Consider the following 222,300-nt stretch of genomic DNA (forward strand, 5'->3'; position numbering starts at 1 on the left):
TCCCGGGTGGGACCCTGGACGGGCCCCGGGACGATCGGTGTCTCGACCGTGGCGGACATGCAGCTCCTCATCTCGGCGTACCCAAGGTCCAACGAACGAATCACTGACCAGTCACGAAGTGGTCGGTTAGTCTCCGTGTCATGAGCACTGGTGACGGCGTGGCGGGGCAGTGGGGCGGGGTCGACGTACATTTCGGTGAGGAGGGCGGGCGGCTGACGTACGGCAGCTACCTGCGGCTCGCCGAACTGCTCGACCAGCAGCGGCTGGAGTCCGACCCGCCGGCCCACGACGAGCTGCTGTTCATCACGATCCACCAGGTGTACGAGCTGTGGTTCAAGCAGGTCCTGCACGAGCTGACCGCGTCCCGGGACGCGATGCTCGCCGGCGAGCTGTGGCTGGCCGAGCACCTGTTGCGGCGGGTGCACACGATCGAGCGGGTCCTGACGCAGCAGGTGGACATCCTGGAGACGATGACCCCGCAGGACTTCGGCGAGTTCCGGCACCGGTTGTCGCCGGCGTCCGGGTTCCAGTCCGTGCAGTTCCGCGAGGTCGAGTTCCTGTCCGGCGCGAAGGACCCGTCGTTCGTCCGCCGGTTCCGCGGCCTGACCGACGCCGAGAAGGACCGCCTGCGGCGCCGGCTGGAGGAGCCGACGCTGTGGGACGCGTACCTCGAGGTGCTCCGGAAGGCGGGCTTCGACACCGGCTCCGAGGACGCGGTCCGCGACGCTCTCCGCAAGGTCGCCGGCGACCGCTCCCACTACGCCGCCGTCTGGGAACTCGCCGAGGCCCTCGTCCAGCACGACGAACTGGCCGCCGCCTGGCGCGCCCGCCACGTGGTCATGGTCGAACGCATGATCGGCACCAAACCGGGCACCGGCGGATCCTCCGGCGCCACCTACCTCCGCAGCCGCCTCGACCTCCGCTACTATCCGCTCCTCTGGAACCTGCGCAGCAACCTGTAGCCCACGGAAGGCCGCCCATGAAGCTCTATGCCGACACCGGGGCGAAGCGTTTCGGGCAAGTGGTCGGCGATGTGCTGCTGGTGGCGTGGGTGTGGGCTTGTGTGCAGCTGGGGCAGGTCGTTTTCCAGGTGACCGACGCGCTGGGCGCGCCGGGGCGGAAGGCGGCCGAGGCGGGGGACGGACTGGCGGGGGATCTGCGGCGGTTGTCCGAGCCGATCGGGAAGGTGCCGGCGGTGGGGGACCAGTTGCGGTCGCCGATCGACGGCGCGGCCGGGGCCGCGGGGAAGCTGGCGCAGGCGGGGCGGGACCAGGCGCACGCGGTGGAGCAGCTCGCGTACGTGCTCGCGGCGGTGACGATCGGCTTGCCGGTGCTGTTCGCCGTACTGATCTGGGTGCCGCGGCGGATCCGGTTCGCGCGGCGGGCCGGTGCGGCGCAGCGGTTCATCGACAGCACGGCGGATCTGGACCTGTTCGCGCTCCGGGCGATGGCGAACCAGCCGATGCACAAGCTCGCGAAGATCTCCGACGACCCGGTCGCCGCCTGGCGCGACGGCGACGCGGACGTGATCGCGCGGCTCGCCCGCCTGGAGTTGCGCTCCACCGGGCTGAAGCCGCCCCGGACCTCCACGACTCAGTAACCCCACGCCGGTGCCGTGCGGATCGCGCCGTCAGGCGTGGCCGACCGGCCGGGCCGGAGGTTGGTGAGTGGTGGGCGTCCGCTTGATTCCGGCTTGAGGTTGCCTTGAGCGGGCGGAGGATACGCTCGGTGGCATGGCGCGGGTGCTGCTGGTCGAGGACGACGATGCGATCCGGGCGTCGTTGGGCAAGTCCCTCACGGCGGCCGGCCATGTCGTGTCGGCGGTGGCGGCCGGCGCGGACGGGGTCGCCGCGGTCGCGCGCGAGCGGCCGGAGGTGCTGTTGCTCGATCTCGGGCTTCCCGATCTCGACGGGCGCGACGTGCTCGCGATGGTGCGCGCGGTCAGCGACGTACCAGTGATCGTGGCGACCGCGCGCGACGACGATGCGAGCGTCGTACGACTGCTGGACGCGGGCGCGGACGACTACGTGATCAAACCCTTCAGCGCGGCGCAGATGGATGCCCGGATCCGCGCCGTACTGCGTCGGCTCGGGCACGATCAGCAGGGCGAGACGACGGTCGAGATCGGCGGACTGCGGATCGATCCGCGCAGCCGTGAGGTGACCGTGGACGGCGCCGCGGTGGATCTGACCCGCAAGGAGTTCGACCTGCTGCTGGCGTTGTCGCGCCGTCCCGGGGCCGTGGTGACGAAGCGGGAGCTGCTCGCGGAGGTCTGGGGGCTGCCGTGGGGCGGCGGCGACCGGACCGTCGACGTACACCTTTCATGGCTACGGCGGAAGCTGGGCGAGACGGCCGCCGCCCCACGGTTCATCCACAGCGTGCGCGGTGTCGGTGTCAAGCTCGCGGTGGACGGGTGAGCATGCGCCGCCGCATCCTGCTGCTGTCGGTCGGCATGACCACGCTGGTCGTGCTCGCGTTCGCCGTACCGCTGGTGGTCCTGCTCCGCAGTACGACGGCCAACGAGTCCAAGGACAAGGCGCGGTACCTGGCCGAGAGCGTCGCGTACTACGTCGGCGACAAAGGCCGCACGAACGACGACATCACGGCGTACATCGACGGTCTGGCGGACAAGCCGGGGCGGATCTCGGTGCGGATGCCGGACGGTACGACGCTGGGCGAGCCGCCGCCCGGCGGGGTGCCGACGCCGAAGGAGGTTCCGGCCGGGTACGGCGACGACCCCGACGGCGACGACGGGAAGGGTCCGCCGAAGATCGGCGACGCGGACTACCGGGACGTCGGCGGCGGTCTTGCGGTGGACGTCGGCGTCGGTACGCCGACCGGGCTCGCCTCGGTCTGTGTCTACCTGACCGCCGAGGAGCTGTACGACGGTCTGGTGCCGCGCGTCCTGTTCCTCGTCGGCGGCAGCCTGCTCGTACTGCTGCTCAGCATCGCCGGCGCCGAGCTGGTGTCGCGCCGGCTCGCGCGTCCGCTGGAGGAGACCGCGAGTACGGCGGAACGCCTGGCCCGCGGTGACATGGACGCCCGCGCCCCGACGACCGGACCCGCCGAGGTGGCGAAGGTCGGCGCCGCGCTGAACGGACTCGCGGACCGGATCGACGAGGTGATCGCGGTCGAACGCGAGGCGGTCGCGGACCTGTCGCACCGGCTTCGTACGCCGTTGACCGCGCTTCGCCTGCAGGTCGAGGCACTACCGGACCGGGAGAGCGCCGAGGAGCTCAACACTCAGGTGAACAGTCTCGAACGGACGCTGACCGCGGTGATCAGCGCCGCCCGCCGACCGCAGCGCGAAGGACGCGTACCGCACTCGGACGCGGTCGAGGTGACGCGTCAGCGGGCCGCGTTCTGGGAGCCGCTGTTCGAGGACCAGGGTCGCGAGCTGGCGCTGGACCTGCCGGACACGCCCGCGACCGTGCGCTCCTCCGCCGAGGACCTCGGCGCGGCACTCGACGCCCTGGTGGAGAACGTCGTCGCCCACACCCCCGACGGCACGCCCGCGCGAATCACCCTGACCCGCGCGGACGGCGTCGTACGCATCGTCGTCGCCGACAACGGTCCCGGCATTCCCCTGGGCGCCGGCGAACGCGGCCGCAGCGACCGGGGCTCCACCGGCCTGGGCCTGGACATAGCCCGCCGCTGCGCCGAAGCCGCCGGCGGCCGACTGACCCTCCACCGCAACGAGGTCGAACTGACCCTCGTGGCGACGTAGCTCAGCTGGTCGTCCAGACCGTCACCTCGAGCTCAACTCGTCCGGTGGTCGCGTTCCACGACTGGACCCGGAACAGACCGACGTGCGGGTTCACCGACCCACCGGAGCGCACGCAGAACGCCGTACCTTTGCCGGCCGCGAACGACTCCGGTTGCGCGTCCGTGCCCAGCGCGCTCAGGCAGTCGTCGTAGGTGGCCGGTGCTCCGGGGTCGAGGCCGCCTGCCTTGGCGCTGAGTCCCAGTTGCGCGTACGGAACGCCGCCGATGGGCCTGAACTCGCCCACGTCGATGGTCAAAGTGTCCTGGTTGACGACCGGTCCCGGCTGGTCGACGTCGACGCCGTAGCCGCCCGGAACCTTGATGTTCTCCTTCCAAACCAGGGTGCCGGCACCGCCCGCAGCCGGGTTGCCGGACGGACGATCGGTGCTGTCGACTGTCGCGGTCACTGTGGTTGTCGCCGTGCTCGTCACGGTGCTTGTCGCCGTGCTCGTCGCTGTGCTTGTGACGGTGGTTGTCGGTGGTGCCGGATTGATGCTTTGCGGCAACGCGCCTGCCTGGCCCAGGACGATCGTCAGGACCGAGGCGACTACTGCCGCGACGGCCGGGATCCCGGCGAGCAAGGCAGGGTGACGGTGCCAGGCGTAGTCCCGGTCATCCTTCGATTGGCCCGTTGTCGTGTTGCTCATCCGCGGCTCCCCTACACGTCGCAGGCCTGAGGAGTCAGCCTACCGACGGCCTGGTCCACGTCGCCTGTCCAAGGGGAGCGTCGCCAGATCTCCGACGGGTGTGCAGTCGGATCGGGCCGGACAGCACCTCGGAGGACGACGGAGAGGCCGTGGCTACTGAACCAGGCCTTTGAGGACCGTGAGTGTGCGCTCGAGGTGGGGTGCTTCGTCGTCGGCTCGGGTGGCGGCTGCCAGTTCGACGGTCGCCGAGCCGCTGAGCGCGCGGTAGGCGACGCCGGGAACCTTGAGCTCGGCAACGGGTGCGGGCACGATCGCGATACCCAGCCCGGCCGCGACGAAGGTCACCAACGTCGACGTCTCGGCCACCTCGTGCCGTACCCGCGGCTCGAACCCCGCCACCCGGCAGTGGGTGAGCACGGTGTCGTGCATGACCGATCGCCCGGCGCCCGCGTGGATCACGAAGTCCTCGTCGGCCAGCTCCCGCAGCCGGACCCGGCGCCTGCCGGCCAGCCGATGACCGTCGGGTACGGCGACGATCAGCGGATCGGCCCGCAGTACGTCGACCCGCAGCGACTCGTCCTCCACCGGCGGCCGCAGCAGCCCGAGGTCGATCCGCCCGTCCGCGAGCGCCTGGGCCTGTTCGGGGGCGAGCATCTCGCCCTGGACGGCGACTTCGACGTCGGGCAGTTCCTCGCGCAGCGTCCGCACCAAGTGCGGCAGCAGGCTGTATGTCGCCGAACCCACGCAGCCGATCACCAGCCGCCCTTGGAGTCCCGCCGCGACCCGCTGGGCTTCACCTGCCGCGGACGAGACCGCTGCGATGATCTGCCGGGCCCGGACCAGGTACGACTCGCCGGCGGGTGTGAGCTCGACGCGTCGCGTCGTACGCCGGAACAACTGCAGGCCGAGCTCGCTCTCCAGCCGGCGGATCTGCTGCGACAACGGCGGTTGGGCCATGTGCAGCCGGGCGGCGGCGCGCCCGAAGTGCCGTTCCTCGGCGACGGCGACGAAGTACCGCAGGTGGCGCAGCTCCACGCTATTGATACTGGCAGAGTCTCAGTCGAGCGTAAATGCGTATTTCTCCCTATCGGTCCTCGCGGCCTACCGTCGAGAGCGTGAGCGATGTGGTGATCTGCGAACCGATCCGTACCCCGGTGGGCCGCTTCGGCGGTGCGCTGGCCGCACTGTCGGCCGCCGACCTCGCCACAGCCGCTCTCACCGAGCTCGTCCGCCGGACCGGTCTGGGCGAAGGTGATGTCGACGACGTCGTACTCGGCCAGTGCTACCCGAGCGGTGAAGCGCCGGCGATCGGGCGGATCGCCGCCCTCGACGCGGGCCTCGGCGTCGGCGTACCGGGGATGCAGGTCGACCGCCGCTGCGGGTCGGGCCTGCAGGCCGTGCTGTCCGCGGCAGGCATGGTCGCCACCGGCGCGGCTCGGCTGGTTGTTGCCGGCGGCACCGAGTCGATGTCGCAGGTCGAGCACTACGCGCTCGGTCTGCGGACCGGCGTCCGCGGCAACGTGGAGCTGAGCGACCGCCTGATTCGGGCCAGGGAAACGGCCGGCGGCAGGTTTCATCCGGTGCCGGGCGGGATGCTGGAGACGGCCGAGAACGTCCGCCGCGAGTACGGCATCTCCCGTGCGGAACAGGATGCGTTCGCGCTGCGGTCCCACCAGCGCGCCGTCGCCGCGCAGACCGCAGGCCGGTTCGCCGACGAGGTGCTGCCGGTGGAGGTTCCGGGCCGGCGCGGTACGAGCACGCTCGTCACCGCCGACGAGCACCCGCGTCCCGGCACCTCGCTCGAGGGCCTCGCCGCACTTCGGCCGGTCATGCTCGCACAAGACCCGGGCGCGACGGTCACCGCGGGCAACGCCAGCGGGCAGAACGACGGCGCCGCCGTCTGCGTCGTCACCACCCGCGCGGAGGCTGAGCGCCGCGGCCTTCGCCCGCTGGTGGCGCTGCGCTCGTGGGCGGTCGCCGGTGTGGGGCCCGAGGTGATGGGGATCGGGCCGGTGCCCGCCACCGCCGCGGCCCTCGCGCGCGCCGACCTCACCCTCGACGACCTGGACCTGATCGAGCTCAACGAGGCGTTCGCGTCCCAGGTCCTCGCCTGCCTGCGCGAGTGGAAGGTCGACCCGCTCGACGAGCGGCTGAACCCGAACGGCTCCGGAATCTCCCTCGGCCACCCCGCCGGCGCGACCGGTGCGCGGATCCTGGCCACCCTCTCCCGCGAGCTCCTCCGGCGCGACGGCCGGTACGCGCTGGAGACCCTTTGTATCGGCGGTGGTCAGGGCATCGCCGCGATCTTCGAGGCCGTCCGGTGAAGGTCGCGCGCGCGGTCGGCGGCCGCCCGAACGCGCCGACGGAGGCCGAACGGCCCGACGTAGTGGCGCCGGCCGTCATCGCCCGTCTCCGGGAGGACGGCTCATGAGCCTCGACAAGGTCGTCGCCACACCGGCGCCGGCGGTCGCGGACATCGCGGACGGTTCGAGTGTCGCGGTCGGCGGGTTCGGGCTGGCCGGGATCCCGTGGTTCCTGATCGAGGCGTTGCTGGAGCAGGGCGCCGGTGATCTGACCGTGGTGTCGAACAACTGCGGCGTCGACGGTGCGGGTCTCGGCCTGCTGCTCGAGCGCGGGCGGATCAGCCGGGTGATCGCGTCGTACGTCGGGGAGAACAAGGAGTTCGCCCGGCAGTACCTCGCGGGCGAGCTGACCGTCGAACTCACACCGCAGGGCACGCTCGCCGAGCGGCTGCGCGCGGGCGGCGCCGGGATCGGGGCGTTCTTCACCCCGACCGGCGTCGGCACGCTGGTCTCCGAGGGCGGGCTGCCGTGGCGGTATGCGCCGGACGGCACCGTCGCGGTCGCCTCCCCGGCCAAGGAGGTGCGGACGATCCAGGGCCGGGACATGGTGCTGGAGGAGGCGATCGTCACCGACGTCGCCCTGGTCCGCGCGGCAGTCGCCGACCGGGCCGGCAACTGCGTGTTCCACGCTTCGGCCCGCAACTTCAACCCGGTCGCGGCGATGGCCGGCCGGCTGACGATCGTCGAGGCCGAGCAGGTCGTCGAGGTCGGCGAGCTCGCCCCCGACGCGATCCACCTGCCGGGTGTCTTCGTGCAGCGCGTCGTACCGCTGACCCCGGAGCAGGCCGCCCGGAAGTCGATCGAGAAACGCACGACCCGACCGCGGGAGTCGATCGCGACACCAGGACCGGCTACCAGTACGCCATGAGCAAGGCCAACGGGACCGCGACCGCCATCACGGCGTACGGCAAGATCCCGGCCGTCTTCGACGGCGTCGACCACGCCTCCATGACGACTGCCTACGAGCAGCTGGTCGGCGAGTAGTCCGCATCGGTCTTTTCGGCCTTGCCCGAAAGGGCAGTCTCACCGGACCGATCACACCGGTCGCTCACCGTCAAGCTCTTTGGCTGCAGCTTGCTGCCACTTTGTCGTCAAACCCCGCTCGGCTCGGCTATAGTCGGCCGATCTCGAGCTCTTCGAGATAACACTGGAGGGGGAACTCCTATGAAACTGCAGCGCTTTGCGCTCTCGTTGGCCGGCGCGGGCCTGCTTGCGGCCGCGGCCGCATCCGCCCCGGCCGCGGCGAGCGGCCAGGCCGACCCGAAGCCGTACTTCTCCGAGAAGAGCGCCCGGCCGCTGTCCGCGAAGGCCGCGGTCGCCGCCAGGCCGTGCATCAGCGCGGTCGGCGTGCCCACCGCGGCGGGCACCATGCAGGAGATCGACGCGACACCGTCCACGCCGCCCACGCTGCCGCGTGCCGACATCTACGAACCGTTCCCGTTCGTCGGCACCCGCGCGGACGCGACCTGGTACTTCGCGACCAACGCGACGCAGACCCAGTTCTACTACTACGGCCTGCTGCTGCAGGGCGGGAACCTCTACCGGCACACGACGTATCTGCCGGCCGACGCGGAGAAGCCGCCGGTGCCGACCTTCAAGAAGGTCGGGTCGGGCTGGACCAGCTTCAAGTCGATCGCCACGTCGAACTACAGCGTCGCCCAGCCGCGGCACGCGTACCTGTACGGCCTGAACACCAACGGCAGCCTGTACCGCTACGCGATCGTCGGCGCCGGCTTCAAGGCCCTCGGCCCGCTCCCGGGCTTTGGCGGTTTCAAGGCGATGACGGTGATCAGCGAGACCGCGACGTACGACACGCTGCTGATGGTCTCGAAGGCCGGTGCGCTGTGGACCGCGCACATCCCGGTCGCGGCGGGCGCCAAGCCGGTCATGAAGCTGATCCGCTCGTCCGGCTTCGTGGACTACGAGTCGATCGTCGCCCAGGGCTGCGGGACCCGTGGCGGCACGCTGCTCGTGTTCGCCGACCACAACACGCAGTCCGGTGTCCAGTACGCGATGAGCAAGGCGAACGGCACCGCGACCGCGATCACCAAGTACGGCAAGATCCCGGCCACCTTCAACGGCGTCACGCACGTGTCGCTGACCACGCACTACGACCAGTTGGTCGGCGAGTAGTTCGAACAGACCTGATGCCGCGCCGGTTCTCCGGCGCGGCATCGGTCGTACTCAGCAGTCGAGCGTCCAGAAGCGGGCCGTCGATGGTGACTCGACCCGCCAGACCGGCGGCGCGGTCGGGTAGACCCGTGTACTGAGGACGCGGCCCGCGCTGGTGAAGACTTCAAGCACCGACCCGTCGAGGAAGATCCGCGCCGCCGGCCGGTCCGAAGCCGGGTCGAAGGCGTCGCTGACCTGCATACTGTCGCGGTGGCTGTGCGGGCCGAGGCTGGCCTGGGAACGGTCGACCGTCAGAGTGTCGGTGTCCAGTTCGATCACCACACGCTCCTGGTCGCTGAAGTGGATCACGACCCGCCCCGGCCCTTCCGGTACGGCGATCTCGCACTGCGGCCCCGTCGTACAACCGTCGGCGGGCACGCCAGGCCCCGTCCGCAGGGTGTCGACCGTCGGAACCGGGGCGCTCCGGAGCGACGAATCGGCCCCGAGCCAGACGATGCGCGGCAGCGAGATGACCCCGGCCCAGTCGTCGTTCCACCCGGGCCGGTCGCGTCCCTCGGTCAGCCAGCCGAACAGCAGCGGGCCGAACCGGCTGTCGCGCAAGGCTGACGCGGCGTAGAAGTTCGTCCCGTGATCGACCCGCTGTGGAGCCGGCGGCCCGTCGACGCCGAACGACAGCACCTCGCCGGGACCGCCCTCCGGCGACCACGACGAGACCACCGCGATCCGCCGGCCGTCGATCGTCAGCACCTGCGGACATTCCCATGCGGCGCCGGTGTCCTCGCCGCCCACGACACCGCGAGGCAGTGCGGCGAGCGGCCCGGCGTCCGTCCAGTTCTCCAGATCGTTCGACCGGTACGACGCGATGCTCGCGCCGCGTCCGGCGTACCCGGCGCCGACCGCCATCCACCACGAACCGTCCTCCCGCCAGACGAACGGGTCGCGGAACATGATCGCGCCGTCGGACGGGTCGGGCACCACCTGGCGCGGCGGCCCGAACGACGCGCCGCCGTCGTCGGACACTGCGGTGAGGACCGACTGGTACGGGCGCTCCTCGACCCGGCCCGAGTAGAACGCCCGGATCCGGCCGTCATCGAGCACCGTGTTGCCGGACCAGCAGCCGTCGGTGTCCGGACCGCCCGGCCGGGGCGCCATCGCGGGCCGGTGCAGCGTCCAGCGGACGTAGTCGGTCGACGTCGCATGACCCCACTCGACCGGGGCCTGTAGGTCGAGCACGGGCCGCGACTGGAAGTACAGGTGGACGTCCTCGCCGACCTCGATCGGGCCGTTCGGGTCGTTCAGGTACCCGCGCGGCGGCCGGACGTGGAACGCGGGACGCAGATGTGCGACCGTGCCGGCCGATCGGGCGGACTGGATCTGGGTCACCGTGAAGCTCCTGCCGTGATTCCTGCGATGAAGTACCTCTGGGCGAAGACGAACAGCACGACGCTCGGCAGGATCGCGAGCACGACACCGGCGAGCACGACCGAGATCGAGCCGGTGCCGAGATTGCCCTGCAGACCGACCAGGCCGAGCGGCAGTGTGAAGCTGTCCTGGGACTGCAGGAAGATCAGCGGCCGGTAGAACTCCGCCCAGAAGCCGGAGAAGTTCAGGATCGCGAGCGTCGCGATCGCCGGGCCGGCCATCTTGGCGTAGATCATCAGGAAGGTCTGGAAATGCCCGGCGCCGTCGATCCGCGCGGCCTCGCCGAGCTCCTTCGGCATCTGCAGGAAGTACTGCCGCATCAGGAAGGTGCCGAACGCGCTGCCGAGCGCCGAGACCACCAGCGACAGCGGGCTGTCGGACAGGCCGAGGTACCGGACGATCACGAACACCGGGATGATGATCGTTTGCAGCGGCACCATCATCGTGGCCAGGAAGATCCCGAAGATCACCGAGCGCCCCGGGAAGCTGACCATCGCGAACGCGTATCCCGACAGCGTGCAGGTGATGGTCTGGCCGACCACGATCAGCCCGGTGACGACCACACTGTTGACGAAGAACCGGGGGATCGGGATCCGGTCGAAGACCGCACCGTAGTTGGAGAAGTCCGGGTGCAGCGAGAACCACTGCGGCGGATTGGTGAACGCCTCGGCCGGTGTCCGCAGTGACGTGGTGACCGTCCACAGCAACGGGCCGAGGGCGACCATCGCGGCGATCACCAGGATCGCGACGCCGGTGACGCGGCCGACCCGGGCGAGGGTCGTGGTGGAGTGGATCATTGGTAGAACACCAGCTTTCGTGCCGCGAGGAACTGCAGCCCGGTGATCACCAGGATCGCGGCCAGCAGCACGATCGCGATCGCGGAGCCGTAGCCGAACTGCAGGTTCTGGAAGCCCTTCTGGTACATCGCGATCGTCACCGTCGTGGTCGCCGATCCCGGGCCGCCCTTGGTCATGATGTACGGCTGGTCGAACAGCTGCATCGCGTTGATCAGGGCAACCACCGCGGCGAACAGGATCGTCGGGCTGATCAGCGGGATCTTGATCCGCAGCAAGGTCCGCACCGGTCCGGCGCCGTCGATCTGGGACGCCTCCAGGACATCGGCCGGCACCGACATCAGCGCGGCCACGAACAGCACGAACGTGAACCCGGCCTGCTGCCACACCGCGATCAGGACGATCGTGGTCGCGGCCGCGAAACCGTTGGTCAGCCACGGCACGTTCGGGATCCCGAGCAGGCCGAGGTAGTAGTTCACGACGCCGAACTTGTAGTCGAACAGGTAGCCCATGAAGATCGACACGGCCGCCGTCGACGCGAGCAGCGGAAGGTAGAAGGCGGTCCGGAACACCGTCCGCACCCAGATCAGCCGGCGCTGGTTGACCAGGACCGCGAGCCCCAGGCCGACGGTCAGTTGCAGGACGACGATCGCGAGTGCCATGCCGAGCGTCACGCCGAACGACCTGAGCACCGGGCCGTCGGTGAACAGCCGCCGGTAGTTCTCCAGCCCGACGAACTCGGGCGACGAGATGACGTCCCAGGAGAAGAACGACAAGCCGAGCGACGCGACGATCGGGATCGCGGTGAAGACCGCGACGAACAGCACCGACAACCCGATCATCGCGAACCCGAAGCGCGTCTCCCCGTGCGAGCTCGGGTGGCTGCGCGGCTTCACCGCCGTACGCCGTACCTCCGCGGTGACGGCAGTCATCAGCCGGCCCCCGCAGCCTTCTCGAGGTCGGACTGCAACCCGTCGAGCGCCGCCTTGGCGTTGCCGGACGAGATCGCCTCGGTGGTGCGCTGGTTGAGCGCGGTCGCGAGCGCGTTGTAGTACGGCGGGGCCGGGATCGGGGCGGTGTCGGGGTGCTTGGTCAGCGTGTCGTAGAAGACCGGCCAGTGCTTCGGACCGGTCTTCGCGTACCGCGCGGCCGTCACCAGGGACTTGCGGCCGGGCGTGGTCACGTTGCCCGGGAACACCAGGTCGAACGTCTCCGGCTTCACCAGCAGCTTCAGGACCTCCCAGGCCAGGTCCTTCTTCTTCGACGACTTGAAGATCGCGTAGCCGCCGGCGCCGAACAGGTGCCGCTGGCTCTTCCACTTCGGGAACATCGTGACGTCGAAGCTGCCGTTCTTCATCCCGGCGTTGGTCAGGCCGCCGGCCCAGAAGCCGCCGCCGATCGACATCCCGATCCGGTTCGACGCGAACAGGCCCTGCAGCGTGCCGCCACCGCCGACGTCGGGCGACGGCGACAGACCCTTCTTGGTGAGCTCGATCATGTAGTTCAGCGCCTCGACGGTGGCCTCGGAGTTTGCGGTCGGCGCCCCCCACTTCCAGCCGCCCTTGCGGCCCGCGGCGGCCGCGTCACCGGCGTACGCCTTGCTCCACAGCCAGTCGCCGCCGTCGTACTTGCCCTCCTCGAGCAGGTTGGCGTTGTTGGCGTACATGAACGACGTCCAGCTGCCCCACAGCCGGACCACCCAGCCGAAGGCGTTGACGCCTTGGAACTTCGCGATCTTGGTCGCGGCCGCCTCGAAGTCGTCGAGGGTCCAGTTCTCGCTCGGCGGTACGACGCCGGCGCGCTGGAACAGGCCGGTGCTGTAGAACATGTTCCCGGCGTTGAAGCTGTCCGGGAGCTCCCACAAATGGCCCTGGTACATCATCGACTCGACCAGGGCCGGGTGGATGTCGGCGAAGTACTCCTTCAGCGCGTCGAGGTCCTTGGTGACGTAGTCGTCGAGCGGAACCGCAAGCTCCTTCGACGCCATCAGCTGCAGGCCCTCGGTGGCGACGCTGATGATGTCCGGCGGTGTCCCGGCGGCGATCTGGGTCAGCACCTTCGCCAGGAAGTCGTTCCAGTCGGTGCCGTTGATGGCCGAGATCTCGAACTTGATGCTCGCGTCGAGCTTGGCGATCTGCGGCTGCAGGCGGTTCTGCAGCTGGGTGGCCGCGGCCTGCTCACCGAAGTACAGCATCTTCAGCGACTTCGGCGAGCTGCCGCCGTCCTTGCCGCAGGCGGCCAGATCGGCCAGTGCGGCCAGGCTGAGACCACCGGCTCCGGCCTTCAGCAGAGTACGGCGGGCGAGCGCGCCGCCGGGCGGACGAGTACCTGTCATCTGGGTTCCTCCTTGACCGCTCGGGCGGCCCGGCAAGGCCGCCCAATACGTATTGACCCGGGACCGTAGCAGCGGTGTACGGTGTGACGCAATACGTATTGGGCCGATCTGTGATAGGAAACTGGCCATGGCGAAGCAGGCGGGTGGCCGTCCGAAACGGGTCACGATGACCGACGTCGCGCGACGTGCGGGGGTGTCCCAGCCGACGGTCTCGTTCGTGCTCAACGACCGTCGTGACGTCGCGGTGGCCGAGGAGACGCGGCGCCGCGTCCTCGAGGCCGCGGCCGAGCTCGAGTTCGTCCCGAACCGGGCCGCACAGCTGCTCCGGTCGAACAAGTCGTTCACGGTCGGCGTCGTGACGAGCGGCATCGTCTCCCAGCCGTACGCCGGTCTGATCGTGCTCGGCCTGCAGCAGGTGGTCCAGCCCGCCGGGTACGTGACCATGGTCGTCGACACCACCGACGACCCGGGGCAGGGCGACGACGCCGTGGCGAGTCTGGTCGGGCAGGGCGTCGCCGCGATCGTGTATGCGTCGCTCTCGCCGAAGCCGTTGCACCGCAGTCCGCGCCTCGACGGGATCCGGACGATCTTCGTGAACTGCTGGCCGGAGGAGGGGCACGCCGACACGGTCCTGCTCGCCGACGAGTACGCCGGTGGGCGCGCCGCGGCCGCATCGGTCTTCGACCGCGGGCACCGCGACGTCGCCTTCCTCGGCGGTATGCGCAACGACTACGCCTGCAAGGAGCGCCGCCGCGGCTTCGACGACGCCGCCCGCGCGGCCGGTCTGCGGCCGGCCGACCTCGTCCACCGGTACGGCAACTACCAGATCGGCTCCGGGTACGACCTCGCGACCGAGGTGGTGTCGGAGCACGGATCGACCGCGCTCGTGTGCGGCAACGACCGGATGGCGATCGGTGCGCTGCTCGCCGCGCACGCGCTCGGCCTGGAGTGCCCGCGTGACATCAGCATCGTGGGCTTCGATGACCAGCCCGACGTTGCGGACCAGGTCCGCCCGGGGCTGACCACCGCCGCGCTGCCGCACCTGATGCTCGGCCGCCGCGCGGGGGAGCTGGTGCTGTCCCCGCCGGACGAGGCCCCCGAGCGGATCATCGTCGACTGCGAGCTGATCGAGCGCGACTCGGTCGGCGATCCGCCGCGCCGGCGCCGGCGCGGGACGCCGCAATGATCCACCGGCGGCCGCCGTCGGGCTACGTCGGTGACGTGATCCCGTTCAGTCATGCCGGCCGGATCTGGTTGTTCTACCTGCTCGACGAGCGCCCCGACGACCCGACCGCCGGGCCGGGTGGGATGCCCTGGGCGTTGCTGTCGACAACGGATTTCGTGCAGTACACCGACCACGGCGTCGTCCTGCCGGCCGGTGGTCGCGACGACGAGGACTTCGACTGCTACACAGGAAGTGTGGTCGCCGACGGAGACCGGCTGCACCTGTTCTACACCGGCCACAATCCGCGGCGCGGCGATGCGGACGGCTCGTTCCAGGTGGTCTGTCACGCGGTCAGCGACGGCGACCCGACGCGCTGGACCAAGCAGCCCGCACTGTCCTTCGGCGCGGCTGAAGGGTTCGTGCCACAGGACTGGCGTGATCCGTTCGTCTACCGGGTCGGTGAAACCTGGCAGCTGGTGCTCGCTGCGCGGTACGCCGATGCGCCCGATCGCCGGTGCGGTGTGGTGGCGCGGCTGACGTCGACCGATCTGGAGAAGTGGGAACTCGCGGAGCCGCTGTGGGAGCCGCACCGGTTCATCACTCAGGAGTGCCCGGACGTGTTCCAGTGGGGCGACTGGTGGTACCTGGTGTACTCCGAGTTCACCGACGCGTTCCAGACGCGCTACCGGATCGCGCGCGGTCCCGACGGGCCGTGGCTCGCACCCGCGCGCGACACCGTCGACGGGCGGGCGTTCTACGCCGCCAAATCGGTCGAGTACGACGGACGGCGGTTCTTCGTCGGCTGGATCCCCACGAAACAAGGGGATTCCGACACCGGCCCGTGGCAGTGGGCCGGCGACCTCGCCGTCCTCGAGGCGCATCAGGAGGACGACGGCACCCTGGCGTTCGGCCTCCCGCGTGAAGTCGTCGCGACGTACGGCGACGGACAGGACGTGCAGGTGGCGCCGCTCGACGGCGCGGACGCCGTACCGGGGCAGGGCGCGATCGACCGGTACGCCGCTTGGATCGGTGAACCCGTCCCCGGGCGGTGCCTGATCACGCTGACCGTCGACGTCGATCCCGGCACGCAGTCGTTCGGCTTGCTGCTGCATGCCGGGCCGGACGGCGAGGACGCGACGATCGTCCGCCTGGAGCCACAGGCGAACCGGTTGGTCATGGATCATTGGCCCCGCGGCCGCACGGGCCCTGCGCAGTGGCAGGTTCGCGGCGACGTGCCGTACGTCGTGGAGCTCGAGCGAGCCTGCCCGCTGCCGCCTGGCCGGCATACGGTGCAGGTGCTGCTGGACGGGACGACCGGTCAGGTCGCGGTCGACAACCGGGTCGCGCTGAGTTTCCGCCGGTACGACGTGGGGCTTGGGCAGCTGGGCCTGTTCGTCACAGACGGCGCGTTCGGCTTGGTGTCTCTGAAGGTGGCCCCGTGGCCGGGGTACATTGCAGCACCTTGACAACCCCGACGCCCACGGGAGTTCGCATGCGCCGTACGCCACTTGTTCTGGGGATCATCGCCAGTCTGTGCGCAACGCTGATGCCGGCGGGTGTCGCCGAGGCGGCCGGGCCGAGCAGTGTGCGCCGGGTCGGCACCGAGGAGTTCGCCGACCCCGGATTCGCGCACTTCGGCTCGAAGTACTACCTGTTCCGGACCGGCGCCGGCTACGGCGCACGCTGGACGACGAGCGGCGGCTGGTCGGCGGTCCACAAGTCGATGGCGGCGATCCCGGCCTGGGTCGATCACAGGAAGCCGTTGCTGTGGGCACCGGAGGTCTTCCAGAGCTCGGACAGCCGCGGCGCCCTGTACGTCATGTACTTCACCGGCGAGTCTGCGTCCCGGCACGTGCACTGCATCGGCGTCGCGACCTCGCGGCAGCCGGCGGGCAACTACACGCCCGGTGCGAAGCCGGTCGTCTGCTCGCCGTGGGTCTCGCGCGGGTACGAGGCGATCGATCCGGCGGCGTACCGCGCCAAGGACGGCAAGCGGTACCTGATCTACAAGAGCGACTACCGCAACGCGTCCGGCTTCCAGATCCGCGCGGTGCAGATGGACACCCGGACCGGTACGCGGGTGGTCGGCACGAGCATCGCCAAGATCGTCAGCTCGACCAGGATCGAAGGCCCGTCGGTGATCGCGCACGGCGGCAAGGTGTGGTTGTTCGCCTCGCGCGGTGACTACGTCAACTGCTCGTACAACACCGACGCATGGTCCGCGAACACCTTCTGGGGCGGGCGTTTCACCCGCGTGAAGACCTTGATGACGACCAGGTCGACCCGGCTCTGCGGTCCCGGCGGAGCGACTGTGCTGAACGTCGGCGGGACCACGCGGATCGCGTTCCACGCGTACGTCGACGCCGACCGCAACGGGGTGAAGGACTCGAACAAACGGCAGGCGTACACCGGCGTCGTGAAGTGGAACGGCGCCGGCAACCCCTACCTCAGCTAAGCCCTATGTTCGCGCCTTCTTGGCGGTGTCCTGGACCACGCCGGCCGCAACGTCGCGGAGCTTGACGTTGCCGGTCTGCGACGTCCGGACGAGGAACGTGAAGGCCCGGTTCGCGTCGAGCTGGTAGCGCTCCATCAGGATCCCGATCGCGGTGCCGATCGTGGTCCGGCTCTCGAGCGCCTCCATCATCGTCGACTCCTGCCGGCTCCAGCCCAGCAGGACGGCGGCCCAGTCGGCGTACATGCCCGCGACGTAGTGGGCGTCGGCGTCGAAGGCCTGCGGCTTGTCGGCGTACAGGTTGAGCGCGCCGCGGACCCGCGGGGCGGCCCGGAACTGGAACGAGAGCTGCGAGTGCATCCCGAGGGCGGCGGCCTTCGGACCGTACTGCGGCCACCGGTCGTCGCTCCCCAGGTTGTCGACCTGCACGACCGGCTCGCTGAGCGCCGCGTCGAGGCACGGACCCTCGCCCAGGTCGTACTGCAACTGGTCCACCTCGGCTGCGAGCGGGTCGGTCGGCGCGAGTGTCTCGATCGTGCCGTCGGTGCTGGTCACCGAGATGCTGGCGCCCGTGATGCCGGGGATCGTCGCGATCACGCTGGAGGTGATCAGGTCGAGCGAATCCTCGGCCGTGGCCGGCGTTCGCAATGTGTCGGCGACCGTGGACATCAGGTCGGCCAACTCCGGTAGTTCCATCGCAGTACCCTCGACTCGTTTGGTCGGCGGCGCCGACCGGTGGACTCATTGTGCGTCTTCCGGGCCGCCGTGCCCAGCACGGCCCCCGACGGTCAGAAAGTGCCCGGACCGGAGGCCTTTCCGGGACGGATCGCCTATGATCCCGACGATCCGGAACCGGACCGGCGCCCGCCGGTCCACGTTGTCGATGGGGGAGTCCGTTGCGAACAGACGACGAGCAGCTCGCACGCCGTAAGGCGGCAGAACTCGCCGATGTGGCGTTGCGGCTCCAGTCCGCCCGGGACACGACCGACCTACTGACAGTGACAGCCGAGCTGGCGGCGGCGTTCTTCGGCTGCCCATCGGTCGGCGTCGGCACCCTCGGTCGGGACGCGGCGCTCCTCGACGTAGCCGGTCCGGCAGCCGATCTGCTCCGCGACGACGCGGCGGCGCCGGCCGGTGCCTTACGGCGTTCGCTCGAAGCGGGCGAGCCCGTGTCCGCCGACGTACGCAGCGATGCCGCCAGGCGCGTCACGCACGTCCCGTTGATCCCCGGCCGCGGGCGGGCCGTCGGTGTGCTGTCGCTGTACTGGCCCGGCACGGTCACCGACCTGACGTACGTCAGTCCGTTCTCGACCCATGTCGCGGTCGCCATGGAATCGCTGTGGTACCAGCACCGCTTGCACGCATCGATCGAGACGCACCGCCTGGTCAGCTCGAGCCTCGGGGTGCTGATGGAGCGTTACGGCATCGACAGCCGGGAGGCGTACGAGGTGCTGAGCGGGATCTCGCTGGAGTACAACGTGAAGCTGCCCGAGATCGCCCGCCGCGTCATCGAGGACCGCGACCTGCCGGTCTCCCGCTGACCCTGTTCTGCTCCCTGTTCCGCTCCCTGTCCGCTCCCTGTACATGGTCGTGAGCGGACAGTCGCGACTCCGGCGGCCGGCCGCCGGACGCAGGTGTGTCAGGTTGCCCGCGCCGGATGACGGTGATAGTTGTAGGCGAGGTCATCGGTTTAGCCAGCAGCCGAATAGTGGCCCGCGCCTTCGCGCGCGTTGAGCCGTTGGGTTGCCTGCGTCGTCTGTTGCCAGGTGCCCGGCAGGAAGCTGCTGCTGTCATGTTCGATGAAGGTGCCGAACTCGTCCTCGCTACGACCGATGCGGGGTCGTACGTGATGGTCCGGGTCGTGGGCGACCTCGACCTGGAGAGTGCGCCGATGCTCACCGCCGGCCTGAAGGCCCAGCTCGGACCACGCCCGATCGTGCTCGACCTGAGCGGGGTCGAGTTCATGGACTCCAGCGGACTCGGCGTCCTGGTCGGTGCGCACAAGGAAGCGGCGGCGCGGGGCGGGGCCCTGGTCCTGGCGGCGCCCAGCCCGCGGGTGCACAAGATCTTCAAGGTCACCAAGCTGCACAAGGTGTTCGCGGTCCACGAGACGCTCGACCAGGCGGTCGAAGCGGTCGTTTCACTGGTTCCGGCCGCTGGCTCGGTGACCGATGATCAAGGCTGAGGACACCACCGGCACCGGACACGCACCGGCGACGACGGGAGCCCGGCCCGAGCTCGCGGAGGATATCGCGCTGGCGATGGCCGGTTCGCTCAACCTGCGGCGCTCTGTCCTGCAGCTCCTCGACGGAGTGCGCCCCGAGGTCGCCGATTGGGCAGTGGTCGCGCTCGCCAGTCCGCAGGGCACCGGTCTCCAGCTGTTCGGGGGCAGCGACGTGACGGCCGAGCTGACCGTGTCGCGGCGGCGTGTGGCCGGCACGGCTCTCGGGCGCGTACTGGCGACCGGTATGCGGGAGCTCCTGCATGTCGCCGCGGGGGTCGAGGACGGCCTGTCCGCGCTGATCCCGCATTCGGTCCTGCGCCACGAGGCTGCGTCGCTGCGGCCGGCGGACGTGCTCGCCATCGGCCTGACCGCACGGGGCGTGACGCTGGGCGCGCTGATCATGGTGCGCGGGCAGGGCCGCGGATTCGGTCCGGGGGACATCGCACTGGCCGAGCGGATCGCCGCCCGGGCGTCGCTGGCGCTGGACTCCGCGCGGCTGTACGAACAGCGTGGCGAGATCGCCTCGGCGTTGCACGACAGCCTCGTCCCACCGCCGCTGCCGGACGTGCCCGGCGCCGTGCTCGGGGCGCGCTATCGGCCGGCTGCCGAGCACCTCGACATCGGCGGTGACTTCTACGACTTCTTCCGCGCGGGGGAGGACTGGCTCATCGCCCTGGGCGACGTCTGCGGCAAGGGTGTGAATGCCGCTGTCCTGACCGGCAGAGCACGTCAGAGCCTTCGGACCGCCGCGCATTTCGAGCGCGAGCCGGGCGCTCTGCTGGGCGCCCTGAGCGCGGTCTTCCACGACGACACGTCGGAGCGTTTCATCACACTGCTCTGCCTGCGCGTTCGCGCCGGAGAGAGTCCAGCGGCCGGGGAGCTGGTCGTGGAGGTCGCGTCCGCCGGCCACGCACCACCACTGCTCGTCCGTGCCGATGGCGAGGTCGAGGCCGTCGAGGCGGAAGGCGCCGTGCTGGGCGTCGTCGGCGATGCGCAGTACGTCGCGACCACTGTCCGGCTGGCGCCCGGCGATCAGCTGGTGCTGTACACCGACGGGGTCGAGGAGGCCCGCGGTGAGTCCGGTTTCTACGGCGACGACCGGCTGGTCGAGCTGCTGGGCCGGCTCGCCGGTGCCGCACCCGACGTGGTCTGCGCCGCCGTCGAACAGGACGTGGTCGAGCACCTCGCCGGTCGTGCCCATGACGACATCGCCGTGGTGTCGGTCGGCTGCGCGCGGACGACCGCATGAGCGCGACCGATCTCGGAGCGACCCTGACGGCGTTCCAGGACGCCGTGGCGAACGTCGACGTCACGAACGCGCTCGGCGTCGTGGATGCGGCGCTGGCGGACGGTGCGGACCCGATCGCGTTGCTGACCCAGGTCGTCGGTCCGGCCCAGCGCGTCGTCGGCGACAAGTGGCAGCGCGGGGAGTGGTCGGTGGCGGACGAGCATGCCGCGACCGCGGTGGCCATGTCCGCGACCGAGACGATCGCACGGGCGGTACGGCGTACGCCGGTGGTCCGGGGGCGGGTCGTCGTGGCGTGCGCCGAGCGCGAATGGCATGCGCTCGCGGCGATGATGATCGACTGCGCGCTGCGTTCCGACGGGTGGGAGACGACGCTGCTCGGCGCGTCGACGCCGGCGTTGCGGCTGAGTCAGTACCTGCAGGATCTCGGCCCGGACGCGGTGGCGGTCAGCTGCTCGGTCCTCGGCTCGCTGCCGACCACACGACGCTTCATCGAGGCGTCCCGAGCCGCTGGGATCCCGGTGCTGGTCGGCGGGCCGGCGTTCGGGACGGACGACCTGCGGGCCACCAGCCTCGGGGCGACCGCCTGGGCCGCCGACGCGGCCCACGCGATCGAGGTCATCCGGACCATGCCCGCCGTGGTGCCGAGGGCCGAACCGCTGCCCGAGGCCGCGGCCTCCGAACAGGCCGCGCTCGAGCTGGCGCACGCGGCCCTGGTCGCCGGCCTGATGTCCAGGTGGCCGGGACCGGAGTGCGATCTGGACCCGGATCTGGTCAAGGACTCGATCGAGCAGTTGCTGCACGCGGTCTGGGCCGCGCTGCTGACCACTGACCCGCGTCCGATCTCACAGACCGCGGGCTGGGTCACGGCACTGCTCGAGTTCCGTGGCCTGCCACCGGCCCTGGCGACCGGCCTCCGGGACGAACTGACCCGCGCGCTGCGCGACTATCCGCTCGCGAGCTTCCTGTTCGCGACGTCGTGGACCTGAGCGCCGCTCATGATGTTGCCGTAGGCACCTTTTGTCCGGACCTGCTCGGCCACCAGAACCGGTCGCCGAGCAGGAAGGCCAGCGCCGGGACGACGACGGTGCGGACGAGCAGGGTGTCGAGCAGGACGCCGACACAGACGATCACCCCGACCTGGGTGAGCGTGATCAGCGGGAGCACGCCGAGCACCGCGAAGACGGACGCCAGCAGCAGCCCGGCGCTGGTGATGACGCCGCCCGTCACCCGGAGCGCGGTCAGCATACCTTCCCGGGTGCTCGTGGTCCGCGCCTCCTCGCGTGCCCGCGTGGTCAGGAAGATGTTGTAGTCGACGCCGAGCGCCACGAGGAACAGGAACGACAGCAAGATGACCTGTCCGTCGAGGGCCGGGAACCCCAGGAGATGGTCGAACAGCAGCCAGCTGGCCCCGAAGCTCGCGAAGAACGAGGCGATGACGGTCAGCAGCAACAGCACGGGCGCCAGCACGGACCGCAGGACGGCGACCAGGACCGCTCCCACCAGCAGCAGGATCAGCGGCATGATCAGCAGCCGGTCGCGCTGATCGGCCTCGTTCGAGTCGAGGGTCTCCGCCGCGCCGCCGCCGACCAGGACGTCCGGCCCGACCTGGTCGAGCCGTTCGCGCAGATCCCGGACCACGGCGAAGGACTCGGTGCTTCCCGGCTCCGCGGTCAGCACCACGTCGTACGAGGCCAGTTGGTCGTTGCGGGCGCCCGGCCGGACCTCGGCGACACCGGGTGCGTCCTTGATCGATGCCGCCACCGCGGAGGCCTGCTGCGCGGGACCGATCACCGTCAGCGGCTCCGTGGAGCCGGCCGGGAACGCCTCCGCCAGGATCTTCGCGCCGCGCACCGCCTCCGGCTCGACCCGGAACTGCTCGTTCTGCGCGAGACCGGTACGGACGCCGAACGTGCCGAGCGCGAGCCCTGCGAGAACCAGCGTGGACAGCACGAGCACCACCGCCGGCCGGCGCGCGACCACCGCCCCGAGGCGACCCCACAGCTTGCCCTCGGTCGCTGGGTCACCCACCCGCGGCACGAACGGCCAGAACACCTTCCGTCCGAACAGCACCAGGACCGCGGGCAGGACGACGAGCCCGGCGACCATCGCGAGGGCGATACCGATGATGCATCCGATCGCGATCCCGACCAGCGTCTCGGTGCTGGCGAGCAACAGCAGAGCGAGTGCGGCGATGACGGTGCCGCCGCTGGCCAGGATCGGTTCGGCGACCCGGCGTACGGCGAGGGCCATCGCGTAGCCCGGTCGCTCCTCGTGCCGGAGGATCTCGCGGTACCGCGCGATCAGGAGCAGTGCGTAGTCCGTGGCGGCGCCGAAGACCAGGACGCTGACGATTCCGGTGACCTGCCCGCCGCCGGGAATCCCGAGGCGTGACAGGACCTGGTCGGACAGGCTGGTCGTGACCTGCTCGGTGAGCCCGACGACGATCAGCGGAAGAAGCACCAGACCGGGACTGCGATAAGTCAGCAGGAGCAGCAGCGCGACCACCGCGGCGGTGACGATGATCAGCTTGGTGTCGGCGCCGTCGAAGACCTTGGTGAGGTCGGTGGTGAAGGCGGCAGGACCGGTGACAGCGGTTTCCAGGCCGGACGGCAGATCGCGCAGCTTCTCGCGCAACTGGTCGACGGCCGTGGCGATCGCCGCGTCGTCGCGCTCCGACAGGGGGAGTACGGCGAGTGCGACGCGCCCGTTCTCCGGGACCTGCACCGGCGCCCGCACGCCCACCGAGGCGGCCTTGGCCTGCGCCGCGGACCGGTCGGCGGCGGTCAGCGAGCCGCCGTCGGACCGGCTGAACACGATCAGCGCGGCGGAACCGTCGGCCTGGGGGAGCTGCGCGCGCAGCTGCTCGACCTGCGCGGACTCGGCCGCGGTCGACAGACCGGTCGCGGATCTCGGCGCTGCCTCGCCCGGGCTGGGCAGCAGCAACGCCGCGGCCGACAGCAGGACGGCGACGAGGACGACGAAGGCGGCCGTGCGCCGACTGCGCACCAACCGGGCCGGACCTGGCACAGTGACTCCCAACGAGGCCTAGAAAACTCGATCATCAAGTATCTTGATTTCCAAGACATTAGGAGGTGGAGGTGGTGGAGCGCAAGTCCCGGTCCTCGCAGGACGACCTCGTCGGCCTGGTGCAGATGCTCGTCGCCGAGGGGCAGCGGATCGCGCACGTGTTCGCCCAGCGGCACGGCGTCCACGGCACCGACGTCGAGGCGCTGGTGCGGATCCTCGTCGCCGGTGAGCGCGGCCGGCCGCTGACGGCCGGTCAGTTGGCCGCCGAACTGGGACTGACGACCGGGTCCGTGACGACCCTGCTCGACCGGCTCGAACGTGCCGGTCACGTCCAGCGGGAACGCGATCCGGCCGACCGGCGCCGGGTGATCCTGCGGTACGGCGAGCCCGGCCGCGAACTCGCCGGCCGCTTCTTCGGGCCGCTCGGAGCGCATCACCGCGCGGCCACCGGTGAGTTCACTCCCGCCGAACTCGAGGTCGTCAAGCGCTATCTGACGGCGTCCATCGACGCCTTCCGCTCGTACCGCTCGGAGCTGAGCGAGCAGCCGAAACGCTGAGGTGTGAGCCGGCGGTCAGCGTGCGGTGACCTGGGCCTCCAGGTCGCGCAGCGCCTGGAGAAAGGCTTCGGAGAACGTCGGGAACGGCTGGATGACGTCGAGCATGACCGACAGCGGGACCTGTGCGCGGATCGCCAGCGTGGCTTGTTGCAGCCACTCGCCGGCTTCCGGACCGACGGCGTACGCGCCGGTGATCAGGGTTCCGTCCGAGACCAGCGTCAGGAAACCGGGCTGGGTGTCGTACGAGCGGAGGTACGTCGCGGTGCGCGGCACACCGGACAGTTGCACGGTGGCCACGAACGCGCCGTCCGCGGCGCCCACCGACGCCGCCTGCGGGTAGCAGTACACGACCCGCGGCACCGCTTCGTAGTTCGCCGTCCGGGGCCTGCCGAGAATGTTGCTTGCGGCAACGCGTCCCTGGTATTCGCCGACGTGCGTCAGTTGCCACAGGCCGGTGACGTCGCCGATCGCCCAGATGCCGGGCGCTGCCTGCAGTGTGTCGTCGACCGGGACGCCGCGCGGGTCGGGATCGATGCCGACGGTCTGCAGCCCGATGCCGTCGACCCGGGGCCGGCGGCCGGTCGCGACCAGGATCCGGTCACCCGTCACCTGCGTCGCGTCGCTCAGGTCGACCACGTACGTCGATCCCGCGAGCGCGACGCGCTCCGCGCCGGTGCCGACCCGGACGTCCACGCCGTCCGCGGCGAGTGTGGTCGCGACCGCTTCGCCGACTGCCCGCGGTTCGCGGGGGAGCAGGTGCTCGCCGCGCTCGAGCAGGGTCACGGTCGCGCCCATCCGGGCCAGTGCCTGACTCATCTCGACCCCGGTGGCTCCGCCGCCCAGGACGATCAGCCGGTCCGGGACCTCGACCAGTCCGGTGACGTCGCGGTTCGTCCACACGCCGGGCAGGTCCTGGAGTCCGGCGACCGGCGGGATCACCGGGTCGGCGCCGGTCGCGACGACGATCGCCTCCGCGGTGCAGGTCCGGTCGTCCACCGCGACGGTGTGCGGACCCGCCAGCCGGCCGTGACCGCGCAGGACCTCGATCCCGGCGCCCTTGGCCCACGAGACCTGACCGGCGTCGTCGTACCCGGAGACCATGAAGTCCCGCCAGCCGAGGGCCGCGGAGACGTCGAGCGAGCCGGTGACGGCTTCCCGGGCGCCGGGCGCGTCGAGCGCCTCGGCCAGCGCCTCGCCGGGGCGCAGCAAGGTCTTCGACGGGATACAGGCCCAGTACGAGCACTCGCCGCCGAGCAGTTCACGCTCCACGACGGCGACGCGCGCGCCGCCCTTGGCCAACGTCGCGGCACAGTGCTCGCCCGGTGCCCCGGCGCCGAGCACGATCACGTCGTACTCGTGCTTGCTGTCCATCGCGCACTCCCTTCGGTTGCGTTCAGGGTGGCGCGGACCAGGTGGCCGCCGGGCCAGTGACTGTCCCTGGTTTCCGCCGACCAGGGACCGTCACTGGTGTCGCCGCGGCCGGGTGCGGCGGATCGTGGGACCCCGGGAGCATTCACGAGCCGGAGGCTGGAGATGGAATTTCTCGTCACGATGACGACCCGGGTGCCGGACGGCGTCACCGAGGCCGAGGTCGCCGAGGTGCGCGCCCGGGAGGCTGCCCGTTCCGCGGAACTGGCCGGTCAAGGCCACCTCAAACGTTTGTGGCGTCCGCCGCCGGCACCCGGTCAGTGGCGAACGCTCGGCCTGTTCGTGGCGGACGACGCCGCGGCGCTGGAGGTCGTCCTGGCCTCGATGCCGTTGCGGATCTGGCGGACCGACGAGGTGATCGAGCTGTGCGCCCACCCCAACGATCCGGGGCCTGGTCGGATCGCGCTCGATCCGGGCGCCGGGGAGTTCTTCACGACCTTCGTGCTGGCTGTCCCGTCCGGAGCGACCGCCGCCGACCTCGACGACATGACTGCGCGCGAAGTGCGGCGGACGCGGGAGCTCGCGGCGGCGGGACAGCTGATCCGGTTGTGGCGTCTTCCGGGTGACGGGCGCAACCTCGGCCATTGGCAGACTGCAGACGCCGAGCTGCTCCGGAAGATCGTCGACGGACTGCCGATGGCGCCCTGGCTCTCGGTCGACACGCTGCCGCTGAGCCGGCACCCGAGCGATCCCGGAGCGGTCGCGCGATGACGACGCGGAACGAGCCCGCGGCCGGCGGGGCGTCGTACGCCGGGATCGCGATCCGTGGTCGGGCCGGGGCCCTGCTGGTGGCGGCAACGGTGCTGGCCTCGATGGTCGGCTTCATCGACGCCTACATGATCAACGTCGCGATCCCCGCGATCGGCCGCGACCTCGGGACCGGTGTGACCGGGCTGCAATGGGTCCTGACCGGCTACCTGGTGACGGTCGCGTCGATGCTTCTGCTGGCCGGCGCGCTGGCCGATCACTTCGGCTGGCGCCGGCTCCTGATGATCGGCCTCGGCGTCATGCTGATCGCGTCGCTGTGCTGCGCGGCTGCTCCGAACACCGCGGCACTGATCGCGGCGCGAGTCGTGCAGGGAGCGGGCGGAGCGATGGTCGTGCCCAGCAGCCTGGCCTTGCTCAACGGCACCTTGCGGCCGGCGGACCGCGCCAAGGGGATCGGCATCTGGGCAGGGTTGTCGACCCTCGGTACGACGCTCGGGCCGTACGGCGGAGGTTGGCTGATCGACCACGCCTCCTGGCGGTACGTGTTCCTGCTGAACGTTCCGCTGATAGCCGCGGCCCTCTGGGTGCTGCGCGGCGTACCGGAAGTCAGCCGCCCGCGTCGAGAGCTGTCTGTCGACCTCCTCGGCGCTCTGCTCACCGTCGTCGGACTGGGCGGCGTGATCTACGCGCTGACAGCAGGACCGTCCGACGGCTGGGGAAGCGCGACAGTGCTGGTCCCGGGCGGCGTCGGTGTGGTCTGTCTCGCCGCCCTGGTCCCGGTGGAGCAACGACAGGCAGCGCCCATGCTGCGTACGGCGCTCTTCCGGATCCGCCAGTTCGTCGCCATCAACGCCGCGACCGTCCTGTTCTACGGCGCACTGTCCGCCGCGAGCTACCTCGTCGTCCTGCAATGCCAGTTGCAGCTGGGGTACAGCGCAACCGAGGCGGGTGCGGCGCTGATCCCGGAGTCGGCGGTGTTCTTGCTCGTCTCGCCGTTCGCCGGCGCTCTGGTGGCCCGGGTCGGCGTCCGCTGGCCGATGGCCGTCGGCATCCTGATCGTGGCCGGCGGATTCGCGTGGTTGTCGGCAGCGAGCCCGGGCGACAGCTACCTGAGCGCAATCCTGCCGGGCGCGCTGTTGTGGGGGCTCGGCATCGGGCTGACGGTCGCGCCGCTGACGGCCGGCGTCCTGGCTGCTGTCGACGACGCCGACCTCGGTGAGGCGTCGGCGATCAACGACGCCGCCTCCCGGGTCGGGGGCGTGGTACTGATCGCGCTCGTTCCCGCGCTGCTGGGCGTCGGCGGGTCGGACGACCTGGTCGAGCCGCTCGGGCACCGGTACCAGACGGCGATGCTGGTGATGGCCGCCCTCAGCGTGGTCGCCGCGGTGATCACCCTCGGGTACGTCGCCCGCGGCCGCCCGCCCGCCACCCAGCTGCCGGCGACGCCGCGGGTGCACGGCTGTGCCGTCCCGGTGTCCACCTGACCTGAGGAAAGGGAGAACACGATGAACGGCAGTCTCGACGGGCAGCGTGTGGTCGTGATCGGCGGCAGCTCGGGAATCGGGCTGGCGACGGCCCACCAGGCTCGCAGTGCCGGCGCCCGGGTCGTCGTCACCGGACGGAATCCCGAGCGGCTCGCCGCGGCCGCCGCCGAGGTCGGCGCGGAGAGCGCGCCGATTCTGGACCTGGGCGATCCGGACCGTCTCGCGCAGGTCTTCGCCGACCTGCCCGCGGACCTCGATCACGTCCTGGTCAGCGGCGGCGGGCCGTTCTACGCACCGATCGCCGAGCTGGACTTCGACTGGGCGCTACGGGTGTTCGACGAGGATCTGGTCGGAGCCCTCCGCATCGCGCGGTTGTGCATCGGAAGGGTCCGGGCCGGCGGCTCGCTCACCTTCATCAGCGGTACCGGTGCGCGCCGGCCCGGCATCGGCCTGAGTGTCGCCGCGATCGGGACCGTCGCATTGCAGGCGATCGCCGCCAACGCCGCGCTCGAGCTCGCCCCGATCCGGGTGAACGCGGTCGCCGCCGGATTCGTCGACACGCCGCTGTCGGCGCGGCTGCTCGGCGACCAGCTCGAGGACCGCCGGGCGGACCTGCGGGCCACCCTGCCGATCCGGCGGGTGGTCGGCCCGGACGATGTCGCCGCGCTGATCCTGCACCTGATGACGAACACGGCCCTGACCGGCGCGACGTACGACGTCGACGGCGGTCAGCAGCTGCTGCGGCACTAGGTCCTAACCGGCGGCCTCGCTGACCGCGTCCGGCAAGGCGTCGCGCAGCTGTCGGCGCGAGCTGATGGCGAGCTTGTCGAAGATCTTGCGGAGGTGCCATTCGACGGTGCGAGGGCTCAGGAAGAGTCTGCTGCCCACCTCGGGGTTCGACAGGCCGTCGCGGACCAGCAACGCGATCTGGAGTTCCTGCGGCGTGAGTTCGTCACTCGTGGCCGCTCCGTTCGTCCGGCGGCGGACCGTCTCCCCGGTCGCCTGCAACTCGCGGCGCGCCCGCTCGGCGAACGCGGCCATGCCGATCGACGCGAACAAGTCGTACGCCGCACGCAGCTCGGCCCGCGCTTCCCCGCGGCGCGTGCGGCGACGCAGCCACTCGCCGTACAGCAGATGTGCCCGTGCCAGGTCGGGGCGCAGCCTGGTCCCGGTGAGGTGTTCGATCGCCTCGAGGTATGCACCCTCCGCGGTCGGGCCGTCGTCCAGCAGACCGCGCGCGCGTGCCTCGATACCGAGGCCCCAGCGTTCCTCGGTGTCCAGGGTCTTGTCCTGCAACAGACCGAGTGCGGCGGCAGCCTCGCGCGGGCGTCCGCTGCGCACAGCCGCCTCGATCTGCTCGCTCAGCGCCCACGACGACACGAACAGCTCAGGTGTGTCCTCGCTGGCGGCGACGGCCCACGGCAACGCTTCGCCGTGACGGCCGAGGCCGTTCAGTACGACGGACCGCGCCCAGCGCGCGTACTGCGCCGCCGTACCCTGCCCTCCGGCGATCGCGCTCTCGATGGTCTCGTCGATCAGCGGGAACGCCTCGTCCGGGAGCCCGCGCAGGGCAGCCAGCACCAACCCGCCGTACGGCAGGACGTGCGCGCCGGTCGCCTCGCGGACCGCGTCGGCCTCGGCCCGCAGCGAGGTCGCCTCGGCGAAGTCGCCGGCCAGCGCGGCGACCTGGCCGAGCACGTTGACACCGACCGCCAGGACCGCGAGCGCACCGGCGCCGCGCGCAACCTCCACCTGCCGGGATGCGGTCGACAAGCACGCCTCGAAATCCCATGCGGTCGCCGCGGCAGCGGTACCCAGCCATCCCCAGCGCAGCACCTCCTCGACCGAGGCACCCTGATCACCGAACGCGCGGGCAGCCTGTTTGAGCAGCGGCACGGCACGAGGACGGCCCTCGGCGAACAGCAACGCGAACCCGTCCAGCAGCACGTCGGAGCTGCGGCCGGGGGTCTCGGGCCGGGGCGCCGCCTCGGCCGCCGCCGAGACGTCGCGCAGACTCGGGTCCGTGGCCAGCTGACCGGCGAACAGAGCCGCACTCCAGGCGTCGAGATACGTGTCGCGAGCGAGCCGTACGTCGAGCGGCTCGAGCGTCTTGGCCGCGCGCAGGAGCAGGCCGGGCGCGTCCCCGCCGCGTTGCTGCGCGTACGCCGCCTCGGCGCGGAGCAGATCGATCCGTGCCCGGCCCAGACCGTCGAGCATCCCGGCCTCGGCCGTCGCCAGCAGCGCCCAGGCGGTCCCGAACGCGCCGGCCTGCAGACTGGCCTGAGCGCCGGCCAGCGCGCGCTCGGTCCGGCGGGCGGGGTCGCGGGTCAGCGCGACCGCCCGCTGCAGGAAGGCAGCGGCGGCGGCGAAACCGCCCCGAGCCTGCGCGCGGCCCGCCGACCGTTCCAGCTCGAGCGCGACGTCCTCGTCAGGTCCGGTCGCGGCGGCGGCCAGATGCCAGGCGCGCCGGTCGGGGTCGGTCTCCGGGTCCGTCGCTCCGGCCAGCGCCAGATGGACCGCTTGCCGCTCCGTCTCGGACGCCGACCCGTACAGCGCCGACCGGACCAGCGGATGACGGAACGTCACCCGCTCACCCAGGCTCATCAGCCCGTCGATCTCGGCGAACGCCGCCTCGATCCCGAGCTGGTCGGCTGCCCGGCGGACGAGCACCGGATCGCCGATCGGCTCGGCCGCCGCGACCAGCAGGAGCCGACGGGTCGGCGCGGGCAGGGTGTCGGCCTGCCGCAGGAAGCTCTGCTCGATGCGGCCGGGCAGCTCCTGGCCGCCGAGCAGGCCGAACCCGGCCGCGAGCTGCGTCGCGGTCAGGCCGCGCGGCAGCTCGAGCAGGGCGAGCGGGTTGCCGCCGGTCTCGGCGACGATCCGCCGGCGCACCGGCTCGTCGAGCAGGAACTCGACGGCCGAACCGAGCAAGGCGTGGGCCTCGTCGGCCGGCAGCCCTTCGACCCGGAGCTCGGTGAGACCGTGCAGCTCGACACCGATCTCGCGGGCGCCGAACAGCAACCCGACCGCCTCGGCGCCGATCCGGCGGGCGACGAACCCGAGCACCTGCGCGGTCGCTGTGTCGAGCCATTGCACGTCGTCGACCACCACCAGGACCGGCCGTTCACCGGCCAGGTCGGAGATCAGGCTGAGCACCGCGAGCCCGACCATGAAGCGGTCCGGAGCGGGGCCCGGAGCCAGCCCGAACACAGTCGCGAGCGCCCGGCGCTGCGGCTCGGGGATCCGGTCCAGACGATCGAGGAGCGGCGCGCACAGCTGGTGGAGCGCCGCGAACGCCAGCTCCATCTCCGACTGGACGCCGACCGCCCGCAGCGTGCTGACGTCCGTCGCGGATTCGGCCGCGTAGGCCAGCAGGGCGGTCTTGCCGACGCCGGCCTCGCCGCGAACGACCAGCACCCGGCTCCTGCCGTTGCGCACGTCGGTCAGTAGCTGGTCGAGGACTGCCCGTTCCGCCCGCCGGCCGAGAAGCTGCGCAGGTTGCGTTCGCTCCGCCCCCAGATCGCGGAACCCGTCTCCACGTCCCAACCGTCCGCCGCCCTTTCGCGGTCCGCCCACGACGCGCCGAGTCCCTCCCGCCGCGGTCTGCCGAACCGCTCCAGCCTAAGACCGCGAAGCCGTTGCCGGAAGCAGCCCGCGACCGGCTGATCTGCTACCTGCGGGGGACCTGATCCCCTCGCGCGAGGGAGGTCCCGGCGCGGACGACTCGCGAGGATCCTGGTATGAACCTCACCAAGAAGCTCGTCGCCCTGACCGTTGTGGCTACCACCGCTGTGGCCGGGATCTCCACAGCGCAAGCCGCTCCCAAGGTGGCTCGTGTCACCGGTGCGGCCGACTTCATGTTGCCGTTCGCCCCGGACGACGACGTACGCCACTTCGCCTTCGACGCCACGGCCGCGCCGTACACCCGCCCGATTCCGGGCGCCCCGATCGGGCTGCCGACCGATGCGCGCGGCACCGTGGAGATCTCGCACTACGTCGCCGCCTGGAAGCAGACCATCCGCGCCGAGGGAACCGTGGACTGCCTGGTCACCGGGCCGGGCGTCGCTTCGCTCACCGCCAAGATCACGAGGGCCGACGAGCCGGTCAAGGAATGGGTCGGCAAGCGGCTCGGCTTCAGCGTCCTGGACAACGGCAAGCACGATCGCGTCGGACTGTCCTGGACGGTCGTCAACCTCACCCAGAACGCGTCCGGTCAAACCGAAGAGGCGCCGGTCGGCACCTGCATGGCACCGGTCCCGTTCGCGCCGGTGACGAAGGGCGACTACAAGGTCCGGCACGTCGAACTGCCGCCCCTGCCGCAAGGGTGACGTCAGCTCGGAGGCAGGCCCAGTACGCCGCGGACCGCGCGCATCGTCAGCTCTCGGTCGTGCGGCGGTCCGCTGACTGCGGCGGTGACGCCCTCGAGGGCGCCGAGGTACGCCGAGGCGAGTGCGCGCGGCGGCGGGCCGGCGGGGATCGAGCCGGTCCGCCGGCCGCGGGTGATCAGCTTGGCGATCGTGTCCTTCAAGGGCGTCATCAGTTCGGTGAGCGCCTTCGTGACGGCGTGGTCGCGGCCGGCGAACTCCACCCGCAGGCTCATCAGCACCGCGGCGACGTCGCGCCGGCAGTAGATCGCGTGCGCCTGCGCCGTCCACAGCAGCCGCTCGGCCGGGTCGGCGATCGCCTCCGCGGGGTCGCCGACCTCGGCACGCCAGGTGCGAGACACCCAGTCGATGACGGCGAGTGCGAGCTCCTCCTTGTTCGCGAACTGGTGGTACAGCGCGCCGCGGGTGTATCCCGCCTCGCGGGCGATGTCGTCGAGCCGCACGTTCCCGTAGCCGTACGTCGAGAAACCTCTCGCCGCGGCCTCGAGCAGCTTGTTCCGGGTCAGCTCGATCCGCTCCGCCTGCGTCCGCCGTTTCACACCATCATCATACATTCACGCATGTATGTATGTGTGAGACAGCTCGCGTTGCCGGGAGGTCGCGGCGGGCGTAGCTTCCAGACCATGAGCGATGATTCCGGACAGCCCGCCGTACGGAAGTTCTACGACAGCCTGGCCGCACACGACCTGGCTGCCCTGCGCGAGGCCATTCACGAGGACTTCGTCCTCACTCTGAGCCCCGGCCTGCCGCTGCCGGTCGACCGCGAGTTCCGCGGCCGCGAGTCCGCGGTGCGCAACGTCTGGGGCCGGCCGGCGGACGACGTCGAGCTGCACTGCGAACCGGACCGGCTGCTTCCGGTCGCGCCGAACGAGTTCGTTGTCCTGGGCCACTATCGCGGCGACGGCTGGCAGGCGCCGTTCGCGCACATCCTGACCACGAAGGACGGCCGGCTCGTGTCTCTGCGGCAGATCACCGACACCCGCTGCTGGCCCGAGCTGATGGCGGCCTCATGAACGCGACCGCGTTCCGGGTCGGCGCCGTCACCTGGACCGTCACCGGCGTCGGCCAAACCGTCCTGAGCTTCTTCCTGCCCAGCGACCCGGAGCTGGACGCCGTGCTGCGGACGAGCCAGTTCGAGATCGGCCCGCTGCAGCTCAACGCCGAGTCCCTGCACCGCGGCGTCAGCCTCGTCATGGGCCTGGCGGTGATCGTCGTGGGCGCCCTGTTGTGGATGATCGCCGACACACTCCGAACCGCCCCGGATCGCCTCCGCCCGTACGGGATCGTCGCGTTGGTCGCAACGCTGCCGGCCCTGGCGATCGCCGCACTGTGGGTTCCCGGCCCGCCCCTCGTAACCTTCTCCGTCGCCACCATCGCCTTCTGCGCCGCCCTGTTCACCAAGTCGCGAACTCGCGCGACGGCTACGCACTGACCGCGCGCGATCGGTTGTGCGGCCCTGCCATCGGGCGCTCCGGCACAGAGCCCGGCGGACTCTCGTCAGCGGGGGAGTTTGCGGGTGTCGACGAGCTCCTGGGCGACGTCGCGGAGCTTGCGGTTGTTGTCCTGGGAGTAGCGCCGCAGGACCTCGAACGCTCGCTCGTCGTCGAGGTCGAAGCGTTCCATCAGGATGCCCATCGCCTGGCCGACCAGCTTCCGGGCGTCGACCGCGGCGGCGAGGTTGACCTCGTTGCGGGCGCTCGCGACGGCGACCGAGGCGTGCCGGGCGAGGATCTCGGCGATCGCCTCCTCGTCGGGTCCGAATCCACCCGGCTGGGTCGAGTACAGACCGAGCACGCCGACGACGGAATTTCCGGTGTGCAGCGGGACGTCGAGGACGCTTCGCACGCCGAGCTCGAGGACCTTCGCGGACCAATCCGGCCAGCGATCGTCGGTTTCGGCGTCTTCGACGCGCACGACGCAGTGGTCGCGCATCGACTCGATGAGCGGGCCCTGCCCGCCGTCCACCTGCAGCTTGTAGATCTCGGCCACGAGCGGATCGGTCACCGCCGGGATCTCCAGCCGGCGGGGGCGGCCCGAGATCAGCGCGACTCCGGCGTGGGAACAGCTCAGCGCCTGTAAGGCGAACTCGACCACGGCCTCGACGGTCTCTTCGATCCCGCCGGAGTCGTGCAGGTCGAGGGCGAGCTGAGCGAACCGGTCGGCCGAGGTGAGTTCGCGCGACCTGATCTGAGGCGCGCCGTCGGTCTGGCGACGGGGATGGCCGGCCAGATGACCTTGGTGTAGCGCGGCTGTGCTCATAGCGTCAAGATAGCTTGACGGTGAACCTGCGTCAAGATAGCTTGACGCCATGGGTTGGCGCTGCGGTGGGCGTCAAGATATCTTGACAAGATGGGTAGTGACATGGCACAGCCTCCGTTGGCCGCGGACGACAGGGGTATGGAGGAGCTGCTCGACGTGCTACGCCTCAACGACCAGCGCGAGTCGTACCAGCGACGCATCGAAGAAGCCGCGGGTGCCGGCCAGCCCGTCACGTCGCTCGTGAAGGCGTTGGGAAACCTGCCGGGTTTGACCGGATTGGAAGCGCTTCGCGCCAGCCGGCGGTTGGTCGAGCTCCTCACCGGCGCGCGCTGGCACATGATCCGGCAGGCTCGGGAAGAGGGGTCCAGCTGGAGTCAGGTCGGCAGCGCGCTGGGAATGAGCAAGCAAGCGGCGTACGACTTCTACCGCCGCAAGCTCGACCAGCAGGACGCTTCGGCCGACCCTGAGGTGAACAGTTCGGCTCGTTCACGAGCGGCGCAGGGCGCGAACGCCAACGGCTGAGGATCCGGCCGCGGCAGGTGAGATGTGACGTGGCGACCTCGCCGGTGGGATGCCGTCCCGGTGGCCGCTGCACGTGTTCGCACGGTCCTGTCGGTGCCGCGGGCCGCCACGTCACGCACTCGGTTTGCTGTGGTGATGCCGTACTCGACTGGTTTCACTGGGTTGCGACGTCGGCGGTGCTCGCCGATCCGCTCAGCTGAACCACCGCCTTTCGGCCGTCCGCTCCGCGCGAACGGAGCTGTGGATGCTCACTGTCCGGATCCGGGTCAGGCGTTGATCTGCTTCTGGCTGTCGGCACCGGCGATCGCGATCCGCCGCGGCTTGGCCCGTTCGGCGATCGGGATCCGCAGGGTCAGGACGCCGGCGTCGTACTTCGCCTCGATCTTGTCGGTGTCCAGCGTCTCGCCGAGGAACAGCTGCCGGGAGAACACCCCGAGCGGCCGCTCGGCCACCTGCATCTCGACGCTGTCCGGAGCCTCCGGCGGACGCCGCTCCGCCTTCACCGTCAGCACGTTGCGCTCCACGTCCAGGTCGATCGCGTCCGGCGACACACCGGGAAGATCGAAGGCGATCACGTACTCCTCGCCCGAACGGTAGGCGTCCAGCGGGATCGGGTTCGGCCGCGACCAGGTCCCTTGGCTCCCCGCGCCGAAGACCTGCTGCGTCAGTCGGTCGAGCTCCCGGAACGGGTCTGTGCGCATCAACATCTGTCCTGCACCTCCTGATCGTCGATGGAACCGGTGGTGTCAACACGCACTCCTGTTCTAACATGTCATCGAAACGATGACAATATCCGTTGTCAGCATCTCGACGACGTACGTCGTCAGATCGGAGTAGCGGGTGACCAGCAGTGAAGACACGGGCGATCGACTCCGCGGACTCGAGCTGCTCGAGACACCCGGCGCGCTCGCGGACGCCGACGCCGAGCACCTGCTCGCCACCCTCACGACACTGCATCGCCTGCGCGCGTACTTCGACCAGTGGGAGCCCGTCCTCGTCGACGCCGCCCGCAACCGCGGCGCGACCTGGGCCGACATCGCGCCGACGCTCGGCCTCGCCAGTCGCCAGGCCGCCGAGCGGCGCTACCTACGGCTGAAACCCCATGCCGCCGACCAGCCGGGCACCACGCGCGAGCGGCGCGTCCAAGCTGCCCGTGACCGCCGCTCGGGTGATCGCGCTGTTGCGGGATGGGCCCGCGACAACGCCGCGGACCTGCGCCAGCTCGCCGGGCGGATCACCGCCCTGCCGTCCGACAGCACCAATCCGTCCGCTGCCGGCGCGGCGCCCGCGATCGACCGCCTCCGCGACGCGCTCGGCGGCAACGACCCTGCCGACCTGATCCAGCCGCTGGCCGCTGCCGGCCCCGAACTCCGCGCCACCCATCCGGGTCTGGCCGACCAGATCACCGCCATCACCGAGACGACCGACACCATCCGCACTGCCGACCTTGCCCGCCGCACCCCGCCAGGAGGCCCCGAGAAATGACCCACCTTCCCGTGCCGAGCCCCCGATCCGAGGAACGCACCACGAACCACGACCGCATCGAGACCCGCCGCGAAGCCGGATCCGAAGCCGGATACGAAGCTGGATACGGGGCTGGATACGGGGCCGGATACGGGGCCGGATACATCGAGACGTACTACGCCGACGGCGCGTGGTGTTCACGACGGTACGACAGCGACGTCCCGTTCGCCGCCGGGGACGAGGAGCTCGAGCAGATCGCCCTCGGCTCTCAGGTCGCCCGCTGGAACCGGCTGCCGCACATCGTCCGTGCGGCCGACGGCAGCATCAGCGAGACGATCCACGCGCAGTGACACCCGGCGGCCCGATCCGAGGCGCCGCACCCCTCGGTTCGGGTGGAAAAGGTTTGCGGGACGGGTTCTCCGGGAACCGGGGGAGCACCGTGCTCACTTGAGCGCGTCAACGGGTGGGAGGGTTCGATCGTGACTGTCGGCGGCGTGGACACCTATTACGACTACGACGAGCGGCAGTGGAAGTTCCGCCGGCTCGGTGGGGGACCGGTGCGCGAAAGCGCCCGTCGTCCCGCGACCCAGCGGGCTGCCGTGGTCGCCCAGGAGCCGGTTGCGCCGGCCGACGCCCCCGCCAAGCGGGCCGCACACCGCCACGCCGAGACCGGCAAAGGCTAGGCCCTGTCTGGTAATTCAGGGCCTAGAGGGAGTCAAGCCGCAACCAGGTCGTGGAGCATCTGTAGTGCGTCGAAGGTGGCCTGGGCAACCACTTGTGCGGGATCACCCGCGAACACGTTGTGACGGACTTGTTCCGTCGACGGGTAGTGGACAGCCGTGTACACGGTCCCGGCTGGATGCCCTTCGTCCGGCTCCGGGCCGCCCACGCCGGTGACCGCCACGGCGACGTCTGCTCCGAGGAGGCGGGCAACTCCACGGGCCAACTGGGCCGCGCAGCGCGGTGTCACCACCGGACCTGGATCGACGTCCAAGACCTTGAACTTGACGTCCGCGGCGTACGCCACGACTCCGCCGGCGAACCAGGAACTCGCCTCCGTCGCCGCCCCGAGCGCGCTGGCGACGGCGCCGCTGGTGAGTGACTCGGCGACGGCGACTCGCAGCCCGGCCGCGAGTGCCGCACGACCTATCCGCTCCGCGATCTCCGCGGTGTCCGCGTCAGGCATGGTCCTATCAGGCATGGTGACCCTGCGGTACCCGTCGGCATGCCTACCGGCCCACGGTCCTGGCGTCTCTCGCCTGGCGGTGCTCGCATCGCAGACAGAGCCTCACGGTCGGTATCGCTCGCAGCCGATGCAGCGGAAGCTTCTCCCCGCACCCCTCGCAGGCACCGAAGGTACCCGTGGCGAGGCGGGACAGCGCGGCGTCGATCTCTTCCAGCGCCCGTACCGCCCCGGCCTTCAGCACGGCCCGCACCTCCGCCACCGCCGGCGAGAAAGGCGTGGTCTCCTCGCGAGCCAGATCCATCAGTTGATCGAGCCGGAACTGACGTTCCTGACACAACTCCCAGCGGAACCAGTCCACATCCATCGCGGGCTCGCTGCGCCGTACCTCGGTCGATCGCTCCTGGCTCATCGACAGCCTCCTCGTACGAGGTGACAAACTCAGGCCGCTTTTTGACCGTCCGGAAGGAGATCGCTCCTCAGCGCTTCCGTGTTGTAACCACGCCTCTTGTACCCCGCCGGAACCCCGGTCAGTCGGATCAGAGCCCGACGATCTCGGCGAAGTCCCGGATCGCGCCGGGATCGGTCGACCGGTGGAACCCGACCACCAATTCGTCGACGCCTGCCTGCTCGTACGCCGCGACCCGTGCGCGGACGGTCTCCGGCGTGCCGTAGAGCAGGTACGACGCGAAGTCACCGGGATAGAACGCGCCCATGCTCGGGTGGAGTTGCGCCTGGGCCGCCTCGTCCGTGCCGGTCACCAGCGCGCCGGTCGTCGCAGTGACCTTGATCGAGCCGGCGTCCCGGCCGACGTCCGCGGCGTGCTTGCGCAGGATCTGCAGCTTGCGCTCGATGTCGGCCGGCGACGTCATCAGATTGCAGACGTCCGCGAACTCGGCGACGATCCGCAGCGTCACCTTCTCACCGCCGCCGGCGATCAGCAGCGGGATGCGCGGCGTCTGGACGCCCTTCGGCTGCACCATGGCGTTCTTCAGCGAGTAGAACTCGCCGGTGAAGTCGCTGACCTCGTCCGTCCACAGCGACTGGATCACCTGCACGGCCTCGCGCAGCTCGCGAAGTCGCCGGCCCGCACCGGGGAACTCGTACCCGAACGCGGCGTAGTCGGCCTCGTACCAGCCCGCGCCGATCCCGAAGGTCAGACGCCCACCGGAGAGGACGTCGAGTGTCGAGGCCATCTTCGCCTGGAGGGCCGGGTTCCGATAGCCGTTGCCGGTCACGAGCTGACCGACGCGGATCGTGGTGGTCGCCCGGGCCACCGCGGTCAGGAGCGTCCAGGCCTCGAACAGGTAGCGGTTCGACGGCGGGATGGTCTGCAGGTGATCTGGCAGCCAGACCTCCGCGAACCCGGCGGATTCGGCGGTCTGCGCCAGCCGGATGATCCGCTCGACCGCATCCACCGGATCGGTGAACGACGACAGATCACTGCCGAAGCCGGTGGGGAGAAACAGATTGAACTTCATCGTCAGGCTCCTGCTTCGTCTCGACCTGGCGCGCCGCGGCCAGGCTTCCGAGAGGTATTGACCGGACGAGTCCGCGAAAGGAATCGGTCTCCCGTCTGTGCATTTCAGAGGCCGCATAGGAGTTGGTGCGGTGGGCACCGGATCGGTGTCCTGGTGGTATCGGACGGTTGGAGGTTCTGATGCCTGGTAAGTCGGCGAATGTGAAGAACGAGAAGCAGTACGAGGCGCTCAAGGACAAGGGGATGTCCAAGGAGCGTGCGGCCAAGATTGCCAACTCGCCGAAGGCCAGTGAGCACGGCGGCAAGCAGAGCGGCAAGGGCGGCTCCAGCAGCCAGGGCGGCACCACGGCCCAGAAGAAGAAGGCCGGCCGCAAGGGCGGAAAAGCCGCCGCCAAGAAGTGACCCACGGACGCGCGACCTTGTTCTGACAGTGATCGGGTAGGCGGCTTTCGCCTGCCGCACCTTGCGCCAGGTCCGGCGCGGCAGGCGAAAGCCAGTCTCGGACCCCGTACGGCCGTTACGGCAGTGGAGTCAGCGGTCAGATGTCAGGAAGTCGGGTGCTGCGCCGCTCAGGAGCGCGTCCGACCCGAGCCACGCGGCCGTCTCGAGGGGATGCCGGCGTTCGATCTCGGTGAGGAGATACTGCCGTGCCTCGGCGGCCGTCGCGGTGTGCTCGGCGCGCAGAGCACGGACAAGCTCCGCTCCAATGGCACGCCAGACCGAATAGAGCTCGGCGTCGGACCAGTCGGCGAGCCGCGCCGGCGCCTGCAACCCGGGAGCGGCCGTCGCGGGCTTCGGCCCCCGGAGGAGTCGTGAGACCGCCGCCAGGACCGTCCGGATGGATCGGTGTGGCGCCATCGTCAGGTCGGGCGTGGTTCGGTCATCATGCGTTCCCTTCGAGCGGTCGTCACCTGTCTAGCGCGCCGGCCGGTCACGGTGCGGCTCAGGTCGCGGAACGTCACGTGATCTCAAAGTTCTCTCAGTGCCACCGTCAACTGCCACCGTCAACTGCCACCGTCAACTGCCACCGTCAACCGCCACCATTAACTGCTACCGGCTCCGTAGGGAGTCGTAGTCGGCTGCGGTGAGTGGCGCGGTCGTCAGGGCGCCGTCGGCCAGCAGGGCTTCGACCGGCACACCGTCGCGCGCGAACGTCACCTGGTCGATGGACTGCGACGCCGTGAGGGACAGGACGATCTGCCCGACGGCGAGGATGTTCTCGGTCGCGGACCTGCCGCCGGTGTGGCCGGACAGTTCGAGGACGACGCGACTGCCTCGCACCTCGACGATCGTCAGGATCAGGCCGGGCGGCAGCGCCGTGGTGATGCCGTCGGCCTGTTCCCGGTCGGTCGGTCCCGCAAGCAAGGCGTCGACCACCGCGGTGAGCCCGTCCGCGGACGTCGTCGCGGGCACCTCGCGCACCAGCGTGACCAGCTTGTCGTCGCGGACGAAGCTCACCTGGACGGCGGGCTTGCCGGTGCTCGGTCTGGGCGTCGCCGAGGACGGGCGAGCGGTGCGCTGCAGGCGGGACGGGATCTCGCCGGAGGCGATCGGCGCCGGTTCGTCCTGCATCGGAACGCCGCAGCCGGTGAGAACGAGCACCGCGGACGCGAGGCAGACGACGGCCTTCCTCACGACTCTCGCTCCGCTTCCGGGAGCCGTACGACGAACCGCGCCCCGCCGCCGGGCGATGCCGTGCACCACACGGCCCCGTCGTGGGCCGCTGCCATCTCGGCGACGAGCGCGAGCCCGAGACCCGTACCCGACGACGACCCGCGTTTCGCCGCGCCGGTGGCGAACCGCTCGAAGACGATTTCGCGGTCCTCGGGCCGGATGCCCGGACCGTTGTCGTCGACCAGCACGAGCACGTCGTCGCCGGAGCGGGTCACTGTGACGCCGGTGAGCCCGTTGCCGTGGGTGTTCGCGTTGTCGAACAGGTTGCGGAAGAGCCGGCCGAGCCGCGACTTGTCCGCCGCCACGAAGACGTCGTCGCCGTCGGGGAACGCCGGTGGTCCGGCGCCGGCTTCGCCGAGTACCTGTCGCAAGAGCCCGCCGAGGTCGATGACGGTGTTCGGCCGGTGGTCGAGTCCGGCGTCGGAGCGTGCGAGTTCGAGGAGGTCGTCGAGCAGCCGCCGGAAGCGCTGCAGATCGGCGGTGACGAGATCGAGGGCTTTTCGGGAGCGTTCGGGAAGCTCGTCACGCCGGGCGTTCAGCAGGTCGACGCTGCCGACGAGAGTGGTCAGCGGGGACCGGAGCTCGTGACTCACGTCGGCTGCCATCCGTGCGTCCCGCGTGATCCGCTGGTGGAGGGTGTCGACCATGCTGTTGAACGAGCCGACGATGGTGGCGAGCTCGGGATCGTCGGTAGCTGCCAGGCGGCGGTCGAGATCGCCCCCGGCGATCGAGGCGGCCGTGATCGCGACCCGGTTGAGCGGCGTGACCACCGACCGGCTGGCCCAGACCCCCAGCGCCGCCCCGGCCGCGGTGGCCAGCAGCGCGCCGCCGAGCAGGATGCCGCTGAGCAGACGCACCGTGCCGTCGAGTTCGGTCAGCGGGGCGATCTCGTAGAACTCGGCCTCGACCGTGCGCACCGGGACGCCGACGACAAGGGCCGGACCGTCGGCCGACCGGAACCGCTGACTGACCGAGCGTCCGGCGGCGATCTCCTGCTGGACCGAGGCGGGTACCGCATCGCGGCCCTGGTCGAGGGCCGAGGCGTACCACTGGTCGTGCCATCTGAGGATGATCGTGTGCCCGGCGGGTGTGCCGGCAGCGGTCAGTACGGCCGACACGTCAGCGCCCGCGCTCTCGAGCCGTCGCTGCACGAAGACCGCGTCGGCGAAGCTCTGGTGCTGGACGACGCGCTCGCGTTGGGCCAGCAGATAGCCGCGGGCCAGCAGGTACGTGCTGATCGCGAAGACCGCGGACACCAGGAGAGCCACCAGGGAGAAGGCCGCGACGAGCCGGTGCCGCAGGCCGAACGTACGACGTCCGCGCCTCATTGCGGATCCAGTCGGTAGCCCATCCCTCGGACCGTGACGACGACCTGCGGCCGTCCGGGATCGCGTTCGATCTTGGTGCGCAGCCGCCGGATGTGCACGTCGACGATCCGCTCGTCCCCGTAGTACCCGTGCTCCCACACCTTCTCGAGCAGGCTCGGGCGGCTGAGCACCCGGCCAGGTGGATGCGCGAGCTCGGCCAGCAGGCGATACTCGGTGACGGTCAGCGGGACGTCCTTGCCGTCGAGCATGACGGCCCCGCGCGAGGTGGACAGCACCAGGGCGCGGGCGGGGTCGGAGTCGAGGACGATGTCGGGTTCGGTCGCCTCGGCGGTGCCGCGCAGCCGGCGGCGGAGCGCGCGGATCCGGGCCGTGATCTCCTTCACCTGAAAGGGTTTGGTGACGTAGTCGTCGGCGCCCGCCTCGAGTCCGGCGACGATGTCGTGGGTGTCGGAGCGCGCGCTGACGATGACGATCGGGATGTCGCTGACCCGCCGTACCTCACGGATGCAGGTGTAGCCGTCGACCTCGCCGAGCATCAGGTCGACCATCATCAGGTCGGGCAGCGACGATCTGACGGCCTCCAGCGCCGAGGGCGTGTCGGCGGCCTCGGCGACTTGGTAGCCCTCGTCCTCGAGCGCCAGGCGCAGGACGGCCCGGATGCGATCGTCGTCCTCCACGACCAGGACATGCATAGGCATCGTCACATCCTCGCAACCGAACAGGTTGCCGCGACAGCCGGGCGAGCCATGTCATCCGATCGTAAAGAAGGCGTACCGGTGCTCTCAAACTCCGCGGGCCACAGTGGTGACATCACCCGAAGCCGCCGCGGAAGGGCCGTCGATGACCGACCCCACCCACAGCCCGCCTCCCCAGAAGGCGATCGTGACCCTGTCCGATTCGGATCTGGGCAGCGGACCGACCGCCTTGCGCTGGCAACTGCGCGGTCTGGTCATGGACGGTGTCAGCCTGGTCGTCGTCGACGTGTCCGAGCTCGACCAGATCTCCTCGACGGTGCTGGCCGCGTTGCTCGACACGCATCGCGTCTGCCGGCGGCGCGGCGGTGGCGTGGTCATCCGGCACGCGAGCCGCAGGATGTCCGACGTACTCCGCAGGACCGGGCTCGACCGCGTGTTCGAGGTCGAGGCAGCATGACGCGCCCGTACGTCGACGTCACGGTGGTCGAATTCGCCGCCCATACAGCTTTTCTCGATCCGGTCACCGGCATCGGTTACCTGGTGCTGCCGCCGGCCGGCTCCGACATCGAGGCGTTGTCGGATCCGCTGGTCGAAGCGGCCTGGTCCGAACGGCTCACCGACTTCGAGCGCCCGCGGCCGCTCTCCCTGCACACGGCCGACCGGCAACGGGCTTTGTCCTGTCTCGCAGAGACCGGATGGAGTCTGCTGCACGACGAGGACGGCGCGGTGGAGTCGGCAGGACGGACACGCGACGGGCGCCAGGCCGTGTGCATCTACGGGCCTGCGACGACAGAACAGCCGTCGTACGAGGCGCTGGACTGCGCCATCATTGCGCTCGACATCGCCGCGGACCTGGACCCGCACACCACCTGTGCCGAAGCTCCCAGCGTCCGCTGGGACTGAACCGCGCAGCAGACATCGCCACGTCACTGCGTGATTCCGAAGCGCCTCAGTTGTCGTTCGACGAGTTGTAGTCCGGCCAGCCCGGGCAAGGTGTCGATCTTGGTGTCGATCGTGCGGGCTTCCACGAGTCCGTCCTGATCGCCGTACAGATAGGTCAGCAGGTGCTTGATCTCGTCATGCGGCATCACCCCGGAACCGACGATGCCCCAACGCGCGCGGAGCGCCAGGCGCGTGATGCGCTGGGCTTTGGGCCGATCCGTCAGCCGATCGCGCGCCTGGCTGTTGTAGAACGCGATGTGCCGGGTTTCCTGCTTCGCGATCCGGCGCAGGATCTCGGTCAGCAGCGGGTGCCGCTCGACCGCCACGAGTCGGGAGTAGCCCGAGTGTGTGCACCATTCGTTGACGGCGCCCCAGGTCATGTGGGTGGCGATGAAGTCCTCGCCGACGAGGTTGGCCGCTATGGACTGCACCAGTGGCGCCCAGCGGTCGGACCAGCCAAGGTCCTTGCGCAGGGCCTGGGTGTGCTCGGGGCCGGTCGGGACTCCGTGGATCTGGAGCACTTTGTCGAGGATCTCACCGTGCCAGTACTCCTCCCAGTTCCAGCCGCTCAGGAACGTGGTGATTGCCGGGTCGCGGTGTGACGGTGTAATCAGGAGATCCCGCAGATAGCAGACAGTGTGCGTCTCCACGTCGCTCATGTAGCGCAGACACCGCAGCGTTCCGTCCGACAGGGGCCGCGTGCGAAAGCCGTCCAGGTCGAGATCGGCCCAGTCCACCGGCCGAACCGTGGCGGCATATGTTCCTACGTCAAAGCTCACATCAGACATTCGGAGCGGCGCCCGGGGCGGATCGGTGACCGCGGTGCCGCCCTTCACGGACCTGACCGTAGAAGTTCCGCGGCGCCTGCGAATCCGCGCAGGCGTGACAGTTTCGACGCTGTATCGCGACACGTGCGTCGCCTCCTGCGGACGTCAGTCCGAGGCGAACAGCTCGCCCAGGGCGGCCAACGACTTGTCGAGGTAGGTCTCGCGCCCGGGCTCCTGCCCGAACTGGAGATCCTCGAGCAGGGAACAGCGCGCGTAGAACCAGGCGCGGTTCCGGAGATCCGCACTGGCCGGGTACCGTTCGAGGGCGGCCTCGAAACCGATGCTGCCAAGGTCGCGCAGGATCAGACCGAGGTCGCGGGCCGGGTCACAGATGGCAGCGTCGGACCAGTCGATGATGCCGGCAACCGAACCGGTGCTCTTGGCAACGAGAACGTGCTCGATGCCAAGGTCGTTGTGGGAGAAGACCAGCGTCTGTGCCGGGTCAGGCAGTGGCGCGCGCAGGAAGTCCTCGATGCCGCGGTGCTGGCCGGGCGCCAGCCGCTCTGCCACGTCTGCGTACAGCTCCGCGGCTTCGTCACGCCAGTTGGCCAACGGTTCGTCGTCGACGTCTGCGATGTCGGTCCATAGGTCTGGGTCGGACGCGTGCAGGGCGGCAAGGAAGCCTCCGAGCTGTGCGCCGACACCTGCGGCCCAGGCCGACCGGCGGTCCGGCGGAAGGTCGATGAGCGGCGTGCCCGGGAGCTTTCGATAGGCGATGCAGTCGTGCTCGGGCAGGACGAAGACCGGTTCCGGCGCAGGCAGCGTGCTCACCTCGCCGAGCAGATCGAGCAGCGCCGCCTCTCGCCGTACCGCACCAGCCTCCCGAGCGATGCGAACCACGAGCTCGCTGTTCACCTCGTAGGCGACGTTGTCCAGTCCCGCGCCGAGCGGCACGACGCGTCGGACGCGGTAGCCGGGCAGCCCGATCGCCACCAGTTCGCGAACCCGAGAATCGGTCATGCCTGGACATGCTAATGACGGATATGTAGACACGCAACCTATGATGGCGTGATGGATCTTGCCGAGCATGCGGCGTGGGCCGCGGATTCCCAGGCGGGAACCGCGTGGCGGCACGTCTGCTGGACCTATTCAGTACGGCCGCCGCCCCGCTTCAGCTCGAGGACGTGCTCGAGGGCGTCGGCCACCGCGCCTTGGTCCGCATCGCCGACAACCAGATCAGCAGCGGCCCGTACTTCGAGTGGAGCACCGCCGACGGCGATGGCCAGTCCGACCGCGTCGAAGGCGTCGAGGTCGTTCATGCCGTCGCCGACCATGGCGACGGTGTCGCGGGTCAGGTCCAGGTGCTCGAGCAGCCAGGAGATGGCCGCGCCCTTGGACGTCCCGGCTGCCCCCACGTTGACAAAGGTCGTGTCCGGGGCCCAAGGGGTGGTGGCAGCGGAGACGGATGCGAGGGGCAGACCGGCGCAGGCCGTTTCGAGGCTCGGCCATTGATCGTGAGGCACGGTGAAGCAGGCGGCAACGGGCTGATCCGTCAAGTCGGCCAGCGAAGCCACCACGGTCGGCGTCACACCGAGGTTCTCGGCGTGCAGCACAGTGATTTGATCCAGCCGTTCGACAACCATCGCCTCCCCGATGTACAGCTCGAGCGGCACATCGTGCGCTGCGGCGAGGTCCCGCAGGGCGCGCACCACTGGAGGCGCGAGGGCGGTGGTGAGCATGGGTGGTCGGCCGGGACTGCCGATGACGGCGCCGCTGAGCAGGATGTGCGGCTCATCAGGGCCTACCCGGGCGGCCAGGTCGAGTGTGGAGCCAATCCCAGGTCGGCCGGTGCACAGCCCAACTCTGATGCCTTCCCGGCGGGCCGTCGCGAGCGCCGACCAGACTCTCGGATGGACGTCGTGATTGCCGATCAACGTGCCATCGACGTCAATCAGAACCAACCTGATCCCATCGGTTCGGCATCCGGCCGCGCGGTGTGATCCCGGTTCCGCCGCCGCGCGCCTCGGGCGCTGGACCGGAGCCCCCTGTGACATCGACGGCGCAGCCTCAGCAGAGTCGACTGGGCCCTGCGCGCCCGGCGACCGTGTCATCGCTCGAGCTGCCAGCTGAAGCACATCGATCGCGAGGCCGGCTGGTGGCGATCGTAGAAGCGGTGGGCTTCGGTACGGGTGAGGGCGGAGTCCAGTTCGAGGTGTATGCCGCCGTGCTCGCGCGCCCAGCGCTGGGCCTGGTCGAGCAGCTTCGCTCCGATGCCCAGCGAACGGTGCGCCGGATGCACGGCCAGGTCCTCCACCCAGCAGCGCTGCCCGAAACGGACAGACTCGATGTCGAGGTAGACAGAACAGAACCCGACCAGCTCTTGGTCAGCCTCCGCCAGCAGGACGTCGCTCCGTTGGCTGGCGAAGACCTTGACCAGCCGCTCGCCGGCGGTGCGGGGATCCCAGTCGACGGGTGTGCTGCCAGGAGCGGCGAACAGCCAGTTGCACGCCTCGACCAGCCGAGGAGCGTCCGCGTCCACGGCCGTGCGTGTGATGACTTCGCGAGCAGGATTTCGATCGGTCATACCGGCACCCTAGGAGGGCAGCGGTATGGGTTACAGTCCAATCATGTGCCGTTCTGCCATACCAATCTCGTGACCGGGCTCCCCTTCGACTGGTCGGCCGAGGAGGCTGGACCGTTGACGGAACGGCTGGTGGCTGCCCTCCGAACAGCTCTTCGCACCGGCCGCCTCGCCGTCGGAGACGAGCTCCCGCCAACCCGCGTCGTCGCGGTCGAGTTGGGCATCTCACGGTGGGTCGTTACGCAGGCGTACGAGCGACTCACCGCTGAGGGCTGGTTCGACGCCAGAGCAGGGTCCGGGACCACGGTCGCTCGTACTGCCACGAGAAGGGAGCCCTTCATCGCCGCCCCGGGGACGACTGCAGCCGCACCCGATTGGGACCTCACTCCCACCCTGCCCGACCTGTCGTCCTTTCCACGCGCAGCCTGGAGGTCGGCCTATGGCCGGGCGCTGAACACCCTTGAGAACCACGCCTTCGGCTATCCAGCCTCAGGTGGCGATGCCTTTCTGCGTGAGCAATTGGCCGGCTATCTGCGTCGAGCCAGAGGTATCGAGGCTCAGCCAGATGATGTGGTGATCACCCGCGGGACAACTCAAGGTTTGGCGTTGCTGTGCCGAGTCCTCAGACAGTTGGGCCACGCGGACATCTTGATGGAGGATCCGGGGTGGCCGAGAGCAGCCCTGGTCGCACAGAACGCGGGACTGGGGCGCGTCGCCGTGCCGGTCGACGAGCACGGCCTCCGAGTTGATCTGGCGTCCACCACCACGGCAACAGTCGCTTTCGTCGCTGCGACCCATCAATACCCGACCGGTGTACCACTCAGTCCAGCCCGCCGCACGGACCTCCTGCGCTGGGCGCGCGAGGGCAACAAGTTGATCATTGAAGACGACTACGACGCCGAGTTCCGCTACGACCGAAAGCCGGTGGGAGCACTCGCGGCGCTCGATCCGACGCAGGTTGCCTATTTGGGCAGTACAAGCAAGACCCTCGCGCCAACTCTGAGGCTTGGTTGGCTTGTGGTGCAGGGCTCTCTGCGCCGACATGTCCAGGCCTTACTGGAGGCAGAAGCAAGCACACCTGCTGGCCTCGAACAACGGACTTTGGCCACACTGCTGGCCGATGGTGCCTACGAGCGCCACCTTCGCAAGATGCGCCGTGTCTACCAGCGTCGGCGTACAGCGATGGTTGCGGCCCTCCGCTCAGCGCTGCCCGACGTGCAGATCAGCGGGCTCGATGCCGGTTTGCACATCCTCGTACTGCTCCCCGGGAACGTCGATGAGAAGGCGTTACAGGCTCAGGCGCTCAGGCTCGGCGCCTCGGTCACCGGCCTCTCTACCTGCAGGCTTTCGGCCCCCGGCCCGCCTGGGCTCGTCATCGGCTACGGCAACGTCAAAGAAGCCCAGGCGCCACTGATCGCTGAACTCCTCGCTGTTGCCCTCGGTCGGCGTGTCGCCGTGTGACACAGGCCGACCGGGACGGCGGCCGCCCGCTCGGCCGCACCGGGCCAACTGCAGCCGCGGGTACAGCACGGCACCCCGCGTCAGCCGGCAGCGCGCGGCCGATCCGCTGACCGCCACAAGGCGGCGTGGTCGTCGAGGACAGCCCGCTCGGCGTCGCCGCAGCCAACGCGGCCGGCATGACGGTGTTCGGGTACGCCGCACCCGGCTGGGAGCGCGGATCCCGCGCCGGTACGTCGACAGCGCTCCCACCACCCCAGTCGAAAAGTAGGCAGTCGGGCTGCAGGTGATCGGCCCCTCGTCCGCGCCAGAGCATTCCGCCTCACCTCCGGGGGAGATCACGGCACCACCGGGATCCCCGCCCGATCCCCAGCCAGATCAGACGCCGAGGATGCCGTGCGTGTTGGAGGTGACGGTCGCCGCACCGGGCGCTTCACCATCAGGGGTCAGCTGATCGCGGCCCGTAGCTCCTCTTTGTGCAGGTTGAGCCACGTTGCGAAGGACTGCAGCTCCGGGTTCAGCTCGCGGACCTTGGCGAGGTTGCGGTCGCCGGTGAACTCGTCGTGGTTCTCGGCGTAGAACTGGAACATGTTGGCCATTTCCACGGCCATCGGGAACGGGTACGTGCGGTACTCCTCCACGGTGGGTGCGTGGTAGACGACCTGCTCGCCGATGGCGTCGGTGAGGGCGGCGGCGTACTCGTCGCCGGTCAGGTGGTCGCCGGCGATGCTGACGGTCTCGCCGATCAGGTCGGGGTGCTTGAAGACGGCGAGGGCGCTGCGGCCGATGTCGTCGGAGGCGACGCCGGACAGCCGCTGGCCGCCCATCGGGAAGGTGATGGTCAGTACGCCGTCGGCGTTCCGGGTCGGCGGCATCGTGGTGGTGAACGCGTCGAAGTAGAAGGTGGTCCGCAGGAACGTCGTGGGCACGCCGTACTTCGTGAACAGCTCGTCGGCCTCGCCCTTCGCGTCGAAGTGCGGGACCTTGTAGCGCCCGTCGTCGAGGCTCGGGACGTCGTCGCGCCCGGCGAAGAACGGGCGGGTGTCCTCGAGCGTCGACCAGACCAGGTGCTGTACGCCGGCGTCGCGGGCGGCCCGCGCGGCGGTCTCGGCCTGGGCGAGCTCCATCTCGGCGCGGGTCCGGACGGCCTCCTCCTCGGGGGTCAGCGGAGCCCAGTAGTTCGTCACCACGAAGGCGCCGTACGCACCGTCGAACGCGGCCCGGATGCTCGCCTCGTCGTCGAGATCGGCGGCGACCACCTCGGCGCCCGCGGCGGCGAGGTCCTTCGCGGCGCCGGAGTCCGGGTTCCGGGTCAGTGCGCGGACGGCGAACTCGCCGGACGGGTCGGCCAGGATCGCGCGCGCCAGCGCGCCGCCCTGGGTCCCGGTGGCTCCGACGACCGCGATCAGCTTGCTCATATCCACTCCTCGGAGAGTTAGGTTGATGCGTCAACTCGACCACTCTAGCGCGATGGGTTGATGTGTCAACCCAAGCGGGTAGGATGGTGGATGTGAGCAGCAATGGACCCTGGCTGGACGACGCCGAGCAGAAGTCGTGGCGCAGCTACCTGCTGATGAAGCGGACGCTGGAGACACATCTGGAGCGGCACCTCCAGCGCGAGTTCGGCCTGTCCGGATCGGATTTCGAGATCCTGGTGAACCTGTCCGAGTCGGAGGCCGGCCGGATGCGCGCGTTCGAGCTGAGCCGTTCGACCCAGTGGGAGAAGAGCCGGCTGTCCCACCACCTGACCCGGATGGAGAAGCGCGGCCTGATCCGCAAGGAGGCCTGCGACTCGCGGTACCCGGAGATCGTCATCACCGAGGAAGGACTGGCGGCGATCAAGGAGTGTGCGCCGGCGCACGCCGCGCGGGTCCGGGAGTTCTTCGTCGACGTGTTCGGGCCGGAGCGGTTCGCGATCCTCGGCGAGGTGTCGGACGAGGTCGTCGGGACGATCGGCAAGCACTGCGAGGACGACTGCCCGCTGGAGGCACGCTCCTGAGAGGTGCTCTCAGAGAGCTTTCAGGAGAACTTGACGGTGGCTTGATCTCCTCTTGGAGTGCGGCTGAACAGCCTCGACCGAGGCTTGCGGCATGGTCACCACACACGGATCTCAACCCAACCGCCGGCGCTGGCTGCACCGTGCGTCCGCGGCCGCGATAGCCACCGCCGTCCTCGGCGTCGGCGCGACCGGGATCTCGGTCGCGGTCGTGTCGTCGAAACACTCCGGCAGCGGCAGCACCGGGACCACGGCGTCGTCGGGCAACTCGGACTCCTCCAGCACGAGCTCCAGTTCAAGCTCCAGTTCGGGCTCCAGTGCGGGCTCGGACGACAGCAGCTCGAGCGGACTCGGCTCGGCCGGCTCCGGCTCGACCTCGCAGGGCGGGAGCAACGGGTCATGACCGCCTCCCGTACCTGGACCGCCTGGAGCTGCACGGTCCGGCTGACCGTCGACGACCCCGCCGTACTCGGTGCGGCGTGCGGTGAGCTCAAGGCGCTGATGGACCGCGTGGACAAGGCCGCGAGCCGGTTCCGCCCGGACTCCGAGTTGTCGGTCGTCAATTCCCGCGCCGGCGCCCTCGTGCCGGTGTCGCGGCTGCTCGTCGACCTGGTCGACGTCAGCCTGGTCGCGGCCCAGATGAGCGGCGGCGCGGTCGATCCGACGGTCGGGCCGGCGGTGATCGCGGCCGGGTACGACGCCGACATCGAGGCGGTACGACGGCGCTTCCCGCAGCCCGCCGGGGACGCGCAGCCGGCCGCCGGCTGGCAGGAGGTCCGCCTGAACCGGAAGCTCGCGCTGCTCGGCGTACCGAAGGACTGCGCCCTCGACCTCGGCGCCACCGCCAAGGCCTGGACCGCGGACCGGGCGGCCAACGTGATCAGCAAGCACTACGGCTGCGCTGTCCTCGTCGAGATCGGCGGCGACCTCCGTGCGGCGGGCGCACCGGCGAAGCCGTGGGTCGTCACCGTGGCGGAACGGTCCGGCGACCAGGGCGTACTCGTCACGCTCGCGCACGGCGGGCTGACCACGTCGACCAGGACGGTACGGCGTTGGCAGACCTCGACCGGCTACGGCCACCACGTGATCGACCCGCGCACCGGCCGACCCGCGGACGGTCTGTACCGGACCGCGTCTGTCTGGGCACCGACCGCCGTACGCGCGAACACCTTCAGCACTGCTCTCGTCGCCACTGGCGAGGCAGCTGTCGGGAGGCTCAAGCTGGCCGGGCACCCGGCGCGGCTGATCGCTGACGACGGTCAGGTCACCGAGCTGTCAGGGTGGCCGGCTGCGAGCAGGGCCGCCTGATGACGCTGTGGTACCTGGCCCGAGCTGCCGGCGTGGTCACGATGGTGATGTTCACACTGTCCGCTGTGCTGGGGATGGTCATGCCGGTCGTACGGCGAGCCGAGCCCCGCTTCTGGCTGCAGTACGTCCACAGGTCGGCGGCTGTGACCGGACTGGTCCTGCTCGCGACCCATGTTGTCGCGGTCATCGCCGACAGCTACGTGAGCATCAGTCCGACCGTTCTGGTCTGGCCGTTCGGTGCCGGATACAGGCCGTTCGCCATGGTCGTCGGTGTGCTTGCTCTTTACAGCCTGGTACTGGCGTCAGTCATCGGGGCGGCTCGTGGCCGGCTGGCTGTCTCCGCGTCGTTCGCGAAGCACTGGCGCAAGCTCCACATCGCCGCATCGGTCGGGTGGCTGCTCTCCATCGGCCACGCCCTGCTGGCAGGTACCGACCGCAGTACGCCGTGGATGCTCGGCATCACGCTCGGCTGCCTGGCCGCTGTTGCCACCGCAGGCGCGTACCGCCTCAACGCGACGCCCACACGAGCTTGGAGGACCCAGTGATCACGGTCGAAGACACAAGGGTGATCGGTGAGGCAAGGGTTCTCGCCGGACTCGAGCAGGGTCGCCTGGACCTTCAGCGTCACCTTATGACGCATGGCCCGCAGCCCGAGCTCACCCGCGACGACTATGTGCGGCTCTGCGAAGCGGTAGGACTCAGGGGCCGCGGCGGAGCGGCGTTTCCGGTCGCGCTGAAGCTGCAGGACCTTCCTGCTCGCGGTGTGGAGGCCGTCGTGGTCAACGGTTCCGAGAGCGAGCCGGTGAGCCGGAAGGATCGGCTGCTCCTCACACGGTCGCCACATCTCGTTCTGGATGGCGCCGTCGGCTTGGCACACGCAGTGCGGGCTCCCCACGTGCTGATCGCCGTACACGACAGCGCCGCGGCCATGTCTCTGCGAGAGGCGCTGATGGAGCGCGACGATCGCCTGGCGGTCGAGGTACGCGAGACCCCGGGGCGCTTCGTCGCAGGTGAGGCCCGCGCGGTGCTGAGCGCACTGGAGGGCGGCCAGGCAGTACCGCCGGGTCGCCGGGTGCTGCCGACGCGCAAGGGATACCACCGGCGCCCGACGTTCCTGTCGAACGTCGAGACGTTCGCACAGCTCGCCGTACTCGCACGGCTCGGTTCCCGCGGGTTCAGCAGCACGGGTCTGACGAGCGAGCCCGGTACTCAGCTGCTGACGATCGACGGAGCGGTCCAGCGGCCTGGCGTGATCGAGACACCCACCGGCGTCCCACTCGACACAGTCCTGCAGTACGCCGGAGCAGAGCCCGGACCTGTCCTGCTGGGCGGGTACCACGGCCGCTGGCTCGCGCAGACCGAGGGCGTGATCCTGCAACGGCCGGAGGTGTCGGCCGGCATCATCTTGGCGCTCGGCTCCAGCACCTGCCCGCTCGGTGAGGTCACGCGGGTCGCTGAATGGTTGAGAGGTCAGTCAGCCGGCCAGTGCGGTCCCTGCGTCTTCGGTCTGGCTTCGCTGGTCGACGACTTCGCCAGACTGACAGTGGGGGACCCGCAAGGCTGGCACGACGCTCAGCGTCATCTTGGTCTGGTCCCGGGCCGGGGAGCCTGCGCGCACCCGGACGGCACTGCGAGGTTCCTCACATCGGCGCTGCAGGTTTTCGCCGACGACGTACGGCGGCATCTGTCGGGTCAGGGGTGTGGCCGGCCGGTGCTGGGAGTCCTCGGAGGTACCCGATGAACAACCCGGTGAACAACCCCGTGAACAAGGTCGAGATCGACTGGACCAGGTGTGACGGGCACGGCCTGTGCGCCGGCCTGCTGCCGGACGACATCGTCCTCGACGAGTGGGGATTCCCGGTCCTGCGCGACCGCGAAATCACCGCCGGTGAGCTCCCGGACGCGCGCCGCGCAGTCCTCGCCTGCCCGGCTCTCGCACTGCGCCTCGCGAATCGATGACAGGCCCGTCCCGACACCACACCAGTGACAGGAGTGGACTAATCTCTGAGTGACCGCACAACGTCGTGCGGTCCGGCGAGAGCGACGCCGACGTCACGTGTGGAGACGGTGGGGAATGCAGAGCAAGCTGGACGTCCAGAAGGCCGATGTGCTCGCCAAGGCGGTGGCCGCGGGCACCCATGGGCACGACAAGTCGGCCGACCCGGGCAAGCTGAAGACGTTCCTCGAGCAGTACTACCGGCACGTCGCCGCCGAGGACGTCGCCGAGCGCCAGCCGAACGACTGCCTGGGCGCCGCGCGGCACCACTACAAGTCCGCGATGTCGCGCCCGCAGGGCACGGCGAAGGTGCACGTCTTCACGCCGACACTGGAGGAGCACGGCTGGTCCGCGAACGGCCGGACCGTGGTCGAGATCGTCATCGACGACATGCCGTTCCTGGTGGACAGCGCCTCGATCGCGATCACCGAGCGCAACCTCGAGCTCCAGCTGCTGATCCACCCGCAGTTCGTGGTCCGGCGCGACGTCGCCGGCACCCTGCAGGAGGTCCTGGACGACACCGCGACCGCGGACGGACACGACCTGGTCCGCGAGAGCTGGATGCACCTGGAGATCGAGCGGATCGCGGACGTCGCCGAGCACCGCGTCCTCGAGCAGGCGCTGCAGCGGGTCCTGAACGACGTCCGCGAGGCGGTCGAGGACTGGCCGAAGATGCACGAGAAGGCGGTCAGCATCGCCGCCGGCCTGGACGCCGCGGAACTGCCGGTCTCCGAGAGCGAGGTGGAGGAGGCGCGGGAGCTGCTCGAGTGGCTGGCCGACGAGCACTTCACCTTCCTCGGCTACCGCGAGTACGACTTCACCATGGAGGGGCAGCAGGGGATCCTGCGCGGCCGTCCCGGGACCGGGCTCGGCATCCTCCGGCCGGACCCGAAGCCGGGTTCCGGCAAGTTGCCGCCGGAGGTGAGCGCCAAGGCGCAGGAGCGAAAGCTGCTGATCCTGACGAAGGCGAACTCCCGCTCCACGGTGCACCGGTCGGCCTACCTGGACTACGTCGGCATCAAGCAGTTCGACGCGAACGGCGACCCGGTCCGCGAGTGCCGGTTCATCGGCCTGCTGTCGTCGACGGCGTACACCGAGAGCGTCATGCAGGTCCCGGTGCTGCGGCGCAAGGCGCTGGAGCTGTTCCGCCAGACCGGCTTCGACCCGAACAGCCACAGCGGCAAGGGTCTGCTCGACGTGCTGGAGACCTACCCGCGCGACGAGCTGCTGCAGGCGCCGGTCGAGGACCTGCTGCCGATCGTGCAGTCGGTGCTGCACCTGCAGGAGCGGCGCGCGGTCAAGCTGTTCGTACGGCGTGACGTCTACAACCGGTACCTGTCCTGCCTGGTGTACCTGCCGCGCGACCGCTACACCACGGCCGTCCGGCTGAAGATGCAGCAGATTCTGCAGGATGCGATCGGCGCCGAGAGCGTCACGTACGCCGCCTACGTCACCGAGTCGGTGCTGGCCCGCGTGCACTTCGTGGTGCGGATGAAGCAGGGCGAGACCGTCGGCGAGTACGACGCGGACTTGCTGGAGCAGCAGGTCATCGAGGCGACCCGGGCGTGGGAGGACGACTTCACCGCGGCGCTGCATGCGCAGGGCGGCGACGGCGCGGTCACCAAGTTGTCCCGCCGCTACGCCAACGCGTTCCCGGAGGCGTACAAGGAGGACTTCGACGCGCGCGTCGCGGTCAACGACGTGCACGTTCTGGAGGGGCTGCCGGCCGAGAACGGGCTGGCCATGTCGCTGTACACCCCGCTCGACGAGGGGTGGGAGGGCGAGCGGCGGTTCAAGGTGTACCGCACCGGGTCGTCGCTGTCGCTGTCGCAGGTGCTGCCGCACCTGAGCGCGATGGGCGTCGAGGTCGTCGACGAGCGCCCGTACGAGATCCGTCGCGCCGACGGCACGATGGCCTACATCTACGACTTCGGCCTGCGGGCCCCGGAGGACACCGACGAGCGCGAAGAGCTGCGTACGCTGTTCTCCGACACGTTCCAGGCGGTGTGGGACGGCCGCGCCGAGTCCGACAAGCTGAACGCGCTGGTGTTGCGCGGCAACCTCAGCTGGCGGCAGGTGTCGATCCTGCGCGCGTACCAGCGTTACATCCGCCAGGGCGGTACACCGTTCAGCCAGGACTACATCGAGAACACGTTCCTGAACCACGTCGACGTGGCGCGCCTGCTGGTGCAGCTGTTCGAGACCAGCTTCGACCCGGCGCGCGGACCGGCCGACGACCCGGACCGGGTGATGCGCACCGACCAACTGGAGAAGGAGATCCTGGCCGCGCTGGACACGGTGCAGAGCCTGGACGAGGATCGCATCCTGCGGTCGTACCTGACCGTGATGAAGGCGACCCTGCGGACCAACTACTTCCAGCCCGGCGCCGACGGGCAGCCGCGCTCGTACATGTCGCTGAAGCTGGAGCCGAAGGCGATCCCCGACCTGCCGCAGCCGCGGCCGGCGTACGAGATCTTCGTGTACTCGCCGCGCGTCGAAGGCGTGCACTTGCGGTTCGGCGCGGTCGCGCGCGGCGGTCTGCGCTGGTCGGACCGGCGCGAGGACTTCCGCACCGAGGTGCTCGGCCTGGTGAAGGCGCAGATGGTGAAGAACTCGGTGATCGTGCCGGTCGGCGCGAAGGGCGGGTTCTACGCCAAGCAGCTGCCCGACCCGGCCGCGGACCGCGACGCCTGGCTGGCCGAGGGCATCGCGTCGTACAAGACCTTCATCTCCGGGCTGCTCGACATCACCGACAACATCGTTGCCGGGGACATCGTTCCGCCGCGCGACGTGGTCCGGTACGACGGTGACGACGCGTACCTGGTCGTCGCCGCGGACAAAGGCACGGCGACGTTCTCGGACATCGCGAACGGCGTCGCGAAGGAGTACGGGTTCTGGCTCGGCGACGCGTTCGCGTCCGGCGGCTCGGTCGGGTACGACCACAAGGCGATGGGCATCACCGCCCGCGGCGCGTGGGAGTCGGTCAAGCGGCACTTCCGCGAGATGGGCCACGACTGCCAGAGCGAGGACTTCACGGTCGTCGGCGTCGGTGACATGTCCGGCGACGTGTTCGGCAACGGGATGCTGCTGTCGGAGCACATCCGGCTGGTCGCGGCGTTCGACCACCGGCACATCTTCCTCGACCCGGCGCCGGACGCGGCCGTCTCGTTCGCGGAGCGGCGGCGGTTGTTCGAGCTGCCGCGGTCGTCGTGGGCGGACTACGACGCGTCGCTGATCTCCTCCGGCGGCGGCGTGTTCCCGCGCACCGACAAGGCGATCCCGATCTCGGCCGAGGTCCGCTCCGTGCTCGGGATCGAGAGCACGTCGCCGACGCTGACGCCGGCCGAGCTGATGCACGCGATCCTGAAGGCGCCGGTCGACCTGTTCTGGAACGGCGGCATCGGCACGTACGTGAAGTCCACCGCCGAGTCGAACGCCGATGTCGGCGACAAGGCGAACGACGCGATCCGGGTCAACGGGTCCGAACTGCGCGCCCGCGCTGTCGGCGAGGGCGGCAACCTCGGCTGCACCCAGCTCGGCCGGATCGAGTACGCCGCGGCCGGCGGCCGGATCAACACCGACTTCATCGACAACGTGGCCGGCGTCGACACCTCCGACCACGAGGTGAACATCAAGATCCTGCTCGACACCGTGGTCGCCGACGGGGATCTGACCGAGAAGCAGCGCAACGACATCATCGCGTCGATGACCGACGAGGTCGGCGCGCTGGTGCTGAAGAGCAACTACCGGCAGAACATCGCGCTGGCCAACGCCGGTGCGCAGGCGGCCGCGCTCATGCACGTCCACCAGGACTGGGTCCGGCGGCTGGAGAAGCAGGGCCTGCTCGACCGCGAGCTGGAGTTCCTGCCGAGCGTGACGGAGTTCAAGCGGCGCAAGGCCGAGGGCCGCGGGCTGACGTCGCCGGAGCTGTCGGTGCTGATCGCATACACCAAGATCGTGCTGGAGGCCGAGCTGCTCAAGACCTCGCTGCCCGACGACGCGTACCTGAAGCACAAGCTCGCCAGCTACTTCCCGAAGGCGATCCAGGAGCGGTTCACCGACCAGATCCAGGCCCACCAGCTGCGCCGCGAGATCATCACGACGCAGGTGGTCAACGAATTCGTGAACACGTCCGGCATCACGGCGTACCACCGGCTCTCGCTGGAGACCGGCGGGACCGTCGAGGACGTGGTCCGGGCGAATCTGGCCGCCTCGCGGATCTTCGCGCAGCCGGAGCTGCTGTCACGGAACTCCGAGCTGGACAACGTGGTCGACGCCGGGACGCAGACGCACATGCGGCTGGAGACCCGGACGCTGGTCGAGCGCGCGACCCGCTGGCTGGTCAGTAACCGGCGGCCTCCGGTCGACATCGAGGAGCTCATCGAGTTCTTCGGTCCGGGGATCTCGAAGCTGACGTCGGCGCTGCCCGACGTACTGCGCGGGCGTGAGCTGGCGCTGTTCGAGCAGCGGCGCGAAGCGCTGGTGCAGAAGGGCGTCTCGGACGACTTCGCGACCCGGATCGCGGTGCTGCCGCCGGCGTACGCCGGTCTCGGGATCGTGGAGACGGCGTCGCGGGACGACATCGACATCTTCGAGGTCGCCAAGGTGCACTTCGCCCTCGGCGAGCGGCTGCAGCTGGGCCGTTTCCTGGAGCGGATCATCGGCCTGCCCCGGACCGACCGCTGGCAGACCATGGCCCGCGCCGCCCTCCGCGACGACCTGCACGCGGTCCACGCCCGCCTCACCCGCCAGGTCCTGGCCAACACCGACCCGTCGGCAGACCCCGAGGAACGTGTCGTCACCTGGCAGGACCAGAACGCCACCGCCCTGGCCCGAGCCGCCACGATGCTCGAGGAAATCGTCGAGACCGAAGGCCCCGAACTGGCCCACCTCTCGGTCGGCCTCCGCTTGGTGCGGACCCTGATCGCCAGCCAGGCTTAGCGTTCGGACACCACGACGTCGACGGAATACTGGTCGGCGCGGTAGCAGTGGCTGCCGTATTCGACCGGGGTTCCGTCGGCGGCGTAGGCGGAGCGGGTCATCGTGATGAGCGGCTCCGCCTTGGACATGTGCAGGGTACGGCGTTCCTCGGCGGTCGCGTTGCGGGCGCCGATGCGCTGGCGCGCGACCGTGGGGCGGATGCCGCGGGCGCGCAGTACGGCGTACAGACCGTCGCTCGTCAGCTCGTCCAGGCTCAGGTCGTTGAGGGCCGGAGGCAACCAGTTGCGCATGATCGCGAGCGGCAGGTCGTCGGCGTACCGGAGCCGGACGATCGCGACCAGCGGCGTACCGAGCGGGACTTCGAGGACCGCGGCGGCGCGGTCGTCCTGCGCCGCGCAATCCAGCGCCAGCACCTCGGTCCGCGGTGTGCGGCCCTCGCGGGCGAGGTCGTCGTACAGGCTGGTCAGCTCGGCCTTGCGGTGCACCATCTGGTTCGCGACCGTGGTGCCGATTCCGCGGCGCCGGACCAGGAGCCCCTGGTTGACCAGCTCGGAGATCGCCCGGCGCACCGTCGGGCGGGACAGGCTCAGCCGGTCGGACATGCCGATCTCGTTCTCGAACGGGTCGCCCGGCCGCAGCCGCCCCTCCGTGATCGCGGCCGTCAGTTGCTCGGCCAGCTGGTGGTACAGCGGCACAGGGCTGCTCCGATCGAGCTGGATCGGGAGCACAGCGGTCATGGGGCGGATGTTACCTGTAAATGTGCCGACGTGAGAATGTGTTAACAAAGTATTGACACCCGGGCCACGCGGCCGGAAAGCTGACGAGCAACCAGCGCGCTGCGGGGACTGTGGCGCGCCGTTCTCGAGAGGGGCAGCGCGGATGCGGATCGGGTTGGTCGGGGTCGGGCGGATCGGGGCGTTCCACGCCGCGACGCTGAAGGGGTTGCCGGCGGTGGATCAGGTGGTCGTCGCCGACGCGGATCCCGGCCGGGCCCAGGCGGTCGCGAAGGAGCTCGGCGTCGAGTCCGCCGCCGACGTACCGGCGCTGCTCGCCTCGGGTGTCGACGGGTTCGTGATCGCGGCGGCGACGTCCGCGCACGCGTCGCTGATCGAGGCCGGGCTCGCGGCCGGCGTACCGACGTTCTGCGAGAAGCCGGTCGCGCTGGACCTGGCCGAGACCGAGCGGGTGCTCGGGCTGGTCGAGGCGTCCACGGTGCCGGTACACATCGGTTTCCAGCGCCGGTTCGACGCCGGGTACCAGGCGGCGCGGGCGGCTGTGGCGTCGGGAGAGCTCGGGTTCGTGCATCACATCCGGGCGAACACGAACGACGCCTTCCCGCCGCACCGGGAGTACATCCCGCAGAGCGGCGGCTTCTTCCGCGACTGCACCGTGCACGACTTCGACATCATCCGGTACGTCACCGGCCGCGAGGTCGTCAGCGTCTACGCCACCGGCGCGAACCGCGGCGAGACGTTCTTCGGCGAGTACGGCGACGTGGACTCGGCGGCGGCGCTGCTGACCCTCGACGACAGCACGTTCGTCGCGGTCAGCGGCACGCGGTACAACGGCGCCGGGCACGACGTACGGATGGAACTGCACGGCAGCCTCGGCTCGATCGCGGTCGGCCTCGACTCGCACACCGCGCTCCGCTCGGCCGAGCCCGGCGTCGGCTTCCCGGAGGGGCCGCCGCACATGACCTTCATGGACCGGTTCCAGCCCGCGTACGTCGCCGAGCTGACCGCCTTCACCGAGGTCGTCGCCGGCACCCGCGAGGTGCCGTGTACGGTCCGGGACGCGCTCGCCGCCTTCCGGATCGCCGACGCCTGTGAACTGTCCCGCCACGAGAACCGCATCGTCACGCTGTGAAGGGTTTCTTCGACATGACTGAACTTGCCGCGCGGATCGCCGGGGCCCCGATCTCGTGGGGCGTTTGCGAGGTGCCGGGCTGGGGTTGGCAGTACGACGCCGAGACGGTGCTCGCCGAGATGCGCGCGGTCGGGCTGGCGGCGACCGAGTTCGGCCCGGACGGCTTCCTGCCCGACGACCCGTCCGACAAGTCGAAGACGCTCGCGGACGCCGGGCTTCGGGCCGTCGGCGGATTCGTGCCGGTCGTCCTGCACGACCCTTCCCACGACCCGGCCCCGGAGGTGGCCGCCGCGCTCGAGGGGTTCGTCGCTGCCGGCGCCGGGACGCTGGTTCTCGCCGCGGCGACCGGCCAGGACGGGTACGACGACCGCCCGGTGCTGGACATCGCCGGGTGGAACACGCTGCTCGCCAACCTGGACAAGCTGTCCGCGCTGGCGGCCTCCCGTGGTGTGCTCGCGACCCTTCATCCGCACGTGGGGACGATGGTCGAGAACGCCGCCGACGTCGCCCAGGTGCTGCAGGGGTCGTCGATCGGCCTGACGCTGGACACCGGCCACCTGCTGATCGGCGGGGTCGATCCGGTGGCGCTGGCCGTCGACCACACCGCCCGGATCCGGCATACGCACCTGAAGGATGTCGACGCCGCCTGGGCCAAGCGGGTGCAGTCCGGCGAGGTCACCTACACCGACGCCGTACGCGGCGGGATGTACCGGCCGCTGGGCGCCGGCGACATCGACATCGCCACGATCGTCGGCACACTGGAGAAATCCGGGTACGACGGCTGGTACGTGCTGGAGCAGGACACGATCCTCCTGGACCGCCCGGCGGACGAGGGCCCCGTGGTCGACGTCCGAGCGAGTATCGCGCACCTGCGGTCGATCGCGGCGGGGCTCGCATGACCGCCCGCACGACTGTCTGCGGGACCCGTGGGGATGGGAAGGTCTGATGGTGGACGACGTACTGACGATCGGGCGCATCGGGGTCGACCTGTACCCGCTGCAGATCGGGACGCATCTGGAAGACGTCACCTCGTTCGGCAAGTTCCTCGGCGGGAGCGCGACGAACGTGGCGGTGGCAGCGGCGCGGCACGGGCGGAAGACGGCGGTGATCAGCCGGACGGGGAACGACCCGTTCGGCACGTTCATCCACCGCACGCTCGGCGAACTCGGGGTCGACGACCGTTTCGTCAGCCCGGTGGACGGGTTGCCGACGCCGATCACGTTCTGCGAGATCTTCCCGCCGGACAGCTTCCCGCTGTACTTCTACCGGTTCCCGAAGGCGCCCGACCTGGTCATCAACCCGTCGGAGCTCGACCTGGACGCGATCCGCGAGGCACGCATCTACTGGTCCACGGTCACCGGCCTGTCCGCCGAACCGTCCCGCTCCGCGCATTTCGCCGCCTGGGAGGCCCGCGGCCGGCGGCCGATCACGGTGCTGGACCTCGACTACCGCCCGATGTTCTGGGCGGACCCGACCGAAGCCCACGAGCAGGTCTCGCGCGCGCTGGAGTACTGCACCGTTGCTGTCGGCAACCGTGAGGAGTGTGAGGTCGCGGTCGGCGAGACCGACCCCGACAAGGCCGCCCAGGCTCTCCTCGACCGCGGCCTCGAGTTGGCCGTGGTCAAACAGGGCCCCCGTGGCACCCTCGCCCGGACCCGCGACGAGCGCGTCGAGGTCCCGCCGTACCCGGTCGAGGTCGTCAACGGTCTCGGCGCCGGCGACGGCTTCGGCGGCGCACTCTGCCACGGCCTCCTCTCCGGCTGGCCCCTGGAAAAGATCATCCGCTTCGCGAACACCGCCGGCGCAATCGTCGCCTCCCGCCTCGAATGCTCCACCGCCATGCCCACCACCGAAGAAGTCCTCTCCCACCTGGGAGCCGAATCATGAGCCCCCACGACGAAGACCACTACACCGAACACGCCCGCCCCCTCCCCATCCACCGCCCCCAAGAAGACCCGGACGCCACCACCCTCACCCCCGGCCCCAACGACCCCACCATCCTCACCCCAACCGGATACAGCGGATCGGACGACCGGAGAGGTGCTGAGCACGCCGCGTCGGACGACCGGAGGAGTGCTGCGTACAGCCGATCGGACGACCGCAGGGGTGCTGGGCACGTCGGGTCGGACGACCGCGGGGGTGCTGGGCACGCCGGGCCGGACGACCGGAGGGATGCCGGGAATGTCGGGCCGGACGACCGGAGGGGTGCTGGATACACCGGGTCAGCCGACCCCACGGTTCCTGGCCACCTGGGACCGGACGATCCGAACGCTCCTGGGTACGCCGAGTCTGGCGACCGGAGGGCTGCTGGACGCAGTGGGTCGGAGGGCCCGAGGGCTGCTGGGACCAGCAGACCGCCTGCCGAGTACAGCGGGTCGGACGATCCGACGGTTCTTGGTTACACAGCCTCGAACGCTCCGACAGCCGGTGAGCATGTCAGGTCGAACGATCCGACGATCCGCCCGCACGTAGGTGCCAACGACCCAACGGTGATCGCACGCCGCCCTGACACCGCCGGCGCGAACGACCCAACGGTCACCCCGCGCCGCCCCGAATCCACCAACCCCGGTGACCCGACGGTGATCGCACGCCGCCCCGAGGCTGCCAACCCCGACGACCCAACGGCGATCGCGCGCCGCCCCGAGGCTGCCAACCCTAGTGACCCGACGGTGATTGCGCGCCGCCCTGATACAGCCGGTCCCGACGACCCGACGGTCATCTCAGGCTCCTCGCCCCACGGCTCTCATGCGATCCCCGGCGAACCCGCCGGCCACGGCAGCCGTACGGCGCAGGGCGCGACCTCGAACTCTCCCGGAACCCCGAACGCACCCGCGACGCACAGCGCTCGCGTGACCGGAAGTGCGTCTCCAGAGCCGTCAGCGCGGCAGTACGCCGACCCGCACGCCCCAACAGCAGGCCTGAACGACCCAACGGTCCCTGTACGCCGCCAAGACACACCCGGCCCTAACGACCTGACGGTAATGCTCGACACCTCCCGAGGACAGGCAACCCCCGACGGCCAAACCACCGTCATCGGAAACCTGAACCTCCCCACCACTCCGCCCGCCCACCACGGGCCGACATCCGAACAGACCCACCCCGGACAAGCCACAAGCGAACAGGCCGCGGATAACCGGACCCCACGTGAACAAGCCCAGCCGAACCTCCACAACCCGAGCCCGCACGACCCCAGCATGCACGAGCAGGTCGTGCGCGAGCAGGATGCGCGCGAGCAGGGTGCGCGTGAGCAGGTTGAGCGGGCGCAGGACATGCGCGAAGAGACTGTGCCTGCGCAGGCTGCAGGTGTGGCTGTCGGAGATGGCCTGGCGCGGGGTGGGGCCGGGATGTCGCTCGGTCACCAGTTGAGTGGTGTGACGGTACGCGGTGAGCAACGGGCAACCGTGCCTGCTCCACAGGCCGGCGAACCGTCCAGCGCGCCGCGAGCCGCGCATGGTGAGGACGCCGACCAACATTCGCCATCGAACGCCCCGACGCGCGATCCGGAACTGGCCAACAGCCACACGGAAGCCGGACGTGATTCGGAACTGGCAGACGGGCGCACGGAAGCCGGACGTGATCCGGAACTGGCAGACGGGCGCACGGAAGCCGGACGTGATCCGGAACCGGCAAACGGACGTGCGGAAGGCGCGTCTGTCGAGGAAGCCGACACGGCAAGTCGCCCGCTGGTTGAGCAATCGGTCATGTCAGGCGGCCAGCAGCAAGCGCCGTCGTCTGGCACCCCTGCAACCGACGACGAGACTGCCGACCAGCCGGTCGGCCCCGTGCACGCTGGCATACCGGAGCCTGTCGCAGGAGCAGGAGCAGGAGCAGGAGCAGGAGCAGGAGCAGGAGCAGGAGCTCCGGCGACCGAGGGAGATGTCGGCCCAGCGGCGGCCTACTCGGCGGATGGTCCCGACGCCCCAGGTGGCTCGGGTGACAGAACGAATGCCGACGAGCCGGGAGTTGCAGGCACAGGCGGTGCGGGTGCATCTGACGTGTTGGTCGGGTCGGTCGGCGGGATGGATGCCGGGGAGCCGGGAGCCGCAGACACAATCGGTGCGGGCAGTGCAGCTGACGCGGTGGGTACCTCGAGTGGCGCCGGTGCGGCCAGTCTGCCCGATTCCGCGAAAGCGGGCGGTGTGTCCGGGGTGGTTGGTGCTGCGGGCGTCGGAGCAGCAGCCGGTGCGGTTGGTGTGGGCCGCGTGGTCGGCGCCGGTGGAGCGAGCTCTGAGGCGCCGGGCGGAGCTGCGGAGGCTGCGGCTGAGGGTGTCTCGGCGGCCGGGGATGTCCGTGGTGTCGGCGAACTTGCGGGGGAGCAGGCGGCGGAGGACGTGGGGGACGAGGTCGGTGAGCTGTCAGGTCGCGGCGCGGGCGAGCGTGTCGCGGGGCAGACCGGTGACGAGTTTGCGCGACGGGTTGGCGGGCAGGGGGATGGTGCAGGTGCGGGGGACGAGGGTGCCGGACAGTTGAGGGGCGCCATGAGTGGGCCGTCCCGTGAGGTGGCTGCTGCCGGTGCCGCTAGTGCTGCTGGTGGTGCGGATGGCTCGGTTGGTGGTTCTGCTCGGTGGGGGGATGACTGGAAAGAATTTGGGGAGCGGTTGGGGGAGTTGACTGAGATTCGGGTTCGGCATCCGGAGCGGGTGGCTGAGGGGTGGTTGCAGCGGCGGACTCGGGCGCTGGTGGGGGATGACGGGCGGCTGTTGATCGTGGCTGCGGATCATCCGGCGCGGGGGGCGCTGGGGGTGCGTGGGGATCGAATGGCGATGGGGAGCCGGGCGGATCTGATTGCTCGGTTGATGATCGCGTTGCAGCGGCCGGGGGTGGACGGTGTGCTGGCTACTCCGGATGTGTTGGAGGACCTGCTCCTGCTCGGTGCGCTGGAAGGCAAGGTCGTCATCGGGTCGATGAATCGGGGCGGGCTGCAGGGTGCGGCGTTCGAGCTGGACGACCGGTTCACGGCCTACCGGACTGCTGACGAGATCGCCGCGCGGCGGCTCGACGGCGGGAAGATGCTGACCCGGATCGATCTCGACGATCCCGGGACCGTGGCGACGTTGGAGAGCAGCGCGGCGGCGGTGACCGGGCTGGCCGAGCACAAGTTGATGGCGATGGTCGAGCCGTTCTGGTCGACGCGCGGCGAGGACGGGCGGGTCGCGAACCTGCTCGATCCCGACTCCGTCATCAAGTCGATCCAGATCGCGTCCGGTCTCGGCGCGACGAGTGCCTACACCTGGCTGAAGTTGCCGGTCGTGGACGAACTCGATCGCGTGATGGAGGCGACGACGATGCCGACGCTGCTGCTCGGTGGTGATCCAACCGCCGCGCCGGAGGCGACCTATGCCTCGTGGGGCAAGGCACTCGAACTGCCGTCGGTCCGTGGGCTCGTGGTCGGACGTGCGCTGCTGTTCCCGCCGGACGGCGACGTGGCCGCGGCCGTCGACCAGGCCGCCGCGCTGGTGCACGGCGACACCGTATGACCCGGACAGCTGAGGTTCCGAGGAAGGACAGTTGGGATGACTGAATGGGTTCGGCCGGCCGGGACCGCGGCGAGCGACGGCTTCGAGCTCGCCGTGCGGCCGGGCGGGGCGGATTGGCATCACAGCGGGCTGCTGGTGCGGAATCTGCTGCCGGGGCAGTCCGTCGAGATCGAGACCGGGGACTGTGAATACATCGTCCTTCCGTTGAGTGGCTCGGCGGAGGTGATCGTCGACGGCGAAGCCGTCCCGCTGGGCGGTCGGGCCGACGTGTTCGCGGGCGCGACGGATCTGGCCTACGTGCCACGCAACTCGACCTTCGCCGTGGTCAGTGCCGGCGGTGCGCGGATCGCGTTGCCGCATGCGAAGGCGGCGACGGACCGCCCGTTCCGGCGGATCGGTGTCGAAGAGGTCGAGACCGAACTGCGGGGCGCCGGGGTCGCGTCCCGGCAGGTCCGCAACTTCGGTACGCCGGGGGTGCTCGACGCGGACTCGATCATCGCCTGCGAGGTGATCACGCCGGCCGGGAACTGGTCGTCCTACCCGCCGCACAAGCACGACGAGCACAAGCCGGGGAAGGAGAGCGAGCTCGAGGAGATCTACTACTTCGAGCTGCAGCTGTCCGACGACGTGCCGGAAGGTGTCAAGGGCAACGACCCGATCGGCTACCAGCGGGTCTACGGCACCGAAGAGCGCCCGATCGACGTGCTGGCCGAGGTCCGCAGCGGCGACGTCGTCCTCGTCCCGCACGGCTGGCACGGTCCGGCGATGGCGCCGCCCGGCTACGACATGTATTACCTGAACGTGATGGCCGGCCCCGGCACCGAACGCCAGTGGCTGATCACCGACGACCCGCAGCACGCGTGGGTCCGCGAGTTGTGGAACTCCCAACATATCGATCCGCGCCTGCCTTTCGGACAAACAGGAGAAAACTCATGACGGTGCGTCTCACGGTCGCGCAGGCGCTGGTGCGATTCCTGAGCGTCCAGTACTCGGAGAGGGACGGTGTCCGGCAGCGGCTGATCGCCGGCTCGCTGGGCATCTTCGGACACGGCAACGTGGCGGGGCTCGGCCAGGCGTTGCTGCAGTCCGAACTCGAGGACCCGAAGGCGTTGCCGTACATCCTGGCCCGCAACGAGCAGGCCATGGTGCACACGGCTGCTGCCTTCGCCCGCACCCGTGACCGGCTCCAGACCTACGCCTGCACGGCAAGCGTGGGTCCGGGCTCGACCAACATGGTGACCGGCGCGGCCCTGGCGACGATCAATCGGCTGCCGGTGCTGATCCTCCCTTCCGACGTGTTCGCGACCCGGGTGGCAACACCCGTGCTGCAGGAGCTGGAGAGCTTCGGTGCCGGTGACGTGTCGGTGAACGACGCCTTCCGTCCGGTGTCGAAGTACTTCGACCGGATCTGGCGCCCCGAACAGTTGCCGTCGGCGCTGATGAACGCGATGCGCGTGCTGACCGACCCGGTCGAGACCGGGGCGGTGACGCTGGCGCTGCCGCAGGACGTCCAAGCCGAGGCGTACGACTGGCCGGAGGAGCTCTTCGCCGAGCGCACCTGGTACGTCGCGCGCCCCTTGCCCGAGGCATCAATTGTCGACAAGGCGGCAGATCTCCTACGGTCCGCGCAGCGACCGCTGATCGTCGCCGGTGGCGGTGTGCACTACTCCGGCGCAGAGGAGGCGCTGCGTGAGTTCGCCGAGCGGACCGGTATCCCGGTGTCGGAAACCCAAGCAGGCAAGGGATCCCTGCGCCACGATCACCCGCAGGCGGTGGGGGCGGTGGGATCGACCGGGACCACGGCCGCCAACGCGCTCGCCCGGGACGCCGACGTCGTGATCGGGATCGGCACCCGCTACAGCGACTTCACGACGGCGTCGCGGACCGCCTTCCAGAATCCGCGGGTCCGCTTCCTGAACATCAATGTGGCGCGCTTCGACGGTGACAAACATGCCGGCCTCCCGGTGGTGGCCGATGCGCGGGAAGCCCTTGTTGCGTTGGGATCCGCGCTCGGCGAGTGGTCCGTGGATGCCAAGTACACCGCCGAGTCCCGGGAACTCACAAGGAACTGGAACGGAACTGTGGACGCAGTCTTCCGGCCCCCCGCCGAGGTGACCGGGAAACTGGCCGAAGGACTGCTGACCCAGGGCGAGGTGATCGGCGCCGTCAACGAATTGTCGGCGGCGTCTGATGTGGTGGTCTGCGCGGCCGGCTCGATGCCGGGTGACCTCCACAAGCTGTGGCGGCCGCGCGACCCGAAGGGATACCACGTCGAATATGGCTTCTCCTGCATGGGATACGAGATCGCCGGCGGGCTCGGGGTGCGGCTCGGCGCGCCGGATCGCGACGTGTTCGTCCTGGTCGGCGACGGGTCGTACCTGATGATGTCGAGCGAACTGGCCACGGCCGTCCAGGAGAACCTGAAGATCATCGTGGTTCTCGTGCAGAACCACGGCTTCGCGTCGATCGGCGCGCTGTCAGAGTCCCTCGGGTCGCAGCGATTCGGGACGGCGTACCGCAAGCGCACCGGTGACGGCAGGCTCGACGGTGACTACCTGCCGGTCGACCTCGCGGCCAACGTGCGCAGCTTCGGTGTCGAGGTGATCGAGGTCCACAGCCGGTCCGAGCTGGAGAAGGCCATCGGGACCGCGAAGGCGGCCACGGGACCGATCGCGATCCACGTCACCACGGACCCGCTGGTCGGCGGTCCGGACAGCGACTCCTGGTGGGACGTCCCGGTCAGCGAGGTGTCGGAGCTGCAGTCGACGCAGGCCGCGAGCGCGTCCTACGAGGAGAGCAAGAAGGCCCAGCGGGCATATCTGGCTCCGGTCGAGGGAGACCGCTGATGGGCAGGGTCGACATCGGTACGGCGCCGGATTCGTGGGGAGTGTGGTTCGCCGACGACCCGCAGCAGACCCCGTGGAGCCGATTCCTCGACGAGGTCGCCGCGGCTGGCTACACGCGGATCGAGCTCGGTCCGTACGGTTACCTGCCGACCGATCCGGTCCGGCTGAAGGACGAGCTCGACAAGCGCGGCCTCACCATGACGGCAGGTACGACGTTCGAGCAGCTGCACCGCGCCGACGGCTGGGACGCGACCTGGCGCGATGTCGTGAAGACCGCCGAGCTGACGGCCGCGATGGGCGCGCAGCATCTCGTCGTGATGCCGTCGATGTGGCGCGGCGACGACGGCGAGATCGTCCAGGAGCGGCTGGACCGCGACGGGCAGGCGCGACACGGGCAGGCTGTGACGGAGCTGGGCCGCCGGCTGGCGGAGGAGTTCGGGCTGCGGACGCAGTACCACCCGCACGCGGACGGGCACGTCGACACGCAGGACACCGTCGAGCGCCTCCTCGAAGAGACCGACAGCACCTACGTGAACCTGTGCCTCGACACCGGCCACATCAGCTACTGCGGCGGCGACAACCTCGAGCTGATCCGGAAGTACCCGGACCGGATCGGTTACGTCCACCTGAAGCAGGTGGATCCGAAGGTCCTGGCCGAGGTCGACGGGCTGAGCTTCGACGAAGCGGTACGCCGGGGCGTGATGTGCGAGCCGCCGAGCGGCGTCCCCGAGCTGCCCCCGGTGCTGGACGCGCTGGCCGCACTCGACGCCGACGTGTTCGCGATCGTCGAGCAGGACATGTACCCGTGCGCGCCTGACGTGCCGCTGCCGATCGCGACGCGGACGTTGGCGTATCTCACTGGATGTGGGGGTGGCGGATCGAGATGACGGCCGCGGGAGTGTGACACTCTCGGGTCCCACGCAAGTCCGCGGAGTGGCCGCGGAACACCTGAAAGGCTGGTACCAAGTCATGGTTCGGTGGCAGAAGAAGGCGATGGCCGCGGTCGCGGCCGTCGCGCTCGCCGCGGCTCTGGCCGCGTGCAGCTCCTCCGGGGGTAAGCAGAAGGAGGAGAGCTCCGGTGACAGCGGCGGCAACGTCGCGAGCACGCCGCGGATGAAGGTTGCCCTGATCACCCACTCGGGACCTGGCGACACCTTCTGGGACATCGTCCGGCGCGGGGCCGAGGCGGCCGCGAAGAAGGACAACGTCGAACTGCAGTACTCCGCCGACCCGGACGGTGCGGCCCAGGCGAACCTGGTGCAGACCGCGATCGACTCCAAGGTCGACGGCATCGCCGTGACGCTGAACAAGCCCGACGCCGTGATCCCGAACGTGAAGAAGGCGATCGCGGCCGGCATCCCGGTGACGATCCTGAACGGCGGCCTGGACCAGTGGAAGACCACCGGCGCGCTCGGGTACTTCGGCCAGGACGAGCGGATCGCCGGCCAGGCGACGGGTGAGAAGCTCAAGCAGCTCGGCGCCAAGAAGGTCATCTGCGTCATCCACGAGCAGGGCAACGTCAGCCTGGAGGCCCGCTGCCAGGGCATCAAGGACAAGTTCGGCAACGTCGAGAACGTCAACGTCAACGGCACCGACCAGCCTGGTACGCAGGCCACCCTGACCTCGAAACTGCAGGCGGACAAGACAGCCGACTACGTCGTCGCGCTGAACGCGGGCATCGCGCTGACCGCGGTTCAGGCGGCCAAGGACGCAGGCTCGTCGGCGAAGGTCGGCAGCTTCGACATGAGCAAGGAGATGGCCAAGGCCGTCGCCGACGGTACCGTGCAGTTCGCCGTCGACCAGCAGCCGTACCTGCAGGGCTACCTCGCGATCGACGCGATCTGGCTCTACCGGACCAACGGCAACACCATCGGCGGCGGCGAGGCGACCCTGACCGGTCCGGCCTTCATCGACAAGTCGAACATCGCGGCCGTGCAGAAGTTCGCCGAAGCCGGGACGCGCTGAGGTAGCGGCATGGCATCGACCATCACCTCACCCGTCTCGGCGGACGACCGCGTCTCCGCCCGGTCCCTCGCCGCCCGGCTGCTCAGCCGGCCGGAGATCGGATCGCTCGTCGGCGCGGCCGTGATCCTGGTGTTCTTCCTGATCACAGCGCCGCCGTTCCGCGACATCAACAACACGGGCACGATCCTGTACCAGGCCGCGCTGATCGGTGTGATGGCGGTGCCGGTCTCGCTGCTGATGATCGGCGGCGAGTTCGACCTCTCGGCCGGTGTCGCGGTGACGACATCGGGCCTGACCGCCGGTCTCTTCGCCTACCAGTTCAGCGTGAACGTGTGGGTCGGCATCGTCGTCGCCCTGGCGTTCTCGCTGGCGATCGGGCTGTTCAACGGGTGGCTGCTGATGCGGACGGGCCTGCCCAGCTTCCTGGTGACGCTGGGTACGTTCTTCATCCTGCAGGGCCTGAACATCGCGGTCACCCGAGCGACCTCCGGCGCCGTCGCGTCGAACTCGATCAGTGACATGGACGGGTTCGACGCGGCGAAGGCGGTGTTCGCCTCGGAGTTCAAGATCGGCGGCGTGACGATCAAGATCATCGTCGTCTGGTGGATCGTCTTCGTCGCGATCGCGGCCTGGGTGCTGCAGAAGACCCAGATCGGCAACTGGATCTTCGCTGCCGGCGGTGACGCGGCGGCCGCGCGGGCCGTCGGCGTACCGGTGAAGAAGGTCAAGATCGGCCTGTTCATGACGGTCGGGTTCTTCGCCTGGTTCGCCGGGATGCAGCTGCTGTTCGTGCAGAACGGCGTGGTGCAGTCCGGCGAGGGCGTCGGCAAGGAGTTCCTGTACATCATCGCGGCGGTCGTCGGCGGCTGTCTGCTCACCGGCGGGTACGGGTCCGTCGTGGGCGCGGCCGTCGGCGCGCTGATCTTCGGCATGGTACAGCTCGGCGTGGTGTACGCCGGCTGGAACCCGGACTGGTTCAAGGCGTTCCTGGGCGCCATGTTGCTGCTGGCAACGATCGTCAATCTCGTCGTCAAGAACCGGGCGGAGGCACGATGACCACCACGGAGTCCTTCGCCGACGATGCCGCGACCAGCCCGAACACGCCGATCGTGCTGCTCGAGGACGTCGGCAAGAGTTATGGCAACATCCAGGCGCTGCGCGGGGTGTCGCTCTCGGTCCGGCAGGGTGAGATCACCTGCGTGCTGGGTGACAACGGCGCGGGCAAGTCGACGCTGATCAAGATCATCGCCGGGCTGCACGACTACACCTCCGGCCGGATGTCGGTGAACGGCGAGGAGCGGCACTTCGGTTCGCCGCGGGAGTCGCTGGACAGCGGTATCGCGACCGTTTACCAGGACCTCGCGCTGGCGCCGTTGATGTCGGTCTGGCGGAACTTCTTCCTCGGTAACGAGATCACCAAGGGACCGTTCCGGCAGCTGGATGCCGCGAGGATGAAGCGGATCGCGCACGAGGAGCTGACCAAGATGGGGATCTCGATCCCCGATCTCGAGCAGCCGGTCGGCAAGCTGTCCGGCGGTCAGCGGCAGTGCGTGGCGATCGCCCGCGCGATCCACTTCGGCGCCAAGGTGCTGATTCTCGACGAGCCCACCGCGGCGCTCGGTGTGAACCAGTCGGGCGTGGTGCTGAAGTACATCGTGCGGGCGCGCGACTCGGGAATCGGGGTCATCTTCATCACCCACAACCCGCACCACGCGTACCTCGTCGGCAACCACTTCGTCGTGCTGAAGCTGGGCCGGGTCGCGCTCGACACGCATCGGGCCGACATCACGCTGGAGCAGCTGACGACCGAGATGGCCGGTGGTTCCGAGCTCGAGGCATTGAGTCACGAGCTCCGGGAGATCGATCCTGGAGTAGTCGTCGCGCCGGCTGACGGGGAGGCGGGGCGGCCGACGGACGCGGCGGTCGACGACGAGGAGAAGGGGCAGGCGGGGACATGAACGAGCTGCGGGTCGGCATCGTCGGCGTGGGGGTGATGGGCGCCGACCATGCCGAGCGGATCGCGCGGAAGACGGCCGGTGCACGCCTGGTCGCGGTGTCCGACGCGGACCAGGCGCGTGCCGAGGCGCTGGCCGCCCGGTTGTCGGACGGCTCAGCCGGCGGGAAGTCCCGCGAGAGCAGTGCCAGGCACGCGGGCGGTACGACGTACGCGGAGACCGTGCGCGTCGTCGAGGATCCGATGGACCTGATCGCGGCCGACGACATCGACGCGGTGATCCTGGCGTCGCCGGGGTTCGCGCACGCGGAGCAGCTGTTCGGGTGCCTGGAGCACGCGAAACCGGTGTTGTGCGAGAAGCCGCTCACGATGGACGCGGAGTCCGCGTTGCGCGTCGTCGAGGCCGAGCACAAGCTCGGCCGGCAGCTCATCCAGGTCGGGTTCATGCGCCGCTTCGACCCGGAGTACGCCGCTCTGAAGGAGCTGCTCGACTCGGGTGACCTGGGCCGGACCCTGCTGCTGCACAACGTGCACCGGAACAAGTCGGCCGCGCCGACGTTCCGCAGCGAGATGATCGTCCGGGACTCGATGGTGCACGAGGTGGACATCGCCCGGTGGCTGTTCGGCGAGGAGATCACCCGGATCACCGTGCACACCCCGGCGCCGACGAGTCTGGTCGCCGAGGGCGTGCTCGATCCGCAGCTGGCCGTGTTCGAGATGGCGAGCGGTGCGATGGCCGACGTGGAGGTGTTCGTGAACTTCCAGGTCGGGTACGAGGTCCGGTGCGAGGCGGTCGCCGAGCGTGGAAGCGCGACGATAGGCCTCGGATCCGGCGTCTTCACCCGGGCCGGCGCGCGGTGGGGCGGCGCGATGCCGGCCGACTTCCGGATCCGGTTCGAGCAGGCGTACGACATCGAGGTGCAGCGTTGGGTCGACGCCACCGCGCGCGGCGAGACCGACGGGCCGAGTGCTTGGGACGGCTACGCGGCGGCCGCCGTGTGTGAGGCCGGTCTGGAGTCGTTGAGCACCGGCAAACCCGTCGACGTCGTGCTCGCCGACCGCGCCAAGGTTCTGGGCTGAGTCGCCCGCAGCAGAGACAGCGTTCTGAAACACCCCCGGCAGTGAGGAAACATCGTGAGTACTGACAGCAAGCGCATCACCCACCTCGTCGGCGGCAGCTCGTGGACCGGTGTGGCCGAGCGGACCAGCAAGGTCTTCAACCCGGCGACCGGCCAGGTCACCGGCGAGCTGGACCTGGCCTCGGCCGGCACGGTCGACGAGGTCGTCAAGGTCGCTCACGAGGCGTCGAAGACCTGGGGCCAGACCTCGCTGACGAAACGCGCACAGACCCTGTTCGCGTACCGCGAGCTGGTCAACCGGGACAAGGACCGGATCGCGCAGCTGATCACCGCCGAGCACGGCAAGGTGCTGTCCGATGCGCTCGGCGAGGTGACCCGCGGGCTCGAGGTGATCGAGTTCGCCTGCGGGATCCCGCACCTGCTCAAGGGCGGGTACAGCGAGGGCGTCTCGACCAAGGTCGACGTGTACTCGATCCGGCAGCCGCTCGGTGTCTGCGCGGTGATCTCGCCGTTCAACTTCCCGGCGATGGTGCCGATGTGGTTCGTCCCGATCGCGGTCGCCTGCGGCAACAGCGTGGTGATCAAGCCGTCCGAGAAGGACCCGTCGGCGGCGAACGCGATGGCCGAGCTGTGGAAGGAGGCCGGCCTGCCGGACGGCGTGGTGAACGTCGTGCACGGCGACAAGGAGGCGGTCGACCGGCTGCTCGAGCACCCGGACATCAAGTCGGTGTCGTTCGTCGGGTCGACGCCGATCGCGAAGTACGTCTACGAGAACGCCACCCGCAACGGCAAGCGCGTCCAGGCGCTCGGCGGCGCGAAGAACCACATGATCGTGCTGCCGGACGCGGATCTCGACCTCGCTGCGGACGCCGCCGTCAACGCCGGCTTCGGGTCGGCCGGTGAGCGCTGCATGGCGATCTCCGCGCTGGTCGCGGTCGAGCCGATCGCGGACGAGCTGATCGGCAAGATCAAGGAGCGGATGGGCAAGCTGAAGACCGGCGACGGGACGCGCGGCTGCGACATGGGTCCGCTGGTGACGGGCGAGCACCGTGACAAGGTCGCGGGGTACGTCGCGGCCGGGGTCGAGGCCGGTGCGGAGCTGGTCGTCGACGGACGCGCGGGCGATTTCGACGGTGCGGCCGACGGGTTCTGGCTGGGGCCGACGCTGTTCGACAAGGTGACGCCGGACATGCCGATCTACACCGACGAGATCTTCGGGCCGGTGCTGTCGGTGCTGCGCACGTCGTCGTACGACGATGCGCTCGACCTGGTGAACTCGAACCCGTACGGGAACGGGACCGCGATCTTCACCAATGACGGTGGCGCGGCGCGACGGTTCCAGAACGAGGTCGAGGTCGGCATGGTCGGGATCAACGTGCCGATCCCGGTGCCGATGGCGTACTACTCGTTCGGCGGCTGGAAGAACTCGCTGTTCGGTGATACGCACGCGCACGGCACCGAGGGCGTGCACTTCTTCACCCGCGGCAAGGTCGTCACGTCACGTTGGCTGGACCCGTCCCATGGCGGCATCAACCTCGGGTTCCCGACTCACGACTGAGTGCGCGGGCCAGGGCTTCGGCTGCTGGTTCGGTGAGGTGGCCGTGGAGGAGTTCGATGCGGTGGACCAGGCGCGGAGTCGTGAGTGGGACGGCTGCGAGGTCCGGTGTCACCGCTGACTGGGGGAGGACCGCGAGTCCGTGCCCGGCGGCGATGAGCTGCAGCAGGGTGTGGAGGTCGGTGCCGTTGTAGGTGAAGGCCGGACGGAGCGCGTCGGACCCGGCGGCGGCGCGCAAGGCCGGAAGCGGCGCGCCGAGGTCCGGTGCGTCGATCCACCGGGCATCCGCCAAATCCCCGAGCGACACCCCGCGCCGCCCCTGGGAAGAGGGGTGATCCCCGTGCTCGGCTGAGGGATGGCCCGGCTGCGGGTCAGGTCGTGTGGTGCGGGTGGCCAGGGGGTGGCTGCGGGGGAGGGCTACGGCCAAGGGTTCGTGGGCTATGGGGGTGGAGCGGAGTTGGACCGCGTTGGTCAGGTGGAGGGGGTCGGTGGGGGTGGCTGTGCCGTCGGTCAGGCCGAGGGTGAAGGTGCCGGCGGCGACGCCGGTGGCGACCTCGTCGCGGCCGCAGACGGTCAGTGAGGTCTCGGTGCCGGGGTAGGTGCGTCGTACCTCGGCCAACGCGGCCCCGAGAGACCCAGCAGCCAGGGATGAGGCGGCGAGTGTGAGGGTGCTGGGTGGATCCGCGACCGTACGGCGAACATCCGCGCGGGCGGCGTCGAGCCGGAGCAGGATCGGGCCGGCGTGTTCGAGCAGGCGCTCACCCGCCGGCGTCGGCTCCACGGGCCGCCGGCGGAGCAGCGGCGTACCGAGGTCGCTTTCCAGCGCGGCGATGTGCTGTGACACAGCGCTCTGTGTGTAGCCGAGTCGCTTGGCGGCAGCCGAGAACGATCCGCACTCGGCGACGGTGACGAACGTCCGCAGCAGATGAGGATCCACGTCCATCAGTATCGCTGATCGAGCATGCAGACATCATCGTTGGCGCTGATGCACTCAACGGCCCGAGGATGGAGGCATGAACGCTTACTCCGGTCGTCTCGCCCTGGTCGGTGACCGCTCGCCGCACGTCCGCTCGCACGCCCGCATCCCCGGTCTGCTCGCAGCGCTCGAGCAGCGCGACCACCTGGACCTCGACGTGTACTGGGTCCCGACCGACGAGGTGGACGATGCGCTGGAAGGCTTCGACGGCGTCTGGCTGCTGCCCGGCAGTCCGTACCGGAGCGAGGCCGGCGCGGTGAGCGCGGTTCGGATCGCCCGCGAACGCGGCATCCCGTTCCTCGGCACCTGTGGCGGGTTCCAGCACGCGATGCTCGAGTTCGCGCGCGACGTCTGCGGCGCCACCGGCGTACAGCACGGGGAGAGCACGCCGGATGCCGAAGACCTCCTCATCGTGCCGCTGCAGTGCTCGCTCGACGGGCACGAGGGGCCGGTGCAGGTACAACCAGGAACCCGCGCGGCCGAGCTGGTCGGCGTGGAGCGCTCGATGGAGCGGTACCACTGCTCCTACGGCTTGGACAGCAGCAAGCTCGACCTGCTCCGTGCGCACGGCATGGTGTTCAGCGGCTACGACGACGAGGGTGAACCGCGTATCGCCGAGCTGCCCGGACACCCCTTCTACCTGGCGACGCTGTTCCAGCCGGAGTTGGCCGGCGACGGCAGGCGACCACACCCGTTCATCCAGGCGTTCGCGCATGCGGTCGCCGGCCGCGGCGATCAGATCGCGGAGACCGGCCGCGGCTCCATGCCGGCGGCGACGTAGCAGGCGTCGATGAGCTCCATCGTGGCCAGCGCGTCGTCGGCGTCGGTGAGCAGCGGAGCGCCGTTGCGTACGGCGCTCGCGAAGGCTTCCAGCTGATACGTGTACGACGTCCGCGTGCCGAGGTGCTCGACCCAGGTGTCCTCCTTGGTCGTCACGATCACGCGGTCGTCGTTCTGCGGGAGCACGAAGAACGGGGCGAACGCCTCACCACGGCTGCCGACGACCTTGAGGCTGAACTCGACGTCCTCGGCCGCCATGCTGGTCCGCACCGCGCCGGTCGCGCCGCTCGGGAACTCCAGGTCGGCGTTCAGCCATTCGTCGACACCGGGCATCCGCTTGCGCTCGCCGGCCCGGGCGCCGAGCAGCCGCGGCGCGCCCCCGGCGTACTGCGCGAACATCCGCTGCGCGTGCAACGCGTAGCAGCCCACGTCCATCACGGCGCCGCCGGCCAGCGGCAGCGACCAGCGCGGGTCGTTCTCCGCCGGCGGAGGCATCACCATCGTCGCCTGGACATGCTGCAGGTCGCCCAGCTCGCCCTTGGCGATCAGCTCCTGCAGCCGCCGCATCACCGGGTGGTACGCGTAGTGGAACGCCTCCATGAACACCAGTCCGGACGAGTGTACCGCGTCGCGGACCCGCAGGGCCTCGGTGGCGTTGGCGGCCGACGGCTTCTCGGTCAGCACATGCTTGCCTGCGGCAAGGGCTCGCAGGTTCCACGGGCCGTGCAGCCCGTTGGCCAGCGGGTTGTAGATCGCTTCGATCTCCGGATCGTCCAGCAGTTGCTGGTACGACGCATGGACCCGTTCGACGCCGTGCTCGGCGGCGAAGGCCTCGGCCCGGCCGGCGTCGCGGGCGGCGACCGCGACCAGCCGGGCGCCGGTCAGCTTGGCCGGCTCGACGATGGCCCGGCCCGAGATCCGGGCGGCACCGAGGATGCCGATCCGCAGCGGTTCCATGCCTTCTCCTTCGATGGTCGGCCGTTCCGGATCCGGAACGGCGGGAGCGTCCGAGGGGCGTGTTCCGCCGGTAAGGGTAGTCCCCGGTCCCGACGGGCGAACGTGCCATATTGCCTGACGATCGCAGGCGCCGGACACCGCGTGCCCGTGATCCGGACTCGGTTCACCCAACGTTCATCGATCCGGCAGGTCTGATCAAATCCCGGTGGTGGGTCGACGGATTCCGGTCCAGCCTTCAGGATGACCCCATGAGCACCGTCCAGGTCCAGGTCGATCGGAACAGCCGTACGCCGTTGCACGTGCAGCTGGCGCAGCAGCTGGAGGCGGCCATCCAGGGTGGTGACCTGCCCGTCGGGTCCCGGCTGAGCAACGAGGTGGACCTGGCTGAGGCGTACGGCCTGAGCCGCCCCACCGTCCGCCAGGCGATCGCCCGTCTGGTCGACCAGGGCCTCCTGGTCCGCAAGCGCGGCGTCGGCACCCAGGTGGTCGGCAACTCCGGACAGGTCCGTCGATCGCTCGAACTGACCAGCCTGTACGACGACCTCACCGCAGCGCACCGCAAGCCCGAAACGGAGGTCCTGCGCTTCGGTATCTCGCCCGCGACCGCAGAGGTCGCCACCGCACTCCAGTGCGAGCAGGGCGACCGCGTACTCCGCCTGGAGCGGCTGCGGCGCGCGGATGGCGAACCGCTCGCACTGATGCGCAACTGGCTGCCGCCGGAGATGCTGGACACCGATCCGGCCACGCTCGCCGAGCGCGGGCTCTACCAGTTGCTGCGTGCCGAGGGCGTCCGGCTGAAGGTGGCACACCAGACGATCTCCGCGATACCGGCAACGCCCGAGCAGGCGCGGCTGCTGTCCGAGGAGCCCGGCTCACCGCTGCTGGCGACGACGCGGATCACGTACGACGACCACGGCCAGCCGGTCGAGTACGGCTCGCACCTGTACCGGGCAAGCCGCTACTCGTTCGAGCACACGCTGGTTCACCGCTGAGTCCCGGGGAACTTCCAGTCCGCGGCACCGGCGAATCCCAGTAGCCGCTCGACGCTGAACCACGGCTTTGGCGGTCCGCGGTGTCGCCCCGGCCGTCTGCGGCGCGTTGCAGCCGTCGCCGCGGACCGTGCACTCGACGTACCCACGCTCGTCTTCGCAGGCGGTCTTGCCGTTGAATCCGCCGGTCCAGGTCTTGGGCTGGGACAGGTGAACGTTCGCAGGCAGGACCTTCTTGAGCGTGGCCAGCGTCTGCTCGACCGGTACGGGCGGGTATGCGGCAGCGGGATCGTCAGGATCGGGGGCGGGCTGGAAGTCGGCGGCCTGGCGCGGTGGAAAGACCCATTGGGTGCTGTGGGCAATCTGGGTGAGCTGGGCGGCTGTCAACAGGGGACTGGGACGGGTGTGGTCGCCCTTCTCCTTCGCGGCGTTGTAGTTGGTCAGGCTGATCTGGGTGCCGTTGGGGCGGAACAGCTCGACGATGGTCTCCCGGACGCCGCCAGGGTTCGGGCCGTCCGGGTACACCGGCTGGTCGTCGTACACGACGTGCACGCTGCGGTCTGGCTGGATGGTGCAGGTGCCGGGCGGGAACGGGTTGCAGTCGGTGATCGCGTCCGCGGTCGTGATGCTCAGCGTCAGCAGTGAGGCGCCAGAGCCGTCGTCCAGCAGCACACTGGCTTCGTTGGTGCCTAGGCCGTAGCCGCCGGACGTCGCAGAGCTGGTCGGGGCGAGGCCGTTCGGAAGCAGGCTGGTCAGCGTTGCCAGGGTCTCTGCGGGTGTCACGGGTCTCGATGAGGACGGCTTCACCGGCTTGTGTGTCGGAGGTGGGCTGACGGCCGGCGTGGCCGGTTGCACCCGCAACGCCTGGCTGCCGCTGAGGATGACTCCGACCGTGGCCAGTACGGCGGCCGCGCCGGAGAGGCCCGCCAACGCGGTCCGGCGGCGTCGCAGCACCTTGCCACGACGGATGCCGCGGGCAACCAGGTCAGGGGTGGCGGGCTGAAGGTCAACGGTTGCCCGGCGCATCAGGTCCGGGAGGCTGTCGTGCAGGTCGGTCATCGGGGCTCCCGGGTCATAGTGCGGCCAGATGGATGGCTTCGTCGCCCAGGACTGCCCTGAGGCGGTCGAGTGCGCGTGACGTGCGCGTTCTGATCGCACCGGTGTTCTTGCCGAGGTCGTACGCAACCTGCTCCGCGCTGCGCGTCTCCTGGACCAGGTCCTCGGCCAGGTGATGCTCACCGGCCAGCAGCCACGCCGACCGGTACAACTGCGGTGTGCGCGCCCTGGCGAACTCCTCGAAATCGTCCGTCGACTGTGTCAAAGGCCACCCTCCCCGAGGTCCTGTCACCCGGTTCGACGCCGTGAGTCGCGGTTCTGTTACCGGCGGAACTGCAACAAGATGCAATTTCCTGGACCTGCCCGTGACCCGATCGATACGGTCGGTGAGCCATCGGCGTGTCACGGTTATCCACAGGACAGCTGGACGCGAGTGGCGCCCGGTGCCCCACGGTTGCAAGGATGGTCGCGCAGGGTGACCGAGCATGGTCGCCAGACGGGACACACACGGGGAGATCGATGACTGCGGACAGGCTCGACGCGCACCGGGCGAGCTGGAGCGGTGCCGTCGAGCTGATCGACGCCCAGGTGCGCGACGTGGTGCGCCGCGAAGGCATCGACCCGCTCCGCGACCCGGCCGCCGTGAACGCGATCGTCGCCACTGTCGTCCGGCAGTACGACGAGCGCAGCCTGACCGGCGTGGTGCCGCCGATCGGCGACGTGGAGGCGGTCAGCCGCGAGGTGCACGACCGCGTCGCCGGTTTCGGACCGCTGCAGCGTTATCTGGACGACCCGTCGGTCGAGGAGATCTGGATCAACGAGCCCAGCCGGGTCTTCATCGCCCGCGAGGGCCGGCACGAGCTGACCACGACCGTGCTGACCGAGGAGGAGGTCGCAGACCTGGTCGAGCGGATGCTGAAGACCACCGGCCGCCGGATCGACGTCTCGCAGCCGTTCACCGACGCCCGGCTGCCCGACGGGAGCCGCGTCCACATCGTCCTCGGCGGCATCACCCAGCGGTATGCGGCGATCAACATCCGCAAGTTCACCGTCCGCGCGACCCGGATCAGCGACCTGGTCCAGCTCGGGTCGCTGACGCCGCACGCGGCCGCGGTGCTGGAGGCGTCCGTTGCCGTCGGCCTCAATGTTCTGGTCTCCGGCGGCACGCAGGCCGGCAAGACCACGATGCTGAACGCCCTGGCCGGTTCGATCCCCGGCAGCGAGCGCGTGATCAGCTGCGAGGAGGTCTTCGAGATCAAGCTGCCGATCCCCGACTGGGTGTCGATGCAGACCCGGCAGGCCGGTCTCGAAGGCACCGGCGAGGTGCGGCTGCGCGACCTGGTGAAGGAGTCGCTGCGGATGCGGCCGTCCCGGGTCATCGTCGGCGAGGTGCGCGGCGAGGAGTGCCTCGACCTGCTGCTCGCGCTGAACAGCGGCCTCCCCGGCATGTGCACCATCCATGCGAACTCGGCGCGCGAGGCGCTGACCAAGATGTGCACGCTGCCGCTGCTGGCCGGTGAGAACATCGGCTCCCGGTTCGTGCTGCCGACGGTGGCCGGCTGCGTCGACCTCGTCGTGCACCTCGGCATCGCGGCCGACGGGCACCGGCGGGTGCGGGAGATCGTGGCCGTCACCGGACGGGTCGAGGAGCAGGCGATCGAGACCGAGACCCTCTTCGGGACGTACGACGGTTACCTGCGCCGCGCGGAGGGGCATCTGCCGCATCCGGAGCGTTTCCAGCAGGCGGGATACAACGTGGCCGGGCTGCTCACCGAGCTGCCGCGTGGGGCGGCGGGCTGATGGGGCTGCTGATCGGGATGTTCTTCGGCGTCGGTCTGCTGCTGATCATCGCGGCGTTCGTGGCCCCGGCCGAGGCGGTGCCCGGCGCAGACGGCCGGCTGCGCGGCAGGAGCCGGGAACTGCTCGCGAGTGCCGGTATCGAGGGCCTGACGCCGGGCGCGTTCATCGGCGCGTGTGGGATCACCGGGCTGGCGGCCTTCCTGCTGATGTTTCTGGTGTCCAAGGCACTGCCGGTCGGGGTGGTGTTCGGGGTGATGGCGGGCTGGTTGCCGATCGCGCTGGTGCGTTCTCGTGCCCGGCGGCGGATCGCCGAGTTCCGCGAGCTCTGGCCGGACGTGGTCGACAACATCGCCTCCGCGGTCCGCGCCGGCCTGTCGTTGTCCGAGGCCTTGGCTCAGGTCGGCGAGCGGGGACCGCTGCCACTGCGGGAGCCGTTCCGCCGGTTCGGTGCGGACTACGCGTCGACCGGGCGGTTCGCGGAGTCGCTGGACCGGTTGAAGGCGCGGCTGGCCGACCCGGTCGGTGACCGTGTCGTCGAGGCGCTGCGGATCGCGCGCGAGGTCGGTGGCGGTGACCTCGGCCGGCTGCTGCGGTCGTTGTCGACGTTCCTGCGCGACGACGCGCGGACCCGGTCCGAGCTGGAGTCCCGGCAGTCATGGTCCGTCAACGGCGCGCGGGTCGCGGTCGCGGCGCCCTGGCTGGTGCTGGCGTTGCTGTCGTTCCAGGGCGACGTGATCCAGCGGTACAACACGCCCCTGGGTGCGGTGGTCATCGGCGCCGGTGCGATCGTCTGCGTGATCGCGTACCGGTTGATGCTGCGGATCGGCCGACTGCCCGAGCCGGAGCGGGTGCTGCGATGAACCCGGTGCTGGTCGGTGGCTTCCTCGGTGCGCTGCTCGGCGCCGGCCTGCTGGTCGTGGTGCTGCGGCTGCCGTTCCTGCGCAAGCCCTCGGTGGACGAGCGGATCTCGCCGTACCTGCGGGATCTCGGCGCGCCGGACGTGTTCGTCGGCGTGGTGGACTCACGGTCGCCGTTCTACGCGATCCTGCGGCTGTTCGGGCCGTCGCTGCGGTCGGCCGCGCAACGGCTGGAGCGGATCCTCGGCGGCGCGGGCACGATCCGCCGGCGGCTGCAGCGGGCCGGGCTGGAGCGGACGGTCGAGGAGTTCCGGATCGAGCAGTTGCTCTGGGGGACGCTGGCCTTCGGCGGCGGCCTGGTGATCTCGATCGTGTCGGTCGCGTTCGGCCTCGGCAATCCGGTCGGCCTGCTGGTGTTCTGCCTGATCCTCGGGGTGGTCGGAGTGCTTGCTCGCGACACCTATCTCACCTCGCAGGTCCGCCGTCGCGAGCGCCGGCTGCTCGCCGAGCTGCCGACCGTGGCGGAGCTGCTGGCGTTGTCGGTCGCCGCCGGCGAAGGTCCCGCGGCCGCGCTCGACCGGGTGGCCCGGGCGTGCCGTGGCGAGCTGGCCGAGGAGCTGAAACGTGTCCTGGCGGAGACCAGGGCCGGAGAGACACTGGTCCGCGCGCTCGACGCGCTCGCGGACCGGACGGGGTTGCTGGCGCTGTCGCGCTTCGCGGACGGACTGGCGGTGGCGCTCGAGCGCGGCACCCCGCTGGCCGACGTCCTGCGTGCGCAGGCCGGTGACATCCGGGAGGCCGGGCGCCGCGAACTGATCGAGTCCGGCGCCCGCCGTGAGGTCGCCATGATGATCCCGGTGATCTTCCTGGTCCTGCCGGTGACCATCGCTTTCGCCTTCTACCCGGGCGCTGTCGGAATCCGGCTGATCGCCGGATGAACTGAGGAGAGGTCATGTCCCTGTACCTGACGAGGCTGTACCTGACGTTGCTGCTGAAGCCGCGTCCGGCTGACAAGGAGCGCGGCGACGTGCCCGGCTGGGTGCTGATCACCGTGATGACGGCCGGTCTGGTCGTCGCGATCTGGACGCTCGCCAAGGACCAGCTCGTCGCGATGCTCAAGGATGCGTTGTCGTCGGTCTCCAACAAGTAGATGCCAACGCCTCGTGGTGAGCGGGGATCGGCGGTCGTCGACTTCGTCCTGGTCTCGACGATTCTGGTCCCGCTGTTCCTCGGCATCCTGCAGGTCGGCCTGTTCCTGTACGTGCGCAACACCGTGACCGCCGCGGCGTCCGAAGGCGCGCACTACGCAGCCGTACTCAACCGCGCACCGGCAGACGGGGAGGCACGCACCCGGGACTTGATCAACGGTGTGGTGACCGACGGTCTCGTCGACTCGGTGTCCGCGGAGGAGACCGATGTCGACGGACAGCCCGGGGTCGAGGTGACCGTCCACGCGCACATGCCGCCGCTCGGGCTGTGGGGGCCGGGGATCTCGTTCACCGTCGAGGGACATGCCGTGAAGGAGACCGGCGAGTGAGGCGCCGCCGGGACGAGCGCGGGAGCGCCGTCGTGGAGTTCTCCTGGCTGGCGATCCTGCTGATGGTTCCGCTGGTGTACATGATGCTCGGTGTGTTCGACGTCCAGCGGGCGTCGTACGGCGCGACCGCAGCCACTCGCGCCGCCGGGCGGGCCTTCGTGATCGTGCCGGACGGTGTGTCGGAGGAGGAGGCACGGGCTCGCGCTTTCGACGCCGCGCAGCTGGCGATGAAGGACCAGGGTATGGAGCTGGGCTCGGACGAGCTCACGATCTCCTGCGACCCGGCCTGCCTGCAGCCGGGGTCGACCGTGACGGTGACGCTGGAGACCAAGGTCCGGCTGCCGCTGATCCCGGACGCGCTCGGCGGCGAACCACCGGCGATCCGGATCAGCGCCTCGCACACCGAGTCGTTCGGTGACTACCGCCAGGCCAAGGGGGACGGATGAGGCGCGGCCGGCGGGGCGAGGAAGGGCAGCTGACCGTCCTGATCGTCGGGTTCACCGTGGTCGTGCTGATGATGATCGTCGTGGTGACGGACATCTCGAAGGCGTTCCTGGTCCGTCGCGACCTGGACGCCACGGCCGACGGCGCGGTGCTCGCGGCCGCGAACGGTCTCGCCGCGGTCTATGCCCAGCCGGGCGCGGGTGGCAATGCCGCGATCGATCCGGACCAGGCACGGCAGCTGACCGCGGACTATCTCGACGATGTTGCTGCGAGCAACAGGTTCGACGATCTCGACTGGTCCGTGGACGTCGAGGGGACGACGGTGACGGTGCGACTCACCTCCACCGCCGAGCTCCCGTTCCGCCCGCCCGGCTTCCCGGGCACGGCGGACGTCGCCTCCGAAGCCGCCGCCATCGTCCCGATCCGCTGAGCTCCGCCCAGCCGCGGGTCAGGTGAAGAGGCCTGGGTTGTCGTTGAGCCAGGTGGTGAAGGTCCTTGCGGTGTGGCCGGTCAGGAGTTCGACGCCGGGCTCGATCGTGGCGGGCGAGCCGACGCGGGAGGCCCAGTAGGCCAGCAGGGTTTCGCGCTGTCCTTCGTCGCGCATCTGCAGCTCGGCGCGGGCCTCGTCGGGGGTCAGGTCGACGGCCTCGATCGGCACGCCGGTGACCTCGGAGACGAGCCCGATCTGGTGCCGGCGCGTCATCGACTCCGGCCCGGTCATCGGATACCCGCGGCCGTCGTGGCCGTTGCCCGGCCCGTCGAGCAGCACGCGGAGCGCGGCGTCGGCGATGTCCTGCTCGTGGATCGGCGCCTCCTCCGCGTCCAGGTAGGGCAGCCGGATCTGACCGGTCGAGCGCACCTGGTACGCCCAGTACTTCGCGTTGCTCATGAAAGCGCCGGGCTGCAGCCGGGTGGTCGCGTACGACGCGTTCGCCACGACCTGCTCGGTCTTCGCGTGCGGGTCGTCGGGTCCGCCGAGCGACGACAGGGAGGACAGCAGGACAACCTGTTTCACACCGGCGGCCTCGGCAGCGGCCACGAAGGCGGGCGCGGTCGACGGGTCGGAGTAGAGGAAGACCTGGCTGATGTCGCGCAGCGCCGGGGCGGGGTCCGAAGCGTCGTAGGCGACGGCGGACGGAAGGGCGGAGGGCTCGCGGCTGGCGACGCGGACGTCCTGCCCGGCCGCGATCAGGCCGGCGGTGACGGCGCGGGCGATCGCGCCGCGGCCGCCGGTGACGAGAACAGTCATTGGATGTGCTCCAAAAATGTAGTGACTACAACAATGGAATCAGTAAAGCAGACCGGCTACAGTTGCGGCAATGGAGCTCGGGCGGCGGGAACGCAAGAAGCAGCAGACGCGGCAGGCCATCTCGGATGTGGCCACCACGCTGTTCCTCGAGCGCGGCTTCGACGCGGTCACGGTGGCCGAGGTGGCGCGGGCCGCGGATGTCGCCGTCCAGACGGTGTTCAACCACTTCCCGGCGAAGGAGGACCTGTTCTTCGACGAGCCGGGCTGGTGGGCGGGGCCGGCGCGCGCGATCCGCGAGGCGCCGCCGCCGGCGGATCCGGTCGACGTGCTCGAGGCGCAGTACCTCAAGGAGACGCGGGACCGGCTCGCGGTCGGGCACCTGGCCACCTGGAAGCAGTTCGTGCGCACGATCGACGACAGTCCGGCGCTGAAAGCCCGGCGCAGGCTGAACGCCGACCAACTGGAAGTGACCCTGACCGAAGCGCTGGACGAGCGGTCGCCGGACCATCTGCGCAACCGCCTGATCGCGGCCCTGTACGCCGCCGCGCAGAAGGTTCTCGAGGAGCGGCTGATGGCCGTCCTGCCCGACGAGGCGTCGCCCGCGGAACTCGACGAAGCACAGGCGAGGCTGGAGCAGGCGATCGCCGAAGTCTTCGCCGTTCTTCGCCGTGGGCTTGCCTGAGCTAAGCTGCCTAGTTGTGGCTGGACTGGATTTTGACGCGGAGCTGAAGCAGCTCGACGCGACGATGACCTCGATCGAGAAAGTGATGGATCTCCCTGCGCTGCGCAAGGAGATCGACGAGCTCGGCGAGCAGGTCGCTGCGCCCGACCTCTGGGACGACCAGGCGAACGCGCAGAAGGTGACGTCGCGACTGTCCAGCCTGCAGGCCGACGTCGAGCGGGTGACCGCGCTGCGCGGCCGGCTCGACGACCTCGGGGTGCTGATCGAGCTGGGCCGCGAGGAGAACGACGCGGACAGCCTGGCCGAGGCCGAGAAGGAGCTGGGGTCGGTCGCGAAGGCGATCCAGTCCCTCGAGGTCCGCACCCTGCTGTCCGGTGAGTACGACGAGCGGGAGGCACTCGTCACGATCCGTTCCGGCGCGGGCGGTGTCGACGCGGCGGACTTCGCCGAGATGCTGCAGCGGATGTACCTGCGCTGGGCGGAGCGGCACGGCTACCCGACCGACGTCTACGACACGTCGTACGCCGAAGAGGCCGGTATCAAGTCGACCACGTTCGCGGTCAAGGCGCCGTACGCGTACGGCACGCTGAGTGTCGAGTCCGGGACGCACCGTCTGGTGCGGATCTCGCCGTTCGACAACCAGGGCCGCCGGCAGACGTCGTTCGCGGCCGTCGAGGTGGTCCCGGTGCTCGAGCAGACCGACGAGATCGACGTACCGGAAGAAGAGCTGCGGATCGACGTGTACCGGTCGTCCGGTCCGGGTGGTCAGAGCGTCAACACCACCGACTCCGCGGTCCGGATCACACACATCCCGACCGGCACTGTGGTCTCCTGCCAGAACGAGAAGTCCCAGCTGCAGAACAAGGCCAGCGCGATGGTCATCCTGAAGGCCAAGCTGCTGGCGCTGAAGAAGGCCGAGGAGCGGGCCCAGCTGGACGCGCTGCGCGGCGACGTGGCCGGCTCGTGGGGCGACCAGATGCGCTCGTACGTCCTGCACCCGTACCAGATGGTGAAGGACCTGCGGACGCAGTACGAGTCGGGCAACACCTCCGGGGTGTTCGACGGTGAGATCGACGAGTTCATCGAGGCCGGCATCCGCTGGCGCCGCACCGGCCAGACGGTTGCCGAGCAGAACTGAGCTCCAGGCGGACTGCGGTAGCTGCTTCGGCCTGTGCTGCATCGCGCTGACGTTCACCAAGTCGGCGGACTTCGCGATCGACAAGCCGGCCGGTGAGGCCTGCCCGAACCTGAGCGACGACCACCGCTGCACGATCCACAGCAGGCTGCGGGTCGAGGGATTTGCGGGCTGCACGGTCTACGACTGCTTCGGTGCGGGGCAGGTGATCTCGCGGCGGATGGGGAAGCCGGGGCCGGAGATGTTCGCCGCCCTCCCGATCCTGCGCCAGTTGCACGAGCTGCTCTGGTATCTCACCGAAGCGCTCGAATACACCGCGGACGCCCAGCCGGCGATCGACAGGGTCGAGGCCGTGTGCCGTACGGCGGACCTCACGGCCATCGACGTGGCGGCCGAGCGAGCCGTGGTCAACGAGCTGCTCCTGACGACGAGCCGGCACGTCCGCGGCAAGCAACCCAAGCGGAAGGACCGCCGCGGCGCTGACCTGATCGGAGCCCGGTTGAGTCGAGCCGACCTCGCGAAGGCCAATCTGCGCGGCGCCTATCTGATCGGTGCCGACCTCCGCGAGGCCGACCTACGCCAGGCGGACCTGATCGGCGCCGACCTCCGAGACACCGACCTGAGCGGCGCCGACCTGACAGGAGCCCTGTTTCTCACCCAGTCCCAGGTCAACGCCGCTCGCGGCGACCAGTTCACGAAGCTCCCGCGAGCTCTTACGCGCCCTTCCCACTGGTCCGCAACTGGTGCGTGATCGGGGTCATCAGCAGGGAGATTGCTGCGATTCCGATGGCTACCGCCGCCAGTGCACCGCCCTGACCCCAGGAGGTGCCGGCAAGGGACAAGTACGCCGTGCCGACGGTGGCTGCGCCTAGTGCGAGGCAGGTCTGCTGGCTGGTCAGGAGGATGCCGGAGCCGAGGCCTGCTTGGGCCGGGGGAACCTGGCCGACCACAACGCCGATCAGGGGCACCATGACGAGTCCCGCGCCGATGCCGCCGACCAGTAGTGGAGCGCCGATGGTGATCGGGGTGACGTGCGGCCACAGGGTCAGCGCAACGACGCCGAGCAGGGCGTACCCGACTGCCTGGATGATCCAGCCGCGCAGGATGAGCCCAGCGCCGTACCGCTGCTGGAGGCGTGGTGCGTAGATCGAGGTGATCAGGAAGCCGATCGCCAACGGCAGCAGACTGAGCCCGCCCTCCAACGGAGTCATGTGTGCCTCGCCCTGCGTCGCGAGCGCGAAACAGAACATGAAACCGCCGAACGTGCTGAAGAAGCCGACGGCCAGCAGCAGGCCGATCCGCATCGCTCGCAGGCGCAGTACCGTCGGCGGGATCAGCGGGGCGTGACCGGAGCGCTCGGCTCGGTGTTGGTGTACGCCGAGGAGCGCGGTCGCCGGAATCACCGCAGCCAGGCTCAGCCAGGTCCACAGCGGCCAGCCGAGCGGCCTGCCTTCGGTGAGCGGCAGGAGCAGCAGTACCAGGGTGAGCGCGAGCAGTGCGGCTCCGACGAGATCAACGCGATGCGCCTGCTCCGCCTTGCTTTCCGGGAGCACGCGGAGCGCGGTGGCGATCGCAATGACGCCCACCGGCACGAAGACGAGGAACACCGCGCGCCAGCCGAGGCCGAACAGGTCGGCCTCGATCAGGACACCGCCGAGGATCTGGCCGAGCGCCGCACCGATCCCGTTGGCGACCCCGAACATGGCCATGCCGCGGGACCGGCGTTCGCCGGTGAGCAGGCTGGTGATCGACGCGAGCACCTGCGGCGTGATCGCGGCACCGGACACGCCCTGCACGATGCGAGCCGCCAGCAGTACGCCGATGGTCGGCGCGACCGCACAGATCAGCGCGGACACGGTGAAGCCGGTGAGGCCGATCAGGAACAGGCGCCGGCGCCCGAAGCTGTCGCCGAGCCGCCCGCCGACGACCAGCAGCGTGGCCACCGCGATGCCGTAGCAGCCGACCACGAGCTGGAGTTGGCCGGCATTCGCGTGCAGGTCCGTCGCGATCGCCGGCAGCGAGACGTTGACCATGAAGAACGAGAGCATCGGCAGGAGCGAGCCGAAGAGCAGGCTGGTGAGGGCCACCGGTCCCAGGCCTGTCGCGGCCCGTGACCGGGCGGCGACCGGGACAGTGGTGGCTTGGAGCTGGTCTGTCATGCGTCCAGCCTGACGGCGTTCCGAGCCTGGTAGTGAGAGTCTGCTTATCCTATTACTCACAGCACCTGGCACCCGGTTGGGCCGGTGTCCATGATGGAAGCATGACAGTCGCCTCCGACACAACGGCAACGGCCCAGCGCCGCGAGCTCGGCGTGTTCCTGCGCAGCCGGCGGGAACGTATCCGCCCGGACGAAGTCGGGTTCGCGCCGGGCGGCCGGCGCCGGACGCCGGGGCTGCGGCGCGAAGAGGTCGCGCTGCTCGCCGGGGTCGGCGTCACCTGGTACACGTGGCTCGAGCAGGGCCGGGACATCAACGTGTCCGCGCAGGTCCTGGACGCGATCGCGACGGCGCTGCGGTTCGACCGGCAGGAGCGCAGTCACCTGTTCCGGCTGGCCGGGCTGCGGTTCGGGCCGACGCAGGGCGTGTGCTCGGCGCTGCCTCCGTCGGTGCAGAAGACCCTCGACGCGGTCTCGCCGTACCCGGCGGTCGTGCTGAACGAGCGGTACGACATCCTCGCCTTCAACACGGCGTACTGCCGGGTGGTCCTCGACCTCGACCAGGTGCCGGTCGACGAGCGGAACATGCTCTGGCTGAACTTCGTGTCCGACGAGTGGAAGTGCAGTTTCGTCGACGGGGAAACGACCAAGCACCACATGGTCGCGGCCTTCCGCGCCGCGTCCGCCGACCACCTCGGCGATGCGCTCTGGCAGGAGCTGATCCACGGCCTGCTGAACAGCTCGCCGTACTTCGCGGAGCTCTGGGAGCGGTACGACGTGGCCGCGCCCAGCACCCGCACGAAGATGCTCGAGATCGACGGCCACGGCATCCTGCGCATCGAGCCGATCAACCTCTGGCTGTCCCAGCTCGGCCCGCTCCGGGCCACCGTCTACACCGCCCTCGACAACGAGACCGAAACCAAACTCCGCCGGATCGTCGGCGTTCGGCCCGGCTGACGGGGCGGGACAGCCGGGCCGGGGCCCCGGCCGCCGGGCAGGGCGGCCGGGGGGCCTTGTCAGGTGACCGGGATGCCTGGGTTGGTCAGGGCCTTTCCGCCGGTCATCGTGTTGCTGCGGTCGACGGTGACCTTGCAGCTGCTCGCGTTGTAGGTGGTGATGTTGAACGCGTACCGGCCGCTGCCGGTCGCGCCGGTCAGGTCGGAGGTGTTGCCGCGGAACACCGTCCCGCAGCCCCACCCGGACTGCTGGGTGTGCGTCTCGTAGCCGTTGTTCGTGGTGTTCTTGCCGGTGTTGTTCTCGATGACATAGTTGTTGCCCTTGACATCGATCCAGCTGTCGTCGTAGTTCGCGCCGGTGAGGCCGCGGCCGTCGAAGCTGTTGCCGGACACCAGCCCGCCGGTCGTCCCTTCCTTCAGGTCGACCGCCTCGCCGCCGACGTCCGGGCCGATCGTGTTGCCGAGGATCTGCACGTGGTCGGACTTGTCCGAGGTGCCGCCCGCGCTGCCGACGTACACACCCTCGCCCATCCCGCGGCCGTCGTTCCCGGTGTCGTAGATGCGCGAGTTCTTGATCACGCCGTACGTGCTGCTGTTGCGGAAGTGCACGCCCTCCATGTCCAGCCCGTGCACGGTGACGCCGTCGATCGTCACGCGGGTGGCGCCGTCGATCATGATGCCTTTCTGGCCGCCCGTCACGGTGAGGCCGCGCACGGTCCAGTACGACGCGCCGTTCAGGTGCAGGCCGTAGCCGCCGCCGGCCTTCAGTACGGCGTTCGCGGAGCCGGTCAGCGTGATCGGCGCCGCGGACGTGCCGTCGACCGTGGTCTTGAAGTTGCCGGTGTAGGTGCCGTCGGCGAGCTTGACGGTGTCGCCGGGCTTGGCGTTGGTCAGCGCGGCGGCGAGCTGCGCGGAGGTGCTGACGTCGATCGTCGCCGTGGCCGACGGGCGGTTGCGGATGTGGTCGCGGACCCAGACGCCGGCCGGTTTGAGCATCGCCGTCCCGGTGAAGTCGTCGCCGTCGCAGGTGCCTTCCTTGAAGACCGCGCCGGAGCGGACGTCGTCGGAGAAGTTCCAGTTCGTCCAGCCGATCTGCTTGCTCTCCAGGAAGTCCAGGTACTTCTGCGACCAGGTGAAGTCGTTGCCTCCGTCCCCGGTGTAGGTCTGCGTGCCGAACTCCGTGACGAACAGCGGGATCCGGTCCGCGGCGCGCGACAGGGCGTCGAAGTACTCCTGCTTGTGCGAGGCGGCGTAGAAGTGGAAGGTGTACATCAGGTTCGACGCGTTGACCGGGTTGTCGATGACGTCGGCCTCGCTGCCGCCGTCGGAGACCCCGAGCGAGGCCCAGCCGTGGGTGCCGACGAAGATCACGCCGTCGGGGTCCTTGGCCCGGATCACCGGCACCATCTGCTCGGCGTACGACTTGATGCCGGCCCAGCTGACGCCGTTCGGCTCGTTGGCGATGTCGTAGATGATGTTGAGCTTGTCCTTGTGCCGCTCGGCGATCTCGGTGAAGAACCGCTTCGCCAGGTCGAGGTTCTCGTTCGGGTCGCCGGGGTCGAGCTGGTGCCAGTCGACCAGCGCGTACAGGCCGCGCTCGGTCGCCTCCTCGATGAGCGTGTTCACCAGGTTGGTGTACTTCGCCGGGTCGGTCTCGTAGCCGCCTTCCTGCACGTACATCGAGATGCGCAGGATGTCGGCGTTCCAGTCGTTCGCCAGGGCGTCCAGCGAGGCGGTCTTCAGGCAGTTGGCGTACCACTGCAGGCCGTGCGTGCTCATGCCGCGCAGCTGGACGGGTTCGTTGCGCTCGTTGCAGAGCTTGGTGCCGCAGACGTGCAGCTGGCCGTTGCGGCCGACCGGGGTGTCGGCGGCCGGCATGGAAACAGGTAGCACGGCCGAAGCAGCCAGCAGGGCGCCGGCCAGGAGTGAGTGGATCATGAACGTCCTCCGAGGGGGCGTCGGGGAGGATGATTAGGAAGGTTTCCTAATAGTTCACGAGAACGTAGTGGCCGACGCGGAACGCTGTCAACCGGTCGCGCAATGTGATCACAATCGATCAGGCGGTGTCCCGGTCGGGCCAGGCAGCCTTCAGCGTCGCGAGCGTGACGGTGATCGCCGGGCGGCGCGAGGTCGTGGTGCGCCACACGGCGTACAGGCGGCGGCTCGGGGCAGGCTGCAGTGGTACGACGACCACGCCGTCTGGGACCGGTCCGCGGCCGAGGCGGGGGAGCAGGCCGATCCCGAGGCCGCGGTCGAGCATCGCCAGCTGGGTCTGGTACTCCGCGACCGAGTACGCGACCTCGGGCTCCACGCCCGCGCGGCGCATCGTCCGGATCAGCCACTCGTAGCAGATCGACCCGACGGGCTGGCAGATCCAGCGCTCGCCGACGAGGTCCTCCGCATGGACGAACTCCTTGCCTGCCAGACGATGCGTCCGCGGCACCAGGACGTCGGCGGGGTCCGTGCCGAGCTTCACCCGCGACAGTCCGTCCGGCAGGGTGAGCGGGGTGTTGTGCCAGTCGTGGACGATCGCGATGTCGATCTCGCCGCGGTTCACCGCCGCCACGGCCTCGAACGGATCGGTCTCGAGCACCCGGACGTCCAACTGCGGGTGATCGTCGACCAGCCGGGCGAGAGCCGGCGGCAGCAATCCGCGCGCCGCGGTCGGGAACGCGGCGATGCCGAGCGTCCCGATGGCTTGACCGCGTTGCTCCTCCAGGGTCAGCTCGGCGTCCTCGACCAGCTCGAGAATCCGCGCGGCCGTCGACGCCAACTGCCGGGCCGCGTCGGTCAGCACGATCCCGCGGCCCTGACGCTCGACCAGCGTCGTCCTGGTCTCCCGCTCCAGTTTCGCCAGCTGCTGCGACACCGCCGACGGCGTGTAGCCGAGCACCTCGGCCGCCCGGTTGACCGATCCGTACTGCGCCACGGCGTGTAGTGCGCGGAGCCGCCCGAGATCGATCATGTAGCTCTCCTACATCGATAGCTGTAGTAATCGGTGCTGGTCCTTAAGTGTACTCCGGCTGAGACTGGACGGCATGAAGCCTCGTGACCTGCTCCTCGCCCTGGCCGCCGTCGTTGTCTGGGGCATCAATTTCGTGGTGATCGAGGTCGGTCTGGAAGGCGTTCCGCCGCTGCTGCTGTCCGCGCTGCGGTTCTTCTTCGTCGCCGTCCCGGCGATCTTCGTGCTCGGCGGACCACGCGTCGCCTGGCGGTACGTCGTGGGCGTCGGACTCGCGCTGGGCGTGGCGAAGTTCGGGCTGCTGTTCATCGCGATGGACCACGGCGTACCGGCGGGCCTGGCGTCGCTCGTGCTGCAGAGTCAGGTGATCTTCACGGTCCTGATCGCGATCACCGTCCTGCGGGAACGCCCGCGGCCCGCACACATCCTCGGCATCGCGATCGCCTGCGCCGGGATCGTCCTGATCGTCCTCGACCGCAAGCTGTCCGCGCCGCTCGGCGCACTCGTGCTGGTGATCGTCGCCGGCGCGTCCTGGAGCATCTCCAACACGATCACCCGGTACGCCAAGCCGCCGGACATGCTGCGCTTCATGGTGTGGATCAGTGCGGTCGCCGTCGTACCGCTGCTGATCCTCTCGCTGCTCACCGAAGGCCCGCGCGCCGACGTCGAGGCGCTGCGCACCATCGACCTGAGCGGCATCGGCGCGATCGCCTACCTCGCCTTCGGGGCCACCCTGTTCGGCTTCGGTGTCTGGGGTTACCTGCTCCGGCAGTACGCCGCCAGCACGGTCGCGCCGTTCTCGCTGCTGGTGCCCGTCGTCGGGATGTCCGCGGCGTGGGTCCTGCGGGGTGAGGCCGTCGGTGCGCAGCAGGCGATCGCCGCGGTGCTCGTCATCGGGGGCATGGCGTGCACGATCGTCCGACGGCCCGCGCCGCGGTCAGCCGTTCGTACCGACGACCATCGGCGGCATCTGCCAGCCCCGAGCAAGTGACGACGGGTACGCCGGTGCGCCGCCCGCGAAGTACTCGGTGAACTTCATGATCAGCGGATCCCAGCGCAGCGGGTCGATGTAGCGCTCGTTGCTCATCAGCAGATCCTCGCGCACCCGGACCCGCTCGACCTTCATCTCCAGTGCGCACAGGCGCGAGTCCGGCCCGCCGATCCCGGTGACCGACTCGATCCGGCCCTCCAGGTTGATCGGGCTCTCCAGGACGGAGTCGAGGCCGGACAGCTCGCTCGGCTCACGGGTCAGCCCGCCGGCCGCGAACTTGTCGGGCTCGTGCCGGTACCCGCGGGCCCGCTTCGCGTCGGACATCTCCGCGGACCCGGTCAGCAGCGCGATCCGGTCGAGCGCCGCGACCATCGCGGGGTCGACCAGATTCAGCACCAGCTCCGGCCGCTCGGTCAGGTTCTTCACGGTCTGCGCGCTCGTCCCCATCCCGAGCATCGCGGTGTAGCCGAGCCACCAGGCCGACGACATCGGGGCGAGATTCGTGGTGCCGTCGGGGTTGGCGGAGCTGATCAGGACGACCGGCGTACCGAAGTACAGGACCTTGGGCTCGACTGTGCGCTTCATGGAGATGAAACGCTGGTGCGCCAGGATGTGTGAGTGGACGCATCTCAGGTCGGTCGCCTGACCGCACGATGGATCGCCGAACTGCCCGGCGAGGACAGCACGGTGATCTCCGGGCTCGGCGTCCAGCCGCTGCTCGCGATGCTGGCCGAGGTCGCGGACGAACCCGCGCACACCGAGCTGGCCGAGGCCGCCGGCGGCCGGTACGGCGGTCTGCTGGAGGCGCCCGATCTGCGGATGGCGTTGGGACTGTGGACGCGTCCGGAGATCGAACTGCAGCCGGGCGTGGACCGGTTCCTTCCGCCGGAGGTGCGCGGGACGCTGACCGATCGCGCCGCCCTGGACGCCTGGGTGGTCGAGCGGACGGACGGGTTGCTGCGCCGGATGCCGGTCCAGCTCACTCCTGACGTCTTGCTGGTGCTCGCGTCGGCGCTGGTGCTGAAGACGGAGTGGGCGCTGCCGTTCGAGGAGTACCGTCGCAACGATCGGCGCTGGCTGAGCCGGGCGGATCCGGATCTCGACAGCTTGCAGGTGTACGAGACGGCGACCGGTCCGTTGACCGCCTTGACGGTGCGTGGGACCGGGGAGTTCGACGTACGGCTGGTCGTCGGTGACGGTGGGCGGGCGGCGGTGCTCGGCGCGGCGCTGGAGCTCGACGGTGACGGGCTGGGCGGGACAGAGGTGCTGGCAGCGGAGCGATCGGCGCCTGGTGTCGAGGTGATCGAGTCGCTGCAGCCGGTCGTCGCGCTGTCGATGCCGTACTTCGAGATCGAGGCGGAACACGACCTGCTGGAGCATGCCTCGGTGTTCGGGTTGAGCGCGGCGTCCGACCCACGGACCGGACATTTCCCGGGGCTGAGTCCGCAGCCGTTGGCGATCGGCCAGGCGAAACAGGCCGTGCTCGCACGGTTCTCGGCCACCGGGTTCGAGGCGGCCGCGGTTACCGCGATGCCGATGGCCGCGGGCTCCGCGGCGTTCGGCGCGAAGGCGCTGTACGTGAACCTCGAGCGGCCGTTCGGCTTCGTCGCCGTACACCGGCCGACGGGCGTGCCGGCGGTCGCGGGCTGGGTGAACCTAGGCCCTACTCGTAGGGGTTGGCTGGGGCGGTCACCGGCTTGACCGTCGTGATGGTGAGCGCGGCGACGTCGCCGTCGACCCGCCGCGTCGGCTCCGCCCACTCGCCGGTCACGGTCACCCACTGGTTCTTCGCGGGCGCGGTTTGGCCGCGGGCTTCGACCATGAATGCCGTACCGTCCGCGACGCAGCAGGTCAGGCCGATGCGCGTCACGTACCAGACGCCGTTTTTCGCCGGCGTGACGAAGCCGGTCAGCTGGAACGACTTGCCCTTCATCGTCTCCTTCTCCCACACCGCCCAGACGGCGTAGTCGCGCACCGCGATCGGCTTGGGACCTGCCGACTCGTCCCAGTACGCGTTTCTCTGCGGCGCGACGGGTTTCGCGGCGACCGGTGACTGCCGTTGCGCCGCGTCCGCACCGAGCGCGGGCGGATCGACGACGAGCAGCGCGAACACCGGGACCAGCAACAACCAGGCGGCTCGCGGCAGTGCGTGGTCGTGGGCCGCGCGGGTCCGCACGAGGACGTCGGTCACCGCCAGCGCGATCAGGATCAGCCCGGCCGCGAACAGCATCCACCGCATCCCGGGTTTCACATACCGCAGGTACGTGCCGGAGGTCGCGAGTTGCACCATCGCGGCCCCCACGAACACGATCACCAACCCGGCAACGTTGCGCTTCACAACAACCACCATCCGGCGAGCAGGCTGGCAAGGATCGCGACCACGAAGGTGGCCGGGGCGAACCGGACGGCGAACTTCGGGCCGAAGGTTCCGGTCTGGAGAGCGACCAGTTTCACGTCGACGATCGGGCCGACGACCATGAACGCGAGCCGCGCGGTCAGCGAGAACTGGGTGAGGCTCGCCGCGACGAACGCGTCCGCCTCGGAGCAGATCGCCAGCAGGACAGCGAGCAGCCCGAGGATCAGCACCGAGAGCAGCAGGTTCCCCGCGACGTGGTCGAGCCAGGAGCGCGGGACGACGACGTTCAGCGTGGCCGCGGCGGCCGCGCCGATCACCAGGAACCCGCCGGCGTGCAGGAAGTCGTGCAGCATCGCGGACCGGAACACTTCGAACTTGCCGTCGTCGTGCGCGTGCCGGTTCTTCGGCATCTTCAGCCACGACCCGCCCTTGCCGGTCAGCAACCACAACCAGCCGAGGATCATCGAGACCGCGAGCGACGTGACCGCGCGGGCGACCACGACCTTCGGCTGGCCCGGGAACGCCACCGCCGTCGACGCCAGCACGACCGGGTTGATCGCCGGCGCCGACAACAGGAACGCGATCGCCGCGGCCGGGGCGACGCCGCGGTTCATCAACGCTGCCGACACCGGCACCGAAGCGCACTCGCAGCCCGGGAGCACAACGCCGGACGCACTGGCGACCGGTACGGCGAGGGCGGGATGTCTCGGGAGCGCCTTGGCGAAGAACGACGCCGGAACGAACGCGGTAAGGGCCGCCGACAGCAGCACACCGAGCACCAGGAACGGCAGCGCCTGGACCGTCACGCCGACGAACATCGTCGCCCACGTGCGGATCCCGTCGCCGGTGAACCACCCGTTGAACAGCCGCCGCCCGAACAGCGCGAGCCCGACCAGCAGCACCAGCGTGCCGGTGAACACGATCGACGACCCGGGAGGCTCCTTCGCCTCGTGAGCCTCCTGGGCCTCCGGCGTCTCCTGCTCGGCCGTTGTCATGGGCGGAATGCTGGCAGACCTCCGCTGGAAATGAAAATCACCGTCAGGTATCAGGTGTGTGGCAGTGTTGAGGTATGGATGCCGATGTGGTGCGCGCAGTCAACGACCTCACCACCCGCTGGGCCCGGACCTTGCCGGCCGAGAACACGGTGGTGGCCGGGCTCGGCCTGTGGCCGTTGCTGGCCCTGCTCGCGACCGGAGCGGACGAGCCCGGGCGCTCCGAGCTCGCCGCCGCGGCCGGGGTGGATCCGGCGACCGCGGCAACCGACGCGATCCGGTTGGTCGAGACCATCGAGGGCTCCGCCGATCTGAACGCCGCGCTCGGCGTCTGGGTCAGTGAAGAGCTGAAGCTGGCGGAGACGTTCGACAGCGTGCTGCCGGCGCCGCTCGTCGGCCTGCTGACCGGCAACCCGGCGGTCGACAAGGCGAAACTCGACGCCTGGGCCGCCGAGCACACCGACGACCTGATCCGGGAGATGCCGCTCGACATCGACGGCGACCTGATGCTGGTGCTGGCGTCGGCACTGCTGCTGCGGACCACCTGGGTGCGCCCGTTCACCGAGCAGGTCCGGCGCGTCGCGGGCGGTCCCTGGGCCGGCTCTTGGCACTGGTTGGAGCGCACAGACACCGACCTCGATTCGGTACGGCGGTACGGCGAGCTCACCGTGGTCACGGTGCGCGGCGAGGCAGACGTCGACGTACTGCTGGGCATCGGGGAGGACGCGCTGCCCGCGCTGCTGGAGGCGGCGGCCCGGCCGGGCGACGGCGTACCGGGCAGTCAGCTGATCGACCAGGACCGGCCCGGTCCTGGGTTGACGATCGGGAAGACGACGGCCGCGCGACCCGACGTGAAGGTGTCGTTGCCGTCGTTCAGCATCGAGGTCGAGCACGATCTGCTGGCGTCCCAGGAGCTGTTCGGTTTGACGGCGATCGCGTCGGATCCGGGCGCGCGCGGACATTTCAGTGCGCTCAGCCCGACCCCCCTGCAGCTCGGGCAGGCGAAGCAGAAGGTGCTCGCGCGGTTCTTCGCGACCGGGTTCGAGGCCGCGGCGGTGACCGCGATGGCGATGACGCGGGCCGCGATGATCACGTCGCAGGAGCGCCGGCTGGAGGTCACGTTGGACCGGCCGTTCGCGTTCGTCGCCGTACTGCGGGACTCGCGGTTGCCGATCGTCGCCGGCCGGGTCGAGCGGCCTACCGAACCGGGAGAGTGAACAGCCGGTTGAGCAGCGCGGACGCCTCGTCGACGCCCGCGCGATCACCGGTCAGCAGCAGGTCGAACAGCAGGCCGCGGGAGGCGGCCAGACCGAGTCGCGCGTACGCCGGCGCCTGCTCCGGCGGGATGCCGGCGCGGACGCAGAGCTCGATCAACGGCGGCAGCCAGACGTTGATCAGATCGGCCTTGAGGGGCTCGGTGTGCGGCAGGTCCTGCATCGCGTGCGCGCTGAGCTCGAAGAACAGCGGGCCGTAGACCAGCGCCGCCTCGGTGACGCGGCGCCAGAACTCCTCGGCCTGTTCCTCGATCGGGAGATCGGACAGCGCGGCCAGCAGGTCGCGCTGCTGCTGCTCGACCGTCCGCACCACCTCGGCGAGCAGACCCTCGCGGGAGCCGAAGTGGTAGATCAGCATCCGATGACTGGTGCCGATCGAGGTCGCGATACTGCGCAGGCTCGCGTCGCCGATCCCGTTCTTCGCGAAATGCTCGATCGCGTCAGCCAGCAGGGTTGCTCGACTCACAGACACCCTTCAGTTTTGCGGTCTCGGTGGCGATGTAGTTCATCGTGAGTTTGGCGTAGAGCCGGCCGAACAGCCAGCCGAGCGGGCCCTCCTGGACGATCGTCGCGGTCGCGACGGTGCCTTCCGGCGTACTGACGACGCGGTGGCCGCCCGTGGTCTTGATCCCGGGAGCCTTCGAGACCCATTCGAAGTACTCACCCTCCTTCAGTTCCGTCACCTCCCAGACCGCGACCGGGAGCTTGGGTTGGCGGATCCGGGTGCGGGCGCCGACGTGGATCCGGCCCGCGTCCAGCCGCTCGACGGAATCGACGGTCGGGGTCCAGTCGGGCCACCGCTCGACGTCGCTGAAAACCTGCCAGACCCGCTCGGGCGCGGCCTGGATCGTGCTGGAGTGATCGAAGCGCATGTACCAAATGGTACATGGACCTGAGACACTCACCAACGGGTTTACCGGGCGCCGACCGGAGCGGGACGCAGCGTGAGCGGTAGGTAAAACCGGGCCCTTGGTGAGTGGCTGGGGTCCGGGGTGCCGGTAGGGTCTGGGGCCATGGCTGACCAGAACGTCCCGCAGAACGTGGAGAACGAGCAGGACCCGGGCGCGAACACGCAGATGTTCCGCGCCTTCGTCAACGAGGGCCAGGCCGAGGCCGCCGCCGAACCCAAGGTGAACGGCCGGATGCTGGCGATCGTGGGCGGCGCGGTGCTGCTGATCGCGATCATCGCCGCGATCGCCGTGCTCTGACTTGAACCTCCAGGTCGAGGTCGTCAGGGTCTTCACCGACCCCGACGGCCGGTTCGGCAACCCCCTGGGCATCGTCGACGGCCGCCTGGTCGGTGAGAGCGACCGGCAGCGCGTGGCCGCCGAGCTCGGCTACAGCGAGACCGTGTACGTCGACGACGCAGCCACCGGCACGCTCCGTATCTACTCCGCCACCGGCGAGATGTCCTTCGCCGGCCACCCGACGGTCGGCGCCGCCGCCTGGCTGCACAACCACGGCCACCCCGTCGACACCCTGCACGTCCCCGCCGGCCCCATCCCCGTCACCCGCTCCGGCGACCTCTACGCCGTCCGAGCCGACACCACCTGGGGCAGTTCCTGGGAGTGGCACCAGCTAGCCACCCCCGCCGACGTCCTCGCTGCCGACCCCACGACGTACGACGCCGGCCACACCTTCCTCTGGTCCTGGCAGGACGAGCCCGCCGGCATCGTCCGAGCCCGAGCCTTCGCCCCCGCCATGAACGTCGAGGAAGACGAAGCCACCGGCTCAGCCGTAACCCAACTGACCGCGCAACTCCGCCGCGACCTCCTCGTCATCCAAGGCACCGGCTCCCACCTTCACACCACCTGGCAACCGCCCACCCACGCCACAGTCGGCGGCCGAGTCCTACCCGAAGCCCCACGCACGCTGCCCCGGTAAGGCGAGACAGACCCCGCGCACAGCACGTTTGCGCGCGCGGCGCCACAGCTATCGGCGATTCATGTCACTTGCTGCAATTTCGTTGACCCACTGAGTAGCGACCCCTCACTATCAGGACGCCCTCAACTTCCTGAGTGGCGCACCTCGGGGGTGCTGGCAGTCCGGCTGTTGTCACTTCAGGGGTGGGTTCATGATGTCCAATCGGTGGTCCCTGCGCGCGCTCACGCGACAGGTAAGTCTGCTGTCGGTCCTGGCGGTTCTCACCGCCGGCCTGGTCGCAGTTCCGGCAAGCCAGGCGGCCAAGCCGGCCGGCCCGCCGAAGTCCGCGAAGACCGTCGCCGAAGCAACCCGGCTGGCGGCGCAGTACAACACCTCGATTGAGATCGAGGAGAAGACCACGGAGTACTCGCGGACCGTGGCAACTCCCGAGGGCACGCTGAGTGCGGAGCTCTCGAACCGCCCCGTGCGGGTGCACAAGGCGTCGGGCTGGACCGACATCGACACCACACTGGCAGTCCGCCAGGACGGCATGCTCGCGCCCCGCGCGGCGACCACCGACGTGGCGTTCTCGAACGGCGGGACAGGTGTCCTCGCCCGCTTCCGCCGCGCAGACGGGGTGTTCGAGCTCGAGTCGCCGTGGTCGTTGCCCACCCCGACGGTCGAGGGCTCGAAGGCCACGTACGGCGAGGTCCTACCGGGAGTCGACCTGGTGGTCGACGCCGCCGCGGAGGGGTTCAGCTACAACCTCGTCGTCAAGAACCGGGCCGCTGCGGCGGACCCGGCGCTGCGCAGCCTGACGTTCCCGGTGGCGACGCAGAATCTCGACCTACGAACGGCTCAGACCGGCCGGCCGGGGTATGTCGATGCCTCCGGCAAGCAGGTACTCAGCGCCGGCGAGGCGTTGATGTGGGACTCGACAGGCACGGTGGCGAGTAAGACGAGGTCGAGCGCCGCGGCTGTCGCCGAAGGGCCGGGCGGACAGGCCAAACGAGCCCTGATGACCTTCGAAGGAAGCCCGGACGGCCTCACCCTGACCCCGGACCAGCGTCTGCTGACCGATGCGGCGACCGTCTTCCCGGTCGTGCTGGACCCGACGATCATGACCGTGAACCGGAGCGGCTGGACGGCGGCCTGGCAGCTCTATCCGACCACGTCGTTCTGGCAGACCAGTCACACCCTGGGTGTCGGCTACGAAGGCTTCGAGCAGAACAAGATCGTCCGTTCGTTCTTCCAGTTCGACGTGTCGCCGTACACCAACAAGAAGATCCTCAACGCCTCGCTGCTGACCTACGAGGTCCATTCCGCGAGCTGCTCCGCCCGCTCGGTGACGGTGTCCCGGACCGGACCGATCTCGTCCGCCACAACCTGGAACCAGCAACCCGCGAGTCAGGCCGATGTCGCTACCCGCAGCGTCGCCCTGGGGTACAGCTCCAGTTGTCCGGCCGGCGGCGTCGAGTTCGACGTGACGAGCTCGGTCCAGTACACGTCGACCGCCAACGGCCGGACCGCGACGTTCAGATTGCGGGCGACCGACGAGACCGACGAGATCGCGTGGAAGCAGTTCAACAGCACCGGCCAGCTGAAGATCGAGTACGTTGCGTACCCGCTGCCCGCGTACGAACTGGGCTCCGCGACGCAGACCGACACACCGGGTCCGTGCGCGACCGCGACCGACCCGATGGTCGTGGCGTCGTTGCGGCCGCAGCTGTCCGGCAAGGGACGGGTCGGCGCCGGTGACACCAGTGCCGCGATCGTCGTCCAGTTCCAGATCATCAGTCAGTCCCAGCAGATCTGGTACACGCAGAGCACGACCGTCTTGCCCGGTGTGCTGGTCAAGCCGCTCGCGCCGACGGGCCTTTCCACCGGAGCCCTCTACACCTACCGGGCCCGAACCCTTTATGCCATTCCCGGGGGAACCTTGGCCTCGGCTTGGTCGGGCACGTGCTACTTCAAGATCGACACCACGCCACCGCCGCCACCGACCATCACCGCCAGCTACAACGGCACCTCGCTGAAGGACTGTCTCGACCCGGCACAGGCCGGCGTCTGCCCGGAGTCCGTTCCGTTCGGCGCGAAGGTGACGTACACGATCTCGTCGACCAGCACGGATGTCGTTGCCCTCAGCTACGGGTTCGACGGGGCGTCGTTGACCAAGGTCAACGGCCGGTCCGTCACGATCTCGCTGGTCACGCCGGCTCAAGGGTGGGTGACCTTCGACGCCCTCAGCCACGATGCCGTGGCCCACGCCAGTTCGACCCGGCAGTTCCGGATCAATGTCGGTCCCGGCCTGCCTCCGATCGCGGCCTGGTCCCTCGACGACGGCAGCGGTACGACGGCCGCCGACTCCTCCGGCAACAACCATCCCCTGGCCGTGACCGGCGCGCAGTTCGACGACGCCGGCCGCGTCGGCGGGTCCTTGGTCTTCAACGGGCAGGACGGCGGCGACAACCGGGCGAGCGTCGCCGGACAGGTCGTCGACACGTCGGGCAGCTTCAGTATCTCGGCCTGGGTGCGGCCCACTGCCGCGAACGACTCCGGCATCGTGGCGATCACCGGCGGCGCCGCGTACGGCGGGCTTCTGCGGTACGTCGCATCCACCAGCCGCTGGACCTTCTACCAGAACGTGTCCGACTCCTGGACCGCCGCACAGGCGCGAGTCGATTCCGTCGGCCCGCCGGTGATGTACGCCTGGACGCACCTGCTCGGGGTCGTCGACGCCGGCAACAAGACCGTCAAGCTCTACGTCAACGGCCGTCTGCAAGGTACGGCGTCGTTCACCCACACGCCGTGGAAGGCGACCGGAACGGTGGAGGTCGGCTCCTACCGGGTGGGCACCGGCAAGGGCGTCTTCCCCGGCGGCATCGACGACGTGAAGATCTACCCCCGGACCCTGTCCGCCGCCGAGGCGAAACTGGCAGCCGATCCGCGCACCGGGCCGGCAGGCAGTGACGAGCCTGTCGCCGGTGTCACGGCGTACTACCCGTTCGACAACGTCGCAGCCGGCAGCGATGGTGTCTGGCGGACCGGTGAATCCGTGTACGGCGCCAACATGATCGTCAACGGCTTCGGGGACACGACCGATCAGAGCTCGGCCGTCGTGGAGGATCTGGAACGCGGTCGGGTGCTCGCCACCACAGGCAAGAGCACGGAAGCCGTCTCCCTGCCCCGTCCCTTGGTCGATACCTCGGCAAGCTTCACAGTGACGGTCTGGGCAAAGATCACGGACACGTCGCAGCCTCAAGTGATCGCCCGCCAGGCAGGCTCCGCCAAGGATTCGTGGCGCCTGGAGTACCGGCCGTCGCCCGGCGACGACAGCGCTCTGTGGGTGTTCTCGCGGTCACCGGCCGACTCCACGACCGCCCAACCCGTCGAGGTGACCCAGCCGACGAACAAATTCACGGCCGACGACTGGAACGCGTTGGTGGCAACGTACGACGCTGCCAGCGGCCAGATCCTTCTCCAGATCGCGGACAGATCCGGTGATGGCGGGATTGCCGGATTCACTACTCCGTTCACCAGCGGCACGACAGTCGTCGGAGGTCAGGCGCCCGGGCTCAGCCCGTACGGCGGTCTGATCGACGACCTGCGGATCTACGCGGGCGTCGTACCGCAGCGCCAGCTCTGCACCGACCTCGGCAACGAAACGAGCTGTTCCTGATGAGGCCAACCATGCGCGCATTCCGTTCCCGGTTCCTGCCGGTGCTGCTCAGCCTGTCGCTCGCCACGACCGTGGCGATCTCCGGTCCGGTGCCCTGGGCCGAGGCCCGGTCGTCCGGCGGGAGCCCCGGACTGCCGAAACCCGTGGCGCCGCACGACGCGGACGTCGAACCGGTCAAGCCGGTCGCCGCGCCGAGTGAGTCCGCGGACCTGAAGCGAGCAGTCGACGCGACGATCGCCGCGGTGAGCCGGCCGGTCATCTGGCCGACGCCGGGGCACCACAGCGTGGTGGTCGGACTGGCCGGAACGCGGGCCGGCGGACCGGTTTCCGCCCAATCGGTCACGGGCGGTCCGCCGGCGACCGTTGACGTCGAGTTCCTTGACCAGGCGGCCAGTGCCCGCGCAGGCATCAGCGGCGTACTGGTCAAGGCGACGGCGCCGGCATCGCGGTCCGACGTACAGCTGTCCTTCGACTACTCCGGCTTCGCGAACGCGTTCGGCGCGGACTGGGCTGCGCGACTGACCGTCGTAGCGCTGCCGGCTTGCATCCTGACGACGCCGAACGCGCCCGCGTGTTCAACGAGCACGCCGCTGCAAGCACACAACGACACCAGCCGGAAGACGGTTTCGGCGACCACGCCGGTCAGCGCGCAACCGTCGGTCTTCGCGCTGACTGCCGCATCGGACTCGAGCACCGGCGACTATGCGGCGACCCAGCTCTCGGCCGCGTCCAGTTGGTCCGGCGGCGGGGCGAGTGGTGACTTCACGTGGTCGTACCCGCTCCGGATGCCGCCGGCCGCGGCCGGGCCGACGCCGAGTCTCGCCTTCCAGTACTCCGCTCAGTCGATCGACGGCCGGACCTCGGCGACGAACAACCAGGTCTCCTGGGTCGGTGAAGGCTTCGACCTGACCGAGTCGTTCATCGAGCGCAAGTACACGAGTTGCGACGAGGACGGCAACGCCGGCAAGTACGACCAGTGCTGGAAGTACGACAACGCGACGCTCACGCTGAACGGCAAGTCGAACGAGCTCGTCCGGACCACCGGCGATGTGACCGGTGCGAGCACCTGGAAGCTGAAGAACGACGACGGCTCCCGAGTCGAGAAGCTCGTCGGCACGGTCGACAACGGTGACGCGCGCAAAGAGTACTGGCGGGTCACGACGACCGACGGCACGCAGTACTACTTCGGCAAGCACCAACTGAGCTCGTCGATGACCACGTTCACGAACTCGGTCTACACCGCGCCGGTCGCCGGTGACGACGCGGCCGAACCCTGCCACGCCAGCACCTTCGCGACCTCGTTCTGCAACCTGGGCTGGCGCTGGAACCTCGACTACGTCATCGACCTGCACGGCAACGCGATGTCGTACTGGTACACCAAGGAGACCAACAACTACGCGAAGAACGGCGTGGCGTCTCCCGGTACGCCGTACGTCCGGGGCGGCTACCTGAACCGCATCGACTACGGCCTGCGCGACACCACGATCGCGACCGCGAAGGCTCCGCAGCAGGTCGTCTTCACCACCGCGGAGCGCTGCCTCGCCAACTGCTCGGTGCTGAGCAGTACGACCAAGGCCAACTGGCCGGACGTGCCGTTCGACCAGGTGTGTGAAGGGTCGACCGCTTGCACCAACAAGGTCTCCCCGACGTTCTTCAGCCGCAAGCGGCTCTACCAGATCCAGACCCAGATCTGGAACGGGACGGCGTACCAGGCGGTCGACTTCTGGCAGACCAACCTGACCTTCCCGTCCACCAACGACGGCAGTACCGGCGCGCCGATGTGGCTGGCTGGTATCTCGCACAGCGGCAAGGCCGGTACGGCGCTGAGCGTGCCGAACGTGACCTTCAGCCCGGTCGGCCTGGCCAACCGGGTCGACTCCAACACCGACGGCCTCAACGGCCTGGTGCGCTACCGGATCCACGAGATCAACACCGAGACCGGCGCCAAGGTCATGGTGAACTACGCGGGCAAGGAGTGCATGTCCGGTGAACGGCCGGCCAAGGACAGCAACACGAAGCGCTGCTACCCGGTCAAGTGGACGCCGCCGCATGAGGTCGAGCGCGAGGACTGGTTCCACAAGTACGTCCTGGACAACGTCGTGACGTCGGATCCGACCGGCAACGGCGCGTTGATGATGACGCAGTACGTGTACTCGGGCGGTGCCGCCTGGCACTACCAGGAGTCTCCGATGCTGAAGGACAACGACAAGACGTGGTCCGACTGGCGCGGGTACAGCACGGTGACGACGTACACCGGCGATCCCGCTGACCCGGCGCCCCGGAGCCGCTCTGTCGCGAAGTACTTCCGCGGGATGGACGGCGACAAGCTCGACGGTACGACGGCCGTGAAGAACGTCGACGTCGTCGACACCACGGGCACCGTCCGCCCGGACCTGCCTGCGCTGTCCGGCAGTCCGCGCGAGCAGATCACCTACCAGAACGAGAGCTCGAACACCGAGGCGTCGGGCGTCATCACGGACTACCTCGTGACGCAGAAGGCCGCGCAGGCGGTGCCTGGCGGAACGCTGCTGTCCAACTTCGTGGGCGCGTCGGCAACACAGAACCGCGTGCACCGCGACGGTGGCCGGCCCGACCTGATCCGAACCGTCGCCACGGCGTACGACCCGGACAACGGCCTGCCGATCAAGGTCACCGACTACGGCGACGCCGCCGAGGTCGACGAGACCTGCACGATCACGGCGTACGCGAAGAAGACGGTGCCTTGGCTGGTCGCGCTCCCGATGCGGATCGTCACCTCGACGGGAGCCTGCGACACCGCCTCGCCCAACCCGCCGGAGAACCGCGTGCTTTCCGACGTGCGGACGTTCTACGACGGCCTGACGTACGGCGACGCGTCGAAGGGTGACGCGACGACGGTCCAGCGTGTCCATCACTACACCAACGGTCTGCCGATCTATCAGACCACCGGCACGAAGGCGTACGACGCGTTGGGCCGGGCCATCTCGTCGGGAGACGCGCTCGGCCGGATCACCACGACCGACTACACGCCCACCGCGACCGGTCCGCTCACGCAGACCGTGGTGAAGCAGCCGACCGTGAACACCTATGGCGGAACTCCTGCGAACTTCGCCACGACCACCACCTACCGTCCCGAATGGGGTCTGCCGTCCAAGACTGTCGACCCCAACGGCAAGGTCACCGAGATGGCGTACGACGCGCTGGGCCGGCTGACCGCGGTGTGGCTGCCGAGTCAGGCGCCTGCCTCCACGAGTCTCGCAAACACCAAGTACACCTACACGCTGTCACAGACCGCAGCCTCGACCGTGCGGACGGATCAGCTGAACGTCGAGGCGAACGGATACGTCACGTCGTACGCCCAGTTCGATTCGCTGCTGAGGCCACGCCAGAGCCAGACACCCGGGGCGAACGGTGGTCGTGTCATCACCGAATCCCGGTACGACTCTCGCGGCCAGGTGATCTACGACAACCAGGACATCTGGGACTCCGGTGCTCCCGCGGCGGCCATGGTGAACGTGCCCAACGCGTCGGTCCCGAACCAGACGTTCAACGAGTACGACGGCACCGGCCGGGTCGTGAAGTCGACCTTCATGAGCATGCTGCAGCCGAAGTGGTCGACTACCACGCTGTACGGCGGCGACACCACCACGGTCCTGCCCCCGTCCGGCGGCAGTGCGACCTCGACCGTGACGGACGTTCGCGGCCAGGTCGTCGAGCGGCGTGAGTACGACGGCAACGCCGCCACCGGTGCGCCGGACCTCACGACGTACACCTTCGATCTGGCCGGGCGGATGACCCGGATGCAGGGCGCCGGTGGAGTCTGGACGTACACGTATGACCTGCGCGGCCGGAAGATCGAGAGCACCGATCCCGACTCCGGCACCACGACCTCGACGTACGACGAGGGCGACCGGCTGGTGTCGACCACGGACTCGGCGAACAACACGTTGGTTACCACGTACGACGCTCTGGACCGAAAGACCGGGCTCTACAAGTCGAGCGTCGACCCGGCAAACCTGCTCGCGGACTGGATGTACGACAAGACCGGTCTGCTGGGCCAGTTGGCGATGTCGACCAGCTACACGGCCGGCAAGACCGGTCCGGCGTACCGGACGATCATCAACAGCCGGAACGTGCTGTACAAGCCGACGCAGGTCACCCGGGACATCCCGTCCGTCGAGGGCGTGGAGATCGACGGCAGTTACTGGACGAACTACGCGTACAAGCCGGATGCCAAGACGCCGTCGCTCATCAGTTACTCGGGTGGCGGCGGTCTGGGCGCGGACGACGTGCAGTTCGCGTACAGCCCACTGGGGTTGCCAACGCGGATGTTCAGCACCCGCGGCACGTATGTGAACGACGTCGACTACAACCAGTTCGGCGACGTCACCCTGTACGACCTCGGGTCCAACGCCGACATGTTCATCGCGAACGTCTACGAGGACGGGACCCGCCGGTTGAGCCGCAGCTCGGCGGGCGACGTACAGGTCGTGTCGGACCATCTGTACAGCTACGACCCGGTCGGCAATGTCACCAAGGACCAGAACCTGGTCGACCCGGCGGCAGGCGGCGACACACAGTGCTTCGAGTACGACGGCCACCAGCGGCTCAGCCAGGCTTGGACCCCGGCTGACGCCGACTGCAGCAAGGCGCCGACCACGATGGCGCTGGGCGGCGTTGCGCCGTACTGGCAGTCGTGGGCGTACACGCCGACCGGGCTGCGGCAGACGCAGACCGACCACTCGGCCGGCGGCGACGTCACGAGCACCTACACCTACAACACCGACCAGCCGCACACGCTCGCGAAGGTGACCGGTGCCGGAGCGCAGAAGGACTACCAGTACGACGCGCGGGGCAACACCACCGTGCGGCCGGGACAGACGCTGACCTGGGACCCGCAGGGCAAGCTCTCCAAGCTGTCGAGCGCGGCGGGCGACACCAACTACGTGTACGACGCCGACGGCAACCTGCTGGTCCGCCGCGGCCCGACGGAGACGACGCTTTTCCTGGGTGAGCTCGAGCTGACCCTGAACAAGGCCACTCGGCAGGTTCTGGGCAAACGCCAGTACGAGTTCAACGGGCAGACCATCGCGGTCCGCTCGGCCAACGGGACGGCGACCTCGGACCTCTCCTGGCTCGTGACCGACTACCACGAGACGTCGCAGGTGGCCGTCGATGCTGCGACACTGACCGCGACGAAGCGCTACGCCAAGCCGTTCGGCGATCCACGGGGTGTGGCGCCCGGCGGCTGGCCGGACAACCACGGCTTCCTCGGCAAACCCGAGGACAAGGACACCGGCCTGACCACGGTCGGCGCCCGCGAGTACGACCCGACCATCGGACGCTTCCTCAGCGTCGACCCGATGCTCGACATCGCCGACCCGCAGCAGATGCTCGGCTACACCTACGCCAACGACAACCCGACCTCCGGCTCCGACCCCACCGGCCTGATCAACTCCAGCGACGGCGAAGGAGGCGGAGGCTACACCGACGACGACGTCGACAAGCAATACCCAGTAGCCGGCGCCGTCAACGACAACCCCAACCCCCACCGCGGCGACGACGGCGGCGGCACCAACAACGACGACGGCGGCCACCACAAGAAAAAGAAGCACGGCATCGGCGGCTGGATCAAAACACACGTCAACGACGTCAAGGACAAGGTAGACGAAGCCCACGACTGGGCGAAAGAACACGCGTCGGGAATCGGCACTGCCATCGCCATCGGCGCCGCCGTCGTAGGCGGACTTGCATTCTGCGGCGCGACCGCCGGCATCGGTTGCGTGATAGTCGCCGGCGCTGTCGCCGGGGCCGTCGGCTCTGGTCTTGGTTATGGCGCCAGGGTCGCACTCGACGACGAGGAGTCTTTCAGCGTCGAGAACATGGCCAAGGAAGTGGCGATCGGAGCGGCGACAGGGGCTGCCGCCGAGATTGGCGGCGCTGCCGTTGCAGCAGGGGTTGGCAAGGTCATAGCTGCAAGAGCCGCATCATCGGCAGGCAAGGGTGGCGAGGATCTTGTCCGCGTCGGTCGTTGGATGAGTGGGCGCGAGCACGGCGCCATGGTCAGGAGCGGAAAGGTTCAGGAGGGAGCTGGTGGGACGACTTACGTTGCCCATCCGGCGGACGTCAAGTCGTACATTAAGGAGGCGAGATCCGGGTCCCGGTACATCGAGTTCGACGTGCCGAAGGCTTCCCTAGCGTCGGCTGGAAAGCCGGGGTGGGCGCAGATTCCAGGACCCAACTCGCTGCGTGGACGGCTTGCCGCCAAGAGGGGCGAGCCACTTCCTCAGTTCCCGGCAGCGCATAATATTGAATGGATCGCATCGAAACTATGACCGACTTACTGAATTACGCGACGGAGTGGGTCGAGGCGTCCCGGACCGCATTGACTGGCCGCGGGATCGAAGTTGGTGTCGATCGGTCGTCCGGCGAGCGGGACAACCCCTCCCTGTGGATCGATCTTGATCGGGGTAGCCGGATGGTTCGGCTGACGCTCTGGAGCAGTGGCGCGGCTGTGCTTGCGGTCGCGGAGGTAGGTACCGGTTCGATCTTGCTGGAGGAGCAGTTGGAGCTCGTCGCCACGGCTGCCCTGGACGAGACGCTCCGTCGAGCGGTGACATTGGCGTCGGGCGAGTAAGTCAGCTCTTCCTACAGCGCCCTCTATGACGGATGTGTTGAGCCCGAAGGTCTGGCGACGAGTCGGTCAGGGGAGGAGGTCCAGTTTCCTGCCCTGCAGGCGAAGGTGATCGGTGAGGTGCTCGCGGCGCTTCCGCCGGAGCTTGGTCCGTACCGGCTGGTGATGCACGAGCTCGTGCCGGGGCCTGAGCGCTACGTGTCCCGAACACGCCCGGTCGACCCCGCCCGGCTCGCCGAATTGGTTGCCGAGGGCCACTGGAAATACTTCATCGTCAGTGAACGCCTGTCACTGGGCATCGTCGCGAAGCTGCCCGACGTCGACTCGGCCACGTTGTCGAGATGGTAGTCACCGGGGCGTGGTCCGATGCGGCCGACGCGACGGCGCGGCACAGTGCCGCCGCGACCGCCATCGGCGATGACGCTGCCACGGCAACGAACTTTGCCCGTTCACGAACGTAAGCCCCAGACCGGCGTCGCCGACGAGGACTGGAACCGGCGCGGGCGGGCGTCACGATGTCATTGTTCACGGAACAGCCGGTGGGCGCCCGATCGTCAACGGAAACGTGACGCACGTACAGCAGATTGCCGACGCAGTGCGCGAGAATCCTGCCTACAACGGTGGTGCGATCACGCTGGTGATGTGTCATGGCGGCAGAGAGACGGCTGCCTCGCTGTCACGGATCATGGGAGTCGACGTAGTCGCAACGACGCGCAAGGAGACTTCTGATGGGTGTGCCGGAACCCGCCGACCCGCGGCCGCTGGGATCGTTGGCGCCTGCGCCCGGGGGTAATGCGTGGTCCGCGGAGTCGCTGGATCGGTCGTCGGTGATGGAGGCTGGGCTGCGCGCCCGGGTCGCGGACTATCTCGCCGGCTGTCCTGTCTTTCTGGCGTGGATGGAGTACACCCGGGATCTGATCGGTGATCGCTTCGGAGTCAGTGGTGGGTCGGCGATCGTGTCCGATGGGGTGTACTACTGGCGGCTGGACGCGGCGGAGTACGTGCGGGAGTACGGGATCGCCGTACCCGAAGAAGCTCTGCGGCATTTCGATGCAATCGGATGGAAGCCTCCGGTCTTCTCCCAGGAGCAGTACCTGGCGATCTACCGCAGCCTGGACGCACTGCTCGGCGGTGGCGAAGTGATCGAATGATGTCCATCTGACACGGTCGCCGACCCGCAGCTATGGCCGGCGGTGCTTGTGCTGGTCTGGCGATGTGTTTTGAAGCAGTAAGCGGTGAGAAGGAGTTGGAGCGGTTCTGTGCTGCCTTCGGGATGGCGGGCGGCTTGTTGGAGCCAGAGGTCAAGTTTCCGCGGGTGCCCTTCGTCGCCGAGCGGGTACCCCTAATGTCTCGGATAGATCGGGCCTGGCTTCTGCTCGAGGCGGTTTGTGGCTAGGAGGCTGTTGGGCATGCTGCTGAGTTATGGCCGGCTCGTCGTCGGCGAGCTGCCGGGAACGTCGCAGGCGGATGTGCTCGTGGGGGTCGAGGGGTGATTTCCGGCTGATGGACGGCGGGCGGGTGCTGTCCGAGGAATTGTTGTTTCCGGTGGCGGAGTTGGCGTGGAGTCTCCTGAGGTGGGTGGGGCAGGGCGACCGGGACGACTTCGTGTTCGACTCGATGTCGTTCGAGGAGTTGGGCGCGCTCACCGTGCGTCGTGAGGGTGGGGGCTGGGTGTTCGGTTCGGCTTTCGCGCCTGAGTCCGTCAGTACGCCGGTGTCCTGGGTCGAGGTTGAGGCCGGCGTGCGGGACTTCGCACGGAGGGTGGCCGATGATCTGAACGCCGTCGGGCTCGATGGGGCGGATGCGCTGCGGGAGGTCTGATGGATACCTACAACCTTGTTGGTCCCGTGGCGGGGGACGACTATCGGGCGTATTGCGGGCCGTGGCGCCGTTGGCGGTGGTGTTCGGGGTGCTGGACAAGGGCCGTGGGACACGGATGGATGAGTCGGGGAGGCAGGTCCTGCGGAGGCTCGGGGACCATCTGCTCGAGGCGGATGAGGTGCAGGCCTGGCCGGGGTCCCTGATCATGGGTACGTCGACCCAGGATCGGTACCTGTTCCGGCTGGACGATGAATCGCTCGGGGTGCTCACGACGGCCGCGTCGAGCCTCTTCGGTTGGGTCTGGCCGCGGCTGCCCGAGGATCTGCATCTGCGGGCTGACGGGTCGACGGTGTTCGGGACCGCCGCACGGGAGGACGATGCCTGGCTCGAGTTGACGGCGGGGGAGTACGACGCGGTGGTCGGCCGGCTACCCGGGGACTCCTGCTCGAGCGGGGATGAGGCCGTGATCGCGGCGTTGCGCCGTACCTGCAGTCGTGGGCGTACACGCTGACCGGGCATGGGCAGCACGGGGGGCACCCAAGCACAGGCCGATAATGCTGCACGCCAAGATGTTGTCGGGAACGAGACCAGCCGAGAGACCACGGAGCAGATGACAGGACGATCCTTTGCGGTCGGGCCGCGACCGAACGGGACCATCGAGATGGTGGTGACCGGGTCGTGGTCCGACGAGGCCGGCGCGGCGTTCGTCGACCAGGGCGCCGACACCCTCGTGCTGAACTATGCGCTCGGATTCGACATGCCTGACCTGGGGTTTCTCGACGGCCTGCCGGTGCGGAATCTGACGGTCATCGATCGGCGGCTGCAGTCGTTGGATCCAATTTACGGCCTTGCGTCGACGTTGAGACGCGTGAGCCTCACGGTGGATCCTGCGTTGACGGTTGATCTCGAACGCCTGCCCGACCTGACTGAGATCCGGGCGGACTGGGGTCAGATCCGGCAGACGTTCCGCTCTGCGGTTCACCTTGTGCGACTATTCGCGGGGCGATACACGGAGGAGGACCTGTCGGTTCTGGCGTCGGCCGGCCGCCTTGAGACGCTGGTGTTGAAGGATCGGCCGCGCTTGAAGTCGCTCGACGGGCTTGCGCGCCTGCCGGATCTTCGGCATCTCGGCGTCTATCTCGCCGCGCGGCTGTCGGATACCGGCGCGGTTCGTGCGTCAATGCTGCGCGAATTGCACCTCGAAGCTTGCAAGAAGGTGTCTACCCTCGACGACATTGCAACGTGCGGTGATCTCGAAGTCCTCAACCTGAGTGACGGCGCAAACTTCGGGAGTGCTGAACCACTGCGGGCACTGCCGAAGCTGCGGGAGTTGCTGTTGTCCGGCTCCACGAGAATCCTGGACGGCGATCTGAGCCCGATCGCCGATCTTCCGCAGCTTCGGGAGTTACGCATGCAGAGCCGGCGGCACTATCGCCCGAGCGTCGAAGAGATCCAGAAGGTCATCGCCGGCCGGCGGTAGCCGGCGCGGCGGGCGGCCGGATCCAGGTCGATGGTGATCGTGGTGATTAGTGAGGAAACCTCATTCCTGCGATGGGAGCCCGCGCGAACGATCTGACGGCGCAGTGTTGAGCCTGGAGATCTGGCGCCGGGCCGGTCAGGGGAGGAGACGCGGTCCGGAAGCGCCGAGCCTCGGCGTCGTCACCAGCTGGCAACCGAAGCCGGGGAGTCCTGCACCCACGACGAGTACAACAAGATCTACGACGCCGCTGTCCGCGCACTCGGAGGCCGGCGCTGAGATGGACGCGCGGCTCGACGGAGCTTGGGACGGTCGGGCAGGAGGGCGGTGCCTGGGTGGAGTTGCCGGCGGCGGAGTACGGCGCGGTGACTGACCGGCTACCCGGGGGAGTCCGGCTCGAGCGGGGATGAGCGCCGGGATCGGGGACATCCGTTGACGGGTGACCCGGAGCGGATGGAGCATGGGGACTCGGCTACTTGGGGAGGTTCTTGTGGCGGAGGTTGTCAGGGCTGCGCTTGTCCAGACGTCGTGGACGGGTGACAAGGAGTCCATGATCAAGGCGCACGAGGACTACGCGCGGCAGGCGGCCGCGGCGGGTGCGAAGGTGATCTGTTTCCAGGAGTTGTTCTACGGGCCGTACTTCTGCCAGAAACAGGACGCCGAGTACTACGAGTACGCCGAGTCCGTGCCGGGCCCGACCACCGAGCGGTTCGCAGCCCTCGCCAAAGAGTTCGGCATGGTGATGGTGCTGCCGGTGTACGAGCAGGAGCAGCCGGGCGTGCTGTACAACACCGCCGCGGTCATCGATGCCGACGGCACCTATCTGGGCAAGTACCGGAAGAACCACATCCCGCAGGTGAAGGGCTTCTGGGAGAAGTTCTACTTCCGGCCGGGCAACCTCGGGTACCCGATCTTCGACACCGCGGTCGGGCGGATCGGCGTCTACATCTGCTACGACCGGCATTTCCCCGAGGGCTGGCGGGCGCTCGGCCTGGCCGGCGCGAAGATCGTGTTCAACCCGTCGGCGACCAGCCGCGGTCTCTCGGCGTACCTGTGGAAGCTCGAGCAGCCCGCCTCCGCGGTCGCCAACGAGTACTACATCGGCGCGATCAACCGGGTCGGGATCGAGGCCGAGTTCGGCGACAACGACTTCTACGGGACGTCGTACTTCGTCGACCCGGAGGGGAAGTTCGTCGGCGACGTCGGGCACGACCACGATCCGGAACTGATCGTCCGCGACCTGGACCTGGGCCTGCTGGACACCGTCCGCGACCGCTGGCAGTTCTACCGCGACCGCCGCCCCGACGCGTACGGAGACCTGACGAAACCGTAGCGGGGAAGGGAAGAGCGAATGTCGTTGCTCGTCAAAGGTGGAACCGTCGTCGGACCGACCGGCACCCGGGTCGCCGACGTGCTGGTCGAGGGCGAGAAGATCGTCGCGGTCCTGGATCCGTCGTTCAGCCCGACGATCACGGTCGACGAGGTGCTCGATGCCTCCGGCAAGTACGTGATCCCGGGCGGGATCGACGCGCACACGCACATGGAGCTGCCGTTCGGCGGGACGGCGGCCAGCGACACGTTCGACACCGGCACCCGCGCGGCGGCGTACGGCGGGACCACGACGATCATCGACTTCGCCGTGCAGCGCACCGGCGAGGTGGTGCAGGACGGGCTCGCCGCCTGGCATGCGAAGGCCGACGGCGAATGCCACATCGACTACGCCTTCCACATGATTCTCGGCGGCGTCGACGCCGACGCGCTGAAGGCGATGGACCAGCTCGTCACCGACGAGGGCATCACGAGTTTCAAGCTGTTCATGGCCTACCCGGGCGTCTTCTACTCCGACGACGGGCAGATCCTCCGCGCGATGCAGACCGCCCGGGAGAACGGCGCGATGATCATGATGCACGCGGAGAACGGCATCGCGATCGACGTTCTGGTCCAGCAGGCGCTCCAGCGCGGCGAGACCGACCCGATCTACCACGGCATCACCCGCCCGGCCGCGCTCGAGGCCGAGGCCACCAACCGGGCGATCGCGCTCGCCGAAGTGGCGCAGGACTGCCCGCTGTACATCGTCCACCTGTCGGCCAGTCAGGCGCTGGAGCACGTGGCGGCGGCGCGGGACAAGGGCCGCAACGTGTTCGCCGAGACCTGCCCGCAGTACCTGTACCTGACGCTCGAGGACCAGCTCGGCGCGCCCGGCTTCGAGGGCGCGAAGTGGGTCTGCTCGACACCGCTGCGCAGCAAGCACGAGCCGCACCAGCGGGACCTGTGGAAGGGCCTGCGGAACAACGACCTGGCGATCGTGTCGACCGACCACTGCCCGTTCTGCATGAAGGACCAGAAGGAGCTCGGGCTCGGCGACTTCTCCAAGATCCCGAACGGGATCGGCGGCGTCGAGCACCGCGTCGACCTGGTCTTCCAGGGCGTCGTGGACGGGAAGCTGTCGCTGGAGCGCTGGGTGGAGACGATCGCGACCACGCCGGCCCGGATGTTCGGGCTGTACCCGCGCAAGGGGATCGTGCAGCCCGGATCGGATGCCGACCTGGTGATCTACGACCCGAACGGTACGACGCGGATCGGGGTCGCGACGCACCACATGAACATGGACCACTCGGCGTACGAAGGGGTCGAGATCAAGGGCCGGGTCGGCACCGTGATCTCGCGCGGCGAGGTGATCGTGGCTGACGGCAACTACCATGGCCGCAAGGGTCGGGGGAAGTTCCTGAAGCGCGGCCTCTCCTCGTATCTGATGTAAGGGGGATGTCGTGGACTTCGGTGTGGTGTTCCAGTGCGATCCGCCCGCGTCCACGGTCGTGGAGCTGGCCCGCAAGGCGGAGGACGCCGGGTTCTCGTACGTGTGGACGTTCGACTCGCACCTGCTCTGGCAGGAGCCGTTCGTGATCTACAGCCAGATCCTGGCGACCACGCAGCGGGTGGTCGTCGGGCCGATGGTGACGAATCCGGGGACGCGGGACTGGACGGTGATCGCGTCCCAGTTCGCCACGCTGAACGAGATGTTCGGCAACCGGACGATCTGCGGGATCGGGCGCGGCGACTCGGCGTTGCGGACGCTCGGCGCGCAGCCGGGCACGATCGACGAGCTGAAGCAGTGCGTCGAGGTGGTGCGGTCCCTCGCCCGCGGCGAGACCGTCAGCTATCGCGGCCAGGAGCTGAGGTTCGCCTGGGTCGACGACGGCGCCCTCGACGTATGGGTCGCGGCGTACGGGCCGCGCGCCTTGAAGGCGACCGGCGAGGTCGGCGACGGGTACATCCTGCAGCTGGCCGACCCGGACATCGCGGCGTGGATGATCGCGGCCGTACGGCGTTCCGCGGAGCAGGCGGGCCGCGACCCGATGGCGATCAAGTTCTGCGTCGCGGCACCGGCGTACGTCGGGGACGACCTGGCACACCAGCGCGACCAGACCCGCTGGTTCGGCGGGATGGTCGGGAACCACGTCGCGGACATCGTCGCGCGCTACGGGGCGTCCGGGGCGGTCCCGCGGGCGTTGACGGACTACATCGAGGGCCGGAAGGGGTACGACTACGCCGAGCACGGGCGGGCGGGGAACACGCACACGGACTTCGTGCCGGACGAGGTCGTGGAACGGTTCTGCATCCTCGGCCCGGTCGAGAACCACCTGGCCCGGCTGGCCGAGCTGAAGGAGCTCGGCGTCGACCAGTTCGCGCTGTATCTCCAGCACGACGCCAAGGAGGAGACGCTGGCGTCGTACGGCAAGGACATCATTCCTGCGTTCTGAGCCACAGATATGATAAATCGGTTATACTCTGGTGGGTGAGATGGGAGATCAGCCTTCATCGTGAGGTCGAGGCCTGGTATCTGGATATCTGCGAGAGCGAACCGGAGACAGGCACTCTGATTGAGGCTGCAATCGATCAGCTTGCCGATGAAGGGCCGACAGCTGGACGGCCGCTGGTCGACCGGGTGAAAGGTAGCCGCTTCCAGAACATGAAGGAGTTGCGGCCGCCGTCGTCGGGGCAGAGTGAGATTCGGATGCTGTTTGGGTTCGACCCGGCCCGCGAAGCGATCATCCTGGTGGCGGGTGACAAGTCCAGACGCTGGGAGAGCTGGTACCCGGACTGCAATTCCGCTGGCCGACGAGCGATTCGCTGAGCATCTGATCGCGCTGAAGGAGGAGGGTGACGATGAATGACTATGTGAAGTGGGAGAAGGTCAAGGCCAAAGGCCGTGCCGTCGATCCCCGGAGTGATGCAGAGCGTGCGAAGAGCAAGCATGCGGCTCGCGAGCGTCTCGATGCGTACGTCCGCGGACATCAGCTCGCCGAGATGCGCAAGGCGGCAGGGGTCACGCAGTCTGGACTTGCAGAGCTCCTCAATGTCTCACAGGCCCGCATCTCGAAGATCGAGAACGGCGAGGTCTCTGGTATCGACGTCATTCGTGCCTATGTCACCGCCCTTGGCGGCACGGTGGATCTGGTGGCAACCCTCGGCGACAGGACCTGGAAGGTCGCCTGACTGTCAGCCTGAAGTGCTGACGGTCAGGAGGTAGCCTCCGCGACCTGGCGGCGGAGTTGTTCCAGGACTACCGGGTCGAGCTTGCCGGGAGCCAGGCGTTCCTCGAAATTCTCGGTACCCGCCCACGTGTCGAGCGCCTCGGTCAGTCTCGTTCCACCGCCGGTGGGGTAGCCGAGCGTTTCGAGGCTGTCGCAGACCTCGGTCGCCAGTACGCCTTCCAGCGGCAGCAGGGTCGCCGGGTCCGGCTTGCCGAAGTACAGCTCGTGGAGGTCGAGCAGACGGCTCAGCTCGTCGACGGGTGCCGGGTGGTCGTCGGCGCGCAGGTCGATGGCGGTGTCCAGCACTCCGCCGTACGCCGCCCCCGCACGCCACACGCGGAGCGACGCGCTCTGGCGCCCGCGGCGATCCCCACCCGCCCGGTCGCCGGCTGCCAGCGCCGCCACCAGCCGCCGCTCGAACGGCTCGTCAGCGCGCCCATGCCACGCCTCGACCATGGCCGCCACGACCTGCGGCCCGGCCAGGATGTTGCCCTGCACCGCGTACCCGTCGCCTGCCTCGCCGCCCGCCCAGTCCAGGCAGGACGAGCCCGTGAAGCTGGCGCCGCGGCCCTCGGCGTCGACCAGCCCGACCTGGCGGTGGTCGCGCTCGTCGTCGGTAGCCGTCAACTGAGCCGCCACCTCACCGGCGGTCGCGCCGCCCGCGAGCAGGTCCAGGCCGTCCGGGCCGTAGGAGAGGTTGGCCGTGGCCTGGGTGGCGACCGCGCCGGCGCCGGCCCGGCCCCAGGGCACGACCGCACCCACCGCCAGGAATTTGGACGCGACCGCGATTCCCCAGGACCGCGAGTCCGGGTCGAACGCCACGATCGAGAACGTCATCGCAACTCCTCCGGGTTCGGGGTCCAGCGGTAGGCGCCGGGCAGCAGGTCGGTGACCAGGACCGACGCCGGGCCGTCGGGCGTCGGCAGGATCACGCGGATCGTCGGGTGGTAGTCGACGAGGATCTGCCGGTCGCGGCCGCACGGGCCGACCACGCCGCGGCCTTCGTTGCCGACAGCCACGATCGTGGTGAGCTCGCGGGCGCCCTCGGCCCGGGCCCGGCCGAGCGCGACCAGCTCGGCGCACGGGCCGCCGGTGAAGTGGTACAGGTTGATACCGGCGTACATCCGGCCGTCCGCACCGCGGACCGCGGCGCCCATCGTGTGGACGCCGTCGGGCCCGTCGGTGTTCGCGTCGACCGTCCGGCGGGCCAGCTCGATCAGCTCGCGGTCGTCGTCGGTCAGCGGGCGCAGCTCCATCAGCCGGCGATCCGCTTCAGCTCGGCGTCGACGACCGTCTTCACCTTCTTGATCTCGGCCGCGGGGTCGGCGCCGCTGCGGATGATCCGGTTCAGCGCGTCGGTGTACGCCGTACCGGACTTCGGCGACCACAGGATCGGGGTCTGCGCGTGCCCGTTCTCGGTCGCCAGCTCGGCCGCGTCGGCGGCCGGGCCGGACTTCAGCTTCTCGGCCTTCTCGACCAGGCTCTTCCGGGCCGGGATGTGGAAGCCGTAGGACTGCGCGAAGTCGAGCTGGTCGTCGGTCTGGTCGACCCAGAGCCACTTCACGTACTTCTTCGCGGCGTCGACGTTCTTCGACTTCGCGTTCACGCACGACCCGTACGCGCCGACCGGGACGCTCGGCTTGCCGGTGGTGGCGTTGAGTTTCGGCCAGGGGAGGACACCGTAGTCGCCCGGCAACGCCTTCTCGATCGCGGGCAGCGTCCACAGGCCGGTGAACTGCATCGCGGTCAGGCCCTGCGTGAACGCGGAGGGGTCGGACCAGTCGGTCGGGGCCCCGAGCAACAGCACCTTCGCGGTCCAGAACTCGCGCAGCTTGCGCAGCGACTCGACGGCCGCCGGGTCGTCGAACCCGAACTGGTTGTCCGCGGTCAGGTAGTCGAGCCCGGCCGACCACAGCGCCGGGCCGCCGAGGATGCCGACGCCGCCGTCGTTGCCGACGAACAGGCCCTTCACCTTGTCGTTGGTGAGCTTCTTGGCCGCCTCGAGCAGCTCGTCGACGGTCTGTGGCGGTTGCACGCCGGCCGCGCTCAGCAGGCTCTTGCGGTACACGAGCAGCTGCATGTCGACGACCTGGGGAACGCCGTACAGCTTGCCCTGGTACGTCATCCGCTCGATCAGCGCCGGGTTGAAATCGGCCTTCGCGTCACCCAGGACGTCGGTCAGCTCGACCACCTGGTTGGCCTTGATCATGTCGATCGTCGGCCCGTTCCCGTACTCGAACACGTCCGGGCCCTGGTCGGTCAGCAGCGCCGTCGACGCCTTCTTGTCGTAGTCGCCCGGCGACCACTGGATGTTCACGGTCGCGTCCGGGTAGGCCTTCGCGTACCGCTCGACGGCCTGCTGCGTGCCCGCCTCGCCGTACTGGTGGTACCACTGCTGGAGCGTCGGTTTCGACCCGTCCGACCCGCCGGACGACGGGCGCCCGGAGTTCGATCCGCATCCCGCCACCGCCATCGCGGCCAGGCCGGCCCCGAACCCGAGGACCTGCCGCCGACTGATCGTCATCTTGTGAACCTCCGTCCGGCGCGGTCCCACAGCCCGCGCGCCACGCACCGACCCTACGACCGGACGGGCCCAGATCGCCGTGATTTCCAGCCGCCGGGAACGATATGCTGTCGGCCATGTCCTGCCCCCGTGACTAGAGACCGCTCCCACGCCCCGGCGTGGTCCGAGCCCATTTCCCTGGTGAGTCTCTAGGAGCGTTCTCGTGTCCGGCACCACTCGTGCCGGGAGCTACCGTGCTGTCTTGCTGTTGCCGTCGGCGTTGCGCACGTTCGTGCCTGCGCTGCTCGGCCGCTTGTCGTACGGTCTGCTCCCGTTGTCCCTGCTTTTCACCGTCCGGTCGTCGACCGGTTCCTTCACCACAGCCGGCGCGGCGGTCGCCGTCTTCGGAGCGGCGTCGTTGTCGATGCCGTTCAAGGCACGTCTCGTCGACCGCTACAGCCAGCGCCGTGTCCTGCCGCTGCTCGCGGCCGGCTCCTCGGCCGGGTTGGTCGTCGTCGTCACGGCCGGTACGACGCCTGCCGCCGTACTGCTGCTCGTCGGCGCAACCGGATTGCTCGCGCCGCCCTTGGGGCCGTCGATGCGGTCGAACTGGCGCCTGCTCACCGAGGGCACCGCGCTCAAGGAACGCGCGTACGCCGTCGACGCGGTCTCGGAGGAGTGCCTGTTCCTCGGCGGGCCGCTGATCGCCGGCACGCTGATCAGTCTCTTGTCGGCGCCGGTCGCGCTCGGCTGCTCGGCGGCCCTGATGCTCGCCGGCACGCTCGCAATGGTGACGAGCCCGGTGACGACGCACACCGCGGCGTCGGCGCCGGCCCGGCATCCGTTGGGGCCTCTGGCGATCTCCGGGCTGCGGTGGATCCTGCTCGTCATCATGGTCACCGCGTCGGGGATCAGCGCGGCGTACGTGTGCGTGGCAGGTGTCGCGGCACACGCGGGACGTCCGGGGGCGGCCGGGTACGTCGAGGCGGCGATCGCTCTCGGGAGCGTGATCGGCGGGCTGCTCTGGGCACGCCGTACGCACACCCGGTCCTGGACGACGCAGCTCGCCGGGCTGATCGGCGTACTCGCCGCCGGACTGGTGGCGGCCTCGTTCGCGACCGGCCTGATCATGCTCGGCGTTCTGCTCGCCGTCGCCGGTGTCGCGGTTGCGCCGATGTTCGTAGTGGCCTACCTGGCGGCCGACAACGTCACGCCACCCCACCAACGCACCGAGGCCAGCACCTGGATCAACACAGCGAACAACCTCGGCTCCGCCACCGGCTCAGCCCTCGCCGGTCTGATCATCGACCACTCCACCCCCACCTGGGGCTTCCTCGCCGGCGGCGCCCTCCTGACCCTGGTCGCCACGACCCTCGCGGCGTCAGGCCGTTGACAACGATTGAATGAATTTGTATATCCAGCCATGTAGGTCTATATATATCGGAACATACTCTCGGTGCTGTGAAGACAGTGATCGATGTGGACGACAGGGTGCTGGCACTCGCCGCGAAGGAGCTCGGGACGGTGACGAAGAAGGACACGGTCAACGCGGCGCTCGCGTTCGTCGCCCAGCGCCGGGAGCGCATCGAGGCGCTGCTCGACGATCCCTACGCGCTGGGCGTCGGCCCAGACATCGATGACCCCGACGTCATGCGCGAGGCGCGCCGTTGAGCAGCGCTGCCATGGCCGGGACGGTCGGCAAGTTGTACCTGGTCGACACCTCGGCCCAGGCGCGAAGCAAGCACCCGCTGGTGCGCTCGGTGATCGCCGGACTGATCGTCGATCACGCGGCCGCCACCTGTCTGACCGTCGACCTCGAGGCCGGATACTCCGGCCGGAGCCACGCCGACGTGCGAACGATCGCCGAGCGGCGGCAGACGTTGTACGTCGACCTGCCGATCACCGACTCCGTCGCGAGGCGCGCCCGCGAGGTTCAGCATCGGATGGCGGCCCGGGGACAGCATCGGGCCGCCGGCGTGGTCGACGTCATCACCGCCGCGGTCGCCGAGCAGCACGGCGCGATCATCCTCCACTACGACGCCGATTTCGAACACATCGCTGCTGTCACCGGGCAACCGCACCTCTGGGTGGCGCCGCGCGGGACGCTGGACTGAGCGGGCGCGTGCTCAGGCGTCCGACAGGCGGGCGATGGTGGCTGAGGCGCGGCGCACGATCGGGACCGGGCCGGCGGGGAGCACGTCGCCGATGAAGGCGTAGTGCCGGAGGACGTCGGGGTCGACGTCGCCGGGGCGGTGGCGGCTGTGGTCGCGGACCCAGTCGATGATGTCGCCCCAGCCGGGTGCGGCGAGCGAGCCGCCGAAATGCTGGACCGACAGGCCCGCGCACAGGTTGCCGAAGGCAAGCCGGTGGGCGAGCGGCCAGCCGCGGAGGGTGCCCAGCACCAGGGAGGCGAGGAACACGTCGCCGGCGCCGGTCGGGTCGTACGAACGGACCGGCAGCGCCGGCACCTGCTCCTCCTCACCGGTCTCGGAGTCGATCGCGAGGACGCCGTCCGCGCCGTTCGTCACCACCGCGAGCGGCACCCGGTCGGCCAGCTTGTGCAGCGCGGCCTTCGGGGTGTCGGTGCGGGTGTAGGCCATCGCCTCGGTCGCGTTCGGTGTGAAGGAGTAGAACCCTTCGAGTACGTCGAGGACCGCCGGCGACCACTCGTCGGTCGGGTCCCACCCGACATCGCCGAACAGCAGCGCCCCGGACTCCCGCGCCTCGACCGTCCACCCGGGCAACTCGTCGGCCACCGGGACGATCGCCGACCGCGTCTTCAGCCCGGGACCGACCAGTTTGCTCGGGTCGCCTGGCGCCTCGTGCGCGTGCGTGACCATCGCCCGGTCCCGGTCGATCGACATCGACACCGTCACCGGCGAGTGCCAGTGCCCGATCCGCCGCGAGTGCGACAGGTCCACACCCTCCTGGTCCGCGAGCGTCCGCCAGCAGAAGTCGGCGTACGCGTCGTCGCCGAACACCGAGGCGAGCCCGGTCCGCAGACCGAGCCGCGCGGCCGCGATCGCGAAGTTCGCCACCCCACCCGGGCACGACCCCATCCCCTCGGCGAAGATCTCCGTCCCGGTGGTCGGGGCGGTCTCCAGGCCGGTCATCACGATGTCGAGGAACACAGTCCCCTGCACGAACACGTCGTAGCGGTCCTGCTCGTCCGTCATCGTGACACCGCTCCTTGTCATCCTGTGTTGTCGGTGGCGGGTGGAATGGTTCTTTCGTAGCATCATCGGCCGATCAAGACCACGGAATTGGGAGGGTGTCCGTGATCCCTACCTGGATCTCGGTTGTCGGGGTCGTGATGACGGTGCTGAGTCCGCTGCTCGCCCTCGGAGGCGTGCTGCTGGGGTCGTACCTGACGCGGAAGTCCGATCGCGAGCTCGACACCTGGCGGCATCGTGAGGAAACGATGCGGATGGTCCGGTGGGCGGTGGAGCAGATCCTGGAGGGGGAGGACGCCGGGACGGACGCCGGGGTGGTGACGCTGCGTTCGCTGATGAGGTCGGAGCTGTTACAGCCGGAGGACTACGATCTGGTCGCCGCGCTGACCGCCGCCGTTGCGATCGACCGCGTCGGCCCCGCCGCGTACGCTGATATCGCGGACGCGGACATCGAGGTCGTCGAGGGAGACAATGAGCATGGCTGAGAAGAAGACCGTGAAGGTCTCCCGCCAGGCTGTCGAACTGGCCCGCTTGCATGTCGAGGCCGCCCGCCGCGCGGGCCGCAAACCCGATGCCGGCGTGGCTCGCATCGCCGACGCCCGCCCCGACAACGGCAACGGAGCCCCCGCCGTGGCACCCGCCTGACGGGGGCTGTGGACAACCTCACTCGCCGAATCGCCGGAACGGATACGCTCAAGCAGGAAAGAACAGGGCGGGCGGCGCAAGGCGTCGTCGTACGGGCGTTTCAAACGGACCGGGTATCGGACGGGGGTGTACGGACCGGCAGGTTTGGTCGGCGGCACGCCGTGGAGCGCCTAGACTGATCGCCGGCCGCTCCGGTGGCGTACGGTGCACTTCGTGGTTACCGTCGCGTCGCTCCCTGTTCCCGACCACGGCCGGATGAACCCGTGATCCGCTTCGAGAATGTGTCCAAGACGTATGAGGGCCAGTCCAGGGCCGCTCTGCTGAACGTCAACGTCGATATCGAGAAAGGCGAGTTCGTCTTCCTGGTCGGAACCTCCGGGTCCGGCAAGTCGACGTTCCTCCGCCTGGTGCTCCGTGAGCAGCGGACGTCCAAGGGCCACATCATGGTGGCCGGCAAGGACCTGAACCGGCTCGCGAGCTGGCGGATCCCGCAGATGCGCCGCCAGATCGGCACCGTGTTCCAGGACTTCCGGCTGCTGCCGAACAAGACCGTCGCCGAGAACGTGGCCTTCGCGCTGCAGGTGATCGGCAAGCCGCGCTCGCACATCCGCAAGACGGTGCCCGAGGTGCTGGAGCTGGTCGGTCTGGACGGCAAGGAGGACCGGCTCCCGGACGAGCTGTCCGGCGGTGAGCAGCAGCGCGTCGCGATCGCCCGCGCGTTCGTGAACCGGCCGATGATCCTGATCGCCGACGAGCCCACCGGAAACCTCGACCCGGGCACGTCGGTCGGCATCATGAAGCTGCTGGACCGGATCAACCGGACCGGTACGACGGTCGTGATGGCCACCCACGACGTGTCGATCGTCGACCAGATGCGCAAGCGCGTGATCGAGTTGCAGAACGGCCACGTCGTCCGCGACGAGTCGCGCGGCGTCTACGGCTACCAGCACTGATCGCCGAGCACAGGGACTGACTGAAGATGCGCCTGAACTACATCCTCTCCGACCTCGGCATCGGCCTGAAGCGGAACCTCTCGATGACGATCGCGGTCGTCGTCACGATCTGGGTCTCGCTGGCGCTGTTCGGCAGCGCGCTGCTGGCCAACTCGCAGGTCAGCCTGATGAAGGGCAACTGGTACGACAAGATCCAGATCTCGGTGTTCCTGTGCACCAAGGACTCCGGCGGCCGCGGCTGCTCGGGCGCCGAGGTGACCCAGGAGCAGAAGAACCGGATCCAGCAGGTCATCCAGACGAACCCGGACACCGCGCCCGACGGCGTGTTCTCGGAGTCGAAGAAGGAAGCGTTCGCGTCCTTCAAGAAGTTGTACAAGGACTCGCCGATCGTCAGCACGGTCACCGAGGACCAGATGCAGGAGTCCTTCCGGGTCAAGCTGAAGGATCCGCAGCGCTACCAGAACCTGGTCAGCGCGGTCGCCGGCCTTCCCGGCGTCGACACCGTGCAGGACCTCCGCCAGTACCTCGATCCGTTGTTCAAGGCCCTCAACGGCCTGCAGATCGGCGCGATCTTCGCGGCCGGCCTGTTGCTCGCCGCGGCCCTGATGCAGATCTTCAACACGATCCGGCTGGCGGCGTACGCCCGGAGACGGGAGATCGGCATCATGCGCCTGGTGGGCGCGTCGAACTTCTATATCCAGCTACCGTTCCTGCTGGAAGCGGTGCTGGCCGCGCTGGTCGGAGCGGTGCTGGCGTGCGGCACGCTGTGGCTCGGGGTGTACCTGATCGTCATGCAGCGGGCCCAGGAGACGTTCCGCGTCTGGCAGTGGGTCGGCGCCACCGAGACCTTCCGCGCCATGCTCTACATGGTGCTGGTCGGCGTGATCCTGGCCGTCATCCCGACATTCCTGACAACGCGGAAATACCTCAAAGTCTGACCCGGGTGACCTATCGTGCAGTATCAGGAGTCACACGAGTAACTCCTGTACCGCACAACTTCATCCAGAGCAAGGGGTCGACCTGTGGTCCCGCACTTCCCCGGTGCGAACCCGCCTGAGCGGGGGAGCATCAAGCGAGACGACAGCACCGGCACTTCCGCAGCGCCGTACCCGCGATCACGCACGCGACCGCCGGGCCGGCAGACGGTGGTTGCCGCATGCTGCCTTGTCATGTCCCTGTCCGCCGGTGTCCTGGCCGCGGTTCCGTCCGCTCCGTCCGCGGAGGCGAAACCGCCGGATCCAGCCGCCAAAAAGAAGCAACTCGACTCGCAGATCAACCAGTCCAAGGCTGATCTCGACGACGCCTCCGACCAGCTCGGAAAGTCCGTTGCCGCGTACAACCAGGCCGTCGTGAAGTACCAGGCCGTCCAGGTCCGGTACGCCGCCGCGCAGGGCCAATTGGCCGCCGCGAAGGCCGCCGACGCGGTTGCCGCGGGCAAGCTCGCCGCGGCCGAGGCGGCGCTGCGGGTCGCGGTCTCCGACGTGGAGGCCGGTGAGAAGCTGATCGCGGAGAAGCGGTCCGTGGCGGGTCGCGCGGTCCGATCGGCGTACCAGCAGCAAAACGGCCTGGTCGGGCTGACGATCGCGCTGCGCGGCGCCGCGCCGGCCGACATCGCGACCGGGATGCAGGTCCAGCGGAACGTGTTCGGCATCCAGAGCAACGCGATCACGAACCTGAACAACGCGCAGGCGCAGCTCGCCAGCAAGCGGGTCAAGGTCGCGGCCGCGGAGAAGGACGCCGAAGGCGCCCGGGCCGAGGCGGCGGCGACGGTCAAGCGCGTCACCGAGCTGACCAAGCAGGTCGCGGCCGACCGGGCCGAGGCCGCGGCGATCGCCAAGGTCAAGCTGGCCGCGTTCAAGGCCGCCGAGAAGGAGAAGAACACCGAGCTGGCGCAGTACAACTCGCTGCTGCGCGAGCGGAACCGGGTCGAGCAGCTCCTGATCGCGCGGGCGAAGGCCGAGAAGGCCGCCGCGGCGCGGCGCAAGGCCGCGGCCGAGAAGGCGGAGCGGGCGAGGGCGCGCAAGGAGAACCGCCCACCGCGGAAGATCCCGGACGACCCGGGCGGCGGCGACAGCGACGGCGGGCTCAGCTATCCCGTCAGCAGCTACATCACCTCGCCGTACGGCATGCGGTTCCATCCCGTCCTGCACTACTGGAAGCTGCACGACGGCACCGACTTCCGCGCTCCGTGCGGTACGCCGATCCGCGCCGCGGCCGACGGCAAGGTGACGGACAAGTACTACAACGGCGGCTACGGGAACCGGCTGTTCGTTTCACACGGTGTGATCGACGGGTCGTCCATCACCACCGTCTACAACCACCTCTCGCGGTACAGGGCGCACGTGGGTGAACGCGTCAAGAAGGGCGAGATCATCGGGTACGCCGGGACGACGGGCTACTCCACCGGCTGCCACCTGCACTTCATGGTCTACCAGGACGGCCGCGTGGTTAATCCCATGAAGTGGCTGTAGACGATCTGGGATACTGGTCGGATGGTGAAACAGTCCGGCCGGGAGAAGCCGATCGCGCAGAACCGTAAGGCGCGACACGACTACCACATCGACGACGTGGTGGAGGCCGGGCTCGTGCTGACCGGGACGGAGGTCAAGTCCCTGCGGCAGGGCCGGGCCTCCCTCGTCGACGCGTTCGCGGCCGTCCGCGGCAACGAGCTCTGGCTGCAGGGCATGCACATCCCGGAGTACAAGCACGGCACGTGGACGAACCACGAGCCCCGCCGGACCCGCAAGCTGCTGCTGCACAAGGACGAGGTGCAGAAGCTGATCCGCGAGGTCGAGCAGCAGGGCGTGTCCCTGATCCCGCTGTCGCTGTACTTCAAGGACGGCTACGCGAAGGTCGAGCTCGCCACCGGCCGCGGTAAGAAGGACTACGACAAGCGTCACGCCCTGGCCGAGCGCCAGGCCAACCGCGAGGCCCAGCGCGCCCTGTCCGAGCGTCGCCGGGGGTAGCGTCCGGCGCCTCGCGGACCTCGGGGTCGGCTAGGTTGCGACCGCCGAGCACACGCTGTTCCGGGGCTTCCGGGGTCGGGTCAGGGGTGCTTCCGGGCTGAACCCGATGGGGTGCGCGGCGTGCCGCGCGCAGAGTGGAACCATGTCCACTTCAGAGCTGCTGGTGACGACGGCGCAGCGCGACCGGGCCGTCGAGATCCTGAAAGAGATGTACGCCGACGGCCGCCTCGACCACATGGAGTTCGACCTCCGGCTGGAGAAGGCACTCAAGGCGCGGACCCGGGCCGAGCTGAACAGCACGTTCGACGGGCTGGTGTCCCGCCCGGTACCGACGTACGCCCCGGCCGCGTTCACCCGGCCGGCGCCGCTGCAGACGTACCGCGGTGACGGGCGGGGGATGGGCACGGTCGCGCACTGGCTCGGGTATCCGACGTTCTTCGTCGGGCCGGCACTGGTCGTCGCGAGCGCGGGCCAGAAGAACCCCGCCGTACGCCGGCACGCCGTCGAGGCGCTGAACTTCCAGCTGACCGCCTTCGGCGCGTTCGCGCTGCTGGGGATCGCCACCGGCATCACCCACGGGTTCCTGTCGTTCCTGTTCCCGGTCCTGGGCATCCTGTGGTTCCTGCTCACCGGCATCGGCGGCCTGGCCACCGCGGCGACCGGCAAGTTCCGCTACCCGTTCACGCTGCGCCTGATCAAGTAGGTCCCCCGGAGGGGAATGTCGGGTGCGGGCAGCCTGTTGGACTTGGTAGTGTGGATCTTCCACCGCGGTTCGGGTGGGAGTTTGACAACTCAACAGGGGGTGAACGGTTTCGACTTTGGACGTACGTTCCAAGGGAAGCGGGCCGAGGATCCAGGGTTATCTCGTTAACGATCTCTGGAAACCAATAACTGCCAACGCTAAGCGCAGTAGCTTCGCTCTCGCCGCCTGACGGCCTGAGCACTTAAAGAAGCGGTCAGCCCGGGGATGCTCCCGCCCCGGCTCCTGGCCTCATCTAGGGAGCTTGCTTTGTTAGCCCGGTCACGGGGCTAGCACGGGACATTTACAGTGACTGAGCCTGTCAGCGAGATGTCTGTACAAACGCTGGGGCTGAGAAAAGCGACATCCAGACTGCGCCCGGAGAAGCCTTGAAACGACGCCGAAGGACGCGGGTTCGATTCCCGCCACCTCCACCCCTGTGAGACGCCCAGGTCAGCACACGCTGACCTGGGCGTTCTCATGTTCACGACCGGTCAACGCCGAATCCCGTGCCAGCGGGAAGCCAGAGGGGTGTCAGTGGTGTTGATCAGGGTGGGGTGTGGACAACGGGAGGTGTGGGGATGCGACGTGCGGGGTGGCGGGTCGAGCAGGTCGACGACGTGGCGGTGATGAGTTTGGGGGCCGGGCCGGGGGTGGTGGTCGTGCCCGGGAACAATCGCCGCGCGCATCACTACGAGAAGCTCGCCCGGGAGCTCGCGGGGGCTCACACGGTGCATGTCGTCGAGCGGCGTGGGCGGGGAGCGAGCGCGGCGCGCGGTACGGCGTACAGCGTGGACAGCGACGTGGACGACGTCCTCGGTGTGCTCGAGCACACTGGGGCGCGGGTGGTGTTCGGGCACAGCTACGGTGGGCTCATCGCGCTGCACGTGGGGTTACAGCGGCAGCTGGACGCTCTGGTGGCCTACGAGCCCGGGGTGAGCCTCGACGGGTCGTTCGACGCGGGCTGGCTGGAGACGTTCACCCAGCAGCTCGCGAGGGGTCGGCATGTGGCGGCCATGACGACGTTCCTCAAAGGTACGGACCTGGCGCCCTTCCGGAAGGCGCCGTTGCTCTGGGCGCTGTCCTTCCTGATGCTCCGCGGCGCCGGCGGTCGCGAGACACGGGACATGATGCCCACGACTCCGGCCGAGATCGCGGAGATCGCCCGCCTCGATTCCGACGGCAGCCGGTACGCCGCGATCGCGTCGCAGACCCTTCTCCTCGGTGGTGAGAAGTCGCCTGCGTACCTGACCGGCGTCCTCCCGCGGCTGACCGCGATCCTGCCGAACGCGGAGTACGCGATCCTGAACGGCCTCGACCACAACGCCCCCGACGAGAACGCCCCCGAGACGATCGCACAACAGATCCGCCTGCACCTCGTCCGCGAGGAACGCCACCTCTACGGCACCACCCACGCCACGCCCTCAAGCCTCCACCTGACCTGAGGCCCGGCTCCAGGTGCTCAGAGGGCGTTGCTGATGAGGGTGTCGGACAGGGTGCGTAGGCGCTCGCGGGCTTGGGGGTCGTAGGCCTGTTGGTTGGCGCGGGCGGCGTGGAGGCCGTTGAAGTAGTGGCCGGTCGGGAGGCCTGGGGCGGTGATCAGGTGCATCGTCGCGGCGGCGCCTTCGGCGACGGTGCTGGTGGGGGTGACGCCGCTTTCGGTGACCATGGTGGTGTTCATGAAGGTTGCCGGGTGCAAGGCGTTGACGGTCAGGCCGGGCTGTTCGGCGGCGAGGTCGACGGTGAACATGATCTGCGCCAGCTTGCTGCGCATGTACGCCGCGAAGCCGTCCCAGCCGCGCTCCATCATCGGATCGTCGAAGTCGATCGCCTGCTGGCCGGCGGATGCGACGTTGACGACCCGGCCGGTGGGGACCAGTTGCGGGAGCAGGCGCCGGGTCAGGCGGTAGCCGGCGAGGTAGTTGATCGCGAATCGCAGTTCGATGCCGTCGGCACTCACTTCCCGGGTGGCGCCGGGCCTGCCGGCGCCGATCCCCGCGTTGTTGACGATCACGTCGAGTTCGTGATCGATGCTGTCGGCAAGCTTGTCGACGGCGTGCAGATCACCGAGGTCGGCGAGCAGGATCTCCGGTTCGGGACCGCCGGCGGCGCGGATGTCCGCGCGGACGCGTTCGGCGCGCGTGGCGTCGCGGCCGTGGACGAGTACGCGCGCTCCCGCCGTACCCAGACGAAGGGCCAGTTCACGGCCGAGGCCGTCGGTCGCTCCGGTGATCAGAATCGTCTGCACGATCTCCACCGTACGTCGCGATCGAACGCGGATCAGCGCAGCGGGCGGAAGGTGCGGCGGAGGTCGGCGGTCCACTCGGCCGGGACCTCCCACGGGATGAAGTGGCCGCCGTTCGGGTGGGCGGTGATGTTCGTGTGGTTGTACCAGGCGGCGCGGTCGCTTGCGAGGAAGTTCTGCACGCGCTGCTCGGGTGTGCTGACGCCGGGCGGGTTCTCGTAGCCGACGAAGGTGATGCCGGTCGGCGCCTCGACGGCGGGCGTGCGGTCGTGGGACGGCGTCCACGGGTAGCGGTTGTTGTTCGCGTACGTGCGGATCGAGGTGTCGATCGCGTCGCCGGCCCAGAAGATCGTCGCGTGCGTGAGCAGGTCGTCGTCGGTGAACGCCGCGTCGCCCTCGGACCAGCTCAGCCAGCGCTCCATGATCCACGCCAGCATCCCCGCGGGCGAGTCCGCGAGGCCGAAGCCGAGCGTGGTCGGGTGCAGCACGTGGGCCGCGAGATGCGCGGCGAAGCGGCGCTCGAACCGGACGATCCCGTCGTGGATCTCCGGCGGCAACCCCTCCGGGATCGGCCGGCCGCCGCTCAGGTCCCACCCGCGGTCGCCGTTGAAGAAGTCGAGTTTCAGCGCCGATCCGATGTGGATCCCGTACAGCTCGTCCGCGTACTTGTGCCCGAGCTGCCCGGTCACCAGCGCGCCGACGTCGCAGCCCGCCGCGGCGTACTTTCCGAAGCCGAGGACGCCCGTCATGAGTTCGTGCCAGACGTCGGCGATCTTCCAGAAGTTCATGTCCGGGCGGGTCGGCGTCGAGAAGCCGAACCCGGGCAGTGACGGGACGATCACGTCGAACGCGTCGGCCGGGTCACCGCCGTACGACGCCGGGTCGGCGAGCGGGTCGATCACCTTCGACCAGTGCCAGAACGTCCATGGCCAGCCGTGGCTCAGGATCAGCGGGACCGGTCGCGGGCCGACGCCCGGCCGGCGCAGGAAGTGCACCGGTACGTCGCCGACGTCCACGCGGTAGTGCTCGTAGGCGTTGATTCTCCGCTCCGCCGCGCGCCAGTCGAAACCGTCCGCCCAGTACTCGACGAGCGGTTGCAGGCGGGTCCGGCGGACACCGTAGAAACCGTCGTCGTTCCCCGCGTCACGCGGCCATTTCGTCGCCCGCAGGCGGCGCCGGAGGTCGTCGAGGACGTCGTCGGGTACGGCGATCGGGCTGGGGATCATGCGGTGTCCTCCGCGAGGTCGGTCAGGCGGTGCAGTACGTCGATCGAGCCCGCGAGGACCGCGCGCTCGTCGGGGGTGAGCCGCGCGACCAGGGCGGCCAGTTTCTCGACCCGGTTCGCGTGCCGGGACCGGACGAGTTCCCGGCCGGTGCGGGTCAGGGACAACAGGCTGGCGCGGCCGTCGGCGGGGTCTGGGCGACGCTGGAGGAGCCCGTCCTGCTCGAGTTTCGCGACCAGGCTGGTCAGTGCGGGCTGCTTCAGCTGCTCGGTCGCCAGCAGGTCGGTGAGTCGCAGCGGTCCGCGCCGGCCGAGGGTGTGCAGCACGGACAGGGCGGAGAAGTTCAGCCGGCGCACTGACGGCAGGCGGATGAAGATCGTGTTGAAGTCCTCGATGACCGTGGTCAGCCGGTCGACGTCCAGGTCGGGCACGGGCGCGACTATATCAAAAATCGATGTACTTCAGTGGCTGAGGGCCACCGGGACGGCGAACGTGGTGTTGCCGGACTTGAAGGTGAGGACGGCCGCGTCGGCGCTGTCCGGGAGGTTGCCCTTGAACAGGATCGTGCCGTGCTCCGTGCCGCCGGCCGCGATCCGGCTCGGCCAGGAGCTCTTGCCGGGGTCGGCGCGCAGGGCGGTGCCGTCGGCGGCGGTGAACGTCGTCCCGTCGATCGGGATCTTGACCGCCTCCTTGGCGGTGCTGGTCAGCTTGACCTCGACGCGGGTGAAATGGCTCGTGTACGTGACGTTCTCGACCGTCAGCGTGATGCCGGAGCCGGCCTTCGCGACCGGTTTGATCAGCCGGTCCTCGCCGGACTCGTTGCCGGTCAGGTAGCCGCCGACGTACTCCGCGCCGGCCGTCAGCGCGAACCCGCCGACACCGACGCCGACGAGCACCACGGCGATCGCGACCAGGACCGGCACGTCCAGGCGGCCCTGGCGGCGGGTCGTCGGTGTGGCGGCGTCGAGCAGTGCGAGGACCATCGCGACGACGAGCGCGATGCCGGGCGGTACGAGCCAGCGGAGTGCTCCGTCGGGGCCGTCGGCGAGGAACGTGACGATGAGGTTCACGATGATGCCGAGCAGGATCACGCCGCCGGCTGCGATGAGCACCCGCGCCAGGCGTACCGTCCCGACGGCGTCGGCTTCCGTACTGCGATCCGTGGCGGGCAGCCGCTGCGCGCGAGCTGTTTGCTCGGTTGAGCGCCGGCTCGGCTGTTCCGTGCCGTAGCCGTTGGCGCCGTGGCCTTCCGTGCTGGGCCGCGGGGTGGTCGAGCGGCGGTCAGCTCCCGCTGCGCGGCGGTCCCGCGAGGCGCTTCGCCGGTCGGCGCCCGCCCGGCGGTCTGTGCCTGTCTGCTGGTCCGTGCCGGCTCGCGGGTCCGCGCCGGTTCGTGGGTCCGGGCCGGTTCGTGCGTCGGGCGTGGTCCGGCGGTCGGCTGCGGCCGGGGTGGGGTCGGGCCAGCTGGCCGACTCGTTCCAGTTCGGCTCGGCGTGGTCGATCTGGCCGGAGACCTCCCAGGGGGACCGGACCGGCTCCGCGCTGTCGGCCGACGGGTACGCCGCCCAGGTCCCGCCGTCACCCGAACGCTCGAAGCCAGGAACCACACCCGCGGCCCCGTACTCCCCCGCTTCGTCCCCGCGCTCGCGTGCGAACGGATTGCCGACGGCGCCGTACTCCTCCGCGTCGTCCGGCCGCTGCTGCGCGAACGGGTTGCCGTCGGCTCCGTACTCCTCGGCGTCTTCTGCCCGCTCGCTCGCGAACGGGTTGCCGTCGGTGCGGCCTTGGTCGGCTGCCGGTGCGAACGGGCTGTGGTCAGGGTGCGAGTCGCCGACCTGCGGGTATTGGCCGGCGTCGGGTGCGTGCTGCGCCGGGGCGAAGGGGCTGGCCTCTCCGCGCGACTGGTCAACGCGCGGCTGGGCAGCCGGTGCGTAGTCGGCTTGTGTGCGGTCGGCAGGGTGGGGGGCGGCCTGTGCGTGATCGGTCGGGGCGTGATCGGCCGGTGCATGGTCGACGGGGGATTGGTCGGCCGGTCCGTGGTCGGCCGGTGGGTAACCGGCCGGGGCGTGGTTGGCTCGGTCGGGCGAACTGGCCGCGGGGGGAGGGGGCGGCGGCGTGGTGGCGCCGTACTCGTCGGGCGAGGCCGGCTCTGCCTCGGGCCAGCTGCTGGCGGCTGACGGCGGTGCAGCGGCCGGCGATGCGGACGATGGCGGTCCCGCGGGGGCTTCTGCGGCGGACGCGGCAGGCGGCACAGCTGCTGAAGACGGCGGTGCCGGCGGTGGGGTGGGATCGGTGCGGGGGGAGGGCGTGCTGGATTTCGTGAAGGTCAGGACCGAGCGGCCGATGTGGATCTTGTCGCCGGTGGTGAGCGGCGTCGGGCTGGTCAGGCGGCGGCCGTTCAGGCCGGTGCCGTTGCGGGACTCGTCGTACAGGGTCCAGGTGCTGCCGTCGCGGTCGAGGCGGGCGTGGATGCGGGAGATCTGGTCGTCGGCCTGCAGCCGGATGTCGGCGTTCGAGGCGCGGCCGATGGTGATCGTGTCGGTCCCGGCCGGCAGCGTCCACTGCTGCTCTCCGAGCGACAGCACGAATTCGGTTTCCACTCACACCCCAGCCGGCGTCGTCTGATCGCGATCGGTCCCGCCGCCGGCGCGTCGCACCCCACGGCAGCCATCCAGTCGGCGCGATTCTGCCATTCACACCCGCCCCAGACCACCGGCAGTCCCACCCGACCACCCTCCGCGACAAGTCGCTCACCGGTCCGGGCCGGCCGTGATGATTCTCAGATTCGGGCGGGTTTGTCAGCGCTTGGTAGCCATGACAACGCGGTCAGTTGTCATCGGGGTGCCAACGGCACGACAGCGCCTTGCCCGGCCACGGTGGCGGACATAGTGTCCCCCCGCGCGATTCATCGGGGCTGGATGGACTGGGGTCCTCCACCGGCCCGGTCGATGGGTAGGCCGGAGGTTCCAGCCGGAGTGGTGCACCGACTGCAGTCCGGCGAGGCGCAACCCGCCCAGCACCGCATCGTGAAGGGACCACATCCATGGTCTTGTTCCAGCGTTCCCGCAAACCTGCCGTCGTCCTGGGGCTGACCGGCCTCGCGGCGGCGGCACTCGCCGGGCTCGGCGCGTCGGCCGCCGGCGCGGCCCCGAGTGCGGCACCCCCGCCACGGCCGACCCAGGCCGAGTCGAAGGCGTTCGCGGTCGACTCCGCGTCCTCGCTGGTGGCCGGGCGGCCGAGCGCCCTGCACGCCTCGAAGGACGACAAGTTCGTCGCGAAGCCGGTGATCTCGGAGCAGAGCGGTCTGCAGTACGTCCCGTACGAGCGTTCGTACAAGGGCCTCCCGGTCGTCGGTGGTGACTTCGTCGTGGTCACCGACGCGAAGGGCGCCGTGAAGTACACCTCGGTCGCGCAGACCACCGCCGTACCGGAGCTGTCCACGACCGCGAAGGTGACCGCCGCGGCCGCGAAGCAGACAGCGAACAAGCAGCTGAAGCAGGTCAAGGAGTCGACCACGCCGACGCTCGCGGTCTACGCCCTGAACGGTACGCCGAAGCTCGCTTGGCAGTCCCGGGTCACCGGCAGCAACGGTCACGAGCCGTCGAGCCTGTCGGTGTACGTCGACGCGCAGAGCGGCAAGGTGCTCGGTACCAAGGAACACGTGATGGCCGGCAACGGTACGGCGGTCTACAGCGGCCCGAATCCGTTGCACCTGGACACCACCCTGTCCGGCAGCACGTACTCGATGAAGGACCCCAACACCACCAACCTGTCCTGCCAGGACGCGGCGAACAACACCACGTTCTCAGGTACGGACGACAACTGGGGCAACGGCGTCGCGACCAACAAGGAGACCGGCTGCGTCGACGCGCTGTTCGCCGCCCAGACCGAGAAGGCGATGCTGACCAACTGGCTCGGCCGCAATGGTATGGACGGCAACGGCGGCGCCTGGCCGATCCGGGTCGGGCTGAACGACCAGAACGCGTACTACGACGGCACGCAGGTCCAGATCGGCAAGAACACGGCCGGCGGCTGGATCGGCTCGATCGACGTCCTGGCCCACGAGATGGGTCACGGTATCGACGACCATACGCCGGGCGGGATCTCGGGCAGCGGGACGCAGGAGTTCGTCGCGGACACGTTCGGCGCGGCGACCGAGTACTACAGCAACCAGGGGGCGTCGTACGACCCGCCGGACTTCCTGGTCGGCGAAGAGGTCAACCTGGTCGGCCAGGGCCCGATCCGCAACATGTACAACCCGTCCGCGCTCGGTGACCCGAACTGCTACTCGAGCTCGATCCCGAGCACCGAGGTGCACGCGGCGGCCGGTCCCGGCAACCACTGGTTCTACCTGCTCTCGCAGGGCAGCAACGGCTCCCCGACGAGCCCGACCTGCAACAGCTCGACGGTGACCGGCATCGGCATCCAGAAGGCCATCCGGATCATGTACAACGCGATGCTGATGAAGACCAGCAGCAGCTCGTACCTGAAGTACCGGACCTGGACGCTGACCGCGGCCAAGAACCTGTACCCGGGCAGCTGCGCCGAGTTCAACACCGTGAAGGCGGCCTGGGACGCGGTCAGCGTGCCGGCGCAGACGGCCGACCCGACCTGCTCCACCTCCGGCGGCGTCACGGTCACGAACCCGGGCAACAAGTCCGGCACGGTCGGTACGGCGATCGCGTCGTTCACGATGACCGCGTCCGGCGGCACCGCGCCGTACACCTGGTCCGCCACCGGTCTGCCGGCCGGCATCACGATCGGTTCGTCCACCGGCACCGTGTCCGGGACGCCGACCGCGAGCGGAACGTTCAACGTCACCGTGACGGCGACCGCGAGCGCAGGCGGATCCGGCAACACCTCGTTCACCTTCACAATCGGCGGCACCGGTGGCTGCTCCGGCCAGAAGCTCGGCAACCCGGGCTTCGAGACCGGTACGGCGGCCCCGTGGTCGGCGTCGGCGGGCGTGATCGACAACAGCACCTCCCAGCCGGCCCGCAGCGGCACCTGGAAGGCGTGGCTGGACGGTTACGGCACGACCCACACCGACACGCTGAGCCAGTCGGTGTCGATCCCGGCCGGGTGCAGCGCGACGCTGTCGTTCTACCTGCACATCGACTCCGCCGAGACCACCACGAGCACGCAGTACGACAAGCTCACGGTGAAGGCGGGCTCGACCACGCTGGCGACGTACTCGAACCTGAACAAGGCGAGCGGTTACTCGCTCAAGTCGTTCAACGTCTCGTCGTTTGCCGGTCAGACGGTGACCATCAGCTTCACGGGCACCGAGGACAGCTCGCTGCAGACCTCGTTCGTCATCGACGACACGGGTCTCAACCTGAGCTGACCTAACAGCTGAAACGGCCGCCGTACCCGGGCGAGGGGTGCGGCGGCCGCTTCGTGTCTGTGCGGGTGTCGATCAGTTGAGCGTCATCCGGGGTTCGCCGTTGACGAGGCCGGTGCCGGAGATGGTGCAGGTGCCGCCGCGGTTCTGGTCGTAGGTCTGGCGGACACAGGAGCGCAGCGCCAGCTGGGCCCAGTAGTTCGGGTGCAGGGACTCCTGGATGTAGTAGTTCGAGCCGACGGTCGTGACCGTGCGGATCTGGTTGATCCATTCGGTCTTGTCGACGGCGGTCGACTGGGTCCACGAGCTGAGGCCGACCTCCTCGTACAGGCCGACGGTCTTCTCGCAGAGCCGGCGGCCGTTGAACGCGGACTGCAGCTCGAGGAGGCGGGCGTTGCCGAGGCCGGACTGGCCGATCGCGGCGCGGACCGTGTTGTTGATCGTGACGAGAGCGGTGGCGTTCGCCCAGTCGGCGTCCGCGTTCCAGAAGCCGCAGCCGCCGACGCTCTGCCGCGTGTAGCCCGACTGCCCGTAGCGGAAGCCGCTGGACGCCGGGATCGGCGACGGGTACGTCTGGACCACCAGGCTCCACGCGCTGTCGCCGTACCCCGCGTTGCGCATCGCCGTCCGGACGTTCTGGAACGCCGTCGCGATCTTGCCGCGGACCGCCGTGATGTTGGCGGAGGTGAAGTTCGCGACCACCGAGGAGTCGTCGCGGCAGTAGTCGGGGTTCCAGGACGGGGAGAGCAGGAAGTCCTGCACGCACTGGGTGACGATCGACGCGAAGTTGAAGTCGTTGCCGCCGATCGAGACGACGACCTGCCGCACGTTGTGGGTCGCGGCGAAGACCTGCAACATCTTCGCCTGGCCCTGGTGGCCGGCGCCGTCGTCGTAGAAGTCGATGCCCGGCTTGAAGTAGTCGCCGGTCGAGGTCGCGGTGCGCGCACCCGAGCAGGCCAGGTTCAGGCCGCCGACCCCGCCGCCGATGTACGCCTCCGCCGACAGGCTGCGGTGGCACCGCGGGATCACCTCGGCCGTGTGGCTCGCGTTGTCGTGGTAGGCGTGCGAACCGAGCGCGTCGGCCGGCGTCTCGGAGTCGTTCGAGCTCCCGGCCCAGCGGCCGGCCTCACCCGAGATGTAGGAGTCCCCGACGGTGACGACGTACGGCGTCCCCGAACCAGGGCCGTCGGCGTGCGCCGGGGGAGCGACCAGGCCGAGCCCGGTCAGGGACAGTAGGAGGATTGCCGCGGTCACTCGACGACTTCTGGGTGTTTTCACCGGAAGGCCTCTCTCGCCGGAGGTCAGTGATCGATCGATCACTGTCGGCAAGATACTTCCCGGTAACACTGTCCGGTAGACCGAGCGTGCTGACACGTTTGCGCGTTGTCACGGCAGTGTCAGGGCGTGGTCAGGGCGTGGTCAGGGCTTGGTCAAGGCTCGGTCGGGAGCGCCAGCTCCTCCGGCCAGCGCTCGCTCCACCAAGCGCGCCAGCGGGCGTCGACAACGTCGCGGTCCACGTCGCCGTACAGCGACAGGACCGCCATCGTGGCGCCGTCCGACTTGCCGCCGCCGGAGGACGTCCAGGCCATCACAATCGGTCAGCCGAAGCCCTCGCCACGCTCGCGGCGGACGGTGGCGGGCAATTGTGATGGCCTGGGGATCCGGGGACTGGGGGAGCATGGGCGCCCATGTCGCGAGGTCCGCAACTGCCGGTGGGTATGCAGCAGGTGGTGTTGCGCGTCGCGGCGCGCCGAGGGCCAGGGCGGTATGGCGCAGCGCGGGGCGACCGGGAGGGTCGCCGGGATCGCCGCCGGGAAGCGGTTGCCAAAGCTGCTGTCCTGACAGCGATGTCAGCTCTAAGCTATTTACTTAACTTCGTGAAGCATTGACAACAAGCTCGGCGGGGTAAATAGTTCCGTCCTGAAATCAATCAGAAAGCAGAGTGAATCAACAGTGTCGAACATCGAGATTCTGCAGCTCCGCGCCGGCGGCGTCAGCCTGGTGCTGGACTGCTCCGGTCGCGGCCTCCCGTCCGTCCTGCACTGGGGCGCGGATCTGGGCGAGCTGACCGAGAACGCTCTGCTGGAGCTGCGCCGCGGCGCAGGTGCGGTGCAGGACGGCAACGGCCTGGACGAGAACCGTCCGATCGCGATCGTCCCGGAGTACTCGTCCGGCTGGTTCGGCCTTCCCGGCCTGAACGGGCACCGCGACGGCCAGGACTTCTCGGCGAGCTTCGAACTGACCAGCGTCGCGCAGACCGGCAACAGCGTGCGGGTCGACGCCTCCGACGCGAAGGCCGGTCTGCGACTGCAGCTGACCGTCGAGCTGACCGACTCCGGCCTGGTCAGGTCGCAGGCCGACCTGACCAACACCGGCACGACGCCGTACACGGTCGACGGGCTGTACCTGGCGCTGCCGGTGCCGACCGAGGCGACCGAGCTGCTCGACATGACCGGCCGGCACATCGGCGAGCGGCACCCGCAGCGGCACGCGTTCACCCAGGGCGCCCACATCCGCGACAACCGCCGCGGCCGCACCGGCGCCGACGCGACCCTCCTGCTGCTGGCCGGCACCGACAGCTTCGGCTTCCGCACCGGCGAGATCTGGGGCGTGCACACCGCCTGGAGCGGCAACCACCGTTCGTACGCCGAGCGCGGCATGAGCGGGTACGGCGTGATCGGCGGCGGCGAACTGCTGCTGCCAGGCGAGGGCCGCATCGCCCCGAACGGCACGTACGGCACCCCGTGGATCTACGGCTCGTACGGCGTCGGCCTCGACCAGGTCTCGCAGCGCTTCCACGACTACCTGCGCGCCCGCCCGAACCACCCGGCGACCGAGCGCCCGGTCGTCCTGAACACCTGGGAAGCGGTCTACTTCGACCTCGACCTGGACAAGCTCAAGGCGCTCGCGGACGCGGCCGCCGAGGTCGGCGCCGAGCGGTTCGTGCTGGACGACGGCTGGTTCCGCGGCCGCCGCGACGACCACGCCGGGCTCGGCGACTGGTACGTCGACGAGGGGATCTGGCCGAAGGGCCTGCACCCGCTGGTCGACCACGTGACCGGCCTCGGCCTGCAGTTCGGGCTCTGGGTCGAGCCGGAGATGGTGAACCCGGACTCCGACCTGGCCCGCGAGCACCCGGACTGGATCCTCGCCGCCGGCGACCGGATGCCGCCGACCGCCCGCCACCAGCAGGGCCTGAACCTCGGCGTCCCGGCGGCGTACGACTACATCCTCGAGCGGCTGGACAGCATCCTGTCCGAGTACGACATCGCGTACCTGAAGTGGGACCACAACCGCGACTTCGTCGACGGCGGCAACCAGCACACCGGGACCGCGGGCATCCACGAACAGACCCTGGCCGTGTACCGGCTGATCGACGAGCTGAAGCGCCGGCACCCGGGCCTCGAGATCGAGTCCTGCTCGTCCGGCGGCGCCCGCGTCGACCTCGGCATCCTGGAGCGCACCGACCGGATCTGGGGTAGTGACAGCAACGACGCGCTCGAGCGCCAGACCATCCAGCGCTACACCCAGCTCCTGCTGCCGCCGGAGCTGATCGGCTGCCACGTCGGCCCGCCGCGGGCGCACACCACCGGCCGCACACAGACGCTGTCGTTCCGCGCGATCACCGCGTTGTTCGGTCACTTCGGCATCGAGTGGGACATCGCGTCGGCCAGTGCCGAGGAGCGCGCCGAGCTCAAGGGCTGGGTCGCGCTGCACAAGGAGCTGCGGCCGTTGCTGCACTCCGGCCGTGTGGTCCGCGCCGACCGTGGCCCTGAGGACGTGCTGGTGCACGGCGTCGTCGCGCAGGACGGTGCACGTGCCGTCTTCAGCGTCGTACAGACGAAGCAGTCGGTGACCTCGGCCGTCGGCCGGGTTCGCCTGCCCGGGCTCGACCCGACGCGGACGTACCGGATCAGCAAGGTCGCGACACCCGGGCCCGAGTCGCGGTCCACGGCCTGGTCGGCCGACGGTGGAAGCGTCGAACTGAACGGCGCCGCCCTCGCCTCGGTCGGTGTGCTGATGCCGGCGCAGTGGCCCGAGAGCGCGATCTTGCTGGACGTGACGGTGCTCTGAACACGGGGTCGGGTAAGCCCGCCCGATCGCCGGACCAGAGAAAACAGAGTAGGAGATCCCCCCGTGACCGCGACCACCAACGCTCCACCTACCAGTCAACGAAGTCACGGGGAACAGGCGGCGCCGCCGGGGAGGCGGCGCAGCCTGGGCGACCTCAAGGTCGCGATGATCTTCCTCGCTCCGGCCACGCTCGGCTTCGTCGTGTTCTACATCTGGCCGACGCTGCGCGGCGCGTACCTGAGCTTCACCGAGTACAGCCTGCTGTCGGCGCCGAAGTTCAACGGCCTGGCCAACTACGAGCGGATGCTCCACGACAGCTTCTTCTGGAACGCGCTCGTGGTCACGGTCGAGTACGTCGTGATCAACATCGGCGTGCAGACCGTGCTCGCGGTCGGCATCGCGATGGTGATGTACCGGCTGACCAAGTCGATCACGGTCCGCGCGGTCATCCTGGCGCCGTACCTGGTCGCGAACGTCGTCGTCGCGCTGGTCTGGTACTGGATGCTGGACTTCCAGGTCGGCATCGTGAACCAGGGGCTCAGCTGGCTCGGGATCGACCCGGTCGCGTTCTTCGGCGACTCGCACTGGGCGATCCCGACAGTCGCCGGGATCAACGTCTGGCGGCACATGGGGTACACCGCGCTGCTCGTGTTCGCGGGGCTGCAGACGATCCCGGCGTACGTCTACGAGGCCGCCGAGGTGGACGGGTCGACCGAGTGGAAGACGTTCTGGCGGATCACGCTGCCGCTGCTGCGGCCGGTCTTGGTGATGGTCCTGGTGGTCACCATGATCGGTTCGTTCCAGATCTTCGACACGGTCGCCGTGACCACGCAGGGCGGTCCGATCAACGCGACCCGGGTGATCTACTACTACATCTACGAGCGGGCGTTCACCCGGTTCGACTTCGGGTACGCGTCCGCGATGGCGCTGGTGCTGTTCGCGATCCTCGCCGTCGTGTCCCTGGTGCAGCTGCGGCTGCTGCGGGCCAAGGAGAGTGATCTCGCATGAGGCGGCAGGTGAGCGTCGGGCGTACGGTCGCCTGGGTGCTGTTGGTCATCCTGCTGATCGTCACGCTGTTCCCGTTCTACTGGATGTTGCGCACCGCCTTCTCCGACAACACCCAGCTGCCCGGCCACCCGGGGTCGCTGCTGCCGGTGGAGACCACGCTCGGCGCGTTCAAGCGCGTGCTCGGGCTGTCCACGATCGAGGAGGCGCAGGCCCAGGGCGGCTCCGGCGCCGCGGTCAACTTCTGGCTGTACCTGCGCAACTCGTTGGTGGTGGCAACCATCACCACGGTGTGTCAGGTGTTCTTCAGTGCGATGGCGGCGTACGCGTTCGCGCGGCTGCGCTGGCCAGGCCGGGACAAGGTGTTCGCGCTGTTCCTGGCCGCGCTGATGGTGCCGCCGATCTTCACCACGCTGCCCAACTTCGTGCTGATCAAGAACCTCGGGCTGCTGAACAGCTTCGCCGGCATCATCCTGCCGGGCGCGTTCATGACGCCGTTCGCGATCTTCTTCCTCCGGCAGTTCTTCCTCGGGATCAACCGGGAGCTGGAGGAGGCGGCGATGATCGACGGCGCCGGGCACCGGCGGATCTTCTTCGGGCTGATCATCCCGATGAGCGGCGCACCGATCGCGACGCTGGCGATCCTGACCTACATCAACTCGTGGAACGACTACTTCTGGCCGCTGCTGGTCGGTCAGCAGGAGAACGTGCGGGTGCTGACGGTCGCGCTGGGCGTGTTCCGGTCCCAGACGCCGCAGGGCGGTCCGGACTGGGCGGGCCTGATGGCGGCGACGCTGATCGCGGCGCTGCCGATGATCATCTTGTTCCTGGCGTTCGCCAAGCGGATCACGAACTCCATCGGCTTCTCGGGGATCAAATGACGAACCTCTCTCGCAGGACCCTGCTGAAGGCCGGACTGGCCGCGCTCGCCGTACCGTCGGTTGCCGCGTGCAACAACGGGGCGGCGGCCCGCGGCGACGGCGAAATCATCTACTGGCTCTGGGACTCCGCACAGCTGCCGATGTACACCGAGTGCGCGAAGGTGTTCCACGAGCAGAACCCGCAGTACTCGGTGAAGATCGAGCAGTACGGCTGGAACGACTACTGGTCGAAGCTGGTCACCGGGTTCATCTCGGACACCGCACCGGACGTGTTCACCGGGCACTCGTCGAAGTACCCGCTGTTCGCGGACAAGGGGCAGGTGCTGCCGATCGACGACTACGTGTCCCGCGACAACGTCGATCTGAGCATCTACCAGAAGGGCTTGGCGGACCGCTGGATCGGCAACGACGGCAAGCGGTACGGCCTGCCGAAGGACTGGGACACCGAGGTCTACTTCTACAACAGCGCGTTCACCGAGGCGGCCGGGATCAGTACCGAGCAGCTCAACTCGATGACGTGGAACTCGCAGGACGGCGGCACCTTCGAGCAGATCGTCCGCCGGCTGACGGTGGACTCCAAGGGCCGCCGCGGCGACCAGCCGGGCTTCGACAAGGACAACGTCAAGGTCTACGGACTCGGGTACGGCGACGCCGGCGGCGGTGACGGTCAGACCAGCTGGAGCTGGTACGCCGCGAGCAACGGCTGGAAGTACTCCGAGGGTGAACCGTGGGGGACGAAGTTCTTCTACGGCGACCCGAAGTTCACCGAGACGATCGGGTGGTGGCGCTCGCTGATCACCAAGGGATACATGCCGACGTACGCGCAGGCGAAGTCCGGTGTGGACGTGACCACCTCGTTCGGTGCCGGCAAGTACGCGATCACGCCGAACGGGTCCTGGATGCTCGGCACGTACGGCGGGCTGAAGCAGGTGAAGACCAAGCTTGCCCGGCTGCCGGTCGGTCCGGTCGGCAAGCGGATGTCGATGATGAACGGGCTCGCGGACACGATCTGGGCCGGTACCACCCGGCGGGACGCGTCCTGGGCGTGGGTGAAGTTCCTCGGCTCGCAGACCGCGCAGGACATCGTCGCGAAGGCCGGCGTGGTGTTCCCGGCGGTGGCGGCGAGCATGCCGGCGGCGAAGGCGGCGTTCGCGAAGAGCGGGTGGGACGTGACACCGTTCCTGGAACCGGTCGAGGCGGGTGACGTGTTCGCGTACCCGGCCAACCCGAACGCGGCCGACGTGACCGCGGTGATGACGCCGGCGATGGACGCGGTGATGTCGTTCGAGGCCGAACCGGCGTCGCTCGCGAAGGCGAACGACGAGGTGAACCAGATCCTGTCGGCGAACAGCTGAGGGTTGTCCCTGGGACGGTCTACGCCCGGGGGAGTACGTCGTACTGCGTCCTGCGGTGCAGCGTGCTCCTCCGGGGGTAGTGGAGGTGTCGCCGCGGGGCCGACGCGGTGAAAGGGGTCTGAAAGCCAGTCTTGGTGCCGTTGGAAGATCCACGAGCACCGAGGAGTGTCATGAACGACGAGAGGCCGGGCGGATCGATCCGCATCGGCGACAGTGAGCGTGAGGACGCTGTCAAGCGTCTGGGCGAGCATTACGAAGCCGGCCGGCTGAGCGCCGAGGAACACTCGGAGCGCGTCGACCAGGCCCTCCGCGCCAGAACCGGCGCGGACCTGAATGCCCTGTTCGCGGACCTGCCGGGCCCGGCTGCCGACACCGCGAGTGCGGGTACCCGACGTGAAGGGTCCGCCGGACCGGGCTGGTCCGGCGGTCGGCCGCCGTGGGCTGCGCGCGGGCCCTTGGGCCGCATCCCGCTGCCGTTGCTGATGCTGCTCGGTGTGTTCGCCGTGCTGGCCTCGGTCGGGTGTGTCGTGGGCGGTGGGCATCCGCCGGTGCTGCCGTTGCTGCTGATCGTGGGGGCCGTGCTGTTCGTGCGGAAGCGGCGGACGGAGCGGCGGGCATGAGGAACGTGTACCGCGTCCTGGGGCTGCTGATCGCGGTCGCGGTCGTCCTGCAGGTCGCCTCGATCGCGCTCGCCGGTTTCACGATCGCGAAGGACGCCGACGACGGCACCTCGATCGGCGCCGACTACAGCAACTTCGGGCAGAGCTACCACAGCATCGCCGGCTCGGTGATCGCGCTGCTCGCGCTGGCCTTCCTGATCGTGTCGTTCCTGACCGACGTCCCGCGCGGCCGGGTGCTGGCCGGGATCGTGGTCGGCCTGGTGGTCCTGCAGTTCCTGCTCGCGGTGGTGTCCTTCGGGGTGCCGGCGCTCGGCCTGCTGCACGGCATCAACGGGCTCGCGATCGCCGGTGTGGCGAGTGCGGGCGCGCGGCGGGCCGTCGTACCGAAGCAGCCTGTGACCAGTGCCTGACGTCAAGAAGCGCCGGTGGGGCCGGCTGCTCGCCCTGGGGATCACTCTGGCGGTCCTCGTGCCGCTCGGGTACCTCTGGGCGACCAGCCTCGTCCCGGGGGAGTACAACCCGGCCGAGATGGGGTACGCCGACTACGGCGGCGGCCCGTCGTCAGGCCACGAACACCACCAGGGCGGAATGAGCGTGGCGGACCTGACCGGACCGAAGACGGGGACGCCGGACGTGGACGTCACCCTGGTCGCGCGGAAGCAGAAGTTCCAGCTGGCGTCCGGCGAGACGGTCGACGGGTACACCCTGAACGGCGTCTCTCCGGGTCCGCTGATCCGGGCACGCGTCGGCGACCTCGTCCAGGTCACGCTGGTGAATGAGTCCGTCAAGGACGGCGCGACGCTGCACTGGCACGGGATCGACGTACCGAACGCCGAGGACGGGGTCGCCGGGGTGACACAGGACGCCGTACCGGTGGGCGGGAAGCACGTGTACCGGTTCAAGGCGGAGCAGGCCGGGACGTACTGGTACCACTCGCACCAGGTGTCGAGCGACGAGGTGAAGGGCGGGCTGTTCGGCTCGATCGTGATCGCGCCGCCGTCGCCCGGTGAGGTGGTGGCCGCGATCCACACGTACGACGGGAAGCGCACGATCAACGGCCGCACCGGGACCGCGAACGTCGACCTGAAGGCGGGTACGACGGCGCGCGTGCGGGTGATCAACACCGACAACGCGATCCTGCGGGTCGGCCTGACCGGGACGCCGTACAAGGTGGTCGCGGTCGACGGCCGGGACGTCCACGGGCCGGCAGCGGTCACGGCGGCGTTCCCGTTGGCGGCCGGTGCCCGCGTCGATCTGGAGGCGGTGGTGCCGGCGGGCGGGATGCGGCTCGTGGCCGGTACGTCGGCGTTGTCGCTCGGCATCGGTCCGGGTGACCCGGCGAAGGGCGAGCTGCCCGCGGAGACGGTTGATCTGCTGACCTACGGGACGGCGGCACCGATCGGTTTCGATCCGGCGGCGGCGGACCGGAACTTCGAGTACCGGATCGGGCGCCGGCCCGGGTTCCTGGACGGGGTGCCGGGGTTGTGGTGGACGATCAACGGCCACAAGTTCCCCGACGTACCGATGTTCATGGTCGCCGAGGGGGACGTGGTGCGGATGAAGATCTCCAACACCAGCGGGCAGGCGCACCCGATGCACCTGCACGGGCACCACGCGGTCGTCCTGTCCCGTAACGGGGTCGCGGCGACCGGCTCACCGTGGTGGGTCGACACCCTCGAGGTGGGCAACAAGGAGACGTACGAGATCGCCTTCGTCGCCGACAACCCCGGCCTCTGGATGGACCACTGCCACAACCTCCCGCACGCCTCCGAGGGGCTGATGACGCACCTGATGTACGAGGGCGTGAGTACGCCGTACCGCGTGGGCGGTGACTCGCACAACGAACCGGAGTAGCCGGCTCAGGCCCGTAGGCCCTGTCTGGTACCCAAGCCGGTGAGCAGCGTGCGGACGATGCCGGGGATCTCTGCGGTGAGGTCCTCCCGGGAGCGGCCGCCGATGATCGCGGAGAAGCCGAGCACCAGCGCCGGGCCGACGATCAGGTGGACCGCGGGATCGATGTCGAACTCCTCGAGCCGACCCAGCCGCTGCTCGCCCGCGAGGTACTCGGCGATCGGGTGATACATGCGCTGCGGGCCGTACGGCTGCTGATGGATCGCCTCGACGAACCTGTGCAGCAGCGACGGCTCGGACATCAGTCCGGCCGCGGTCGGCAGGGTCTCCGCGACCAGGTCGACCGCGGCCTGCGCGTACGCGACCAGGTTGTCTTCGACGGTCCCGGTGCCCGGCGCCGGCAGGTCGGCCTCGAAGCGCTCGACCGACCCGGCGTACCGGCGTACCAGGGCGGCGACCAGGAGTTCGTGCTTGCCGGCGAAGTAGTTATAGAGAACGCCGTCGGAAACGCCCGCTGCGCGGGCGATGTCGCGGGTCGTGATCCCGGCGACCTGGCGGTCGCCGAGCAGCTTCTCCGCGGTGTCGATCAGATGCTCGCGCAACGCGGTGGCCGGGTCGTCGCCGACCCGGCTCCGCACTGCTCTGGCACGTCTAGGAGACATCGCGCCTAACCGTAGTCGACACCGCCAGCGCGGCGAACAACAGTGCGTACGCCGCGAGCACGAGACCTCCTCCCCAGGGTGGAAGCAGGTCGATCCCCGGAGCCGGTACGTCCTCGAGGGCCAGTCCGCTGTTGAACGGCAGCCAGCGATCGAGGTCGCCGATCAGCTGGCCGACGATGCCTTCCACCAGCGCGAGCCAGGCCAAGGCGATCGCGACCGCACCGACGAGATTGCGTACCAGAGGGCCGAGGCCGACGCCGATGGCCGCGAAGCAGGCGTTCCAGATCACGCAGCCGACCAGGGTCTGCCAGACCGCACCGTCGGACAGATCGAGCGAACTTCCCTTGCCCGCCAGCCAGAGAGCGCTCGCCGTGCCGGCCACCAGCGAGCTGACGAGCCCGAACACGGCTCCCGCGATCGCGAAGGTCAAGAGCTTCGCGGTGATGACCCGGCCGCGTCGCGGCGTACCGAGATAGGTGTCGGTGATCGTCTTGTGCCGGTACTCGCCCGCGACACCGACGATGCCCAGTACCAGGGAGAACATCGAGACCAGTCCGGCGTGGCCGATCGCGCGTAGCGGTGTCGCCGGGTCGTCGAGGTTCGCGCCGCTGACGAAGAGCCCGCTCACCCCGGCGATCACCACCAGCTGGGCGGCAGCCAGCAGGAGCAGCGGGCTGCGGATCGTTCGTAGCTTCAGGAACTCGGATCTCATCGGTTGCTCCCGGTCAGGTCGAGGAAGGCGGTCTCGAGCGAGTCGCCTCCGAGAGTGTCGAGTGGGCCGGCGAACCGGAGCTGGCCGTCGCTGATGATCACCACTTGATCCACGACCTGTGCCACCTCGCTGAGCACGTGGCTGGAGACGAGGATCGCGCGTCCGTCCTTCGCCTCCCGTCGGAGCAGGTCGCGCAGCCAGGCGATCCCGGCCGGGTCGAGTCCGTTGGCGGGCTCGTCGAGGATCAGTACGGCGGGATCGCCGAGCAGCGCCGACGCCAGCCCGAGCCGCTGCCGCATGCCAAGTGAGTACCCGCCGACGCGACGGTCGGCGGCGTCGCTGAGACCGGCCAGTTCGAGAACCTCGTCGACTCGCCCGCCCGGCACGTCCGCCGTCTGCGCCAGGATCCGCAGGTGGTCGCGGCCGCGGCGGCCCGGGTGGAAACCGGTCGCCTCGAGTTGCGCCCCGACGACCCGGCGCGGGTGGCTGAGGTCGGCGTACCGCTTGCCGCCGATCAACGCCTCGCCGGCCGTCGGCCGCACCAGGCCGAGCGCCATCCGCAACGTCGTCGTCTTTCCTGACCCGTTGGGGCCCAGGAACCCACTGACCTGCCCGGCCGGTACGTCGAACGACAGGTCCTGCACCGCCCGCAGCGAGCCGAAATGTTTCGACAACCCCCGTACCACAACATCCGTCATGCGCAGCCTCCTTGTTATGAGCGCATGTTCATGAACAATCGCTCATGAGCGTACGCTCATAATTTGGGCAACCGCAACGGAGGGCATGGAACCGGCTGGTCACGGTCTGCGTCAGGTGCTCATGATGGTGCGATGAGCGACGACGACCTCCACGGCCGTCAGCAGGTGTTCTTGCTCGCGTTCTTCGTCACGGTCGGCGGTGGGCTGTACTTCGCCGGCTGGCTGAGCCGCCCGAGCTTCTTGTACGACAACCCGCTCGTGTGTGCGGCGATCGCGGGCGGGGCCTGTTATCCCGCCCGCTTCCTCGTCGAACTGTTCCCATGGTGGAAACGCCTCGAGCAGCCCAGCCGGCGCGCCCAGGCGCGTCGCGACCGGCGCCTCGAACAAGCCCTGGCCGAGGCGCGCGAGGCCGCCCGGCTCCGGCGGGAGGATGGCTCTCCCGGGGACGGCAGGCACCGACGGGCGGGGCGGAGACGGCTCAGCTGGGGCGAGCGCCTGATCAGGGCCGGTCGGCTGCTGGTCGGGCTGCCGATCGCGGTGGGGTCGTTGGCGATCGTGCCGTTGGGGATCGCGGCCGGGAACGACAACCAGCAGCTGGTCGCAGACGGACCGGTCCAGCAGGCCGTGGTCGTCTCGGTCGAGGAAGACAAGTGGTCCAAGTACGACGACGTGATCGTGAAAGTGGCCCGGCCGGGCGACGGTGTGCCGGTCGAGGTGGACGGCGGCAACGATCTCGACCCGAGGCCCGCGGTCGGCGACCGGATCGACGTGGTCGCCGACCCGGAGGACCTGTCGTACCTGATCGCCGCGGCGGTCGACTGGTCGACGCCCTGGTGGGCCTGGCCGCTCGGCATCATCATCAGCCTGCTGTGCCTCTGGATGGGCGTCGCGATCGCGTTCGGCTGAGGTCAGGAGGCCTGGCGGAGCGCCGCGAGGCGAGCGCAGGCTGCCTCCAGTGCCGCGGGCTGGGTTTCGTACGAACCCCACCAGAGCGGGTTGTCCGGTTGTGGGTCGAGTTCGTCGTCGACGTCGGCGTACCACTCGTCCGCGGTCCGGAAGATCCGCGCATGCAGCTGGTTGTCGTTCACCGCACCACTCCTGGAAGTGAGAACCGTGTACGTCTCCAGGATGTGACCGCGGTACGCCGGAACACGCCAGCGACACGCGGCGGTTCAGGTGACCAGGACCGTGATCCGCTGGGCGGTGTTGTTGCTGAAGCCGCCGCGGTTCCACTCGGCCTCGATCGGCTGCTCGTTCCCGGCGGCGTCGTACGCGCGGACCGTGAGCACGTGCTCGCCCGGCGTCGCCTCCCAGTCGTAGGCGAAGGCCCGCCAGGCGAGCTCGTCATTGCCGGTTTGATTGCCACGGGCATCCAATGTCGCCTCGTGCCAGTTCACGCCGGCGTCCGTGCTGACCTCGACACGCTCGATCGGCGCCCACCCGGACCAGGCCCGGCCGAACAGCGGAACGGTGCCGGCAGCAACGAACCGGTGCCGGCTCATGAAGTCCGGGAACCCCGGCGGGATCAGCAGTGCGCGCGGCTGGATCCGGGTGATCGCGGTCCCCGGGTCGTCCGCGTCGGTCCGGATCCGGTACGCGACGGAGTTCTGGAAGCCGTCGAACGCGTGGTCGATCACCTCGATCGACCGCAGCCACTTCACGCTGGCCATCCCGTACCAGCCCGGTACGACGAGGCGCAGCGGGTAACCGTGCTGTGGCGGCAGCGGCGCACCGTTCATCTCCCAGGCGACGATCGCTCCCGAGTCGATCGCCTCCGGCACCGACAGGCCGCGCTGGTAGTCCTGCTCGACCCCGCGCTCCACCCCGTGGTCCGCGCCGGTGAACACCACGTCCACGGCGTCCGCGCGCAGCCCGGCCAGCCGCAGCAGGTCGGCGAGCAGCACACCGGTCCACTCCGCCGTACCGACCGCCTCGGTCAACCACGGCTGACTGATCGGCCGCGGCTGCAGCGTCGCACGGCCGTTGCCGGCGCACTCCAACGTGACCCGGACGGTCCGGCGGCCCATCGCGCGCAACTCGGTCAGCCCGAACGACAACGGCTGCTCGACGCATCCGTCCACGCTCAGCATCCAGTCGCCCGCGTTCGTCGCCGGGATGTCGTAGTGCACCAGCACGTAATGCAGTCCCGGCGGCGTCACGTCGTACCGCAGACCCTCCAGGGGCATGCCGTGATTGCGCGCCGCCAGCTGCAACTCGTCGGCGGTGATCCCCTCACCCGTGTCCGCCAACCGCCCCCGGACGCTGAAACTCTCGATCGACATCGCAGATCGCCCCCCTCCCTTTCTCCCTCCCCTGAAGCAACCCTAGAGGTAGCGACCCGCCTACAACCAGCCGTTGTCCAGCGCGATCCGCGCGGCCTCGGCACGGGTCCGGGCGCCGGTCTTGCCGATCGCGGCGGAGAGATGGTTGCGGACGGTGCCCTCGGACAGGTGCAGCTCCTTGGCGATGTCGGCCACGGTGCCTCCCTCCCGGGCGGCTCGCAGTACGTCGGACTCGCGGCCCGTCAACGGGCTCGTCCCGGCCACCAAGGTCTCGGCGGCGAGCGACGGGTCGACCACGCGCAGCCCCTGGTGGACGCGTCGTACGGCGTCCGCGAGCTGCGTCGCCGGGGTGTCCTTGACGACGAACCCGGCGGCGCCGGCCTCCATCGCGCGGCGCAGGTACCCGGGCCGGCCGAACGTGGTCACCATCAGCACCCGCACGCCCGGTACGGCGGTGCGCAGCGCGGCGGCCGCCTCGATGCCGTCCAGCCCGGGCATCTCCACGTCGAGAAGCGCGACGTCCGGCCGGGCGTTCTTCGCCGCGTCGATCACCTCGTCGCCGCGCCCGACCTCGGACACCACCTCCAGGTCGGGCTCCAGGTCGAGCAGGGCGGCCAGGGCACCGCGGACCAGAGCCTGGTCGTCGGCGATCAGCAGTCGGATGCTCACCGCACCATCCTCACAGCCCGACGTTCATTGCCAGCCGGAACCCGCCGCCCGGCGCCTGACCGACCTGCACACTCGCACCGGCCTGGTCCGCCCGTTCGCGCAGCCCGACCAGCCCGTGGCCGGACGCGCCGCCGCCCGGCGTCGGGCCCTTGCCGTCGTCGAGTACTTCGATCTGCGTCGCCGAGATCCGGATCGTGCAGCGCTTCGCGCCGGAGTGCCGGACGACGTTCGTGACGCCTTCGCGCACCACCCAGGCGAACGGTTCGCGGTTCTCCTCGGGAACCTCGTCGACCGTGGTCGGCAGGTCCGCCTTGATCTCGGCGGCCTGCAGCGCGGCGCGCGCCGAGACCAGCTCACCGGCCAGGCTCAGCTCGCGATACCCGGCGACCGCCGCCCGGACGTCGGCCAGCGCGGCTCGTGCCAGGCTCTCGACGTCCGCGACCTCGGCGGCTGCCCGCGCCGGATTCGCCGCGATCAGCTTGCCGGCCAGCTCCGCCTTCACGGTGATGACCGTGAGCGAGTGGCCGAGGATGTCGTGCAGGTCCCGGGCGAACCGGTTCCGCTCCTCCTGGACGGCCAGCTCGGCCATGTCCTTGCGGGCCGCGTTCAGCTCCAGGCTGCGCTGGATCGCCCGACGCATCCCGAACACGGCCAGCGCGCCGAGGAAGATCGCGAACCCGTAGCTGCCGTCGTCGGTCCAGCCCGGCACGATCCGCATCGACAACTCGGCGCCGCCGAGCAGCAGCGCGACGATGCCGATCGCGATCCGGAGATCGACGGCCATCATCGCGACCGCGGAGATGTAGACCAGGCAGGTCAGCGCCTGCTGACCGGCCGCGGGCAGCATCAGCAGGCAGAGGGCGAGCATGCCGCCGAGGTACAGCAGGCGCTGCCAGGTCGGCATCCCCCCGGCGCCGAGGCCCACCCAGCGGACCCAGCCGAAGAAACCGAGGTACGACAGCGCGAACAGCGACAGCGTGACCAGACCGAGGACCCGGGTCGTTCCCTGCCGGTGGATGATCTCCTCGAACGGCTGGGACAGGTAGAACAACCAGACCCCGGCCGCCAGCCAGCCCCACCGCCCAGGTCCTGGGCGGCCTCCACGCTCGGCGAGCGCTTCCACAAGCGTCGGCGGTGTCTTCACGGTGGTCACGCTATCGCCCGATGCTCAGGCGCGGGCGGTGTCGGCGCGGAACCGGCGCAGGCCGATGAACCCGAGCGCGACGGTCCAGCCGAGCACCACCAGCAGCGCGTGGGTGTCCAGCCCGCCCTGCGCCAGCGCGCTCCGCGAGGTCTGACCGGTCCAGTAGGCCGGGGTGAGCTGGGCGATGTGCTTCATCACCGACGGCATCTGGTCGACCGGGAGCCACAGGCCGCCGAACGCCGCGATCAGCATCGTGCTCAGACCGGTGATCGGCTGGACGCTGTCCGGCTTCGCGATGTACCCGATGACCAGGCCGATCGCGGCGAACGGCAGTGCGCCGAGCCACGACACCAGCGCGACCGTCAGCCACTGGCCGGCGCTCAGGTGCACGTGGCCGAACGTCATGCCGCACAGGAACACGACGACCAGCGGCGGGATCGCGAGCAGCAGGCTCAGGATCACCTTGTTGACGACGTACGCCTGCGGCTTCAGCGGGGTGAGTCGCAACGTGCGGTTCCAGCCCCCGTCGCGCTCGGCCGCGATCACACCACCGCTGCTCATCGCCGCGGACATCGAGCCGAACATCGCCATACTGACCATCACGTACGCGATCGCGGAGATCCCGGCCTCGTTGGCGTCCTGCGGGATCGTCAGGCCGAAGATCAGGAACAGCACCAGCGGCATCAGGATCGAGAAGATCAGCACCCGCCGGTTCCGCAGCGTGCGGCGGATGTCGAAGATCAGGTAGTCGCGGTTCATGCCAGGCTCTCCTCTTGGGCCGCGCTGATCGCGAGGACGGCGTCCTCGAGGTCGGCGGACGTCACTTCGATGTCGTGGGCGCTCGTGTTCTCGAGCAGGTGGCGCAGAGTGCCGTCGGAATCGCCGCACTGCAGCAGCACGACGTCACCGCGGGTCTCGACGTTGCGGACGCCGGGCAGCGACGCGAGCGCGGCCAGGTCGGCGCCCGGGATCGTGGCCCGGATGGTGCGGCCGGACACGCTCGCCTTGATCTGCGCGGCGGTGCCGTCGGCAACGACCTTGCCGCTGCGCATCAGCACCACGCGATCGGCGTACGAGTCCGCCTCCTCCAGGTAGTGGGTCGCGAACAGGACCGTCCGGCCGCGGGCGGTCTCGGCGTGCATCGACGCCCAGAAGTCGCGGCGGGACTCGACATCCATCCCGGTCGTCGGCTCGTCCAGCACGATCAGGTCCGGCTGCGGGATGATCGCCATCGCGAACCGCACCCGCTGCTTCTGGCCGCCGGACAGGGCCTTCATCGTCCGTTTGGTGAGGTCCGCGATCCCGGCCCGCTCCAGAGCTTCCGGTACCGGCATCGGGTCGTTGTGCAGGCCGGCCACCAGTTCCAGCAGCTCGCCGACCTTGGCGTCCTCGATGATGCCGCCGCTCTGCAGCATCACGCCGACCTGGCCCTTGGCGATCGCGTCCGTCGGCGTACCGCCGTACACCTGGACGGCGCCCTGGTCCGGCTTGACCAGACCGAGCAGCATCTCGATCGTGGTCGACTTGCCGGCCCCGTTCGGCCCCAGCAACGCCACCACCTCACCGGCTCGGATGCTCAGATCCACCCCGGCGACGGCCTGCACGTCCGCATACCTCTTGGTCACACCCCGCAGGCTGACCGCAGTCGTTGTCGTCATACCCAGAAGCCTGCTGGACCAGCGCGCCACACCCCTGGATCGCTCGTCACGACGCACCCATGACATCCGTCAGCCGAAACCCTGTGAGGGATGCTGTCCAGCGACGAGGTGACCGATCAGGTCCGTGCGACCTTCAAGCGCACCGGCCTGCGCGCCAGGCTGATCCACACCGACCTGACCGACGACCAGGAAGCCGCCATTCACGAGATGTTCGGGAACTGACCGGACTCATCCGCGGTTCGCGAAGTCCAGCACGTACCGCCAGTCTTCCTCGAGCAGGTCGTGGTCGCCGGGGCGAAGGTGGTAGCCGATGGCGTTCGGGGGGAAGGACGGGCGGGCGGCTGTGACCGCCAGATACTCGCCGATCGGGTCGGCCCAGGCATCGGCTTCGGCGCTGGTGATGGCGACGCGGCGTGGGGCGATGCTTGCGAGGAGCTGGTGCTGGTCGACGGGGAGGTCGTTCTCGTGGCGGGCGTACGCGGCGAACGACGGGACGAACCAGTGCGGGAACTTCGTGGTGATCGCCGCGATGTCCTCGCCGGCCGGGTGCCGGAACAGCGCCGCGCCGCAGCAGCCGGAGCCGTTCGCGGCCGTCACGGCGAAGCGGTCGTCCTGCGCTCCCGCCCAGAGTGCGGCCTTCCCGAGCCGCGAGTGGCCGAGCGCGACCGCGCCCGCCGTGTCGACGCCTGGGATGCGCCCGGCGATGTCGAGCAGCCGGCACAGGCCCCACGCCCAGGCCGCGACCGCGCCCCAGGTCTCGTTGGGGAACAGCGCGCGTACGCCAGGCGCGGCCGGTGCCGGGTCGTCGGGCTCGATCTGCTGGTAGTCGACGGTGAGTACGGCGTACCCGGCTGCGATCGCCGTCGCGTACGGCCAGGTCTCGATCGTCTCGTCGTTGCCCTTGAAGTTGAGCACCACGACGACCGGCGCGGCACCAGCACCGGCCGGCCGGTGGGTGAGCGTGTCGAGTACGACGTCGCCGAGCGGACACGCGATCACCGCGCGGTGCCGCAACCGGTCGGCCGCGCCGTCGAGTACGCCGTCGTCGCGCGAACGCAGGACCAACTCGGTCAGCTCACCACCGTCCGGCGTACGGCCGTAGATCGTGTCCGCGAACTCGCCGACAACATCAGATCCGGCGGCCGGCAGCGACGGTACGACGGCGCGCTGCCACTCCTCAGGAAGCTCCACGAGGTCAATACTCTAGTCGGGCTCGGGGAAATCGGTTGACCGTGCGCGTGGCGGGTGTGAAGGTCGCGGGCGTGACGGGTGTGCCGAAGCTGCATGACGACGAGGTGCGGATCGACGCTGCCGTGGTGGAACGGCTGCTGGCCGAGCAGTTCCCGCGGTGGGCCGGATTGCCGGTGCGCGTGGTCGAGCGATCGGGCACCGACAATGTCACCTTCCGCGTCGGCGACGACCTGGCGGTCCGGTTGCCGCGCACAGTACGCAACCAGGGGCAGGTCGAGAAGGACCTGGCCTGGATGCCGCGTCTGGCGCCGCACGTCTCGCTGCCGATCCCGGAGCCGCTGGAGCTCGGGCGGCCCTCCGAGGACTATCCGTTCACCTGGGGCGTCTACCGGTGGTTGCCTGGGGCACCGTTCACGCCCGGGTCCGTTGCCGGCGTGCGAGCGGCGCAGCAGCTGGCCGCCTTCGTGCGGACGCTGCGCGAGGTGGACACCACCGGTGCGCCGGTGCCGGACGGCGACCCGTTCACCCGCGGTACGCCGCTGGCGCCGCGTGACGTGATGTTCCGCGAGGCGCTGGACCAGCTGAAGGAGCACTTCGACACCGGTCTGCTCACGGCCGCGTGGGAGGAGTCGCTGGCGGCCGACACCTGGGACGGCGTACCGCGGTGGATCCACGGCGACCTGATGGCCGGCAACCTATTGGTTGCTAATGGCAATCTCTCGGCGGTGATCGACTTCGGCACCGCCAGTGCGGCCGACCCCGCCGGCGACGTACTACCCGCGTGGTGGCTGTTCGAGGGCCAGTCCCGGGCGGCGTACCGCGACGCTCTCGAGATCGACGAGGCGACGTGGCTCCGGGCCCGCGGCTGGGCGCTGTCCCTGGTCGTCATCGCGATCCCGTACTACCTGGACCGCCGCCCCGGCACCCTCGCGGACGGCCAGGAATCCGTCGCCGACATCCTGAGCGACGTCACGTCGAGCGCCTGACGTCACCAGAGCTTGTCGATCGAGCCCGGGTAGAGCTCGATGCGGGCGTTGTGAAACGTCGGGGCGTGTCGCCGGGCCGACGGGGTGAAGAAGGCGGCGAGCGCGACCTTGTCGAAGCCGGGCTGGTCGCTGGGGAACGGGTCGTCGGGCGTGCCGCCGATCAGAACGGTGCCGTCAAGGAGCTGCCAGCCTGCTGACTCGTAGAACGGCTGCAGAGCACGGTCGCAGGTGAAGAGGCCGAGGTCGAGGCGCAGGTCGGCCATCGCGTCGCGGGCCGCGGCGACCAGTCGGTGACCGTACCCGCGGCCGCGGAGCGTCTCGCGGGTGACGACAGTGCTGAGGCCTCCGGCCTGGAAGGTGGTGCCGCCGTGCTGGAGCGGTTTGCGCAGGACGTCCAGCGCGGCGAGCACCAGCCCTTTGTCGACGAGCAGCATCGAGAACGGATGTAGCGCCGGGTCGTGGACCGGAGTATCGGCGGGTGGCAGGGGATCGGACGGCCAGGCCTGGTTCTGTAGCTCATGGACCTGGACGCGAAGGGCCGCGGGTACGGCGGCCTCCGGGTAGGACTCGACCTGCATCAGCTCGATTTGATGGTGTGCAGGCCCTGCCAGAGGAGGTCCTGGAGGGTGCGGGCGACCTTCTCGGGGGTGGGCGGGGTGGGGGTGCGGGTGCGCCAGATGGCCAGGCGCTCGGTGGCGCCGGAGATGGACTGGGCGACGATCTGGACCTCGTCGTCGTCGACCGGGCGGCCGGCGGGGAGGTTCATCCGGACCATCGTGGCGATCAGCTCGATGAACGCCGCGCGGACCTCGTCGGTCGCCGCCGCGGCCGGACCGGCGCTCAGCATGCCTTCGTCGACCAGGACGGACCACGCCTGCGGGTGCTCGTCGAGGAAGCGGAACCAGGCCAGGAACCCGGCGTACAGCGCGTCCTCGGCGTTCGGGGCGGCCATCACCGCGTCGGCCACGGTGTCGAGCAGGTGGCCGCGGAGCCGGGCCAGGCAGGCGAGGAACAGGCCGTCCTTGGAGCCGTAGTACTGGTAGATCAGCGGCTTCGACACCCCGACCTTCGCGGCGACGTCGTCCATCGACGTGCCCTGGTATCCGCGCTCGCCGAAGATCCGCTCGGCGGCCTCGAGGATCTCCCGCTCCCGGGCCGCACGATCACGGCGGCGCTTCGGCGGTCGTTCCGTGGTCGAGGTCACTTGCGCAGTCTAACTGACTCCAAGTAACTTACTACGAGTAAGTTCCGACCGAGTGGTTTCCGACAACGGGCTGGAGAACCTCATGGGCGAGCGGCATCGGATCGTGGTGATCGGGACCGGGTTCGCGGGCATCGGGATGGCGGTCCGGCTGAAGCAGGCCGGCTACGAGGACTTCGTCGTCCTGGAGCGCGCCGAGGATGTCGGCGGCACCTGGCGCGACAACACCTACCCGGGCTGCCGCTGCGACGTGCCGTCGCACCTGTACTCGTTCTCCTTCGCCCCGAACCCGGAGTGGTCGTCGACGTTCTCGCCGCAGCCCGAGATCGAGGACTACCTGCGTACCGTCACCGACTCCTACGGCGTGCGCCCGCACATCCGCTTCGGCAACACCGTCGAGTCGGCGCGCTGGCAGGACGGCAGCTGGCAGATCGCCACGAACCGGCAGACGTTCACCGCGGACATCCTGCTGTCCGGTATGGGACCGCTGGCCGAGCCGTCGTACCCGAAGCTGCCCGGTATCGAGGACTTCGAGGGGGAGGTCTTCCACTCCGCGCGCTGGAACCACGACCTGGACCTCAGCGGTCGCAAGGTCGCCGTGATCGGCACTGGCGCCTCGGCGATCCAGTTCGTGCCGGCGATCCAGCCCGAGGTCGAGGAGTTGCACCTGTTCCAGCGGACGCCGCCCTGGGTGATGCCGCGGCCGGACCGCAGGATCACCGCGGCCGAGAAGGCCGTGTACCGCCGTTTCCCGCTGGTGCAGAAGGCTGTCCGGGCCGGGATCTACTGGGGGCGCGAGTCGATGGTGCTCGGGTTCGCGAAGCTGCCGGCGATCATGAAGCAGGCGCAGAAAGTGGCCGAGAAGCACCTCGCGCATCAGGTCCGCGACCCGCTGCTGCGGGCCAAGCTGACGCCGGACTTCACCCTCGGCTGCAAGCGCGTGCTGATCTCCGACGACTACTACCCGGCGCTCGCGCGGCCGAACGTCGAGGTGGTCACCGACGGGATCGCCGAGGTGACGCCGACCGGCATCGTCACCGCCGACGGCGTGAAGCACGAGGTCGACACGATCATCTACGGCACCGGCTTCAAAGTCACCGACCTGCCGGTGATGGACATGGTGCACGGCCGTGACGGCCTCTCGCTGCGCGAGGCCTGGGCCGACGGCATGGAGGCGCACCTCGGCACCGCGATCGCCGGCTTCCCGAACTTCTTCATGCTGATCGGCCCGAACACCGGCCTCGGCCACAGCTCGATGGTGTTCATGATCGAGTCCCAGATCGCGTACATCCTCGACGCGCTGAAGACCATGGACGTGCACGGCCTCCGGGAGGTCGAGGTACGGCGGGACGTGCAGCGCGCGTTCGTCGACGGGGTCCGCTCGTCGATGCGGAACACGGTCTGGACCCGCGGCGGCTGCACCAGTTGGTACCTGGACTCGGAGGGTCGCAACACGACCCTGTGGCCGTCGTTCACCTTCCGGTTCCGGCAGTTGACCCGACACTTCGATCCCGGCGAGTATCAGACGCTTTCTATGTGACATCGTGCGTGTTACATTCGATCGGTCGGATACTGATCGGAGGCGGCGCGCGTGCTGGTGCAGTTGCTGCCGCTGCACGGGATCGGCGGTCGAGGGGACCTGCCGGTGCCGCTGTGGCTGGCGATCTACTCCGCCGGCGCCGCCGTCGCGGTGTCGTTCTTCGCGCTCGCTGCCTTCTGGTCGCGTCCGCGGTTCGAGGGGACCGTGGGTCGGCCGCTCGGCGTCCTCACCCGGATCGTCGACGCCCCGGCGACGCGCGTCGTCCTCAAGGTGGTGGGGCTGGCGCTGCTAGGGCTGTTGCTCGGCGCCGCCTGGCTCGGCGACCCGTCGCTGAACCCGGCGCCGACCTGGCTGTACGTGTGGATCTGGGTCGGGATCATCCCGCTCTCACTGCTCTGCGGCCCGATCTGGCGGCTCGCGAACCCGTTACGGACGATCGCCGGCGTCGTACGGCGCACGTCGTACCGGCCGCTGCCCCGCGGGATCGCGTACTGGCCGGCCGTCGCCGGACTGGCCGGGTTCCTGTGGCTGGAACTCGTGTACCCGGAGGGATCCGACCCGCGGGTGGTCGCGATCTTCGCCACGACGTACGCCGTGCTGAACGTTGCCGCAGGCATCGTTTACGGCCCGGCCTGGTTCGGGACCGGCGACAGCTTCGAGGTGTACGCCGAGGTGCTCGCGCGGCTGAGCCCGCTCGGGCGTGACGGCCGCGGCCGGCTCGAGCTGCGCAACCCACTGGCCGGACTGGCGACGATGCCGCAGCAGCCGGGGATCGTCGGGTTGCTCTGCCTGCTGCTCGGGTCGACGGCCTTCGACGGGATCTCCCGCTGGTCCGTGTGGACGCGGCTGACCGGCGATCTCCCGCACATTCCCGTGTACACACTGGGGTTGATCGCCGCGGTCGCGGTCGTCACCGCTGTCTTCCTCTTGGCCGCTCGGACGACAGGCTCGGCGCGGATCCGGGCCGGCGCGGTCGGGGCCGCCGGATTGCCGGGGGCGTTCGTGCACTCGCTGGTGCCGATCGCGATCGGGTATGCCGTCGCGCACTACTTCTCGTTCGCGCTGTTCCAGGGGCAGGCGGGCTGGCTGCTCGCGACCGACCCGTTCGGGCGCGGCTGGGACCTGCTCGGGACGAACGGGACACCGATCGACTACGCGTTCCTCGGGACCGGGCTGATCGCGGGGGTCCAGATCGGCGCGATCGTGCTCGGACACGTCCTCGGGGTGGTGTCCGCGCATGATCGCGCGACCGGCCTGTTCCGCCGCCGGCAGTTGCGGCGGGCGCAGTACCCGATGCTGGCTGCGATGGTCGCCTTCACGGCCGGCGGGATCGCGTTGGTGACGGCCTCATGATCGCGATGCACCTGGGCGGCATCCCCGAGACCGCGATGGTCCTCGGCCCGATCCTCCTGATCGCCGCCTTCCTCCGCATCGCCCGCCGCAACGAGTCGACTCTTCCCGACGACGAGGACGACTGGGACGCCGACCTCGGCGACCTTCCGGCGGACCGGTGGGAGCGGATCAGCGAAAAGTGAGGCCCGGCAAACCCCCTGCGGTTCGCCGGGCCTCCCCGTTCCCCGTTGGTTCAGTGGCCGTTGGTTCGGTGGCCGTGGTTCAGGCGGCCAGGGCCGGTTCGTAGTAGCCGCTGACGCGGGACGGTGTCGTGGTGCTGGTCAGCTCGGCGAGGCGGGCGCAGCCGGCGGTGAGGGCGGATTCCAGGGTCGGCCAGTCGGCGACGCACCAGTACGGGTCGTCGGGCTGCCGGTCGTTGTCGTCGTCGATGTCGGCACACCAGCCGCCGGTGCGGACGTGGTGGACATGCAGTCGGAGCTTCATGACGATCGGCTTTCAGAACGGCAGCTTGCGGCCGGACGGTGTCCGCAGGTCGAGAGTCTGGGTCTGGGTCTGACGGCGCGTCGTGGTGATGCGGGGGCGCCGACGAATCTGCAGCTGTCGCATCGTCTTCCTCCTGCCGGTCTGTTCTGGTAGCTATACGCTCCCGCATGAGGTCCGGTTCACACATGCGGAGGATTACCTATCCGAGTCCCTAACCGCACCCGGCCTCGACTCCGGGTTCACTAAGGGACGCTACCGGGGAGCATGGACAGTTTTCGGCGTATGGAGAGGAGTATGGAAAAGCGTAGGAAAGATGCCCAGGTGGACACTCTGCTGCGGCGCTGGGGCCTTCAGGGGCAAGACGTTCGCCCGCTCACCGAGGGCACCAACAACACCGGCTACTACGTCGGCGAGGAGTTCGTCCTCCGGATCCACCGCAACGCGATCCCGCCGACGTACGAGCACGCGGTACTGCAGACAGTAACCGGCCTGCCCTTCGCCGTACCGACGCCGGTGCCGGCCGACGGCGAGACCGCGGTCCGCGGGGAAATCCACGGCGAACCGGTCCTGGCGAGCCTGAGCCGGCGCATCCCGGGGGAGCACCCGGCGCGCGGCGACACCGCCCGCGCCGAGGCGTGCGGTCGCGCGCTGGGCGAGCTGGACAAAGCACTAGCCGAGCTGAACCCGGCCGACCTGCCGCCGTCACCGGTGTGGAACGGCGACCTGACGACGGTGCATCCAAGAGTGCCGAACCTCGACGTCGTGCTCGACGCGCTGCCCGCGGTCGCCCCGATCCTCGCCGGCATCGGGCCGCTGCTCGATCTCCCGCAGCAGATCATTCACGGCGACTTCGCGCTGACCAACGTGCTGATGGTCGGCGACCGCGTCACCGCGATCCTCGACTTCGAGACCGCCGGCCTCGGCTACCGCGCCCTGGATCTCGCGGTCGGCAGGTACTTCTTCGGGGAGGTCGGCCACCCAAGTACGGCGTTCCAGCGCGGCTACCTCGAAGCGTTCCCGTTGACCGATGCCGAGCTGGCCGCGCTGCCCGGCCTCGAACTGATGCGCGAGGCAACGAGTCTGGTGCATTGGTACGGGCGCTACCTCGACGGTCAGACCACCGCCGAGGGAGTCGCCGCGCGGGTCGAGCGGCTGCTCGGGGTGAGCGAGGCTACCCGGTAGACGGCAGGGTCTTCGGGTCGAGGCCCAGCTCCTCGTAGGCGACGATCTCGATCTCGCGGGCCATTGCCTCGCGGAAGGCGGCGACCAGGGCCTGACCGGCCAGCGGGATGATGCCTTCGAGGGTGCGCTGGATCTCGGGCCAGCCGTCGGCCGGCATGCCGGCGTTGGTGAAGTCGCGCCAGACGGTCGAGCGGAACAGTTCGACGTACGTCTTGGCGACCGCGTCGGCCTGCGCGAAGAGCTTCGGCAGCATCTCGAAGATCGCCTGCATCGGGACGCCGAGCTTGATCACCTCGAGACCGGTGCGCAGCAGATCCGGGTTCGGGATCCGCAGCCGGCCGTCGTCGAGCCGCTCGGCGATCCCGAGCTCGACGATCTGCTCGATCACCGCCGGGTCGTGCGGTACGCCGGCTCGCTCGGCGAGCTGGAGCTCGTCGAGCTCCTCCGGCTCCGACGGCGTCCACGGGTTCACCAGGGTCTCGAACACGCCGAGCGCCATCGCGCCGTCGGGCAGTTCGCCCATCATCCGCTCGACCGCGGCCAGCGTGTAGCCCTTGTCGAGCAGCTCGCGGACCAGCGTCAGCCGGGCGATGTGGTCGTGCCCGTAATACCCCGTCCGGCCGACCAGCCGCGGCGGCGGGATCAGCCCCCGCCCGGCGTAGGCACGCACGTTCCGGACCGTCATACCCACCTTGGCGGCGAGCTGGTCGACAGTGAGCTCCTCATCCACCCTTGACAGTCTTCCAGACTCCACGTTACATAGTAGATGTAACATGCATCATGGCGCATGTCTCATGTCGTGAAGGAGTTCGATGGCGATCCCGCTGGCGACCACCGGTACGGCGACGTTCGACCAGATCGCGATCGTCACCGGCGTCGTGTCGGTGCTCTACCTCGCACTCGCCGTGCTGCTGTGGCGCGAACGCACCGGCCACGTCACGCTGGTAGGACGGTTCGCGGACACCATCGGGAGACTGGACGGAGTCCCCCGATGGGCCGCGCTGACGCCGTACCCGCATGCCGTCTCGCTGCTCGCCTGCGCGTTCGGGGTCTGGTGGGACATCGCGGTGCACATCGACCGCGGGCGCGACACCGGCCCGTTCGGGACGCCGGCGCACTACCCGATCTTCTTCGGCATCCTCGGCGTGATCGTGTCCGGCGTGCTGCCGATCGCGCTCGCCGGCAAGCCGCTGCCGGCCCGGACGATCAAGCTCAGTCGCGGCTGGCGGATCCCGTGCAGCGCGGCGCTCGTCACGGTCTGCGGCACGTTCGCGCTGGTCGGCTTCCCGCTCGACGACGTCTGGCACCGGCTGTTCGGCGAGGACGTCACGCTCTGGGGACCGACCCACCTGCTGATGATCGGCGGCGTGGTGTTCTCGATCTTCGCGCGGCTGCTCGCGATCGCCGAGGTCGAGCAGCTGGTCGGGCCGAACAAGCGCCGGCTGTTCCAGGAGATCGTGTCGGTCGGCGCGCTGCTGATCGCCTGGGACCTGTTCAGCACCGAGTTCAACTACGGCGTACCGCAGTTCCCGCTGATCCTGCAGCCGCTGCTGATCGTGTTCGGCGCCGCGATGGCCTTCACGATCCTGCGCGCGCGGCGCGGTCCGGGGACGACGTTCGGCGCGCTCGCCGTGTATCTGGTGATCCGCGGCGGGATCGCCTGGGCGGTGGCCGAACCGCTCGGCGAGATCGTCGGGCACTTCCCGCTGCTGGTCGTCGAGGCGCTGCTCGTCGAGGCCGTGGCGTTTGCCCTCGGCAACAAGAACCGCTTCCGCCTCGGCGCCGTCGCCGGCCTGCTGATCGGGACCGTCGGCGTGGTCGCGGAATACGCCTGGAGCCACGTGTGGATGCCGATCGCCTGGCCGCCGTCGATGCTGCCGTCCGCGATCGGGTACGGCGTGGTCGTCGGCGCCGGCGCCGGCCTGATCGGAGCCTGGCTCGCGACCCGGTACGCCGAGGTGGCCGGCGAGGAGCGGGCGGTCGGGATCAAGCACCTTCGCCCGGTCGCGGTCCGGCGGACCCATCAACTGGGTGCGGCCGGACTGGTCGCGGTGGTGGCGACGGTGTTCTTCTGCGTGCCGCGGACTGCGGACGCGGGCGTGTCGGGGGTCGTGTCGTTGGAGCGGGTGGCCACGGGGGCCGAGCCGACGGCGTACGTCACGATCACTCTCACGCCGGCCGATGCGGCCGACGGCGCGCGCTGGTTCGAGGCGCTGGCCTGGCAGGGCGGCGGGCTGGCCTTCCACCCGATGGAGAAGGTTGCCGACGGCACGTACCGGTCGGCGGACCCGCTGCCGATGTACGGGAAGTGGAAGTCGATGATCCGGCTGCACCAGGGGCAGCGGGACATGGTGGCGAGCTGGGTGTACGCGCCGGAGGACGCGGCGATCGAGAAGCCCGCGATCCAGGTGTCGAACGGGCAGCCGGTCGAGTTCGTCGACGAGCAGCAGGTGCTGAGGCGCGAGGAGCGGACCGACGTGCCACGATGGATGTGGAACGCCGGGTACGCGCTGCTCGCGGTGGTCGGACTGCTCGAGGTGATCGGGATCGCCTGGCTGGTCGGGCGCGGCGCCCGCGGCGGGCGGATGCGAGCGGCCCACCTGGCCGAAGGTGAACGGGAACGGGAGTCTGCGTGACGATCCAGTTGGAGCGCTCCAGGGTCACGACGCCGGACGGTGTACGGCTGAACGTCGAGGTCGCCGGGCCGGCCGACGCGCCGGTGACGGTGCTGCTGGTGCACGGGTGGACGTGCTCGACACGCTCGTGGCACAACCAGGTCGAGACACTGCCGCAGATCCTCGGGCCGGACGCCGTCCGTGTCGTCACCTACGACCACCGCGGCCACGGACGCTCGGACGCGGCCCCGTCGGGGTCGACGCGGATCGAGCAGCTCGCGGACGACCTGGTCACCGTGCTCGACTCCGTCGTCGGCGACGGCCCGGTCGTGTACGCCGGTCACTCGATGGGCGGGATGACGTTGATGGCGCTCGCCGACCGGCACCCGGAGCTGTTCGGCGACCGCATCCGCGCGGCCGCGCTGGTCAGCACGTCGTCCGGGCATATCACTGCCGGCGCCCTCGGACTTCCCAAGCGCCTGGAGCCGGCGGCCGCCGTGCTGGCTCCGCGGGCGATGAACCTGGTCGGCGCCGGCGTCGACCGCCGGTCGGCACGGCGGGCAGCCACGTCGCCGGCGGTGTCGACGGCAGCGATGGCCGAGCAAGCCGCGGCCGCCGTGGAGCGGGCGGCGACGACAGCCGGGTCCGGTACGGCGGGAGCCGGCCGCAGCTCCGCGCGAGGGCGCGCGGTGGCGCGAGCCGTGAGTGCTCGGGTGCAGCGAGCCGGCTTGCGGCGGTTGGTGTTCGGGAAACGGCCGGATCCGGCGGAAGTGGAGTTGTTCCTGTCGGATCTGGCAGTCGTGCCCGGTCCGTCGTACGGCGGGTTCTTCGACGCGATCCTGCACCACGATCTGGACCACGCGCTGAAGGTGCTCGACGAACTGCCGGTCGAGGTCATGCACGGCACCCGCGACCGGCTGCTCCCGCCGCGGCACGCGAACCGGATCGCCGCGCAACTCCCGAGCGCCCGCCTGTGGATCTACCCGGGCGCCGGCCACATGCTCATGCAGGAGCGTCCCCGAGACGTCACGCACCGCCTCGCGTCCCTGGCGCGCAAGGTGATCGCCTGAGAGTCGCGTCACGGCCCGCCGCGGCGTCCTCGCCTACTCTCGACCTCGTGCAGAACCTTCTCTCCGATGTTGTGGTCGTCGATCTGACCCGGGCGCTGGCCGGTCCGCACGCGGCGATGATGCTGGGGGATCTCGGCGCGCGGGTGATCAAGGTCGAGACGCCGGACGGCGGGGACGACAGCCGCGGCTGGGGTCCGCCGTTCGTGGACGGCGAGTCGACGTACTACCTGTCGGCGAACCGGAACAAGGAGTCGGTGACCGCGGACCTGAAGTCGGACGCGGGCAAGGAGTTCCTGACCAAGTTGGTCCGGAAGGCCGACGTCCTGCTGGAGAACTTCCGGCCCGGCGTCCTGGACCGGCTCGGCTTCTCCACCGAGCGGCTGCACGAGCTGAACCCCGGCTTGGTGATCCTGTCGATCACCGGGTTCGGCCACGACGGCCCCGAAGGCGGCCGGGCGGGGTACGACCAGATCGCCCAGGGCGAGGGCGGCCTGATGAGCATCACCGGCGAGACCGAGCCGACCAAGGTCGGTGCGCCGATCGCCGACCTGCTGGCCGGGATGTACGGCGCGTACGGCGCCCTGGCGGCGCTGCACGAGCGCTCGATCACCGGCAAGGGCCGGGTGGTGCGGACCAGCCTGCTCGCGTCGGTCGTCGGCGTGCACGCGTTCCACGGCACGAAGTGGACGGTCGCGCACGAGCTGCCCGTACGGGTCGGCAACCATCACGCGCAGATCGCGCCGTACGGGCTCTACCGCACCCAGGACGACATCGTGCAGGTCGCGGTCGGCAGCGAAGGACTGTGGCGGCTGTTCGCCCCGATCGTCGGCCTCGACGCCGCGGACGAACGGTTCGCGGCCAACTCGGCGAGGGTGGCGCACCGTGACGAGCTGACGGCGGCGATCGAGGGCGCGTTCGCCGGCGCACCGGCTGATGTGTGGTTACAACGCCTTGCGGACAAGGGGATTCCGGCCGGCAAGGTCCGCGACTTCCAGCAGGTCTACGACTGGGAACAGACCCGCTCCCAGGGCCTGCTCATCGACGTCGAGCACCCGACGCTCGGCACCATCCAGCTGCCCGGCCCGCCGCTGCGTTTCGACGACAACACGTACGCCGGCGCCCGCGAGACCAACCTCGCGCCACCCCGGTTGGGCGAACACAACGACTCGGTGCGCGCCTGGCTGGAGGAGTAGGCGGACCTGAGCCACTCACCAACCCCGCGCCACCTGCCGAGCCAACGCTCAGCCGGGTGCCGGACTCGGCTGGTCCTGGCGGTTGGTGAGTGTTGGGCGTCCGCCCGTCGACGCCCGGACCACCAGCTCCGGGCGGATCAACGTCTTTCGCGGGCGTTCGACACCGGACTTCAGACGTTGCAGCAGCAGGTCGACCGCGGTGGTTCCGACCTCGGCGGCGGGCAGACGGACCGTGGTCAGCGGTGGCTGCAGGTACGCCGCGTACGGGTGGTCGCCGTAGCCGGTGATCGCGACGTCGTCCGGGACGGCGAGGCCGCGTTCGGCGAGGACCCGGAGCAGACCGAGCGCAAAGTAGTCGTTCCCGGTGACGATGCCGTCCGGCAGGTCGAGCGACCGCGCGAACCGGTACGCCTCCTCGGGCTGCCAGGGCAGCGCCAGCGAGTCGTACCGTCGTGTCGGCACCGTGCGGACCAGGTCGCCGGAGACCGGTAGGCCGGCGTCGGCCAGTGCGCGGCGGAACCCGGTGATCCGGTCGGCCGTGGTGGTGATCGGCAGGTCTTCTTCCAGCAGGAGCAGGCGGCGCGCACCGCCGGCGATCAGGTGGCTGGTCGCTTCGTACGACCCGCGCTCGTAGTCGACGCCGACCATGTCGCAGTCGAGCTCGGGCACGTCACGGTTGACGAACACCAGCGGGATCCCGCTGTCCCGGACCCGGCGCCAGTGGTCCCACTCGGCCTGCACCGGTACGACCACGGCGCCGTCGACCGCGGAGCGCAGCAACGCCTCGGTGGCGCGCTGCTCGTTCTCCACGCTCTCGTCGGTGACGAGCAGCAGCAGCGAGTACCCCTGGGCGCGGACCCGGAGCTCGATGCTGCTGATCAGCTGCGCGTAGAACGGGTTCGAGGGGTTGGTGATGACGAGGCCCAGGGTCATCGCCGAGCCGAGCACGAGCGACCGTGCCAGCGTGTTCGGGACGTACCCGATCCGCGCAGCCTCGGCCTGGACGGCGGCCCGCGTGCTGGCGCTGACGCTGTCCTTGTCGCCGAGCGCGCGCGACACCGTGTTCACCGACAGGCCGAGCGCCGTCGCGATGTCCCGCAACGTCGGCCGCGGCCGTGGGCCCTCCGTCATCCGTCCCCCTCTTACGCCTTCACGGCCAGGTGGATCCGTACCTGCACCGAGCCTTCGACCTTAGCGCGCAACCGCAGCCAGTGGCCGAACCCGGCGGCCGGCCAGCTGACCAGTTTGCCCGGCTCGACGACGTGCTCCGCGCCGTCGAGGTCGCACCAGGTGATCCCGTCCGGGGACACCTGCGTGACGTACGTCGCCGTACCGTCGCCGCCTACGTGCTGCACGAACCAGCGCGCCTCACTCGCCCAGGCGACCTCGTAGGGCTCGGTGGCGAACCGGGTGTCGAAGGTGGTGTCGCGTTCCAGCACCGCCGTCATGGACTGTCGCATGGGCCTACCAATCAACCGAGATGAGGACGGAGTCGAGGAAGAGGAAGTTGCGCACCGAGCTGTGGGTGCGGACCGAGAAGTAGAAGTTCAGCAGGTTCTCGAGCGTCTCGTAGCGTTCCTCGTACGGCGGAACGGGGACGTCGCGCATGTCCATCACCCGGTCGTTGACCTGCAGCTCCACGTTGCGCCGCTTGTCGGTGTCGATCAGCCAGCGCAGGTAGTGCCAGTTCACCTTGGTCGGGACCTCGTTGTAGCAGAGCTCCTGCGGCTCGCCGAACGGCTGCCAGTCCTCCGGGTTCGGCGCGGTGAAGTCGGCGGCGTACTCCAGCTTCACCTTGCCCTCGAAGTGTTCGCGCGGCGTCGGCTCGGGGACGGTCGGCGCCATCCACTGCCGGGTGAAGTGGTTGTCCAGATCGGTGTTCTGGTAGCGAGCGACCGTGTGGTATCGCAGGCCGCCGTCGCCGCACAGGTCGGTGGCGACCGTGAAGGCGCCGAACTGCGCCTCGGACGGGTGCGTGTTGCCGTCCCACTGGACGTCGCCGAAGTTGTCCAGCTCGGAGCCACCGCCGAGCGTCGCCTCGGACTTGAAGGCGAAGTACGTCTCGAGCTGGACGAGGCCGCGGCCGCTCATCGTGAGCCGACGGATCGCGACCGCGGTGTGGCCCTTGTACGGGCGGGTGGCGAGCTTGAGCGCGTACGTGCCGCTGAGCGCCCCGTGCGTGCCGATGTCGAAGAAGTTGCAGGCCGACAGTTGCGGCGGCCGGAAGTCGCGCATGTGGTCGTCGACCGTGCTGAGGTCGCCGCGGCCGTTGTAGTTGCCGAGCAGCTCGGTCCAGCCGTGCGTGCCGCTGTCGAACTCGTCGAAGGCCAGGATCCGCGGCAACGGCGAGAACTTGGACAGCTTCGGATCGGCGGACAGTAGCGCGGCGCGTACGTCGGATGTCGTCACGCAGTGCCTCCCAGAGAAGTTGGATGTTCGATGAAGTTAACGTTCACGGGAATTGACCGTCAACGGGCCGTTTCACCCTGAGCAACGATGGTCTATTGACACCTAAAACACACGCTTCTACGGTGCATTAACGCTACCGTTAACGTTCACGGTCGCATCCCTCTTCCCTGGGAGGCACCATGCAGTCGCTGAGCCGTGCCCTCACCGTCCTGGCCGAGCTCAATCGGGAGGACCGCCCGTACGGCGTCACCGAACTGGCCGTCACCGTCGGCCTGCACAAGAGCACCGTCCACCGCATCCTCGCGACGTTCTGCGCGCACGGCCTGGCCGCACGCGTCGACGACCATCGCTACACAGCCCGCGACGGCCTCGCCGCCCTCCGCCCGGCCATGCGGCGTCCGGCGTCACCGGAGCACTCGCTGGCCGAGCTGGGAGCCCGCCTCGGTCGCCTGGTCGTGCTGGCGAAGCCGCTGCCGAAGAGCGCCGGCCTGGTGCTCCAGGTCGCCGACGTCGCAGGCGGCGGCGCTCGTGAGAGCGGCGACTACGCGCTTCCGCCGCGCGGCAGTGCGACGGTGGCCGGGACGCGGCTCGGCGGCTCCGCCCCGACCGTGAGCGTCGCCGGCCGCTCACCGGTTCGGCCCGGTCATGCCGTCTCGCTGCGGCGCAGCGCGCTCGGCCGCGCGTACCTTTCCGCGCTACCGGTCGACCAGGTGACCGGCACGCCTGATCTGCTGGACGCCTTGCAGCGGATCCGGATGTCCGGTTTCGCCCACAACTCGCGGCCGGTCGCGTCGCTGCCGCGGATGGTCGCCGTCCCGGTCCGCGGCGCCGACGGCTCCTGCGCCGGCGCGCTCGGCGCCGAGCTGATCCAGCCGGGGTCCGTCGACGAGGTGCGGCGCGTGGTCTCCGTGCTGCGGAGCGGCGTCTGATGGCGGCGTACGTCGTCCGGCGGTTGTTCTTCTCGCTCTTCGTCCTGTGGGGCGCCGTCACGATCATCTTCGTCGTGCTGCGGCTCGTCCCCGGCGACCCGGCGTACATCATGCTCGGGCCGGACGCCGACCAGGCGCAGGTGGCCGCCTTGCGCGCGCAACTCGGGCTCGACCAGTCCCTGATCCAGCAGTACGCGACGTACCTGGCGAACGTCGTGCACCTGGACTTCGGCGAGTCTTTCCGGCTGAACGCGGACTCGATGAGCCTTGTCCTGCAACGGGTCCCGGCCACCATCCAGCTGGCGACCACCGCGTTGCTGCTGTCGCTGCTGATCGGTCTGCCGCTCGGCGTCATCGCGGCGTTGCGTGCGCACAGCTGGGTGGACCGGGCGATCTCGGTGTTCTCGCTGATGGGCCAGTCGACGCCGTCGTTCTGGCTGGGGATCGTGCTGATCCTGGTGTTCGCCCGCGGGCTGAAGATGTTGCCGAGTGCGGGATCCGGGACGTGGGCGCACCTGGTGCTGCCGACGATCACCCTCGCGCTGCCGTTCCTGGCGATCCTGGTCCGGCTGACGCGCAGCGGGCTGCTCGAGGTGGTGCACGAGGGCTACGTGCAGACCGCGCGGGCAAAGGGGCTCGGCGAGGGAATCGTGGTCCTCGTACACGCACTGCGGAACGCGCTGATCCCGATCGTGACCGTCGTCGGGCTGCAGTTCGGCGCGCTGCTCGGCGGCACGGTGATCGTCGAGACGGTGTTCGCGTGGCCGGGCGTCGGCCGGTTGCTGATCGACTCGATCGGGCGCCGCGACTACGGCGTCGTGCAGGCCTCGATCTTGCTGGTGGCAACGATCTTCGTGGTGATCAATCTGCTCGTCGACCTCCTGTACGGCTTCTTGGACCCGCGGGTCCGTCTGGCTGGTGACTGACCTTGACTGTCGAGCTCTCCGTGCGGGCCCCCGTGGTCGCGCGCCGTCGTACCAGGGCCGGATCGGCCCGGATCCGGTTCGGGATCGCGGTGATCGCGGTGTACGTCGTGGCCGCCGCGATCGGGCCGTGGCTGTTCCGGTACGACCCGGTCGGTACCCGCACCGCGGACCGGCTGAAGCCGCCGTTCACGCGGCTGTCCGACGGGTCGTTCGCGATCTTCGGCACCGATCAGGTCGGGCAGGACCTGTTCGCGCAGATGTTGCAGGGGGCAAGGATCTCGATCGCGGTCGGGCTGGCCACGCTGGTGCTGGCCGGGACGATCGGGGTCACGATCGGTCTCGCGGCCGGGTACTTCGGCGGCTGGCTGGACGGCGTCCTGATGCGGCTCGCCGACATCCAGCTGGCGTTTCCGTCGATCCTGCTGGCGATCTTCATCGCGGCGCTGCTCGGCCCGTCGGTGGTGAACGTGGTGATCGTGCTCGCGGTGGCGAACTGGGTGACGTTCGCGCGGGTCGCCCGCGGTCAGGCGCTGGCGACCCGGCGGCGGGAGTTCGTCGACGCGTCCCGGACGCTCGGCGCCGGCACCTGGCGGCTGGTCACGCGGTGCGTCCTGCCGGCCTGCGTCGCGCCGGTGCTGGTCGTCGCGACGGTCGAGATCGGGCACGTGATCCTGGCCGAGGCGTCGCTGAGCTTCCTCGGTCTCGGGACCCCGGCCTCGACGCCCAGTTGGGGCGTGACGATCGCGAACGGCCGCAACTACCTGGCCGACGCGTGGTGGATCTCGACGATCCCAGGGATCGCGCTGGCCTTCCTGGTGATCTCGCTCGGCGTGCTCGGCGACGCGCTCCGGGACCGGTACGACCCGCGGCTGAGGAGTCTGTGATGACGTTGCTGAGTGTCCGCGACCTGCGGGTCGAGTTCGCCACGTCCGGCGGGGTGGTGACCGCGGTCGACGGTGCGTCGTTCGACGTCGACGCCGGCGAGACCGTTGCGCTGCTGGGGGAGTCGGGCAGCGGGAAGAGCGTGACCGCCCAGGCGCTGCTCGGGATCGTGCCGAAACCGGCCGGGCGGGTCTGCGGCGGGTCGATCTCGTACGACGGCCGCGACCTGCTGGCGCCCGGAGCGGCGAAGGGGCTGCGCGGGCGGGAGATCGCGATGGTCTTCCAGGACCCGTTGAGCTCGCTGAACCCGGTCTTCCGGGTGGGCGCGCAGATCGGCGAGATGTTCCGGCGGCATCGCGGCGCGTCCCGGCGCGAGGCGCGGGCGGCGGCGCTGGACCTGATGAAGCGGGTCGGGATCCCGGCGGCGTCGAAGCGGCTGGACGACTACCCGCACCAGTTCTCCGGAGGGATGCGGCAGCGGGTGATGATCGCGATGGCACTCGCGCTGTCGCCGCGGCTGCTGATCGCGGACGAGCCGACGACCGCGCTCGACGTCACCGTACAGGCGCAGATCATGCAGCTCCTCACCCGGTTGCAGTCCGAGGAAGGCATGTCCCTCGTCCTCATCACCCACGACCTCGGCGTGGTCGCCGACGTCGCCGACCGGGTGGTCCTGATGTACGCCGGCCGCGTGGTCGAGACGGGCCCGCTCCGCGAGGTCTACGAGCACAGCGCCCACCCGTACACGTCGGGCCTGATGGCGTCGGTCCCCGCCCTCGACGGCCCCCGCGATCGCCTCGTCCCCATCCAGGGATCCCCACCAGACCTGCTGTCCCTCCCCTCCGGCTGCTCCTTCCGCCCCCGCTGCCGGTACGCCGACGCCGTGTGCGCCGACGTCGAACCCGACCTGCGCCAACTACCCGGCCGTCCCACCCATCGAGCCGCCTGCCACCACCCGGAAGGAGCCCTCACCCATGCCCACTGAGTCTCCTTTGCTGTCCGTACGGGACCTGCAGACCTCCTTCCCGATGCGGTCCTCGGTGTTGCGGCGGACCGTGGGGCAGATCCAGGCCGTCGCGGGGGTGTCCTTCGACATCCCGGCCGGCGGGACGCTGGGGCTGGTGGGGGAGTCGGGGTCGGGGAAGTCGACCGTGGCGCGGACCGTCATCGGGCTGGAGAAGGCGCGGTCGGGAAGCATCGTCTTCGACGGCGAGGAACTGACCTCGTTACCCAAGGCATCCATGCGCCGGGTCCGCCGCCAGCTGCAGATGATCTTCCAGGACCCGTACGCGTCGCTCAACCCGCGCGCGACCGTCGAGCAGATCATCGCCGAGGCCTGGCAGATCCACCCCGACGTCGTCCCCCGGAACCGGCATCGCGCCGAGGTCCGCGACCTGCTCGAACGCGTCGGCCTGAACCCCGACCACGCGCAGCGGTACCCGCACCAGTTCTCCGGCGGCCAGCGGCAGCGGATCGGCATCGCCCGCGCGCTCGCCCTCCGCCCGAAGCTGGTGATCTGCGACGAGGCGGTCTCCGCGCTCGACGTCTCCGTCCAGGCCCAGGTCCTGAACCTGCTCGAGGACCTGCGCCGCGACCTCGGCCTCGCGTACCTGTTCATCGCCCACGACCTGTCCGTCGTCCGGCACATCTCGGACCGGGTTGCGGTGATGTACCTCGGGCGGATCGTCGAGACCGCGTCCCAGGACGAGCTGTTCACCCGCCCGCTGCACCCGTACACACAGGCGCTGCTGTCCGCCGTACCGGACCCGAAGCCGTGGGACAAACCCGCCCGCGAGCAGATCGTCATCGGCGGCGACGTCCCGTCGCCCGCGGAACCGCCGTCCGGGTGCGGCTTCCGGACCCGCTGCTGGAAGGCCGAGGACCGCTGCGCGCAAGAGATCCCCGAGCTGACCGCCCGGCTCGACCTGCACCCCGCCGCCTGCCACTTCGCGGCCGAATTCGCCGGAGCCGCCCGATGACCGAACTCGTCCTCCTCCGGCACGGCGAGTCCGTGTGGAACGCCGAACACCGGTACCAAGGCCAACAGGGCACGGGTCTCAGCGCTCGCGGGCGGCAGCAGGCGAAACAGGCCGCGGACCACCTGCAGTCGTTCGAGTTCGACGCGATCGTCGCCAGCGATCTCCGGCGCGTGACCGAGACACTGCAGCCGTACCTCGACACCCTCGACCAGCCGTCCGTCCGCATCGACCGACGCTGGCGGGAGATCGACGTCGGCACCTGGGGCGGACGGACCTTCGCCGACGTGTACGCCGACGAGCCGGACGTCGTGGACGCCTTCGCCCGGGGCGAAGACGTTGCCCGCGGCGGCGGGGAGACCTTCGCGCAGCTGCGGGCGCGCGTGTGGGAGGCGGCAACGGAGCTCGCCGATCACGCAGCCACGGCCGGCGGCGCGGGGGTCGGGGTTGATGCGGACTCGGGGGCGCGGGTCGGCGGGCGGGTGCGGCGGGTGCTGGTGGTGACGCACGGCGGGCCGATCCGAGTCGCGGCGGCATCGGCGCTGCAGCTGCCGCCAGGCGCCGAGATGTTGCTGGACCCGCCCGTGAACTGCTCGCTCACCATCCTGCGCCACGACGGACTCGTGGCGTACAACGTGCCGACCGGGACGGACCGATGACCTTCACGTTCGTGACCATGACCTACAACCTGTGGGCCGACTTCCACCTCGAACAGCGCCGGGACGCGATCGCCGGCCTGTTCACGACCCGCCCGCCGGACCTGCTCGCCGTACAGGAGCTCCGGCCCGTCACGCGCAAGCTGCTCGACGACGTCCTGCCCGATCACGACCGCGTGGACGGGAGCGCGGGCTGGGAGACGCAGAGCAATCTGTGGTGGCGGCGTGACCTGTTCACGTACGTCGAGCACGGCGCCGAGGACGTCGGCATCCTTTCGCCCGACGCGCACCTGTTCTGGGTCCGGTTGCGTACGCCGGACGGAGCCGAGCTGGTCTTCAGTACGGCGCACCTCACCTGGCCCGGCCACCCGGACGAGCGGACCGACCACGTCAACCGCCGGATCGCCCAGGCCCGCGCGATCGGGGAGGCCCTGGAACGGCTGGCCGGCCAGAACGCCTGCCTGTTCACCGTCGACATCAACGACATCGGCCCACCGCAGTGGGAACTCGGCAACGCCGGGTTCCTGGACAGCTTCACCGCCCTCGGCCGGCACTCACCGGTGACCCATCCGGTGGTGCCGACGGTTGCGACCGGTCCGATCGGGACCCGGTTGTCACCGCTCGCCTCACCCCCCAAGGCGATCGACTGGATCTTCGCCCGCGGCCCGCTCGCCGCCCGGTCCAGTGAGGTCGTCGACTTCTTCCACGACGGCCGCGCCCCCTCCGACCACCATCCGGTCGTCGCCACCTACACGCTTTGAGGAGAAACCCCTGTGCTGAGGAAGCGATTCGCGGCGGCGCTCGGCGCCGTCGCCCTGGCCGCGGTGGCCGCCTGCTCGCCGGCCAGTGAGCCGAGCAGCGGCGAACAGGTCCTGCGGTACGCGCCGGCGATGTTCCCGGTGTCGCTGGACACCCACAAGTACGCCGGTGAGGAGGCCGTGCAGACCGCGATTCAGCAGATCATGGAGCCGCTGGTCCGCGTCGACGACGGCAAGATCGTGCCGGTGCTGGCCACGTCGTGGGAGAACCCCGACCCGACGACGTGGGTGTTCAAGCTCCGCTCCGGCGTGAAGTTCTCCGACGGTACGCCGTTCACCGCGAAGGACGTGGTCGCGTCGTACGAACGGCACAAGAAGCTCGACGGACCGCTGGTGCCGCTGTACTCCACGGTGACGTCGTTCGCGGCCACCGACGACCAGACCGTGACGGTGAAGACCAGCAAACCGCTCGGCACGCTGCTCAGCTCACTGACGCTGCTGTTCATCGGGCCGGCCGCCAAGATCGACACCGACGGGTTCTTCAACAAGCCGATCGGGACCGGGCCGTTCACGGTCACCGCGTTCCAGCCCGACGAGAAGCTCGAGCTCGCCGCGAACCCGACGTACTGGGACGGCGCCCCGAAGCTGAACAAGCTGGAGTTCGTCAACATCCCTGAGGTCGCCGGGCGGATCACCGGACTGGAGAACGGCGAGGTCGACGTGCTGACGCAGATCCCGCCGGACCAGGTCGGTTCGGTGCAGGGCAGCGACCGGATCACGTACTCGACGACGCCGAGCTGGACGTACTACTTCGACTGGTTCAACTCCAACCGCAAGCCGTTCACCGACAAGCGGGTCCGGCAGGCGATGTGGCACGCGCTCAACCTCGAAGGCACCGTGAAGGACCTGTTCGGCGATCTCGCCTCGGTCGCGCAGGCGCCGCTCGCCCAGGGCGTGATCGGCGCGCCGAAGCTGTCGCCGTACACGTACGACCCGGCGAAGGCGAAGCAGCTGCTGACCGAGGCCGGGTACCCGAACGGCTTCACCACGTCGATGCAGTGGCCGCTCGAAGGCGGGCCGAACATCCGCGCGCTGGCGCAGGCGATGATCTCGGACTGGGCGAAGATCGGCGTCACGGTCAAGCCGCTGGAGAAGGAACGCGCGCAGTGGCTGGAGGACTTCGGCAAGCTCAACTGGGACATGAACCTGCAGACCAACGTGACCGGCACCGGCGACGCCGACTACACACTGGCCCGCCTGTACGTGTGCACCGCGAAGCGCAACGGCTACTGCAACCCGGCGCTCGACAAGCTGCTCCTCGAGGCCCGCTCGTCGGTCGACCAGGCGGCCCGTCCGAAGCTCTACCAGCAGGCCGGCCAGACGATCTGGGACGACGCCGTCGGCATCTTCCCCGCCGAGCTCGCGTCCAACGCCGCCGTCCGCTCCCGCGTCCAGGGCTTCGTGATGCCGCCGAGCGGCCGCCCGCTGTTCGCAAAGGTGAGTGTCGCCGGTAGCTGATCCCGGACCGCCATCACTCACCAACTGCCTCCGCCCGTGCGAGCTCACGCTCCCGCGGGCGGAGTCGCGCGTCGGCCGGACGAGTTGGTGGGTGATGGAGGTCCGCCCCGACCTTCCACCCAGATCGAACTGCTGCAGCCGATCCGTTCGTGGCCTTGGGCAACCAAATGTGCGGTCGCCTCGCGGGCCGCGGGCCGCGGGCCGGGTGTCGACGAGTACGACGTCGCTGTCGCGTCCGGGCAGCGGCCGGTCCACCGCGACGTACGGCGTACCGCGCGCTGCGAGTTTCGCGACCGAGGACGCCGGGCCGCTCGGGGACAGGATGACGCCCGCGACCCGTTCCTGGATGGCAATGTCGACGTAGCGGCTCTCCTTCTCCGCGCTCTCGTCGGAGTTGCACAGCACGACCGAGTACCCGAGCTCGTCGGCAGCCCGCCGTACCCGCACCGGGAGGTCCGGGTCGACCGTCGGCTAGCCGTTGAGGGTGACGGTCGCCGTCGACACCCCGGCGGGTGCTGCCACGTCCCTGACAGTCGGCACTCTGGCTCCCTTCCTGACCGACCAGTATGCCGGGGCGAGTAATGGACTACCCAGACGTCTGCCGTGCACTTAACGTACGTAACCTCGGAGCATGACCAGTGACGTGAGAGGATCACCCGCGTGACTGCCTTGCCGAGTGTTTCGTACTCCATCACCGTTCGCCTCGAGGTGCCCGCCGGCGGCTCGACGGTGAGCAAGCTGACGACCGCGGTCGAGCAGGCCGGCGGTCTGGTCACCGCGCTCGACGTGACCGCGTCCGGCCACGAGCGGCTGCGGATCGACGTCACCTGTGCGGCGGCCGACACCGAGCACGCGGGCCGCCTGGTCGAGGCGATGCGCGCCGTGCCGGGCGTCGAGATCGCCCGGGTCTCGGACCGGACCTTCCTGATGCACCTCGGCGGCAAGATCTCGATGGAGGCCAAGCACCCGATCCGCAACCGCGACGACCTGTCGATGATCTACACGCCGGGTGTCGCGCGGGTCTGCCTGGCGATCGCGAACAACCCCGACGACGCGCGCCGGCTGACCATCAAGCGCAACAGCGTCGCGGTCGTCACCGACGGCTCGGCCGTCCTCGGCCTGGGCAACATCGGCCCGAAGGCCGCGCTGCCGGTGATGGAGGGCAAGGCCGCGCTGTTCAAGCGGTTCGCCGGCATCGACGCCTGGCCGCTGTGCCTGGACACCCAGGACCCGGACGAGATCGTCTCGATCGTCAAGGCGATCGCGCCGGGCTTCGCCGGGATCAACCTGGAGGACATCTCCGCGCCGCGCTGCTTCGAGATCGAGGCCCGGCTGCGCGAGGAGCTCGACATCCCGGTCTTCCACGACGACCAGCACGGTACGGCGGTGGTCGTCGTCGGCGCGCTGTACAACGCGCTTCGCGTGGTGGGCAAGGACATCAGCAACGTGCGGGTCGTGCTGTCCGGCGCCGGCGCCGCCGGTACGGCGATCCTGAAGCTGCTGCTCGCGGCCGGCGTGAAGGACACCTGCGTCGCCGACATCGGCGGAGTCATCCACCCGGAGCGCGACGGGCTGTCGCCGGAGCTGCGCTGGATCGCGGAGAACACCAACGCCGCCAAGTACAGCGGCGACCTGAAGGGTGCGCTGGCCGGCGCGGACGTGTTCATCGGCGTCTCCGCGCCGAACATCCTGACCGGCGCCGACATCGCCACCATGAACGAGGACGCGATCGTGTTCGCGCTGGCGAACCCGGTGCCCGAGGTCGACCCGGCCGAGGCCGGCGAGCACGCCGCCGTGGTCGCCACCGGCCGCAGTGACTACCCGAACCAGATCAACAACGTGCTGGTCTTCCCGGGGGTCTTCCGCGGTCTGCTCGACGCGCAGTCGTCCAAGGTGTCGGTGGACATGGAGCTGGCCGCCGCGCGCGCCCTGGCCGGCGTGGTGACCGACGACGAGCTGAACGCCAGCTATATCGTGCCGAGCGTCTTCCACCCGGAGGTGCACACGATGGTGGCCCACGCCGTTCGTGAGGCGGCCGGCGGCAAGGCTCCGGCCCACGAGAGCTATCCGGACGACGCTCCCGCGCTGTGAGTACGGTGGACAGGTGACTTCTACGCTGACGGGGTCGGCCACCGGGTCGCAGGTCCGGATCTGGGCCTGGCGGATCGCCTTCGTCGCGGCGGTGGCGCTCCAGTTGTACGGCGTCTACGCGCCGCGCGAGGCCGGTCCGCACGTCGGGCTGCCGCAGGTGGACAAGATCGCGCACTGCTTCCTGTTCGCGGCGGTGGCGTTCACCGGTCTCAAGGTCGGTGTGCCGGCGCGCTGGCTGCTCGGAGCTCTCGTCGCGAACGCGGTGGTCAGCGAGCTGGTGCAGCACTGGCTGCTGCCGCAGCGCGACGGCGACCCGTTCGACGCCTTGGCCGACCTGGTCGGGGTCGCGCTGGGCGCTTGGCTGGGGTCACGGGCGACCCGTCGTACGCCATGATGGAGGTATGACGGTCTCGACCCTGACCGGTTCGCTGCTGGTGGCGACCCCGTTGCTCGACGAGCCGCCCTTCCGCCGGTCGGTGATCCTGCTGCTGGATCACGACGACGACGGCGCACTCGGGGTGGTGGTGAACCGCGCCGCCGACCTGTCCGTGGACCAGGTGCTGCCGAACTGGTCGTCCGCCGTCGACGAGCCCGGCGTGCTGTTCATGGGCGGCCCGGTCGGCACCGACAGTGCACTCGCGGTCGCAGAGGTCATCGACACCACCGACCCGCCCGGCTGGCGGGAGTGCTTCGGCCGGATCGGGCTGATCGACCTCGACGTACCGCCGGCGCTGCTGGAGGGCGCGATCACCCGGATGCGCATCTTCGCCGGCTATGCCGGCTGGTCCAGCGGCCAGCTCGAGGGCGAGATCGCCGAGGGCGCCTGGTACGTGGTCGAATCCGACCCCGAGGACGTCTTCGGCCACGACCCCGAGACCCTCTGGCGCCGGGTCCTCCGCCGCCAGAACGACCAGATGGCCTACCTGGCCACCTACCCCGACGACCCGACCCTCAACTAACCCCTTCCGGGGGACTTTCCGGGGGACTACTCGTCGCCGCCCTGGTCGTCGTCGCCGGGGTTGAGGGAGTCCCAGATCTCCTTGCACTCCGGGCAGACCGGGAAGCGCTGCGGGTCGCGGCTCGGGACCCAGACCTTGCCGCAGAGGGCGACGACGGGGGTGCCCATCACCATCGCCTCGGTCAGCTTGTCCTTCGGCACGTAGTGCGAGAACCGCTCGTGATCGCCAGGCTCGGCCGGCGACGTCTGCGTCCGCTCGTCGACAACCGTCTCCGCGCCGGGGGTCAGCTGTGTGCTCATACCCCCGAGTGTAGGACGCATCACCAGCAGACCAGGAACTTTTCCACAGCTCGGGGAATCCCGGGGAATCCAGGGGCAGATCACGGCACCTTCTCTGCCGTGACCGACCAAAGGAGGCACTATGAGTCTCGTGGAACCCATCCCGACCCAACCCGCGGTGCCCTGGCAGCCCTTCGGACCGCTGACAAGGGCCGATCTCGATCGGATGCCCGATGACGGGCACCGGTACGAGCTCATCGACGGGGCGTTGCTCGTGACCCCGGCCCCGGCCATCCGGCACCAGATCATCGCCAGCAACGTCAACGACATCCTCAAGCGTGCCTGCCCGGCCGAGCTACTGGTGCTGTTCGCGCCGGTCGACGTGGTCCTGGCAACGGACACCGTGCTGCAACCTGACCTGGTAGTTGCTGCGCGCGAGGACTTCGGCGAGCAGGACCTGCCGGTCGCACCCTTGCTGGCGGTCGAGGTGCTGTCGCCGAGCACGCGGCGCTTCGACTTGATGGTGAAGTTCTCGCGGCTCGAGGCAGCTGGTTGCCAGGCGTACTGGGTGGTGGATCCCGACACGCCGAGCCTGATCGCCTGGGAACTGCAGGACGGCGCATTTGTGCAGGTCGCGAAGGTGACCGGCGACGAAGCGGCGCACCTGACGAGTCCGTACGACGTGACGGTGGTGCCTGCCGATCTGATCTCGTAACGGATCTCGGGTAACCTTCCTGCCCGGCACATTGTCGACCTTCGGGGGAGTAGCTGTCTGTGGATTCGCACGTGCCGGCCAACCCTGCTGTCCTGCCACCGGCCTATCCGGATCGGGCAGCGTGGGGCACCGCGAGCAAGCTGCGAGCCTGGCAGGCCGAGGCGCTCCAGCTGTACCTGGACAACAACCCGCGGGACTTCCTCGCGGTGGCGACGCCGGGCGCGGGCAAGACGACGTTCGCGCTGACGGTGGCCGCCGAGCTGCTGCACCGGCGGCAGATCGAGCGGGTCACCGTGGTGACGCCGACCGAGCACCTCAAGGTGCAGTGGGCCGACGCCGCGGACCGGGCCGGCATCTCGATCGATCCCGCGTTCGCCGGGCGCCGCGGCAAGACCAACAAGGACTTCCAGGGCGTCGCGGTGACGTATGCCGGCGTCGCGGTGAATCCGCTGGCGTTCCGGGTCCGGACCGAGCGGTTCAAGACCCTGGTGATCCTGGACGAGGTGCACCACGGCGGTGACGCGCTGAGTTGGGGCGACGGCGTCCGCGAGGCGTTCGAGCCCGCGGCCCGCCGGCTCTGCCTGACCGGGACGCCGTTCCGCAGCGACGACAACCCGATCCCCTTCGTGACGTACGAGGAGGGTCACGACGGCGTCGCCCGGAGCAAGGCCGACTACACGTACGGGTACGGGCACGCGCTGCGCGACCACGTCGTCCGCCCGGTGATCTTCATGTCGTACTCGGGCGAGATGCGCTGGCGGACCAAGGCCGGTGACGAGATCGCCGCGCGGCTGGGCGAGCCACTCACCAAGGACCTGACCGCGCAGGCGCTGCGGACCGCGCTGGACCCGGCCGGCGAGTGGATGGGCGCGGTGCTGGCGGCCGCGGACAAGCGGCTGACCGAGGTGCGGCGGCACATGCCGGACGCCGGCGCTCTGGTCATCTCGGGCGACCAGAACACGGCCCGCGCGTACGCGAAGACGCTGCGCGAGCTCACCGGCGAGGCGCCGACCGTCGTGCTGTCGGACGAGAAGGCCGCGAGCAAGAAGATCGCGAAGTTCTCCGAGGACAACTCCCGGTGGATGGTCGCCGTGCGGATGGTGTCCGAGGGCGTCGACGTGCCGCGGCTGGCGGTCGGTGTGTATGCGACGCCGACGTCGACGCCGCTGTTCTTCGCCCAGGCCGTCGGCCGGTTCGTGCGGGCCCGCAAGCGCGGCGAGACGGCGTCGGTGTTCGTGCCGTCGGTGACCCGGCTGCTCGGATTCGCGGCCGAGATGGAGGTCGAGCGCGACCACGTCCTCGGCCGGAAGAACACGAACGAGGACGGCGACATCTTCGCCCTCGAGGACGACCTGCTGAAGCAGGCCAACCAGGCCGAGGGCGCCAGTGACGAGCTCGAGGGCAACTTCGAGGCGCTCGGGTCGGACGCGAGCTTCGACCGGGTGGTGTTCGACGGCGGCGACTACGGGACCGGCGGCGAGAACGCGTCCGACGAGGAGCTGGACTTCCTCGGTCTGCCGGGCCTGCTGGAGCCCGACCAGGTGCGGGAGCTGCTGCACAAACGCCAGCAGAAGTCGCTGGCGGCGCAGAAGAAGTCCTCGCGGTCCACGAGTGACCGCCAGGATCCGACGCCGACCGAGCTGGCCACCCACGAGCAGATCGCGCTGCTCCGCCGCGAGCTGAACGGTCTGGTCGCCGCCTGGCACCACCGCACCGGCCAGCCGCACGGCGTGATCCACAACGACCTGCGCCGCAAGCTCGGCGGTCCGGCTGCCGCGCACGCCTCCTCGATCCAGCTGAAGGAACGCATCGAGCTGATCCGCGACTGGGCGACCCAGCGCCGCGCCTGACCTCTCCCACGCGACCGAACCAACTCCCGCACCGCCATTTGCCTGGCAGACCAGCCAAATGCTGGGTTCTGCACCGTGAGTTTGGGTGCAGAACCCAGGAGTTCAGTGGTCAACCAGTCAAATTCGCCGGTCCGCCAGTCAAATTCGTCGGTCCGCCAGGCAAGGGGAGAGCGTCGCCATGCGGGTGTTTCCGTCGATGGCGAAGTGTTGACGTGCTGCGACCAGTGCTGCAAGCTTCGGATACCCGCGTTGCAAGAAGTCGTCAGAGTCATGCAATTTCCGTAGCGCGGAAACCTCCCACCGCCCCGATGGAGGACTACCCGATGCATCGGAAGAATTTCTTGCGGCTCTTGCTGGCCGCCCTGCTCGTCGCCGCCGGTCTGCTGTCGGTCCCGACCGCCATGGCCGCCGACCTGACCAAGACGCTGACCGCCAGCAGTTCCCTCGGTGAATACCCGAGCGGCAACGCCGGCGACGGAAACCAGAACAGCTACTGGGAGAGCAGCAACAATGCGTTCCCGCAGTGGCTGCAGGCGGACCTCGGCGCCACGAAGGACGTCAACCAGGTGACGCTCAAGCTCCCGTCCTCCTGGGGGCCACGCACCCAGACCCTCACAGTGTCGGGCAGCGCGAACGGCTCCTCGTTCAACACGCTCGTCAGCAGCACGGCGTACACCTTCAGCGGCACCAACGTGGTCACGATCGACTTCACCAACACCTCGGTGCGCTACGTCCGGCTGACGTTCACCGCGAACACGGGCTGGCCGGCCGCCCAACTGTCGGAGTTCGCACTGGCCGGGCCTGGTGGCGGGCCGGTCGAACCCCCGACCGGCACGGACCTCGCCGCCGGCAAGGCGATCGAGGCGTCGAGCTCGGTGTTCGGCTTCGTCGCGACCAACGCCAACGACGGCAACGCCGGCACCTACTGGGAGTCGAACGGCTTCCCGTCGACCTTGACCGTCAAGCTCGGCGCGAACGCCGACGTCAGCTCGGTCGTCGTCAAGCTCAACCCGGACCCGGTCTGGGGCCCGCGCACCCAGAGCATCGAGGTCCTCGGCCGTGAACAAAGCGCGACAGCGTTCACGTCGGCCGTCGCGCGGACCAGCTACCAGTTCGACCCCTCGGCCAACCAGAACACCGTGACGATCCCGGTCGCCGGCCGGTACGCCGACCTTCGCCTGCAACTGTTCAGCAACACCGGCGCTCCCGGCGGCCAGGTCGCCGAGTTGCAGGTCTTCGGTACGGCGGCGCCCAACCCGGACCTCGTCGTGACGAACGTCGACTGGTCACCCGCCGCGCCGACCGAGTCGACGCCGATCAGCCTGACCGCGACCGTCAAGAACAACGGCTCGGCAGCCGCACCGGCCAGCAGCCTCAACTTCTTGCTCGGCGGCTCGGTCGCCGGAACCGCGAACGTCCAGGCACTCGCCGCCGGTGCATCCACCACGGTTACGGCCAGCGCCGGTACGCGTGCGCAAGGGAACTACACCGTCGCCGCCGTCGCCGACCCGGCCAACGTGGTCGTCGAGCAGAGCGACACCAACAACACGCTCCAAGCAGCGACCCAGCTGACGGTCGCCCAGGCCGCGGGGCCTGACCTCCAGGTCACCGGCATCACGGCCACCCCCGCCAACCCGGCACCCGGTGCCCAGGTCTCGTTCACGGTCGCCGTGAAGAACCGCGGTACGGCGGCCGCAGCGGCGAGCGTGGCGCGCCTGGTCGTCGGCACGACCACGCTCAACGGCAACGCGCCGTCGATCGCGGCCGGCGCCACCGCCAACGTGGCCATCAGCGGTACCTGGACCGCGGCGAACGGCGGCGCGACGCTCACGGCCACGGCCGATGCGGGCAACGCCGTTGCAGAGACCAACGAAACCAACAACACCTTGACCAAGTCGATGGTGGTCGGCCGCGGCGCCGCCGTACCGTTCACGTCGTACGAGGCCGAGGCGGGCAACTACACCGGCACCCTGCTGACCGCCGACGCGCAGCGGACCTTCGGGCACACCAACTTCGCCACGGAGTCGTCCGGCCGGCAGTCGGTCCGGCTGAACTCCGGCGGTCAGTACGTCGAGTTCACCTCGACCGTGCCGACCAACTCGATCGTGGTCCGCAACTCGATCCCGGACTCCGCCGACGGGCAGGGGCTCCAGGCAACGATCAGCCTGTACGTGAACGGCACGTTCAAGCAGAAGCTCACCCTGAGCAGCCACAACAGCTGGCTGTACGGCGACACCGACTCACCCGAGGGACTCACCAACACCCCCGGCGGCGACGCCCGCCGCCTCTTCGACGAGTCGCACGCCCTGCTCAACCAGTCCTACCCGGCCGGCACCACGTTCCGCCTGCAGCGCGACGCCGGCGACACGGCGGCGTACTACATCATCGACCTGGTCGACCTCGAGCAGGTCGCGCCGGCGCTGTCCCAGCCGGCCGGATGTACGTCGATCACGCAGTACGGCGCGGTGCCGAACGACGGGATCGACGACGCGGACGCCATCCAGCGCGCCGTGACGGACGACCAGAACGGCGTGATCAGCTGCGTCTGGATCCCCGAAGGCCAGTGGCGGCAGGAGAAGAAGATCCTCACCGACGACCCGCAGAACCGGGGTCAGTTCAACCAGGTCGGGATCAGCAACGCCACGATCCGCGGCGCCGGGATGTGGTACTCGCAGCTGTACTCGACGATCGAGCCGCAGAACGCGGGCGGGATCAACCACCCGCATGAAGGCAACTTCGGCTTCGATATCGACAAGTTCGTGCAGCTGTCGGACATCGCGATCTTCGGGTCCGGCCGGATCCGCGGCGGCGACGGGAACGCCGAGGGCGGGGTGGGGCTGAACGGCCGCTTCGGGACCGGCACCAAGATCAGCAACGTCTGGATCGAGCATTCGAACGTCGGGGTCTGGGTCGGCCGCGACTACGACAACATCCCGGAGCTGTGGGGGCCGGCCGACGGGCTCGAGTTCAGCGGGATGCGGATCCGGGACACGTACGCCGACGGCATCAACTTCTCCAACGGCACCCGGAACTCGAAGGTGTTCAACTCGTCGTTCCGGACCACCGGCGACGACGCGCTCGCGGTGTGGGCGAACAAGTACGTCAAGGACCAATCGGTGGACGTCGGCCACGACAACGCGTTCACCAACAACACGATCCAGCTGCCTTGGCGGGCGAACGGGCTCGCGATCTACGGCGGGTACGGGAACCGGATCGAGAACAACCTGGTGTACGACACGATGAACTACCCGGGCATCATGCTGGCCACCGACCATGATCCACTGCCGTTCTCCGGCACGACGACGATCGCGAACAACGCGCTCTACCGGTGCGGCGGGGTGTTTTGGAACGAGGACCAGGAGTTCGGCGCGATCACGCTGTTCCCGTCGAACCTCCCGATCCCCGGTGTCACCATCACCGACACCGAGATCCACGACTCGACGTACGACGGCATCCAGTTCAAGACCGGCGGCGGGGAGATGCCGAACGTTGCGATCAGCAACGTGAGGATCGACAAGTCGAACAACGGGTCCGGCATCCTCGCGATGGGCGGCGCCCGCGGCAACGCGAACCTGTCGAACGTCACGATCACCAACTCCCGCGACGGCGACATCCTGAAGGAGCCCGGCAGCACCTTCACCTTCACCGGGCAGTAGCAGCCGCTACCCCGAGGCCCAGCACCTCCGCACGAGGTGCTGGGCCCCAGCCTTTACGGGCGGTAGACGTGGACGTAGTCGATCTGCATCGACCCGGAGCTGACCGTCGGCGGGATCTTGCCGTACACGAACAGGTCGAGGATCAGCGCGTCACTGGCGCCGGCGGTGTAGGCGCCCTGCCGGCAGATCTCCTTGCCGTCGAGATACCAGACGGTCTCGTCGGGGCCGAGTTGCTGGGCGATTGTGTGCCAGTCGGCGGTCAGGTCGGTCGGCGACTGGTAGGTGCACCCGCCACCGGGGGACTGGTGGTTGGTGAGATACAGCGCCCGATGGTTGTCGCTGTAGAACTCGTACGTGTCCTGCTCGTTCGAGCCGTTGCCGTTCCAGGTCCACGTGGACGGCCAGAATCCCTTGTCCGCCGGGAGTTTCAGCCTGGTCTCGACGTAGTCGCCGGTCTTCACCGCGAACGACCGCGACGGCTCGTGCCCGCAGGCCTGCCCGGTCGTGATCAGCGCGCCGGACCACTCGTACCCGGCCGCCGGGTTGTTCTTCCGCGCGGTCATCGTCAGCTTGCCGTCGCTCACCGAGAGCGCGTCCCAGGTGTGCCACTCGAGCTGCTGGTTGCCCTTGTTGCCCAGGCACTGGTCGGCTTCCGCGTTGGAGTGGATGGCCCACTTCGTCCGGTCCATCGCCGTACCGTCGAACTCGTCCGCGAACACCAGCGTGCCGGGGGCGGCGTCGGCGGCCCGCAGCGGGACGACGAACAACCCCAGCACGACCAGAGCCGTAAGTAACTTACGCATCAGGCAAGCCTCTCCGTCGGAAACCAACGGATCAAACAGTCGCTTGATCAGGGCTTGGTTGTCAACTCCTGGATGCCGATCACGTCCAGCAGCCGGATCGCCTGCTCGGACGCCGATCCCGGCTCGGCCGTGTACAGCACCACGCGCTGGTCGCGCTCCGGCACCACCAGTACCTCGCAGATCACGTCGACCCGCCCGACCTGGGGATGGAAGATCGTCTGGCACAGCGACTGCTGCCGCCCGACCTCGTGCCGCGCCCAGATCTCCGCGAACTCCGGGCTCCCGGCCAGCAGGTCGTCGACGAGCCGGGCGATGGCCGGATCGTTCGGGTAGGTGCTGGTGGCCGCCCGCAGATCGGCGGCGGCATCACGGGCGAACTCCCGGGTGGCCTCTTCGCCGAACAACTCGGTCTGCCGGTCGGTGAGGAAACGGAGCCGGAGCAGGTTCCGGTCCCGCGGCGGGAGCGCGGAGAAGTCCGTGATCAGCGCCGCGGCCAGCGGATTCCACGCGAGGACGTCGTACTTCGCGTCCAGCACCAGTCCCGGGACGTCGAGGCGCGCGAGCATCCGCAGTACGCCGGTCCGCACCTCCGTCGGCGGGCCGGCTGGCGGACCGGGCTGCTCGCCGGCGAGCCGGAACAGGTGATCGCGCTCGTCGTCGGACAACCGCAGCGCGCGGGCGAGACCGGTCAGCACCGCGCGGGACGGGCGCGGGCCGCGGCCCTGCTCCAGACGGGTGTAGTAGTCCGTGGACATCGTCGCGAGGCTCGCCACCTCCTCCCGGCGGAGCCCGGGCGTCCGGCGGCGCAGGCCGGCGGGCAGTCCGACGTCGGCGGGGCGCAACGCCTCCCGTCGTACCCGGAGGAACTCCGCCAGCCCGTCGCGATCCATGGTCCCAGGATCCCAGGCACGCGCACGGCCAAACAGGGACCGCCGATCCCAGCCTCGGCCGACTCTGCCTCGCCGGGCCCGATCAACTCAGGGTGGACGGCATGAACACGACGAAGATCGCGCTCGTCACGGGCGCCAACAAAGGCATCGGCAAGGAGATCGCACGACAGCTCGGGCAGGCCGGTTTCACCGTGCTCGCCGGGTCGCGGGACCCGGAGCGCGGCGAGCTCGCGGTGAAGGAACTGGTTGCCGAGGGCCTGGATGTGGTCGGCCTCCACCTGGAGGTCACGGACGAGCAGTCGGTGCGGGCAGCTGCCGAGCGGGTCGCGGCGGAGTACGGGCGGCTCGACGTCCTGGTCAACAACGCGGCGATCATTCCCGAGGGCGACGACGCGGTCTCGCGGATCGGCGCCGCGGTCCTGCGATCGGCGTTCGAGACCAATGTGCTCGGGCTCGTGCGGGTCACGCAGGCGTTCCTGCCGCTGCTCCACCAGGCCGAGGCGGCCCGGATCGTGAACCTGTCGACGTCGCTCGCATCGTTCGAGCAGGTCGGCGATCCGGAGTCGCGGATGTCGACGGTGCTGACGCTCGGCTACAACGCGTCGAAGGCGGCCGTGAACATGGTCACGGTCATGCTCGCCAACGAGCTGCGCGGCAGCGGCATCCTGGTGAACGCCGCCGACCCCGGCAACTGCGCGACCGACATGGGCGGCTGGACCGCGGCGCGCACGCCGGCGCAGGGCGCGGCCGTCGCGGTCCGGCTCGCGACCCTCGGTCCGGACGGCCCGACCGGACAGGTGTACGCCGAGGAGGGCCGGCTGCCCTGGTGACGGAGCGTCAGACGATCGCGCCCGACCAGGCGAGCGCCTGCTTGAGCAGCTGACCCCGACCGCCCTCCATGTCGTTGAGGAGGCTCGGGGCCAGCGCCTCCTCCGGGGTCAGCCAGGTGAGTTCGAGCGCGTCCTGACGCGGGTTGCACTCGCCGGTGACCGGTACGACGTACACCAGGGCGACCGCGTGCTGACGCGGGTCGTGCAGTGGGGTCATGCCGGGGAACGGGAAGTACTCCGCGACCGTGACCGGGACCAGCGTCGCGGGCAGCCGCGGGAAGGCGGCCGGCCCGAGGTCTTTCTCGATGTTGCGCTGCAGCGCGTCGCGGATCGACTCGTTGTGCAGGACGCGCCCCGAGACCAGCGTGCGGGTGATCTCGCCGGTCGCGGCCGAGGTCCGGAGCAGGACCCCGATGTGCTCGATCCGGCCCGCCGGGTCGACGCGCGCCGGCACGGCCTCGACGTACAGGATCGGTACCCGCGTGCGGGTCTCGGCGAGCGCGAACTCGGAGAGCCAGCCGGGATTCGGGTCAGGCGTACGCAGCGACGAACTCATGGGGGACATCTTCGCTTACGGTCTGAAAGCGGACCGGTACCGGGAGGGGCTGAGTCCGAATGTCGAGCGGAATCTGCGGGTCGCGTGGCTCGGATCGTGCCAGCCGACCAAGGCCCCGATGGTGCTGATCGGGAGCTCGGTCTCGATCAGGAGGCCGGCGGCGCGTTCGGCGCGGACGCGGTTCAGGTACGCCATCGGGGACATGCCGACCGAGGTGCCGAAGAGGCGGATCAGGTACCCGGGCGCGAGGTTGACGGCTGCCCCGAGCTGCTCGAGGGTCCAGGGCGCGGCGAGGTCGGATTCCAGGAGACGCATCGCGTGCTGCACCGCCGGGTGCGGTGCCGGCCGCATGCCCGTGTCCGCGGGGATCAGGGCACCGGACAGGAGGCCGAACACGTCCGGCCCCAGGTAGGCGTTGCGGACGACCATGCCCTGGCAGTCGACGTACCCGTGCCACTCGCCCGGGCGGATCACCACCACCGAGTCCGGCGCGAGCTGGACCTCGCCGCCGGCCGATACATGTGTGCCCCGCCCGGCGACGACCACCGCGATCTCGAAGAAGGCGTGGCTGTGCACGGCGACGTCCGCGACCAGCTCGATCCGTTCGCCGGCGACCGGCAGCCTGAGGTCCGGGAAGACCTCACTGCTCAGCACGTTGTGCACGACCGACCTCCCAGGAGGTGAATTCCGGTCAACTGGCGGTCAACCTCGTCCTGTCGGTGCCGCCGCGGGTCCGCGACCCTGGAAACACCTTCCAGTACGACCGAATCCGAGGAGCCCTCGATGACCACGACCGACCCTACGGCACCCGCGGTGCTCGACGAAGAGATCATTTCCGCCTACCGCCGCGACGGCGTCGTCCGGATCCGGAACATCATCGGCCGTGACGAGGCGGCCCGGTTCGCGGCCGCCGCGGCCGAGTGGACCGCCCGCGCCGACGACCTGTTCAAGGAGTCGAAGATCTTCAACCAGTACGTCAACGTCTGGCGGCAGAACGACGTCCTGCGGGAGCTCACACTGGACAAGCGACTCGCCGCGGCGGCGACCGCGCTGGCCGGCGTACCGCTGCGGATCTGGCACGACCAGCTGCTGATCAAGCCGCCGCACAACGGCGCCGCGACCGAGTTCCACCAGGACGCGCCGTATTGGCCGCACGCCGGTTCGCGGGCCTCGTTGTCGGCCTGGGTCGCGCTCGTCGACGTACCGGTGGAGCGCGGCTGCATGACGTTCATCCCGGGCTCGCAGCATCACCAGGACCTGCGCAGCCAGGACCTGTCCGACCACGAGGACATGTTCCGCGCCGCGCCGGACCTGCGCTGGGAGGAGCGGCTGACGATCCCGCTGCAGGCCGGCGACTGCACCTTCCACAACGCCTACCTGGCGCACTCCGCGACACCGAACTTCACCGACGACCCGCGGATCGCGCACGTGGCGATCTACATCGACGCGGCGGCGACGTACACCGGTGCCGGCCACGTCGTGACCGACGGCGTCGGCCTGACCGTCGGCGAACCGCTCGAGCACGAGCTCTTCCCGGCTGTTTAGCGGGGGTCTGAGCGCCCTGCAATTTTTCACGGTGTGACATAAGTTGTCACCGTGCGTCTGCTCACCGACATCCGTCCGCTGCGTGAGTCCGCCGACTTCCGCAGGCTGTGGATCGGGTCGACGGTGTCGCAGCTCGGTCAGCAGATGACGGCGGTGACCGTCTCCATCCAGGTGTACGCGCTGACGCATTCGACGTTCGCGGTCGGGCTGGTCGGGCTGTTCTCTCTGGTCCCGCTGATCGTCTTCGGGTTGTACGGCGGCGCGATGGCCGACGCGATCGACCGCCGTACGCTCGCCCTGGTCTCGTCCACCGGGTTGTGGCTGCTCTCGATGGTCCTGGTGCTGCAGTCACACCTGGACTGGGGCCAGGTCGGGGTGCTGTACGCCGTCGTGGCCTGCCAGTCGGCCTGCTTCGCGGTCAACAACCCGGCGCGGTCCGCGATCATCCCGCGGCTGATCCGGCCCGAGCTGCTGCCGGCCGCGAACACGCTCAGCCAGGCCGCGTTCAACCTGGGCTTCACCGCCGGGCCGCTGCTCGGCGCGGCAGTGATCGCCTGGCAGGGGTTCGCGGCGGCGTACCTGGTCGACGTGATCACGTTCACCGCCGCGCTGTACGCGCTGTTCCGGCTGCCGCCGGTGCCGCCGACCGGCGCCGTACGGCGGGCCGGGCTGCGCTCGGTGCTCGAAGGGTTCACGTTCCTGCGCGCGGCGCCGGCGTTGCTGGCCACGTTCCTCGCCGACATCCTCGCGATGGTGTTCGCGCAGCCGCGGGCGCTGTTTCCGGCCGTGGCGGGAGCGTTCTTCGGCGGCGGCGTCCGGACCGTCGGGCTGCTGCAGGCCGCGCCGGCGATCGGGGCGCTGATCGGCGTGATCTTCTCCGGATGGGTGACCCGGGTGCGCCGTCAGGGTGTGGCGATCGTGCTCGCAATCACGGCGTACGCCGCCGCCGTCGGGCTGTTCGGGCTGTCGCGGACGATCTGGCTGGGCGTCGCGCTGCTCGCGATGTCCGGGGCCGCCGACATGGTCAGCTCGGCGTACCGGAACACGGTGCTGCAGTCCGCGGCGCCGGACGCGATGCGTGGGCGGCTGCAGGGGGTGTTCATCGTGGTCGTGGCCGGCGGGCCGCGGCTGGGGGACTTCGTCGCGGGGACGACGGCGTCGCTGACCAGCCCGACCGTCGCACTGCTCGGCGGCGCCGCGGTCTGTATCGCCGGGCTGCTGATCCTGCTGGCCCGGAACCGGCCGTTCCGGGTGTACGACTCGCGGACCCGGGCGCTGAGCTGAGGCACGCCTGCTCACAGCGTGACGCGCATCACTCGCCCAGCTGTCAGGAATTGGCGGGCTGTCCGGTTCAAGGGACAAATCCGAACCGGACTGGAGATGAGAACAATGAGAGTGCTGGTAGCAGGAGCGACCGGAGCTATGGGCACCGAACTGGTGCCACGTCTGGTGGACGCGGGTCACGAGGTGTTCGCGATGATCCGTAGCGAATCCGCCAAGGTCAGGGCCGCACAGCTGGGTGCCGTCCCGGTGCTGGCGGATGCACTCGACCGCGCCCAGGTCGAGGCGGCCGTACGCCAGGCCGCGCCAGAGGTGATCGTCAACCAACTGACCTCCATCGGGCACGTCGACACCCGCAACTTCGAGCGGAGCTTCGCCGCCACCGGCCGGCTGCGGATCGAGGGCAACGACAATCTGCTCGCGGCCGCACGAGCCGCTGGAGTACGACGCTTCGTCGCCCAGAGCAACGGGGCCTTCACCTACGCCCGCACCGGCGGGCCGATCAAGAACGAGGAGGACCCGCTCGAGTTCGCACCGATCAGCCAGATGGCCTCGATGATTTCCGCGATCAAACATCTGGAGAACGCGGTGCTGAGCGCCGACTGGACGGAGGGCATCGTGCTGCGCTACGGCGGGTTCTACGGGCCCGGCACCTCCATGGCTCCGGGCTCTGAGCAGTTCGAGATGATCCGCAAACGCAAGTTCCCGGTCGTCGGCGACGGCGCCGGGGTGTGGTCGTTCATCCACATCGCCGACGCCGCCGAGGCCACGGTCGCAGCGGTGCAGAACGGCGGTCGCGGTGTCTACAACATCGTTGACGACGATCCCGCACCGGTCTCCGAATGGCTGCCGGAACTGGCGGCGATGCTGGGCGCCAAGAAGCCGATGCGCGTACCGCGGTTCGTCGGACGCCTGGCCGCCGGAGAGGCCGGCGTCGTGCTCATGACCGAGCTGCGCGGCGCATCCAACGCCAAGGCCAAGCGCGAACTGGGCTGGCACCCGGGACACCCCACCTGGCGCAAAGGCATGCTGCCTTGACGTGACTCGTCGAGCAACCTGCCTCGGCAGATGAATCGGGGAGGCGAGCGCCGGTCGCAGGGCAACCGTCCGACGAGGACGACTGCCCTGTGGATCCCCTGGTCGACATCGAGGATGTCGACCAGGGCCACGGCTGGCTATCAGCCGCCGGTCGCGAGCTTCTTCAGCACCGTGAACCAGGAGTCCATGTCCGGGTTGATCTCGGTCATCGGCTTGTCGTCGACGGTGACGAGCTTGCGGCCGCCGAGCGGCTCCTTCAGCTTGATCGGCGTCATCGACATGTTGCTGTCCTCCGGGCAGGGTACGTCGACGTCGATCGTCACCCGGATCTTGTCCTCGAGTTGCTCGACCTTGAGGTCCGACGCGCACTTGCCGACGGTGCCGATCACCAGATCCGCCTCGTCGTACTTGGGAGCGTTCTGGATCCACTTCAGGTACTTCGGCTTCTTCCCCTTGATCAGCTGGTAGTACTGCGCCGGCTGGGGGTGCTCCTCGTCCGGGGTACCGCTGCCGTCACCGATGAAGGTGCCGTAGATCTTGTCGATGCACGGATCCTTGTCGTCCGGGCCGTCGATCGCCCCGAACGCTCGCGCGGCCTTGTAGCAACCGACCGCCTCGCGGTTCAGCGAGATGTTGAAACCGATCAGTGCGACCGCGCCGACGACCATCGCGATCGCCAGCATCCGGCGCGACTTCAGCTGCTGCGGGCCGAGGATGCCGGCCGCCCGGCGGGCCTCCTCGGGGGTCGCGTCGTCCGGCACCGGGGCGGTGCGGAACAGCGCCGTGATCGAGCTCGTCCACTGCGGATTGATGATCGTCGGAACGGCATAGACCAGGATCAGGCCCACGATCACGACGACGGCGGGGAGCAGCGACCAGTAATTTCGCACGGCAGCAAGATACGGGCCCATCGGGCCGCGACCGAATAACGGATACGCTAACAAGGTGCCAGCCGAGACCTCGCAGACGCTCGACCGGGGACTCACCGTCCTCGAGTTGCTCGCGGACGCCCCCGACGGGCTCTCGATCACCGAGCTCGCCGCGGCGCTGCGGGTCAGCCGGACGGTCGTGTACCGGCTGGTGAACACGCTGGAGCTGCACCGGCTGGTGCGCCGCGACAGCGAGGGCCGGGCCCGGCTCGGTCTCGCCGTGCTGCACTACAGCCGCCGGGTGCAGCCGACGCTGCGGGACGCCGCGCTGCCCGTTCTGCGCTCGCTGGCCGAGGACACCGGCGCCACCGCGCACCTCACGGTCGCCGACGGTGAGGAGGCGCTCGCGATCGCGGTCGTCGAGCCGAGCTGGACCGACTATCACGTGTCCTACCGGATGGGCTCCCGGCACGCCCTCGACCAGGGCGCCGCCGGCAAGGCGATCCTGGCCGGCCGCCGCAAACCCGACCCCGCCGGCCGCCCCTTCGTCGTCACCTCCGGCGAACTCCAGGCCGGCGCCCAAGGCGTGTCGTCACCCGTCCTCGGCGTCCCCGGCGTCGAGGCCTCCATCGGCGTGGTCGTCCTCGGCAAACTCGACCGCGACTTCGTCGGCCCTCGGGTAGCCCGAGCCGCAGTAGAAGTCGCCAAGCGCCTCGCCTGAACCGGACCCCCGGCACTCACCAAGCTCACTTCTGCGGACCATGCCCCGCCTGGCGACCGGACGGGTACGCCGTTCCGGGCCGGTTAGTGAGTGGTCGAGGTCCGGGTCGCCGCCTCGACCAGGGGAAGTACCCGGTGCGGGATCTGTTCGGCCAGGGCGATCACCGTCGAGGCTCGTTGGATGCCTCGGACGATGACGACCTGGTCGATGACGCGTTGGAGGTCGGCGTTGGAGCGCGCGACGATGCGGCACCAGAGGTCCTCAGCGCCGGTGATGGTGTGGACCTCGAGGACCTCCGGGATCCGCGCCAGCGCCTCGGCGACCGTGGTGTGACCTGAGCCCTGCTCGATCTGCAGGGTCGCGAACGCGGTCACCGGGTAGCCGATCGCGCTGGTGTCGATGTCGGGGCCCCAGCCGCGGACCACGCCGTCGCGCTGCAGCCGGTCGAGACGCGCCTGGACGGTGCCGCGCGCGACCCCCAGCCGGCGGGATGCCTCCAGTACGCCGACGCGCGGCTCGGCGGCGAACAACCTGAGGATCCGGGCGTCCAGCGCATCCACCGCCATGGCATCCCTCCGCAGTTAGTCAGACTGACCAAATAGCCTAGCAATCCTGACTAATCAGTGTGCAGACTGCCTGGTGAAACAAGGAACTGTTGCGCAACCTGCCTCCCACGAACAAGGCTCGGCCTACCGATCCGAATCCGGAGGAGCAGCCGATGACCAGCACCGACCTCACCCCCGCAGAGCTCGACGCCGATCTCGACCTCGACCAGCTGAAGCAGCTCGTCGGCCTGGTGCCGTACGACGAGAGCACCGACCCGTTCCCGGTCACCGCGATGGACGCCGTGGTGTTCGTGGTCGGCAACGCCACGCAGACCGCGAAGTGGTACCAGCTCGCGTTCGGCATGGACCTGGTCGCCTACTCCGGCCCCGAGACCGGGTCCAAGGACAGCAAGGCGTTCGTGCTCAAGTCCGGCTCGGCCCGTTTCGTGATCTCCGGCGGTGTCGCCCCGTCGAGCCCGCTGCTCGACCACCACCGCAAGCACGGTGACGGCGTCGCCGACCTCGCGCTGGAGGTGCCGGACGTCGACAAGTGCATCGCGCACGCCCGCAAGGTCGGGGCCGTCGTGCTCGAGGAGCCGAACGACGTCTCCGACGAGCACGGCACGATCCGCCGCGCGGCGATCGCGGCGTACGGCGACACCCGCCACACGCTGATCGACCGCAGCAGGTACCACGGCCCGTACCTGCCCGGCTTCGTCGCGGCGAGCACCCGGGTGACCCGGCCCGAGGGGCACCCGAAGCGGCTGTTCCAGGCCGTCGACCACGTGGTCGGCAACGTCGAGCTCGGCAAGATGGACGAGTGGGTTGCCTTCTACAACAAGGTGATGGGCTTCGTGAACATGGCGGAGTTCATCGGCGACGACATCGCCACCGACTACTCCGCGCTGATGAGCAAGGTGGTCGCCAACGGCAACCACCGGGTGAAGTTCCCGCTGAACGAGCCGGCGGTGGCGAAGAAGAAGTCGCAGATCGACGAGTTCCTGGAGTTCTACGACGGCGCCGGCGCGCAGCACATCGCGCTCGCGACCAACGACATCCTGCGCACCGTCGACATCATGCGGGCCAACGGTGTCGAATTCCTGAACACCCCGGACTCCTACTACGAGGACCCGGAGCTGCGGGCCCGGATCGGCGAGGTGCGGGTGCCGATCGAGGAGCTGCAGTCGCGCGGCATCCTGGTCGACCGCGACGAGGACGGCTACCTGCTGCAGATCTTCACGGCGCCGATCGGCGACCGCCCGACGGTGTTCTACGAACTGATCGAGCGGCACGGCTCGCTGGGCTTCGGCAAGGGCAACTTCAAGGCCCTGTTCGAGGCGATCGAGCGCGAACAGGAGCGCCGCGGCAACCTCTGAGGCAGGTTTGACGATCAAAAGCTTGCCAAAAGCAACTGGACACGGCGTGTCGCTGTCCGATTACCGGAATGACTGTCCGGGCAGGCTCCGTTCGCGTAGTGTGCCTTCCTGAGTGCGCGTCGGGGCGTGCATTCAGGAAGGGTTTCGTCATGAAGACACTGAGCATTCTGCTCAGCACCGCCGGCCTGGCCGGCGTGGGCGCTCTCGCGTTGTCCGCCCTCCCGGCCGAGGCGGCCACGGCCGCCAGCTGCTCGGGCGCGAGGTCCATCGCATCGGCGCCGATGCTGCGTAATCATCAGCCGCCCAGCTGGGGCACGGTCCGACTCGTCCGCGACAGTTGTTACCAGTACTGGGCGGAGATCACCATGGCGTCGCCGCTGGTCGCCAACGCGAAGGCCAACGCCTTCCTGGTGCAGTACGGCGGCGGCAACAACGGACGGGTGCTCAGCTGCGACAGCAGCGGCGGCAACGGCGCGGTCATCCAGGGGCAGCGCACCTGTCGCACCCCCAAGGTGAAGGCGACCAGCGGCAGCATCACGTTCGCCGCGATCGGCCGGGAGTACCACAACTACGGCGGCGGCTACGAGGAGATCTCCGAGAACGTCACCAAACGCACGCGTTGAGACAAGGGTGCACGGTACCGCGGAGTAGTAACTAGGCTCGGCTGTATGAGTGAGGTTGTCGAGCAGCTGCGTCAGGTACTGCCACCCGAGGCGCTGGTGACGGATCCGGACCGGATCGAGAGCTACCGGTACGACCGGGCGATGTTCTGCCCGGCGGGGACGCCGCTCGCCGTCGTGCTGGCCCGGGAGACCGCGCACGTCCAGGCGGCGGTGCGGATCGCGAACGAGAACGACGTACCGATCGTGCCGCAGGGCGCGCGGTCCGGCCTGTCCGGCGCCGCCAACGCGCTCGACGGCTGCATCGTGATCTCGCTGGAGAAGATGGACCGGATCCTGGCCATCGAGCCGGTCGACCGGTACGTCGTCACGCAGCCGGGCGTCTACAACGCGGTCCTGTCCCGCGCGGTCGGCGAGCACGGGTTGTTCTACCCGCCGGACCCGTCCAGCTGGGAGTTCTGCTCGATCGGCGGAAACCTGTCCACGAACTCGGGCGGCCTGTGCTGCGTCAAGTACGGCGTGACCACGGACTACGTGCTCGGCCTGGAGGTCGTGCTCGCCGACGGCCGCGTGCTGCGGACCGGCCGGAAGACCGTGAAGGGCGTCGCGGGGTACGACCTGGCGAAGCTGATCGTCGGCAGCGAGGGCACCCTCGGCATCATCACCGAGGCGACCCTGATGCTCCGCCCGGCAGCGGCCAAGCCGAAGACGATGGCCGCGCTGTTCGGCTCCGGCGTCGAGGCCGGGAACGCGATCCTGGAGATCATCCGCAGCGGCGTCTCGCTCAGCCTGCTGGAGATCATGGACCGGACGACGATCCGCGCGGTCAACAAGTACAAGCGGATGGATCTGCCCGACGAGGCGGCCGCGATGCTGATCGCGCAGTCCGACGCGGGCGGCGAGGCCGGCGCGGCCGATGTCGCCGCGGTGGCGAAGCTGTGCCGCGACCACGGCGCGCTGGAGTGCATCGAGGCCGAGGACGACGCCGAGGGCGAGCTGCTGCTCGAGGGCCGCCGGGCGGCGCTGACCGCCCTGGAGGAACTCGGTACGACGATGATCGACGACGTCGCCGTCCCGCGCTCGCGGCTGGCCGAGTTCATCGGCCGGATCGAGCAGCTGTCCGCGGAGCTGGACATCACGATCGGCGTCCTCGGGCACGCCGGCGACGGCAACATGCATCCGACGGTCGTCTTCGACCAGACCGATCCGGCCCAGGCCGAGCGCGCCCAGGTCGCGTTCGACCGGGTGATGGAGATCGGGCTGGAGCTCGGCGGCACGATCACCGGTGAGCACGGCGTCGGCGTCCTGAAACGGACCTGGCTGGCCGAGGAGATCGGTCCGGTGGCGCTCGACGTCCACCGCGCGATCAAGAACGCGCTGGACCCGAAGAACCTGCTCAATCCGGGGAAAGTCGTCGCCGGATGACACTGTGACGCAACCGCAATAGAACTGCCGGGGCCACTCGACGTCCGTGCCCGTCGACTGTGACGTCGGGCCAGGACCATGGAAGTGAGGACGTGTACGAATTCGCGGGGGGACCGGATGCAGGGTAGGAGGCGCCCGATGGGTCTGTGGCGCCGCACCGTGCTGCCTGCTGTCGCCGCCGTGGTCGCGACGGCAGTGCTGTCCGCGTGTGCGAACGGCGGCGGTCTGCGGGTCGAAGGGCCTGAGTCGCCCCCGCCGGACACCCCGACGCCGACGGTCGCGTTCGGTACCAACAGCACTTCCCCGCACCCCGGGCGGACCCCCGAAGTGGCCGTTGACCTGTACAAAGTCCGGGCCGCGCTGCTCGCCGACCCGCGGCTCGGCAGGTACCCGCGGTCGGTGCTCTCGAATTGCACCGTGATTTCGCGTTGCCTCAGCAGGGGTAAGACCGTTGATGTATTGCACAGCGGTACACCCCAACAGATAATCCTCATCCATACCCTGGAGAAGTTCGTCTTCGGTATCTTCCTGATCGCCGTCGGGCCCTCGGGCCCGCGACCGGTCTGGATCCTGGACGTCGAGCAACCGACCGTGAACGCCAGCCCGCAAGGTGACCTGGTGGTCGAGTCGAAGATCTGGACGATCGACGACCCGGTCTGCTGCCCGTCGGGCCGGCGGGTCGAGGTCTACCGTTGGAACGGCCGGCAGATGATCAAGGTGAGCTCGACGGATCAGTAGGGAGACTGAAGTTCGTGGTACCGGAAGAACCGGCAGCGCAGATCCTCATGGTCGAGGACGACGCGGTGATTCGTGAGGCGACCCAACTGACCCTCGAGCGTCACGGCTACGACGTGACCACGGCCGAGGACGGCCTGGAGGCGATCGAGCGATTCGAGAAGATCCACCCGGACGTCGTGATGCTGGACATCATGCTGCCCGGGCTGGACGGGATCTCGGTGTGCCGACGGATCCGCGAGACCAGCACGGTCCCGATCGTGATGGTCTCCGCCCGCGGTGACGCGCTCGACGTCGTCCTCGGCCTGGAAGCGGGCGCGGACGACTACGTGACCAAACCGTTCGACACCCAGGTCCTGGTGGCACGGCTGCGGGCGGTGATGCGGCGCGCGGTCTCGGACCCGGAGCGCCCGGCTCCGGCGGCCGGCTCCGGCGTGGAGTCGTTCGGCGACCTGGAGCTGGACCGCGAGGCGCTGGAGGTGCGGCGTGGCGGCCAGACCGTCCAGCTGACGCCGACCGAGCTCAAGCTGCTCATCGAGTTCGCGAACAACCCGGGTGTGGTGCTGAGCCGGTCGACGCTGCTGCAGCGGGTCTGGGACTACGAGTGGGGTGGCGACGGCCGGCTGGTCGACGTCCACCTGCAGCGGCTGCGGACCAAGATCGGTGCCGACCGCATCGAAACCGTCCGCGGCTTCGGGTACAAGCTCCGGGCCTAGCGGATGGGCCCTGAGTGATGGGACTGCGCGGCAAGCTCGGTCTCATCTTCCTGCTGGTCTCGTCGCTCGCGATCCTGGTGCTGTGCGTCGCGGTCTACACCCAGGCCCAGTCGGCCCGGCTGGACCGCACGCGCAGCTTCGCCGACGAGCGGATCCAGCTCGCGGCGCAGAGCTACGACACCAACGACGTACCGGTGTTCGGGGCGAAGGTCGACGATCCGGACCTGCCGCCGCAGCTGCGCGAGGCCGTGCTCGAAGGCAAGCGCGCCACGTTCAAGACCGGATCGCCGCACGCGAAGATGTGGGCGGCGGTCGCGGTCAAGGACGGCAAGGTGCTCTCGATCGAGCAGGACTACGAGAGCACCGACGACTCGATGAAGGCGTTGCAGCAGGCCTTGATCCTCGGCGGGATCGGCACCGTGACACTGGTCGCGCTGGTCAGCGTGATCCTGGCCGGCAGCCTGTCGAAACGGATCGTCGCGGTCGCGGGCACGGCGCGGCGGATCGCGGCCGGCGACCTGGACGCGTCCGCGGCGGAAGCCGTCGGCAAGGGCAAGGACGAGGTGCAGTCGCTGGCGACCGCCCTGGACACGATGGCGAGCTCGCTGCGCGGTCAGCTCGAGGCAGAGCGGCGCTTCACCGCGGACGTCGCCCACGACCTGCGGACGCCGGTGACCGGCCTGACCACCGCGGCCGAGTTGCTTCCGCCGGGCCGTCCTAGTGAGCTGGTGCGCGACCGGGCCAAGGTACTGCGGCGGCTGGTCGAGGATCTGCTCGAGATCGCGCGGTTCGACTCGGGGGTGGAGCAGGCCGACCTGGAGCTGGTCGGCCTCGGTGCGTTCGTCGGCTCGGCGGTCGGTCGGTTGCGGATGCAGCAGGCGCTCGCCCCGGACAGCGTGGTCGTGTGCCAGGCGGGGCCCGACGAGACGGTGTCGACCGACTCCCGGCGGATCGAGCGGATCCTGGCCAACCTGATCGTCAACGGGCTGCGGCACGGCAAGCCGCCGGTCGAGGTCACGGTCAGCGGCCGGACCGTCGAGGTCGTTGACCATGGCAACGGGTATCCCGAGGAGTTGATTGCCGAGGGCCCGCGCCGGTTCCGGTCCGGGATGGCCGAGCGCGGTGTGGGGCACGGCCTCGGCCTGACCATTGCCGCCGGCCACGCCAAGGTGCTGGGCGCCGAGCTGACGTTCGGCGAGGCGCCGGGCGGCGGCGCGCTCGCCCGGCTGGTTCTTCCGGCCGGACCTGAGACGGAGCCGTAACAACCTTTGCCGGTAGGTCCGCGCCGGTCTCGGTGACCATCACCAAGTAGCCCGCACCACGGGGTTGAGGACAACGCACGGGGTCTGGAGACAGGCAATTTCCTGTCTCCAGACCCCGGCGGCTGTTCCCTGACCCGCGTCAGTGCACGCCGTAGACGTTGAACTCCGCGGCGGAGCCGAAGACGGCGCCGTTGAGCGAGCTGGTGCCGACGAACTTCACGTACCGGCCGGGCTTGGGCGTGAAGTCCAGCTTCTGGACGGCGGTGGAGTTCGGGAACTGGCCCGTCGCGACCGGCGTACCCCAGTCCTGGCCGTCGGCGCTGACGTAGATCTCGTACCCCTTGAACATCCCGTTCGTGCCGCTCTGCCGGGGCAGGTAGCTGAATCCGTTCACCTGATACGTCGATCCGAGGTCGAGCGTCATGTAGTGCGGGTATCCGGCCGGCGTACTGACCTGCGACCAGGCGGAATGCCAGATGGTGCTGGGGTTTCCGTCCAGCGCCATCGTCGCGGCGCCGCCCGTGGCGACGTCCTCGCTGCTGACGTCCACCACCTTGATCCGGGACTGCGGAACGATCCCCGGCGGCAGCACGGTGGCCTCGGCGCTGATCGTCGCCTGACCACCCGTCGCGGTCAGCGGGTACTTGCCCTCCGGCGTACCGGCCGGGGGAGTCACGTCCCACGTCGTCGTGACGCTGGTGCCCGCGGCAACGGTCGCGTACGTCGCCGGCGTGGTCGCGGTGACGATCCAGCCGTCGGGCGCGGTGAGGCCGAGCGTGATGTTGTTCGCGGCAACCACATCGTTGTTGGTGAACGTGGTGGTCACCGTGTTCGCCTCGCCGGACACGAGACCGGTCAGCCCGGACACCGCGACCGAGGTGCAGTCCGCCGGCTCCGACGTGGTCCCGAGATCGGTGACCGCGAAGTTGTCGATGACGAAGTCGGCCTGGTCGCCGCCGTCGGTGAGCTTGCGCAGACCGACCCAGTAGTCCCCGCCGCACCCGGCCACGAACTCCTGGCCGAACGTCGCCTTGGTTCGCTGCTCGCCGATCGGGGTTGACTTCACCTCGACGGACGCCGGCCGGTCGACACCCTGGACCCACGCGTACTGGCCGGCGCGGCCGCTCTCGTAGTCGAAGCTGACCTTGTACTTGTGGCCCGGCTGGAAGTTCACCGTCCACGGCGCGGTCCGGTAGACGAGGCCCTGGTTCTCCTCGTGCGACTTGAGCGACCAGTTGCCGTCGAGCACGTCGTCGACGAGCTTCCCGTTCCAGCCCGCCTGGGTGTACGGCGCGTGCTTCGGCGCGAGCACCGTCCGTGGATCCGTGACGCCGCCGGCATCACCCTTCACGAACGGGCCCCAGCCCTGATCGACGTTCTCGAAGTCGTCGACCAGCCCTGCCGCAGCACGCTGGGTCTCCACGACCCGGACATCATCCACGCGCACCTGCGGCGCGCCTGCAGCTGCGGAGATGGTCAGGTCAGCGGTGCTTCCCTTTGCTTCGAAGAGGACTCGCACCCGCTGGTAGTACGCCTCGTGCTTGTCGTCGGAGGCAACCATGTTCTGCGCAGTCGAGCGGCTGACCTGGTTGCGGACGCCGTCCACGGCGAGTGTCGTCGTCCGTGACTTTCCGGGTTCGACCTCCACCCACGCGGACGCGCTGTACGTGCGACCGTCGGTCAAGCCGGTCAGACGCTGGCGGATCGACGATGCCTTCGTACCGAGCTGGGCCACGTGCTGGCCGTTCTCGAGGCCGGCGATCTTCGTGCCGCCGGTGGGGTTCCAAGCGTCCAGGTTGCCGGCGTTGAAACCGGGGTCCTGGACATGGCTGCTCTCACCCCAGGCAGGGTTCCTCGGGCTGGGCGCGGCCACCGGGTAGATCACGTACGGCTTGCCCGGGATCGCGTCGAGCGTGACGGTCCCGTGCTGGGCCCGGATGGTGGTCGGCTTGGTGCGGCCGGTGTCCGACAGTTGGTAGGCGGTGAAGGTGCTGACGCCGGCGAATGCGGCGGGCAGTTGCCAGGTGGTGCGGCCGCCGGCCGGGTTGTAGTGGTACAGCTTCTTGTTGTTGTCCCAAGGCAGCAGGTACTTGTCGCCGTCGAGCACCTTCGCGTTCCCGGCGTACACGGTCCGCTTGCCGTTCTCCACCGCACCGCGGATGCCGCCGCTGAAGGTGATGTCGGTGCTGTTCCAGTCCAGGATCTTCTGCTGCTGCAGGAACTTCGCGGGCAGGTTGCGCTGCCAGATGTTGGCGTAGAACGCGTTCCAGTCGGTCTCCCCGGTCCAGCCCTCGAACTCGACGATGGCGGATTGACCGAGGATCGGGTCGCTGTTCCAGACGTCCTTCTCGTGGTTGCGGACGAACCGGATGATCTTCGAGTTCAGGCCCTTGTTGGTCGGTCCGCCGTAGTCCAGGTCGTTGGCCCAGTGCGACCACAGCGACGTCCGCTCGTGCCGGTCGGCCCACTCGGTCGCGACCTGCCAGCCCTGGCCGGCGAGCTGCCGGGTCAGGCCGTCGGCGAGCCAGCCGGACTGGTAATACACGTCGATGTAGAGCTCCTGCAGGTTCTTGTCGGTCTCGTCGCGGAGCTGCTGGAACCGCTTCACGATGTTGCCGGAGGCAAGATCCGGACGCTGCTTGATGTAGTAGCTCTGGTTCAGCCAGTTCCAGCCCTTGGCGTTCTTGTCGATGAGCTCCTCGCTGAACGCGTTGGCCTCGGGGTAGGACTCGGTCGCGTTCACGTGGACGCCGAACGCCGCGTTCCAGGACTTGCCCTGCGTCAGCAACGTGTTCAGGTCCGTGAGGCCGCCGGCGCGGGTGTTGTAGTTGCCGCCGTAGTCCGGATGGGCGGAGTCGTGGCCCTCGGCACCGTACCCCTTGAGGATCGCCAGCTGGCCGAGGCCGTCGGTCGCCAGCGAGATCCGCTTGACGTCGTCGAGCGTGCGCAGGAACGGGTGCGTGGCCTGGCTGGCGAAGTTGAACGGGATGTGCGTGACCACCCGATTCTTCACCTGGTCGCCGCCGTTCGGCTCGGTCATGATCGAGCGGAACGCGACCGCGCCGTCCTCCCAGTCCACGGTCTGGTCCTGGTTCGCGTCGGGGGTGACGACGACCTTCGCCCAGGGCAGCGCCTCGGTGTACGGCGACGTGTCGGCGCGGTACGTCCACTGGCCGCTCCAGACGCCGACGCGGGTGCTGCCGTCGGAGGCCTTGCGGGCGCGGTGCCAGAACCGGGCGCCGTCGTCGACCGACTGCCCGGACGGCTTGTCGTACGTCGAGTTCGACTCGATGCCCGCCGCCAGGCCGCTGGTGTTGACGAATGCGTACGTCGCGCCGGTCGCGGCCGCCTCGCCCGGAGTGGCCGCGGTGATCGGCGTGATCTTGTCGGCCGTGCGCGTCGAGTCCGGGTCCAGCGTGGTGAACGCGGTGGTCGCGCCGGCGTCCGTGCTCGCCACCGAGACCAGGTCGTGGTCGGGGATGTCGATCGTGTGCACGCGGCTCGCGTCGGTGTCGCGCACCGCGTCGATCGCGAACGTCGTCACCCGGCCGGCCAGGCTCAGGCTGGCGTCCAGCTCGACACCGGGCAGGGCGTCGAAGGCCAGCGTGTACGACGCGCGCCCGCCGTCGACCGCCGGCGCCGCCGCGAGATGCGCGGTGCGGGCCGTGCCGTCGATCGTGACCGTCGAGAGCGCGTCCGGCTGTCCGCCGAGGGACTGCCCGGAGGCGTTGTCGACGTACTTGATCACGCGCGGGAAGTCCGACCCGACGGTGACCGTCAATTCCGCGGACCGCAGCGTCAGCTCACCGGCGGCGTGCGCCCCGGAGGGCACGCTCAGCACACCGGCGGCCAGGGCTACAGCCAGTACTCCACACCCCACTGAACGTTTCATGTCGAGAAAGTTCGCACGCAACCGCAAGTTCGTCAAGAGAAACAAACACTAATGAACATCTTCACTCCACTTTTCCGCTCGAAGGGTCCACTTTGGGCTCGCGCCAACCGTTTCGGCCGCTCGCGGATGGTCGGTGAGGGCCCAAAGACGTCGGCGGGAGTGGTGTGGGGGCGGAGGGGCGCGGAGGGTCAGGCTGGTGGGGTGTGGGCGGGGGTGATGCGGCCGGTGACGTCGCCGAGGCCGAGGCGGGATCCGCTGGCTGTGGTCGCCCAGGCGGTGATGGTGACCTCGTCGCCGTCCTCGAGGAAGGTGTGTTGCCTGCCGTCGACGATCAGCGGCTCGCGACCGCCCCAGCTCAGCTCGATGAAGGAGCCGCGTTGGTTCTTCTGGGCGCCGCTGACGGTGCCGGAGGCGTAGAGGTCACCGGTACGGACGGTGGCGCCGTTGACGGTCATGTGGGCGAGCATCTGCGCGGCGGACCAGTAGATGTCGCGGTACGGCGGGGAGCTCACCAGTTGGCCGTTCAGCCTGACTTCGAACGTGATGTCGAAGTTCGTCAGATTGGGTCCGGCGAGATACGGAAGCACGGGCGGGTCCTGCGCCGGAAGCGGTACGGCGGACGCGGCGAGGGCGTCGAGGGAGACGACCCAGGGTGAGATCGACGTGGCGAAGGACTTGCCGAGGAACGGGCCGAGCGGGACGTACTCCCAGGCCTGGAGGTCGCGCGCGGACCAGTCGTTGACGACGACCACGCCGTACACATGCTCCTCGAAATCGGCAACGGACACAGGCTTTCCGAGCGTCGACGGCGTCCCGACCACGTAGCCGAGTTCGACCTCGATGTCGAGCCGTTGCGAGGGTCCGAAGGTCGGCGCCGCGGCGTCCGGCGCCTTGCGCTGACCGGACGGCCGGACAATGTCGGTGCCGCTGACAACGACCGTGCCGGCCCGGCCGTGGTACCCGACCGGGAGGTGCTTCCAGTTCGGCAGCAACGGCTCGGAGTCCGGGCGGAACAGCCGGCCGAGGTTCGATGCGTGCTGCTCGGAGGCGTAGAAGTCGACGTAGTCGCCGACCTCGAACGGCAGCTGCATGGTGACCGCGGACTGCGGGATCAGGTGCGGCTCGACGACGTCCCGGTCGTTGGGGTTCCGGACCAGGTCGAGCAGCCAGTTCCTGGTGGCCTGCCAGGCCGGGCGGCCGAGCGCGAGGAACGGGTTCAGCGCCGGTTCGGCGAACAGTTGCGCGCCGTCCAGCATCTGCGCGGACGCGACCGGCGCGAGATCGATGATCTGGTCGCCGATCGCGGCGCCGACCCGCGGCTCCTCGTCCCCGTGCCGGAACACGCCGAGCGGCAGGTTGTCCGGCCCGAACGGCGAACCGTCCGGGATCTCGATCCAGCTCATTCAGTCCTCCATCAGGCGCAAGGTCGTCAAGTCGGTGCGTGGCTCCTCGATGCTGCACGAGCCGAACGACGTGAACCACCGGCGGGTGCTCGCCGCCTGCTCGTCGGAGAGTTCGCGTGCGCGCACCGCCAGCCCGGCGCCCTGTCGCTCGGCCAGGACGGCGGCCACCTCGTCGGTGGACGCCCCGTCCAGTGAGGCGCGGGTCGCCAGCAGCACGTTCAGGAAGCCGTGGTGCTCGAAACCCGAGTCCACCGCGGTATGGCGGACCGCGTTGTGGAGCCCGGCGGTGCACTTGAAGGCCACTTCGCGGTCGAGGCAGGCGGTGACGAACGCGGCGACCTGGTCCTCCGACGGGAACAGCGACGCGTCGAGGCCGCCGGTGCGGAGCTTGGCGGCGTAGCCGGCGTCGGCGACGACGTCCAGCGCGCGTTCCCAGGCGCCCTCCAGGCCGATCTCGACGTACGCCGTCTCCTCGTCGAGACAGTCGTCGCACGCCCGGACCACGCGGAGCGCGTTGCGGGACAGATCGTCCTCGTCCCGCAACCGCACCTCGACCGCGGTCACCTCGACGTCCTTGGAGCGATCACCCCACCGCACAGCCGGCTCGATCCCGCCGGCGCCTCCGGAGATCACCACCGACACCCGCAGCGGGCCGGGCACCCCGCCGGGCTTCGCGCGCGCAGCCGCCTCAGCGACCTTCATCAGGTCCTGGTCGGTGCAGACGAACGGGCCGACCAGGTCGGCGTACGGCGCCACGCGGTGCGCCTGGTGCGTGGCGACGGCCTCGGCCAGCGGCAGGTTGCCCGGAGGGAACATCGACGCGTCGTCGACCAGGTGCCGGAACAGGGCAGGGACGGTTGACATGCTCCAGAGCCTAACGGATGCTTTCGGTAAGCGGACGCAAGCGTTCGATTATCGGATAGGCAGGATGAGATGGCGTACTACCGGCAGGTCGGCGAGGTTCCACCCAAGCGGCACACGCAGTTCCGGAAGCCGGACGGCGGGCTGTACTACGAGGAGCTGATGGGCGAGGAGGGGTTCTCGTCGGACTCCTCGCTGCTGTACCACGCCGGCGTACCGTCGGCGATCGTCGACTCACAGGTATGGGACCTGCCGGACCTCGCCACCGTCGCGAACCATCCGCTGACGCCGCGGCACCTGAAGCTGCACGACCTGTTCACCGACACCTCCAAGTCGAACGCCGTGGAGGACCGGCGGCTCGTCCTCGGCAACGGCGACGTCCGGATCTCGTACGCCGTCGCGGAGCAGCCGTCGCCGTACTACCGCAACGCAATCGGCGACGAGTGCGTGTACGTCGAGAAGGGTTCGGCGACCGTGGAGACCGTGTTCGGCGTCCTGAACGCGGTCCAGGGCGACTACGTGATCATCCCGCGCGCGACCACGCACCGCTGGCTGCCCGGGCCCGAGGGCGTGCACGCGTACTGCATCGAGGCGAACTCGCACATCGCGCCGCCGAAGCGCTACCTGTCCCGGTACGGCCAGTTCCTCGAGCACTCGCCGTACTGCGAGCGCGACCTGCATCCGGCCGCCGAGCCGCTCGTGGTGGAGGGCACCGACGTCGAGGTGCTGGTCAAGCACCGCGGGAACGGGGCCGGCGGGATCGTCGGGTCGCGGATGACGTACGCGACGCACCCGTTCGACGTGGTCGGCTGGGACGGCTGCCTGTACCCGTACACGTTCAACGTCAGCGACTTCGAGCCGATCACCGGGCGCGTGCATCAGCCGCCGCCCGTGCACCAGGTGTTCGAGGGGTACAACTTCGTGGTCTGCAACTTCGTGCCGCGGAAGGTCGACTACCACCCGCTGTCGGTGCCGGTGCCGTACTACCACTCGAACGTCGACTCCGACGAGGTGATGTTCTACTGCGGCGGCGACTACGAGGCGCGGAAGGGCTCCGGGATCGGGCTCGGGTCGATCTCGCTGCACCCCGGCGGGTACGCGCACGGCCCGCAGCCGTCGGCGATCGAGGCGTCGCTCGGCGCGGAGCGGTTCGAGGAACTCGCGGTGATGGTCGACACCTTCCGGCCGCTGGAACTGGGCGAGGGCGGCCAGGCCGTCGACGACGGCGTCTACGCCTGGACCTGGGCGGGTCGCCGCAAGGACTGAGCGTCTGTGCGATTCTGTCCCCTGTGAGTGAGGACGGGGACGCGGTTTCGCAGGTCACAGAGGACAGTCCGGAGGTGCTGGTGCAGGAGCCACCGCACGATCCCGGACGGCCGTTCGTGGTCGGTGTCGACCGCGAGGCCGTGCTGCGCCGGCGTGAGGTGGTGCGGACCGTCGAGCGGCGGGGCGGGTGGGTGACGCTCGCGCTCGGCGTGATCGGCATCGCCGCCGCGCTCTACGCGCTGGTCGCGTTCCGTGGGTCCGGGATGTGGCCGTTCGCGTTGTTGTTGATCCTGGCAATGATCCCGCTGGTGCTCAGCACCGTGCTGGTGTATCGCCTGCAGGCCGAGCGGACCAAGTGGTACGCCACGAACGAGTTGCCGCCGGTGGCGATGCGGATCTCCGCCAAGGGACTCGAGCTGGCCTGCGACGGAGCGGCGTACCCGGTCGTGCTGCCGTGGGCGACCGTCCGCGGCTTCACACAGCACAAGCTGCTCGGCCAGTACACGCTGGACCTGGCCCTGGCCCGCGGCGTGAGTGCGACGACCGCCGGCGTCCGCGGCCTGGACCAGCCGTCGGTCCGGAGCGTCGTCAAGCCGAACCCGCTGCTCCGCCCGACCGGCATGTTCCTGGTCAAGGCCCTCGACCAGCCGGTGCACGTCATCGACGAGGCGCTCAAACACTTCTCCAACGGCGCCGCAGGCATCCAGCGCTGACCTGCCCGCCTGCGAAGCTCGAGAGGATGAACGAGAGCTTCGTGGTCGGCCTGCGGCGCGATGAGGTGCTGCGCCGCCGCGCCGTCGTCCGCCGGATCCGGCTGATCGGCGGCGCGATCGTGGTGGTCACAACCGCGGTCGGCCTGGCGCTTTCGGTGTGGTTGATGATCCTGCTCGGCGACGCCCGGTACATCGGCCTGCTGATGATCGCGTCGCTGCTGCTGCCGCTCGTCAGCGTCGTCCAGTCCTTCCGGCAGCAGCGCTGGTACGCCGGGGCGGACCTCCCGCCGTACGCGATCCGTATGACGCCGGCCGCGCTCGAGCTCGGCGTCGAGGGCGCGCCCGCTCCCGTCGTACTGCCGTGGCCTGCGGTGATCGGCTTCCGGCGCGAGCGGCGGGCCGGTCAGCCTGTGCTGCGGGTCGTCCTGCAGCGCGGCGTGACAGCGACGAGCCCCGGAGTCAGCGGTCTCGACCAACCGGCCGCGCGGGCCACGCTGCAGCCCAGCAAGTTCGTCAAGAACGGCGGCCTCTACGGCGTACCGTCACTCGACCAGTCCGTCGAGGCGATCGACCAGGCCCTGCGCTACTTCTCCAACGGCAACGCCGCGGTCGTGCGCTAACAGGGTAGGGCGCGGTACGTGTAGCCGAGCTTGGTGAGTTTGGTCAAGGCCCGGTCGAGAGCGGCGACCGTCTGGGAGCGGTTGCCCCCGCCGTCGTGCATCAAGATGATCGCGCCGGGACGGGCGCCGGCCAGGATCGCGTGCTCGATGTGCGCGGCGCCGGGCTTCTCCCAGTCCTTCGTGTCGACGTCCCAGAGCACCTGCCGCTGCCGGTACGCCGCCGCGATGGCTGCGATCTTCGCGTTCGTCGCGCCGGTCGGCGGCCGCAGGCACTTGGACTTCACGCCGGTGGCGATCTCCTGCCGCACCTTCGCGTCCGGCAGCAGGGTCAGCGTCTTGTGGTCCCACGTGTGGTTGCCCACCTGGTGCCCCGCGGCGCGCTCGGCCGCGAGCAGCTCCGGGTACTGCGCCACCTGGATGCCGAGCACGAAGAACGTCGCCTGCGCCTTGTGCTTGCGCAGCACCTGCAGGACCTTCGGCGTCCACTCGCGCTGCGGACCGTCGTCGAAGGTCAGATAGAGCACCTTCCCGTGCGCCGCGAGGTTCCAGTCGTCGGCCGGCGGCTTGGCAACCGCCGGTTTGGCGGCCGGTTGCGTGGACTGTGTGGACTGTGTGGATTGCGTGGATTGCGTGGCCTGCTTGGTCGACGACGGCTCGCCTCGCTTGGAGGTGCCGGGCTGGAGTCCGTGGCTCGGCGTCTGGGTGACGGGCGCGGCAGCGGACGTGACGGAGTGGTCGGAGGGCGTGGCGGCTTGGGCGAGGACGGCACCGCAGAGGAGGGCGGCGACCAACGGCAGCAGTTTGCCGGGCGGCTTGGTCATGAGGGGTATCTTCCCGCCTGGCCGGGGGCATCGGTTCACGGGGTGGGGGTGTGTCGGCCGTATCGTGTGCTCCTGGGCCGGAGATCCCGGCGAGTTGACCTGTGAGGCGGGGCGATGACGGAGCAGACGAGGATGACCCGACGTACGGTGATCGGCGGAGCGGCAGCGCTGGCCGCGGCCGGTTTCCAGGCGGTCCCGGCGTACGCCGGCGGCACCTCGGGGCACGGGCCCGGGAAGACCGTCCGGCTGACCGTGATGGGCACCACCGACCTGCATGGCAACGTCTTCAACTGGGACTACTTCAAGAACACCGAGTACGACGACAGCGCGCACAACGACATCGGCCTGGCCAAGATCTCCACCCTGGTCAGCGCGGTCCGGGACCGGATCGCCGCGGACCGGCACGCGCCGCGCCCGCTGCTGCTCGACGCCGGCGACACGATCCAGGGCACCCCGCTGGCGTACTACTTCGCGAAGATCGAGCCCATCACCGGCGGCCACACCCACCCGATGGCCGCGGCGATGAACCGCATCGGGTACGACGCCGCCGCGCTCGGCAACCACGAGTTCAACTACGGGCTCGACATCCTCCGCAGGTTCCAGCGGCAGCTGCGGTTCCCGCTGCTCGGCGCGAACGCCCAGGACTGGACCACGGGCCTGCCGGTGTTCCCGCCGTACACGCTGAAGCGGGTGCACGTGCCGGGGGAGAAGCCGATCACCGTCGGCATCCTCGGGCTGACCAACCCCGGCATCGCGATCTGGGACAAGGCGAACGTCGAGAACAAGCTGAAGTTCGGCGGCATCGTCGAGCTGGCCAAGATCTGGGCGCCGCGGGTCCGGCAGGCCGGCGCCGACGTCGTGATCGCCTCGGTGCACTCCGGGATGGACCTGTCGTCGTCGTACGGCGACGCGCTGCCGTACCCGGAGAACGCGTCGGTGCTGATGGCCGAGACCGTCCCGGGGATCGACGCCGTCCTGGTCGGGCACGCGCACCTGGAGATCCCCGAGCGGCTCGTCACGAACAAGACCACCGGCGAGCAGGTGGTGCTGAGCGAGCCGCTGAAGTGGGGGATGCGGCTGTCGCTGTTCGACCTCGACCTGGAGAAGGTCCGCGGGCAGTGGAAGGTCGTCGGCCGGCACAGCCAGGTGCTGAACGCGAACTCCGTCGCGGCCGACCCGGACGTCGTCGCGCTGCTGCAGAAGGACCACGACAAGGTCGTCGAGTACGTGAACTCGAAGATCGGCACCTGCACCGAGGCGATGTCCGCGGCCACCGCGCCGTGGGAGGACACCGCGGCGCTCGACTTCGTGAACTTCGTCCAGGCCGACGCGGTGTCGAAGGCGCTCGCCGGTACGCCGCAGGCGTCGCTGCCGGTGCTCGCGATCGCGGCGCCGTTCAACCGGGCCGCGGCGATCCCGGCCGGGGACGTGTCGGTGCGGGACGTGGCCGGGCTGTACGTCTTCGACAACACGCTGCTCGGAGTGACGATGACGGGCGCGCAGATCAAGGACTACCTGGAGTTCTCCGCGCAGTACTTCAAGCAGGTCACCGGGACCGGTCCGTTCCCGTCCGACCAGGTCACCAACGCCCCGACCTCGACCGCGCCGAACGGCACGCCGGACTACAACTACGACATCCTCGGCGGCCTCAGCAAGCCGCTCACGTACAAGATCGACATCGCCAAGCCGGTGGGCTCGCGGATCACCGGCCTCGCGTACGACGGCACGCCGGTGGCCGCCGACCAGCAGTTCGTGGTCGCGGTCAACAACTACCGCCAGTCCGGCGGCGGCAACTTCCCGCACGTCAAGACCGCCCCGGTCGTCTACAACCGCCAGGTCGAGATCCGCCAACTGATGATCGACTACGTGACCGCGACCGGCACGGTCGACCCGAACACCTTCCACACCACCGACTGGTCGCTGATCTCCAACGGTTCCCCGATCACGGTCACCGGCTGAGGTAAGAATCGCGGCATCCCGGACAGAGACGGGGTATGACGCGAACACAGACACGGCCCCGGGAGAGGGATCTGATGGACGATCCTCCCCCGGGGACCCGGCTGGCGGGCTTCGAGCGGTTGTTCGTCCAGCATCACGACGACGTGCTTCGATACTTCGTGCGGCGGCTTGATGTGCGAGCCGACGCGGCGGATCTTCTGGCCGAGACCTTCCTGATCGCCTGGCGGCGACTGGACGACATACCCGACGGTCACCCGCTGCCGTGGTTGTACGGCGTGGCGCGCCGCGTGCTGGCCAATCACCGCCGGGGTGAGACGCGACGGCACGGTCTGGCCGACAAGCTCCGCGACGACCTCCGCTCGGTGCCGGCCGATCCCGAGACCGGTCTCGAGGTCCGGCACGCCGCAGATGTCTTCCGGCAGTTGTCCGACCGCGATCGCGAACTGCTGTCGCTGGTCGCGTGGGAGGGGCTCGACACCGCGCAGCTCGCGGCAGTTCTCGGTTGTTCACGCAGTACGGCGACTGTCCGGCTGCACCGCGCTCGCCGACGGCTCGAGCGCCTGATGAGCCAGACCACACCGGGCCGTGAGCCCGCTCGCACCCGAGGAGAACGCGCATGAACACGATCGACCTGCTCCGCACCCTGGATCCGATCGCCGGCGACGATCCGGCCACCGCGGTCGGCGAGGAGAGTCGCGCCGAGATGCTGACCCGGATCGGCAACTCCCCGGTCCCGGTGAAGACACGCAAAAGCCGGGTCCGGCGTCGTCTGGTGCCGGCGCTCGTTGCGGCCACGGTGGTCGTGGCCGCGGCGGTCACCGTTGTCGAACTGCCGGGCGGCTCCCGGCAGGAGGCGTTGGGCGCGGCGTTGTCGTTCGACGCCGAGGGGGATTACCTGAGGGTTCGCGTCGTCGACCCGTACGCCGACAGCGCTCGGTACAACAAGGAGTTCAAGAAGCACCACCTGAACATCACCCTCGAACTCATGCCCGGCTCGCCGTCGACGGTCGGGTTGAGTCCCGCGGCCGTGTTCGGGCCGGACTCGCCGAACATCAAGCAGACCGACGACCCGCCGGGTTGTGCGCAGGCGGGGACCTTCCCGTGCGTCCCGGAGTTCCTGATTCCGAAGAACTACTCCGGCGAGGCGGCCCTCGTCATCGCCCGCGCCGCCCGCCCCGGTGAGCAGATCACCTTCACCGGAGCGATCGACGGCCGCGGCGAGGCCTTGCAGGGCGTGAAGTACCGCAACCTCCGGGTCTCACAGGTGCTGGCGATCCTGCAGCAGCGCGGGTACACCGTCCCGGAGTACCGCGTCTCCGGGAACGGCACGACTTCGTCCCCGAAGACGGTGCCACCGACGTACTTCGTCAAGGACGGCTTCCTGGTGAAGGACAAGCAGGTCATCCTCTTCGCCTCGCCCAAGCGCTAGGTAGGCCCTAGTCGAGGCACAGGGGGAGCAGACCGAGGAGTACGACGCCGGTCGCGACCAGGATCGAGGTCCGCGAAGGTCGCGACCACCGGCGACCGCCGTCGCCGGCCGGCTGGTGGCAGCGTTGCAGGACCCCGGCGACGGAGACCGCGATCGCCGCGAGGAGCACGAGCGGCTCGGCCCACCCGAAGATCGCGCCCCAGGGGGTGGCGAGCAGGGCCAGCGAACCGACCGCGGCGCCGGCGCCGAAGATCGCGCCGACGCCGCGGCGGATCGACAGCAGCAGTACGGCGAGCGCGACCGTGATCCCGCCGCTGATGGCGCCGTACCCGATGCCGCCCACCGTGGCCAGGCAGTCCTCTTCCGGAACGCAGCTCCGGGACTGGACGATCATCACGATCACGCCGATCACCACCGCGACACCGAGACCGATGCCCAGGGCGCGGAAGACGGTGCCGACGATCGATCGCGCCCAGGTCCGCGTGTCCATCCGAGAAAGGTACGGCGTGCGACGGTCACCGCGACCGGACAGAAGTCCTCGCCGAAACCTTGACCGGATGATTGGCTAAGTGATTTAGTCAGTTTGTGAGTTACTCAGCTGCTGAGGTGCCGCCCAGTCTGTCCGACCGGTTGACCGAGTCGATTCTCGGGATCATCCGCGACGGCGGGCTGCGGCCCGGTGACGCGATCCCGTCGGCGCGGGAGTTGGCGAAGCGGTTCGCGATCACCACGCCGACGGTGCGGGAGGCGTTGCGGAAGCTCGAGGCGACCGGGGCGGTCGAGTTCCGGCACGGCTCCGGGACGTACGTCGGGCCGACGATCAACAACGTCGTGCTGGCGAATCCGCACCGGCCGCCGATCACCAGGGACTCGGTGCTGCAGCTGATCGGCGCGCGCCTGGTGATCGAGCCCGCGGTGGCGGCGCAGTCGGCCGTCGCCCGCAGGCCGGAGAACCTGGAGCGCCTGGAGGCCGCGGTCACCAACGCGCTGGTTCCGCCGGGCGGTCCGGCGTTCGCGCTGAACTTCCACGTCGAGCTCGCCGCCGCGTCCGGGAACCCTTTGCTGCACGAGGTTCTGGCTTCGCTGCTGAAGGTCCGGGTCCGCGAGCAGCAGCAGATCCGCGCGTTGTACGACAATCGCGAACGCGACCACCAGGAGCATCAGGCGATCGTCGAGGCGGTCCGCGCGCAGGACGCCGTACAGGCCGAGCGCCTGACCCGTGAACACCTCGACAACATCCGCCAGGCCGTCGAGTCCGCCCCGGAGTTCTGATGAAGCTCGCCGAGATGACGACCGACGAGGCGGCAGCGGCTGTCCGGGAGTCTCCGCTGGTGATCGTCCCGGTCGGCGCGCAGGAGCAGCACGGCGGCGGGATGGCGATGTCCACCGACACCGTCCGCGCCGTCGGGGTCGCCGAGCGGGTGGCCGAGCGGCTGGCCGGGCGTGCGGTGATCGCCCCGCCGGTGCCGTACGGCGTCTCGCCGCACCACATGGCCTTCGCCGGGACGATGACGTTGTCGCCGGCAACGTTCATGCAGGTCCTCCGCGACCTGGTGGCCAGCCTGCACGAGCACGGCTGGCGGCAGTTCCTGGTGATCACCGGGCACGGCGGGAACAACGCTGCCCTGTCCGTGCTCGCGCAGGAATACGTCCGGACCGACCTGACGTTCGCGTGGACCCCGCTCACCTCCGTGGTGTCCGACCTGATCGGCGACGTCAGCGAGGTCCACGGTCACGCCGGCGAGGCGGAGACCGCGCAGATGTTGTACCTGGCGCCGGAGCTGGTCCAGGCCGATCGCCTGGAGCCCGGCGCCACCGCACTGGACGACCTGACCACCACTGCCCGGCTCTCCCGGCAGTCGCGCGGACCGCGGCTGTCCGTCGGGTTCGACGCGTACCACAAGCGTGGCGTGCTGGGGGATCCCCGCCGCGCCACCGCCGCGGACGGCCGGCTCCTGGTGGAGTCCGCCGCCGACCGGATAGCCGCCTTCGCCGCCGAGTTGCTGGCGGCCTGACGCCGCAGTTCACAAGTTGCTGGACCTTCGCTCAGGGAGGTCCAGGCGCGAGCCTGCCCGCCCGCAGGCCGCCTGCCCCGAGGAGGCACCCCTGATGAACCTCGCACGCCCTGAAACCCCCAGCCACACCGGTCGCCGTACGGCCCGCCGGGTCGGCGCTTTGCTGGCGTCGGCGGCTCTGGTGACCGCCGCCGTCACGTTGCCGACAGCAACCGCTGTCGGTGCGCCCAGCTCCGGCTGCGGCACGCCCGCCGCGCCGAGCGGCGACTACACGGTCGCCAGCGGCGGTCTGACCCGGACGTACCGCTTGCACGTGCCGGACAGCTACAAGCCGTCGAAGGCGCAGTCGCTGATCCTCGTGTACCACGGCCGCGGCAAGACCGGCGCGCAGACCGAGGCGTTCTCCGACCTGTCGAAACTCGACGCAATCGTTGCCTATCCCAACGGTGTGATCGGCGACGAGAACAAGCAGGCCTGGCAGGGCGCGCCGTACTCCGCCGCGGGCGTCGATGACGTGAAGTTCACCGAGGACCTGCTCGACCAGCTGGAGTCGTCGTACTGTGTCGACACCAAGGCCGTCTACGCGACCGGCAAGTCCAACGGCGCCGGCTTCACCGGGATCCTCGCCTGCCGGCTCGCCGACCGGATCGCGGCGATCGCCCCGGTGTCGGGCGCGTTCTACATCGAGGGCACCCACTGCGCACCGAGTCGCCCGGTCCCGGTGCTCGACATCCACGGCACCGGCGACACGACGATCCCGTACGGCGGTGACGGCCAGCGCGACCTGCCCGACGTACAGACGTGGGTCCGCGACTGGTCCGTCCGCGACCAGTGCGACCCAGATCCGAAGACCAGCCGCATCGGTTCCGACGTACTGAAGGTCACTTACCGTGGCTGCGACGCGGATGTCGTCCACGTCGCGGTGACCGACGGCGGCCACAGCTGGCCGGGGTCGGACGCGTCGTCCGGGCCGGGCTACGTCACCCAGTCGTTCGAGGCGCACGAGCTGATCGGCGCGTTCTTCAAGGCGCACAAGTTATGAGTACGACGACCACCGACACGAGGGAGCTGCCCCGGCTCGTCCGGGCGATGGCGGTCATCGAGCGGATCGGGAACGCGCTGCCGCACCCGTTCTGGCTGTTCTGGATTCTGTCCGCGCTGTTGGCCGTGATCAGCGCGATCCTGTCCGCGTTCGACGTTTCCGTCGTCTCGCCCAAGGACGGCAAGGAGGTCGCGGTCCAGAACCTGCTGTCCGGGGACGGCCTGCAGATGGCCGTGTCGACGGCGATCTCGAACTTCGCCGAGTTCCCGCCGATGGCGACGATCGTGGTCGTGATCATGGGCGTCGCGCTGGCCGAACGGACCGGGTTCCTGCAGGCGCTGATGCGGGTCAGCGTCTCCCGGGTGCCGCAGTCGATGGTGGTGTTCGCGGTTGCGTTCGCCGGCACGATGGCGCACGTCGCGTCGGCCGCGGCGTACATCATCTTGGTACCGCTCGGCGGGCTCGCGTTCCGCGCGGTCGGGCGGTCGCCGATCCTCGGCATCGTGGTCGCGTACACCGCGATCGCGTCCGGGTACGACGCCAGCCCGATCCCGACGCCGAACGACGCGATCTTCGCCGGCATCACCACCGCCGCCGCCCGTACGATCGACCCCGGCGCGCACGTCTCGGTGCTGTCGAACTGGTTCTTCAACATCGCCTCGTCGGTGCTGCTCGCGCTGGTGATCACGCTGGTCACCCGGCTCGTGCTGAGCAAGCGGCCCGACCTCGACGCCGACCCGGACGCGCCCGGCGACGGCCCGGACCAGCTGTCCGTGTCCGTTGCCGAGCGCAAGGGCCTGCGCCGGGCCGGGATCGTGTTCCTGGCCGCCGCCGTCGCGATCGTCGCCGTACTGCTGCCCCACGACTCACCCCTGCGCGGCAAGGACGGCAGCATCGTCGACTCGCCGTTCCTCGACGGCATCGCGATGGTCGTCGCGGTCCTCTTCGGGCTGGTCGGGATCGCGTACGGCGTGACGGTGCGGGCGATCCAGCGCGCCGCCGACGTACCGAAGCTGATGGCCGAGGGGATCAGGCAGATGGCGCCGGTGCTGGTGCTGTTCTTCGCGATCGCGCAGTTCCTCGCGTACTTCGACTGGAGCAACCTCGGCGACCTGCTGTCGGCGGAGTCGGCCCGGATCCTCGGCGATCTCGGAGCGCCGAAGGTGGTGATCTTCCTGGGCATCCTCGCGTTGCTGACGATCATCAACGTGCTGGTGACCAGCGGCTCGGCGATGTGGTCACTGACCGCACCGATCCTGGTCCCGATGATGCTGCTGCTCAACGTCCCCGCCGAGACCACGCAGGCCCTCTTCCGCATCGCCGACTCGGGCTCGACCGCAATCACCCCCATGAGCCCGTACTTCGTGATGGCGCTGGGCTTCCTCCAGCGCTACCGCAAGAACGCCGGCGTCGGCACCCTCGCGTCGTACACCGTCCCCCTCGCCGTCGCAATGACCATCGCCTGGACCGTCCTGTTCCTGGCCTGGTGGGCGCTAGGCATCCCCCTCGGCCCGGGGGCGCCGGTGAGATAGCCAGCTGGAGAGGAGCAGCTCGACAGACATCCCATGAGCTAAGGGTGTCAAGCTGCGAGGGTTTCGGTGTGTTGTGGCCAGGCGGTTGTTTCGTTGTAGGGGGTGCCGG

At 69.4% G+C, this 222,300-nt stretch carries 224 protein-coding genes and 1 other RNA gene (1 of these 225 only partly in view); 144 read left to right on the forward strand and 81 right to left on the reverse strand.

The features are described 5' to 3' along the window. Window positions 1–59: the 5' end (the start) of a hypothetical protein gene (locus ABZX12_RS25005; RefSeq protein ID WP_355696787.1), read on the reverse strand. Its footprint begins 457 nt before the window's first position; 59 of the gene's 516 nt are visible here — the first part of the coding sequence; its start codon is at window positions 57–59; the stop codon falls past the left edge of the window. An 81-nt stretch (window positions 60–140) separates the two neighbouring features. On the opposite strand from ABZX12_RS25005, the gene ABZX12_RS25010 reads away from it, so the two are divergent. From ABZX12_RS25010 to ABZX12_RS25025, 4 genes are all read left to right on the forward strand, one after another. Continuing rightward, a complete protein-coding gene (locus ABZX12_RS25010) occupies window positions 141–962 on the forward strand; it encodes a tryptophan 2,3-dioxygenase family protein (RefSeq protein WP_355696789.1) in 822 nt (273 codons plus the stop codon). 17 nt (window positions 963–979) lie between these two features. Beyond that, the gene (locus tag ABZX12_RS25015; RefSeq protein WP_355696791.1) at window positions 980–1,600 is read left to right on the forward strand and encodes a hypothetical protein; all 621 of its coding nucleotides are present in this window, start codon (window positions 980–982) and stop codon (window positions 1,598–1,600) included. A gap of 133 nt (window positions 1,601–1,733) precedes the next feature. Then, window positions 1,734–2,417, forward strand: a complete 684-nt coding sequence (locus ABZX12_RS25020) for a response regulator transcription factor (RefSeq protein ID WP_355696793.1) — start codon at window positions 1,734–1,736, stop codon at window positions 2,415–2,417. A gap of 2 nt (window positions 2,418–2,419) precedes the next feature. Continuing rightward, complete coding sequence (locus ABZX12_RS25025) at window positions 2,420–3,727, forward strand: HAMP domain-containing sensor histidine kinase (RefSeq protein ID WP_355697189.1); 1,308 nt, start codon at window positions 2,420–2,422, stop codon at window positions 3,725–3,727. 1 nt (window position 3,728) lies between these two features. On the opposite strand, the gene ABZX12_RS25030 is transcribed toward ABZX12_RS25025, so the two are convergent. Both ABZX12_RS25030 and ABZX12_RS25035 read right to left on the reverse strand, forming a co-directional pair. After that, window positions 3,729–4,412: a hypothetical protein gene (locus tag ABZX12_RS25030; protein ID WP_355696795.1), complete on the reverse strand. Its 684-nt coding sequence runs from the start codon at window positions 4,410–4,412 to the stop codon at window positions 3,729–3,731. Window positions 4,413–4,565: 153 nt separating this feature from the next. Continuing rightward, complete coding sequence (locus tag ABZX12_RS25035; RefSeq protein ID WP_355696797.1) at window positions 4,566–5,447, reverse strand: LysR family transcriptional regulator; 882 nt, start codon at window positions 5,445–5,447, stop codon at window positions 4,566–4,568. A gap of 80 nt (window positions 5,448–5,527) precedes the next feature. On the opposite strand from ABZX12_RS25035, the gene ABZX12_RS25040 reads away from it, so the two are divergent. The 3 genes from ABZX12_RS25040 (at window position 5,528) to ABZX12_RS25050 (ending at window position 8,908) form a co-directional block, all read left to right on the forward strand. Continuing rightward, window positions 5,528–6,736 carry an acetyl-CoA C-acetyltransferase gene (locus ABZX12_RS25040; protein ID WP_355696799.1) on the forward strand — a complete coding sequence of 403 codons (1,209 nt, stop codon included), beginning with the start codon at window positions 5,528–5,530 and terminating at the stop codon, window positions 6,734–6,736. A gap of 103 nt (window positions 6,737–6,839) precedes the next feature. After that, window positions 6,840–7,643 carry a CoA transferase subunit A gene (locus tag ABZX12_RS25045; RefSeq protein WP_355696800.1) on the forward strand — a complete coding sequence of 268 codons (804 nt, stop codon included), beginning with the start codon at window positions 6,840–6,842 and terminating at the stop codon, window positions 7,641–7,643. A gap of 296 nt (window positions 7,644–7,939) precedes the next feature. Further along, window positions 7,940–8,908 (forward strand): hypothetical protein, encoded by a 969-nt coding sequence (locus tag ABZX12_RS25050; protein ID WP_355696802.1) that lies wholly within the window; start codon window positions 7,940–7,942, stop codon window positions 8,906–8,908. A gap of 51 nt (window positions 8,909–8,959) precedes the next feature. Here the strand turns inward: ABZX12_RS25050 and ABZX12_RS25055 are convergent, their stop codons facing one another. From ABZX12_RS25055 to ABZX12_RS25070, 4 genes are read right to left on the reverse strand one after another with little or no spacing between them, the layout of a single operon-like run. After that, window positions 8,960–10,291, reverse strand: a complete 1,332-nt coding sequence (locus ABZX12_RS25055; RefSeq protein WP_355696804.1) for a glycoside hydrolase family 32 protein — start codon at window positions 10,289–10,291, stop codon at window positions 8,960–8,962. After that, complete coding sequence (locus tag ABZX12_RS25060; protein ID WP_355696806.1) at window positions 10,288–11,127, reverse strand: carbohydrate ABC transporter permease; 840 nt, start codon at window positions 11,125–11,127, stop codon at window positions 10,288–10,290. The genes ABZX12_RS25055 and ABZX12_RS25060 overlap by 4 nt, the downstream gene beginning before the upstream one ends. Continuing rightward, the gene (locus ABZX12_RS25065; protein WP_355696808.1) at window positions 11,124–12,056 is read right to left on the reverse strand and encodes a sugar ABC transporter permease; all 933 of its coding nucleotides are present in this window, start codon (window positions 12,054–12,056) and stop codon (window positions 11,124–11,126) included. The genes ABZX12_RS25060 and ABZX12_RS25065 overlap by 4 nt, the downstream gene beginning before the upstream one ends. Beyond that, window positions 12,056–13,459, reverse strand: coding sequence for a sugar ABC transporter substrate-binding protein (locus tag ABZX12_RS25070; protein ID WP_355696810.1), 1,404 nt, complete (start codon window positions 13,457–13,459; stop codon window positions 12,056–12,058). The genes ABZX12_RS25065 and ABZX12_RS25070 overlap by 1 nt, the downstream gene beginning before the upstream one ends. 127 nt (window positions 13,460–13,586) lie before the next feature. On the opposite strand from ABZX12_RS25070, the gene ABZX12_RS25075 reads away from it, so the two are divergent. Genes ABZX12_RS25075 through ABZX12_RS25085 form a run of 3 tightly spaced genes read left to right on the forward strand, consistent with a single transcriptional unit; the run spans window position 13,587 to window position 17,079 of the window. Continuing rightward, window positions 13,587–14,645 carry a LacI family DNA-binding transcriptional regulator gene (locus tag ABZX12_RS25075; RefSeq protein ID WP_355696812.1) on the forward strand — a complete coding sequence of 353 codons (1,059 nt, stop codon included), beginning with the start codon at window positions 13,587–13,589 and terminating at the stop codon, window positions 14,643–14,645. Beyond that, entirely contained in the window at window positions 14,642–16,090 is a 1,449-nt protein-coding gene (locus tag ABZX12_RS25080) for a glycoside hydrolase (RefSeq protein WP_355696814.1), read from the forward strand. Before ABZX12_RS25075 ends, ABZX12_RS25080 begins: the two co-directional genes overlap by 4 nt. Window positions 16,091–16,116: 26 nt before the next feature. Then, entirely contained in the window at window positions 16,117–17,079 is a 963-nt protein-coding gene (locus tag ABZX12_RS25085) for a family 43 glycosylhydrolase (protein WP_355696816.1), read from the forward strand. A gap of 3 nt (window positions 17,080–17,082) precedes the next feature. Here ABZX12_RS25085 and ABZX12_RS25090 read toward each other — a convergent pair whose 3' ends face one another. After that, on the reverse strand, window positions 17,083–17,772 hold the full coding sequence (locus tag ABZX12_RS25090; protein ID WP_355696818.1) for a GAF and ANTAR domain-containing protein: 690 nt from the start codon (window positions 17,770–17,772) through the stop codon (window positions 17,083–17,085). Window positions 17,773–17,972: 200 nt separating this feature from the next. Between ABZX12_RS25090 and ABZX12_RS25095 the strand changes: the two genes are divergently transcribed. The 4 genes from ABZX12_RS25095 to ABZX12_RS25110 all read left to right on the forward strand — a co-directional run bounded on the left by ABZX12_RS25095 (window position 17,973) and on the right by ABZX12_RS25110 (window position 21,535). After that, window positions 17,973–18,617, forward strand: coding sequence for an ANTAR domain-containing protein (locus ABZX12_RS25095; protein ID WP_355696820.1), 645 nt, complete (start codon window positions 17,973–17,975; stop codon window positions 18,615–18,617). Window positions 18,618–18,868: 251 nt separating this feature from the next. Then, entirely contained in the window at window positions 18,869–19,261 is a 393-nt protein-coding gene (locus ABZX12_RS25100) for an STAS domain-containing protein (RefSeq protein WP_355696822.1), read from the forward strand. Continuing rightward, on the forward strand, window positions 19,248–20,549 hold the full coding sequence (locus ABZX12_RS25105; RefSeq protein ID WP_355696824.1) for a SpoIIE family protein phosphatase: 1,302 nt from the start codon (window positions 19,248–19,250) through the stop codon (window positions 20,547–20,549). Before ABZX12_RS25100 ends, ABZX12_RS25105 begins: the two co-directional genes overlap by 14 nt. Then, complete coding sequence (locus ABZX12_RS25110; protein ID WP_355696825.1) at window positions 20,546–21,535, forward strand: cobalamin-dependent protein; 990 nt, start codon at window positions 20,546–20,548, stop codon at window positions 21,533–21,535. The genes ABZX12_RS25105 and ABZX12_RS25110 overlap by 4 nt, the downstream gene beginning before the upstream one ends. Before the next feature lie 7 nt (window positions 21,536–21,542). Here the strand turns inward: ABZX12_RS25110 and ABZX12_RS25115 are convergent, their stop codons facing one another. After that, window positions 21,543–23,555, reverse strand: a complete 2,013-nt coding sequence (locus ABZX12_RS25115; protein ID WP_355696827.1) for an MMPL family transporter — start codon at window positions 23,553–23,555, stop codon at window positions 21,543–21,545. Window positions 23,556–23,650: 95 nt separating this feature from the next. On the opposite strand from ABZX12_RS25115, the gene ABZX12_RS25120 reads away from it, so the two are divergent. Further along, window positions 23,651–24,133 carry a MarR family winged helix-turn-helix transcriptional regulator gene (locus tag ABZX12_RS25120; protein ID WP_355696829.1) on the forward strand — a complete coding sequence of 161 codons (483 nt, stop codon included), beginning with the start codon at window positions 23,651–23,653 and terminating at the stop codon, window positions 24,131–24,133. 15 nt (window positions 24,134–24,148) lie between these two features. Here ABZX12_RS25120 and ABZX12_RS25125 read toward each other — a convergent pair whose 3' ends face one another. Continuing rightward, the gene (locus ABZX12_RS25125; protein WP_355696831.1) at window positions 24,149–25,504 is read right to left on the reverse strand and encodes an NAD(P)/FAD-dependent oxidoreductase; all 1,356 of its coding nucleotides are present in this window, start codon (window positions 25,502–25,504) and stop codon (window positions 24,149–24,151) included. Window positions 25,505–25,666: 162 nt separating this feature from the next. On the opposite strand from ABZX12_RS25125, the gene ABZX12_RS25130 reads away from it, so the two are divergent. The 3 genes from ABZX12_RS25130 to ABZX12_RS25140 are packed head-to-tail and all read left to right on the forward strand — an operon-like array spanning window position 25,667 to window position 28,503. Continuing rightward, on the forward strand, window positions 25,667–26,272 hold the full coding sequence (locus tag ABZX12_RS25130) for a muconolactone Delta-isomerase family protein (RefSeq protein ID WP_355696833.1): 606 nt from the start codon (window positions 25,667–25,669) through the stop codon (window positions 26,270–26,272). Then, complete coding sequence (locus ABZX12_RS25135) at window positions 26,269–27,753, forward strand: DHA2 family efflux MFS transporter permease subunit (RefSeq protein WP_355696835.1); 1,485 nt, start codon at window positions 26,269–26,271, stop codon at window positions 27,751–27,753. The genes ABZX12_RS25130 and ABZX12_RS25135 overlap by 4 nt, the downstream gene beginning before the upstream one ends. 21 nt (window positions 27,754–27,774) lie before the next feature. After that, entirely contained in the window at window positions 27,775–28,503 is a 729-nt protein-coding gene (locus ABZX12_RS25140) for an SDR family oxidoreductase (RefSeq protein WP_355696837.1), read from the forward strand. Window positions 28,504–28,506: 3 nt separating this feature from the next. On the opposite strand, the gene ABZX12_RS25145 is transcribed toward ABZX12_RS25140, so the two are convergent. Beyond that, a complete protein-coding gene (locus ABZX12_RS25145) occupies window positions 28,507–31,191 on the reverse strand; it encodes an AAA family ATPase (RefSeq protein WP_355696839.1) in 2,685 nt (894 codons plus the stop codon). Window positions 31,192–31,493: 302 nt separating this feature from the next. On the opposite strand from ABZX12_RS25145, the gene ABZX12_RS25150 reads away from it, so the two are divergent. Continuing rightward, on the forward strand, window positions 31,494–32,081 hold the full coding sequence (locus ABZX12_RS25150) for a hypothetical protein (protein ID WP_355696841.1): 588 nt from the start codon (window positions 31,494–31,496) through the stop codon (window positions 32,079–32,081). A 2-nt stretch (window positions 32,082–32,083) separates the two neighbouring features. Here ABZX12_RS25150 and ABZX12_RS25155 read toward each other — a convergent pair whose 3' ends face one another. After that, window positions 32,084–32,677 carry a TetR/AcrR family transcriptional regulator gene (locus ABZX12_RS25155; RefSeq protein WP_355696843.1) on the reverse strand — a complete coding sequence of 198 codons (594 nt, stop codon included), beginning with the start codon at window positions 32,675–32,677 and terminating at the stop codon, window positions 32,084–32,086. An 84-nt stretch (window positions 32,678–32,761) separates the two neighbouring features. Between ABZX12_RS25155 and ABZX12_RS25160 the strand changes: the two genes are divergently transcribed. Further along, window positions 32,762–33,151: a nuclear transport factor 2 family protein gene (locus ABZX12_RS25160; RefSeq protein ID WP_355696845.1), complete on the forward strand. Its 390-nt coding sequence runs from the start codon at window positions 32,762–32,764 to the stop codon at window positions 33,149–33,151. Continuing rightward, the gene (locus ABZX12_RS25165) at window positions 33,148–33,570 is read left to right on the forward strand and encodes a hypothetical protein (RefSeq protein WP_355696847.1); all 423 of its coding nucleotides are present in this window, start codon (window positions 33,148–33,150) and stop codon (window positions 33,568–33,570) included. Before ABZX12_RS25160 ends, ABZX12_RS25165 begins: the two co-directional genes overlap by 4 nt. Window positions 33,571–33,635: 65 nt before the next feature. Here ABZX12_RS25165 and ABZX12_RS25170 read toward each other — a convergent pair whose 3' ends face one another. Beyond that, window positions 33,636–34,397, reverse strand: a complete 762-nt coding sequence (locus ABZX12_RS25170) for a GAF and ANTAR domain-containing protein (RefSeq protein WP_355696849.1) — start codon at window positions 34,395–34,397, stop codon at window positions 33,636–33,638. A gap of 138 nt (window positions 34,398–34,535) precedes the next feature. Here ABZX12_RS25170 and ABZX12_RS25175 point away from each other — a divergent pair, with 138 nt between their 5' ends. After that, on the forward strand, window positions 34,536–34,919 hold the full coding sequence (locus ABZX12_RS25175) for a hypothetical protein (RefSeq protein ID WP_355696851.1): 384 nt from the start codon (window positions 34,536–34,538) through the stop codon (window positions 34,917–34,919). A gap of 266 nt (window positions 34,920–35,185) precedes the next feature. Here ABZX12_RS25175 and ABZX12_RS25180 read toward each other — a convergent pair whose 3' ends face one another. Next, window positions 35,186–35,626: an Hsp20/alpha crystallin family protein gene (locus ABZX12_RS25180; RefSeq protein WP_355696853.1), complete on the reverse strand. Its 441-nt coding sequence runs from the start codon at window positions 35,624–35,626 to the stop codon at window positions 35,186–35,188. A 133-nt stretch (window positions 35,627–35,759) separates the two neighbouring features. Here ABZX12_RS25180 and ABZX12_RS25185 point away from each other — a divergent pair, with 133 nt between their 5' ends. From ABZX12_RS25185 to ABZX12_RS25195, 3 genes are all read left to right on the forward strand, one after another. Continuing rightward, a complete protein-coding gene (locus ABZX12_RS25185) occupies window positions 35,760–36,404 on the forward strand; it encodes a hypothetical protein (RefSeq protein ID WP_355696855.1) in 645 nt (214 codons plus the stop codon). Continuing rightward, on the forward strand, window positions 36,401–36,733 hold the full coding sequence (locus tag ABZX12_RS25190; protein ID WP_355696857.1) for a hypothetical protein: 333 nt from the start codon (window positions 36,401–36,403) through the stop codon (window positions 36,731–36,733). The genes ABZX12_RS25185 and ABZX12_RS25190 overlap by 4 nt, the downstream gene beginning before the upstream one ends. 129 nt (window positions 36,734–36,862) lie before the next feature. After that, complete coding sequence (locus ABZX12_RS25195; protein WP_355696858.1) at window positions 36,863–37,066, forward strand: hypothetical protein; 204 nt, start codon at window positions 36,863–36,865, stop codon at window positions 37,064–37,066. 32 nt (window positions 37,067–37,098) lie between these two features. Here the strand turns inward: ABZX12_RS25195 and ABZX12_RS25200 are convergent, their stop codons facing one another. From ABZX12_RS25200 to ABZX12_RS25210, 3 genes are all read right to left on the reverse strand, one after another. Continuing rightward, a complete protein-coding gene (locus ABZX12_RS25200) occupies window positions 37,099–37,569 on the reverse strand; it encodes a CinA family protein (protein WP_355696860.1) in 471 nt (156 codons plus the stop codon). A gap of 43 nt (window positions 37,570–37,612) precedes the next feature. Then, window positions 37,613–37,978 carry a TraR/DksA C4-type zinc finger protein gene (locus tag ABZX12_RS25205; RefSeq protein ID WP_355696862.1) on the reverse strand — a complete coding sequence of 122 codons (366 nt, stop codon included), beginning with the start codon at window positions 37,976–37,978 and terminating at the stop codon, window positions 37,613–37,615. Window positions 37,979–38,105: 127 nt separating this feature from the next. Next, a complete protein-coding gene (locus ABZX12_RS25210) occupies window positions 38,106–39,047 on the reverse strand; it encodes a TIGR03560 family F420-dependent LLM class oxidoreductase (RefSeq protein WP_355696864.1) in 942 nt (313 codons plus the stop codon). Window positions 39,048–39,226: 179 nt separating this feature from the next. On the opposite strand from ABZX12_RS25210, the gene ABZX12_RS25215 reads away from it, so the two are divergent. Next, window positions 39,227–39,448 carry a hypothetical protein gene (locus ABZX12_RS25215; protein WP_355696866.1) on the forward strand — a complete coding sequence of 74 codons (222 nt, stop codon included), beginning with the start codon at window positions 39,227–39,229 and terminating at the stop codon, window positions 39,446–39,448. Window positions 39,449–39,577: 129 nt separating this feature from the next. On the opposite strand, the gene ABZX12_RS25220 is transcribed toward ABZX12_RS25215, so the two are convergent. The 4 genes from ABZX12_RS25220 to ABZX12_RS25235 all read right to left on the reverse strand — a co-directional run bounded on the left by ABZX12_RS25220 (window position 39,578) and on the right by ABZX12_RS25235 (window position 42,746). Next, on the reverse strand, window positions 39,578–39,904 hold the full coding sequence (locus ABZX12_RS25220; RefSeq protein ID WP_355696868.1) for a hypothetical protein: 327 nt from the start codon (window positions 39,902–39,904) through the stop codon (window positions 39,578–39,580). A gap of 192 nt (window positions 39,905–40,096) precedes the next feature. Beyond that, on the reverse strand, window positions 40,097–40,681 hold the full coding sequence (locus tag ABZX12_RS25225) for a GerMN domain-containing protein (RefSeq protein WP_355696870.1): 585 nt from the start codon (window positions 40,679–40,681) through the stop codon (window positions 40,097–40,099). Continuing rightward, window positions 40,678–42,048: a HAMP domain-containing sensor histidine kinase gene (locus tag ABZX12_RS25230; protein WP_355696872.1), complete on the reverse strand. Its 1,371-nt coding sequence runs from the start codon at window positions 42,046–42,048 to the stop codon at window positions 40,678–40,680. The genes ABZX12_RS25225 and ABZX12_RS25230 overlap by 4 nt, the downstream gene beginning before the upstream one ends. Continuing rightward, a complete protein-coding gene (locus ABZX12_RS25235; protein WP_355696874.1) occupies window positions 42,045–42,746 on the reverse strand; it encodes a response regulator transcription factor in 702 nt (233 codons plus the stop codon). Before ABZX12_RS25235 ends, ABZX12_RS25230 begins: the two co-directional genes overlap by 4 nt. A gap of 142 nt (window positions 42,747–42,888) precedes the next feature. Here ABZX12_RS25235 and ABZX12_RS25240 point away from each other — a divergent pair, with 142 nt between their 5' ends. Both ABZX12_RS25240 and ABZX12_RS25245 read left to right on the forward strand, forming a co-directional pair. Then, window positions 42,889–43,200: an STAS domain-containing protein gene (locus ABZX12_RS25240; protein ID WP_355696876.1), complete on the forward strand. Its 312-nt coding sequence runs from the start codon at window positions 42,889–42,891 to the stop codon at window positions 43,198–43,200. Next, a complete protein-coding gene (locus ABZX12_RS25245; protein ID WP_355696878.1) occupies window positions 43,197–43,646 on the forward strand; it encodes a hypothetical protein in 450 nt (149 codons plus the stop codon). The genes ABZX12_RS25240 and ABZX12_RS25245 overlap by 4 nt, the downstream gene beginning before the upstream one ends. Window positions 43,647–43,669: 23 nt before the next feature. Here ABZX12_RS25245 and ABZX12_RS25250 read toward each other — a convergent pair whose 3' ends face one another. The 4 genes from ABZX12_RS25250 to ABZX12_RS25265 all read right to left on the reverse strand — a co-directional run bounded on the left by ABZX12_RS25250 (window position 43,670) and on the right by ABZX12_RS25265 (window position 47,036). Continuing rightward, window positions 43,670–44,521, reverse strand: a complete 852-nt coding sequence (locus tag ABZX12_RS25250) for a ferritin-like domain-containing protein (RefSeq protein ID WP_355696880.1) — start codon at window positions 44,519–44,521, stop codon at window positions 43,670–43,672. Window positions 44,522–44,617: 96 nt separating this feature from the next. Continuing rightward, window positions 44,618–45,472 (reverse strand): phosphotransferase, encoded by an 855-nt coding sequence (locus tag ABZX12_RS25255; protein WP_355696881.1) that lies wholly within the window; start codon window positions 45,470–45,472, stop codon window positions 44,618–44,620. A 125-nt stretch (window positions 45,473–45,597) separates the two neighbouring features. After that, entirely contained in the window at window positions 45,598–46,413 is an 816-nt protein-coding gene (locus ABZX12_RS25260) for an HAD family hydrolase (RefSeq protein ID WP_355696883.1), read from the reverse strand. A gap of 146 nt (window positions 46,414–46,559) precedes the next feature. Beyond that, the gene (locus tag ABZX12_RS25265) at window positions 46,560–47,036 is read right to left on the reverse strand and encodes a GNAT family N-acetyltransferase (RefSeq protein ID WP_355696885.1); all 477 of its coding nucleotides are present in this window, start codon (window positions 47,034–47,036) and stop codon (window positions 46,560–46,562) included. Window positions 47,037–47,081: 45 nt separating this feature from the next. On the opposite strand from ABZX12_RS25265, the gene ABZX12_RS25270 reads away from it, so the two are divergent. Then, window positions 47,082–48,494: a PLP-dependent aminotransferase family protein gene (locus ABZX12_RS25270; RefSeq protein ID WP_355696887.1), complete on the forward strand. Its 1,413-nt coding sequence runs from the start codon at window positions 47,082–47,084 to the stop codon at window positions 48,492–48,494. Between the two features lie 443 nt (window positions 48,495–48,937). Here ABZX12_RS25270 and ABZX12_RS25275 read toward each other — a convergent pair whose 3' ends face one another. Next, complete coding sequence (locus ABZX12_RS25275) at window positions 48,938–49,909, reverse strand: NmrA/HSCARG family protein (RefSeq protein ID WP_355696889.1); 972 nt, start codon at window positions 49,907–49,909, stop codon at window positions 48,938–48,940. Window positions 49,910–49,992: 83 nt separating this feature from the next. Here ABZX12_RS25275 and ABZX12_RS25280 point away from each other — a divergent pair, with 83 nt between their 5' ends. Beyond that, entirely contained in the window at window positions 49,993–50,490 is a 498-nt protein-coding gene (locus ABZX12_RS25280; protein WP_355696891.1) for a MarR family winged helix-turn-helix transcriptional regulator, read from the forward strand. A gap of 111 nt (window positions 50,491–50,601) precedes the next feature. Here the strand turns inward: ABZX12_RS25280 and ABZX12_RS25285 are convergent, their stop codons facing one another. Continuing rightward, window positions 50,602–50,880: a hypothetical protein gene (locus tag ABZX12_RS25285; protein ID WP_355696893.1), complete on the reverse strand. Its 279-nt coding sequence runs from the start codon at window positions 50,878–50,880 to the stop codon at window positions 50,602–50,604. 6 nt (window positions 50,881–50,886) lie between these two features. On the opposite strand from ABZX12_RS25285, the gene ABZX12_RS25290 reads away from it, so the two are divergent. From ABZX12_RS25290 to ABZX12_RS25310, 5 genes are all read left to right on the forward strand, one after another. Continuing rightward, a complete protein-coding gene (locus tag ABZX12_RS25290; RefSeq protein ID WP_355696895.1) occupies window positions 50,887–51,795 on the forward strand; it encodes an FAD:protein FMN transferase in 909 nt (302 codons plus the stop codon). Then, window positions 51,795–52,340: a hypothetical protein gene (locus ABZX12_RS25295; RefSeq protein WP_355696897.1), complete on the forward strand. Its 546-nt coding sequence runs from the start codon at window positions 51,795–51,797 to the stop codon at window positions 52,338–52,340. The genes ABZX12_RS25290 and ABZX12_RS25295 overlap by 1 nt, the downstream gene beginning before the upstream one ends. 86 nt (window positions 52,341–52,426) lie before the next feature. Then, the gene (locus ABZX12_RS25300; RefSeq protein ID WP_355696899.1) at window positions 52,427–53,536 is read left to right on the forward strand and encodes an NADH-ubiquinone oxidoreductase-F iron-sulfur binding region domain-containing protein; all 1,110 of its coding nucleotides are present in this window, start codon (window positions 52,427–52,429) and stop codon (window positions 53,534–53,536) included. Then, complete coding sequence (locus ABZX12_RS25305) at window positions 53,533–53,754, forward strand: ferredoxin (protein ID WP_355696901.1); 222 nt, start codon at window positions 53,533–53,535, stop codon at window positions 53,752–53,754. The genes ABZX12_RS25300 and ABZX12_RS25305 overlap by 4 nt, the downstream gene beginning before the upstream one ends. A gap of 115 nt (window positions 53,755–53,869) precedes the next feature. Further along, window positions 53,870–58,732: an NAD-glutamate dehydrogenase gene (locus ABZX12_RS25310; RefSeq protein ID WP_355696903.1), complete on the forward strand. Its 4,863-nt coding sequence runs from the start codon at window positions 53,870–53,872 to the stop codon at window positions 58,730–58,732. On the opposite strand, the gene ABZX12_RS25315 is transcribed toward ABZX12_RS25310, so the two are convergent. Then, window positions 58,729–59,469 carry a GntR family transcriptional regulator gene (locus ABZX12_RS25315; RefSeq protein ID WP_355696905.1) on the reverse strand — a complete coding sequence of 247 codons (741 nt, stop codon included), beginning with the start codon at window positions 59,467–59,469 and terminating at the stop codon, window positions 58,729–58,731. The two genes, ABZX12_RS25310 and ABZX12_RS25315, sit on opposite strands and share 4 nt — an antisense overlap. Window positions 59,470–59,611: 142 nt before the next feature. Here ABZX12_RS25315 and ABZX12_RS25320 point away from each other — a divergent pair, with 142 nt between their 5' ends. Genes ABZX12_RS25320 through iolC form a run of 3 tightly spaced genes read left to right on the forward strand, consistent with a single transcriptional unit; the run spans window position 59,612 to window position 62,485 of the window. Continuing rightward, window positions 59,612–60,598: a Gfo/Idh/MocA family oxidoreductase gene (locus ABZX12_RS25320; RefSeq protein WP_355696906.1), complete on the forward strand. Its 987-nt coding sequence runs from the start codon at window positions 59,612–59,614 to the stop codon at window positions 60,596–60,598. A gap of 14 nt (window positions 60,599–60,612) precedes the next feature. Next, window positions 60,613–61,497: a sugar phosphate isomerase/epimerase gene (locus tag ABZX12_RS25325; protein WP_355696908.1), complete on the forward strand. Its 885-nt coding sequence runs from the start codon at window positions 60,613–60,615 to the stop codon at window positions 61,495–61,497. Window positions 61,498–61,543: 46 nt separating this feature from the next. Continuing rightward, a complete protein-coding gene (gene iolC / locus ABZX12_RS25330) occupies window positions 61,544–62,485 on the forward strand; it encodes a 5-dehydro-2-deoxygluconokinase (protein WP_355696909.1) in 942 nt (313 codons plus the stop codon). A 19-nt stretch (window positions 62,486–62,504) separates the two neighbouring features. On the opposite strand, the gene ABZX12_RS25335 is transcribed toward iolC, so the two are convergent. Beyond that, window positions 62,505–62,969 (reverse strand): hypothetical protein, encoded by a 465-nt coding sequence (locus ABZX12_RS25335; protein WP_355697191.1) that lies wholly within the window; start codon window positions 62,967–62,969, stop codon window positions 62,505–62,507. A gap of 2,107 nt (window positions 62,970–65,076) precedes the next feature. Between ABZX12_RS25335 and ABZX12_RS25340 the strand changes: the two genes are divergently transcribed. From ABZX12_RS25340 to ABZX12_RS25380, 9 genes are all read left to right on the forward strand, one after another. Next, entirely contained in the window at window positions 65,077–66,075 is a 999-nt protein-coding gene (locus tag ABZX12_RS25340) for a deoxyribose-phosphate aldolase (RefSeq protein WP_355697193.1), read from the forward strand. Between the two features lie 36 nt (window positions 66,076–66,111). Then, a complete protein-coding gene (gene iolB / locus ABZX12_RS25345) occupies window positions 66,112–67,011 on the forward strand; it encodes a 5-deoxy-glucuronate isomerase (RefSeq protein ID WP_355696911.1) in 900 nt (299 codons plus the stop codon). After that, window positions 67,008–68,921 (forward strand): 3D-(3,5/4)-trihydroxycyclohexane-1,2-dione acylhydrolase (decyclizing), encoded by a 1,914-nt coding sequence (gene iolD, locus ABZX12_RS25350; RefSeq protein WP_355696913.1) that lies wholly within the window; start codon window positions 67,008–67,010, stop codon window positions 68,919–68,921. The genes iolB and iolD overlap by 4 nt, the downstream gene beginning before the upstream one ends. Beyond that, window positions 68,921–69,808, forward strand: coding sequence for a TIM barrel protein (locus ABZX12_RS25355; protein ID WP_355696915.1), 888 nt, complete (start codon window positions 68,921–68,923; stop codon window positions 69,806–69,808). The genes iolD and ABZX12_RS25355 overlap by 1 nt, the downstream gene beginning before the upstream one ends. 82 nt (window positions 69,809–69,890) lie before the next feature. Continuing rightward, window positions 69,891–70,886: a sugar ABC transporter substrate-binding protein gene (locus tag ABZX12_RS25360; RefSeq protein WP_355696917.1), complete on the forward strand. Its 996-nt coding sequence runs from the start codon at window positions 69,891–69,893 to the stop codon at window positions 70,884–70,886. Between the two features lie 9 nt (window positions 70,887–70,895). After that, on the forward strand, window positions 70,896–71,942 hold the full coding sequence (locus tag ABZX12_RS25365) for an ABC transporter permease (RefSeq protein ID WP_355696919.1): 1,047 nt from the start codon (window positions 70,896–70,898) through the stop codon (window positions 71,940–71,942). Then, the gene (locus ABZX12_RS25370) at window positions 71,939–72,844 is read left to right on the forward strand and encodes an ATP-binding cassette domain-containing protein (protein ID WP_355696921.1); all 906 of its coding nucleotides are present in this window, start codon (window positions 71,939–71,941) and stop codon (window positions 72,842–72,844) included. Before ABZX12_RS25365 ends, ABZX12_RS25370 begins: the two co-directional genes overlap by 4 nt. Beyond that, complete coding sequence (locus ABZX12_RS25375; RefSeq protein ID WP_355696923.1) at window positions 72,841–73,920, forward strand: Gfo/Idh/MocA family oxidoreductase; 1,080 nt, start codon at window positions 72,841–72,843, stop codon at window positions 73,918–73,920. The genes ABZX12_RS25370 and ABZX12_RS25375 overlap by 4 nt, the downstream gene beginning before the upstream one ends. A gap of 54 nt (window positions 73,921–73,974) precedes the next feature. Continuing rightward, on the forward strand, window positions 73,975–75,477 hold the full coding sequence (locus ABZX12_RS25380; protein ID WP_355696925.1) for a CoA-acylating methylmalonate-semialdehyde dehydrogenase: 1,503 nt from the start codon (window positions 73,975–73,977) through the stop codon (window positions 75,475–75,477). Here ABZX12_RS25380 and ABZX12_RS25385 read toward each other — a convergent pair. Next, window positions 75,449–76,411, reverse strand: a complete 963-nt coding sequence (locus tag ABZX12_RS25385; RefSeq protein WP_355696927.1) for a LysR family transcriptional regulator — start codon at window positions 76,409–76,411, stop codon at window positions 75,449–75,451. The two genes, ABZX12_RS25380 and ABZX12_RS25385, sit on opposite strands and share 29 nt — an antisense overlap. A 76-nt stretch (window positions 76,412–76,487) precedes the next feature. Here ABZX12_RS25385 and ABZX12_RS25390 point away from each other — a divergent pair, with 76 nt between their 5' ends. Beyond that, the gene (locus tag ABZX12_RS25390; RefSeq protein WP_355696929.1) at window positions 76,488–77,231 is read left to right on the forward strand and encodes a hypothetical protein; all 744 of its coding nucleotides are present in this window, start codon (window positions 76,488–76,490) and stop codon (window positions 77,229–77,231) included. On the opposite strand, the gene ABZX12_RS25395 is transcribed toward ABZX12_RS25390, so the two are convergent. Continuing rightward, window positions 77,186–78,187, reverse strand: a complete 1,002-nt coding sequence (locus ABZX12_RS25395) for a Gfo/Idh/MocA family oxidoreductase (protein WP_355696931.1) — start codon at window positions 78,185–78,187, stop codon at window positions 77,186–77,188. The two genes, ABZX12_RS25390 and ABZX12_RS25395, sit on opposite strands and share 46 nt — an antisense overlap. A 248-nt stretch (window positions 78,188–78,435) precedes the next feature. On the opposite strand from ABZX12_RS25395, the gene ABZX12_RS25400 reads away from it, so the two are divergent. Continuing rightward, window positions 78,436–79,179, forward strand: a complete 744-nt coding sequence (locus ABZX12_RS25400; RefSeq protein WP_355696932.1) for a GntR family transcriptional regulator — start codon at window positions 78,436–78,438, stop codon at window positions 79,177–79,179. On the opposite strand, the gene ABZX12_RS25405 is transcribed toward ABZX12_RS25400, so the two are convergent. Both ABZX12_RS25405 and ABZX12_RS25410 read right to left on the reverse strand, forming a co-directional pair. Beyond that, the gene (locus ABZX12_RS25405) at window positions 79,060–80,235 is read right to left on the reverse strand and encodes a hypothetical protein (RefSeq protein ID WP_355696934.1); all 1,176 of its coding nucleotides are present in this window, start codon (window positions 80,233–80,235) and stop codon (window positions 79,060–79,062) included. The two genes, ABZX12_RS25400 and ABZX12_RS25405, sit on opposite strands and share 120 nt — an antisense overlap. A gap of 13 nt (window positions 80,236–80,248) precedes the next feature. Beyond that, window positions 80,249–80,497 carry a hypothetical protein gene (locus ABZX12_RS25410; protein WP_355696936.1) on the reverse strand — a complete coding sequence of 83 codons (249 nt, stop codon included), beginning with the start codon at window positions 80,495–80,497 and terminating at the stop codon, window positions 80,249–80,251. 254 nt (window positions 80,498–80,751) lie between these two features. Between ABZX12_RS25410 and ABZX12_RS25415 the strand changes: the two genes are divergently transcribed. The 7 genes from ABZX12_RS25415 to ABZX12_RS25445 are packed head-to-tail and all read left to right on the forward strand — an operon-like array spanning window position 80,752 to window position 85,300. Next, on the forward strand, window positions 80,752–82,032 hold the full coding sequence (locus ABZX12_RS25415) for an ATPase, T2SS/T4P/T4SS family (RefSeq protein WP_355696938.1): 1,281 nt from the start codon (window positions 80,752–80,754) through the stop codon (window positions 82,030–82,032). Next, the gene (locus ABZX12_RS25420) at window positions 82,032–82,892 is read left to right on the forward strand and encodes a type II secretion system F family protein (protein ID WP_355696940.1); all 861 of its coding nucleotides are present in this window, start codon (window positions 82,032–82,034) and stop codon (window positions 82,890–82,892) included. Before ABZX12_RS25415 ends, ABZX12_RS25420 begins: the two co-directional genes overlap by 1 nt. Beyond that, window positions 82,889–83,827 (forward strand): type II secretion system F family protein, encoded by a 939-nt coding sequence (locus ABZX12_RS25425; RefSeq protein WP_355696942.1) that lies wholly within the window; start codon window positions 82,889–82,891, stop codon window positions 83,825–83,827. Before ABZX12_RS25420 ends, ABZX12_RS25425 begins: the two co-directional genes overlap by 4 nt. A 14-nt stretch (window positions 83,828–83,841) precedes the next feature. After that, a complete protein-coding gene (locus ABZX12_RS25430; RefSeq protein ID WP_355696944.1) occupies window positions 83,842–84,039 on the forward strand; it encodes a hypothetical protein in 198 nt (65 codons plus the stop codon). Beyond that, a complete protein-coding gene (locus ABZX12_RS25435) occupies window positions 84,040–84,426 on the forward strand; it encodes a TadE/TadG family type IV pilus assembly protein (RefSeq protein WP_355696946.1) in 387 nt (128 codons plus the stop codon). Next, on the forward strand, window positions 84,423–84,872 hold the full coding sequence (locus tag ABZX12_RS25440; RefSeq protein WP_355696948.1) for a hypothetical protein: 450 nt from the start codon (window positions 84,423–84,425) through the stop codon (window positions 84,870–84,872). Before ABZX12_RS25435 ends, ABZX12_RS25440 begins: the two co-directional genes overlap by 4 nt. Continuing rightward, window positions 84,869–85,300, forward strand: a complete 432-nt coding sequence (locus ABZX12_RS25445) for a pilus assembly protein TadG-related protein (RefSeq protein ID WP_355696949.1) — start codon at window positions 84,869–84,871, stop codon at window positions 85,298–85,300. Before ABZX12_RS25440 ends, ABZX12_RS25445 begins: the two co-directional genes overlap by 4 nt. A gap of 18 nt (window positions 85,301–85,318) precedes the next feature. Here the strand turns inward: ABZX12_RS25445 and ABZX12_RS25450 are convergent, their stop codons facing one another. Continuing rightward, window positions 85,319–86,119, reverse strand: coding sequence for a hypothetical protein (locus ABZX12_RS25450; RefSeq protein ID WP_355696951.1), 801 nt, complete (start codon window positions 86,117–86,119; stop codon window positions 85,319–85,321). A 70-nt stretch (window positions 86,120–86,189) separates the two neighbouring features. Here ABZX12_RS25450 and ABZX12_RS25455 point away from each other — a divergent pair, with 70 nt between their 5' ends. Genes ABZX12_RS25455 through ABZX12_RS25465 form a run of 3 tightly spaced genes read left to right on the forward strand, consistent with a single transcriptional unit; the run spans window position 86,190 to window position 88,687 of the window. Continuing rightward, window positions 86,190–86,801, forward strand: a complete 612-nt coding sequence (locus tag ABZX12_RS25455; protein WP_355696953.1) for a helix-turn-helix domain-containing protein — start codon at window positions 86,190–86,192, stop codon at window positions 86,799–86,801. Window positions 86,802–86,817: 16 nt separating this feature from the next. Next, window positions 86,818–87,939, forward strand: a complete 1,122-nt coding sequence (gene prfB, locus ABZX12_RS25460) for a peptide chain release factor 2 (protein ID WP_355696955.1) — start codon at window positions 86,818–86,820, stop codon at window positions 87,937–87,939. Further along, the gene (locus ABZX12_RS25465) at window positions 87,923–88,687 is read left to right on the forward strand and encodes a pentapeptide repeat-containing protein (RefSeq protein ID WP_355696957.1); all 765 of its coding nucleotides are present in this window, start codon (window positions 87,923–87,925) and stop codon (window positions 88,685–88,687) included. Before prfB ends, ABZX12_RS25465 begins: the two co-directional genes overlap by 17 nt. Here the strand turns inward: ABZX12_RS25465 and ABZX12_RS25470 are convergent. Continuing rightward, window positions 88,650–90,095, reverse strand: coding sequence for an MFS transporter (locus ABZX12_RS25470; RefSeq protein WP_355696959.1), 1,446 nt, complete (start codon window positions 90,093–90,095; stop codon window positions 88,650–88,652). The genes ABZX12_RS25465 and ABZX12_RS25470 overlap by 38 nt on opposite strands. A 101-nt stretch (window positions 90,096–90,196) precedes the next feature. Here ABZX12_RS25470 and ABZX12_RS25475 point away from each other — a divergent pair, with 101 nt between their 5' ends. Further along, window positions 90,197–91,048: a helix-turn-helix transcriptional regulator gene (locus ABZX12_RS25475; RefSeq protein ID WP_355696961.1), complete on the forward strand. Its 852-nt coding sequence runs from the start codon at window positions 90,197–90,199 to the stop codon at window positions 91,046–91,048. Between the two features lie 59 nt (window positions 91,049–91,107). Here ABZX12_RS25475 and ABZX12_RS25480 read toward each other — a convergent pair whose 3' ends face one another. Further along, complete coding sequence (locus ABZX12_RS25480; RefSeq protein ID WP_355696963.1) at window positions 91,108–92,985, reverse strand: cellulase family glycosylhydrolase; 1,878 nt, start codon at window positions 92,983–92,985, stop codon at window positions 91,108–91,110. A 118-nt stretch (window positions 92,986–93,103) separates the two neighbouring features. Further along, window positions 93,104–94,012, reverse strand: coding sequence for a LysR family transcriptional regulator (locus tag ABZX12_RS25485; RefSeq protein WP_355696965.1), 909 nt, complete (start codon window positions 94,010–94,012; stop codon window positions 93,104–93,106). 73 nt (window positions 94,013–94,085) lie between these two features. On the opposite strand from ABZX12_RS25485, the gene ABZX12_RS25490 reads away from it, so the two are divergent. Further along, on the forward strand, window positions 94,086–95,000 hold the full coding sequence (locus ABZX12_RS25490; RefSeq protein WP_355696967.1) for an EamA family transporter: 915 nt from the start codon (window positions 94,086–94,088) through the stop codon (window positions 94,998–95,000). On the opposite strand, the gene ABZX12_RS25495 is transcribed toward ABZX12_RS25490, so the two are convergent. Beyond that, complete coding sequence (locus ABZX12_RS25495) at window positions 94,947–95,585, reverse strand: flavin reductase family protein (protein WP_355696968.1); 639 nt, start codon at window positions 95,583–95,585, stop codon at window positions 94,947–94,949. The two genes, ABZX12_RS25490 and ABZX12_RS25495, sit on opposite strands and share 54 nt — an antisense overlap. A gap of 33 nt (window positions 95,586–95,618) precedes the next feature. On the opposite strand from ABZX12_RS25495, the gene ABZX12_RS25500 reads away from it, so the two are divergent. Further along, window positions 95,619–96,701, forward strand: coding sequence for a serpin family protein (locus tag ABZX12_RS25500; RefSeq protein ID WP_355696970.1), 1,083 nt, complete (start codon window positions 95,619–95,621; stop codon window positions 96,699–96,701). Here the strand turns inward: ABZX12_RS25500 and ABZX12_RS25505 are convergent. Together ABZX12_RS25505 and ABZX12_RS25510 are read right to left on the reverse strand one after the other, a co-directional pair. Next, on the reverse strand, window positions 96,664–97,338 hold the full coding sequence (locus ABZX12_RS25505; protein ID WP_355696972.1) for a TIGR03943 family protein: 675 nt from the start codon (window positions 97,336–97,338) through the stop codon (window positions 96,664–96,666). The genes ABZX12_RS25500 and ABZX12_RS25505 overlap by 38 nt on opposite strands. Next, complete coding sequence (locus tag ABZX12_RS25510; RefSeq protein ID WP_355696974.1) at window positions 97,335–98,351, reverse strand: permease; 1,017 nt, start codon at window positions 98,349–98,351, stop codon at window positions 97,335–97,337. The genes ABZX12_RS25505 and ABZX12_RS25510 overlap by 4 nt, the downstream gene beginning before the upstream one ends. 74 nt (window positions 98,352–98,425) lie before the next feature. Between ABZX12_RS25510 and ABZX12_RS25515 the strand changes: the two genes are divergently transcribed. Further along, window positions 98,426–99,565: a serpin family protein gene (locus ABZX12_RS25515; RefSeq protein ID WP_355696976.1), complete on the forward strand. Its 1,140-nt coding sequence runs from the start codon at window positions 98,426–98,428 to the stop codon at window positions 99,563–99,565. Here the strand turns inward: ABZX12_RS25515 and ABZX12_RS25520 are convergent. Continuing rightward, window positions 99,546–100,088, reverse strand: coding sequence for a TetR family transcriptional regulator (locus tag ABZX12_RS25520; protein WP_355696978.1), 543 nt, complete (start codon window positions 100,086–100,088; stop codon window positions 99,546–99,548). The two genes, ABZX12_RS25515 and ABZX12_RS25520, sit on opposite strands and share 20 nt — an antisense overlap. Beyond that, window positions 100,063–100,494 (reverse strand): SRPBCC family protein, encoded by a 432-nt coding sequence (locus tag ABZX12_RS25525; RefSeq protein WP_355696979.1) that lies wholly within the window; start codon window positions 100,492–100,494, stop codon window positions 100,063–100,065. The genes ABZX12_RS25520 and ABZX12_RS25525 overlap by 26 nt, the downstream gene beginning before the upstream one ends. Before the next feature lie 141 nt (window positions 100,495–100,635). Between ABZX12_RS25525 and ABZX12_RS25530 the strand changes: the two genes are divergently transcribed. The 15 genes from ABZX12_RS25530 (at window position 100,636) to ABZX12_RS25600 (ending at window position 119,572) form a co-directional block, all read left to right on the forward strand. Continuing rightward, window positions 100,636–100,830: a hypothetical protein gene (locus tag ABZX12_RS25530; RefSeq protein WP_355696981.1), complete on the forward strand. Its 195-nt coding sequence runs from the start codon at window positions 100,636–100,638 to the stop codon at window positions 100,828–100,830. 1 nt (window position 100,831) lies between these two features. Beyond that, window positions 100,832–101,506: a PhzF family phenazine biosynthesis protein gene (locus ABZX12_RS25535; RefSeq protein ID WP_355696983.1), complete on the forward strand. Its 675-nt coding sequence runs from the start codon at window positions 100,832–100,834 to the stop codon at window positions 101,504–101,506. A 190-nt stretch (window positions 101,507–101,696) separates the two neighbouring features. Continuing rightward, complete coding sequence (locus ABZX12_RS25540; protein WP_355696984.1) at window positions 101,697–105,164, forward strand: LamG-like jellyroll fold domain-containing protein; 3,468 nt, start codon at window positions 101,697–101,699, stop codon at window positions 105,162–105,164. 11 nt (window positions 105,165–105,175) lie between these two features. After that, window positions 105,176–111,478, forward strand: a complete 6,303-nt coding sequence (locus tag ABZX12_RS25545) for an RHS repeat-associated core domain-containing protein (RefSeq protein WP_355696986.1) — start codon at window positions 105,176–105,178, stop codon at window positions 111,476–111,478. After that, window positions 111,457–111,780, forward strand: coding sequence for a hypothetical protein (locus ABZX12_RS25550; RefSeq protein ID WP_355696988.1), 324 nt, complete (start codon window positions 111,457–111,459; stop codon window positions 111,778–111,780). The genes ABZX12_RS25545 and ABZX12_RS25550 overlap by 22 nt, the downstream gene beginning before the upstream one ends. 105 nt (window positions 111,781–111,885) lie before the next feature. Further along, the gene (locus tag ABZX12_RS25555) at window positions 111,886–112,125 is read left to right on the forward strand and encodes a hypothetical protein (RefSeq protein WP_355696990.1); all 240 of its coding nucleotides are present in this window, start codon (window positions 111,886–111,888) and stop codon (window positions 112,123–112,125) included. A 380-nt stretch (window positions 112,126–112,505) separates the two neighbouring features. After that, a complete protein-coding gene (locus ABZX12_RS25560) occupies window positions 112,506–112,928 on the forward strand; it encodes a hypothetical protein (protein ID WP_355696992.1) in 423 nt (140 codons plus the stop codon). Between the two features lie 352 nt (window positions 112,929–113,280). Continuing rightward, window positions 113,281–113,598 (forward strand): hypothetical protein, encoded by a 318-nt coding sequence (locus ABZX12_RS25565; protein WP_355696994.1) that lies wholly within the window; start codon window positions 113,281–113,283, stop codon window positions 113,596–113,598. Between the two features lie 115 nt (window positions 113,599–113,713). Then, window positions 113,714–114,109, forward strand: coding sequence for a hypothetical protein (locus ABZX12_RS25570; RefSeq protein ID WP_355696995.1), 396 nt, complete (start codon window positions 113,714–113,716; stop codon window positions 114,107–114,109). A 6-nt stretch (window positions 114,110–114,115) separates the two neighbouring features. Further along, window positions 114,116–115,078 carry a hypothetical protein gene (locus ABZX12_RS25575; protein WP_355696997.1) on the forward strand — a complete coding sequence of 321 codons (963 nt, stop codon included), beginning with the start codon at window positions 114,116–114,118 and terminating at the stop codon, window positions 115,076–115,078. 487 nt (window positions 115,079–115,565) lie between these two features. Beyond that, window positions 115,566–116,408, forward strand: a complete 843-nt coding sequence (locus tag ABZX12_RS25580) for a nitrilase-related carbon-nitrogen hydrolase (protein WP_355696999.1) — start codon at window positions 115,566–115,568, stop codon at window positions 116,406–116,408. Window positions 116,409–116,426: 18 nt separating this feature from the next. Next, entirely contained in the window at window positions 116,427–117,833 is a 1,407-nt protein-coding gene (hydA, locus tag ABZX12_RS25585; RefSeq protein WP_355697001.1) for a dihydropyrimidinase, read from the forward strand. A gap of 10 nt (window positions 117,834–117,843) precedes the next feature. Then, on the forward strand, window positions 117,844–118,836 hold the full coding sequence (locus tag ABZX12_RS25590) for a TIGR03842 family LLM class F420-dependent oxidoreductase (RefSeq protein WP_355697003.1): 993 nt from the start codon (window positions 117,844–117,846) through the stop codon (window positions 118,834–118,836). 35 nt (window positions 118,837–118,871) lie between these two features. Beyond that, complete coding sequence (locus ABZX12_RS25595) at window positions 118,872–119,210, forward strand: type II toxin-antitoxin system RelE/ParE family toxin (RefSeq protein ID WP_355697005.1); 339 nt, start codon at window positions 118,872–118,874, stop codon at window positions 119,208–119,210. Between the two features lie 32 nt (window positions 119,211–119,242). Beyond that, window positions 119,243–119,572 carry a helix-turn-helix transcriptional regulator gene (locus ABZX12_RS25600; RefSeq protein ID WP_355697007.1) on the forward strand — a complete coding sequence of 110 codons (330 nt, stop codon included), beginning with the start codon at window positions 119,243–119,245 and terminating at the stop codon, window positions 119,570–119,572. A 23-nt stretch (window positions 119,573–119,595) separates the two neighbouring features. Here ABZX12_RS25600 and ABZX12_RS25605 read toward each other — a convergent pair whose 3' ends face one another. The 3 genes from ABZX12_RS25605 to ABZX12_RS25615 are packed head-to-tail and all read right to left on the reverse strand — an operon-like array spanning window position 119,596 to window position 122,134. Then, window positions 119,596–120,447, reverse strand: coding sequence for a DUF1028 domain-containing protein (locus tag ABZX12_RS25605; protein WP_355697009.1), 852 nt, complete (start codon window positions 120,445–120,447; stop codon window positions 119,596–119,598). After that, window positions 120,444–120,866: a cytidine deaminase gene (locus tag ABZX12_RS25610; protein ID WP_355697011.1), complete on the reverse strand. Its 423-nt coding sequence runs from the start codon at window positions 120,864–120,866 to the stop codon at window positions 120,444–120,446. The genes ABZX12_RS25605 and ABZX12_RS25610 overlap by 4 nt, the downstream gene beginning before the upstream one ends. After that, entirely contained in the window at window positions 120,866–122,134 is a 1,269-nt protein-coding gene (locus ABZX12_RS25615; protein ID WP_355697013.1) for a sugar ABC transporter substrate-binding protein, read from the reverse strand. Before ABZX12_RS25615 ends, ABZX12_RS25610 begins: the two co-directional genes overlap by 1 nt. A gap of 241 nt (window positions 122,135–122,375) precedes the next feature. Here ABZX12_RS25615 and ABZX12_RS25620 point away from each other — a divergent pair, with 241 nt between their 5' ends. The 3 genes from ABZX12_RS25620 (at window position 122,376) to ABZX12_RS25630 (ending at window position 124,227) form a co-directional block, all read left to right on the forward strand. Beyond that, entirely contained in the window at window positions 122,376–123,506 is a 1,131-nt protein-coding gene (locus tag ABZX12_RS25620) for an MFS transporter (RefSeq protein ID WP_355697015.1), read from the forward strand. Between the two features lie 68 nt (window positions 123,507–123,574). Beyond that, window positions 123,575–123,784, forward strand: a complete 210-nt coding sequence (locus tag ABZX12_RS25625) for a type II toxin-antitoxin system VapB family antitoxin (protein ID WP_355697017.1) — start codon at window positions 123,575–123,577, stop codon at window positions 123,782–123,784. After that, entirely contained in the window at window positions 123,781–124,227 is a 447-nt protein-coding gene (locus ABZX12_RS25630; protein WP_355697018.1) for a PIN domain-containing protein, read from the forward strand. The genes ABZX12_RS25625 and ABZX12_RS25630 overlap by 4 nt, the downstream gene beginning before the upstream one ends. Window positions 124,228–124,239: 12 nt before the next feature. Here the strand turns inward: ABZX12_RS25630 and ABZX12_RS25635 are convergent, their stop codons facing one another. Continuing rightward, entirely contained in the window at window positions 124,240–125,289 is a 1,050-nt protein-coding gene (locus ABZX12_RS25635; protein WP_355697020.1) for a PfkB family carbohydrate kinase, read from the reverse strand. A gap of 101 nt (window positions 125,290–125,390) precedes the next feature. Here ABZX12_RS25635 and ABZX12_RS25640 point away from each other — a divergent pair, with 101 nt between their 5' ends. From ABZX12_RS25640 to ABZX12_RS25680, 9 genes are all read left to right on the forward strand, one after another. Then, window positions 125,391–125,771, forward strand: coding sequence for a hypothetical protein (locus tag ABZX12_RS25640; RefSeq protein ID WP_355697022.1), 381 nt, complete (start codon window positions 125,391–125,393; stop codon window positions 125,769–125,771). Then, window positions 125,764–125,931, forward strand: coding sequence for a hypothetical protein (locus tag ABZX12_RS25645; protein WP_355697024.1), 168 nt, complete (start codon window positions 125,764–125,766; stop codon window positions 125,929–125,931). Before ABZX12_RS25640 ends, ABZX12_RS25645 begins: the two co-directional genes overlap by 8 nt. Before the next feature lie 263 nt (window positions 125,932–126,194). After that, window positions 126,195–126,884 (forward strand): cell division ATP-binding protein FtsE, encoded by a 690-nt coding sequence (ftsE, locus tag ABZX12_RS25650; protein WP_355697026.1) that lies wholly within the window; start codon window positions 126,195–126,197, stop codon window positions 126,882–126,884. 26 nt (window positions 126,885–126,910) lie between these two features. Further along, window positions 126,911–127,822, forward strand: a complete 912-nt coding sequence (gene ftsX, locus ABZX12_RS25655; RefSeq protein ID WP_355697028.1) for a permease-like cell division protein FtsX — start codon at window positions 126,911–126,913, stop codon at window positions 127,820–127,822. Window positions 127,823–128,053: 231 nt separating this feature from the next. Next, window positions 128,054–129,355: a M23 family metallopeptidase gene (locus tag ABZX12_RS25660; protein ID WP_355697030.1), complete on the forward strand. Its 1,302-nt coding sequence runs from the start codon at window positions 128,054–128,056 to the stop codon at window positions 129,353–129,355. 21 nt (window positions 129,356–129,376) lie between these two features. Then, complete coding sequence (gene smpB, locus ABZX12_RS25665; RefSeq protein ID WP_355473012.1) at window positions 129,377–129,850, forward strand: SsrA-binding protein SmpB; 474 nt, start codon at window positions 129,377–129,379, stop codon at window positions 129,848–129,850. A 142-nt stretch (window positions 129,851–129,992) separates the two neighbouring features. After that, the gene (locus tag ABZX12_RS25670) at window positions 129,993–130,553 is read left to right on the forward strand and encodes a DUF1707 and DUF4870 domain-containing protein (protein ID WP_355697031.1); all 561 of its coding nucleotides are present in this window, start codon (window positions 129,993–129,995) and stop codon (window positions 130,551–130,553) included. A gap of 95 nt (window positions 130,554–130,648) precedes the next feature. After that, window positions 130,649–131,026: a transfer-messenger RNA gene (gene ssrA, locus ABZX12_RS25675) on the forward strand. Window positions 131,027–131,170: 144 nt separating this feature from the next. Then, the gene (locus ABZX12_RS25680) at window positions 131,171–132,034 is read left to right on the forward strand and encodes an alpha/beta fold hydrolase (protein ID WP_355697033.1); all 864 of its coding nucleotides are present in this window, start codon (window positions 131,171–131,173) and stop codon (window positions 132,032–132,034) included. 17 nt (window positions 132,035–132,051) lie between these two features. Here ABZX12_RS25680 and ABZX12_RS25685 read toward each other — a convergent pair whose 3' ends face one another. From ABZX12_RS25685 to ABZX12_RS25700, 4 genes are read right to left on the reverse strand one after another with little or no spacing between them, the layout of a single operon-like run. Continuing rightward, window positions 132,052–132,837 carry an SDR family NAD(P)-dependent oxidoreductase gene (locus ABZX12_RS25685; RefSeq protein WP_355697035.1) on the reverse strand — a complete coding sequence of 262 codons (786 nt, stop codon included), beginning with the start codon at window positions 132,835–132,837 and terminating at the stop codon, window positions 132,052–132,054. A 32-nt stretch (window positions 132,838–132,869) separates the two neighbouring features. Beyond that, window positions 132,870–134,060 (reverse strand): epoxide hydrolase family protein, encoded by a 1,191-nt coding sequence (locus ABZX12_RS25690; RefSeq protein ID WP_355697037.1) that lies wholly within the window; start codon window positions 134,058–134,060, stop codon window positions 132,870–132,872. Beyond that, window positions 134,057–134,488 (reverse strand): MarR family transcriptional regulator, encoded by a 432-nt coding sequence (locus tag ABZX12_RS25695; protein WP_355697039.1) that lies wholly within the window; start codon window positions 134,486–134,488, stop codon window positions 134,057–134,059. Before ABZX12_RS25695 ends, ABZX12_RS25690 begins: the two co-directional genes overlap by 4 nt. Before the next feature lie 30 nt (window positions 134,489–134,518). Then, on the reverse strand, window positions 134,519–136,654 hold the full coding sequence (locus ABZX12_RS25700) for an FHA domain-containing protein (protein WP_355697041.1): 2,136 nt from the start codon (window positions 136,652–136,654) through the stop codon (window positions 134,519–134,521). A 443-nt stretch (window positions 136,655–137,097) separates the two neighbouring features. Here ABZX12_RS25700 and ABZX12_RS25705 point away from each other — a divergent pair, with 443 nt between their 5' ends. Further along, window positions 137,098–139,401, forward strand: coding sequence for a M4 family metallopeptidase (locus tag ABZX12_RS25705; protein WP_355697043.1), 2,304 nt, complete (start codon window positions 137,098–137,100; stop codon window positions 139,399–139,401). Window positions 139,402–139,473: 72 nt separating this feature from the next. Here ABZX12_RS25705 and ABZX12_RS25710 read toward each other — a convergent pair whose 3' ends face one another. Both ABZX12_RS25710 and ABZX12_RS25715 read right to left on the reverse strand, forming a co-directional pair. After that, window positions 139,474–140,652: a hypothetical protein gene (locus tag ABZX12_RS25710; RefSeq protein WP_355697045.1), complete on the reverse strand. Its 1,179-nt coding sequence runs from the start codon at window positions 140,650–140,652 to the stop codon at window positions 139,474–139,476. A 176-nt stretch (window positions 140,653–140,828) separates the two neighbouring features. Further along, on the reverse strand, window positions 140,829–140,987 hold the full coding sequence (locus tag ABZX12_RS25715) for a hypothetical protein (protein WP_355697046.1): 159 nt from the start codon (window positions 140,985–140,987) through the stop codon (window positions 140,829–140,831). 364 nt (window positions 140,988–141,351) lie between these two features. Between ABZX12_RS25715 and ABZX12_RS25720 the strand changes: the two genes are divergently transcribed. The 7 genes from ABZX12_RS25720 (at window position 141,352) to ABZX12_RS25750 (ending at window position 149,187) form a co-directional block, all read left to right on the forward strand. Further along, on the forward strand, window positions 141,352–143,472 hold the full coding sequence (locus tag ABZX12_RS25720) for an alpha-galactosidase (RefSeq protein WP_355697048.1): 2,121 nt from the start codon (window positions 141,352–141,354) through the stop codon (window positions 143,470–143,472). Window positions 143,473–143,637: 165 nt separating this feature from the next. Further along, window positions 143,638–144,480, forward strand: coding sequence for a sugar ABC transporter permease (locus ABZX12_RS25725; protein WP_355697050.1), 843 nt, complete (start codon window positions 143,638–143,640; stop codon window positions 144,478–144,480). Next, window positions 144,477–145,358 carry a carbohydrate ABC transporter permease gene (locus tag ABZX12_RS25730; RefSeq protein WP_355697052.1) on the forward strand — a complete coding sequence of 294 codons (882 nt, stop codon included), beginning with the start codon at window positions 144,477–144,479 and terminating at the stop codon, window positions 145,356–145,358. The genes ABZX12_RS25725 and ABZX12_RS25730 overlap by 4 nt, the downstream gene beginning before the upstream one ends. After that, entirely contained in the window at window positions 145,355–146,713 is a 1,359-nt protein-coding gene (locus ABZX12_RS25735) for a sugar ABC transporter substrate-binding protein (RefSeq protein WP_355697054.1), read from the forward strand. Before ABZX12_RS25730 ends, ABZX12_RS25735 begins: the two co-directional genes overlap by 4 nt. Window positions 146,714–146,883: 170 nt before the next feature. Next, a complete protein-coding gene (locus tag ABZX12_RS25740) occupies window positions 146,884–147,333 on the forward strand; it encodes a DUF1707 domain-containing protein (protein ID WP_355697056.1) in 450 nt (149 codons plus the stop codon). Continuing rightward, a complete protein-coding gene (locus tag ABZX12_RS25745; protein WP_355697058.1) occupies window positions 147,330–147,743 on the forward strand; it encodes a hypothetical protein in 414 nt (137 codons plus the stop codon). The genes ABZX12_RS25740 and ABZX12_RS25745 overlap by 4 nt, the downstream gene beginning before the upstream one ends. After that, window positions 147,736–149,187, forward strand: coding sequence for a multicopper oxidase family protein (locus tag ABZX12_RS25750; RefSeq protein ID WP_355697059.1), 1,452 nt, complete (start codon window positions 147,736–147,738; stop codon window positions 149,185–149,187). The genes ABZX12_RS25745 and ABZX12_RS25750 overlap by 8 nt, the downstream gene beginning before the upstream one ends. A 5-nt stretch (window positions 149,188–149,192) precedes the next feature. On the opposite strand, the gene ABZX12_RS25755 is transcribed toward ABZX12_RS25750, so the two are convergent. Genes ABZX12_RS25755 through ABZX12_RS25765 form a run of 3 tightly spaced genes read right to left on the reverse strand, consistent with a single transcriptional unit; the run spans window position 149,193 to window position 151,256 of the window. Continuing rightward, entirely contained in the window at window positions 149,193–149,846 is a 654-nt protein-coding gene (locus ABZX12_RS25755; RefSeq protein ID WP_355697061.1) for a TetR/AcrR family transcriptional regulator, read from the reverse strand. Then, window positions 149,836–150,558, reverse strand: a complete 723-nt coding sequence (locus tag ABZX12_RS25760; protein WP_355697063.1) for an ABC transporter permease subunit — start codon at window positions 150,556–150,558, stop codon at window positions 149,836–149,838. Before ABZX12_RS25760 ends, ABZX12_RS25755 begins: the two co-directional genes overlap by 11 nt. Continuing rightward, window positions 150,555–151,256, reverse strand: coding sequence for an ATP-binding cassette domain-containing protein (locus tag ABZX12_RS25765; RefSeq protein WP_355697065.1), 702 nt, complete (start codon window positions 151,254–151,256; stop codon window positions 150,555–150,557). Before ABZX12_RS25765 ends, ABZX12_RS25760 begins: the two co-directional genes overlap by 4 nt. A gap of 132 nt (window positions 151,257–151,388) precedes the next feature. On the opposite strand from ABZX12_RS25765, the gene ABZX12_RS25770 reads away from it, so the two are divergent. Beyond that, window positions 151,389–152,162, forward strand: a complete 774-nt coding sequence (locus ABZX12_RS25770) for a hypothetical protein (protein WP_355697066.1) — start codon at window positions 151,389–151,391, stop codon at window positions 152,160–152,162. Between the two features lie 2 nt (window positions 152,163–152,164). Here the strand turns inward: ABZX12_RS25770 and ABZX12_RS25775 are convergent, their stop codons facing one another. The 6 genes from ABZX12_RS25775 to ABZX12_RS25800 all read right to left on the reverse strand — a co-directional run bounded on the left by ABZX12_RS25775 (window position 152,165) and on the right by ABZX12_RS25800 (window position 157,009). Then, a complete protein-coding gene (locus tag ABZX12_RS25775) occupies window positions 152,165–152,344 on the reverse strand; it encodes a hypothetical protein (RefSeq protein ID WP_355697068.1) in 180 nt (59 codons plus the stop codon). Between the two features lie 84 nt (window positions 152,345–152,428). Further along, a complete protein-coding gene (locus tag ABZX12_RS25780; RefSeq protein WP_355697069.1) occupies window positions 152,429–153,538 on the reverse strand; it encodes a sulfite oxidase in 1,110 nt (369 codons plus the stop codon). Between the two features lie 60 nt (window positions 153,539–153,598). Continuing rightward, window positions 153,599–154,207: a response regulator transcription factor gene (locus ABZX12_RS25785; protein WP_355697070.1), complete on the reverse strand. Its 609-nt coding sequence runs from the start codon at window positions 154,205–154,207 to the stop codon at window positions 153,599–153,601. A 10-nt stretch (window positions 154,208–154,217) separates the two neighbouring features. Then, window positions 154,218–155,351 (reverse strand): sensor histidine kinase, encoded by a 1,134-nt coding sequence (locus ABZX12_RS25790; protein WP_355697072.1) that lies wholly within the window; start codon window positions 155,349–155,351, stop codon window positions 154,218–154,220. 24 nt (window positions 155,352–155,375) lie between these two features. Further along, entirely contained in the window at window positions 155,376–156,110 is a 735-nt protein-coding gene (locus tag ABZX12_RS25795) for an ABC transporter permease (RefSeq protein ID WP_355697074.1), read from the reverse strand. Next, complete coding sequence (locus ABZX12_RS25800) at window positions 156,107–157,009, reverse strand: ABC transporter ATP-binding protein (protein ID WP_355697076.1); 903 nt, start codon at window positions 157,007–157,009, stop codon at window positions 156,107–156,109. The genes ABZX12_RS25795 and ABZX12_RS25800 overlap by 4 nt, the downstream gene beginning before the upstream one ends. A gap of 90 nt (window positions 157,010–157,099) precedes the next feature. On the opposite strand from ABZX12_RS25800, the gene ABZX12_RS25805 reads away from it, so the two are divergent. Then, a complete protein-coding gene (locus ABZX12_RS25805) occupies window positions 157,100–157,231 on the forward strand; it encodes a hypothetical protein (protein WP_355697078.1) in 132 nt (43 codons plus the stop codon). Window positions 157,232–157,237: 6 nt separating this feature from the next. On the opposite strand, the gene ABZX12_RS25810 is transcribed toward ABZX12_RS25805, so the two are convergent. Then, a complete protein-coding gene (locus ABZX12_RS25810) occupies window positions 157,238–158,200 on the reverse strand; it encodes an acetylxylan esterase (protein WP_355697079.1) in 963 nt (320 codons plus the stop codon). Between the two features lie 41 nt (window positions 158,201–158,241). Between ABZX12_RS25810 and ABZX12_RS25815 the strand changes: the two genes are divergently transcribed. After that, window positions 158,242–159,186: an aminoglycoside phosphotransferase family protein gene (locus ABZX12_RS25815; RefSeq protein WP_355697195.1), complete on the forward strand. Its 945-nt coding sequence runs from the start codon at window positions 158,242–158,244 to the stop codon at window positions 159,184–159,186. A gap of 2 nt (window positions 159,187–159,188) precedes the next feature. On the opposite strand, the gene ABZX12_RS25820 is transcribed toward ABZX12_RS25815, so the two are convergent. Continuing rightward, on the reverse strand, window positions 159,189–159,764 hold the full coding sequence (locus tag ABZX12_RS25820; protein ID WP_355697081.1) for a GNAT family N-acetyltransferase: 576 nt from the start codon (window positions 159,762–159,764) through the stop codon (window positions 159,189–159,191). Beyond that, window positions 159,764–160,390 carry a TetR/AcrR family transcriptional regulator gene (locus ABZX12_RS25825; RefSeq protein WP_355697083.1) on the reverse strand — a complete coding sequence of 209 codons (627 nt, stop codon included), beginning with the start codon at window positions 160,388–160,390 and terminating at the stop codon, window positions 159,764–159,766. The genes ABZX12_RS25820 and ABZX12_RS25825 overlap by 1 nt, the downstream gene beginning before the upstream one ends. Before the next feature lie 82 nt (window positions 160,391–160,472). On the opposite strand from ABZX12_RS25825, the gene ABZX12_RS25830 reads away from it, so the two are divergent. The 3 genes from ABZX12_RS25830 to ABZX12_RS25840 are packed head-to-tail and all read left to right on the forward strand — an operon-like array spanning window position 160,473 to window position 163,462. Then, window positions 160,473–161,927: an NAD(P)/FAD-dependent oxidoreductase gene (locus ABZX12_RS25830; RefSeq protein ID WP_355697197.1), complete on the forward strand. Its 1,455-nt coding sequence runs from the start codon at window positions 160,473–160,475 to the stop codon at window positions 161,925–161,927. Window positions 161,928–161,978: 51 nt separating this feature from the next. Then, a complete protein-coding gene (locus ABZX12_RS25835) occupies window positions 161,979–163,280 on the forward strand; it encodes a hypothetical protein (RefSeq protein ID WP_355697085.1) in 1,302 nt (433 codons plus the stop codon). Beyond that, window positions 163,277–163,462 carry a hypothetical protein gene (locus ABZX12_RS25840; RefSeq protein WP_355697087.1) on the forward strand — a complete coding sequence of 62 codons (186 nt, stop codon included), beginning with the start codon at window positions 163,277–163,279 and terminating at the stop codon, window positions 163,460–163,462. Before ABZX12_RS25835 ends, ABZX12_RS25840 begins: the two co-directional genes overlap by 4 nt. A 79-nt stretch (window positions 163,463–163,541) precedes the next feature. On the opposite strand, the gene ABZX12_RS25845 is transcribed toward ABZX12_RS25840, so the two are convergent. Beyond that, window positions 163,542–163,763, reverse strand: a complete 222-nt coding sequence (locus ABZX12_RS25845) for a hypothetical protein (RefSeq protein WP_355697089.1) — start codon at window positions 163,761–163,763, stop codon at window positions 163,542–163,544. A gap of 321 nt (window positions 163,764–164,084) precedes the next feature. On the opposite strand from ABZX12_RS25845, the gene ABZX12_RS25850 reads away from it, so the two are divergent. Continuing rightward, window positions 164,085–164,945, forward strand: coding sequence for a phosphotransferase (locus tag ABZX12_RS25850; protein WP_355697091.1), 861 nt, complete (start codon window positions 164,085–164,087; stop codon window positions 164,943–164,945). Here ABZX12_RS25850 and ABZX12_RS25855 read toward each other — a convergent pair. Beyond that, on the reverse strand, window positions 164,935–165,675 hold the full coding sequence (locus ABZX12_RS25855) for a MerR family transcriptional regulator (protein ID WP_355697093.1): 741 nt from the start codon (window positions 165,673–165,675) through the stop codon (window positions 164,935–164,937). The genes ABZX12_RS25850 and ABZX12_RS25855 overlap by 11 nt on opposite strands. An 82-nt stretch (window positions 165,676–165,757) precedes the next feature. Here ABZX12_RS25855 and ABZX12_RS25860 point away from each other — a divergent pair, with 82 nt between their 5' ends. The 3 genes from ABZX12_RS25860 to ABZX12_RS25870 are packed head-to-tail and all read left to right on the forward strand — an operon-like array spanning window position 165,758 to window position 169,823. Further along, complete coding sequence (locus ABZX12_RS25860) at window positions 165,758–167,581, forward strand: hypothetical protein (RefSeq protein WP_355697095.1); 1,824 nt, start codon at window positions 165,758–165,760, stop codon at window positions 167,579–167,581. Further along, complete coding sequence (locus tag ABZX12_RS25865; protein WP_355697096.1) at window positions 167,578–168,630, forward strand: alpha/beta hydrolase; 1,053 nt, start codon at window positions 167,578–167,580, stop codon at window positions 168,628–168,630. The genes ABZX12_RS25860 and ABZX12_RS25865 overlap by 4 nt, the downstream gene beginning before the upstream one ends. Before the next feature lie 47 nt (window positions 168,631–168,677). Further along, entirely contained in the window at window positions 168,678–169,823 is a 1,146-nt protein-coding gene (locus ABZX12_RS25870; RefSeq protein ID WP_355697098.1) for a CoA transferase, read from the forward strand. A 48-nt stretch (window positions 169,824–169,871) separates the two neighbouring features. Here the strand turns inward: ABZX12_RS25870 and ABZX12_RS25875 are convergent, their stop codons facing one another. The 3 genes from ABZX12_RS25875 to ABZX12_RS25885 are packed head-to-tail and all read right to left on the reverse strand — an operon-like array spanning window position 169,872 to window position 172,232. Next, window positions 169,872–170,954 (reverse strand): LacI family DNA-binding transcriptional regulator, encoded by a 1,083-nt coding sequence (locus ABZX12_RS25875; protein WP_355697100.1) that lies wholly within the window; start codon window positions 170,952–170,954, stop codon window positions 169,872–169,874. A gap of 11 nt (window positions 170,955–170,965) precedes the next feature. Further along, window positions 170,966–171,283 (reverse strand): hypothetical protein, encoded by a 318-nt coding sequence (locus ABZX12_RS25880; RefSeq protein ID WP_355697102.1) that lies wholly within the window; start codon window positions 171,281–171,283, stop codon window positions 170,966–170,968. A gap of 4 nt (window positions 171,284–171,287) precedes the next feature. Beyond that, a complete protein-coding gene (locus tag ABZX12_RS25885; protein ID WP_355697104.1) occupies window positions 171,288–172,232 on the reverse strand; it encodes a DUF6772 family protein in 945 nt (314 codons plus the stop codon). A gap of 179 nt (window positions 172,233–172,411) precedes the next feature. Between ABZX12_RS25885 and ABZX12_RS25890 the strand changes: the two genes are divergently transcribed. The 12 genes from ABZX12_RS25890 (at window position 172,412) to ABZX12_RS25945 (ending at window position 182,927) form a co-directional block, all read left to right on the forward strand. Then, window positions 172,412–173,161 carry a helix-turn-helix domain-containing protein gene (locus ABZX12_RS25890; protein ID WP_355697106.1) on the forward strand — a complete coding sequence of 250 codons (750 nt, stop codon included), beginning with the start codon at window positions 172,412–172,414 and terminating at the stop codon, window positions 173,159–173,161. Next, window positions 173,161–174,087 carry a nickel ABC transporter permease gene (nikB, locus tag ABZX12_RS25895; protein WP_355697107.1) on the forward strand — a complete coding sequence of 309 codons (927 nt, stop codon included), beginning with the start codon at window positions 173,161–173,163 and terminating at the stop codon, window positions 174,085–174,087. The genes ABZX12_RS25890 and nikB overlap by 1 nt, the downstream gene beginning before the upstream one ends. 2 nt (window positions 174,088–174,089) lie before the next feature. Further along, the gene (locus tag ABZX12_RS25900; RefSeq protein WP_355697109.1) at window positions 174,090–174,971 is read left to right on the forward strand and encodes an ABC transporter permease; all 882 of its coding nucleotides are present in this window, start codon (window positions 174,090–174,092) and stop codon (window positions 174,969–174,971) included. Continuing rightward, window positions 174,971–175,954, forward strand: coding sequence for an ABC transporter ATP-binding protein (locus ABZX12_RS25905; RefSeq protein WP_355697111.1), 984 nt, complete (start codon window positions 174,971–174,973; stop codon window positions 175,952–175,954). The genes ABZX12_RS25900 and ABZX12_RS25905 overlap by 1 nt, the downstream gene beginning before the upstream one ends. Next, window positions 175,944–176,948 carry an oligopeptide/dipeptide ABC transporter ATP-binding protein gene (locus ABZX12_RS25910; RefSeq protein ID WP_355697113.1) on the forward strand — a complete coding sequence of 335 codons (1,005 nt, stop codon included), beginning with the start codon at window positions 175,944–175,946 and terminating at the stop codon, window positions 176,946–176,948. Before ABZX12_RS25905 ends, ABZX12_RS25910 begins: the two co-directional genes overlap by 11 nt. Continuing rightward, the gene (locus ABZX12_RS25915) at window positions 176,945–177,604 is read left to right on the forward strand and encodes a histidine phosphatase family protein (protein WP_355697115.1); all 660 of its coding nucleotides are present in this window, start codon (window positions 176,945–176,947) and stop codon (window positions 177,602–177,604) included. Before ABZX12_RS25910 ends, ABZX12_RS25915 begins: the two co-directional genes overlap by 4 nt. Next, window positions 177,601–178,362 (forward strand): endonuclease/exonuclease/phosphatase family protein, encoded by a 762-nt coding sequence (locus ABZX12_RS25920; RefSeq protein ID WP_355697117.1) that lies wholly within the window; start codon window positions 177,601–177,603, stop codon window positions 178,360–178,362. The genes ABZX12_RS25915 and ABZX12_RS25920 overlap by 4 nt, the downstream gene beginning before the upstream one ends. Window positions 178,363–178,374: 12 nt before the next feature. After that, on the forward strand, window positions 178,375–179,877 hold the full coding sequence (locus tag ABZX12_RS25925; RefSeq protein ID WP_355697119.1) for an ABC transporter substrate-binding protein: 1,503 nt from the start codon (window positions 178,375–178,377) through the stop codon (window positions 179,875–179,877). Between the two features lie 169 nt (window positions 179,878–180,046). Further along, window positions 180,047–180,241: a hypothetical protein gene (locus tag ABZX12_RS25930; protein ID WP_355697121.1), complete on the forward strand. Its 195-nt coding sequence runs from the start codon at window positions 180,047–180,049 to the stop codon at window positions 180,239–180,241. A gap of 296 nt (window positions 180,242–180,537) precedes the next feature. Next, on the forward strand, window positions 180,538–181,968 hold the full coding sequence (locus ABZX12_RS25935; RefSeq protein WP_355697123.1) for an NAD-dependent malic enzyme: 1,431 nt from the start codon (window positions 180,538–180,540) through the stop codon (window positions 181,966–181,968). Between the two features lie 13 nt (window positions 181,969–181,981). Continuing rightward, on the forward strand, window positions 181,982–182,362 hold the full coding sequence (locus ABZX12_RS25940) for a VanZ family protein (protein ID WP_355697125.1): 381 nt from the start codon (window positions 181,982–181,984) through the stop codon (window positions 182,360–182,362). Between the two features lie 7 nt (window positions 182,363–182,369). Next, the gene (locus ABZX12_RS25945) at window positions 182,370–182,927 is read left to right on the forward strand and encodes a YqgE/AlgH family protein (RefSeq protein ID WP_355697126.1); all 558 of its coding nucleotides are present in this window, start codon (window positions 182,370–182,372) and stop codon (window positions 182,925–182,927) included. Between the two features lie 26 nt (window positions 182,928–182,953). Here the strand turns inward: ABZX12_RS25945 and ABZX12_RS25950 are convergent, their stop codons facing one another. Continuing rightward, the gene (locus tag ABZX12_RS25950) at window positions 182,954–183,226 is read right to left on the reverse strand and encodes a DUF3039 domain-containing protein (protein WP_355472882.1); all 273 of its coding nucleotides are present in this window, start codon (window positions 183,224–183,226) and stop codon (window positions 182,954–182,956) included. Between the two features lie 121 nt (window positions 183,227–183,347). On the opposite strand from ABZX12_RS25950, the gene ABZX12_RS25955 reads away from it, so the two are divergent. From ABZX12_RS25955 to ABZX12_RS25965, 3 genes are all read left to right on the forward strand, one after another. Next, window positions 183,348–183,920: a Uma2 family endonuclease gene (locus ABZX12_RS25955; protein WP_355697128.1), complete on the forward strand. Its 573-nt coding sequence runs from the start codon at window positions 183,348–183,350 to the stop codon at window positions 183,918–183,920. 59 nt (window positions 183,921–183,979) lie between these two features. Beyond that, window positions 183,980–185,770, forward strand: a complete 1,791-nt coding sequence (locus ABZX12_RS25960) for a DEAD/DEAH box helicase (RefSeq protein WP_355697130.1) — start codon at window positions 183,980–183,982, stop codon at window positions 185,768–185,770. Window positions 185,771–186,093: 323 nt separating this feature from the next. Continuing rightward, a complete protein-coding gene (locus ABZX12_RS25965; RefSeq protein WP_355697131.1) occupies window positions 186,094–189,426 on the forward strand; it encodes a CARDB domain-containing protein in 3,333 nt (1,110 codons plus the stop codon). Window positions 189,427–189,479: 53 nt separating this feature from the next. Here the strand turns inward: ABZX12_RS25965 and ABZX12_RS25970 are convergent, their stop codons facing one another. Beyond that, entirely contained in the window at window positions 189,480–190,229 is a 750-nt protein-coding gene (locus ABZX12_RS25970; RefSeq protein ID WP_355697133.1) for a glycoside hydrolase family 16 protein, read from the reverse strand. A 47-nt stretch (window positions 190,230–190,276) separates the two neighbouring features. Beyond that, on the reverse strand, window positions 190,277–191,119 hold the full coding sequence (locus ABZX12_RS25975; protein ID WP_355697135.1) for a helix-turn-helix transcriptional regulator: 843 nt from the start codon (window positions 191,117–191,119) through the stop codon (window positions 190,277–190,279). A 101-nt stretch (window positions 191,120–191,220) separates the two neighbouring features. Here ABZX12_RS25975 and ABZX12_RS25980 point away from each other — a divergent pair, with 101 nt between their 5' ends. Continuing rightward, the gene (locus ABZX12_RS25980; protein ID WP_355697136.1) at window positions 191,221–191,949 is read left to right on the forward strand and encodes an SDR family oxidoreductase; all 729 of its coding nucleotides are present in this window, start codon (window positions 191,221–191,223) and stop codon (window positions 191,947–191,949) included. Window positions 191,950–191,956: 7 nt separating this feature from the next. Here the strand turns inward: ABZX12_RS25980 and ABZX12_RS25985 are convergent, their stop codons facing one another. Then, a complete protein-coding gene (locus tag ABZX12_RS25985) occupies window positions 191,957–192,505 on the reverse strand; it encodes an NUDIX hydrolase family protein (RefSeq protein ID WP_355472868.1) in 549 nt (182 codons plus the stop codon). Between the two features lie 15 nt (window positions 192,506–192,520). Next, window positions 192,521–193,168, reverse strand: coding sequence for an AraC family transcriptional regulator (locus ABZX12_RS25990; RefSeq protein ID WP_355697137.1), 648 nt, complete (start codon window positions 193,166–193,168; stop codon window positions 192,521–192,523). A gap of 120 nt (window positions 193,169–193,288) precedes the next feature. On the opposite strand from ABZX12_RS25990, the gene ABZX12_RS25995 reads away from it, so the two are divergent. The 3 genes from ABZX12_RS25995 (at window position 193,289) to ABZX12_RS26005 (ending at window position 196,369) form a co-directional block, all read left to right on the forward strand. After that, complete coding sequence (locus ABZX12_RS25995; RefSeq protein ID WP_355697138.1) at window positions 193,289–194,050, forward strand: phytanoyl-CoA dioxygenase family protein; 762 nt, start codon at window positions 193,289–193,291, stop codon at window positions 194,048–194,050. A gap of 51 nt (window positions 194,051–194,101) precedes the next feature. Next, window positions 194,102–195,334 carry an MFS transporter gene (locus ABZX12_RS26000; RefSeq protein WP_355697140.1) on the forward strand — a complete coding sequence of 411 codons (1,233 nt, stop codon included), beginning with the start codon at window positions 194,102–194,104 and terminating at the stop codon, window positions 195,332–195,334. A 105-nt stretch (window positions 195,335–195,439) separates the two neighbouring features. Then, complete coding sequence (locus ABZX12_RS26005) at window positions 195,440–196,369, forward strand: NAD(P)-dependent oxidoreductase (RefSeq protein WP_355697142.1); 930 nt, start codon at window positions 195,440–195,442, stop codon at window positions 196,367–196,369. A gap of 140 nt (window positions 196,370–196,509) precedes the next feature. Here the strand turns inward: ABZX12_RS26005 and ABZX12_RS26010 are convergent, their stop codons facing one another. Continuing rightward, entirely contained in the window at window positions 196,510–197,259 is a 750-nt protein-coding gene (locus tag ABZX12_RS26010) for a hypothetical protein (protein WP_355697143.1), read from the reverse strand. Window positions 197,260–197,314: 55 nt separating this feature from the next. On the opposite strand from ABZX12_RS26010, the gene ABZX12_RS26015 reads away from it, so the two are divergent. Then, the gene (locus ABZX12_RS26015) at window positions 197,315–197,959 is read left to right on the forward strand and encodes a helix-turn-helix domain-containing protein (protein ID WP_355472859.1); all 645 of its coding nucleotides are present in this window, start codon (window positions 197,315–197,317) and stop codon (window positions 197,957–197,959) included. An 83-nt stretch (window positions 197,960–198,042) separates the two neighbouring features. Here the strand turns inward: ABZX12_RS26015 and ABZX12_RS26020 are convergent, their stop codons facing one another. Then, window positions 198,043–198,525, reverse strand: a complete 483-nt coding sequence (locus ABZX12_RS26020) for an Lrp/AsnC family transcriptional regulator (protein WP_355697145.1) — start codon at window positions 198,523–198,525, stop codon at window positions 198,043–198,045. A 152-nt stretch (window positions 198,526–198,677) separates the two neighbouring features. On the opposite strand from ABZX12_RS26020, the gene hppD reads away from it, so the two are divergent. From hppD to ABZX12_RS26050, 6 genes are all read left to right on the forward strand, one after another. Beyond that, a complete protein-coding gene (gene hppD, locus ABZX12_RS26025) occupies window positions 198,678–199,880 on the forward strand; it encodes a 4-hydroxyphenylpyruvate dioxygenase (RefSeq protein ID WP_355697147.1) in 1,203 nt (400 codons plus the stop codon). 149 nt (window positions 199,881–200,029) lie between these two features. Next, a complete protein-coding gene (locus ABZX12_RS26030; RefSeq protein WP_355697148.1) occupies window positions 200,030–200,503 on the forward strand; it encodes a hypothetical protein in 474 nt (157 codons plus the stop codon). A 45-nt stretch (window positions 200,504–200,548) separates the two neighbouring features. Next, the gene (locus ABZX12_RS26035) at window positions 200,549–201,925 is read left to right on the forward strand and encodes an FAD-linked oxidase C-terminal domain-containing protein (RefSeq protein ID WP_355697150.1); all 1,377 of its coding nucleotides are present in this window, start codon (window positions 200,549–200,551) and stop codon (window positions 201,923–201,925) included. Between the two features lie 138 nt (window positions 201,926–202,063). Beyond that, window positions 202,064–202,663: a hypothetical protein gene (locus ABZX12_RS26040; protein WP_355697152.1), complete on the forward strand. Its 600-nt coding sequence runs from the start codon at window positions 202,064–202,066 to the stop codon at window positions 202,661–202,663. Between the two features lie 14 nt (window positions 202,664–202,677). Then, complete coding sequence (cseB, locus tag ABZX12_RS26045) at window positions 202,678–203,376, forward strand: two-component system response regulator CseB (RefSeq protein WP_355697154.1); 699 nt, start codon at window positions 202,678–202,680, stop codon at window positions 203,374–203,376. Between the two features lie 17 nt (window positions 203,377–203,393). Continuing rightward, a complete protein-coding gene (locus ABZX12_RS26050) occupies window positions 203,394–204,638 on the forward strand; it encodes a HAMP domain-containing sensor histidine kinase (protein ID WP_355697199.1) in 1,245 nt (414 codons plus the stop codon). A gap of 139 nt (window positions 204,639–204,777) precedes the next feature. Here ABZX12_RS26050 and ABZX12_RS26055 read toward each other — a convergent pair whose 3' ends face one another. From ABZX12_RS26055 to ABZX12_RS26065, 3 genes are all read right to left on the reverse strand, one after another. After that, window positions 204,778–208,530 (reverse strand): endo-alpha-N-acetylgalactosaminidase family protein, encoded by a 3,753-nt coding sequence (locus ABZX12_RS26055; RefSeq protein ID WP_355697156.1) that lies wholly within the window; start codon window positions 208,528–208,530, stop codon window positions 204,778–204,780. Between the two features lie 188 nt (window positions 208,531–208,718). After that, the gene (gene fahA / locus ABZX12_RS26060) at window positions 208,719–209,933 is read right to left on the reverse strand and encodes a fumarylacetoacetase (RefSeq protein WP_355697158.1); all 1,215 of its coding nucleotides are present in this window, start codon (window positions 209,931–209,933) and stop codon (window positions 208,719–208,721) included. After that, window positions 209,934–210,797 carry a hypothetical protein gene (locus tag ABZX12_RS26065; protein ID WP_355697160.1) on the reverse strand — a complete coding sequence of 288 codons (864 nt, stop codon included), beginning with the start codon at window positions 210,795–210,797 and terminating at the stop codon, window positions 209,934–209,936. It abuts the gene before it with no gap. Window positions 210,798–210,866: 69 nt separating this feature from the next. Between ABZX12_RS26065 and ABZX12_RS26070 the strand changes: the two genes are divergently transcribed. The 3 genes from ABZX12_RS26070 to ABZX12_RS26080 are packed head-to-tail and all read left to right on the forward strand — an operon-like array spanning window position 210,867 to window position 213,393. Continuing rightward, window positions 210,867–212,060, forward strand: a complete 1,194-nt coding sequence (locus ABZX12_RS26070; protein WP_355697162.1) for a homogentisate 1,2-dioxygenase domain-containing protein — start codon at window positions 210,867–210,869, stop codon at window positions 212,058–212,060. Between the two features lie 23 nt (window positions 212,061–212,083). Next, window positions 212,084–212,773 (forward strand): hypothetical protein, encoded by a 690-nt coding sequence (locus tag ABZX12_RS26075; RefSeq protein ID WP_355697164.1) that lies wholly within the window; start codon window positions 212,084–212,086, stop codon window positions 212,771–212,773. Window positions 212,774–212,799: 26 nt separating this feature from the next. Next, window positions 212,800–213,393 carry a hypothetical protein gene (locus tag ABZX12_RS26080; protein WP_355697166.1) on the forward strand — a complete coding sequence of 198 codons (594 nt, stop codon included), beginning with the start codon at window positions 212,800–212,802 and terminating at the stop codon, window positions 213,391–213,393. Here the strand turns inward: ABZX12_RS26080 and ABZX12_RS26085 are convergent. Further along, window positions 213,390–214,214 carry a polysaccharide deacetylase family protein gene (locus tag ABZX12_RS26085; protein ID WP_355697168.1) on the reverse strand — a complete coding sequence of 275 codons (825 nt, stop codon included), beginning with the start codon at window positions 214,212–214,214 and terminating at the stop codon, window positions 213,390–213,392. The genes ABZX12_RS26080 and ABZX12_RS26085 overlap by 4 nt on opposite strands. 132 nt (window positions 214,215–214,346) lie before the next feature. Between ABZX12_RS26085 and ABZX12_RS26090 the strand changes: the two genes are divergently transcribed. The 3 genes from ABZX12_RS26090 to ABZX12_RS26100 all read left to right on the forward strand — a co-directional run bounded on the left by ABZX12_RS26090 (window position 214,347) and on the right by ABZX12_RS26100 (window position 217,602). Beyond that, window positions 214,347–216,173 carry a 5'-nucleotidase C-terminal domain-containing protein gene (locus tag ABZX12_RS26090; protein WP_355697170.1) on the forward strand — a complete coding sequence of 609 codons (1,827 nt, stop codon included), beginning with the start codon at window positions 214,347–214,349 and terminating at the stop codon, window positions 216,171–216,173. A 74-nt stretch (window positions 216,174–216,247) separates the two neighbouring features. Beyond that, on the forward strand, window positions 216,248–216,793 hold the full coding sequence (locus ABZX12_RS26095) for a sigma-70 family RNA polymerase sigma factor (RefSeq protein WP_355697172.1): 546 nt from the start codon (window positions 216,248–216,250) through the stop codon (window positions 216,791–216,793). Then, window positions 216,790–217,602, forward strand: coding sequence for a hypothetical protein (locus tag ABZX12_RS26100; RefSeq protein WP_355697174.1), 813 nt, complete (start codon window positions 216,790–216,792; stop codon window positions 217,600–217,602). Before ABZX12_RS26095 ends, ABZX12_RS26100 begins: the two co-directional genes overlap by 4 nt. A gap of 7 nt (window positions 217,603–217,609) precedes the next feature. On the opposite strand, the gene ABZX12_RS26105 is transcribed toward ABZX12_RS26100, so the two are convergent. Next, a complete protein-coding gene (locus tag ABZX12_RS26105) occupies window positions 217,610–218,092 on the reverse strand; it encodes a hypothetical protein (protein WP_355697175.1) in 483 nt (160 codons plus the stop codon). A gap of 95 nt (window positions 218,093–218,187) precedes the next feature. On the opposite strand from ABZX12_RS26105, the gene ABZX12_RS26110 reads away from it, so the two are divergent. From ABZX12_RS26110 to ABZX12_RS26125, 4 genes are all read left to right on the forward strand, one after another. Beyond that, complete coding sequence (locus ABZX12_RS26110; protein ID WP_355697177.1) at window positions 218,188–218,874, forward strand: GntR family transcriptional regulator; 687 nt, start codon at window positions 218,188–218,190, stop codon at window positions 218,872–218,874. Beyond that, a complete protein-coding gene (locus ABZX12_RS26115; RefSeq protein ID WP_355697179.1) occupies window positions 218,874–219,617 on the forward strand; it encodes a creatininase family protein in 744 nt (247 codons plus the stop codon). Before ABZX12_RS26110 ends, ABZX12_RS26115 begins: the two co-directional genes overlap by 1 nt. A 94-nt stretch (window positions 219,618–219,711) precedes the next feature. After that, complete coding sequence (locus ABZX12_RS26120; RefSeq protein WP_355697181.1) at window positions 219,712–220,659, forward strand: prolyl oligopeptidase family serine peptidase; 948 nt, start codon at window positions 219,712–219,714, stop codon at window positions 220,657–220,659. Continuing rightward, the gene (locus tag ABZX12_RS26125; protein ID WP_355697183.1) at window positions 220,656–222,191 is read left to right on the forward strand and encodes an AbgT family transporter; all 1,536 of its coding nucleotides are present in this window, start codon (window positions 220,656–220,658) and stop codon (window positions 222,189–222,191) included. The genes ABZX12_RS26120 and ABZX12_RS26125 overlap by 4 nt, the downstream gene beginning before the upstream one ends. The last annotated feature ends 109 nt before the right edge of the window (window positions 222,192–222,300 follow it).

The sequence above is a fragment of the Kribbella sp. NPDC003505 genome (assembly GCF_040610875.1).
Classification (GTDB): domain Bacteria; phylum Actinomycetota; class Actinomycetes; order Propionibacteriales; family Kribbellaceae; genus Kribbella.

Bases quoted from the DNA above. Each gene is read 5' to 3' on its own strand.
- ABZX12_RS25010 (WP_355696789.1), top strand. From the start codon at position 141: ATGAGCACTGGTGACGGCGTGGCGGGGCAGTGGGGCGGGGTCGACGTA.
- ABZX12_RS25015 (WP_355696791.1), top strand. From the start codon at position 980: ATGAAGCTCTATGCCGACACCGGGGCGAAGCGTTTCGGGCAAGTGGTC.
- ABZX12_RS25020 (WP_355696793.1), top strand. From the start codon at position 1,734: ATGGCGCGGGTGCTGCTGGTCGAGGACGACGATGCGATCCGGGCGTCG.
- ABZX12_RS25025 (WP_355697189.1), top strand. From the start codon at position 2,420: ATGCGCCGCCGCATCCTGCTGCTGTCGGTCGGCATGACCACGCTGGTC.
- ABZX12_RS25030 (WP_355696795.1), bottom strand. From the start codon at position 4,412: ATGAGCAACACGACAACGGGCCAATCGAAGGATGACCGGGACTACGCC.
- ABZX12_RS25045 (WP_355696800.1), top strand. From the start codon at position 6,840: ATGAGCCTCGACAAGGTCGTCGCCACACCGGCGCCGGCGGTCGCGGAC.
- ABZX12_RS25050 (WP_355696802.1), top strand. From the start codon at position 7,940: ATGAAACTGCAGCGCTTTGCGCTCTCGTTGGCCGGCGCGGGCCTGCTT.
- ABZX12_RS25060 (WP_355696806.1), bottom strand. From the start codon at position 11,127: ATGATCCACTCCACCACGACCCTCGCCCGGGTCGGCCGCGTCACCGGC.
- ABZX12_RS25065 (WP_355696808.1), bottom strand. From the start codon at position 12,056: ATGACTGCCGTCACCGCGGAGGTACGGCGTACGGCGGTGAAGCCGCGC.
- ABZX12_RS25070 (WP_355696810.1), bottom strand. From the start codon at position 13,459: ATGACAGGTACTCGTCCGCCCGGCGGCGCGCTCGCCCGCCGTACTCTG.
- ABZX12_RS25075 (WP_355696812.1), top strand. From the start codon at position 13,587: ATGGCGAAGCAGGCGGGTGGCCGTCCGAAACGGGTCACGATGACCGAC.
- ABZX12_RS25080 (WP_355696814.1), top strand. From the start codon at position 14,642: ATGATCCACCGGCGGCCGCCGTCGGGCTACGTCGGTGACGTGATCCCG.
- ABZX12_RS25085 (WP_355696816.1), top strand. From the start codon at position 16,117: ATGCGCCGTACGCCACTTGTTCTGGGGATCATCGCCAGTCTGTGCGCA.
- ABZX12_RS25090 (WP_355696818.1), bottom strand. From the start codon at position 17,772: ATGGAACTACCGGAGTTGGCCGACCTGATGTCCACGGTCGCCGACACA.
- ABZX12_RS25100 (WP_355696822.1), top strand. From the start codon at position 18,869: ATGTTCGATGAAGGTGCCGAACTCGTCCTCGCTACGACCGATGCGGGG.
- ABZX12_RS25105 (WP_355696824.1), top strand. From the start codon at position 19,248: ATGATCAAGGCTGAGGACACCACCGGCACCGGACACGCACCGGCGACG.
- ABZX12_RS25110 (WP_355696825.1), top strand. From the start codon at position 20,546: ATGAGCGCGACCGATCTCGGAGCGACCCTGACGGCGTTCCAGGACGCC.
- ABZX12_RS25125 (WP_355696831.1), bottom strand. From the start codon at position 25,504: ATGGACAGCAAGCACGAGTACGACGTGATCGTGCTCGGCGCCGGGGCA.
- ABZX12_RS25130 (WP_355696833.1), top strand. From the start codon at position 25,667: ATGGAATTTCTCGTCACGATGACGACCCGGGTGCCGGACGGCGTCACC.
- ABZX12_RS25135 (WP_355696835.1), top strand. From the start codon at position 26,269: ATGACGACGCGGAACGAGCCCGCGGCCGGCGGGGCGTCGTACGCCGGG.
- ABZX12_RS25140 (WP_355696837.1), top strand. From the start codon at position 27,775: ATGAACGGCAGTCTCGACGGGCAGCGTGTGGTCGTGATCGGCGGCAGC.
- ABZX12_RS25150 (WP_355696841.1), top strand. From the start codon at position 31,494: ATGAACCTCACCAAGAAGCTCGTCGCCCTGACCGTTGTGGCTACCACC.
- ABZX12_RS25160 (WP_355696845.1), top strand. From the start codon at position 32,762: ATGAGCGATGATTCCGGACAGCCCGCCGTACGGAAGTTCTACGACAGC.
- ABZX12_RS25165 (WP_355696847.1), top strand. From the start codon at position 33,148: ATGAACGCGACCGCGTTCCGGGTCGGCGCCGTCACCTGGACCGTCACC.
- ABZX12_RS25170 (WP_355696849.1), bottom strand. From the start codon at position 34,397: ATGAGCACAGCCGCGCTACACCAAGGTCATCTGGCCGGCCATCCCCGT.
- ABZX12_RS25175 (WP_355696851.1), top strand. From the start codon at position 34,536: ATGGAGGAGCTGCTCGACGTGCTACGCCTCAACGACCAGCGCGAGTCG.
- ABZX12_RS25180 (WP_355696853.1), bottom strand. From the start codon at position 35,626: ATGTTGATGCGCACAGACCCGTTCCGGGAGCTCGACCGACTGACGCAG.
- ABZX12_RS25190 (WP_355696857.1), top strand. From the start codon at position 36,401: ATGACCCACCTTCCCGTGCCGAGCCCCCGATCCGAGGAACGCACCACG.
- ABZX12_RS25200 (WP_355696860.1), bottom strand. From the start codon at position 37,569: ATGCCTGACGCGGACACCGCGGAGATCGCGGAGCGGATAGGTCGTGCG.
- ABZX12_RS25205 (WP_355696862.1), bottom strand. From the start codon at position 37,978: ATGAGCCAGGAGCGATCGACCGAGGTACGGCGCAGCGAGCCCGCGATG.
- ABZX12_RS25210 (WP_355696864.1), bottom strand. From the start codon at position 39,047: ATGAAGTTCAATCTGTTTCTCCCCACCGGCTTCGGCAGTGATCTGTCG.
- ABZX12_RS25215 (WP_355696866.1), top strand. From the start codon at position 39,227: ATGCCTGGTAAGTCGGCGAATGTGAAGAACGAGAAGCAGTACGAGGCG.
- ABZX12_RS25220 (WP_355696868.1), bottom strand. From the start codon at position 39,904: ATGGCGCCACACCGATCCATCCGGACGGTCCTGGCGGCGGTCTCACGA.
- ABZX12_RS25230 (WP_355696872.1), bottom strand. From the start codon at position 42,048: ATGAGGCGCGGACGTCGTACGTTCGGCCTGCGGCACCGGCTCGTCGCG.
- ABZX12_RS25235 (WP_355696874.1), bottom strand. From the start codon at position 42,746: ATGCCTATGCATGTCCTGGTCGTGGAGGACGACGATCGCATCCGGGCC.
- ABZX12_RS25240 (WP_355696876.1), top strand. From the start codon at position 42,889: ATGACCGACCCCACCCACAGCCCGCCTCCCCAGAAGGCGATCGTGACC.
- ABZX12_RS25245 (WP_355696878.1), top strand. From the start codon at position 43,197: ATGACGCGCCCGTACGTCGACGTCACGGTGGTCGAATTCGCCGCCCAT.
- ABZX12_RS25255 (WP_355696881.1), bottom strand. From the start codon at position 45,472: ATGACCGATTCTCGGGTTCGCGAACTGGTGGCGATCGGGCTGCCCGGC.
- ABZX12_RS25265 (WP_355696885.1), bottom strand. From the start codon at position 47,036: ATGACCGATCGAAATCCTGCTCGCGAAGTCATCACACGCACGGCCGTG.
- ABZX12_RS25275 (WP_355696889.1), bottom strand. From the start codon at position 49,909: ATGAGCAAGCTGATCGCGGTCGTCGGAGCCACCGGGACCCAGGGCGGC.
- ABZX12_RS25280 (WP_355696891.1), top strand. From the start codon at position 49,993: ATGGTGGATGTGAGCAGCAATGGACCCTGGCTGGACGACGCCGAGCAG.
- ABZX12_RS25290 (WP_355696895.1), top strand. From the start codon at position 50,887: ATGACCGCCTCCCGTACCTGGACCGCCTGGAGCTGCACGGTCCGGCTG.
- ABZX12_RS25295 (WP_355696897.1), top strand. From the start codon at position 51,795: ATGACGCTGTGGTACCTGGCCCGAGCTGCCGGCGTGGTCACGATGGTG.
- ABZX12_RS25300 (WP_355696899.1), top strand. From the start codon at position 52,427: ATGACGCATGGCCCGCAGCCCGAGCTCACCCGCGACGACTATGTGCGG.
- ABZX12_RS25305 (WP_355696901.1), top strand. From the start codon at position 53,533: ATGAACAACCCGGTGAACAACCCCGTGAACAAGGTCGAGATCGACTGG.
- ABZX12_RS25310 (WP_355696903.1), top strand. From the start codon at position 53,870: ATGCAGAGCAAGCTGGACGTCCAGAAGGCCGATGTGCTCGCCAAGGCG.
- ABZX12_RS25315 (WP_355696905.1), bottom strand. From the start codon at position 59,469: ATGACCGCTGTGCTCCCGATCCAGCTCGATCGGAGCAGCCCTGTGCCG.
- ABZX12_RS25320 (WP_355696906.1), top strand. From the start codon at position 59,612: ATGCGGATCGGGTTGGTCGGGGTCGGGCGGATCGGGGCGTTCCACGCC.
- ABZX12_RS25325 (WP_355696908.1), top strand. From the start codon at position 60,613: ATGACTGAACTTGCCGCGCGGATCGCCGGGGCCCCGATCTCGTGGGGC.
- iolC (WP_355696909.1), top strand. From the start codon at position 61,544: ATGGTGGACGACGTACTGACGATCGGGCGCATCGGGGTCGACCTGTAC.
- ABZX12_RS25340 (WP_355697193.1), top strand. From the start codon at position 65,077: ATGAGTGGGCCGTCCCGTGAGGTGGCTGCTGCCGGTGCCGCTAGTGCT.
- iolB (WP_355696911.1), top strand. From the start codon at position 66,112: ATGACTGAATGGGTTCGGCCGGCCGGGACCGCGGCGAGCGACGGCTTC.
- iolD (WP_355696913.1), top strand. From the start codon at position 67,008: ATGACGGTGCGTCTCACGGTCGCGCAGGCGCTGGTGCGATTCCTGAGC.
- ABZX12_RS25355 (WP_355696915.1), top strand. From the start codon at position 68,921: ATGGGCAGGGTCGACATCGGTACGGCGCCGGATTCGTGGGGAGTGTGG.
- ABZX12_RS25360 (WP_355696917.1), top strand. From the start codon at position 69,891: ATGGTTCGGTGGCAGAAGAAGGCGATGGCCGCGGTCGCGGCCGTCGCG.
- ABZX12_RS25365 (WP_355696919.1), top strand. From the start codon at position 70,896: ATGGCATCGACCATCACCTCACCCGTCTCGGCGGACGACCGCGTCTCC.
- ABZX12_RS25370 (WP_355696921.1), top strand. From the start codon at position 71,939: ATGACCACCACGGAGTCCTTCGCCGACGATGCCGCGACCAGCCCGAAC.
- ABZX12_RS25375 (WP_355696923.1), top strand. From the start codon at position 72,841: ATGAACGAGCTGCGGGTCGGCATCGTCGGCGTGGGGGTGATGGGCGCC.
- ABZX12_RS25390 (WP_355696929.1), top strand. From the start codon at position 76,488: ATGAACGCTTACTCCGGTCGTCTCGCCCTGGTCGGTGACCGCTCGCCG.
- ABZX12_RS25395 (WP_355696931.1), bottom strand. From the start codon at position 78,187: ATGGAACCGCTGCGGATCGGCATCCTCGGTGCCGCCCGGATCTCGGGC.
- ABZX12_RS25400 (WP_355696932.1), top strand. From the start codon at position 78,436: ATGAGCACCGTCCAGGTCCAGGTCGATCGGAACAGCCGTACGCCGTTG.
- ABZX12_RS25405 (WP_355696934.1), bottom strand. From the start codon at position 80,235: ATGACCGACCTGCACGACAGCCTCCCGGACCTGATGCGCCGGGCAACC.
- ABZX12_RS25415 (WP_355696938.1), top strand. From the start codon at position 80,752: ATGACTGCGGACAGGCTCGACGCGCACCGGGCGAGCTGGAGCGGTGCC.
- ABZX12_RS25420 (WP_355696940.1), top strand. From the start codon at position 82,032: ATGGGGCTGCTGATCGGGATGTTCTTCGGCGTCGGTCTGCTGCTGATC.
- ABZX12_RS25425 (WP_355696942.1), top strand. From the start codon at position 82,889: ATGAACCCGGTGCTGGTCGGTGGCTTCCTCGGTGCGCTGCTCGGCGCC.
- ABZX12_RS25430 (WP_355696944.1), top strand. From the start codon at position 83,842: ATGTCCCTGTACCTGACGAGGCTGTACCTGACGTTGCTGCTGAAGCCG.
- ABZX12_RS25435 (WP_355696946.1), top strand. From the start codon at position 84,040: ATGCCAACGCCTCGTGGTGAGCGGGGATCGGCGGTCGTCGACTTCGTC.
- ABZX12_RS25445 (WP_355696949.1), top strand. From the start codon at position 84,869: ATGAGGCGCGGCCGGCGGGGCGAGGAAGGGCAGCTGACCGTCCTGATC.
- ABZX12_RS25450 (WP_355696951.1), bottom strand. From the start codon at position 86,119: ATGACTGTTCTCGTCACCGGCGGCCGCGGCGCGATCGCCCGCGCCGTC.
- ABZX12_RS25455 (WP_355696953.1), top strand. From the start codon at position 86,190: ATGGAGCTCGGGCGGCGGGAACGCAAGAAGCAGCAGACGCGGCAGGCC.
- ABZX12_RS25470 (WP_355696959.1), bottom strand. From the start codon at position 90,095: ATGACAGACCAGCTCCAAGCCACCACTGTCCCGGTCGCCGCCCGGTCA.
- ABZX12_RS25475 (WP_355696961.1), top strand. From the start codon at position 90,197: ATGACAGTCGCCTCCGACACAACGGCAACGGCCCAGCGCCGCGAGCTC.
- ABZX12_RS25480 (WP_355696963.1), bottom strand. From the start codon at position 92,985: ATGATCCACTCACTCCTGGCCGGCGCCCTGCTGGCTGCTTCGGCCGTG.
- ABZX12_RS25485 (WP_355696965.1), bottom strand. From the start codon at position 94,012: ATGATCGATCTCGGGCGGCTCCGCGCACTACACGCCGTGGCGCAGTAC.
- ABZX12_RS25490 (WP_355696967.1), top strand. From the start codon at position 94,086: ATGAAGCCTCGTGACCTGCTCCTCGCCCTGGCCGCCGTCGTTGTCTGG.
- ABZX12_RS25495 (WP_355696968.1), bottom strand. From the start codon at position 95,585: ATGAAGCGCACAGTCGAGCCCAAGGTCCTGTACTTCGGTACGCCGGTC.
- ABZX12_RS25510 (WP_355696974.1), bottom strand. From the start codon at position 98,351: ATGACAACGGCCGAGCAGGAGACGCCGGAGGCCCAGGAGGCTCACGAG.
- ABZX12_RS25515 (WP_355696976.1), top strand. From the start codon at position 98,426: ATGGATGCCGATGTGGTGCGCGCAGTCAACGACCTCACCACCCGCTGG.
- ABZX12_RS25525 (WP_355696979.1), bottom strand. From the start codon at position 100,494: ATGCGCTTCGATCACTCCAGCACGATCCAGGCCGCGCCCGAGCGGGTC.
- ABZX12_RS25530 (WP_355696981.1), top strand. From the start codon at position 100,636: ATGGCTGACCAGAACGTCCCGCAGAACGTGGAGAACGAGCAGGACCCG.
- ABZX12_RS25540 (WP_355696984.1), top strand. From the start codon at position 101,697: ATGATGTCCAATCGGTGGTCCCTGCGCGCGCTCACGCGACAGGTAAGT.
- ABZX12_RS25545 (WP_355696986.1), top strand. From the start codon at position 105,176: ATGCGCGCATTCCGTTCCCGGTTCCTGCCGGTGCTGCTCAGCCTGTCG.
- ABZX12_RS25550 (WP_355696988.1), top strand. From the start codon at position 111,457: ATGGATCGCATCGAAACTATGACCGACTTACTGAATTACGCGACGGAG.
- ABZX12_RS25560 (WP_355696992.1), top strand. From the start codon at position 112,506: ATGGGTGTGCCGGAACCCGCCGACCCGCGGCCGCTGGGATCGTTGGCG.
- ABZX12_RS25565 (WP_355696994.1), top strand. From the start codon at position 113,281: ATGGACGGCGGGCGGGTGCTGTCCGAGGAATTGTTGTTTCCGGTGGCG.
- ABZX12_RS25570 (WP_355696995.1), top strand. From the start codon at position 113,714: ATGGATGAGTCGGGGAGGCAGGTCCTGCGGAGGCTCGGGGACCATCTG.
- ABZX12_RS25575 (WP_355696997.1), top strand. From the start codon at position 114,116: ATGGGCAGCACGGGGGGCACCCAAGCACAGGCCGATAATGCTGCACGC.
- hydA (WP_355697001.1), top strand. From the start codon at position 116,427: ATGTCGTTGCTCGTCAAAGGTGGAACCGTCGTCGGACCGACCGGCACC.
- ABZX12_RS25600 (WP_355697007.1), top strand. From the start codon at position 119,243: ATGAATGACTATGTGAAGTGGGAGAAGGTCAAGGCCAAAGGCCGTGCC.
- ABZX12_RS25605 (WP_355697009.1), bottom strand. From the start codon at position 120,447: ATGACGTTCTCGATCGTGGCGTTCGACCCGGACTCGCGGTCCTGGGGA.
- ABZX12_RS25610 (WP_355697011.1), bottom strand. From the start codon at position 120,866: ATGGAGCTGCGCCCGCTGACCGACGACGACCGCGAGCTGATCGAGCTG.
- ABZX12_RS25615 (WP_355697013.1), bottom strand. From the start codon at position 122,134: ATGACGATCAGTCGGCGGCAGGTCCTCGGGTTCGGGGCCGGCCTGGCC.
- ABZX12_RS25635 (WP_355697020.1), bottom strand. From the start codon at position 125,289: ATGACGGACGAGCAGGACCGCTACGACGTGTTCGTGCAGGGGACTGTG.
- ABZX12_RS25645 (WP_355697024.1), top strand. From the start codon at position 125,764: ATGGCTGAGAAGAAGACCGTGAAGGTCTCCCGCCAGGCTGTCGAACTG.
- ftsX (WP_355697028.1), top strand. From the start codon at position 126,911: ATGCGCCTGAACTACATCCTCTCCGACCTCGGCATCGGCCTGAAGCGG.
- ABZX12_RS25660 (WP_355697030.1), top strand. From the start codon at position 128,054: ATGTCCCTGTCCGCCGGTGTCCTGGCCGCGGTTCCGTCCGCTCCGTCC.
- smpB (WP_355473012.1), top strand. From the start codon at position 129,377: ATGGTGAAACAGTCCGGCCGGGAGAAGCCGATCGCGCAGAACCGTAAG.
- ABZX12_RS25670 (WP_355697031.1), top strand. From the start codon at position 129,993: ATGTCCACTTCAGAGCTGCTGGTGACGACGGCGCAGCGCGACCGGGCC.
- ABZX12_RS25680 (WP_355697033.1), top strand. From the start codon at position 131,171: ATGCGACGTGCGGGGTGGCGGGTCGAGCAGGTCGACGACGTGGCGGTG.
- ABZX12_RS25690 (WP_355697037.1), bottom strand. From the start codon at position 134,060: ATGATCCCCAGCCCGATCGCCGTACCCGACGACGTCCTCGACGACCTC.
- ABZX12_RS25705 (WP_355697043.1), top strand. From the start codon at position 137,098: ATGGTCTTGTTCCAGCGTTCCCGCAAACCTGCCGTCGTCCTGGGGCTG.
- ABZX12_RS25715 (WP_355697046.1), bottom strand. From the start codon at position 140,987: ATGGCCTGGACGTCCTCCGGCGGCGGCAAGTCGGACGGCGCCACGATG.
- ABZX12_RS25725 (WP_355697050.1), top strand. From the start codon at position 143,638: ATGATCTTCCTCGCTCCGGCCACGCTCGGCTTCGTCGTGTTCTACATC.
- ABZX12_RS25730 (WP_355697052.1), top strand. From the start codon at position 144,477: ATGAGGCGGCAGGTGAGCGTCGGGCGTACGGTCGCCTGGGTGCTGTTG.
- ABZX12_RS25735 (WP_355697054.1), top strand. From the start codon at position 145,355: ATGACGAACCTCTCTCGCAGGACCCTGCTGAAGGCCGGACTGGCCGCG.
- ABZX12_RS25740 (WP_355697056.1), top strand. From the start codon at position 146,884: ATGAACGACGAGAGGCCGGGCGGATCGATCCGCATCGGCGACAGTGAG.
- ABZX12_RS25745 (WP_355697058.1), top strand. From the start codon at position 147,330: ATGAGGAACGTGTACCGCGTCCTGGGGCTGCTGATCGCGGTCGCGGTC.
- ABZX12_RS25755 (WP_355697061.1), bottom strand. From the start codon at position 149,846: ATGTCTCCTAGACGTGCCAGAGCAGTGCGGAGCCGGGTCGGCGACGAC.
- ABZX12_RS25760 (WP_355697063.1), bottom strand. From the start codon at position 150,558: ATGAGATCCGAGTTCCTGAAGCTACGAACGATCCGCAGCCCGCTGCTC.
- ABZX12_RS25765 (WP_355697065.1), bottom strand. From the start codon at position 151,256: ATGACGGATGTTGTGGTACGGGGGTTGTCGAAACATTTCGGCTCGCTG.
- ABZX12_RS25770 (WP_355697066.1), top strand. From the start codon at position 151,389: ATGAGCGACGACGACCTCCACGGCCGTCAGCAGGTGTTCTTGCTCGCG.
- ABZX12_RS25780 (WP_355697069.1), bottom strand. From the start codon at position 153,538: ATGTCGATCGAGAGTTTCAGCGTCCGGGGGCGGTTGGCGGACACGGGT.
- ABZX12_RS25795 (WP_355697074.1), bottom strand. From the start codon at position 156,110: ATGAACCGCGACTACCTGATCTTCGACATCCGCCGCACGCTGCGGAAC.
- ABZX12_RS25800 (WP_355697076.1), bottom strand. From the start codon at position 157,009: ATGACGACAACGACTGCGGTCAGCCTGCGGGGTGTGACCAAGAGGTAT.
- ABZX12_RS25805 (WP_355697078.1), top strand. From the start codon at position 157,100: ATGCTGTCCAGCGACGAGGTGACCGATCAGGTCCGTGCGACCTTCAAG.
- ABZX12_RS25820 (WP_355697081.1), bottom strand. From the start codon at position 159,764: ATGCAGGTCGAGTCCTACCCGGAGGCCGCCGTACCCGCGGCCCTTCGC.
- ABZX12_RS25830 (WP_355697197.1), top strand. From the start codon at position 160,473: ATGGGCGAGCGGCATCGGATCGTGGTGATCGGGACCGGGTTCGCGGGC.
- ABZX12_RS25840 (WP_355697087.1), top strand. From the start codon at position 163,277: ATGATCGCGATGCACCTGGGCGGCATCCCCGAGACCGCGATGGTCCTC.
- ABZX12_RS25845 (WP_355697089.1), bottom strand. From the start codon at position 163,763: ATGAAGCTCCGACTGCATGTCCACCACGTCCGCACCGGCGGCTGGTGT.
- ABZX12_RS25860 (WP_355697095.1), top strand. From the start codon at position 165,758: ATGGCGATCCCGCTGGCGACCACCGGTACGGCGACGTTCGACCAGATC.
- ABZX12_RS25875 (WP_355697100.1), bottom strand. From the start codon at position 170,954: ATGACGGAGGGCCCACGGCCGCGGCCGACGTTGCGGGACATCGCGACG.
- ABZX12_RS25880 (WP_355697102.1), bottom strand. From the start codon at position 171,283: ATGCGACAGTCCATGACGGCGGTGCTGGAACGCGACACCACCTTCGAC.
- ABZX12_RS25890 (WP_355697106.1), top strand. From the start codon at position 172,412: ATGCAGTCGCTGAGCCGTGCCCTCACCGTCCTGGCCGAGCTCAATCGG.
- nikB (WP_355697107.1), top strand. From the start codon at position 173,161: ATGGCGGCGTACGTCGTCCGGCGGTTGTTCTTCTCGCTCTTCGTCCTG.
- ABZX12_RS25905 (WP_355697111.1), top strand. From the start codon at position 174,971: ATGACGTTGCTGAGTGTCCGCGACCTGCGGGTCGAGTTCGCCACGTCC.
- ABZX12_RS25910 (WP_355697113.1), top strand. From the start codon at position 175,944: ATGCCCACTGAGTCTCCTTTGCTGTCCGTACGGGACCTGCAGACCTCC.
- ABZX12_RS25915 (WP_355697115.1), top strand. From the start codon at position 176,945: ATGACCGAACTCGTCCTCCTCCGGCACGGCGAGTCCGTGTGGAACGCC.
- ABZX12_RS25920 (WP_355697117.1), top strand. From the start codon at position 177,601: ATGACCTTCACGTTCGTGACCATGACCTACAACCTGTGGGCCGACTTC.
- ABZX12_RS25945 (WP_355697126.1), top strand. From the start codon at position 182,370: ATGACGGTCTCGACCCTGACCGGTTCGCTGCTGGTGGCGACCCCGTTG.
- ABZX12_RS25950 (WP_355472882.1), bottom strand. From the start codon at position 183,226: ATGAGCACACAGCTGACCCCCGGCGCGGAGACGGTTGTCGACGAGCGG.
- ABZX12_RS25955 (WP_355697128.1), top strand. From the start codon at position 183,348: ATGAGTCTCGTGGAACCCATCCCGACCCAACCCGCGGTGCCCTGGCAG.
- ABZX12_RS25965 (WP_355697131.1), top strand. From the start codon at position 186,094: ATGCATCGGAAGAATTTCTTGCGGCTCTTGCTGGCCGCCCTGCTCGTC.
- ABZX12_RS25970 (WP_355697133.1), bottom strand. From the start codon at position 190,229: ATGCGTAAGTTACTTACGGCTCTGGTCGTGCTGGGGTTGTTCGTCGTC.
- ABZX12_RS25975 (WP_355697135.1), bottom strand. From the start codon at position 191,119: ATGGATCGCGACGGGCTGGCGGAGTTCCTCCGGGTACGACGGGAGGCG.
- ABZX12_RS25980 (WP_355697136.1), top strand. From the start codon at position 191,221: ATGAACACGACGAAGATCGCGCTCGTCACGGGCGCCAACAAAGGCATC.
- ABZX12_RS25985 (WP_355472868.1), bottom strand. From the start codon at position 192,505: ATGAGTTCGTCGCTGCGTACGCCTGACCCGAATCCCGGCTGGCTCTCC.
- ABZX12_RS25995 (WP_355697138.1), top strand. From the start codon at position 193,289: ATGACCACGACCGACCCTACGGCACCCGCGGTGCTCGACGAAGAGATC.
- ABZX12_RS26005 (WP_355697142.1), top strand. From the start codon at position 195,440: ATGAGAGTGCTGGTAGCAGGAGCGACCGGAGCTATGGGCACCGAACTG.
- ABZX12_RS26020 (WP_355697145.1), bottom strand. From the start codon at position 198,525: ATGGCGGTGGATGCGCTGGACGCCCGGATCCTCAGGTTGTTCGCCGCC.
- hppD (WP_355697147.1), top strand. From the start codon at position 198,678: ATGACCAGCACCGACCTCACCCCCGCAGAGCTCGACGCCGATCTCGAC.
- ABZX12_RS26030 (WP_355697148.1), top strand. From the start codon at position 200,030: ATGAAGACACTGAGCATTCTGCTCAGCACCGCCGGCCTGGCCGGCGTG.
- ABZX12_RS26035 (WP_355697150.1), top strand. From the start codon at position 200,549: ATGAGTGAGGTTGTCGAGCAGCTGCGTCAGGTACTGCCACCCGAGGCG.
- ABZX12_RS26040 (WP_355697152.1), top strand. From the start codon at position 202,064: ATGGGTCTGTGGCGCCGCACCGTGCTGCCTGCTGTCGCCGCCGTGGTC.
- ABZX12_RS26050 (WP_355697199.1), top strand. From the start codon at position 203,394: ATGGGACTGCGCGGCAAGCTCGGTCTCATCTTCCTGCTGGTCTCGTCG.
- ABZX12_RS26055 (WP_355697156.1), bottom strand. From the start codon at position 208,530: ATGAAACGTTCAGTGGGGTGTGGAGTACTGGCTGTAGCCCTGGCCGCC.
- fahA (WP_355697158.1), bottom strand. From the start codon at position 209,933: ATGAGCTGGATCGAGATCCCGGACGGTTCGCCGTTCGGGCCGGACAAC.
- ABZX12_RS26065 (WP_355697160.1), bottom strand. From the start codon at position 210,797: ATGTCAACCGTCCCTGCCCTGTTCCGGCACCTGGTCGACGACGCGTCG.
- ABZX12_RS26070 (WP_355697162.1), top strand. From the start codon at position 210,867: ATGGCGTACTACCGGCAGGTCGGCGAGGTTCCACCCAAGCGGCACACG.
- ABZX12_RS26080 (WP_355697166.1), top strand. From the start codon at position 212,800: ATGAACGAGAGCTTCGTGGTCGGCCTGCGGCGCGATGAGGTGCTGCGC.
- ABZX12_RS26085 (WP_355697168.1), bottom strand. From the start codon at position 214,214: ATGACCAAGCCGCCCGGCAAACTGCTGCCGTTGGTCGCCGCCCTCCTC.
- ABZX12_RS26090 (WP_355697170.1), top strand. From the start codon at position 214,347: ATGACCCGACGTACGGTGATCGGCGGAGCGGCAGCGCTGGCCGCGGCC.
- ABZX12_RS26095 (WP_355697172.1), top strand. From the start codon at position 216,248: ATGGACGATCCTCCCCCGGGGACCCGGCTGGCGGGCTTCGAGCGGTTG.
- ABZX12_RS26100 (WP_355697174.1), top strand. From the start codon at position 216,790: ATGAACACGATCGACCTGCTCCGCACCCTGGATCCGATCGCCGGCGAC.
- ABZX12_RS26105 (WP_355697175.1), bottom strand. From the start codon at position 218,092: ATGGACACGCGGACCTGGGCGCGATCGATCGTCGGCACCGTCTTCCGC.
- ABZX12_RS26115 (WP_355697179.1), top strand. From the start codon at position 218,874: ATGAAGCTCGCCGAGATGACGACCGACGAGGCGGCAGCGGCTGTCCGG.
- ABZX12_RS26120 (WP_355697181.1), top strand. From the start codon at position 219,712: ATGAACCTCGCACGCCCTGAAACCCCCAGCCACACCGGTCGCCGTACG.
- ABZX12_RS26125 (WP_355697183.1), top strand. From the start codon at position 220,656: ATGAGTACGACGACCACCGACACGAGGGAGCTGCCCCGGCTCGTCCGG.